This window comes from Telluria sp. GW821-FHT07G12 (genome assembly GCF_059418525.1).
Genome location: NZ_JBWKQA010000001.1, coordinates 1,479,549 through 1,710,234, shown reverse-complemented (window position 1 = coordinate 1,710,234; position 230,686 = coordinate 1,479,549). Strand labels below are relative to the sequence as shown.

At 63.6% G+C, this 230,686-nt stretch carries 197 protein-coding genes, 1 tRNA gene, 2 pseudogenes and 1 riboswitch (2 of these 201 only partly in view); of the genes and pseudogenes, 121 read left to right on the top strand and 79 right to left on the bottom strand.

All coding sequences use genetic code 11. The annotated features are described in order from the left end of the window. The 3 genes from AC07PE_RS07905 to AC07PE_RS07895 all read right to left on the bottom strand — a co-directional run. Positions 1–364 carry the 5' end (the start) of a S46 family peptidase gene (locus AC07PE_RS07905; protein ID WP_498762837.1) on the bottom strand. It extends 1,796 nt beyond the left edge of the window, so 364 of the gene's 2,160 nt are visible here — the first part of the coding sequence; its start codon is at positions 362–364; its stop codon lies off the left edge, out of view. A gap of 103 nt (positions 365–467) precedes the next feature. After that, the gene (cls, locus tag AC07PE_RS07900) at positions 468–1,727 is read right to left on the bottom strand and encodes a cardiolipin synthase (protein WP_498762836.1); all 1,260 of its coding nucleotides are present in this window, start codon (positions 1,725–1,727) and stop codon (positions 468–470) included. Positions 1,728–1,815: 88 nt separating this feature from the next. Beyond that, positions 1,816–2,085: a GlsB/YeaQ/YmgE family stress response membrane protein gene (locus AC07PE_RS07895; RefSeq protein WP_230029688.1), complete on the bottom strand. Its 270-nt coding sequence runs from the start codon at positions 2,083–2,085 to the stop codon at positions 1,816–1,818. Positions 2,086–2,350: 265 nt separating this feature from the next. Here AC07PE_RS07895 and AC07PE_RS07890 point away from each other — a divergent pair, with 265 nt between their 5' ends. Beyond that, positions 2,351–3,850 (top strand): hypothetical protein, encoded by a 1,500-nt coding sequence (locus tag AC07PE_RS07890; protein WP_498762835.1) that lies wholly within the window; start codon positions 2,351–2,353, stop codon positions 3,848–3,850. 94 nt (positions 3,851–3,944) lie between these two features. Here the strand turns inward: AC07PE_RS07890 and AC07PE_RS07885 are convergent, their stop codons facing one another. From AC07PE_RS07885 to AC07PE_RS07875, 3 genes are read right to left on the bottom strand one after another with little or no spacing between them, the layout of a single operon-like run. Continuing rightward, positions 3,945–4,517 (bottom strand): YceI family protein, encoded by a 573-nt coding sequence (locus AC07PE_RS07885; RefSeq protein WP_498762834.1) that lies wholly within the window; start codon positions 4,515–4,517, stop codon positions 3,945–3,947. A 48-nt stretch (positions 4,518–4,565) separates the two neighbouring features. Continuing rightward, positions 4,566–5,117 carry a YceI family protein gene (locus tag AC07PE_RS07880; protein ID WP_498762833.1) on the bottom strand — a complete coding sequence of 184 codons (552 nt, stop codon included), beginning with the start codon at positions 5,115–5,117 and terminating at the stop codon, positions 4,566–4,568. Between the two features lie 10 nt (positions 5,118–5,127). After that, a complete protein-coding gene (locus AC07PE_RS07875; RefSeq protein ID WP_498762832.1) occupies positions 5,128–5,688 on the bottom strand; it encodes a cytochrome b in 561 nt (186 codons plus the stop codon). Between the two features lie 268 nt (positions 5,689–5,956). Here AC07PE_RS07875 and AC07PE_RS07870 point away from each other — a divergent pair, with 268 nt between their 5' ends. Continuing rightward, complete coding sequence (locus tag AC07PE_RS07870) at positions 5,957–7,906, top strand: TOL_0244 family TonB-dependent receptor (RefSeq protein WP_498762831.1); 1,950 nt, start codon at positions 5,957–5,959, stop codon at positions 7,904–7,906. 135 nt (positions 7,907–8,041) lie between these two features. Here AC07PE_RS07870 and purB read toward each other — a convergent pair whose 3' ends face one another. After that, a complete protein-coding gene (gene purB / locus AC07PE_RS07865; RefSeq protein WP_498762830.1) occupies positions 8,042–9,418 on the bottom strand; it encodes an adenylosuccinate lyase in 1,377 nt (458 codons plus the stop codon). A 165-nt stretch (positions 9,419–9,583) separates the two neighbouring features. Here purB and AC07PE_RS07860 point away from each other — a divergent pair, with 165 nt between their 5' ends. Together AC07PE_RS07860 and AC07PE_RS07855 are read left to right on the top strand one after the other, a co-directional pair. Next, the gene (locus AC07PE_RS07860; RefSeq protein ID WP_498762829.1) at positions 9,584–10,201 is read left to right on the top strand and encodes a glutathione S-transferase N-terminal domain-containing protein; all 618 of its coding nucleotides are present in this window, start codon (positions 9,584–9,586) and stop codon (positions 10,199–10,201) included. Then, positions 10,198–11,175: a PfkB family carbohydrate kinase gene (locus tag AC07PE_RS07855; RefSeq protein WP_498762828.1), complete on the top strand. Its 978-nt coding sequence runs from the start codon at positions 10,198–10,200 to the stop codon at positions 11,173–11,175. The genes AC07PE_RS07860 and AC07PE_RS07855 overlap by 4 nt, the downstream gene beginning before the upstream one ends. Here the strand turns inward: AC07PE_RS07855 and bfr are convergent. The 3 genes from bfr to AC07PE_RS07840 form a co-directional block, all read right to left on the bottom strand. Continuing rightward, positions 11,162–11,644 carry a bacterioferritin gene (bfr, locus tag AC07PE_RS07850; RefSeq protein WP_498762827.1) on the bottom strand — a complete coding sequence of 161 codons (483 nt, stop codon included), beginning with the start codon at positions 11,642–11,644 and terminating at the stop codon, positions 11,162–11,164. The two genes, AC07PE_RS07855 and bfr, sit on opposite strands and share 14 nt — an antisense overlap. Before the next feature lie 43 nt (positions 11,645–11,687). After that, entirely contained in the window at positions 11,688–12,377 is a 690-nt protein-coding gene (locus AC07PE_RS07845; RefSeq protein WP_498762826.1) for a PepSY-associated TM helix domain-containing protein, read from the bottom strand. A 177-nt stretch (positions 12,378–12,554) separates the two neighbouring features. Further along, complete coding sequence (locus AC07PE_RS07840) at positions 12,555–12,773, bottom strand: (2Fe-2S)-binding protein (protein WP_498762825.1); 219 nt, start codon at positions 12,771–12,773, stop codon at positions 12,555–12,557. 203 nt (positions 12,774–12,976) lie between these two features. Between AC07PE_RS07840 and AC07PE_RS07835 the strand changes: the two genes are divergently transcribed. Genes AC07PE_RS07835 through AC07PE_RS07825 form a run of 3 tightly spaced genes read left to right on the top strand, consistent with a single transcriptional unit; the run spans position 12,977 to position 15,419 of the window. Further along, positions 12,977–13,243 (top strand): FeoA family protein, encoded by a 267-nt coding sequence (locus AC07PE_RS07835; RefSeq protein WP_230029700.1) that lies wholly within the window; start codon positions 12,977–12,979, stop codon positions 13,241–13,243. A gap of 12 nt (positions 13,244–13,255) precedes the next feature. Then, positions 13,256–15,154, top strand: coding sequence for a ferrous iron transporter B (feoB, locus tag AC07PE_RS07830; protein WP_498762824.1), 1,899 nt, complete (start codon positions 13,256–13,258; stop codon positions 15,152–15,154). A 1-nt stretch (position 15,155) separates the two neighbouring features. After that, positions 15,156–15,419: a DUF6587 family protein gene (locus tag AC07PE_RS07825; RefSeq protein WP_498762823.1), complete on the top strand. Its 264-nt coding sequence runs from the start codon at positions 15,156–15,158 to the stop codon at positions 15,417–15,419. On the opposite strand, the gene AC07PE_RS07820 is transcribed toward AC07PE_RS07825, so the two are convergent. The 3 genes from AC07PE_RS07820 to AC07PE_RS07810 all read right to left on the bottom strand — a co-directional run bounded on the left by AC07PE_RS07820 (position 15,394) and on the right by AC07PE_RS07810 (position 18,980). Beyond that, positions 15,394–16,287, bottom strand: coding sequence for a DUF72 domain-containing protein (locus tag AC07PE_RS07820; RefSeq protein WP_498762822.1), 894 nt, complete (start codon positions 16,285–16,287; stop codon positions 15,394–15,396). The two genes, AC07PE_RS07825 and AC07PE_RS07820, sit on opposite strands and share 26 nt — an antisense overlap. Positions 16,288–16,352: 65 nt before the next feature. Beyond that, complete coding sequence (locus tag AC07PE_RS07815; RefSeq protein WP_498762821.1) at positions 16,353–16,937, bottom strand: hypothetical protein; 585 nt, start codon at positions 16,935–16,937, stop codon at positions 16,353–16,355. A 135-nt stretch (positions 16,938–17,072) separates the two neighbouring features. Then, positions 17,073–18,980 (bottom strand): CocE/NonD family hydrolase, encoded by a 1,908-nt coding sequence (locus AC07PE_RS07810; RefSeq protein WP_498762820.1) that lies wholly within the window; start codon positions 18,978–18,980, stop codon positions 17,073–17,075. Positions 18,981–19,128: 148 nt separating this feature from the next. On the opposite strand from AC07PE_RS07810, the gene AC07PE_RS07805 reads away from it, so the two are divergent. From AC07PE_RS07805 to AC07PE_RS07795, 3 genes are read left to right on the top strand one after another with little or no spacing between them, the layout of a single operon-like run. Then, entirely contained in the window at positions 19,129–19,800 is a 672-nt protein-coding gene (locus AC07PE_RS07805; RefSeq protein WP_498762819.1) for a glutathione S-transferase, read from the top strand. 4 nt (positions 19,801–19,804) lie between these two features. Then, entirely contained in the window at positions 19,805–20,581 is a 777-nt protein-coding gene (locus AC07PE_RS07800) for a 5'-3' exonuclease (protein ID WP_498762818.1), read from the top strand. Between the two features lie 16 nt (positions 20,582–20,597). Next, a complete protein-coding gene (locus AC07PE_RS07795; protein WP_498762817.1) occupies positions 20,598–20,981 on the top strand; it encodes an ANTAR domain-containing response regulator in 384 nt (127 codons plus the stop codon). A gap of 1 nt (position 20,982) precedes the next feature. Here AC07PE_RS07795 and AC07PE_RS07790 read toward each other — a convergent pair whose 3' ends face one another. The 3 genes from AC07PE_RS07790 to AC07PE_RS07780 all read right to left on the bottom strand — a co-directional run bounded on the left by AC07PE_RS07790 (position 20,983) and on the right by AC07PE_RS07780 (position 23,293). Then, positions 20,983–21,459, bottom strand: coding sequence for a chemotaxis protein CheW (locus AC07PE_RS07790; protein WP_498762816.1), 477 nt, complete (start codon positions 21,457–21,459; stop codon positions 20,983–20,985). Positions 21,460–21,657: 198 nt separating this feature from the next. Next, a complete protein-coding gene (mnmA, locus tag AC07PE_RS07785; protein WP_498762815.1) occupies positions 21,658–22,767 on the bottom strand; it encodes a tRNA 2-thiouridine(34) synthase MnmA in 1,110 nt (369 codons plus the stop codon). Positions 22,768–22,786: 19 nt separating this feature from the next. Then, entirely contained in the window at positions 22,787–23,293 is a 507-nt protein-coding gene (locus AC07PE_RS07780; protein ID WP_498762814.1) for an NUDIX hydrolase, read from the bottom strand. Between the two features lie 258 nt (positions 23,294–23,551). Between AC07PE_RS07780 and AC07PE_RS07775 the strand changes: the two genes are divergently transcribed. From AC07PE_RS07775 to AC07PE_RS07760, 4 genes are all read left to right on the top strand, one after another. After that, on the top strand, positions 23,552–24,664 hold the full coding sequence (locus AC07PE_RS07775; RefSeq protein ID WP_498763021.1) for a Re/Si-specific NAD(P)(+) transhydrogenase subunit alpha: 1,113 nt from the start codon (positions 23,552–23,554) through the stop codon (positions 24,662–24,664). Between the two features lie 136 nt (positions 24,665–24,800). Then, positions 24,801–25,145, top strand: a complete 345-nt coding sequence (locus tag AC07PE_RS07770) for an NAD(P) transhydrogenase subunit alpha part 2 (RefSeq protein ID WP_498762813.1) — start codon at positions 24,801–24,803, stop codon at positions 25,143–25,145. Beyond that, positions 25,142–26,599 (top strand): NAD(P)(+) transhydrogenase (Re/Si-specific) subunit beta, encoded by a 1,458-nt coding sequence (locus tag AC07PE_RS07765; RefSeq protein ID WP_498762812.1) that lies wholly within the window; start codon positions 25,142–25,144, stop codon positions 26,597–26,599. The genes AC07PE_RS07770 and AC07PE_RS07765 overlap by 4 nt, the downstream gene beginning before the upstream one ends. 121 nt (positions 26,600–26,720) lie before the next feature. Next, entirely contained in the window at positions 26,721–27,563 is an 843-nt protein-coding gene (locus AC07PE_RS07760; protein ID WP_498762811.1) for a class I SAM-dependent methyltransferase, read from the top strand. 69 nt (positions 27,564–27,632) lie between these two features. On the opposite strand, the gene AC07PE_RS07755 is transcribed toward AC07PE_RS07760, so the two are convergent. From AC07PE_RS07755 to AC07PE_RS07740, 4 genes are read right to left on the bottom strand one after another with little or no spacing between them, the layout of a single operon-like run. Further along, positions 27,633–28,781, bottom strand: coding sequence for a UbiH/UbiF/VisC/COQ6 family ubiquinone biosynthesis hydroxylase (locus tag AC07PE_RS07755; RefSeq protein ID WP_498762810.1), 1,149 nt, complete (start codon positions 28,779–28,781; stop codon positions 27,633–27,635). An 11-nt stretch (positions 28,782–28,792) separates the two neighbouring features. After that, positions 28,793–30,127: a Xaa-Pro aminopeptidase gene (gene pepP / locus AC07PE_RS07750; RefSeq protein ID WP_498762809.1), complete on the bottom strand. Its 1,335-nt coding sequence runs from the start codon at positions 30,125–30,127 to the stop codon at positions 28,793–28,795. Further along, complete coding sequence (gene murU, locus AC07PE_RS07745; RefSeq protein ID WP_498762808.1) at positions 30,124–30,843, bottom strand: N-acetylmuramate alpha-1-phosphate uridylyltransferase MurU; 720 nt, start codon at positions 30,841–30,843, stop codon at positions 30,124–30,126. The genes pepP and murU overlap by 4 nt, the downstream gene beginning before the upstream one ends. 16 nt (positions 30,844–30,859) lie before the next feature. Next, on the bottom strand, positions 30,860–31,918 hold the full coding sequence (locus AC07PE_RS07740) for an aminoglycoside phosphotransferase family protein (RefSeq protein ID WP_498762807.1): 1,059 nt from the start codon (positions 31,916–31,918) through the stop codon (positions 30,860–30,862). A 95-nt stretch (positions 31,919–32,013) separates the two neighbouring features. Here AC07PE_RS07740 and AC07PE_RS07735 point away from each other — a divergent pair, with 95 nt between their 5' ends. Genes AC07PE_RS07735 through rsmA form a run of 4 tightly spaced genes read left to right on the top strand, consistent with a single transcriptional unit; the run spans position 32,014 to position 37,586 of the window. Then, positions 32,014–34,302 carry an LPS-assembly protein LptD gene (locus tag AC07PE_RS07735; RefSeq protein WP_498762806.1) on the top strand — a complete coding sequence of 763 codons (2,289 nt, stop codon included), beginning with the start codon at positions 32,014–32,016 and terminating at the stop codon, positions 34,300–34,302. A gap of 50 nt (positions 34,303–34,352) precedes the next feature. Continuing rightward, on the top strand, positions 34,353–35,750 hold the full coding sequence (locus AC07PE_RS07730) for a peptidylprolyl isomerase (RefSeq protein WP_498762805.1): 1,398 nt from the start codon (positions 34,353–34,355) through the stop codon (positions 35,748–35,750). A gap of 3 nt (positions 35,751–35,753) precedes the next feature. Next, entirely contained in the window at positions 35,754–36,797 is a 1,044-nt protein-coding gene (gene pdxA / locus AC07PE_RS07725; protein WP_498762804.1) for a 4-hydroxythreonine-4-phosphate dehydrogenase PdxA, read from the top strand. A gap of 9 nt (positions 36,798–36,806) precedes the next feature. Continuing rightward, positions 36,807–37,586 carry a 16S rRNA (adenine(1518)-N(6)/adenine(1519)-N(6))-dimethyltransferase RsmA gene (gene rsmA / locus AC07PE_RS07720; RefSeq protein WP_498762803.1) on the top strand — a complete coding sequence of 260 codons (780 nt, stop codon included), beginning with the start codon at positions 36,807–36,809 and terminating at the stop codon, positions 37,584–37,586. 1 nt (position 37,587) lies between these two features. Here the strand turns inward: rsmA and AC07PE_RS07715 are convergent, their stop codons facing one another. Continuing rightward, positions 37,588–38,394, bottom strand: a complete 807-nt coding sequence (locus AC07PE_RS07715) for a DUF6851 domain-containing protein (protein ID WP_498762802.1) — start codon at positions 38,392–38,394, stop codon at positions 37,588–37,590. Between the two features lie 194 nt (positions 38,395–38,588). Here AC07PE_RS07715 and AC07PE_RS07710 point away from each other — a divergent pair, with 194 nt between their 5' ends. Further along, positions 38,589–38,783 carry a hypothetical protein gene (locus tag AC07PE_RS07710; RefSeq protein ID WP_498762801.1) on the top strand — a complete coding sequence of 65 codons (195 nt, stop codon included), beginning with the start codon at positions 38,589–38,591 and terminating at the stop codon, positions 38,781–38,783. A 183-nt stretch (positions 38,784–38,966) separates the two neighbouring features. Here AC07PE_RS07710 and AC07PE_RS07705 read toward each other — a convergent pair whose 3' ends face one another. Continuing rightward, complete coding sequence (locus tag AC07PE_RS07705; RefSeq protein ID WP_498762800.1) at positions 38,967–39,662, bottom strand: hypothetical protein; 696 nt, start codon at positions 39,660–39,662, stop codon at positions 38,967–38,969. 18 nt (positions 39,663–39,680) lie between these two features. After that, positions 39,681–40,289: a hypothetical protein gene (locus AC07PE_RS07700; protein ID WP_498762799.1), complete on the bottom strand. Its 609-nt coding sequence runs from the start codon at positions 40,287–40,289 to the stop codon at positions 39,681–39,683. Positions 40,290–40,460: 171 nt separating this feature from the next. On the opposite strand from AC07PE_RS07700, the gene AC07PE_RS07695 reads away from it, so the two are divergent. The 3 genes from AC07PE_RS07695 (at position 40,461) to AC07PE_RS07685 (ending at position 43,197) form a co-directional block, all read left to right on the top strand. After that, a complete protein-coding gene (locus tag AC07PE_RS07695) occupies positions 40,461–41,174 on the top strand; it encodes an HAD family hydrolase (protein WP_498762798.1) in 714 nt (237 codons plus the stop codon). Between the two features lie 48 nt (positions 41,175–41,222). Next, a complete protein-coding gene (gene hrcA, locus AC07PE_RS07690; protein ID WP_498762797.1) occupies positions 41,223–42,236 on the top strand; it encodes a heat-inducible transcriptional repressor HrcA in 1,014 nt (337 codons plus the stop codon). A 94-nt stretch (positions 42,237–42,330) separates the two neighbouring features. Next, on the top strand, positions 42,331–43,197 hold the full coding sequence (locus AC07PE_RS07685; RefSeq protein ID WP_498762796.1) for an alpha/beta fold hydrolase: 867 nt from the start codon (positions 42,331–42,333) through the stop codon (positions 43,195–43,197). A 12-nt stretch (positions 43,198–43,209) separates the two neighbouring features. Here AC07PE_RS07685 and fur read toward each other — a convergent pair whose 3' ends face one another. After that, positions 43,210–43,641, bottom strand: a complete 432-nt coding sequence (gene fur, locus AC07PE_RS07680) for a ferric iron uptake transcriptional regulator (RefSeq protein ID WP_230026249.1) — start codon at positions 43,639–43,641, stop codon at positions 43,210–43,212. A 98-nt stretch (positions 43,642–43,739) separates the two neighbouring features. Between fur and AC07PE_RS07675 the strand changes: the two genes are divergently transcribed. From AC07PE_RS07675 to AC07PE_RS07610, 14 genes are all read left to right on the top strand, one after another. After that, complete coding sequence (locus AC07PE_RS07675; RefSeq protein WP_498762795.1) at positions 43,740–44,348, top strand: outer membrane protein assembly factor BamE; 609 nt, start codon at positions 43,740–43,742, stop codon at positions 44,346–44,348. A 4-nt stretch (positions 44,349–44,352) separates the two neighbouring features. Then, positions 44,353–45,162 (top strand): 4-hydroxy-tetrahydrodipicolinate reductase, encoded by an 810-nt coding sequence (gene dapB, locus AC07PE_RS07670; RefSeq protein WP_498762794.1) that lies wholly within the window; start codon positions 44,353–44,355, stop codon positions 45,160–45,162. A gap of 195 nt (positions 45,163–45,357) precedes the next feature. Then, positions 45,358–45,684, top strand: a complete 327-nt coding sequence (locus AC07PE_RS07665; RefSeq protein WP_230026254.1) for a barstar family protein — start codon at positions 45,358–45,360, stop codon at positions 45,682–45,684. Positions 45,685–45,792: 108 nt separating this feature from the next. Beyond that, a complete protein-coding gene (leuS, locus tag AC07PE_RS07660; RefSeq protein WP_498762793.1) occupies positions 45,793–48,438 on the top strand; it encodes a leucine--tRNA ligase in 2,646 nt (881 codons plus the stop codon). Between the two features lie 3 nt (positions 48,439–48,441). Then, positions 48,442–48,978, top strand: coding sequence for an LPS-assembly lipoprotein LptE (locus AC07PE_RS07655; protein WP_498762792.1), 537 nt, complete (start codon positions 48,442–48,444; stop codon positions 48,976–48,978). A gap of 10 nt (positions 48,979–48,988) precedes the next feature. Next, on the top strand, positions 48,989–50,002 hold the full coding sequence (holA, locus tag AC07PE_RS07650) for a DNA polymerase III subunit delta (protein WP_498762791.1): 1,014 nt from the start codon (positions 48,989–48,991) through the stop codon (positions 50,000–50,002). Between the two features lie 44 nt (positions 50,003–50,046). Then, positions 50,047–51,312: a glutamate-5-semialdehyde dehydrogenase gene (locus tag AC07PE_RS07645; RefSeq protein WP_498762790.1), complete on the top strand. Its 1,266-nt coding sequence runs from the start codon at positions 50,047–50,049 to the stop codon at positions 51,310–51,312. A gap of 15 nt (positions 51,313–51,327) precedes the next feature. Beyond that, positions 51,328–51,741 (top strand): CopD family protein, encoded by a 414-nt coding sequence (locus tag AC07PE_RS07640; protein WP_498762789.1) that lies wholly within the window; start codon positions 51,328–51,330, stop codon positions 51,739–51,741. 150 nt (positions 51,742–51,891) lie between these two features. Continuing rightward, positions 51,892–53,100 carry a THUMP domain-containing class I SAM-dependent RNA methyltransferase gene (locus AC07PE_RS07635; RefSeq protein WP_498762788.1) on the top strand — a complete coding sequence of 403 codons (1,209 nt, stop codon included), beginning with the start codon at positions 51,892–51,894 and terminating at the stop codon, positions 53,098–53,100. A 2-nt stretch (positions 53,101–53,102) separates the two neighbouring features. Beyond that, entirely contained in the window at positions 53,103–54,377 is a 1,275-nt protein-coding gene (locus tag AC07PE_RS07630; protein WP_498762787.1) for a multidrug effflux MFS transporter, read from the top strand. 344 nt (positions 54,378–54,721) lie between these two features. Beyond that, entirely contained in the window at positions 54,722–56,830 is a 2,109-nt protein-coding gene (locus tag AC07PE_RS07625; RefSeq protein WP_498763018.1) for an HDOD domain-containing protein, read from the top strand. Positions 56,831–56,870: 40 nt separating this feature from the next. Then, complete coding sequence (locus AC07PE_RS07620) at positions 56,871–59,084, top strand: putative bifunctional diguanylate cyclase/phosphodiesterase (protein WP_498763015.1); 2,214 nt, start codon at positions 56,871–56,873, stop codon at positions 59,082–59,084. A 15-nt stretch (positions 59,085–59,099) separates the two neighbouring features. After that, positions 59,100–60,653, top strand: a complete 1,554-nt coding sequence (locus AC07PE_RS07615; protein WP_498762786.1) for a tetratricopeptide repeat protein — start codon at positions 59,100–59,102, stop codon at positions 60,651–60,653. A gap of 35 nt (positions 60,654–60,688) precedes the next feature. Beyond that, positions 60,689–63,460, top strand: coding sequence for a M16 family metallopeptidase (locus AC07PE_RS07610; RefSeq protein WP_498762785.1), 2,772 nt, complete (start codon positions 60,689–60,691; stop codon positions 63,458–63,460). A 4-nt stretch (positions 63,461–63,464) separates the two neighbouring features. On the opposite strand, the gene AC07PE_RS07605 is transcribed toward AC07PE_RS07610, so the two are convergent. Both AC07PE_RS07605 and AC07PE_RS07600 read right to left on the bottom strand, forming a co-directional pair. Further along, positions 63,465–63,689, bottom strand: coding sequence for a hypothetical protein (locus tag AC07PE_RS07605; protein ID WP_498762784.1), 225 nt, complete (start codon positions 63,687–63,689; stop codon positions 63,465–63,467). Between the two features lie 7 nt (positions 63,690–63,696). Further along, on the bottom strand, positions 63,697–64,497 hold the full coding sequence (locus AC07PE_RS07600; protein WP_498762783.1) for an alpha/beta fold hydrolase: 801 nt from the start codon (positions 64,495–64,497) through the stop codon (positions 63,697–63,699). 132 nt (positions 64,498–64,629) lie between these two features. Between AC07PE_RS07600 and AC07PE_RS07595 the strand changes: the two genes are divergently transcribed. The 3 genes from AC07PE_RS07595 to AC07PE_RS07585 all read left to right on the top strand — a co-directional run bounded on the left by AC07PE_RS07595 (position 64,630) and on the right by AC07PE_RS07585 (position 68,482). Then, positions 64,630–65,859: a putative DNA modification/repair radical SAM protein gene (locus tag AC07PE_RS07595; RefSeq protein ID WP_498762782.1), complete on the top strand. Its 1,230-nt coding sequence runs from the start codon at positions 64,630–64,632 to the stop codon at positions 65,857–65,859. After that, on the top strand, positions 65,856–67,352 hold the full coding sequence (locus tag AC07PE_RS07590; protein WP_498762781.1) for a UdgX family uracil-DNA binding protein: 1,497 nt from the start codon (positions 65,856–65,858) through the stop codon (positions 67,350–67,352). Before AC07PE_RS07595 ends, AC07PE_RS07590 begins: the two co-directional genes overlap by 4 nt. A 119-nt stretch (positions 67,353–67,471) precedes the next feature. Next, positions 67,472–68,482 (top strand): TraB/GumN family protein, encoded by a 1,011-nt coding sequence (locus tag AC07PE_RS07585; RefSeq protein ID WP_498762780.1) that lies wholly within the window; start codon positions 67,472–67,474, stop codon positions 68,480–68,482. A gap of 18 nt (positions 68,483–68,500) precedes the next feature. On the opposite strand, the gene epsC is transcribed toward AC07PE_RS07585, so the two are convergent. After that, positions 68,501–69,424, bottom strand: coding sequence for a serine O-acetyltransferase EpsC (gene epsC, locus AC07PE_RS07580; RefSeq protein WP_498762779.1), 924 nt, complete (start codon positions 69,422–69,424; stop codon positions 68,501–68,503). A gap of 222 nt (positions 69,425–69,646) precedes the next feature. Between epsC and AC07PE_RS07575 the strand changes: the two genes are divergently transcribed. The 3 genes from AC07PE_RS07575 to AC07PE_RS07565 all read left to right on the top strand — a co-directional run bounded on the left by AC07PE_RS07575 (position 69,647) and on the right by AC07PE_RS07565 (position 74,642). Beyond that, positions 69,647–69,720 (top strand) — tRNA-Gly (locus tag AC07PE_RS07575). 85 nt (positions 69,721–69,805) lie between these two features. Then, positions 69,806–71,860: a hybrid sensor histidine kinase/response regulator gene (locus AC07PE_RS07570; protein WP_498762778.1), complete on the top strand. Its 2,055-nt coding sequence runs from the start codon at positions 69,806–69,808 to the stop codon at positions 71,858–71,860. Between the two features lie 58 nt (positions 71,861–71,918). Continuing rightward, positions 71,919–74,642 carry a bifunctional diguanylate cyclase/phosphodiesterase gene (locus AC07PE_RS07565; protein WP_498762777.1) on the top strand — a complete coding sequence of 908 codons (2,724 nt, stop codon included), beginning with the start codon at positions 71,919–71,921 and terminating at the stop codon, positions 74,640–74,642. A gap of 3 nt (positions 74,643–74,645) precedes the next feature. Here the strand turns inward: AC07PE_RS07565 and AC07PE_RS07560 are convergent, their stop codons facing one another. Next, positions 74,646–75,764 carry a succinylglutamate desuccinylase/aspartoacylase family protein gene (locus AC07PE_RS07560; RefSeq protein WP_498762776.1) on the bottom strand — a complete coding sequence of 373 codons (1,119 nt, stop codon included), beginning with the start codon at positions 75,762–75,764 and terminating at the stop codon, positions 74,646–74,648. A gap of 85 nt (positions 75,765–75,849) precedes the next feature. Next, positions 75,850–76,497 carry a PEP-CTERM sorting domain-containing protein gene (locus AC07PE_RS07555; protein WP_498762775.1) on the bottom strand — a complete coding sequence of 216 codons (648 nt, stop codon included), beginning with the start codon at positions 76,495–76,497 and terminating at the stop codon, positions 75,850–75,852. Positions 76,498–76,709: 212 nt separating this feature from the next. Between AC07PE_RS07555 and trmB the strand changes: the two genes are divergently transcribed. The 3 genes from trmB (at position 76,710) to AC07PE_RS07540 (ending at position 79,497) form a co-directional block, all read left to right on the top strand. Further along, positions 76,710–77,390, top strand: coding sequence for a tRNA (guanosine(46)-N7)-methyltransferase TrmB (trmB, locus tag AC07PE_RS07550; RefSeq protein WP_498763013.1), 681 nt, complete (start codon positions 76,710–76,712; stop codon positions 77,388–77,390). A gap of 131 nt (positions 77,391–77,521) precedes the next feature. Further along, the gene (locus AC07PE_RS07545) at positions 77,522–78,736 is read left to right on the top strand and encodes a sensor histidine kinase (RefSeq protein WP_498762774.1); all 1,215 of its coding nucleotides are present in this window, start codon (positions 77,522–77,524) and stop codon (positions 78,734–78,736) included. 2 nt (positions 78,737–78,738) lie between these two features. Further along, on the top strand, positions 78,739–79,497 hold the full coding sequence (locus AC07PE_RS07540; RefSeq protein WP_498762773.1) for a LytR/AlgR family response regulator transcription factor: 759 nt from the start codon (positions 78,739–78,741) through the stop codon (positions 79,495–79,497). 90 nt (positions 79,498–79,587) lie between these two features. Here AC07PE_RS07540 and recQ read toward each other — a convergent pair whose 3' ends face one another. From recQ to AC07PE_RS07525, 3 genes are all read right to left on the bottom strand, one after another. Continuing rightward, positions 79,588–81,408, bottom strand: coding sequence for a DNA helicase RecQ (gene recQ, locus AC07PE_RS07535; protein ID WP_498762772.1), 1,821 nt, complete (start codon positions 81,406–81,408; stop codon positions 79,588–79,590). Between the two features lie 31 nt (positions 81,409–81,439). Then, positions 81,440–82,273 (bottom strand): undecaprenyl-diphosphate phosphatase, encoded by an 834-nt coding sequence (locus tag AC07PE_RS07530; protein ID WP_498762771.1) that lies wholly within the window; start codon positions 82,271–82,273, stop codon positions 81,440–81,442. 125 nt (positions 82,274–82,398) lie between these two features. Next, a complete protein-coding gene (locus AC07PE_RS07525; RefSeq protein WP_498762770.1) occupies positions 82,399–82,671 on the bottom strand; it encodes a YkgJ family cysteine cluster protein in 273 nt (90 codons plus the stop codon). A gap of 85 nt (positions 82,672–82,756) precedes the next feature. Here AC07PE_RS07525 and AC07PE_RS07520 point away from each other — a divergent pair, with 85 nt between their 5' ends. The 4 genes from AC07PE_RS07520 to AC07PE_RS07505 all read left to right on the top strand — a co-directional run bounded on the left by AC07PE_RS07520 (position 82,757) and on the right by AC07PE_RS07505 (position 85,965). Then, entirely contained in the window at positions 82,757–83,410 is a 654-nt protein-coding gene (locus tag AC07PE_RS07520; protein ID WP_498762769.1) for a TetR/AcrR family transcriptional regulator, read from the top strand. A gap of 162 nt (positions 83,411–83,572) precedes the next feature. Next, entirely contained in the window at positions 83,573–84,226 is a 654-nt protein-coding gene (locus AC07PE_RS07515) for a protein-L-isoaspartate O-methyltransferase family protein (RefSeq protein ID WP_498762768.1), read from the top strand. A gap of 1 nt (position 84,227) precedes the next feature. Then, positions 84,228–84,551, top strand: coding sequence for a rhodanese-like domain-containing protein (locus AC07PE_RS07510; protein ID WP_498762767.1), 324 nt, complete (start codon positions 84,228–84,230; stop codon positions 84,549–84,551). A gap of 52 nt (positions 84,552–84,603) precedes the next feature. Further along, positions 84,604–85,965 (top strand): TolC family outer membrane protein, encoded by a 1,362-nt coding sequence (locus AC07PE_RS07505; RefSeq protein WP_498762766.1) that lies wholly within the window; start codon positions 84,604–84,606, stop codon positions 85,963–85,965. A gap of 87 nt (positions 85,966–86,052) precedes the next feature. On the opposite strand, the gene ribB is transcribed toward AC07PE_RS07505, so the two are convergent. The 5 genes from ribB to AC07PE_RS07480 all read right to left on the bottom strand — a co-directional run bounded on the left by ribB (position 86,053) and on the right by AC07PE_RS07480 (position 89,663). After that, positions 86,053–86,718 (bottom strand): 3,4-dihydroxy-2-butanone-4-phosphate synthase, encoded by a 666-nt coding sequence (gene ribB / locus AC07PE_RS07500; RefSeq protein ID WP_498762765.1) that lies wholly within the window; start codon positions 86,716–86,718, stop codon positions 86,053–86,055. Between the two features lie 105 nt (positions 86,719–86,823). Next, a riboswitch (FMN riboswitch) is annotated at positions 86,824–86,972 on the bottom strand. Between the two features lie 68 nt (positions 86,973–87,040). Next, on the bottom strand, positions 87,041–87,454 hold the full coding sequence (gene gloA / locus AC07PE_RS07495) for a lactoylglutathione lyase (RefSeq protein WP_230026396.1): 414 nt from the start codon (positions 87,452–87,454) through the stop codon (positions 87,041–87,043). 101 nt (positions 87,455–87,555) lie between these two features. Beyond that, the gene (locus AC07PE_RS07490) at positions 87,556–87,984 is read right to left on the bottom strand and encodes an OsmC family protein (protein ID WP_498762764.1); all 429 of its coding nucleotides are present in this window, start codon (positions 87,982–87,984) and stop codon (positions 87,556–87,558) included. Between the two features lie 18 nt (positions 87,985–88,002). Then, entirely contained in the window at positions 88,003–89,343 is a 1,341-nt protein-coding gene (locus AC07PE_RS07485; protein WP_498762763.1) for a PQQ-dependent sugar dehydrogenase, read from the bottom strand. After that, a complete protein-coding gene (locus tag AC07PE_RS07480; protein ID WP_498762762.1) occupies positions 89,340–89,663 on the bottom strand; it encodes a hypothetical protein in 324 nt (107 codons plus the stop codon). The genes AC07PE_RS07485 and AC07PE_RS07480 overlap by 4 nt, the downstream gene beginning before the upstream one ends. 245 nt (positions 89,664–89,908) lie before the next feature. Between AC07PE_RS07480 and AC07PE_RS07475 the strand changes: the two genes are divergently transcribed. The 9 genes from AC07PE_RS07475 (at position 89,909) to AC07PE_RS07435 (ending at position 100,031) form a co-directional block, all read left to right on the top strand. Then, complete coding sequence (locus AC07PE_RS07475) at positions 89,909–90,778, top strand: DUF3667 domain-containing protein (protein ID WP_498762761.1); 870 nt, start codon at positions 89,909–89,911, stop codon at positions 90,776–90,778. A 141-nt stretch (positions 90,779–90,919) separates the two neighbouring features. After that, positions 90,920–91,822: an NAD kinase gene (locus tag AC07PE_RS07470; RefSeq protein WP_498762760.1), complete on the top strand. Its 903-nt coding sequence runs from the start codon at positions 90,920–90,922 to the stop codon at positions 91,820–91,822. A gap of 39 nt (positions 91,823–91,861) precedes the next feature. Next, positions 91,862–93,526 carry a DNA repair protein RecN gene (recN, locus tag AC07PE_RS07465; protein ID WP_498762759.1) on the top strand — a complete coding sequence of 555 codons (1,665 nt, stop codon included), beginning with the start codon at positions 91,862–91,864 and terminating at the stop codon, positions 93,524–93,526. Between the two features lie 82 nt (positions 93,527–93,608). Further along, on the top strand, positions 93,609–94,712 hold the full coding sequence (gene hemH, locus AC07PE_RS07460; protein WP_498762758.1) for a ferrochelatase: 1,104 nt from the start codon (positions 93,609–93,611) through the stop codon (positions 94,710–94,712). Positions 94,713–95,054: 342 nt separating this feature from the next. Further along, on the top strand, positions 95,055–95,618 hold the full coding sequence (grpE, locus tag AC07PE_RS07455) for a nucleotide exchange factor GrpE (protein WP_498762757.1): 564 nt from the start codon (positions 95,055–95,057) through the stop codon (positions 95,616–95,618). A 93-nt stretch (positions 95,619–95,711) separates the two neighbouring features. Continuing rightward, complete coding sequence (gene dnaK / locus AC07PE_RS07450) at positions 95,712–97,655, top strand: molecular chaperone DnaK (protein WP_498762756.1); 1,944 nt, start codon at positions 95,712–95,714, stop codon at positions 97,653–97,655. A gap of 143 nt (positions 97,656–97,798) precedes the next feature. Further along, positions 97,799–98,920 carry a molecular chaperone DnaJ gene (dnaJ, locus tag AC07PE_RS07445; RefSeq protein WP_498762755.1) on the top strand — a complete coding sequence of 374 codons (1,122 nt, stop codon included), beginning with the start codon at positions 97,799–97,801 and terminating at the stop codon, positions 98,918–98,920. Positions 98,921–99,003: 83 nt separating this feature from the next. Continuing rightward, positions 99,004–99,678: a carbonate dehydratase gene (gene can, locus AC07PE_RS07440; RefSeq protein ID WP_498762754.1), complete on the top strand. Its 675-nt coding sequence runs from the start codon at positions 99,004–99,006 to the stop codon at positions 99,676–99,678. Further along, the gene (locus tag AC07PE_RS07435) at positions 99,675–100,031 is read left to right on the top strand and encodes a nucleotide pyrophosphohydrolase (RefSeq protein ID WP_498762753.1); all 357 of its coding nucleotides are present in this window, start codon (positions 99,675–99,677) and stop codon (positions 100,029–100,031) included. Before can ends, AC07PE_RS07435 begins: the two co-directional genes overlap by 4 nt. Before the next feature lie 11 nt (positions 100,032–100,042). Here the strand turns inward: AC07PE_RS07435 and AC07PE_RS07430 are convergent, their stop codons facing one another. From AC07PE_RS07430 to AC07PE_RS07420, 3 genes are read right to left on the bottom strand one after another with little or no spacing between them, the layout of a single operon-like run. After that, on the bottom strand, positions 100,043–101,074 hold the full coding sequence (locus tag AC07PE_RS07430) for an RsiV family protein (RefSeq protein ID WP_498762752.1): 1,032 nt from the start codon (positions 101,072–101,074) through the stop codon (positions 100,043–100,045). Between the two features lie 9 nt (positions 101,075–101,083). Next, positions 101,084–101,452 carry a DUF4844 domain-containing protein gene (locus AC07PE_RS07425; protein ID WP_498762751.1) on the bottom strand — a complete coding sequence of 123 codons (369 nt, stop codon included), beginning with the start codon at positions 101,450–101,452 and terminating at the stop codon, positions 101,084–101,086. 2 nt (positions 101,453–101,454) lie between these two features. Continuing rightward, entirely contained in the window at positions 101,455–102,909 is a 1,455-nt protein-coding gene (locus tag AC07PE_RS07420) for an NAD-dependent succinate-semialdehyde dehydrogenase (protein ID WP_498762750.1), read from the bottom strand. 114 nt (positions 102,910–103,023) lie between these two features. Here AC07PE_RS07420 and AC07PE_RS07415 point away from each other — a divergent pair, with 114 nt between their 5' ends. The 4 genes from AC07PE_RS07415 to AC07PE_RS07400 all read left to right on the top strand — a co-directional run bounded on the left by AC07PE_RS07415 (position 103,024) and on the right by AC07PE_RS07400 (position 108,037). Then, positions 103,024–104,148: a GGDEF domain-containing protein gene (locus tag AC07PE_RS07415; RefSeq protein ID WP_498762749.1), complete on the top strand. Its 1,125-nt coding sequence runs from the start codon at positions 103,024–103,026 to the stop codon at positions 104,146–104,148. Positions 104,149–104,315: 167 nt separating this feature from the next. Then, entirely contained in the window at positions 104,316–105,077 is a 762-nt protein-coding gene (locus tag AC07PE_RS07410) for a gamma-glutamyl-gamma-aminobutyrate hydrolase family protein (RefSeq protein WP_498762748.1), read from the top strand. Between the two features lie 116 nt (positions 105,078–105,193). Then, positions 105,194–106,564: a glutamine synthetase family protein gene (locus AC07PE_RS07405; protein WP_498762747.1), complete on the top strand. Its 1,371-nt coding sequence runs from the start codon at positions 105,194–105,196 to the stop codon at positions 106,562–106,564. A 15-nt stretch (positions 106,565–106,579) separates the two neighbouring features. Further along, a complete protein-coding gene (locus tag AC07PE_RS07400) occupies positions 106,580–108,037 on the top strand; it encodes an aspartate aminotransferase family protein (RefSeq protein ID WP_498762746.1) in 1,458 nt (485 codons plus the stop codon). 75 nt (positions 108,038–108,112) lie between these two features. Here AC07PE_RS07400 and AC07PE_RS07395 read toward each other — a convergent pair whose 3' ends face one another. Continuing rightward, entirely contained in the window at positions 108,113–109,570 is a 1,458-nt protein-coding gene (locus tag AC07PE_RS07395) for a high affinity choline transporter 1 (RefSeq protein ID WP_498762745.1), read from the bottom strand. Positions 109,571–109,826: 256 nt separating this feature from the next. Between AC07PE_RS07395 and AC07PE_RS07390 the strand changes: the two genes are divergently transcribed. Next, positions 109,827–111,311 carry an aldehyde dehydrogenase gene (locus tag AC07PE_RS07390; RefSeq protein WP_498762744.1) on the top strand — a complete coding sequence of 495 codons (1,485 nt, stop codon included), beginning with the start codon at positions 109,827–109,829 and terminating at the stop codon, positions 111,309–111,311. Here AC07PE_RS07390 and AC07PE_RS07385 read toward each other — a convergent pair whose 3' ends face one another. Both AC07PE_RS07385 and AC07PE_RS07380 read right to left on the bottom strand, forming a co-directional pair. Next, positions 111,312–112,055, bottom strand: a complete 744-nt coding sequence (locus AC07PE_RS07385; RefSeq protein WP_498762743.1) for a LytR/AlgR family response regulator transcription factor — start codon at positions 112,053–112,055, stop codon at positions 111,312–111,314. An 11-nt stretch (positions 112,056–112,066) separates the two neighbouring features. After that, a complete protein-coding gene (locus tag AC07PE_RS07380) occupies positions 112,067–113,131 on the bottom strand; it encodes a sensor histidine kinase (protein ID WP_498762742.1) in 1,065 nt (354 codons plus the stop codon). Between the two features lie 183 nt (positions 113,132–113,314). Here AC07PE_RS07380 and AC07PE_RS07375 point away from each other — a divergent pair, with 183 nt between their 5' ends. Further along, positions 113,315–114,640: a glutamine synthetase family protein gene (locus AC07PE_RS07375; protein ID WP_498762741.1), complete on the top strand. Its 1,326-nt coding sequence runs from the start codon at positions 113,315–113,317 to the stop codon at positions 114,638–114,640. 3 nt (positions 114,641–114,643) lie between these two features. Here AC07PE_RS07375 and AC07PE_RS07370 read toward each other — a convergent pair whose 3' ends face one another. Beyond that, positions 114,644–116,251, bottom strand: coding sequence for a response regulator (locus tag AC07PE_RS07370; RefSeq protein ID WP_498762740.1), 1,608 nt, complete (start codon positions 116,249–116,251; stop codon positions 114,644–114,646). Positions 116,252–116,433: 182 nt separating this feature from the next. Between AC07PE_RS07370 and AC07PE_RS07365 the strand changes: the two genes are divergently transcribed. Together AC07PE_RS07365 and AC07PE_RS07360 are read left to right on the top strand one after the other, a co-directional pair. Continuing rightward, entirely contained in the window at positions 116,434–117,213 is a 780-nt protein-coding gene (locus AC07PE_RS07365) for a DeoR/GlpR family DNA-binding transcription regulator (RefSeq protein ID WP_498762739.1), read from the top strand. After that, complete coding sequence (locus AC07PE_RS07360) at positions 117,210–118,367, top strand: MFS transporter (protein ID WP_498762738.1); 1,158 nt, start codon at positions 117,210–117,212, stop codon at positions 118,365–118,367. The genes AC07PE_RS07365 and AC07PE_RS07360 overlap by 4 nt, the downstream gene beginning before the upstream one ends. 76 nt (positions 118,368–118,443) lie before the next feature. Here the strand turns inward: AC07PE_RS07360 and thpR are convergent, their stop codons facing one another. Then, positions 118,444–118,959 (bottom strand): RNA 2',3'-cyclic phosphodiesterase, encoded by a 516-nt coding sequence (gene thpR, locus AC07PE_RS07355; RefSeq protein ID WP_498762737.1) that lies wholly within the window; start codon positions 118,957–118,959, stop codon positions 118,444–118,446. Positions 118,960–118,974: 15 nt separating this feature from the next. Further along, positions 118,975–119,856 carry a 3-methyl-2-oxobutanoate hydroxymethyltransferase gene (gene panB / locus AC07PE_RS07350; RefSeq protein WP_498762736.1) on the bottom strand — a complete coding sequence of 294 codons (882 nt, stop codon included), beginning with the start codon at positions 119,854–119,856 and terminating at the stop codon, positions 118,975–118,977. Between the two features lie 146 nt (positions 119,857–120,002). On the opposite strand from panB, the gene AC07PE_RS07345 reads away from it, so the two are divergent. Next, the gene (locus AC07PE_RS07345; protein WP_498762735.1) at positions 120,003–121,265 is read left to right on the top strand and encodes an arsenic transporter; all 1,263 of its coding nucleotides are present in this window, start codon (positions 120,003–120,005) and stop codon (positions 121,263–121,265) included. A gap of 2 nt (positions 121,266–121,267) precedes the next feature. Here the strand turns inward: AC07PE_RS07345 and folK are convergent, their stop codons facing one another. From folK to hda, 4 genes are read right to left on the bottom strand one after another with little or no spacing between them, the layout of a single operon-like run. Continuing rightward, positions 121,268–121,744 (bottom strand): 2-amino-4-hydroxy-6-hydroxymethyldihydropteridine diphosphokinase, encoded by a 477-nt coding sequence (gene folK / locus AC07PE_RS07340; RefSeq protein WP_498762734.1) that lies wholly within the window; start codon positions 121,742–121,744, stop codon positions 121,268–121,270. Further along, on the bottom strand, positions 121,741–123,135 hold the full coding sequence (gene pcnB, locus AC07PE_RS07335; RefSeq protein WP_498762733.1) for a polynucleotide adenylyltransferase PcnB: 1,395 nt from the start codon (positions 123,133–123,135) through the stop codon (positions 121,741–121,743). The genes folK and pcnB overlap by 4 nt, the downstream gene beginning before the upstream one ends. Further along, entirely contained in the window at positions 123,128–123,802 is a 675-nt protein-coding gene (locus AC07PE_RS07330; protein ID WP_498762732.1) for an HAD family hydrolase, read from the bottom strand. The genes pcnB and AC07PE_RS07330 overlap by 8 nt, the downstream gene beginning before the upstream one ends. Then, on the bottom strand, positions 123,799–124,485 hold the full coding sequence (hda, locus tag AC07PE_RS07325) for a DnaA regulatory inactivator Hda (RefSeq protein WP_498763011.1): 687 nt from the start codon (positions 124,483–124,485) through the stop codon (positions 123,799–123,801). The genes AC07PE_RS07330 and hda overlap by 4 nt, the downstream gene beginning before the upstream one ends. Positions 124,486–124,638: 153 nt before the next feature. On the opposite strand from hda, the gene purM reads away from it, so the two are divergent. The 4 genes from purM to AC07PE_RS07305 all read left to right on the top strand — a co-directional run bounded on the left by purM (position 124,639) and on the right by AC07PE_RS07305 (position 135,100). Beyond that, on the top strand, positions 124,639–125,682 hold the full coding sequence (purM, locus tag AC07PE_RS07320) for a phosphoribosylformylglycinamidine cyclo-ligase (protein WP_498762731.1): 1,044 nt from the start codon (positions 124,639–124,641) through the stop codon (positions 125,680–125,682). A 7-nt stretch (positions 125,683–125,689) separates the two neighbouring features. Next, the gene (gene cysC / locus AC07PE_RS07315; protein ID WP_498762730.1) at positions 125,690–126,292 is read left to right on the top strand and encodes an adenylyl-sulfate kinase; all 603 of its coding nucleotides are present in this window, start codon (positions 125,690–125,692) and stop codon (positions 126,290–126,292) included. 151 nt (positions 126,293–126,443) lie between these two features. Next, positions 126,444–127,307: a sulfotransferase family protein gene (locus AC07PE_RS07310; protein ID WP_498762729.1), complete on the top strand. Its 864-nt coding sequence runs from the start codon at positions 126,444–126,446 to the stop codon at positions 127,305–127,307. Further along, a complete protein-coding gene (locus tag AC07PE_RS07305; protein ID WP_498762728.1) occupies positions 127,304–135,100 on the top strand; it encodes an Ig-like domain-containing protein in 7,797 nt (2,598 codons plus the stop codon). Before AC07PE_RS07310 ends, AC07PE_RS07305 begins: the two co-directional genes overlap by 4 nt. An 8-nt stretch (positions 135,101–135,108) precedes the next feature. On the opposite strand, the gene AC07PE_RS07300 is transcribed toward AC07PE_RS07305, so the two are convergent. From AC07PE_RS07300 to AC07PE_RS07285, 4 genes are read right to left on the bottom strand one after another with little or no spacing between them, the layout of a single operon-like run. Next, a complete protein-coding gene (locus tag AC07PE_RS07300) occupies positions 135,109–136,089 on the bottom strand; it encodes a sulfotransferase family protein (RefSeq protein WP_498762727.1) in 981 nt (326 codons plus the stop codon). Between the two features lie 17 nt (positions 136,090–136,106). After that, positions 136,107–136,781 carry a phage tail protein gene (locus tag AC07PE_RS07295; RefSeq protein WP_498762726.1) on the bottom strand — a complete coding sequence of 225 codons (675 nt, stop codon included), beginning with the start codon at positions 136,779–136,781 and terminating at the stop codon, positions 136,107–136,109. A gap of 52 nt (positions 136,782–136,833) precedes the next feature. Beyond that, complete coding sequence (locus AC07PE_RS07290) at positions 136,834–137,550, bottom strand: aspartyl/asparaginyl beta-hydroxylase domain-containing protein (protein WP_498762725.1); 717 nt, start codon at positions 137,548–137,550, stop codon at positions 136,834–136,836. After that, positions 137,547–138,023, bottom strand: a complete 477-nt coding sequence (locus AC07PE_RS07285; RefSeq protein WP_498762724.1) for a GNAT family N-acetyltransferase — start codon at positions 138,021–138,023, stop codon at positions 137,547–137,549. The genes AC07PE_RS07290 and AC07PE_RS07285 overlap by 4 nt, the downstream gene beginning before the upstream one ends. 28 nt (positions 138,024–138,051) lie before the next feature. Between AC07PE_RS07285 and AC07PE_RS07280 the strand changes: the two genes are divergently transcribed. Beyond that, on the top strand, positions 138,052–138,354 hold the full coding sequence (locus AC07PE_RS07280) for a DUF6916 family protein (protein ID WP_498762723.1): 303 nt from the start codon (positions 138,052–138,054) through the stop codon (positions 138,352–138,354). Positions 138,355–138,418: 64 nt separating this feature from the next. Here the strand turns inward: AC07PE_RS07280 and AC07PE_RS07275 are convergent, their stop codons facing one another. Genes AC07PE_RS07275 through AC07PE_RS07260 form a run of 4 tightly spaced genes read right to left on the bottom strand, consistent with a single transcriptional unit; the run spans position 138,419 to position 143,037 of the window. After that, the gene (locus AC07PE_RS07275) at positions 138,419–140,494 is read right to left on the bottom strand and encodes a sodium:solute symporter family protein (RefSeq protein WP_498762722.1); all 2,076 of its coding nucleotides are present in this window, start codon (positions 140,492–140,494) and stop codon (positions 138,419–138,421) included. Further along, entirely contained in the window at positions 140,491–140,799 is a 309-nt protein-coding gene (locus AC07PE_RS07270) for a DUF4212 domain-containing protein (protein ID WP_498762721.1), read from the bottom strand. Before AC07PE_RS07270 ends, AC07PE_RS07275 begins: the two co-directional genes overlap by 4 nt. Next, on the bottom strand, positions 140,789–142,348 hold the full coding sequence (locus AC07PE_RS07265) for a sensor histidine kinase (protein ID WP_498762720.1): 1,560 nt from the start codon (positions 142,346–142,348) through the stop codon (positions 140,789–140,791). Before AC07PE_RS07265 ends, AC07PE_RS07270 begins: the two co-directional genes overlap by 11 nt. Continuing rightward, positions 142,345–143,037, bottom strand: coding sequence for a response regulator (locus tag AC07PE_RS07260; RefSeq protein ID WP_498762719.1), 693 nt, complete (start codon positions 143,035–143,037; stop codon positions 142,345–142,347). Before AC07PE_RS07260 ends, AC07PE_RS07265 begins: the two co-directional genes overlap by 4 nt. 191 nt (positions 143,038–143,228) lie before the next feature. On the opposite strand from AC07PE_RS07260, the gene recA reads away from it, so the two are divergent. The 7 genes from recA to AC07PE_RS07225 all read left to right on the top strand — a co-directional run bounded on the left by recA (position 143,229) and on the right by AC07PE_RS07225 (position 150,118). Beyond that, a complete protein-coding gene (gene recA / locus AC07PE_RS07255) occupies positions 143,229–144,305 on the top strand; it encodes a recombinase RecA (RefSeq protein ID WP_498762718.1) in 1,077 nt (358 codons plus the stop codon). Between the two features lie 20 nt (positions 144,306–144,325). Beyond that, the gene (gene recX / locus AC07PE_RS07250; RefSeq protein ID WP_498762717.1) at positions 144,326–144,781 is read left to right on the top strand and encodes a recombination regulator RecX; all 456 of its coding nucleotides are present in this window, start codon (positions 144,326–144,328) and stop codon (positions 144,779–144,781) included. Between the two features lie 319 nt (positions 144,782–145,100). Beyond that, positions 145,101–145,658: a DUF2889 domain-containing protein gene (locus tag AC07PE_RS07245; RefSeq protein ID WP_498762716.1), complete on the top strand. Its 558-nt coding sequence runs from the start codon at positions 145,101–145,103 to the stop codon at positions 145,656–145,658. A gap of 83 nt (positions 145,659–145,741) precedes the next feature. Further along, positions 145,742–146,911, top strand: a complete 1,170-nt coding sequence (sucC, locus tag AC07PE_RS07240; RefSeq protein WP_498762715.1) for an ADP-forming succinate--CoA ligase subunit beta — start codon at positions 145,742–145,744, stop codon at positions 146,909–146,911. A gap of 17 nt (positions 146,912–146,928) precedes the next feature. After that, on the top strand, positions 146,929–147,810 hold the full coding sequence (sucD, locus tag AC07PE_RS07235; RefSeq protein WP_498762714.1) for a succinate--CoA ligase subunit alpha: 882 nt from the start codon (positions 146,929–146,931) through the stop codon (positions 147,808–147,810). A gap of 301 nt (positions 147,811–148,111) precedes the next feature. Further along, entirely contained in the window at positions 148,112–148,597 is a 486-nt protein-coding gene (locus AC07PE_RS07230) for a pilin (protein WP_498762713.1), read from the top strand. A 57-nt stretch (positions 148,598–148,654) separates the two neighbouring features. After that, the gene (locus tag AC07PE_RS07225) at positions 148,655–150,118 is read left to right on the top strand and encodes an O-antigen ligase family protein (protein ID WP_498762712.1); all 1,464 of its coding nucleotides are present in this window, start codon (positions 148,655–148,657) and stop codon (positions 150,116–150,118) included. Here the strand turns inward: AC07PE_RS07225 and AC07PE_RS07220 are convergent. Both AC07PE_RS07220 and AC07PE_RS07215 read right to left on the bottom strand, forming a co-directional pair. After that, positions 150,115–150,831, bottom strand: coding sequence for a flagellar brake protein (locus AC07PE_RS07220; protein ID WP_498762711.1), 717 nt, complete (start codon positions 150,829–150,831; stop codon positions 150,115–150,117). The two genes, AC07PE_RS07225 and AC07PE_RS07220, sit on opposite strands and share 4 nt — an antisense overlap. A gap of 131 nt (positions 150,832–150,962) precedes the next feature. Next, a complete protein-coding gene (locus AC07PE_RS07215) occupies positions 150,963–153,047 on the bottom strand; it encodes a S9 family peptidase (RefSeq protein WP_498762710.1) in 2,085 nt (694 codons plus the stop codon). A 134-nt stretch (positions 153,048–153,181) separates the two neighbouring features. Here AC07PE_RS07215 and AC07PE_RS07210 point away from each other — a divergent pair, with 134 nt between their 5' ends. Next, positions 153,182–154,711 carry a DUF4214 domain-containing protein gene (locus AC07PE_RS07210; protein WP_498762709.1) on the top strand — a complete coding sequence of 510 codons (1,530 nt, stop codon included), beginning with the start codon at positions 153,182–153,184 and terminating at the stop codon, positions 154,709–154,711. A 57-nt stretch (positions 154,712–154,768) separates the two neighbouring features. Here AC07PE_RS07210 and moaC read toward each other — a convergent pair whose 3' ends face one another. Beyond that, positions 154,769–155,266, bottom strand: coding sequence for a cyclic pyranopterin monophosphate synthase MoaC (gene moaC / locus AC07PE_RS07205; RefSeq protein WP_498762708.1), 498 nt, complete (start codon positions 155,264–155,266; stop codon positions 154,769–154,771). 108 nt (positions 155,267–155,374) lie between these two features. On the opposite strand from moaC, the gene AC07PE_RS07200 reads away from it, so the two are divergent. Next, positions 155,375–157,138, top strand: coding sequence for a M48 family metalloprotease (locus AC07PE_RS07200; RefSeq protein WP_498762707.1), 1,764 nt, complete (start codon positions 155,375–155,377; stop codon positions 157,136–157,138). A gap of 4 nt (positions 157,139–157,142) precedes the next feature. On the opposite strand, the gene AC07PE_RS07195 is transcribed toward AC07PE_RS07200, so the two are convergent. The 3 genes from AC07PE_RS07195 to AC07PE_RS07185 are packed head-to-tail and all read right to left on the bottom strand — an operon-like array spanning position 157,143 to position 159,001. Beyond that, complete coding sequence (locus AC07PE_RS07195; RefSeq protein ID WP_498762706.1) at positions 157,143–157,745, bottom strand: DUF2946 family protein; 603 nt, start codon at positions 157,743–157,745, stop codon at positions 157,143–157,145. 4 nt (positions 157,746–157,749) lie between these two features. Next, positions 157,750–158,748 carry a YheT family hydrolase gene (locus AC07PE_RS07190; protein ID WP_498763009.1) on the bottom strand — a complete coding sequence of 333 codons (999 nt, stop codon included), beginning with the start codon at positions 158,746–158,748 and terminating at the stop codon, positions 157,750–157,752. A gap of 58 nt (positions 158,749–158,806) precedes the next feature. Next, positions 158,807–159,001, bottom strand: a complete 195-nt coding sequence (locus tag AC07PE_RS07185; protein WP_498762705.1) for a zinc-finger domain-containing protein — start codon at positions 158,999–159,001, stop codon at positions 158,807–158,809. A 231-nt stretch (positions 159,002–159,232) separates the two neighbouring features. On the opposite strand from AC07PE_RS07185, the gene AC07PE_RS07180 reads away from it, so the two are divergent. From AC07PE_RS07180 to AC07PE_RS07125, 12 genes are all read left to right on the top strand, one after another. Then, positions 159,233–159,985 carry an AzlC family ABC transporter permease gene (locus AC07PE_RS07180; RefSeq protein WP_498762704.1) on the top strand — a complete coding sequence of 251 codons (753 nt, stop codon included), beginning with the start codon at positions 159,233–159,235 and terminating at the stop codon, positions 159,983–159,985. After that, entirely contained in the window at positions 159,978–160,322 is a 345-nt protein-coding gene (locus tag AC07PE_RS07175) for an AzlD domain-containing protein (protein WP_498762703.1), read from the top strand. Before AC07PE_RS07180 ends, AC07PE_RS07175 begins: the two co-directional genes overlap by 8 nt. Before the next feature lie 46 nt (positions 160,323–160,368). Then, positions 160,369–161,571 carry a phosphoglycerate kinase gene (locus tag AC07PE_RS07170; RefSeq protein WP_498762702.1) on the top strand — a complete coding sequence of 401 codons (1,203 nt, stop codon included), beginning with the start codon at positions 160,369–160,371 and terminating at the stop codon, positions 161,569–161,571. A gap of 54 nt (positions 161,572–161,625) precedes the next feature. Continuing rightward, complete coding sequence (gene pyk / locus AC07PE_RS07165; protein WP_498762701.1) at positions 161,626–163,095, top strand: pyruvate kinase; 1,470 nt, start codon at positions 161,626–161,628, stop codon at positions 163,093–163,095. A gap of 181 nt (positions 163,096–163,276) precedes the next feature. Continuing rightward, the gene (gene fba / locus AC07PE_RS07160) at positions 163,277–164,341 is read left to right on the top strand and encodes a class II fructose-bisphosphate aldolase (RefSeq protein WP_498762700.1); all 1,065 of its coding nucleotides are present in this window, start codon (positions 163,277–163,279) and stop codon (positions 164,339–164,341) included. A 187-nt stretch (positions 164,342–164,528) separates the two neighbouring features. Next, a complete protein-coding gene (locus AC07PE_RS07155; RefSeq protein WP_498762699.1) occupies positions 164,529–165,425 on the top strand; it encodes a phosphoribosylaminoimidazolesuccinocarboxamide synthase in 897 nt (298 codons plus the stop codon). A 3-nt stretch (positions 165,426–165,428) separates the two neighbouring features. After that, complete coding sequence (gene purE, locus AC07PE_RS07150; RefSeq protein ID WP_498762698.1) at positions 165,429–165,929, top strand: 5-(carboxyamino)imidazole ribonucleotide mutase; 501 nt, start codon at positions 165,429–165,431, stop codon at positions 165,927–165,929. Further along, positions 165,929–167,119 carry a 5-(carboxyamino)imidazole ribonucleotide synthase gene (locus AC07PE_RS07145; protein WP_498763007.1) on the top strand — a complete coding sequence of 397 codons (1,191 nt, stop codon included), beginning with the start codon at positions 165,929–165,931 and terminating at the stop codon, positions 167,117–167,119. Before purE ends, AC07PE_RS07145 begins: the two co-directional genes overlap by 1 nt. Before the next feature lie 14 nt (positions 167,120–167,133). Further along, a complete protein-coding gene (locus AC07PE_RS07140; protein WP_498763005.1) occupies positions 167,134–168,156 on the top strand; it encodes an L-threonylcarbamoyladenylate synthase in 1,023 nt (340 codons plus the stop codon). A gap of 178 nt (positions 168,157–168,334) precedes the next feature. After that, positions 168,335–169,846: an alpha/beta hydrolase family protein gene (locus tag AC07PE_RS07135; RefSeq protein WP_498762697.1), complete on the top strand. Its 1,512-nt coding sequence runs from the start codon at positions 168,335–168,337 to the stop codon at positions 169,844–169,846. 220 nt (positions 169,847–170,066) lie between these two features. Further along, positions 170,067–171,422: an SGNH/GDSL hydrolase family protein gene (locus AC07PE_RS07130; RefSeq protein ID WP_498762696.1), complete on the top strand. Its 1,356-nt coding sequence runs from the start codon at positions 170,067–170,069 to the stop codon at positions 171,420–171,422. Between the two features lie 28 nt (positions 171,423–171,450). Next, positions 171,451–172,131, top strand: coding sequence for an OmpW/AlkL family protein (locus tag AC07PE_RS07125; RefSeq protein WP_498762695.1), 681 nt, complete (start codon positions 171,451–171,453; stop codon positions 172,129–172,131). Between the two features lie 51 nt (positions 172,132–172,182). Here the strand turns inward: AC07PE_RS07125 and AC07PE_RS07120 are convergent, their stop codons facing one another. From AC07PE_RS07120 to AC07PE_RS07100, 5 genes are all read right to left on the bottom strand, one after another. Then, entirely contained in the window at positions 172,183–172,812 is a 630-nt protein-coding gene (locus tag AC07PE_RS07120; protein ID WP_498762694.1) for a hypothetical protein, read from the bottom strand. Further along, complete coding sequence (locus AC07PE_RS07115) at positions 172,805–174,262, bottom strand: cytochrome P450 (protein WP_498762693.1); 1,458 nt, start codon at positions 174,260–174,262, stop codon at positions 172,805–172,807. The genes AC07PE_RS07120 and AC07PE_RS07115 overlap by 8 nt, the downstream gene beginning before the upstream one ends. Next, a complete protein-coding gene (locus AC07PE_RS07110; RefSeq protein WP_498762692.1) occupies positions 174,228–175,151 on the bottom strand; it encodes a helix-turn-helix domain-containing protein in 924 nt (307 codons plus the stop codon). Before AC07PE_RS07110 ends, AC07PE_RS07115 begins: the two co-directional genes overlap by 35 nt. Before the next feature lie 99 nt (positions 175,152–175,250). After that, positions 175,251–176,444 (bottom strand): acyl-CoA dehydrogenase, encoded by a 1,194-nt coding sequence (locus AC07PE_RS07105; RefSeq protein ID WP_498762691.1) that lies wholly within the window; start codon positions 176,442–176,444, stop codon positions 175,251–175,253. A gap of 197 nt (positions 176,445–176,641) precedes the next feature. Next, the gene (locus AC07PE_RS07100) at positions 176,642–177,142 is read right to left on the bottom strand and encodes a flavin reductase family protein (RefSeq protein ID WP_498762690.1); all 501 of its coding nucleotides are present in this window, start codon (positions 177,140–177,142) and stop codon (positions 176,642–176,644) included. Positions 177,143–177,258: 116 nt separating this feature from the next. Here AC07PE_RS07100 and msrA point away from each other — a divergent pair, with 116 nt between their 5' ends. Further along, positions 177,259–177,798 (top strand): peptide-methionine (S)-S-oxide reductase MsrA, encoded by a 540-nt coding sequence (msrA, locus tag AC07PE_RS07095; RefSeq protein WP_498762689.1) that lies wholly within the window; start codon positions 177,259–177,261, stop codon positions 177,796–177,798. On the opposite strand, the gene AC07PE_RS07090 is transcribed toward msrA, so the two are convergent. Both AC07PE_RS07090 and pdxH read right to left on the bottom strand, forming a co-directional pair. Next, a complete protein-coding gene (locus AC07PE_RS07090) occupies positions 177,799–179,046 on the bottom strand; it encodes a class I SAM-dependent methyltransferase (protein WP_498762688.1) in 1,248 nt (415 codons plus the stop codon). 54 nt (positions 179,047–179,100) lie between these two features. After that, positions 179,101–180,345 carry a pyridoxamine 5'-phosphate oxidase gene (pdxH, locus tag AC07PE_RS07085; protein WP_498762687.1) on the bottom strand — a complete coding sequence of 415 codons (1,245 nt, stop codon included), beginning with the start codon at positions 180,343–180,345 and terminating at the stop codon, positions 179,101–179,103. 99 nt (positions 180,346–180,444) lie between these two features. Between pdxH and tcdA the strand changes: the two genes are divergently transcribed. The 3 genes from tcdA to cysK are packed head-to-tail and all read left to right on the top strand — an operon-like array spanning position 180,445 to position 182,858. Beyond that, on the top strand, positions 180,445–181,353 hold the full coding sequence (gene tcdA, locus AC07PE_RS07080) for a tRNA cyclic N6-threonylcarbamoyladenosine(37) synthase TcdA (RefSeq protein ID WP_498762686.1): 909 nt from the start codon (positions 180,445–180,447) through the stop codon (positions 181,351–181,353). A gap of 35 nt (positions 181,354–181,388) precedes the next feature. After that, positions 181,389–181,895, top strand: a complete 507-nt coding sequence (locus AC07PE_RS07075; RefSeq protein ID WP_498762685.1) for an FKBP-type peptidyl-prolyl cis-trans isomerase — start codon at positions 181,389–181,391, stop codon at positions 181,893–181,895. 30 nt (positions 181,896–181,925) lie between these two features. After that, on the top strand, positions 181,926–182,858 hold the full coding sequence (cysK, locus tag AC07PE_RS07070; protein ID WP_498762684.1) for a cysteine synthase A: 933 nt from the start codon (positions 181,926–181,928) through the stop codon (positions 182,856–182,858). 71 nt (positions 182,859–182,929) lie between these two features. On the opposite strand, the gene AC07PE_RS07065 is transcribed toward cysK, so the two are convergent. Both AC07PE_RS07065 and AC07PE_RS07060 read right to left on the bottom strand, forming a co-directional pair. Continuing rightward, positions 182,930–183,937 (bottom strand): cation diffusion facilitator family transporter, encoded by a 1,008-nt coding sequence (locus AC07PE_RS07065; RefSeq protein ID WP_498762683.1) that lies wholly within the window; start codon positions 183,935–183,937, stop codon positions 182,930–182,932. Then, a complete protein-coding gene (locus AC07PE_RS07060; protein ID WP_498762682.1) occupies positions 183,934–184,257 on the bottom strand; it encodes an ArsR/SmtB family transcription factor in 324 nt (107 codons plus the stop codon). The genes AC07PE_RS07065 and AC07PE_RS07060 overlap by 4 nt, the downstream gene beginning before the upstream one ends. 278 nt (positions 184,258–184,535) lie before the next feature. Here AC07PE_RS07060 and AC07PE_RS07055 point away from each other — a divergent pair, with 278 nt between their 5' ends. The 17 genes from AC07PE_RS07055 to AC07PE_RS06975 all read left to right on the top strand — a co-directional run bounded on the left by AC07PE_RS07055 (position 184,536) and on the right by AC07PE_RS06975 (position 211,167). Then, a complete protein-coding gene (locus AC07PE_RS07055) occupies positions 184,536–184,973 on the top strand; it encodes a helix-turn-helix domain-containing protein (protein ID WP_498762681.1) in 438 nt (145 codons plus the stop codon). Between the two features lie 358 nt (positions 184,974–185,331). Next, the gene (locus AC07PE_RS07050; RefSeq protein WP_498762680.1) at positions 185,332–186,180 is read left to right on the top strand and encodes a hypothetical protein; all 849 of its coding nucleotides are present in this window, start codon (positions 185,332–185,334) and stop codon (positions 186,178–186,180) included. A gap of 32 nt (positions 186,181–186,212) precedes the next feature. Further along, entirely contained in the window at positions 186,213–187,658 is a 1,446-nt protein-coding gene (locus AC07PE_RS07045; protein WP_498763003.1) for a TnsB C-terminal domain-containing protein, read from the top strand. 53 nt (positions 187,659–187,711) lie between these two features. After that, the gene (locus tag AC07PE_RS07040; protein WP_498762679.1) at positions 187,712–187,978 is read left to right on the top strand and encodes a PAAR domain-containing protein; all 267 of its coding nucleotides are present in this window, start codon (positions 187,712–187,714) and stop codon (positions 187,976–187,978) included. 6 nt (positions 187,979–187,984) lie between these two features. Then, positions 187,985–188,557: a DUF1287 domain-containing protein gene (locus AC07PE_RS07035; protein ID WP_498762678.1), complete on the top strand. Its 573-nt coding sequence runs from the start codon at positions 187,985–187,987 to the stop codon at positions 188,555–188,557. 177 nt (positions 188,558–188,734) lie between these two features. After that, entirely contained in the window at positions 188,735–189,583 is an 849-nt protein-coding gene (locus tag AC07PE_RS07030) for a helix-turn-helix transcriptional regulator (RefSeq protein ID WP_498762677.1), read from the top strand. Positions 189,584–189,701: 118 nt separating this feature from the next. Continuing rightward, a complete protein-coding gene (locus AC07PE_RS07025) occupies positions 189,702–191,093 on the top strand; it encodes a hypothetical protein (protein WP_498762676.1) in 1,392 nt (463 codons plus the stop codon). Beyond that, the gene (locus AC07PE_RS07020; protein WP_498762675.1) at positions 191,090–191,908 is read left to right on the top strand and encodes a hypothetical protein; all 819 of its coding nucleotides are present in this window, start codon (positions 191,090–191,092) and stop codon (positions 191,906–191,908) included. Before AC07PE_RS07025 ends, AC07PE_RS07020 begins: the two co-directional genes overlap by 4 nt. Before the next feature lie 20 nt (positions 191,909–191,928). After that, positions 191,929–197,100 carry a coiled-coil domain-containing protein gene (locus AC07PE_RS07015; RefSeq protein WP_498762674.1) on the top strand — a complete coding sequence of 1,724 codons (5,172 nt, stop codon included), beginning with the start codon at positions 191,929–191,931 and terminating at the stop codon, positions 197,098–197,100. Continuing rightward, entirely contained in the window at positions 197,097–198,191 is a 1,095-nt protein-coding gene (locus AC07PE_RS07010; RefSeq protein WP_498762673.1) for a Wadjet anti-phage system protein JetD domain-containing protein, read from the top strand. The genes AC07PE_RS07015 and AC07PE_RS07010 overlap by 4 nt, the downstream gene beginning before the upstream one ends. Before the next feature lie 283 nt (positions 198,192–198,474). Beyond that, on the top strand, positions 198,475–202,101 hold the full coding sequence (locus tag AC07PE_RS07005; RefSeq protein ID WP_498762672.1) for a hypothetical protein: 3,627 nt from the start codon (positions 198,475–198,477) through the stop codon (positions 202,099–202,101). 439 nt (positions 202,102–202,540) lie between these two features. Next, positions 202,541–203,344 carry a hypothetical protein gene (locus tag AC07PE_RS07000; RefSeq protein WP_498762671.1) on the top strand — a complete coding sequence of 268 codons (804 nt, stop codon included), beginning with the start codon at positions 202,541–202,543 and terminating at the stop codon, positions 203,342–203,344. Between the two features lie 250 nt (positions 203,345–203,594). After that, complete coding sequence (locus tag AC07PE_RS06995) at positions 203,595–204,092, top strand: hypothetical protein (protein ID WP_498762670.1); 498 nt, start codon at positions 203,595–203,597, stop codon at positions 204,090–204,092. Positions 204,093–204,137: 45 nt separating this feature from the next. After that, entirely contained in the window at positions 204,138–204,710 is a 573-nt protein-coding gene (locus AC07PE_RS06990) for a hypothetical protein (protein ID WP_498762669.1), read from the top strand. Positions 204,711–205,717: 1,007 nt separating this feature from the next. Beyond that, the gene (locus AC07PE_RS06985) at positions 205,718–206,599 is read left to right on the top strand and encodes a hypothetical protein (RefSeq protein WP_498762668.1); all 882 of its coding nucleotides are present in this window, start codon (positions 205,718–205,720) and stop codon (positions 206,597–206,599) included. A 594-nt stretch (positions 206,600–207,193) separates the two neighbouring features. After that, the gene (locus tag AC07PE_RS06980; RefSeq protein ID WP_498762667.1) at positions 207,194–209,242 is read left to right on the top strand and encodes an ATP-dependent nuclease; all 2,049 of its coding nucleotides are present in this window, start codon (positions 207,194–207,196) and stop codon (positions 209,240–209,242) included. Continuing rightward, positions 209,239–211,167 carry a UvrD-helicase domain-containing protein gene (locus AC07PE_RS06975; protein WP_498762666.1) on the top strand — a complete coding sequence of 643 codons (1,929 nt, stop codon included), beginning with the start codon at positions 209,239–209,241 and terminating at the stop codon, positions 211,165–211,167. Before AC07PE_RS06980 ends, AC07PE_RS06975 begins: the two co-directional genes overlap by 4 nt. Positions 211,168–211,416: 249 nt before the next feature. Here AC07PE_RS06975 and AC07PE_RS06970 read toward each other — a convergent pair whose 3' ends face one another. Continuing rightward, on the bottom strand, positions 211,417–212,970 hold the full coding sequence (locus tag AC07PE_RS06970) for a hypothetical protein (protein ID WP_498762665.1): 1,554 nt from the start codon (positions 212,968–212,970) through the stop codon (positions 211,417–211,419). Between the two features lie 158 nt (positions 212,971–213,128). Here AC07PE_RS06970 and AC07PE_RS06965 point away from each other — a divergent pair. Next, a pseudogene (locus AC07PE_RS06965) lies at positions 213,129–213,382 on the top strand (integrase core domain-containing protein); the annotation flags it as partial. A 36-nt stretch (positions 213,383–213,418) separates the two neighbouring features. Here AC07PE_RS06965 and AC07PE_RS06960 read toward each other — a convergent pair. The 3 genes and pseudogenes from AC07PE_RS06960 to AC07PE_RS06950 all read right to left on the bottom strand — a co-directional run. After that, the gene (locus AC07PE_RS06960) at positions 213,419–217,210 is read right to left on the bottom strand and encodes a hypothetical protein (protein WP_498762664.1); all 3,792 of its coding nucleotides are present in this window, start codon (positions 217,208–217,210) and stop codon (positions 213,419–213,421) included. A 258-nt stretch (positions 217,211–217,468) separates the two neighbouring features. After that, positions 217,469–217,969 (bottom strand): hypothetical protein, encoded by a 501-nt coding sequence (locus AC07PE_RS06955; protein ID WP_498762663.1) that lies wholly within the window; start codon positions 217,967–217,969, stop codon positions 217,469–217,471. A gap of 655 nt (positions 217,970–218,624) precedes the next feature. Beyond that, positions 218,625–218,738 (bottom strand): annotated as a pseudogene (locus AC07PE_RS06950) (IS5/IS1182 family transposase); the annotation flags it as partial. 189 nt (positions 218,739–218,927) lie between these two features. On the opposite strand from AC07PE_RS06950, the gene AC07PE_RS06945 reads away from it, so the two are divergent. The 3 genes from AC07PE_RS06945 to AC07PE_RS06935 all read left to right on the top strand — a co-directional run bounded on the left by AC07PE_RS06945 (position 218,928) and on the right by AC07PE_RS06935 (position 226,921). Next, a complete protein-coding gene (locus tag AC07PE_RS06945) occupies positions 218,928–220,784 on the top strand; it encodes an ATP-binding protein (RefSeq protein WP_498762662.1) in 1,857 nt (618 codons plus the stop codon). 255 nt (positions 220,785–221,039) lie between these two features. Beyond that, positions 221,040–221,546, top strand: a complete 507-nt coding sequence (locus AC07PE_RS06940; RefSeq protein WP_498762661.1) for a hypothetical protein — start codon at positions 221,040–221,042, stop codon at positions 221,544–221,546. Next, positions 221,543–226,921 (top strand): NACHT domain-containing protein, encoded by a 5,379-nt coding sequence (locus AC07PE_RS06935; protein ID WP_498762660.1) that lies wholly within the window; start codon positions 221,543–221,545, stop codon positions 226,919–226,921. Before AC07PE_RS06940 ends, AC07PE_RS06935 begins: the two co-directional genes overlap by 4 nt. Positions 226,922–227,176: 255 nt before the next feature. On the opposite strand, the gene AC07PE_RS06930 is transcribed toward AC07PE_RS06935, so the two are convergent. After that, positions 227,177–228,403 carry a Shedu immune nuclease family protein gene (locus AC07PE_RS06930; RefSeq protein ID WP_498762659.1) on the bottom strand — a complete coding sequence of 409 codons (1,227 nt, stop codon included), beginning with the start codon at positions 228,401–228,403 and terminating at the stop codon, positions 227,177–227,179. A gap of 434 nt (positions 228,404–228,837) precedes the next feature. Here AC07PE_RS06930 and AC07PE_RS06925 point away from each other — a divergent pair, with 434 nt between their 5' ends. From AC07PE_RS06925 to AC07PE_RS06915, 3 genes are all read left to right on the top strand, one after another. Beyond that, on the top strand, positions 228,838–229,539 hold the full coding sequence (locus AC07PE_RS06925; protein ID WP_498762658.1) for a hypothetical protein: 702 nt from the start codon (positions 228,838–228,840) through the stop codon (positions 229,537–229,539). Between the two features lie 123 nt (positions 229,540–229,662). Continuing rightward, a complete protein-coding gene (locus tag AC07PE_RS06920; RefSeq protein WP_498762657.1) occupies positions 229,663–229,896 on the top strand; it encodes a hypothetical protein in 234 nt (77 codons plus the stop codon). A 384-nt stretch (positions 229,897–230,280) separates the two neighbouring features. After that, complete coding sequence (locus AC07PE_RS06915) at positions 230,281–230,490, top strand: hypothetical protein (RefSeq protein ID WP_498762656.1); 210 nt, start codon at positions 230,281–230,283, stop codon at positions 230,488–230,490. Here the strand turns inward: AC07PE_RS06915 and AC07PE_RS06910 are convergent. Next, positions 230,487–230,686, bottom strand: partial view of a hypothetical protein gene (locus AC07PE_RS06910; RefSeq protein WP_498762655.1) — the 3' portion only. It continues 88 nt past the right edge of the window; only the last 200 of its 288 coding nucleotides appear in the window; its start codon lies beyond the right edge, outside the window; the stop codon is at positions 230,487–230,489. The two genes, AC07PE_RS06915 and AC07PE_RS06910, sit on opposite strands and share 4 nt — an antisense overlap.

The window sequence follows — 230,686 nt, the reverse complement described above, 5'->3', positions numbered from 1 at the left end:
CGGTCACGAAGATGCGGCTGCCCGGTGCGGCCGGCAGTTCGTCGGCCATGGTCTTGGCCAGGAAGCCGTCGGCCAGCAGGTCGCGCTGCGGGGTCGAGTTGATCGCCACGCTGTTGTAGACGCAGTGGTGGTTGGTGATGACCAGGCCTTCCGGCGAAACGAAGGAGGCCGAGCAGCCGCCCAGGCTCACGATCGCGCCGGCCGGGAATTCGGTCAGCTTGGTCAGGGAAGCCGGGTCGAGCTTCAGGCCGGCGGCTTTCAGTTGCTTGGCTACTTGTGGCAGCTGCTGCGGCATCCACATGCCTTCGTCCGCTTGTGCGGCGAAGCTGGTCAGGATAGCGAGCGAGAGAAGAGATTTTTTCATGCGCTTGTGTCGGTTGGTCTAGGGTCCCCACGGAGGCTCGGAAGAGCTCGCGACAGTATGCGTATGTGAAAAACCAGCGTCAACCCAAATTTTCCCGCCGGCCTTACAGCTGCGCCCCCACCAGATCCGCCAGCTTGCCGGCCGCCTTGTCGTGCAGCGGGCGGTTCTCCCATTGCTGCAGCGAGACCGGTTTGGCGCGCAGCCAGTCCTGTTCGAACACCGCTTCCTGCTCCTTGGCGAATACCGGATCCAGCACGTTCAGGTTGGCTTCGTCGTTCAGGCTGAAGGAGCGGTTGTCGAAGTTGGTGGAGCCCACCGACACCAGCAGTGAATCGACCACCAGCGCCTTCACGTGGTACATGGTCGGCTGGTATTCGGCCATCTTGATCCCGGCCTTGAGCAGCTCGCCCCAGCGCTCGCGCGAGGCGGCGCGCACCACGTCCGAGTCGATGATCTTGCCGGGCGTGATGATGCGCACGTCGACCCCGCGTTTCGCCGCCGCCACCAGCGCCCTCACCGCCAGTTCGTCGGGCACGAAATACGCGTTCGACAGGTGGATCGAGTGGCGCGCGGCGGTGATCGCCATCAGATACATCAGGTGCATGCTCTCGCCGCCGCCGGTGATGGAGCTGGAAAACATCTGCGCCGGCGAATCGCCTTTCGGGCTCAGGGCCGGGAAATAATCCTCGCCATCGAGCACCTTGCCCGTGGCCTTGGTCCAGTTGTCGTTGAACACGGCCTGCATCTGACCGACCACCGGGCCCTCGACGCGGAAATGGGTGTCGCGCCAGTGGTCTTCGTCCTGGCCGTGGCCGCGCCATTTGTCGGCGATGCCGACGCCGCCGGTAAAGCCGATGCGGCCGTCGACGACCAGGATCTTGCGGTGGGTGCGGTTGTTCAGGCGCGCCAGCTTCCACCAGACCGGCTTGTGATAGCGCTGCACCTGCACGCCGGCCTTGCGCAGTTCCTCCATCGAGGCATCGTCCATTTTCAGGCTGCCGATGTAGTCCAGCATCAGGTGCACCTTGACGCCGGCGCGGGCGCGTTCGGCCAGCGCGTCGGCGAATTCTTTTCCGATCGTCTCGGACCAGTAGATATAGGTTTCGAAGGTGATCGTCTTTTTCGCTTCGCGGATCGCCTTCAGCATGGCGGGGAAGATCTGGTCGCCGTTGAGCAGGACCTCGACCTTGTTGCCCTCGACCAGCGGCGGACCGAGCAGCACGCCGAGCGAACGGCGGAATTGCGGGTCGTTGGTGTCGTACAGGCGTGTGAGCTGGGTCTCGATCTTCTTTTCGGTCGGCGCGAAATTCAGCACGACCAGGCCCACCACCACGGTGGCGATGCAGGCGATCAATGCAACCATAGGACGTTTAATACGCATGGGCAGGAATGTTAGGCATAAAAAAAACCAACGCTGGAGAGCGTTGGTTTTAGCGAACGTACAGCACTGCTTAGCGTGCGCGGCCGCGACGCAGCAGGTTCACGATGGCCAGCAGGATGACGGCGCCCAGGAAGGAAACCAGCAGGGACGAAACGCTGAAGTCATCGGAGTTGATGGTGCCGGTGCCAAACAGCGGCGACAGCAGCCAGCCACCCAGGAAGGCGCCAACGATACCGACCACGACATTGAGAATCATGCCTTGTTCAGCGTCCGTTTTCATGACCATGCTGGCGAGCCAGCCGAGAATACCACCGACGACAATCCAGATAATGAATAACATGTTGATTCCTCCTCAAGTTGGAAAAACATACTCCAGGCCAATTGATTGCCGAGGCCATGGGCAAAGTCTACGGACGGGTACCTACCCGGGTCGGTGCGGCAACGAACGTTAGACGCGCAAAGTGGATTCGCGTTCTCTTGATAGATGGAATGTCAAGTGCAGGGTGCGTCAGCGAACAGAAGCACGCTGCTGGGCAGGACTATCTTTCCCTGACACGCAGCACATACCGATTTGCAGTACACCGACCCTTGAGAGGACACATACCATGAGCATTTTCGACACCGATAAGCAGAACAACCAGAATCGTATGGTCACCGGCCTGTTCCCGGATCGTGCAAGCGCCGAACGCGCCTACAACTCCATCTCGACCCGCGGCTATTCCAAGGACGACGTCAACCTGATGATGTCGGACTCGACCCGCAAGACCCACTTCAGCGACACTGACACCGAACTGGGCAGCAAAGCAGCCGAAGGCGCGGGCGTTGGCGCCGGCATCGGCGGCACCATCGGCGCCGTGCTGGCTGGTGTGGCCGCACTGGGCACCACCCTGGTGCTGCCGGGCCTGGGCCTGGTCGTTGCCGGTCCGCTGGCAGCCGGCCTGGCCGGCGCGGGCGCCGGCGGCATCACCGGTGGCCTGATCGGCGCACTGATCGGCGCCGGTATTCCGGAAGAGCGCGTCAAGCACTATGAAGAAGGCATCAACCAGGGCGGCATCGTGATGGGCGTGACCCCGCGTTCGGACGACGACGTCGAGTACATCCAGAAATCCTTCACCGACAACGGCGGCTCGCACGTGATCGGCACCGGCGTCGGCGCACTGGCTGGTGCCGCAACCGGCGCTGCGATCGGCTCGGCGGCCGGTCCGATCGGCACCCTGGCTGGCGCCGCGATCGGCGGCATCACCGGCGGCATGGCCGGCAAGGGCGTGGGCGAAGTCGTGAACCCGAAAGCGGGCGACGACCTGGGCGAACACTACATGGCCAAGGGCGTGGGCGCCGGTGCGGGCGCCGCGATGGGCGCAGCTGCGGGCGCCGTGGCCGGTCCGATCGGCATGGCTGCGGGTGCGGCGATCGGCGGCCTGGCCGGCGGCGCTGCAGGCCGTGGCGCGGGCGAAGTCGTGAATCCGCATGCGGAAGACCGCCTGCATGAACACAACCTGGCCCAGGGCACCGGCGCTGCCGGCGGCGCGCTGACCGGCGCGGCGATCGGCGCTGCGGGCGGCCCGATCGGCGCAGTGGCGGGGGCTGCGATCGGCGGCGTTGCCGGCAGCATGGCCGGCAAGGGCGCGGGCGAAGTCGTGAACCCGAAACCGGGCGACGAACTGCACGAGCATCACCTGGCCGGCGGCGTCGGCGCGGGCGGTGGCGCGGTAGCCGGTGCGGCACTGGGCGCGGTCGGCGGTCCGATCGGCATGGCGGCCGGTGCTGCGATCGGCGGCCTGGCCGGCGGCGCAGTCGGCAAGGGCGCCGGTCACCTGGTCAACCCGACCGAGGAAGACAACTACTGGCGCACCAACTACCAGACCCAGCCGTACTACTCGCCGGGCTACACCTACGACGACTACTCGCCGGCCTATGCGCTGGGCTACAACAACGCCCGCCGCTACCCGAACTACGACCTGGCCGAGCCGCACATGGCCGACGAATGGGATCGCGTGAAGGGCCATTCGCGCCTGTCGTGGGAGCAGGCCAAGTCGGCCAGCCGCGCAGCCTGGGATAAGGTCGAGCGCGCAATGCCGGGCGATTTCGACCGCGACGGCCGTTAATCGAACTGGGGTGGGCACAGCGTGCCCACCATGATGCAAAAAGCCCCGGCGCCTTGCGGCCCCGGGGCTTTTTTACCAGCCGGTCAAATATTGCTTACTGCTTGATCGCTTCGACCTGGATCGCCAGCTTGACGTCCATGTTGAAGCCGAAGGAGTCGCCGTAGTTCACGCCGAAATCGCTGCGCTTGAAGGTGGCCGAGGCGTCGGCGCCGCAAACTTCCTTCTTGTTCATCGGGTTGATCATGCACTTGAACTTGTTGATGGTGAGGGTCACCGGCTTGGTCACGCCGTGCAGGGTCAGCTCGCCGTCGACCGAGGTCGGGTTGTCGCCGTTGAACACCAGCTTGCCCTTGTAGGTCGCGGTCGGGAACTTGGCGACGTCGAACATCTCCGCTTTCTTGGCGTGCGCGTTCAGGCCGTCATTGCCGAAGTCGATGGTGGTGGTGTCGATGACGATGTCGACGTTGCCGGTCTTGGCCGCGCGATCCACCACGATGCTGCCTTCGGTCTTGTTGAACTTGCCGCGCCAGACCGACAGGCCGCCGAAGTGGTCGGCTTCGAAGCTCGGGTAGGTGTGGTTCGAGTCGACCTTGTAGGTGTCGGCTGCAAAAGCGCCGGTTGCCAGGGTGGCGGCGAGGAGGGCGATGCTCAGGTTCTTCAGTTTCATCAGACGGGTTCCTTGGGTTGGGTGATGCGGCTTATAGGGTGATGCTGTTTATTGTCCCGCGGCGACGCGGAACTTGATGACGACTTCGTCGGCGACCATGCTCGTATCCTGCCACTCGCCTTCGCCGACATTGAAGGCCAGGCGCTTGATCGGCAGCTGCCCTTCGAATACTTGTTTGCCGCCTTGCGCCTTGACGGTGAGCGGGAAGCTGACGTCGGCGGTCTTGCCCTTGATGGTCAGCTTGCCGGTGACGCTCAGCTTGCCGGCGCCGGCCGGCTTGATCGAGGAAGAGACAAAGCTCGCCTTCGGGAACTGGGCCGAGTTGAACCACTCCTTCTTGGCGATTTCCTTGTTGTAGTCGGCCTGGCCCATGTCGAAGCTGGCGGTGTCGATGTCGACGCGCGCGCTCGCCTTTTCCGGGTGTGCGGCGTCGTAGTCGATCTGCGCGTTGAAGCGCTTGAAGTTCGATTCGACCGGCACGTCCATCTGCTTGAACACGGCCGAGACGCTGCTGTGGGCGACATCGGTCTTGAGCGGCGCGGCGTTTGCGATCAGGGCGGCGCCGAGCAGCAGGCCTACCAGGGGACGAGGTAATTTCATGATTTCTCCTTCAATGGGAACGGCCGGGCAGCATGCGGCGCATGGTGCCGTCGCGGTCGACGATCTGGTGCTTCAGGGCGGCCAGCACATGCAGGCCGACCAGCCCGGCCAGCAGCATGTTCAGCCAGTAGTGCACCGGCTTGAGGATTTCGGCCAGCGCCGGGTCCTTGGCGAAGAACACCGGCAGCTTGAACAGGCCGAAGTAGACCACCGGCACGCCGGCGGCCAGGGTGTACAGGTAGCCCGAGACCGGCACCGCGAACATCATCACGTACAGCAGGTGGTGCAGGCCATGGGCGGCGCCGCGCTGCCAGGCCGGCATCGCTGCCGGCAGCGCCGGCGGGCGGCTCTTGAGGCGCCACAGCAGGCGCAGGGCCGCCAGCAGCAGCACGGTCACGCCGGCCCATTTGTGCCAGGCGAAGTAGCGCAGCTTGGTCGGCGAAAACCCGGGAATGTCCGTCATCACCAGGCCGAGCGTGAAGGCGCCCACGATCAGCACGGCGATCAGCCAGTGAAGCACGATCGCGGTCGTGGTGTAGCGCTGCTGTTCCTGATGCTGCTCAACCTGCATGGTCTCTCCGGAATCTGTTCTTGTTGGAACGCGATCTTAACAAAATCGCTGGTGTATTGATTTCTGTACTTTAACAATTCCATTCAGTCCGCGTAAGCCAGGTAAACGGATAACATTGTTCAGCTGATGGGACAATCCATCCGGATGGACTGGCCTGCGCACGCTAGCCCGTCTGCAAAAGACGCTCTGCAGGGAAGGAACGTAAAATGTTGACGAGATCGATTTATAAATGATAATTGTCGGACATGAAAATTTCCAAGAGAAATCCATGACGCTTCGCCTGCCCATCCTCTTGCTGGGCATGACCGCGGCCACCTGCACGCAGGCGGGCGAGCGCGCCGACGGCGAACGCCCCGGCACGGAGCGCCAGGGGGAATTCGCCGACCTGTCGATCGAGGAGCTGGCGAACATCGACGTGACCTCAGTCTCCAAACGCCCCGAGCGCCTGCAGGATGCGCCGGCCTCGGTCTTCGTGATCACCGCCGACGACATCCGCCGCGCCGGCAGCCGCAGCCTGACCGAAGCCCTGCGCCTGGCGCCCAACCTGCAGGTGGCGCGCGCCAACAACAGCGGCTACTACATCTCCGCGCGCGGCATGAACGGTACCAGCAACAGCCCGGCCAACAAGCTGCTGGTGATGATCGACGGCCGCTCCGTGTACTCGCCGTTGTTCTCGGGCGTGTTCTGGGACGAGCCCGACGTGATGCTGGAAGACGTCGAGCGCATCGAGGTGATCAGCGGTCCGGGCGGCACCCTGTGGGGCGTGAACGCGGTCAACGGCGTCATCAACATCATCACCCGCCATGCGCGTGACACCCAGGGCGAGCTGCTGATGCTGCGCGGCGATACCGATGGCGCGCAGGCAGCCTTCCGCCATGGCGGCGGCGGCCCGGATCGCAGCTGGCGCGTGTACGGGAAGGTATTCGGCCTGGCCCACAGTGAACTGAATACGGGCGCCCGCATCGACGACGCCTGGGACCAGGGCCAGGTCGGCTTCCGCGCCGACTGGGAGCGCGGCGGCGACCGCTTCAGCGTCAACGGCAATGCCTGGCGCGGCCGCCAGGGCCAGCCGGCGCCGGGCGCCATCGCCGCACCGGGCGCCAGCGCCGGCATCGACGATATCCTCACGCGCGGCGCCAACCTGAGCGGGCGCTGGGAGCATGCGCTGGATGGCGGCGGCAGCGTCAGCGTGCTGGCCACTGTCGACCATCGCTACCGCCAGGTGCCGCCGACCTTCACGGACTCGGTCGACATCGCCGACGTCCAGGTCCAGCACTCGCTGCCTGCCTACGGCGCGCACAATATCGTCTGGGGCGGCGAGTACCGCTACAGCTGGGACAGCGTCACCAACAGCCGCTTCGTGGCCTTCCTGCCGGCCAGCGACAAGCAGGCATGGGCCAGCCTGTTCGCCCAGGACGAGATCGCGCTGCGCGAGAACCTGCGCCTGACGGCCGGCGCGCGCTACGAACGCAATCCCTATACCGGCGCCGAGTTTCTGCCGACCCTGCGCCTGTCCTGGCGGGTGTCGCCGGCGCACTCGCTGTGGGCGGCCTACTCGCGCACCGTGCGCGCGCCCTCGCGCCTGGACGTCGACGCCTTCGTCCCCGGCGTGCCGCCCTTCCTGCTGGCCGGCGGCCCGCGGGTACGCTCCGAAGTGGCGCGCGTGTTCGAGCTCGGCTACCGCGGCCAGGTGGGGCAGGACCTGTCGTATTCCGTCACGGCCTTCCGCAATTTGTACGACCACCTGCGCACCACGGACCTGACACCTGCCGGCACGATCGAATTCGGCAACCGGATGGAAGGGCAGGCGCACGGCATCGAGGCCTGGGCCAGCTACCAGCTGAGCGACGCATGGCGCCTGTCGGCGGGCGCCGCCGCGCTGCACGAGCGCTTCAACCTGAAGCCGGGCAGCCAGGACGTCGGCAGCGTGGCGACCACCGGCGCCGACCCGGCCTACACCGCCCAGCTGCGCTCCAGCTACGCCTTCGACAGCACGCGCGAACTGGAAGTGGCGGTGCGCCGCGCCGGCTTTACCGGACGTCCGGCGGTACCGGGCTACACGGCGGTCGACCTGCGCTTCGGCTGGCGTTTCACGCCCGGGATGGAGTTGTCGGTGATAGCGGCCAACCTGAACGGCGGGCACCGGGAGTACGGGGTGGCGCAGATCAGCAGCGAGGTGCCGCGCAGTGTGGGGATAAAACTGGTGTGGCAGCGCTAGAACGTCATTCCCGCGCAGGCGGGAATCCATACTGAGCTACCGAAGCCCGTGCCTATGCGACTCCGGAAATTCAGCATGGATTCCCGCTTTCGCGGGAAGTCATTTCGGGCAGTGCCCGAAATGACGGTGGGATGCTTAAATCGCCTTCGCCAGCTGCGCCGCCAGGCCGGTGTAGTTTGCCGGCGTCATCGCCAGCATCAGGTCCTTGGCTTCCTGCGGTACGGCCAGGCCTTTCACAAATTCCTGCAGCGCCTCGCGGGTGATGCCCTTGCCGCGGGTGAGTTCCTTCAGCTGCTCGTAGGGGTTGGCGATGCCGTAACGGCGCATCACGGTCTGCACCGGCTCGGCCAGCACTTCCCAGTTGGCGTCGAGGTCCTGCTCCAGGCGCTGCGGGTTCACTTCCAGCTTGTTCAGGCCGCGCAGGCAGCTGTCGTAGGCCAGCAGCGCGTAGCCGAAGCCGACGCCGATATTGCGCAGGACCGTGGAGTCGGTCAGGTCGCGCTGCATGCGCGAGACCGGCAGCTTGTCGGCCATGTGGCGCAGCATGGCGTTGGCCAGGCCCAGGTTGCCTTCCGAGTTCTCGAAGTCGATCGGGTTGACTTTATGGGGCATGGTCGACGAACCGATTTCGCCGGCCTTCAGCTTCTGCTTGAAGTAGCCCAGCGAGACATAGGTCCAGATGTCGCGGTTCAGGTCCAGCAGGATGGTGTTGGTGCGCGAGATGGCGTCGAACAGTTCGGCCATGTAGTCGTGCGGTTCGATCTGGATGGTGTACGGATTGAACGTCAAGCCGAGGCGCTGCTCGATCACGTTCTTGCTGAACGCAGGCCAGTCGAAGTTCGGATAGGCCGACAGGTGGGCGTTGTAGTTGCCGACCGCGCCGTTCATCTTGCCGAGGATCTCGACGCCTTCGATGCGCTTGACGGCGCGCTGCAGGCGCGCGACCACGTTGGCGAATTCCTTGCCGAGGGTGGTCGGGCTGGCGGTCTGGCCGTGGGTGCGCGACAGCATCGGCAGCTCGGCGTTGACGTGCGCGATGTCCGTCAGCTTGGCGATGATGGCTTGCAGGGCCGGCAGCATCACGCCGTCGCGCGCCGCTTTCAGCATCATGCCGTGCGAGGTGTTGTTGATGTCTTCCGAGGTGCAGGCGAAGTGGATGAACTCGCTGGCCGCGACCAGTTCCGGCACGTCCTTGACCTTCTCCTTCAGCCAGTATTCGACGGCCTTGACGTCGTGGTTGGTGACGGCTTCGATTTCCTTGATGTGGGCAGCGTCGGCGTCCGAGAACTCTGCAGCCAGTTTGTCGAGCAGGGCGTTCGCTTCGCTTGAAAACGGCTTCAGTTCGGCAAAGCCGGCCTGCGACAGGGCCTGCAGCCAGGCGATCTCCACCTTCACGCGGTGGTGCATGAAACCGGCTTCCGACAGGATCGGGCGCAGCTTGTCGGTCTTGGCGGCATAGCGGCCGTCCAGCGGGGACAGGGCCGACAGGGTCGAGGAGGAGGTAGAGGTCATGGCGGGCAGGCGGGGATGATTGCAAAAGCGCGATTTTACCATCGGGAGCCTGCGCGAAGCCGGTTTGTCAAGTCGAACGTGGACAGCGTTGCATGGCTTGCGCAGCCGATTATCCGGCCATGGCCCGATGCTATACTGAGAGCCACTCCCCTAAACTGAGCATTTATGAAACTCATTGGTTCTGTCACCAGTCCCTATGTGCGCAAGGTGCGCGTCGTGTTGGCAGAGAAGAAGCTCGACTATGCATTCGAGCTGGAAAACGTGTGGTCGGCGGACACGAAGATTTCGGCATCGAACCCGCTCGGCAAGGTGCCCTGCCTGGTCATGGAAGACGGCAGCGCGATGTACGATTCGCGCGTGATCGCCGAGTACCTGGACACGCTGACGCCGGTCTGCAAGCTGCTGCCCGCAAACAGCCGCGACCGCGCCAATGTCAAGGTGTGGGAAGCCCTGGCCGATGGCGTCGGCGATGCCGCCGTGCTGGCCTACCTGGAGCGCACCCAGCGTCCCGCTGAGCTGCAGAGCCAGGCCTGGATCGACCGCCAGATGGGCAAGGTGAGCAAGAGCCTGCAGGTGATGTCCGATAACCTCGGCGAACAGCCCTTCTGCATGGGGATCCACTACACCCTGGCCGACGTCGCCGTCGGCTGCGTGCTGGGCTGGCTGAGCCTGCGCTTCCCTGCCATCGCCTGGCGCGAAGACCATCCGAACCTGGCGCGCCTGTTCGACAAGCTGTCCGAGCGCCCGTCCTTCAAGGACACCGTGCCGGTCATCGCTTCGTGAGCGCCGAAGTGAGCAAGCGCGCGACGACCACGGTCGTGTTCGGCGAAGCCCTCGTCGACGAATTCCCGACCGAGCAGGTGGTGGGCGGCGCACCCTTCAACGTCGCGCGCCACCTGGCCGCCTTCATGGAACCGGCCCTGATGATCACCCGCATCGGACGCGACCGCAACGGCCAGGCCGTGCGCGGCGAGTTCGAGCGTTTCGCGATGAGCGACGCCGGCCTGCAGCTGGACCCGATGGAAGAGACCGGCCGCGTGGTGGTCGAGCGTAGCGGCCAGGGCCACCGGTTCCGCATCCTGCCGCGCCAGGCCTACGACTTCATCGACGCCGGCGCGGCCACCGCCTGCCTGGAAAACGTCGAGGCCGATCTGGTCTACTTCGGCACCCTGGCCCAGCGCGGCGAACGCTCGCGCGCGGCCCTGGCCGCCGTGCTGGAGGCGAGCCCGGCGAAGCGCTACCTGGACCTGAACCTGCGTCCGGACCAGTACGAGGAAGCCACCGTCACGCGCGCGCTCACGGCGGCCGACATCGTCAAGGTCAACGAAGAGGAATTGCAGGCGCTGTTCCAGTGGTATTTCCAGATCGGCCCGGACGAGGCCGCGCTGTCGACGGAAGAAGTGCACGCGGCCTGCCGCGCGCTGATGGACCGCTTCGAACTCGAGACCCTGATCGTGACCCTGGGCCACCGCGGCTCGGTGGTGTTCCTGGCGGATGGCGGCACGATCGCCACCCGCGATACCCCGGCGCCACCCTTCGTGATCGACACGGTGGGGGCGGGCGACGCCTTCTCGGCGATCTTCCTGCTGGGACGCGCGCGCGGCTGGCCGCTGGAGCTGACCCTGGCGCGCGCCAATGAATTCGCCGGCGCGATCTGTGCGGTCGCGGGCGCGGTGCCGCGCGACCTGAACTTCTACGACAAGTGGGTCAATCGCTGGCGCGAAGGCACGCCGGCCTCGGCCTTCACATCTCGCTGACGTCGCCCATCTGCGATTGCAGATAGTTCTGGATGCCCACCTTGACGATCAGGTCGAGCTGGGTTTCCAGCCACTCGATGTGTTCCTCGGTGTCTTCCAGGATCTCCAGCAGCAGGTCGCGCGACACGTAATCGCGCGCCGCTTCGCAGGCGGCGATGCCGTCCTTGACGCACTGCTGGGCGCCGCGCTCCAGCTTCAGGTCGCATTCCAGCATCTCCTGCACCGACTCGCCGATCAGCAGCTTGTGCAGGGCCTGCAGGTTGGGCAGGCCGTCCAGCATCAGGATGCGGTCGATCAGCCGGTCCGCATGCTTCATCTCGCCGATCGACTCGTCGTACTCCTTCTTGCCGAGGCGGGTAAAGCCCCAGTGCTTGTACATGCGCGCATGCAGGAAGTACTGGTTGATCGCGGTAAGCTCGTTGGTCAGCTGCGCGTTGAGCGCGCGGATGATGTTCGGATCGCCCTTCATGGATTGCCCTTGTTTATTGTTGAACTGATCACTGCATCATAGCTCAGATCGAGGCCAGCGCGACGCCGCCGGCCAGCAGCAGCGAGACCGACGCAATCGCGATTCCCACCGTGCGCCTGCGGTTGGTAAGCGTCCACAGCACCACCCCGGACAGCGACAGCAGGATGATCGAGCCGGCCAGCGTGTCCACCAGCAGGATCCAGCCCATGCTCATGCCGACGCCCTTGTGCAGGTTGGTCAGGGTGGCGAACAGATTGTTCTCGTTGCGCTTGAGGGTCACGAAGTTGTTGCCGACCCAGTACTCGGCCTGGACCGCGCCGGTGGGCGAGGTGAAGCTGGCGCTCCAGCGCGCCGGCTGGATCAGGGCGCGGTCGCCCCAGGCCACGGGGCGCGCCGGCTCGGCTTTTACGCGCGCGGGATCGGGGGCCAGCTTGAGCGAACTTTTCAGCCAGGCGGCGAGCGCCTGCGGATTGGCCGGGGCCGGGTCGGGCAGGGGAATCTGTACCGTGCTTTCCTGCACCTGGGCGGCGGGAATCTTCAGCACGGAACGGTGGTTCAGCAGGATGCCGGTGCTGCCGAACAGCAGGCCGAGCACCGCGCCCCACAGGCCGATCCAGCCATGCGTCTTGCGCAGCCATTTGACGGCGAGGGCGCGGCGCGTGGGGGCGGGAGGCGGTTGGACCGTGAAGGGTTGCGGCGGCGTCCTCGGGGATCGAAACGGGATGACGGGCATAAGACAGGCGAGATGGCTGCTGTGGAATCACCATGTTATCAGGACGCGCCGCCCGCCGGCCGCTGCACGTATCCTAAGTGTGCGCGGCAATTACTACTCAGAAACTGACCGGCGTCGCTGGCGCCACAAGCGCGGCGACGGCCGGCACGATCCGGCTAAGAGCGCTAAGGCTCCGGGTCAGGCAGCCACGCCGACCGCCGGGCTGCGGCGCAGCTCGGTGACGGTGGTGGTCGATTCGAGGTGCTCGTTCATCACTTCGCGGGCGTAGCTGACGCACTTGCCGCAGCAGGTGCCGACGCCCAGTTCCTTGTACAGGTCGGCCATCGAGCTCAGGCCCATTTCGACGGCCTGGCGGATTTCACGGTCGGAGATGTTGTTGCAGACACAGACGATCATGGTCTTTCTTTCTCAGTTGTCTGGTATATAATGCGAATCATTCTCATTCAGGTTTGTATTCTGCTGGAGCTTAAACCTGAATGCAAGCGTTTTGTGGTGTCCTTGAGGCAGAGTGAACACAAGTAGACAAATCGCAAATAGAAATAATTCGCATTTAGGTTTATGATGCTCACATCGTCTCATCAGCGCCGGAATCGACAACCATGACTCTTGCTCCCACCCTGACCACCCTCGACGCCTTGAAGGCCGGCCAGAGCGCCACCGTGATCCACCTCGCGCCCAGCCAGGGCCATGGCGGCGACGGCGCCGACGTCTCGCGCCGCCTGATGGAACTCGGCTTCGTCCCGGGCGAACGCATCCGCATGCTCAAGCGCGGCCTGCCGGGCGGCCCGGTCGCGGTCAAGGTCGGTCAATCCACGTTTGCACTGCGCCGCTTCGAGGCGGCGCTGGTCTCGATCCAGCCGGAATAAACGGAACATACAATGGGAGCAGTAGAACAGCAGGTCCAGGCGGCGACCTCTTCCAGAGCGCCGCTGATCGCCCTGCTGGGTAATCCGAACTGCGGCAAGACCGCACTGTTCAACCGCCTCACCGGCGCACGCCAGAAGGTCGCGAACTACGCCGGCGTCACCATCGAACGCAAGGAAGGCAGCTTCACCCTGCCGGGCGGCCGCGCCATGCGCGTGCTCGACCTGCCGGGCGCCTACAGCCTGTCTGCCCACACCCCCGACGAAGCCATCACGCGCGACGTGGTCGCCGGCCTGCGCGCGGGCGAGCAGGCGCCGGACGCCGTGGTCTGCGTCGTCAACGCCACCAACCTGCGCCTCAACCTGCGCCTGGTGCTGGAAATCCAGCGCCTCGGCTTGCCGATGGTGCTGGCCCTGAACATGGTCGACGTCGCCAACAAGCGCGGCATCGAGATCGATACGGCAAAACTGTCGCGCGAGCTGGGCATGCCGGTGGTCGAGACCGTGGCCGTGCAGTCCGGCGGCGAGAAATCGCTGCTGAACGTCCTTGAAACGCTGTCCTTCGATACGCCCGTCAAGCCGCGCGCGCTCAGCGCCATCGACGCCGTGCCGGTCGAGGAGACCCAGCGCGAAGTCCGCCGCATCATCGAAGCCTGCGTCAGCTTCGACAAGGACACCGGCAACCTGTCGGAGCAGATCGACCAGGTCGTGCTGCACCCGGTACTGGGCCCTGCCATCCTGGCCGTGCTGATGTTCCTGGTGTTCCAGGCCGTGTTCAGCTGGGCCGCGGCGCCGATGGACCTGATCAAGAGCGGCGTCGAAGGCCTCGGCGCCTGGATCGGCGCCAGCATGGCCGACGGTCCCCTGAAAAGCTTGATCGTCGAAGGCATCTTCGGCGGCGTCGGCAGCGTGCTGGTGTTCCTGCCGCAGATCCTGATCCTGTTCTTCTTCATCCTCGTGCTCGAAGACTGCGGCTACCTGCCGCGCGCGGCCTTCCTGCTCGACCGCATGATGGGCAGCGTCGGCCTGTCCGGACGCGCCTTCATTCCGCTGCTGTCGTCCTTCGCCTGCGCGATTCCCGGCGTGATGGCGGCGCGCACGATCCAGAACCCGCGCGACCGCCTGGTGACGATCATGATCGCGCCGCTGATGACCTGTTCCGCGCGCCTGCCCGTGTACGCGCTGGTGATCGCCGCCTTCATCCCCAACCGCGAGCTGGCCGCTGGCATCAACCTGCAAGGCCTGGTGCTGTTCGTGCTGTACGCAGCCGGCATCGTCAGCGCGATGGGCGTGGCCTGGTTCTTCAAGCGCACCGCGCGTGCCAAGGGCCAGCACCCGCTCATGCTCGAGCTGCCGGCCTACCACTGGCCGCACCTGCAGAACCTGGCCCTGGGCCTGTGGGAACGCGCGAAGATCTTCCTGACCCGCGTCGGCACCGTGATCCTGACCCTGATGGTGCTGGTCTGGTTCCTGTCCAGCTTCCCGGGCGCGCCGGAAGGTGCGATCCACCCGCCGATCTACTACAGCGTGGCCGGCATGCTGGGGCGCGCACTGGCGGTCATCTTCGAGCCGATCGGCTTCGGCTGGCAGATCTGCATCGCGCTGGTGCCCGGCATGGCCGCACGCGAAGTCGCGGTGGGCGCGCTCGGCACCGTGTATGCGCTGTCGTCCTCCGGCGACGACGTGGCCGGTTCGCTGGCGCCGCTGATCGCCAACTCGTGGAGCATGGCGACCGCACTGTCGCTGCTGGCCTGGTACGTGTTCGCGCCGCAGTGCCTGTCGACCTTGTCGGTGGTGCGGCGCGAGACCGGCAGCATCCGCTATGCCTTCCTGATGGCTGGCTACATGTTCGCGCTGGCCTACACGGCCTCCTTCATTACCTACCACGTGGCGCGCTACGTCCTCGGGAGCTGAGATGAGCGCCCAGCACCTGGTGGTCGGCCTGATCGTGCTGCTGGCGGCGCTTTACGCCGCCAGCAAATACCTGCCGGTGTCATGGCGGCGCAAGATCGTCTACAAGTTCTCGGACGGCTCCGGCAAGGGTTTATTGGCCCGCTGGCTGGACAAGGATGCGGGCTGCGGCAGCGGCTGCGATACCTGCGGGACCTGTGCGCCGGAACCGATGCCGGAGAAGGACGAGCAGGGTAGAAAAATCATCCAGGTGCACCTGAAGCGCTGACGCTGTTCACCAAGGCGATCAGGCGTCTCGCATCGAAGGGCGCGCGCACTTTGATGTCGTTGTCGAAGTAGCAGTACACATCCCGGCTCTTCGCCTTCGGCGGCGCCACGCTCGACACCAGCCGCGCATTCTCCGGCTGCCTGCCCTCGCTCCACAAGCGGATTTTCGACGCCCAGCGCGCCAGCGACTCGTCCTCATAGCCGCTGGCATACAGCTCATGCTCGCCATGCAGGCGGATGTAAATAAAATCCGCCGTCACGTCTTCCCAGTCCGGCCATTTGCCGGCGGTGTCGGCCACCACCAGTGCCACGTTATACCTGCGCAGCATCGCGATGAAAGCCTCGTCGCGGAAGCTCACATGGCGTACTTCCACGGCGTGCCGCAGCGGGCGCACGGCGTCGATTTCCAGCAGCGAGCGTCCTTCAATCTTGGCGTCGTGATGGCGTGCTATGTCCAGAGCCTGGCCGGTGTCCTGCGGCAGCAGCGACAGAAAATGCTCGGTCTTCTCCGGGTCGAAGCGCAGCTGCGGTGGGAACTGCCACAGGATGGGCCCGAGCTTTTCGCGCAGCGCGAACACGCCGGACGCCAGCACATTCGCCAGCGGCGTCTCGATGCCGCGCAGCTTGAGCATGTGGGTGATGAAGCGGTTGCCCTTCACGGCGAAAATGAAGCCGGGCGGCGTGGCCGCATACCAGGCCTCGTAGCTGGATGGCCGCTGCAGCGAATAGAAGGAGCCGTTGATCTCGATGGTGGGCAGCTCACGCGAGGCGTACTCCAGTTCGCGCGCCTGCACCAGCCCGCGCGGATAGAACATGCCGCGCCAGGGTTCGTAACGCCAGCCCGAGATGCCGATGAAGATGTCGCCCATGCCTGCGATAGTAGGGCGGGGGCGGGCGGGGCTCGGTGCGTTGACGAACCCTGCCCGCGATCGGATCAGGCAGCGCTCTTGATCGGGACCGGCTGCGCGCGCCGGCGCCACAAACCGACCGCCCCCAGCCCTGCCGCCAGCATCGCCCAGGCAGGCGCCTCCGGCACCGGCGACACCGGCGAAGCCGACACCATGTTCAAGACCGTGTTCTCGTTCCAGAGCAGGTGGTGTTCGGACGTGTTGTAGGGCGTGATCTGGTAGTCGTAACTCAGCTTGCCGGATTCGATCAGGTGGCCGCCGCTGTTCCAGCCTTCGGGGTCGCTGCCGTATTCGCCGAGGCTGAAGGACAGGCCCTGGTTGGGCGAGAAGACGAAGCTGTCGGCGCCGCAGTGGTAGTAGGCATTGCTGCCGGCAGCGCAGGCGATGTAATCCATCGAGCCGATGGTGAGCGAACTCAGTTCGCCGATCTCGAGGACGCCGTCGGCATTCGCGTCAATGCCTGTGAAGGAGCCGGCGATCTGCATATCGGGCAGGAAGGTGGCGGCTTCCTGGTCGTAGAAGCCGGTGTAGGTGAAGGTCCAGTGGGCGGATTGGGCGTGCGCGAGCGCACTGCCTAACAACAGGGCGGTGGCGGTAAACAGGTGCTTCATGGTGGACCTCGCAAGGGTGCGGGCTACGAGGCTCTAAGCCCGCGGTGAACGAAATGCTGGGTTCAGCCTACACCTGTTTGTGTCGAAAGTCCTGCTCATCTTTAACATTTGTCGCCGACCGGCCACATGCTGTGGCTACTTCACGACGGGCAGCTCGATCGCGCTTTCCATGCCCGGCGCGTGGTAGACCCGCTGGGTCGCCTTGCGGTAGTCGCCCGGCTTCGCGTGGAAGATATTCGGCACGAAGGTCTGCGGGTTGCGGTCGTAGAGCGGGAACCAGCTGGACTGGATCTGCACCATGATGCGGTGGCCCGGCAGGAACACGTGGTCGACGTTCGGCAGCGCGAAGCGGTAGCGTTCCGCCTTGTTGGCCGGGATCGCGGCCGGCTTGTCGAAGCCCTGGCGGTAGCGGCCGCGCAGGATGTCCATCGCGATCGGCAGCTGGTAGCCGCCCATTTCCGGCTGGGCCGCCACTTCGTCCGGGTACACGTCGATCAGTTTCACGACCCAGTCGCTGTCCGTGCCCGAGGTCGAGGCGAACAGGTTGACCATCGGCTCGCCGGCCAGGGCCAGGGGCTCGCTGAGGGGCGCGCTCACATAGGTCAGCACGTCCGGGCGATCCGAATACGAACGCTGGTCGGTCACCAGCCAGGGCTTCCACACCGTGCCCTCACTCATGCGCACGGGACGCGGCACGAAGGGCACCGGTTTCATCGGATCGGACACGTATTCGTCGAAGGCGGCATTCTTGCTGTCCGCCTTGTCGAAGCCGAGACCAAAACCAGGTTTCAGGTACATCGTGGTCGAACTCGGGACCAGCGGCCACTGCTCCAGCCGGCGCCAGCGGTTTACGCCGGTTTGATACGACCACACCGGCGGCGTGTCGAACTTCGGCGCGCCATCCTTCAGGTACTGGTTAAAGAAGGGCAGCATGACGTCGCGGCGGAATTGCTGGGCGGTGTCGCCGGTGAATTTCAGCGCGCCCAGCGAGGAGCCCTCGTAGTTCACGCCGCTGTGGCGCCAGGGGCCGACCACCAGCGAATTCATGCGGTTGTCCTTGTCCTTCGGTTCCACCGCCGCATAGGTCGCATAGGCGCCGTAGATGTCTTCCTGGTCCCAGCGCCCGACCGCGGTCATGGTCGGCACCGTGAGCGGCTTCTTGGCCAGGATGCGGTCCAGCGCCTGCTCCTGCCAGAAGCTGTCGTAGGCCGGGTGCTCGAAGATCTTCTTCGTGAAATTCAGCTGGTCGACGCCATACAGGTGGGCGAAGTCGGCGGTCGAGCCGGCGCGCAGGAAAGCGTCGTAGTCGTCGTAGGTGCCGGTGACGATATGCTCGCCGGCGCCGCGCGCGGAGTTCTGGCCGGCGATGTATTCGAGGTTGGTGTTACGGAAGGCGCCGTTGTGGAACCAGTCGTCGCCGCGCCAGCCGTCAACCATGGGACTCATCGGCACCGCTGCCTTCAGCGCCGGGTGCGGCTCGACCAGCGCCATCAGCACCGTGAAGCCCTCGTAGGACGAACCGACCATGCCGACCTTGCCGTTCGATTCCTTCACGTTCTTCACCAGCCAGTCGATGGTGTCCCAGGCATCGGTGCTGTGGTCGACCTGGGTATTGTTCAGCGGGCCGCGCACCGGGCGCGTCATCACGTAGTCGCCTTCGGAACCGTACTTGCCGCGCACGTCCTGGAACACGCGGATGTAGCCGTTGGCGATGAAGGCGTCGTCGCCGTCGCCCAGGATGGAACTGATGTGCGGGCTCTTCATGCGCGCGGTGCGGCCCGAGGCGTTATACGGCGTGCGGGTCAGCATGATCGGGGCGTGCGATACGCCTTTCGGGATCACGATCACGGTATGCAGCTTGACGCCGTCGCGCATCGGGATCATCACTTCCTGCTTGATGTAGTCGGCGTTCGGCAGCGTGATGGAGAATTTGTCGGACGGGATGTCGGGCGCCATGGCCGGCGTCTGGGCCATTGCCGCACCGCCGAGCGCGGCAAACAGCAGGGAAAGGGCGGACAGGGACGGCAGGCTGGGGCGCGGCATCGGGATCTCCAATGGATGATTAAGCAGGCAACATTGTTAAAAGTTGCATTAAAGCATAACTCAAAGCGCGAGCCTGCGTGCAATTGCCGTCCCAATCGTGCGTGCAACAATGCTAAGCTAGCGCCATTTCAAGCGACCCCGGCCTCTCATGATCATCGTCCATCACCTGAACAACTCCCGCTCCCAGCGCATCCTGTGGCTGCTGGAGGAACTCGGCCTGGAATACGAGATCAAAAAATACCAGCGCGACCCGAAGACGATGCTGGCGCCGCCGGAACTGCGCGCCGTGCACCCGCTCGGCAAATCGCCCGTCGTCCAGGACGGAGACATCATCGTGGCCGAATCCGGCGCCATCATCGACTACCTGGTCGGACGCTACGGCGATGGCCGCCTGGCGCCCGCGGCCGGTACGCCCGAGCGCATGCGCTACACCTATTTCCTGCACTATGCCGAAGGCTCGGCGATGCCGCCGCTGCTTTTGAAGCTGGTGTTCGATCGCGTCGAGAGCACGCCCGCGCCCTTCTTCGTGCGCCCGATCGCGCGCGCCATCGCCAACAAGGTCAAGGACAGCTTCGTGCTGCCGCAGATCCGCCAGCACCTGGCCTTCCTCGAAGGCGAACTGGCAAACCGTGCCTGGTTTGCCGGCGACGAATTCTCGGCGGCCGATATCCAGCTCAGCTTCCCGCTGGAGGCGGCCGCGGCGCGCGGCGGACTGGATGCGCAGTATCCGAAGCTGAGCGCCTTCCTCGAACGCATCCACGCACGCCCGGCCTACCGGCGCGCGCTCGAACGGGGCGGGAAGTACGATTTCGTGAAGTAAGCCTATGGCAAAGCTGCTGGCCATCGATGGCCTCAACATCGTCCGCCGGGTCTACGAGGCGAGTCCCGAGCCGGACTCCGACCTGAAGGCGAGCATCGCCCTGCGCCACGCCTTCTCGTCCTTCCGCAACGTGCTGGATGCGCATGCGCCGACCCACGTGCTGGCGGCCTTCGATTACGGCGGCCAGACCTGGCGCCACGCGCTGTATCCGCGCTACCGGGAAGGGCGCGCGCCCATGCCCTCGGACCTGCGCAATGCCCTGCCCGAATTCCACGAGCGCCTGCGCGAGGCCGGCCTGCACGTGCTGATGATTCCCGAGGTCGAGGCCGACGACGTGATCGCCACCGGCGTGATGCGCTGGCTGTCGGAAGGACGCGGCGACGCCGTCGTCGCCACCACCGACAAGGACCTGCACGCGCTGATCGCGCATGGGGCCCTGGTGTGGGACCATTTCAAGGGCGAGTGGCACGACGATGCCTGGGTGCGGAACAAATTCGGGGTCGCGCCCGAGCGCCTGCACGACCTGCTGGCGCTGATGGGCGACCCGACCGACGGCGTGCCGGGCGTGTCGAAGATCGGCATGAAGACGGCGGCGCGCCTGCTGAATGCCTACGGCGACCTGCAGGCCGTGATGGCCGGCGCCGGCATCCTCAAGACGCCGCTGGGAGAACGCCTGCGCGCCGAGCGCGACATCCTCGAGGTCTCGCGCAAGCTGGTCGAGCTGAAGACCGACGTGAAGCTCGGGGTGACGTGGAATATGCTGGCGTACGACGCCTTCTGATGACAAGGAAAGAACGATGCTGAAGGCAGTGATTGTCGACTCGAACGCGATTTCGCGCGGCCTGCTCAACACCGTGCTGATGGACGGCGGCTACGAAGTGGTCGGCCAGACCCACACCAGCCATTCCGGCTTCGTGCTGGCGCAGAAACACCATCCGCACATTTTCTGCATCGCGCGCGAGCAGGTCGAGGATGGCAACGACGTGGTCGAGCAGCTGCGCGCCAAGCTGCCGAAGACCATGATCTTCATGGTGTCCGGCACGCTGGACGCGCCCGCGGTGCAGGCGGCGCTGGCGCGCGGAGTGCAGGGCTTCATCGTGAAGCCTTTCAAGGCGGATGCGGTGCTCAAGACGATCCGCAACACGGTGCTGGCGATCGTCAAGCAGCACCGCGGGGGCTGACTCAGGCGCTGCGCGCGGCGGTCAGCAGGCCCATCTCTTCGGAGCTGAGCAGCTTGTCGATGTCGAGCAGGATCAGCATGCGCTCGCCAACGGTGCCCAAGCCCATCAGGTAGTCGGCGGCGACGCTGGCGCCCAGGTCCGGCGCCGGCTTGATCTGGTCCGGCGTCAGGGTCACGACGTCCGACACGCTGTCGACCACCACGCCGATCGTGTGGCCGTTGATGTTCAGGACGATCACCACGGTGAAGGCGTCGTAGGTCGGATTGCCGACATTGAACTTGATGCGCATGTCCACGATCGGGACGATGATGCCGCGCAGGTTGACCACGCCCTTCAGGTAGTCGGGCGCGCTCGCGATGCGGGTGACGTTGTCGTAGCCGCGGATTTCCTGGACCTTCAGGATGCTGAGCGCGTACTCTTCGCCGCCCAGCCGGAACGACAGCACTTCTGTCGTGTTGCTAACGATGCCTTCAGCCATTACTGTTCCCTGTGCTCTTCAATTATTTTGCCGTGTGGCAACTTTGGTGAAGATTACGGCATTTCGACCGAGAGTTCGATGGAGAAATGGCAAGCGTGGGCAAATTTCGTGAAATTTTGCGGAGAGGATGCAACAGTTGCTCATCCGTCGTGCCGGGCATTGCCCGACCCGACTTCCCGCGAAAGCGGGAATGACGAATCAGACAGCGCTGGCCTGGTCGATGATGCCGCCGCCCAGGCAGACATCGCCGTCATACAACACTGCCGACTGCCCCGGCGTCACCGCCCACTGCAGCTCGTCGAAGCGCAGGGTGAAGCGGTCCAGGCCTTCGGGCGCCACGCTGCAGGCCACGTCGGCCTGGCGGTAGCGGGTCTTGGCGGACAGCGCGCGTGGCTCCGGCGCTTCGCCGGCGATCCAGCTGGCCTGGCCCGCGCCCAGCTCTGCGGAGAGCAGCCACGGGTGGTCATGGCCCTGCACGATGTACAGGGTGTTGTTGGCGATGTCCTTGCGCGCCACGAACCAGGGCTCGCTGGTGCCGTCCGCGTTCTTGTGCGACTTCAGGCCGCCGATGCCGATGCCTTTTCTCTGGCCGAGCGTGTAGAAGGACAGGCCGACGTGCTCGCCGACCGTCTGGCCGTTATCCAGCTTGATCGGGCCCGGCTTGTGCTGCAGGTAGCGGCCCAGGAATTCGCGGAAGGGGCGCTCGCCGATGAAGCAGATGCCGGTCGAATCCTTCTTGGCGGCGTTCGGCAGCTGCAGCTTCTCGGCGATCTTGCGGACTTCGGTCTTGGCGATCTCGCCCAGCGGGAACAGGGCCTTCGACAACTGCGCCTGGTTCAGGCGGTGCAGGAAGTAGCTCTGGTCCTTGGTCGAGTCGAAGGCCTTCAGCAGCTCGAATTTGCCGTTGCCGGTGTTCTGGCGCACGCGCGCATAGTGGCCGGTCGCGATCAGGTCGGCGCCCAGCTTCATGGCGTGGTCGAGGAAGGCCTTGAATTTGATCTCGGCGTTGCACAGCACGTCCGGATTCGGCGTGCGGCCGGCCTGGTACTCGCGCAGGAATTCCGCGAACACGCGGTCCTTGTATTCGGCGGCGAAGTTGACGGCCTCGATGTCCACGCCGACCACGTCGGCCACGCTGGCCGCGTCGATCCAGTCCTGGCGCGTGGAACAGTATTCGGAATCGTCGTCGTCTTCCCAGTTCTTCATGAACAGGCCGATGACTTCATAGCCCTGTTCCTTCAACATCCAGGCCGCGACCGAGGAGTCGACGCCGCCCGACATCCCGATCACGACTTTTTTCTTGCTCATTGTCTTTTCCAGCGATTGCTCAGGTTACGTCCGGTTGGAGTGGCAGTCCGCCATGGTAGACGGACTCATCTGTGTAGATCAGGTCCAGCGAGGTGCGCTTGCCGGCCAGGTAATCGTCCACGCATTTCAGCACGGTCGGGCTGCGGTGGCGTTCCTGGCAGGCCGCGAGCTCGTCGCGGGTCATCCACAGGGTGCGCAGGATACCCTCGTCGAGCGGCTGGTCGTACTGCTTGCCCGGCCTGCCGCAGAAGGTGAAGCGCAGGTAAGTGACGTCCGTGCCGCGCGACTTCGAGTGGTAGCGCGAGATGTACATGCCGACCAGCGCCTCGGGAATGAATTCGTGCGCGGTTTCTTCCATGGCTTCGCGGATGACCGCCTGTTCGAGCGATTCGAACGGATCGAGGTGGCCAGCCGGCTGGTTCAACCGGATGCCGTCGCTGGTTTCCTCTTCGATCAGCAGGAAGCGGCCGTCATCGCGCTGGATGATGGCCGCGACGGTCACCGATGGTCTGAAGGTATGGGTCATGCGCGTCCTTGAAAATGTGCCGACATTCTACCTTGATGAAAAGGTCGTTGCTTGCACGCACGCTGCATTGCAACAGTTCCGGCCAGGGTTTTCGCTTGATTTGATACAAAAAACAGTGGGATATGCCTAGGTCTGTAACACGTTGGGCTGGAAAATTGCCGATCTGTTTACGAAATACCACTGATCGGTATTGACAACGGCTCTTGTCCACTTTGGCATGCTAGATTGTAGACAGTTTATCAATTATACGGAGGCATGATGAAGATTGGTGTGCCGGCCGAGTCCAGGCCAGGTGAAACACGCGTCGCTGCAACTCCCGAAACCGTCAAGAAGCTGGCAGCCCAGCATGAAGTCATCGTGCAGGCCGGCGCCGGCCTGCATGCTTCCGTGATTGATGATGCCTACGTGGCCGCCGGTGCCCGCCTCGGCAGCGCCGAGGAAGCCTTCGGCGCCGAGCTCGTGCTGAAGGTGCGCGCCCCGAACGCGGACGAGCGCACCCTGATGCAGCCCGGCGCCGCGCTGGTCGGCATGCTGAATCCCTTCGATACCGAAAACCTGGCGGCGATGGCCGACAAGCGCCTTACCGCCTTCGCCCTCGAAGCCGCGCCGCGCATCACGCGCGCGCAGTCGATGGACGTGCTGTCTTCGCAGGCGAACATCGCCGGTTATAAAGCCGTGATGCTGGCCGCGAACGCTTATCAACGCTTCATGCCGATGCTGATGACGGCCGCCGGCACCGTGAAGGCGGCGCGCGTGCTGATCATGGGCGTCGGCGTGGCCGGCTTGCAGGCGATCGCCACCGCCAAGCGCCTGGGCGCCGTGATCGAAGCGTCCGACGTGCGCCCGCCCGTGAAGGAGCAGGTGGAATCGCTGGGCGCCAAGTTCATCGACGTGCCTTTCATTACCGACGAAGAGAAGGAGATCGCGCAGGGTGTGGGCGGCTATGCGCGTCCGATGCCGGCCGACTGGATGCGCCGCCAGGCCGAACTGGTGCACGAGCGCGCGAAGCTGGCCGACATCATCATCACCACCGCGCTGATCCCCGGCCGCAAGGCGCCGGTCCTCATCTCCGAAGACACGGTAAAGGCCATGAAGCCTGGCTCCATCATCGTCGACATGGCGATCGAGCAGGGCGGCAACTGCCCGCTGACGGAACTCGGCAAGACCGTGAACAAATACGGCGTCACCATCATCGGCGAGCCGAACCTGCCGGCCATGGTGGCGGCCGACGCCTCGGCCCTGTATGCGCGCAACGTGCTCGATTTCCTGAAACTCATCGTCGACAAGGAAGGCAAGCTTGCCATCGACCGCGAGGACGAGATCGTGCGCGCCGTGATGGTGTGCGCCGACGGCGAAGTGCTACGTAAATAACACCTAACGTCATTCCCGCGCAGGCGGGAACAGTGCCACTGGCACTATTCCCTCCATACACAGCGTGCACATCGCCTCAGCATGGATTCCCGCTTCCGCGGGAATGACGGTAACCGGAATTCGGAAGGAGCAGAGAATGGAAATCAGTCACACGATCATCAACCTGATCATCTTCGTGCTGGCGATCTACGTCGGCTACCACGTGGTGTGGACCGTCACGCCGGCCCTGCACACGCCGCTGATGGCGGTGACGAATGCGGTGTCGGCCATCATCATCGTCGGCGCCATGCTGGCGGCCGGCCTGACCGAGGGCCTTACCGGCCAGGTCGCGGGCACGCTGGCCGTGGCGCTGGCGGCGGTCAACGTGTTCGGCGGCTTCCTGGTCACCCAGCGCATGCTGGAGATGTTCAAGAAGAAGGAACCGAAGGCTTCCCGCGATGCGAAGGCGGCGCCCGCCGTCCAGCAAAAGGAGGCTGCATGAATTTCATCAGCATGAATGTGGTGACGCTGCTCTACCTGGTGGCGTCGGTCTGCTTCATCCAGGCGCTGAAGGGCTTGTCGTCGCCGTCGACGGCGCGCATGGGCAATGTGTTCGGTATGAGCGGAATGGCGATCGCCGTGGTCACCACGATCGCCTTGATGTTCAAACTGCAGGAGCAGATCCGGACCGGCGGCATGGGTTTTGGACTAGTGCTGCTGGGCGTGGTGGTGGGCGGCACGATCGGCGCGATTGCCGCACGCCGCGTCGAGATGACCAAGATGCCGGAACTGGTGGCCGCCATGCACTCGCTGATCGGCCTTGCTGCCGTCTGCATCGCGATCGCCGCCGTGTCCGAGCCCTGGGCCTTCAACATCGCCGCCCGCGGCGCCGCGCTCCCCTTCGGCAACCGCCTGGAGCTGTTCATCGGTACTTTCGTCGGCGCCGTGACCTTTTCCGGTTCCGTGATCGCCTTCGGCAAGCTGGCCGGCAAGTACAAATTCCGCCTGTTCCAGGGCGCGCCGGTGCGCTATCCGGGCCAGCACCTGATCAACCTGCTGGTGGCGATCGCCATCGTCGCGCTGGGCCTGGTGTTCTGCTTCTCGGATGGCGTGGCCCCGGCCTGGACACCCTACATCGTGATGGCCGTGCTGTCGTTCGTGCTGGGCGTGTTGATCATCATCCCGATCGGCGGCGCCGACATGCCGGTGGTGGTGTCCATGCTGAACTCCTACTCGGGCTGGGCGGCGGCGGGCATCGGCTTCTCGCTGAATAACTCGATGCTGATCATCGCCGGCTCGCTGGTGGGATCGAGCGGCGCGATCCTCTCGTACATCATGTGCAAGGCGATGAACCGCTCCTTCTTCAACGTGATCCTGGGCGGCTTCGGCGGCGAGGCCGCAAGTGCCGACGCCGGGGCTGCCCGTGAGCAGCGTCCGGTCAAATCCGGCTCGCCGGAGGACGCCGCCTTCATCCTGCAGAACGCGGAATCCGTGATCATCGTGCCGGGCTACGGCCTGGCGGTGGCGCGCGCCCAGCACACGGTCAAGGAGCTGGTCGACAAGCTGACGGCACACGGCGTGACCGTGCGCTACGCGATCCACCCGGTGGCAGGCCGCATGCCGGGCCACATGAACGTGCTGCTGGCCGAGGCCGAGGTGCCTTACGACCAGGTGGCCGAGATGGAAGACATCAACGGCGAGTTCGGCCAGACCGACGTGGTGCTGGTGCTGGGCGCGAACGACGTGGTGAACCCTGCCGCCAAGGATCCGAAATCGCCGATCGCCGGCATGCCCATCCTGGAGGCATACAAAGCCAAGAGCATCATCGTCAACAAACGTTCGATGGCGTCCGGGTATGCGGGCCTGGACAACGACTTGTTCTACCAGCCGAACACGATGATGGTGTTTGGCGATGCGAAGAAGGTGATCGAATCGATGGTGAAAGCGGTAGAGTAAGTAGGTAGAAGCGGGCGCGGCCAACCGTGCCGCGTCCGCCACAGATTTGCGTATCGTCCACGGCTGCATTTGCGAAGTTGATATATTGGATCGGTTGTCTACACCCTTCGTAGAGGCAGCCATGCAAAAAATCAACTATCTCAATGTTGGTTGCGGCAAGAAGTTTCACCCGGCGTGGACCAATGTCGACATGGCCTCGAGCAGTCCGCACGTCGAGGTCCACAATCTCCTGCATGGGTTTCCCTATCCCGACAACCAGTTCGACGTCGTCTACCATTCCCAGGTGCTGGAGCATGTCCCCAAGGACAAGGCGCCCGCGTTCGTGGGCGAATGCCTGCGGGTCCTGAAACCCGGCGGCGTGCTGCGCGTGGTGGTGCCCGACCTGGAAAACATCGCCATCGAATACCTGCGCCACCTGAAGGAAAACCTCGAGCATCCGAGCGCAGTCTCAAGCGCCAACTACGACTGGATCCTGCTCGAGCTGTTCGACCAGACCGTGCGAAACCGGCCGGAAGGCGAGATGGGAGATTTCCTCAAGCAGCCGCGTCTACCCAACGAGGATTACATCGTCGAGCGCATCGGGCATGTCGGCCGCAGCATCATCGAGCGCGGACGCAAGCAGGCGGACGGCAGCGCCGGCGCGCAAGCGGCGCCCCTGATGAGCAAGCTGAAAAAAGTCACGCCCAAGAAGCTGGCCAGCCACCTGCGCGTCAAGCTGCGCGACAAGCTGGGCAGCGAGGCCCTGCGCATCGGCGCCTTCCGGCTGAGCGGGGAAATCCATATGTGGATGTACGACCGCTATTCGCTTGGGAGGCTGCTGGAGCAGGCCGGCTTCACGAACGTGCGCCGGGTGGATGCGCACAGCAGTGCGATCCCGGACTGGCAGGCCTATGAGCTGGACGTCAAAGATGGGGCCGTGATCGACCCGACCTCATTATTCATGGAAGCGACGAAACCAGGCTAGGTACCGTGGGCTCGGGGAGCCCACCCTACAAGGGCCGGTAGGGTGGGCACCCCGTGCCCACGCAGCGAATCAGCGGCGGCCGAACATCATCAACTCGGCCAGCAGCATCCGCGCCGGCTTGACCGTATCCAGCGCCGCCAGCGCCAGCCCGAACAGCGGCTGCAGCGGCCCCTTGTCCGCAAACACGCGCGCCATGGTGTCGGTGGCGCGGATCACCATGCCGCGGTCGCCTTCGCGCTCCATCGCAAAGCGGTCGATCGCGGCTGGCGTCATCTCGCGCGCCAGCAAGCGCGCCAGCACGGCCGCATCGCGCAGGCCCAGGTTCAGGCCCTGGCCCGCCACCGGGTGCAGGGTCTGAGCCGCGTTCCCGATCGCCACCGTACGCGCAGTGGCGCGCGGGTCCGCGTTCAGGCCGAGCGGGAAGGCGACGCGTGGCGACACCTTCGTAAAACGACCGAGGCGCTCGCCGAAGGCCTCGCCCAGCTCGTGCAGGAATGCGTCTTCGCCCAGGTCAAGCAGGCGCTGGGCGCGCTCGGGCTGCACGCACCAGACCAGCGCGTACTGGTGGCCATCAAGGCCATCCTGCGGCAGCAGGGCCAGCGGGCCTTCGTCCGTGAAGCGTTCGAAGGCGCGGTGCGCGAGCGGGGCGCTGGTCGACACGCGGGCAATCACGGCGGTCTGGCCGTAGTCGCGCGTAATCGTCTTGTCGGCCTGCTCGCCGAACACGCCGCCTTCGGCCTGCACGGCGACTTGCGCCTGCACGCTGCGGCCATCGTCCAGCTGCAGCCGTACGCCGTCGGGACCTTCGTGGATGTCGGTCACGCGCAGCGGGCGCAGCACCTGCACGCCGGCGCGCTCGCAGGCGCGCGCGAGGGCGTCGACCACGTCGCCGTAGCGCGCCACATAGCCCAGCGCTTCGAGATCGTGCTCTTCGCGGTCCATCATGCTGCGGCCCAGGTGGCCGCGGCGCGATACGTGGATCTGGTGAATCGCCGTGGCAGGCAGGGGCCAGGCCTTGACGTCTTCCAGCAGCAGGCGGCTGCCCCAGGCCAGCGCGATCGAGCGTGGATCGGAGATGGCCTGGCCCAGCGACTTGCCGTCGATGAGGACGATGCGCTTGCTCGCTACGCCGCGCCGCGCCAGCAGGGCGGCCAGCGCCATGCCGACCGGGCCGGCGCCGCAGATGGCGACGTCGGCCACCAGCGTCTCTTCAGTCATCGTCTCGCTGCTCATACGCCCTTTCCAACCAATGCTTCGATTTCTTCCACCGTCTTCGGCGCGCTCGCGGTCAGGATCCGATAACCGTCCTCGGTCACGACCACGTCGTCCTCGATGCGGATGCCGATGTGCCAGTATGCTTCCGGCACGCCTTCCGCCGGGCGCACGTAGATGCCCGGTTCCACCGTCACCACCATCCCCGGCTGCAGCGCGCGCGAAGGTTTATCCGCCTGCGTCAGGTCGCGGTAGGCGCCGACGTCGTGCACGTCCATGCCCAGCCAGTGGCCGGTGCCGTGCATGTAGAAGGGTACGTGAGCTTTGCCTGCAATGGCGTCCTCCACGTCGGCATACTGGCCGGCCGGGATCAGGCCCAGGTCCAGCATGCCCTGCACCAGCACGCGCAGGGCTGCTTCGTGGAAGGCGCTGTAGGGGCGTCCCGGGGCGATGGCCGCGAAGGCCGCCTCCTGGGCCGCCAGCACCAGTTCATACAGGGTGCGCTGGGCTGGGGTAAAACGGCCGTTCACCGGGAAGGTGCGGGTGATGTCTGACGCATAGCCATCGAGTTCGCAGCCGGCGTCGATCAGTACCAGCTCGCCGTCCTGCATCAGGCGGTCGTTGACGTTGTAGTGCAGGACGCAGGCGTTCGGGCCGGAGGCGACGATGGGCGTGTAGGCCGGGAACTGGGCGCCGTTGCGGCGGAATTCGTAGAGCAGCTCCGCTTCCAGCGCGTATTCGTGCAGGCCGGGGCGGGCAGCGCGCATCGCGCGGGCATGGGCCTGGCCGGAGATCTCGCCGGCGCGCAGCATGGTCGCCTGTTCGCCTGCGTCCTTGATGAGGCGCATCTCGTCCAGCAGCGGTAGCAGGTTGTGGAAGTTAGAGGGCGCGGTCACGCCGCTGCGCGAACGGGCGCGCACCGCCTTGATCCAGCCTTGTACCTGGGCGTCCAGCGAGGCGCTGGAGGCGGTGGCGTAGTACAGCGCCGGTGCGTCGGCCAGCAGGTCGGGCAGGCGGGTATCGAGTTCGGAAATCGGCCAGGCTTCGTCCACGCCGAAGGCTGCGCGCGCAGCCTCGGGACCATAACGGTAGCCGTCCCAGATCTCGCGTTCGACATTCTTTTCGCGGCAGAACAGAATGGAACGCGCGGGGCGCTCACCGCAGGCGGCCACCAGTACCAGCAGGCTTTCCGGTTCACCGAAGCCGGTCAGGTAATAGAAATAGCTGTCGTGCCGGTAGGGGTAGTCGCTGTCGCCGTTGCGCAGTACTTCCGGCGCGGTAGGCAGCACGGCCACCGCGGCCGGCAGCATCTGCGCGGCCAGGCGCGCACGGCGTGCTGCAAAATTGGTCATGGCTTGGTTTTGGAGGCGTAGGGAGCGTTGAGTTCTTCCAGCTGGCGCATGGTGCCGACGTTGACCCACTCGCCGTCGTAGATCTCGCCGCCGACCCGTTTCTCATCGATGAACTTGCGCATGAGCGGGCCGAATTTCAGGAACTCGCCAGCCTTGACGCCGTCGAACATTTCAGGACGGTAGACGCCGATGCCGGCGAAATTCCACTTCGGCGAACCTTCGTTCGACAAGGTGTACATGGTCAGGCCGAAGTCGCCTTCCGGGTTGTGCCAGGGGTTGGGCGTCAGGTAGAGCCAGGCGATATCCCGCTTGTCGACGGGGATCGGTTGGCCCACCGCGTCATTGTCAGGAAGCGCGTCCAGCACCTGCTCGAAGTCGAAGTAGGGCGCGTAGATGTCGCCGGACACCGCCAGGAAGGGCTCATCGCCCAGCAGGTGCAGGGCATTGGCGATGCCGCCGGCGGTTTCAAGCGGCACCGGCTCGTGCGAGTAGACGATGCGCGCGCCGTAGCGGCTGCCGTCGCCCAGCTCTTCCTCGATCATGTGGCCGAGGTGGGAGTGGTTGATGACGATGTCCTTGATGCCGGCGCGGACCAGGTTCATCACGTGGTAGGTGATGAGCGGGCGGCCGCGCACCTTGAGCAGGGGCTTGGGGCAGGTGTCCGTCAGCGGACGCATACGCTCGCCGCGGCCGGCGGCGAAGATCATGGCTTTCATGCGTTCGGTCCGGGAATCAGAAGGTGTAACCGACCGATGGCGCCTTGTCCTCGAAGGCATCGAGGAGGCGCAGCAGCGGTTTGAGTTCGGTGTAGCGGTTGGCGGTCTTGCGCACGTAGTCCATCACGGTCGGCAGGTCGCCCAGGTAGTTCGGCTTGCCGTCGCGGTAGTTCAGGCGGCAGAAGATGCCGAGGATCTTCAGGTGGCGCTGCAGGGCCATGTATTCGAAGTCGCGGTAGAAGGCGTCGATGTCCGGGTTGACCGGCAGGCCCATCTGCTTGGCGCTTTGCCAGTAGCGCACCACCCAGTCGAGCACGAATTCCTCGTCCCACTGGATGTAGGCGTCGCGCATCAGGGAGCCGAGGTCGTAGGTGATAGGGCCGTACACGGCGTCCTGGAAGTCCAGCACGCCCGGGTTGCCCTGGTCCATGAACATCAGGTTGCGGGAATGGAAATCGCGGTGCATGAACACCTGCTGCTGGGCCAGCACGTTGGCGCAGATGGCTTCGAACACCTTGTCCAGCTGGGCCTGTTGCTTGTCGCTCATCGTCACGCCCAGGTGGCGGCCGATGAACCATTCCGGGAACAGGTTCAGCTCGCGCAGCACGAAGGCGCGGTCGAATTCGGGCAGCACGCCGGGCTGGCTGGAGAGTTGGAACTTGATCAGCGCGTCCACCGCATCCGAGTACATTAAGGAGGCGTTGTCCGCATTCAGGCGCTGCAGGTAGGTGGTGGTGCCGAGGTCGGACAGCAGCAGGAAGCCGTCCTCGACCTTGCGGGCGACGATGGCCGGCACGGTCACGCCGGCGTCGAACAGCAGGCCGTCGACGTGGATGAAGGCCGGCACGTTTTCGCGCTCCGGCGGGGCGTCCATGGCGACCAGGGTGTCGCCCAGCTTGGCGCGTAGCGCCGGCACAACATCGAGTCGGAAGTAGCGGCGGAAGCTGGCATCGGCGGACGCCGGACGCATGCTCCCGACGTCGACCACGTCCAGACTGCCCAGCCATACGGTCAGCTGGGCCAGGCGGGCATCCTTGTCGATGGGGGCGGGAGATTGTTGAGACAGAGAAGACATGAAGCGTCCCGGTGAATCCGGTTGGTGATGAATATTCCCATATAATAAGGGATTCAATCCAAAAAATCGCCCTCTATGGTGCAACGCGATCTTTCATGAGCTGGATTACGGCCCTTCCTTTCCCGCCGCGGCGCGCCGCTGCCTTCTCCGCCCTCGTCGCCGTGGCCGCGGGGCCGTTGTATGCGCAGACCGCGCCCGCCGGCCCGCGTACCGACGACCAGGACCAGCCCACGACCATGAGCGCCGAGGAATTCACCGGCCGCCCCGACCGTGAGCTGAACATGTTCCGCAAGGTGGAAGTCACGCGCGGCGCCACCGGCGTCACCGCCGACACCGCCTGCTACCGCCAGGTCGAGGACGAAGTCACCGCCCAGGGCCACATCACGATGTGGCGCTTCGGCGACCGCTACAAGGGCGACGCCCTGCAGCTGAACCTGGAAACCGGCAAAGGCTGGGTGCTGAACCCGGCCTACCATTTCCAGGCGACTAACGGCCAGGGCAAGGCCAGGCGCATCGACTTCCTGGGCGAGAACCAGGCGCTGGTCGTGGACGGCACCTACAGCACCTGCGAAGGCCCGGACCCGGACTGGTACCTGAAATCCAGCACCCTGAACCTGGACAGCGGGCGCGACGTCGGCACTGCCGGCAAGACCATCATCTACTTCAAGGACGTGCCCATCCTCGGCACCCCGGCGCTGTCGTTCTCGCTGTCGGGCGCGCGCCGCTCGGGCTGGCTGCCGCCGTCGATCGGCACCGGCTCCAAGGGCGCGGCCGAAGTCATGGTGCCGTATTACGTCAACATCGCCCCGAACCGCGACCTGACGCTGTACCCGCGCTATATCTTCAACCGCGGCCTGCAGATGGGCGCCACCGGGCGCTACCTCGGCGAAACCTCGCAAGGCCCCTACAGCGGCGAGACCCACATCGAGGTGCTGCCGAACGACCGCGTGGCCAACCGCGACCGCTGGTGGGTCGACACCCTGCACAGCCAGGTGCTGGCGCCGGGCTGGAGCTTCGGCTGGAACGCGCACGCGGCCTCCGACAACGAATACCCGTCCGACTTCTCGCGCACGGTGGCGGCCAGCGCCGAGCGCCAGCTGCTGCGCGAGCTGCGCACCGATTACTCGGGCCATTACTGGAGCCTGAACGCGCGCGTGCAGAGCTACCAGGTGCTGCAGGACCCGGCTTCGCAGGATCCGAACAATCCGAACGCGGCCTTGCTGACGGTGGCGCGTCCCTACGACCGCCTGCCGCAGATTAACTTCCACGCCGGCCGCTACGACGTGCTGGGCGGCTTCGACTGGGCCGTGGATGCCGAGTTGGTGCGCTTCTCGCACCCGAACGACCAGTTCGTACAGGGCAACCGCGCCAACCTGATCGGCCAGCTCAGCTTCCCGGTGTTGCGCCCCGGCTGGTTCATCACGCCCAAGGCGATCCTGCACGCGACCCAGTACGACCTGGACAACAACACCGTCGATCCGGTCACCAGGGAGGCGCGCAACAAGATCTCGCGCGTGCTGCCGACCGTGTCCCTGGACAGCGGCCTGATCTTCGAACGCCAGAGCTCGCTGTTCGGCGAGAATTCGACCCAGACCCTGGAACCGCGCCTGTTCTACGTGCGTACCCCGTACAAGGACCAGAGCGCGATCCCGAACTTCGACACCGGGGTGGCAGGCTTCAACTACGCCCAGCTGTTCACGGAAAACCGCTTCGTCGGCGCCGACCGCGTGTCGGACGCCAACCAGGTGACGGCGGCCGTGGTCTCGCGCTTCATCGAGAGCAACGGCGCCGAGCGCCTGCGCCTGGTGGCGGGCAGCCGCTATTATTTCAGCGATCCGAAGGTGCGCCTGAACGGCGCCGAAACCCTGAACGTGACCCGCTCGGACGCACTGTTGGCCGCCTCCGGCCGCATTTCCGAGACCTGGACCTTCGACAGCGGCGTACAATACGATGCGCAAAGCCGCAGCCTGTACAGCATGAACTACGGGGTGCAGTGGAATCCGGCGCCGATGAAGGTGCTGAATCTGGAGTACCGGTTCCAGCGCGACGCCCTCGGCTTTGCCAGCGGCTTCCGGAATGCCGAAGTGTCGGGCCAGTGGCCGCTGGCGCGGCGCTGGTATGGCGTGGCGCGCGCCAGCTACTCGGTGCGCGACCGCAAGCTGCTCGAGGGCCTCGTCGGCCTCGAGTACAAGGCGGACTGCTGGGTGTTCCGGCTGGGCGCGCAGCGTTTCGTGACCGCGCTGCAGACCACCTCGACGCCGATCTTCTTCCAGCTCCAGCTCAATGGCCTGTCGAGCCTGAGCACTGGTAATAATGCGCTGGAAACCTTTAACAAGAGCATCCCGGGCTACACCCGGCTGAACACCAACGTCGGCCGCCCTTGAGCGTCTGGCCATGGACAACTAGAAACCCTGAAATGAGTGCTTCCCTGAATATGCGTACTACCCGTTTGCATCAAGTCAAGCTGGCCGCAGTGCTCCTGTGCGCCATCGCAGCCGGCGACGTCCTGGCCCAAGCCGCTCCAGCCCAGGCTGCGAAGCCGTCCGCCCCGCAGTCGACCGGCTTCCTGCCGCCGGCCGCCAGCAATGCCAAGGTCATCGACTCGGTCTATGTCATCGTCAACGACGAGGTCATCACCAGGCGTGAAGTCGAGAACCGCGTCAATGAGATCACGCAGCGCCTGAAAGGGCAGAACGCCCAGCTGCCCGATGCGGACGACCTGCGCCGCCAGGTGGTCGAGGCAATGATCACCGAGCGCGCCCAGCTCCAGCTGGGCAAGGAATACGGCATCAAGGTGTCCGACCTCGAGCTCGACCGCGCCATCGGCCGCATCGCCGAATCGCAGAAGATGAGCGTGCAGGACATGCGCAACCAGATGGAAAAAGAGGGCATGACCTTCGCCCAGTTCCGCGAGCAGATCCGCAACGAGATCATCATGCAGCGCCTGGTCGACCATGAAGTCGACGCCAAGATCCAAGTCTCGGACGCCGAGATCGACACCTACCTGGCCGCTGAGAAGGCCGCCGCTGCCGATCGCGTCGAAATCGACCTCTCGCAGATCCTGGTGCGCATCCCGGAAAACGCTTCGCCCGAGCAGATCGCGGCGCGCAAGGCGCGTGCCGACGAGGTCGCGCGCCAGCTGCGCACCGGCGCCGACTTCGCCAAGATGGCCACCACCTATTCCGACGCCCCGGACGCCCTGCAGGGCGGCTCGGTGGGCTGGCGCGATCCGAACCGCCTTCCGACCACGTTCGCCGCCGAACTGGTGAAGCTGAAGCCGGGCCAGGTGACGCCGGTGCTGCGTACCAACGTCGGCTTCCACATCCTGAAGGTCAACAACGTGCGCAAGCCGGAAGCCGCGCAGCAAGGCGCCGATGCGGCCGCGGCCTCGGTGCAGCAGACCCACGCCCGCCACATCCTGCTGAAGATCACCCCGACCCAGACCGAGGAAGAAGCGCGCAAGAAGCTGCTCGACCTGAAGGCGAAGATCGAGGGCAAGCAGGCCAGTTTCGAAGACCTGGCGCGCCAGTATTCGCAGGACAGCGCCCCCAAGGGCGGTGACCTCGGCTGGCTCGAACCCGGCGACATCCCGGACGAACTCGCGACCGTGATGAACGGCCTGCAGACGGGCCAGATCTCGGACCCGGTCAAGACCCCGTTCGGCGTGCACATCATCCAGGTGGTCGAGCGCAAGACCCAGGACACCTCGAAGGACAAGGAACGTGCGACGGCGCGCCAGGTCCTGACCGAGCGCAAGCGCCAGGAAGCGATGGAAGACTGGGCCCGCCAGACCCGCGACCGTGCCTATGTCGAGTTCCGCGAGGACAAGTAAGCAATGAGCATCCCGGGCCCACGTCCCACGCTGGCGGTCACGGTCGGTGAGCCGGCCGGGATCGGCCCGGAGATCGCGATCCGCGCCGCCTGGGCCCTGCGCGAGCAGGCGCGCTGCGTGCTGGTCGGCGACGCCGCCTTCCTGTCGATGACGGCCAGCCTGATCGATCCGGACATCCGCCTGTCGGCGCTGTCCACCATGGCGCTGCGCCACAGCGGGCTGCCGCACTTCGGTCCGGCGACGATCCCGGTGATCGACGTGCCGCTGGATGCCCACGTGGTGCCGGGGCGGCTCGACGCCAATAACGGCCGCGCGGTGCTGGCCACGCTCGACCTGGCCATCGAAGGCTGCAAGGCCGGCTGGTTCGAGGCCGTCGTCACCGCGCCGCTGCAGAAGAGCACCATCAACGATGCCGGCGTCGCCTTTTCCGGCCACACCGAATACCTGGCCGAGAAGACCGGCACGCCCCGGGTGGTGATGATGCTGGCCGGCTCGCCGGGCGGCGATCAGCCGTATCTGCGGGTGGCGCTGGCCACCACCCATCTGCCCCTGAAAGATGTGCCGGCCGCGCTCACGCGCGAGACCCTGGACCAGGTGCTGGACATCCTGCACGCCGATCTGCGCCATAAATTCGGCATCGCCGCGCCGCGCATCCTGGTGACCGGCCTGAATCCGCACGCCGGCGAGAACGGCTACCTGGGCCGCGAAGAAATCGACACGATCGAACCGGCGCTGGCAGCGGCGCAGGCGCGCGGCATCGACGCCCGCGGCCCGTATCCGGCCGACACCCTGTTCCAGCCGAAGTACCTGCAGGACGCCGACGCCGTGCTGGCCATGTACCACGACCAGGGCCTGCCGGTCCTCAAGCACGCCACCTTCGGGCGCGGCGTCAACATCACGCTGGGCCTGCCCCTGATCCGCACCTCGGTCGACCACGGCACCGCGCTGGACCTGGCCGCCCAGGGCCTCGGCCTGGCCGATTGCGGCAGCATGGAGGAGGCGATCCGCGTCGCCCTGTCCATGGTCCGTGCCCGAGCAACAACCTAAGAAAAATTCATGAAACACGTAGCCCGCAAGCGCTTCGGCCAGAACTTCCTGACCGATGCCCACGTCCTCAGTGACATCATCGACTCGATCGGCCCGCGCAAGGGCGAAACCATGGTCGAGATCGGCCCCGGCCTGGCGGCGATGACCGCACTGCTGCTCAAGGAGCTCGACCACATGCACGTGGTGGAGCTGGACCGCGACCTGGTGGCGCGCCTGGAAAAGGCCTATCCGCGCGAGCGCCTGACGGTTCACTCCGGCGACGCCCTGAAGTTCGATTTCGGTTCGATTCCGGTCCCGGAGGGGAAGAAGCTGCGCGTGGTCGGCAACCTGCCGTACAACATCTCGAGCCCGCTGCTGTTTCACCTGGCCGACTTTGCCCATCTGGTCGAGGACCAGCACTTCATGCTGCAGAAGGAAGTGGTCGAGCGCATGGTGGCAGAACCGGGCACCAAGGCGTATAGCCGCCTGTCCGTGATGCTGCAATGGCGCTACGACATGGCGATGCTGTTCGTGGTGCCGCCCACCGCCTTCGATCCGCCGCCGCAAGTCGATTCGGCGATCGTGCGCATGGTGCCGACCAAGCGCCAACTGCCGGCCGACGCCGCCACGCTGGAAGCGGTGGTGGCCAAAGCCTTCTCGCAGCGGCGCAAGGTCATCAAGAATTGCGTGGCCGGCATGTTCACCGAGGCGCAGCTGGTCGAGGCCGGCATCGATCCGGGCGCGCGTCCGGAAGCGGTTGGGCTGGAGCAGTACGTGGCGCTGGCCAACCTGCTGAAACCCGCCTCGTAATTCAGAGCTTCCCTTCCCAGTAACGGCGCGCGCCGTCGAATGCGCGCGCGCCGCTCTTCCTTCCCAGTTCCTCCCCGGCCGAGCCGGCCACCTCGAAACGGCTGTCGCCCGTAAAGCGCCGGATCACCTCGCTTGCTGCGGCACCAAGGCTGCCCTGGATGGCCAGCGTCCCGGCATCGGCGAGCGCGTTGGCGAGTGCGAAGAACAGGCGCACGTCCTGGTCGTCGCTGTAGCCGTCGTGTTCGGACAGCAGATGGGCCGGCAGGAACCAGCGTCCCGGCGCCGGCTCGACCACCGGCGGCAGGTCCTGGGGCGTATCCAGGGCCGCATGGCCGACCAGGCCGCCCAGCCGGCCGGCGCCCTCGCGCCGGCAGAAGGCGCGCATGGCGGCGGCCTGGCCGCGGCCGATGCCGGCCGGGCTCAGCGGACCGCCGCCCGCCGCCGGATCCAGGCCCAAGGCAGCCATCCTGGTTTCAAATACGGCGCCTTGCGCAGGGAAACGCTCGGCCAGCGTGGCATGGGCCGCATGGCTCATGGCGGCAGCCTTGCTGGCCGCGCTGCGTTCGATGGCCGGCAGCCGCACCGCGACCCCGTGCGCCGTCTGGCGCGCCACGTCGTCGTAGGCCGCCCAGGCGTTGTACATGCAGGTGTGCAAGGCCGCCAGCGTGCGCGCCGCCGGCGCCGGGCCGGGCTGCGCCTTGCGGATCGCCTGCAGGGCCAGCCGGTTCCAGCCGAGCACGGTGCCGGCCACGCTGGCGTCCGCATCCGGATTGCTGGATTCAAGTTTTAGAAAGTTCTCCCGCCTCATTTCGCCTCCGCATTTGTGCCGCCGTCGAGTATGGCGAGCACAGGCGCTCAGGCTGTTGATCGTTCTCGCTTTTTGGGCATCCATGACGCGTTTTTTGCAGTTCGTCGCAGACCGCTGGAAGGCAAGGGCGCCGGCGCCTACAGTGACAGCATCGAAAGACAGAACGCAACACCCTCTACCGAAGGAGAACCGAAATGAACGTCATGAAAAACATGGAAGCGATCTTCCTGGCAGCCGCCTTCCTGATCGGTGTCACCAGCGTCGCCAGCGCCGCCAGCGAGAGCGCACGCGTGCGCCAGGAAGCCCAGATGTCGGTCCAGGGGCAGAAGATGGCAGTGGTGGTGGTGACGGCGAAGCGCTTGAGCGCCGCCGAAAAGGCCGCGCTGTAAGCGCTGCGCCTGAATGAGGCGAAAAAAAAGCCCGCTGTTGAGGCGGGCTTAAATCCAATTCTTTTCTGAGGAGAGTTGGAGGAGACAGAAGCAGTATGCTGCTTCACGGTATATCAGTCCAATTTTTGTTTGGAATATTTGATATACGCAACAAATATATCTCCTCCGAAACTACCTTTCGCCTCAGGCGTTCTTCTTGCAGGTTACCGCAACCGTCTTGTTGCCGCCCAGTGCTTCCAGCGCGTCGTTCATGACGCCGGTGCCGTTGGCAACCGTGCAGGTGTAGCCGGTCGGCTGGGTCAGCACGGTCACGCCGAAGCTGGTGTTGTAGGGAACGGGCGACAGCGTAAACGGCAGCGCGGTGGTCGTGGTGGCGGTGCTGGTGAGCGTGATCTGGCTGTTGCTGCCGTTGATCAGCGTGACGCTGGCGTCGACGCCTTCCAGGCCCGTGACCGTGCCGCTCAGCTCATACGACAGGATCGCGCAGGTGTAATAGACTTCGATCGCCGGGGTGCGCGCCGAGTCGACCGAGGCGGTCTGGCCTGCCGTGCCGTACTCGCGCGGATAGCCGTTGGTCTGGCAGCTCTGGTGCTTCGGCTGCGAGCCGGTACCGCTGGTTGCGGTGCCACCCTTCGGGATCACGTTGTAGTAGGTGCCGTAGTCGAGGCCGTTCGGGAAGTTCAGGACGACGTTGTCGCCGGCCTTGGCGGGCGGGTTCACGGCCAGTTCCTGGCCGTTGGTGGTCAGGATCAGGCCCGGATACTGCACGTTGGCGACCGTCACCTTGACCGGATAGGTCTCCTTGCCGCCGCCGCCGCAGGATGCCAGGACCAGGGATGAAGCCAGGACCAGGGCCGGGCGCACGAGGTGGAACTTCATACTTTACTCTCCAGAAGATTAGGTCTTGGGACCGCAGGTGACGACCGGCGTGGTGCTCGGGCCGGTGGCGGTCATGGTGCCGCTGCCGTTGCTGATGGCGCAGGTCTGGGTGTCCGGCTGGGTCAGGATGGTGATGCCGTAGGGGCCATCTTCCGGCACCTTGGCCATCGGCACGGTCACGGCCGCGCCGGCATTCGCCGTCACCGCCTGTTTGTCGGAGCCGTTAACCAGCACCAGGCCGGCGCTGGTCAGGCCGTTGACGGTCACGCCCAGGTCATGGGTCTTGATGGTGCAGAACACCGACGGCGCCGTGGTATAGACCGTGTAATAGTTGGCGCGCGCCTTGCCGTTGCTGACCGTGCATTTGTCCACGTTCGACGGCGTGGCCTTGACTTCGATGTTGAATTCGTCGTCGGTCGACAGGTATTTCGTGAACTGGACGGTGGCGGCGCCGGCCGGGACGGCGAGTTCCTCGCCGTTGCCCCGGTTAACCAGTACCAGGCCGGTTTTGGTCACGCCGCCGGCAATCGACACGGCCAGGGGCAGGTCGCCATCGCCGCCGCCGCAGGCGGACAGGCCAAGCGCGCATGCCAGCACAGCGCCGGCATACAGGATCGAACTCTTCATAGAATCTCCGTTGGACGGGATGGCGCAGGAAAGACCGGCGGCACCGCTGAGTAGAATATAACCCGACATTTTAGAGCATTTGCCAAGCCGCAGCGTCATTTGCCTTTGTATCACGGTGTAACGACGTCTGTATAACGTTGATTTTCATGGCCGGCCTCGCTATGCTGGACTATGACCACGACCCGACCCGCCTGGCCCGAGGCCATCCTGTTCGACCTGGACGATACCCTGTGGCCGATCGCCCCGGTGATCCTGCAGGCCGAGGAGACCCTGTTCGCCTGGCTGCGCGAGCACGCGCCGCGCGTGGCCCAGCAGTTCACGATCGACGGCCTGCGCCAGGCCCGCCTGGAGCTGCTGGCGCGCCACCCCGAATTCCAGCTCGACCTGGGCAAGCTGCGCCGCGCCGGCCTGCTGGCCGCCTTCGAAACGGCGGGCGAGGATGCCGCCAAGGTGGAACTGGCGATGGCCGAGTTCTTCGCCGCGCGCAATGCCGTGGTGCCCTACGACGACGTGGTGCCGGGCCTGCTGCGCCTGAAGGGGCGGGTGCTGCTGGGCGCGATCACGAATGGCAACGCCGACCTGCGCACGATCGGCCTGGAGCACCATTTCAAGGCCTGGGTGTCGGCGCCTCAGCTGGGCGTGGCCAAGCCCGACCGGGAGATCTTCCTGGCCGGCTGCCGCGCGCTGGGCGTCGCGCCCTGGGATGCGGTGTATGTCGGCGACGACGTCCTGCTCGACGTCCAGGGCGCCCAAGACGTCGGTATGCGCGGGGTGTGGATGAACCGGAACGGCAGCAACAAGCACCGCGAGCACGGCGTCGAGCCGGATGCGATCGTGCGCAACTTCGACGAACTGCTGGATTGGCTCAAGCGCACCTATGGTTGACCGCGCGCATGACTCCCCAGCGGGCTAGCGAACGTGCATAATGTGAGCATGCAACTCGATAACCGTGCACAAACCCTGCTGAAAGCCCTGGTCGAGCGCTACATCGCCGACGGCCAGCCTGTCGGCTCGCGCGCGCTGTCGAAGATTTCCGGCCTCGACCTCTCGCCGGCCACGATCCGCAACATCATGGCCGACCTCGAAGAGATGGGCTATGTCGCCAGCCCGCACACCTCGGCCGGCCGGATTCCGACGCCGCGCGGCTACCGCATCTTCGTGGATACGCTGCTCACCGTGCAGCAGATCGACGAGGACGCCGTCGGCGCCGGCATGCGCCTGCCCGCGCACCAGCCGCAGAAGGTGATCGCCAACGCCGCGCAGATGCTGTCCTCGCTGTCGCAGTTCGCCGGCGTGGTGCAAAGCCCGCGGCGCGAATCCGCGTTCCAGCAGATCGAATTCCTGCGCCTGTCCGAAAAACGCATCCTGCTGGTGATCGTCGATCCGCGCGGCGACGTCCAGAACCGCCTGCTGCTGACCGACGTCGACTACAGCCCCTCGCAGCTGATCCAGTCGGCCAACTACCTGAACCAGAATTTCGCCGGCCTGTCCTTCGACCAGGTGCGCGCGCGCCTGACCGGCGAGCTGCGCCAGCTGAGCGACGACATGGCGCGCCTGATGCAGTCCGCGGTGGAGGCGGGCAGCGAGGCGCTGCAGGAAACCGACGACATGATCATTTCGGGCGAGCGCAACCTGCTGTCGGTGAGCGACCTCTCGTCGAATATGAGTTCGCTGCGCCAGATGTTCGAGATGTTCGAGCAGAAGACCGGGCTGATGCAGCTGCTGGACGTCTCCAGCAAGGCCGGCGGCGTGCAGATCTTCATCGGCGGCGAATCCAAGCTGGTGCCGATGGACGAGATGAGCGTGGTCACCGCGCCCTATGAAGTGAACGGCAAGATCGTCGGCACCCTCGGCGTGATCGGCCCGACCCGCATGGCCTACGAGCGCGTGATCCCGATCGTCGATATCACCGCCAAGCTGCTGTCGAACGCGCTCAGCCACTCCTGACTTCCTACTGGGAGTTCTTACAGTTTCAGCGAGACAGACCCCACGGCTATAGTCCTGTCATCGCGCCGCGTGCGCCATTTGCCAAGGAATTGCCGTGAATCGATTTGCCCGTCCCCTTTTTCTCGCCGCCATCGTGTTCGTGTGCTGCGCCGTTGCCCGCAGCGGCGCCTCCGCACCGGACGAGCGCATCGCCGTGGGCGGCTACCAGGTGCAGGCGGCGGAGCAGGGCAGCGGGCGCTATACGGTCATCTTCGAATCCGGCTTCGCCACCGGTCTGGAGACCTGGCGCAAGGTTGCGCCGGAGGTGGCGAAGTCAGCGCACGTCGTGAGCTACTCGCGCGCCGGCCACGGCAGCTCCGACCCGCGGCCCGAAGCGCGCAGCATCCTGCAAAGCAGCCTGGAACTCGACCAGCTGATCGCCAGCGCGAAGCTGAAGCCGCCCTTCATCCTGGTCGGCCACTCCTATGGCGGCTTGCTGGCGCGCGCCTTCGCGCTGCGCCATCCGGGCCAGGTGGCGGGCATGGTGCTGGTCGATCCGGCCGACGAAGGCTTCAATCCGGCCCTGCGCAAGCTCGATGCCGCACGCGCAGCGGACGACGACCGCCGCTTCGACGCCCTCGTGCCGGCGACATTCAAGGCGGAGTACGAGGCGCTGAAGCCGGTCCTCGACCGGGGCGCGCTGCCGCCGCCGCTGGATGGCAGGCTGCCGGACGTGCCGGTGGTCGTCCTGACCTCGGTGCAGCAGGTGGAAAAGCCGGAGTTCTTCCTGCAAAGCGTGGGAGCGGTGGCGGTGAAACGCGACTTGCACGCCGATTTCCTGCGCCAGTTCAGCGACGGCTCCCAGGTGCTGACCATGCGGAGCGGCCATAACATCCAGCAGGAGGAGCCGGAACTGGTGATAGCGGCGGTAAGAAAGGTGATGGCCGCGGCCGATGGGCGCGCGGCGCAAGACAGGCTGTGACGACGATGCCGCTTAGCGGTGGCGGTGCGGGCAGTCGGTCTTCTGGCAGTTGCCGTAGATGGCGAGGGCGTGCTCGGCGATCTTGAAGCCGCGTTCGAGGGCGATCTTCTGCTGGCGGCTTTCGATCTCTTCGTCGTAGAACTCCTCGACGTGGCCGCAGTCCAGGCAGACCAGGTGGTCGTGGTGCGAGCCGGCGTTCAACTCGTAGATGGCCTTGCCGGTTTCAAAGTGATTGCGGTTCAGGAGGCCGGCCTGCTCGAACTGCGTCAGCACGCGGTACACCGTGGCCAGGCCCACGTCCATGTTCTCGTTCAACAGGGTTTTATAGACGTCTTCCGCCGTCAAGTGCCGCACCGTACTGTTCTGGAAGATCTCCAGGATTTTCAGCCGCGGCAGTGTCGCTTTGAGGCCGCTGGCCTTCAGGTCGGTTGGGTTATTGCTCATGTTTTGTTACTCTTAGATGGGCTGAGATGTGCGGAGTGCTTTATGATATAGCGTTTTGCAGCTCCGCCCAATCGATTTTAAGGTTAGATATGCGCGTCATGAATGCCGTTTTCCATCGTTCCCACGCCCGGGCCGTGCTCGTGGCCGGCCTTGCCGTCACGGCCATGGCAGTCTCCGGCTGCGCCTCCTGGCGTAACCAGACCAAGCCGGCGGCGCCGGTGAGCACCGCGCCGGAAGCGGTCGCCGCCGATGCCAACAAGGCCGCGGCAGCCGCGAATGCTGGCGCGCAGACGACCACCGTCACCAAGCTGCAAAAATTCCTGTGGGTGTTCTCGCCGTATCGCCCGGACATCCAGCAGGGTAACTTCGTGTCGCAGGAGATGCTGGGCCAGCTGAAGGTCGGCCAGAGCCGCGACCAGGTCAAGTTCATCCTCGGCACTCCGCTGCTGACCGACGCCTTCCACGCCGACCGCTGGGACTACCCGTTCTACCTCGCGCGCGGCAACGGCGAGCTGACCACCAGCCGCGTCACCGTCTACTTCAAGGACAACCTGGTCGCCAAGATCGACGGCGGCAACCTGCCGAGCGAGCGCGAATACATCTCGCGCCTGATCGGCATCTCGAAGTACGAGACCAAGACCGAGCAGGAAACGCTGGATGAAATGAAGCGCAAGCGCGAAGATGCGGCCAAGCGCGGCGGGGAGTAAGCGCATGACCCAGCTGAATATTGCCGTTGCCGGCGCCAGCGGCCGCATGGGCCGCATGCTGATCGAGACCATCGCCGCCGACGCCGACGCCACCCTGGCGGGCGCGCTCGACCGCGAAGGCAATCCCTTCATCGGCTCGGACGCCGGCGCCTTCTCGGGCCAGCTGACCGGCGTCACGATCCGATCAAGCCTGGCCGAGGGCCTGGCCGGCGCCCAGTACCTGATCGACTTCACCCGTCCCGAAGGCACGCTGGAGCATCTGGCTTACTGCGCCGAGCACGGCATCAAGATGATCATCGGGACCACCGGTTTCGACGAGGCGGGCAAGGCCGCGATCCGCGCTGCCGCCGAAAAGACCGCGATCGTGTTCGCCCCGAACATGAGCATCGGCGTGAACGTCACCCTGAAGCTGCTGGAAATGGCGGCGAAGAACTTCTCGCAGGGCTATGACATCGAGATCATCGAAGCCCACCACCGCCACAAGGTCGACGCCCCGTCCGGCACCGCGCTGAAGATGGGCGAGGTCATCGCCGACGCCCTGGGGCGCGATCTGAACGAGTGCGCCGTCTACGGCCGCGAAGGCGTGACCGGCGAGCGCGATCCCTCGACCATCGGCTTCGCCACCGTGCGCGGCGGCGACATCGTCGGCGACCACACCGTGCTGTTCGCCGGCATCGGCGAGCGCATCGAGATCAGCCACAAATCAAGCAGCCGCGTCAGCTACGCCCAGGGCTCGCTGCGCGCCGCGCGCTTCCTGGCCGACAAGCAGACCGGGCTGTACGACATGCAGGATGTGCTGGGCCTGAAGGCCTGAGCACCGAACTGTACGGCTCTGCCGGCGGACTGCTGGCATACTGGCCACATTACCAATACCGTCGTCCCCGCGAAAGCGGGGACCCATGCTGAGCTTCCGAAGTTCGTCAGTTCGCTTTTACGCGAATTAAACGACTTCGGCGCCTCGGTATGGATTCCCGCTTTCGCGGGAATGACGGCTGCTAAGGAGATTTCTATGGCCACCGTCGAACTGAACGGCGCCGCAATCGTCGACACCGAAAGCTTCCACGCCGAGAGCCAGCGCGCCTTCGGCTTCCCGGATTCCTATCCGCATACGATGGATTCCTGGGTCGACTGCCTCAGCTACCTGCGCGACGAGGACGGCATGAGCAGCATCCGCCTGGGCCCGGACGAAACCCTGCACATCGTCGTGCTGCATTCCGACGCCATGCGCGAGCGCGCCGAAGACGTGCTGGAGGAAATGGCCTTCTGCATCATCGGCATCAACGAGCGCTACGAGGACTACGGCGAAAAGCCGGCCCTGGAGCTCGAATTGCGGTAAAACCGATCGTGGGCTCGGGGAGCCCACCCTACCGTTGGCCCACGCAGCCCGGTAGACGAATGTACCAGTATAATGTTCTGCTCACCTCCCTTTAGTCCGCAGAACATCATGCAAGATAAATATAGTCCAGCCGAAGTCGAACAGGCCGCCCAGGCCTACTGGAAGTCGATCGACGCCTATAAAGCGGTCGAACATGACCCTCGTTTCCCAAAAGGCAAGTATTACGCTTGCTCGATGCTGCCTTACCCGTCCGGCAAGCTGCACATGGGCCACGTGCGCAACTATACGATCAACGACGTGATGTACCGCTACCTGCGGATGAACGGCTACAACGTGCTGATGCCGATGGGCTGGGACGCCTTCGGCATGCCCGCCGAAAATGCAGCGATGGCCAACAACGTGCCCCCTAGCGAGTGGACCTATTCGAACATCGCCCACATGCGCGGCCAGATGGAGTCGATGGGCCTGGCCATCGACTGGTCGCGTGAAATGACCGCCTGCAAGCCGGACTACTACAAGTGGAACCAGTGGATGTTCCTGAAGATGCTCGAGAAGGGCATCATCTACCAGAAGACCGGCACCGTGAACTGGGACCCGGTCGACCAGACCGTGCTGGCCAACGAGCAGGTGGTCGACGGCCGCGGCTGGCGTTCGGGCGCGCTGGTCGAAAAGCGCGAGATCCCGATGTACTACGTGCGCATCACGGACTACGCCGACGAACTGCTGGACTACGTCGACAACAAGCTGCCGGGCTGGCCGGAGCGCGTGCGCATCATGCAGGCCAACTGGATCGGCAAGTCGACCGGTGTGCGCTTCGCCTTCCCGCACGTGATCATGGACGACGCCGGTGAGCTGATCAACGAGGGCAAGCTGTACGTCTTCACCACCCGCGCCGACACCATCATGGGCGTGACCTTCTGCGCGGTCGCCGCCGAGCACCCGCTGGCCACGCAGGCGGCCAAGAACAATCCGGAGCTGCAGGCCTTCATCGCCGAGTGCAAGCAGGGCTCCGTGATCGAAGCCGACATGGCGACGATGGAAAAGAAGGGCATGCCGACCGGCCTGACCGTCATGCACCCGATCACCGGCGAGCAGGTGCCGGTCTGGGTCGGCAACTACGTGCTGATGACCTATGGCGACGGCGCCGTGATGGGCGTGCCGGCGCACGACGAGCGCGACTTCGCGTTCGCGAAAAAATACAATCTGCCGATCAAGCAGGTCGTGGCGGTGGAAGGCGAGACCTTCTCGCTGGACGGCTGGCAGGAGTGGTACGGCGACAAGGAGCGCGGCGTGCTGATCGACTCCGGCAAGTACGACGGCCTCGATTACACGGCCGCCGTCAATGCGGTGGCCGGCGACCTGGCCGAGAAGGGCCTGGGCGACAAGAAGGTCACTTTCCGCCTGCGCGACTGGGGCATCTCGCGCCAGCGCTACTGGGGCACGCCGATCCCGATGATCCACTGCGAGAAGTGCGGCACCGTGCCGGTCCCGGAAAAGGACCTGCCGGTCGTGCTGCCGGAAGACTGCGTCCCGGACGGCACCGGCAACCCGCTCAAGAAGCACGAAGCCTTCCTGAAGGTCGACTGCCCGTGCTGCGGCGCGCCCGCCCGCCGCGAGACCGACACCATGGACACCTTCATCGACTCGTCCTGGTACTACATGCGCTATACCTCGCCGGGATCGAACGATTCGATGGTCGACCCGGCCCGCAACGATTACTGGATGCCGATGGACCAGTACATCGGCGGCATCGAGCACGCCGTGCTGCACCTGCTGTACGCGCGCTTCTGGACCAAGGTCATGCGCGACTTCGGCCTGGTGAAGTTCGACGAGCCCTTCGTCAACCTGCTGACCCAGGGCATGGTGCTGAACGAGACCTATTATCGCGAAGACGAATCCGGTAAAAAAACCTGGTTCAACCCGGCCGACGTCGACCTGGTGTTCGACGACCGCGGCCGCCCGCAGGCAGCGGCGTCGAAGCTGGACGGCGCGCCGGTCATCATCGGCGGCACCGAGAAGATGTCGAAGTCGAAGAACAACGGCATCGACCCGGCCGCCCAGATCGAGCAGTACGGCGCGGATACCGCCCGCCTGTTCACCATGTTCGCGGCGCCGCCGGAACAGACCCTGGAGTGGTCGGAGTCGGGCGTGGAAGGCGCGAGCCGCTTCCTGCGCCGCGTCTGGGCCTTCGCATTCGCCCAGCGCGAGCGTATCGCCTCGGCGCTGGCCGGCCAGCAGCAGGGCAGCCTGGACGACGACCAGAAGGCGCTGCGCCGCGAAGTCCACAAGATCCTGCAGCAGGCCGATTACGACTTCAAGCGCATCCAGTACAACACCGTGGTCTCGGCCTGCATGAAGATGCTGAATACCCTGGAGTCGGCCAAGCTGGCCGAAGGCGTGGCCGGCAACGCCGTGATCGCCGAAGGCCTGTCGATCTTCCTGCGCATGCTGAACCCGGTGGCGCCGCACATCACCCACGCGCTGTGGCAGGAACTCGGCTACGCCGGCGTGTACGGCGACATCCTCAATGTGCAGTGGCCGGAAGTCGACCCTGCTGCGCTGGAGCAGTCCGAGATCGAGCTGATGATCCAGGTGAACGGCAAGCTGCGCGGCTCGGTGAAAGTGCCGAAGGAAGCCGACAAGGCGGCGATCGAAGCCGCCGCGCTGGCGTCGGAAGCGGCACAGAAGTTCATCGAAGGCACGCCGAAGAAGATCATCGTCGTCCCCGGTAAACTCATCAACATCGTGGTGTAAGCGATGCGCGCCCCTTCCAAGAAGTTGGTGGTGCGCGCCGTTGCGGCCCTGGTAATCGCAGGGTCGCTGGCTGGCTGCGGCTTTCAGATGCGCGGCTCGAACGGCAGCTACACGATGCCCTTCCACAGCATCTTCCTGACCTTCCCGGATACCTCGCCGCTGGGCACTGAACTCAAGCGCAACCTGCGCGCGGGCGACGTGGCCATCGCCGACAAGGCGGAAGGGGCGGAGGCGCAGTTCGTGGTGCTGAGCGAGAACCGCGGCAAGTCCATCCTGTCGCTGAACAGCCTGGGCCGCGTGCGCGAATACCTGCTGACCTATACGCTGACCTTCATGGTCCGCGACAGCAAGGGCGTCGAGCTGCTGCCGGCCACCGAAATCACGCTGCGCCGGAACATGGCCTTCGACGAGACCCAGGTGCTGGCCAAGGAATCCGAGGAAGCGCTGCTGTACCGCGACATGCAGGCCGACCTGGTGCAGCAGATCATGCGTCGCCTGGCTGCCCTGCGGCCGGCGCCGGCGGCATCTCCGGCGAAATAAGGAAACGACTATGCAGTTGCGGCCTGAGGCGCTCGACGGGCACCTCGCCAAGGGGCTGGCGCCCCTGTACGTGATCACCAGCGACGAACACCTGCTGGCGCTGGAGGCGGCGGACAAGATCCGCCGCGCCGCCCGTGCGCAGGGCTATTCCGAGCGCGACGTGCTCACGGTCGAGCGCAGCTTCAAATGGGGCGAGCTGCTGGCCTCCAACCAGGCGATGTCCCTGTTCGGCGACAAGAAGATGATCGAACTGCGCATCCCCGGCGGCAAGCCCGGCAAGGACGGCAGCGTGGCCCTGCAGAACTACGCGAAAGACCTGAACCCCGACAACCTGACGCTGATCACGCTGCCGAAGCTGGACTGGCAGACGGCCAAGGCGGCCTGGGTGGGCAGCCTGCAGCAGGCCGCGGTCTACATCGAGATCCCGAACGTCGAACGCCCGCAACTGCCGGCCTGGATCGGCATGCGGCTCTCGGCACAACAGCAGAGCGCCGACCGCCAGAGCCTGGACTTCATCGCCGACCGGGTGGAAGGCAACCTGCTGGCCGCGCACCAGGAAATCCAGAAGCTGGGTTTGCTGTACGAGCCGGGCAAGCTGAGCTTCGAGCAGGTGCAGGACGCCGTGCTGAACGTGGCGCGCTACGACGTGTTCAAGCTGTCGGAAGCGATGCTGGCCGGCGACCCGGCGCGCCTGGTGCGCATGCTCGAGGGTTTGAAGGGCGAGGGCGAGGCGTTGCCGCTGGTCTTGTGGGCCGTCAGTGAAGAAATCCGCACGCTGCTAAAATTGAAATCCGGGATGGCGCAGGGACGCCCGCTGGGCGCGCTGCTGAAGGAATACCGGATCTGGGGTCCGCGCGAGCGCATGATGGAACCGGCGCTGCGCCGCGTTTCATTGCCGACCCTGGAAGCGGCCATGCAGGAGGCAGCCCAGGTCGACCGCATGGTCAAGGGCCTGCGCGCGAAGCAGTTCGCGGGCGATGCATGGGATGCGATGCTGCAGCTGGCGCTAAGAGTCGCGTCTTAACGTAGGGTGGGCACCCCGTGCCCACGATTGAACGGAAACGCACCATGGACATCACGAACTACATGCAGCAGACCGGCCGCCAGGCGCGCGCGGCCTCGCGCGCGATGGCGCGCGCCGACAGCGCCACCCGCAACCGCGCACTGCTCCTGATTGCCGACGCCATCGAACGCGATGCCGGCAAGCTGCGCGAGGCGAACGCGCGCGACATGGAAGCGGCGGCCGCCGCCGGCCTGGAGCCGGCCATGCTGGACCGCCTGGCCCTGTCGGATAAAGCGATCGCCACCATGGTCGAGGGCCTGCGCCAGGTCGTCGCGCTGCCGGATCCGATCGGCGAAATCTCCAACATGAAGTTCCGCCCGAGCGGCATCCAGGTCGGCCAGATGCGCGTGCCGCTGGGCGTCATCGGCATCATCTATGAGGCGCGTCCGAACGTGACGGTGGACGCGGCCGGCCTGTGCATCAAGAGCGGCAACGCCGCCATCCTGCGCGGCGGCTCGGAAGCCATCCACTGCAACCGCGCGCTGGCCGCGCTGGTGGCTGAAGGACTGCGCGGCGCCGGCTTGCCGGAACATGGCGTGCAGGTGGTCGAGACCACCGACCGCGCCGCCGTCGGCGCCCTGATCACCATGCCGGAATACGTGGACGTGATCGTGCCGCGCGGCGGCAAGGGCTTGATTGCGCGCCTGATGAAGGAGGCCACGGTGCCGATGATCAAGCACCTGGACGGCATCTGCCACGTCTACATCGACGCCAAAGCCGATATCGCCAAGGCCCTGCCGATCGCGATGAACGCCAAGACCCACCGCTACGGCACCTGCAACACCATGGAAACCCTGCTGGTGGCGCGCGCGATTGCGCCGACCGTGCTGCCGCAGCTGGCCGAGTTGTACAAGACGAAGGAAGTCGAGCTGCGCGCCGACCCGGAAGCGCTGGCGATCCTGCAGGGCTATCCGCACCTGGTTGCGGCAAGCGAGGAAGACTGGCGCACCGAATACCTGGCGCCCATCCTGTCGGTGAAGATCGTGGCGGACATCGACGAGGCGATCGAGCATATCAACCAGTATTCGTCGAAGCACACCGAAGCCATCGTCACCGAGGATTACACCCTTGCCATGCGCTTCCTGCGCGAAGTCGACTCGAGTTCGGTGATGGTGAATGCGTCGACGCGCTTTGCCGACGGTTTCGAATATGGCCTGGGCGCGGAGATCGGGATTTCGAACGACAAGCTGCATGCGCGCGGCCCGGTCGGGCTGGAGGGGTTGACCTCGCTGAAGTACATCGTGTTCGGGCACGGCGAAGTACGCCAATAACAAATAAGGGTTTTCATGTACCTCTGGATCAAGGCCTTCCACATCGTCTTCATCGCCTCCTGGTTCGCCGGCCTGTTTTACCTGCCGCGCATCTTCGTGAACCTGGCCCAGGAAACCAATCCCGCCGTGCTGGAACGCCTGCTGGGCATGGGCCGCCGCCTGTACCGCTTCACCACGATGCTGATGATTCCGGCGCTGCTGCTGGGCCTCTGGCTATGGCTGGGTTTCGGCATCAAGGGCGGCTGGCTGCATGCGAAGCTGGCGCTCGTCATCCTCGTGATCGGCTACCATCACGCGTGCGGATCGCTGCTGAAAAAATTCGAGCGCGGCGCGAACACGCGCAGCCACAAGTGGTTCCGCGTGTTCAATGAAGTACCGGTTTTGCTGCTGATCGGGATTGTGATCCTGGTCGTTGTAAAGCCTTTTTAAGCAAGAGCCGAACATCGTCATTCCCGCGGAAGCGGGAATCCATACTGAGCCGACTACTGACGCTCAGCATGGATTCCCGCCGCCGCGGGAATGACGTTTTGGGGCTGGCAAAAGCATTAATTTTTTAACTACGGATAAAGGGTTCCCCCGATGGCTTCCTATTTTTGCCCATGCCCGCGTGGCATGGAACAAGCGCTGGCCGAAGAGCTGGCCGAAATCGCGCAACACACCAACAGCCCAACGCTGAAGGTGCACAACCAAGTCCCCGGCGGCGTGCACGCCTCGGGCAGCATGCAGGATGCCTACCGCATCAACCTGCATTCGCGCATTGCCTCGCGCGTGCTGATGCGCATGGCGAACAAGACCTACACCAACGAGAACGACATCTACGACCTGGTGCTCGAGCAGCCCTGGGAAGACTGGTTCGACGTCGACCACACGATCCGCGTCGACATCACGGCCGTGAAATCGCCGCTGAAGAGCCTCGAGTTCACGACCCTGAAGATCAAGGACGCCGTCTGCGACCGCTTCCGCGACCAGTTCGGCAAGCGTCCCTCTGTCAATACGCGCGAGCCGGACATGCGCATCCTCGGCTTCCTCGACCAGCGCAACTTCACGGTCTACCTCGACACCTCCGGCGAAGCACTGTTCAAGCGCGGCTGGCGCGAAGAGACCGGCGATGCGCCGCTGCGCGAGAACCTGGCCGCCGGCCTGCTGCGCGTGGCCGGCTGGAAGCCGGGCGTGCCGCTGTTCGACCCGATGTGCGGTTCCGGCACCATCCTGATCGAGGCGGCCCAAATGGTGCAGGGCATTCCGCCGGGCGCGCGCCGCCGCTTCGCCTTCGAAAAATTCCGCAACTTCGATAGCAAGGCCTGGCAGGAGATGAAGACGGCCATCAAGCCGAACCCGCTGCCGAGCGAGCCGACCATCTTCGGTTCCGACATCTCCGGCGACATGGTGGCGATGACCCGCCATAACCTGAAAGTCGCCGGCGTGATGTTCGAGGTGCCGCTCAAGCAGATCGAGGCGCAGCAGGTGCAGCCGCCCACCAGCCAGCCGGGCATCCTGCTGACCAACCCGCCCTACGGCGAGCGTATCGGCGTGCGCGGCGACTCCACCATCCCGCAGGACGAGATGGCGGTCGGCTTCTACCAGGACCTTTCCAGCACGCTGAAGCAGCGCTTCGCCGGCTGGACCGTGTACCTGTTCACCGCCGACCTGTCGCTGCCGAAGATGCTGCGCCTGAAGGAATCGCGCAAGACCCCGTTCTTCAACGGCGCGCTCGAATGCCGCCTGTTCCGCTTCGACATGGTCGCCGGCTTCAACCGCCGGGAAGCGGCCAAACCCCAACAAGAGTAAACATGCTGCCCGAGCCCGAACCAGACAATCTGCCCAAAGACCCCGTCATCCCCGTTCCGCTGCCGGAGCCGCACAAGGTCACCATGCTGAGCGCGGGCGGCCTGGCGGCCCTGCTGGCCGCGCTGGCGATGCTGGGGCCGTTCTCGGTGGATGCCTACCTGCCGGCCTTCCCGCGCATCCAGGAAACCCTGCATGCGACCCCGCTGGAAGTCCAGCAGACCCTGACGGCCTACATGCTGTCCTTCGCCGTCATGTCGCTGTGGCACGGGGCGCTGTCGGATGCGTTCGGGCGCCGCAACGTGGTGCTGGTCGCATTGATCGTGTTCGCGGTCGGCACCCTCGGCTGCGCCTCGGCGCATTCGGTGCACTACCTGTGGATCTTCCGCATCATGCAGGGCTTCTCGGCCGGGGCCGGGGTGGTGGTGGGGCGGGCGATCATCCGCGACCTGTACTCGGACGCGCCGGCCGCGCGCCTGCTGTCGATGGTGACGATGATCTTCTCGATCGCGCCGGCCATCGCGCCAGTGCTGGGCGGCTGGATCGTGACCCTGCTCGACTGGCGCGCGATCTTCCTCGGGCTGCTGGTCTTCAGCCTCGGGCTGTGGTGGGTCTGCTGGCAGCACCTGCCCGAGACCATGCCGGTGGAGCGCCGCCAGCCCTTCAATCCACGCTTCCTGGCGCAGAGCTACTGGGACATCTTCAGCTCCGTGCTGTTCCAGATGAAGTCGGCGGTGGTCGCCTTCAACTTCGGCGGCATGTTCCTGTTCATCGCCGGCGCGCCGGTGCTGCTGCCGGTGCACCTGCATCTCGGGCCCTCGGATTTCGCATGGCTGTTTGTGCCGGCGGTGGCCGGCATCTTCATGGGTGCGCTGGCCGCCAACCGATTGGCCGGCAAGATGCATTACGGGCGCCAGATCGGCATCGGCTACGCATTCATGCTGACCGCCGTTACCGGCAGCGTGCTGTATCACTCTTTCCTGCCGCCGGCGCTGCCGTGGACCGTGCTGCCGATGTTCTTCTATAACTTCGGCAGCTCGATCATCAACCCCAGCGCGACCCTGCTGACGCTCGACCTGTTCCCGCACATCCGCGGTACGGTGGCATCCTGCCAGTCCTTCATCACCACCTTGATGGGCGCGATCGTGGCCGGCATCATCGTTCCGGCGGTGGACTACTCGGTGCTGGCGATGGCGATCGGCCAGGCTGCGTTTGCGCTGGCGTCGTTGGCGTGCTGGATGGTGTCGCGGCATTACCGGCGCCGCCAGGCCTTGGCTTGATTGATATTTCGCAACTTTCACGCGTGGGCACGGGGTGCCCACCCTACGAAAATGTGAGGTGCATCAATACCTGCGCTTGAGTTCTGACTCTAAAACACATCACTTTCTGCGGAAAATGTTGTTCCCGGTCAGAAATGTATATATGCTAAGATAAGTTTTTCACGTTCGGAACAATGGCCTAAAACCAGCCTTGCTCCGGGTACCACTAGAAGAATTATCGTGGCAGCTTTAGCCGGGGAAAGCGCCACCTACTATCCAGAACAGCAGTGGCGGCCGTGCTTGAGACCAACTACCAATCAGACCAGGATATCCGCAATCGCTTGCTGATCGCGCGGCTGCCGGCCATGCCGCAGATCCTCATCAAGCTGCTGGCCCACCTGCAGGCCGACGACCTCGGCATGCCCGAGCTGGCCGCGCTGGTGGCCAAGGATGCCGGCATGACCGGCAAGATCCTCACGGTCGCCAACAGCTCGGCCTACCATCGCGGCGGGCGCCAGCCGAATCTCGAGCAGGCCATGGTCTCGCTGGGCACCGACATGATCAAGACCCTGGTGATCAGCGATTCGGTATTCCAGACCTTTAACAGCTTCCCGAATTCCAGCGCGACCGACCTGCGCGCGTTCTGGAAGAATTCGCTGACCGCCGCCGTGCTGGCGCGCGATCTGGCGCGTCACCTGAATTATTCGCAGCCCGAGGAAGCCTACCTGGCCGGCCTGCTGCACAACGTCGGCCGCCTGGCCCTGCTGGCCACCGCGCCCAAGGAATACGGCTTCAACTTCACCGCGCGCGACGACGAAGACCTGTGCGCGGTCGAGCAGCGCACCCTGCAGATCACCCACGCCGAAGCCGGCGCCTGGCTGATCGAACGCTGGCAGCTCGATTCCTTCCTGTCCGACGCCGTGCTGTACCACCACGAGCCGGGCGAGCGCCTGGAGGGCGCCCATCCGCTGATCCGCATCGTGCGCGCCGCCCACCTGCTGTCCGGCCATGCCGAAGACCCGAACCTGGTGGTCGAGGCGGCCAAGCTGTGCGACCTCGAACCGGAAGCCGCCGACGAGCTGCTGGCCCAGGCTGCGCGCCAGGTCGAGCGCGCCGCGGTCCATCTCGGCATCGACCTGGCCGGCGCCGACGATATCCCGGCGCTGCCGGCCTTCGCGCCGCCGCCGCCCGTCGATCCGGTGCAGCAGCGCCTGACCGAGGAAATGCGCAACCTGGTGCTGGTGTCGGAAATCGGCCAGGCCTTCGCGCGCCAGCAGGGAGAAAGCGGCCTGCTGGAATCGATGACGCGCTCGGCGCGCGTGCTGTTCGATTTCGAGAACGCCGTCGTGCTGCTGGAGAACCCGACTGGCCACGCGCTGGTGGGCGCGCCCACCCCGACCCAGCAGCGCATCGCCGAATTCTCGATCCCGCTGTCGAAGGGCGGCGCGGTGGCGAAAGCCGCGCTGGAACGCCGCCTGGCCTTCGTGCGCCGCGAAGGCGCGCCGCTCGGCCTGCCCGAGGAACAGCTGCTGCGCATGCTGGGCACCGAATCGCTGGTCTGCGTGCCGCTGGTGAGCGGTGCCCGCTGCATCGGCGTCCTGATCGGCGGCATCTCGAGCTGGCAGGTCCCGTCCTGCCAGAAGCGCGAACGCTTCATGCAGTCCTTCGGCGCCCAGGCCGCGAGCGCGCTGGAAAACGCGATGTCCGAGCGCGGCCATGCGCGACGCCAGCTGGCCCACGTGGCCGAGGAATACCGCGAAGCCTCGCGGCGCGTGGTGCACGAAGTGAACAACCCGCTGTCGATCATCAAGAACTATCTGTCCGTCCTCGACAGCAAGCTGGAACGCCAGGAACCGGTGGGCGGCGAGCTGTCGATCCTGAACGAAGAGATCGACCGCGTCGGCCAGCTGGTCAACAGCCTGACCGAGGTGCAGCCCGGGTTACAGTCCGCCCTCGACAGCGGTGTCAGCGCCGACGTCGGGAAAGTGGTCGAGGACGTGCTGCGCCTGTTCCGCGCCACCGACTTCGTGCCGCCGAACGTCGAGATCGTGGTCAGCACGCCCGATGAAGCCGGCCGCATCGAAGGCGACCCGGACATCCTCAAGCAAATCCTCGTCAACCTGGTCAAGAACGCGATCGAGGCCCTGGCCGCCACCGGCGGGCGCATCGAGATCGCCAACCGCGGCCACGTCAACCGCGAGCGCAGGCTGTACCTGGAACTGGTCGTCTCCGACACCGGCCCGGGCCTGTCGCGCGAGGTGCTGGCCAACCTGTTCTCCGCCGTGAAGAGCACGAAGGAGGGCCCGCACCATGGGCTCGGCCTGTCGATCGTGCACAGCCTGGTCAAGAAGCTGAACGGGCACATCGCCTGCCGCAGCGGCAAGACCGGCACCAGTTTTGAAATCCTGCTGCCGGCGCATGCCGGCGCCAGCGCCCCGGCTGGACTGCCGGTGCGCGCGCTTGGATCCGTATAAGGTAACAATGAATCCATTCTCCGCCAGCGCCCCGTCTCCCATGCCTCACGACGCGCTTGCGCCGCAAGCATCGCATGCCTCGCTGTCCGCCGCACTGGAGCAGCCGCGCCTGCTGCTGGTCGACGACGAACCGCGCCTGCTGTCATCGCTGTATGAGCTGCTGCAAGGCCGCGGCTACCAGCTGGTCACCGCATCGACCGGCACCGAGGCCCTGACCCACCTGTCGAAGCTGCGTTTCGATATGGTCCTGCTCGACCTGCGCCTGCCCGACATCGGCGGCCACGAGATCATGGACTTCATCAACCAGAAAGGCATCGACGCCGACGTCATCGTGATGAGCGGCGAGGTCGGGATCGACGCCGCGATCGGCGCACTGAAGCGCGGCGCCTACGACTACCTGCGCAAGCCTTACAGCCGCGAAGAGCTGCTCAAGACCGTCGGCAATGCGCTCAAGGCGCGCCGCCTCGAGGAAGCCAACCGCCGCATCGCCAACCAGCTGGAAAACTCCGAGAAGATGTACCGCTACCTGGTGGACTCCTCGCCGGACATCATCTATACGCTGAACCACGAAGGCCGCTTCACCTTCGTCAACGACCGTGCCTACCAGCTGCTCGGCTACCGCCGCGAAGAGCTGATCGGTCAGCATTATTCGGTGCTGGTGCATGAAGAAGACCTGGAGCGCGCACGCTATTCCTTCAACGAGCGCCGCGTCGACGAACGCGCCTCGCGCAACGTGGAACTGCGCCTGAAGTGCCACGCCGGCTCTAACCAGGAACGCACCTTCAACAACACCCTGATGACGATCTCGCTGAACGCGATCGGCATGCACGTGCCCGACCAGGAAGTCAAAAAGCTGGAGTTCTTCGGCACCTATGGCGTGGCGCGCGACATCACCGACCGCAAGCGCGCGGAAGAGGTCATCTCCTACCAGGCCTACCACGACATCTTGACCGACCTGCCGAACCGCATCCTGTTCAAGGACCGGCTCGGCCTCGCCGTCATTCAAGCAAAGCGCAAGCAGACCGAGCTCGCGGTGATGTTCATCGACCTCGACCGCTTCAAGCTGGTCAACGACACCCTCGGCCATGTCAAAGGCGACGAGCTGCTGCAGCAGGTCTCGGTGCGCCTGAAGGAATGCCTGCGCAAGGGCGACACCCTGGCGCGCCAGGGCGGCGACGAATTCACCATCGTGCTGCCCGAGCTGCGCGACCGCGGTGACGCCAGCCACGTGGCCGACAAATTCCTCGAGTGCCTGCAGCAGCCCTTCGACCTGGATGGCCATCAGGTCCACATCTCGGCCTCGATCGGCATCGCGATCTATCCGGGCCATGGCGAGTCGATCGACGAGCTGCTGCGCCACGCCGACATCGCCATGTACCAGGTCAAGGGACAAGGGAAGAACGGGCACGCCTTCTACGACGAGTCGATGCAGGACGTGTCGCACCAGAAGATCGCACTGGGCCAGAGCCTGCGCCGCGCCCTGGAAAACGACGAGCTGGAGATGTACTACCAGCCGCAGATCGACGCCGCCAGCGGCCGCATCGTCGGCGCCGAGGCGCTGATGCGCTGGAACCACCCGACCCGGGGCATCGTCTCGCCGGGCGAGTTCCTGCCTTTCGCCGAAGAGAACGGGCTGATGATTCCGATCTCGGACTGGATGATCGGCGCGCTGTGCCGCGACATGCTGCAGTGGAAGAACATCTGCGCCAACCAGGTGCGCCTGTCGCTGAACCTGTCCCCGCAATACCTGGACCGCGGCGACTTCTTCGAGAAGATGCGCGGCGCCCTGGTGCGCTACGGGATCGCGCCGAGCCAGATCGAGGTCGAGATCACCGAGAACATCTGCATCCGCAACCCGCAGCACGCGATCGAGCAGCTCAATAAACTGGGCCAGCTGGGCGTGTCGGTGGCGATCGACGACTTCGGCACCGGCTATTCGAGTCTGGCCTATCTGCACCGCTTCCCGGTCCACACGATCAAGATCGACCAGTCCTTCGTCAAGGAGATCCACGACGAATACGGCCACTATCCGGTGGTGCTGGCGATCATCTCGATCGCGCGCGGCCTGGGCCTGAACCTGATTGCGGAAGGCGTGGAGACCGAGTCGCAGGCGCGCTACCTGCGCGCCAATGGCTGCATGACGATGCAGGGCTACCTGTATCACCGCCCGATGCCGCTGCCGCGCTTCACGGAAGTGCTGCGCTCCCAGGTCGTGCCGGCCAGCGCCGGCAATGTACTGGCCTTCCAGGCGTAATTGCAGGATTGCGTCATGCCCGATACCGCCGCCGCAAGCCAGACAGCTGCCCATCACACGGCTGAATTCCTGCGCGTAAAAGCGCTGGCCGAGCGCGGCGTGGCCAGCGCCCAGCACAGCCTGGGCTTCATGTACGTGAACGGCCAGGGCGTGCCGAAGAACTACGAGCTGGCCGTGGCCTGGTACCGCATGGCGGCCAGCGCCGGCCTCGAACAGGCCCAGTACAACCTCGGCGTGATGTACCAGAAGGGCCAGGGCGTGGCCCAGGACCTGGCGCAAGCCGTCTACTGGTACACCCAGGCCGCGGAACAGGGCTACGCGGCGGCCCAGTACAACCTGGGCTGGCTGTACGCCAAGGGACAAGGCATCCCGGCCGACGTGCACCAGGCCATGCACTGGTTCGGCAAGGCGGCCGAGCAGGGCGACCCCGGCGCCCAGCACAACCTCGGCATGATGTACGAAGGCGGCAAGGGCGTGAGCCAGGACATCGCGCAAGCCATCGAATGGTACCGCCGCGCCGCCGAGCAGAATTACGCGCGCTCGCAGTTCAACCTGGCGCTGCGCTACGACAGCGGCCAAGGCATGGCTCGCGACGTCCAGCAGGCCATCCACTGGTTCCGCAAGGCGGCCGAGCAGGGCTATGCGCCGGCCCAGTTCAATCTGGGCCTGCGCTACGACAAGGGCCAGGACCTGCCGCAGGACAGCGAGAAGGCGATCCTCTGGTACGGCCGCGCAGGCGAGCAGGGCCACGCCAGTTCGCAATTCAACCTGGCCCTGATCTACGATAGCGGCCACGGCGTCGCCCGCGATCCCGAACTGGCGCTGAACTGGTTCCGCAAGGCGGCCGAGCAGGGCCACGCCGGCGCCCAGGACAACCTGGGCCTGCGCTACGAACATGGGCAGGGCGTGGACCAGGATTACGCCATCGCCGCGCACTGGTACCGCAAGGCCGCCGAGCAGGGTTCGGCTGGCGCTCAATACCACCTGGGCCAGCTGGTCGACGCCGGCCACGGCGTACCGCAGGATCCACAGCGAGCCATCGATTGGTACCGCAAAGCCGCCGAGCAGGGCCACCTGCGCGCCCAGTTCGACCTCGCCCTGCGCATCGAAGACGAAGCCATGCACTGGTACCGCAAGGCGGCCGACCAGGACTACGCACCCGCCCAGTACATGCTGGGCCAGCTGCTGGACCGCGACGATTCCGGCGCCATCGATCCGCGCCAGGCCTGGGAGTGGTACCGCAAGGCCGCCGACCAGGGCCACGCGCTGGCCCAGTTCGCGCTCGGCCTGCGCTATGACAGCGGCCACGGCGTCGAACGCGACTACGAAGCGGCCCATTTCTGGTACCTGTGCGCCGCGCGCCAGGGCCATGCCCGCGCCCAGTTCAACCTCGGCGTCATGTACGCCAGCGGCCAGGGCGTGCAGAAGGACCTGGTCGAGGCCTATGCCTGGCTGCACCGCGCCGGCGCTGCCGGCGTCATCCCCGCCACCACCTACATCCAGCGCATTGCCGCGCGCATGGAGCCTGCTCTCCTCGCGCAAGCCAACGGCTACGCAGGCGCTGCGTAAGCCGCTTAACTATTCTTACAACAAGAGAGAAGACCATGAAACTCAAGCAGATCGTGCTCGCGCTCGGCCTGGCCGCCGCCGCATGCGCGCCGTCCCTGGCCGCCAACGCTACCGCTTCGACGAAAGCCGTATCGCCGGCCTTCGACCGCAAGGCCTACAGCATCGCCTACAAAAAATTCGTGCTGCCGAACGGCCTGACCCTGCTGGTGCATGAAGACCACAGCGTGCCGGTGGTCGGCGTGAACGTCTGGTACCACGTCGGTTCGCGCAACGAGAAGCGCGGCAAGACCGGCTTCGCTCACCTGTTCGAGCACTTCTTCTTCAACGGTTCCGAAAACTATCCGCACGGCTTCCGCGAGGCGATGGACGACCTCGGCGCCAACAACCGCAACGGCACCACGAATACGGACCGCACCAACTTCTTCGAGGACGTCCCGACCTCGGCGCTGGAACGCACGCTGTTCCTGGAATCGGACCGCATGGGCTTCCTCGGCAACTACATCTCGCAGGCGATGCTGGAGCGCGAGCGCGGCGTGGTGCAGAACGAGAAACGCCAGGGCGACAACCAGCCCTACGGCAAGGTACGCTATGAATTCGCGGCCAAGATGTACCCGTACTCGCACCCCTATTCGTGGACTACGATCGGCAGCATGGACGACCTGAACGCGGCTTCGCTGGAAGACATCCGCGAGTGGTACCGCACCTACTACGGCCCGAACAACGCGGTGCTGTCGCTGGCCGGCGACATCACCCCGGAGCGCGCGCTGGAACTGGTCAACAAGTACTTCGGCGCGCTGCCGCCGGGACCGCCGCTGCCGCGTACCGAAACCTGGATCCCGGTGCTGGACCGCGACATCCGCGACGAGATGGAAGACCAGGTGCCGCAGGTGCGCGTCTACCGCCGCTGGCATTCGGCGGCGTGGAAGGATGCGGACGTGGCGCGCCTGCAGCTGCTGGGCGACGTGCTGGCCGGCTCGAAGAGCGCGCGCCTGGACAAGCGCCTGGTGTACGAGAAGGGCATCGCCACCAGCGTCTCCGCCGGTGTGCAGGACAGCGAATTGGGCGGCAGCTTCGGCATCACCGTCACGCTGAAGAACGGCGCCGACCAGGCGGAAGCCGAACGTGAAATCGACCGCATCGTGGGCGAGTTGCTGGAGAAGGGCCCGACCGCCGAGGAACTGGCGCGCGTGAAGACCCGCGAGCTGGCCGAATTCTCGCGCGGCCTCGAGCGCCTGGGCGGCTTCGGCGGCCGCGCCGACGTGCTGGCCGAGAGCATGACCTACGGCGGCAGCCCGGACGCCTACCTGACCCGCCTGGAGCAGATGGCGAACGCCACCCCGGCCGAGGTGAAGGCCGCCGGCAAGCGCTGGTTAAGCGCACATCACTACACGATGACCGTGAAGCCGTTCGCGAAACTGGCCGCCGTAAAATCCAGCTTCGACCGCAAGCAGCTGCCGGCACTCGGCCAGGCGCCCGACGTCAGCTTCCCGGCCATGCAGCGCGCCCAGTTGAAGAACGGCCTGAAGGTGGTGCTGCTGGAACGCCATGGCGCACCGATCGTCAACGCCGCGCTGGTGCTGGACGCCGGCGCCGCCGCCGACCCGGCCGGCAAGGAAGGCCTGGCTTCGCTGTCCCTGGGCCTGATCGACAAGGGCACGAAAACGCGCAACGCGTTCCAGCTGTCCGACGCGCTGGAATCGCTGGGCGCCGAGATGAGCACCGGCACCTCGCAGGACCAGTCGGTGCTGCGCCTGAAGGCGACCAGCGCCAAGCTGGCGCCGTCGCTCGCGTTGATGGCCGATGCCGCCCTCAATGCCACCTTCCCGCAAGACCAGGTCGAGCTGGCCAAGCAGCGCCGCCTGGCCCAGGTGGGGCAGGAAAAGGCCCAGCCGAGCGCTCTCGCGGTGCGCGTGATGCCGGGCATCCTGTATGGCGCGAATCACGCCTACGGCCGTCCGGCGACCGGCACCGAAGCCAGCACCCAGAGCGTCAATCGTGACGACGTCGCGCGCTGGCACGACGCCTGGTTCCGTCCGGGCAGCGCGACCCTGGTCGTGACCGGCGACACCACGCTCGAGAAGCTGGTACCGGCGCTGGAATCCAGTTTCGGCAAATGGCAGGCCGGCAGCGCGCCCGCCAAGCAGGTGCCGGCCGTAGCCGCCACCGCGGGCAAGCGCATCTACCTGATCGACAAGCCGGAAGCGCCGCAGTCGACCATCGTCGCGGCCCATGTGTCGCTGCCCGCCGGCCAGCCGGACGAGCTGGCGATCCAGGCCGTGATGCACAACTTCGGCGGCATGGCGACCTCGCGCCTGAACCGCAACCTGCGCCTGGATAAGCACTGGAGCTACGGCACCACCGCGCGCATGATCGACATGCGCGGCCAGCGCAGCTTCCTGACCCTGGCGCCGGTGCAGACCGACAAGACGGTCGAAGCGATGCAGGAAGTGGCGAAGGAAATCCGCGACATCGCCGGCCAGCGTCCGATCGCCGGCGAGGAGTTCGACAGTGTGATGCGCAACGTGACCTCGCGCCTGCCGGGCCGCTTCGCCACCCTGGATGCGCTGGAAGGCGCGGCCGTCACCAGCATCAACCTTGGCCTGCCGGACGATTACTGGAGCCGCTACGCCGGCGGCATGCGCGCGCTGAACGACAAGCAGCTGGCCAGCGCCGGCGCGCGCTACGTGCATCCGGACGACGTGGTGTGGCTGGTGATCGGCGACCTGCGCAAGGTCGAACCGGGCATCCGCAAGCTGGGCTGGGGAGAGGTGACGGTGCTGGACGCGGACGGCAAGCCGGTCCGCTGACGCTTCATTGCTGCTGCGGCGGCGGCGAGCGCTCCTGTTTCGAGCGCTCGTAGTTGATTTGCCAGAGCATGCCGGCGCCGAGGCCGATCAGGACCGCGACGATGCCTGCGACCCCGCCGAATCCGGGGATCAGGCTGGCCAGGACCAGTGCAAGCAGGCCTGCCGCCAGCACCGAAAGGCCGACGCGCCACCAGACGATGAGGTGGAAGAGGAGTTCGAGCGCGTCCATGCAGGCTTCAGCCCAGCGTCCGGTGCAGGAAAGCGTCGATCGCCCTCGACGTTGCGGTCGCCGCGCTGATGTGCGGGCAGTGGCCTTCATCGTCGATGATGCGCAGGCTGCTGTCCGGCAGGTGGCGCAGCATGTATTCGCCGACCTCGCGCGGGACGATCAGGTCGTCGCGGCATTGCAGGATCAGGCTCGGCACCTTCGAGCGCGGCAGGTCGGCGCGGTGATCGGACAGGAAGGTCGCGCGCCCGAAATGGCGTGCGATACCCTGGTCGTTGCGCATGAAGCTGGCCAGCAGTTCCCTGGTGAGTTCCGGGCGCACGCCGCCCATCAGGATAGGCGCCATGCGCTGCGACCAGGCGGGGAAGTCGGCGTCCATCGTGCCCAGCATCGCCTCCATGTCCTCGCGGTTGAAACCGCCCACGTAATCGCCGTCGTTGATATAGCAGGGCGACGGTCCCACCATCACTTGCGCCAGGAAGCGCTCGGGCGCCTTGTTTGCCGCCAGCAGGCCGATCGTGGCGCTGACCGAATGGCCGACGAAGACCACCGGCCCGGCCGAGCAGGCATCCAGGATGTCCAGCAGATCGTCGGCATGGCCGTGCAGGCTGCCGTGCCGCACGCGGTCATAGGCTGAGCGGTCGGAATTGCCGCTGCCGGTCAGGTCGTACAGGACGGTACGGAAGCGGTCCTGGTAGGCCGGGGCGAGAAAACGCCACATGTTCTGGTCGCAGCCGAGGCCATGCGCGAACACCATGGTCGCGTGGCCGGCGCCGGCAATGTGGACGTTGTTGCGAAACTGGACAGACATCGATAATCAAATTCGTCAAAAAAGCGACATTGCGAATTCTCATATTCTCTCATGTTACATACGTGTGCTCACGCACAGCCGCGCGAATCGGAACTGCGTTATACTGTGCATCCATACAGTATTTACTGCGCGATGGAACTCAAAGACAAGCTCGAGATCCTGGCCGATGCCGCCAAATATGACGCTTCCTGCGCCAGCAGTGGGGCGCCCAAGCGGGATTCGGTCGACAAGGATGGCCTGGGGGCCACCAATGGCATGGGCATCTGCCACAGCTACACGCCGGACGGCCGCTGCGTGTCGCTGCTGAAGATACTGCTGACGAATTTCTGCATCTACGATTGCCAGTACTGCGTCAACCGCCGCACCTCGAATGTGCCGCGGGCCCGCTTCTCGGTCGACGAAGTGGTCAAGCTGACCCAGGATTTCTACCTGCGCAACTACATCGACGGGCTGTTCCTCAGCTCGGGCATCATCCAGTCCAGCGACTACACGATGGAGCAGCTGGTCGAGGTCGCGCGGCGCCTGCGCGAAGAGCACAAATTCCGTGGCTACATCCACTTGAAAACCATTCCGGATGCCGATCCGCGTTTGATCGAACTGGCCGGCAAGTACGCCGACCGGCTGTCCGTCAACATCGAGCTGCCGACCCAGGACAGCGTCACGCGCCTGGCGCCCGAGAAGAACGTCCACACCATCAAGCTGGCGATGGGCTCGATCCGCACCAAGCTGGATGAGAAGGACGATCATCCGAAGGCGCCTGTCTTTGCGCCGGCCGGGCAGAGCACGCAGATGATCGTCGGCGCCGACGCCAGCGACGACCAGACCATCCTGAATACGGCCCAGACCCTGTACGGCTCCTACAAGCTGAAGCGCGTGTACTACTCGGCCTTCAGCCCGATTCCGCAGAGTCCTTCCAGCGTGCCCTCGGCGCCGCCGCCGCTGCTGCGCGAGCACCGCCTGTACCAGGCCGATTTCCTCTTGCGCGGCTATGGCTTCACGGCCGGCGAACTGATGCCGTCGGCCGGCAACCTGGCGCTCGACATCGACCCCAAGCTGGCCTGGGCGCTCAGCAACCGGGAACACTTCCCCCTCGACCTGAACCGCGCCGACGAGAACATGATCGCGCGCGTGCCGGGCATCGGCCTGCGCTCCGCGAAACGCATCATCGACCTGCGCCGGCTGCGCCGCATCCGCTGGGAAGATCTGTCGCGCCTGCGCTGCAGCCTCAAAAAGCTGGCGCCCTTCGTGGTCACCGCGGACTACAAGCCGGCGCAGGGCGCAACGTCTTCCGAACTGCTGCGGCGGAACATGGCCGACGCGCCGCAGCAAATGAATCTGTGGCCGGAGCTGCAGGCAGCATGAGTGCGATCGACCGACAGCGCGCAGGCCAGCCGCTGCTGGTCGAGACCTTCGCCGAATGGCGCAAGGCGGCGCGCGAGCTGCTGGTCCACGACGTGCCGCCGGAGCTGGTCACCTGGAGCACGCCGTATGCGGGCGGCGACCTGTTCTCGGGTGCGCCGTCCACGGCCGAGCAGCCGCATAATCCTTCCGACAATGTGCCGCTGGAGCCAACACCTCCGCGCCACGCGCCGCCGCACATCCCGCGCTCGCTGATGGACATGCTGCAAAGCGCCGCCTGCTGCCGCGTGCCGGACCGCTGGGCCTTCCTGTACCGCGTGATCTGGCGCTGGCAGCAGGGCGAGCACGACGTGCAGTCGCCGGCCGACGAAGACGGCGCGCGCCTGAACGCGATGGTGAAGGCGGTGCGCCGTGAGGAGCACGACATGCATGCCTACATCCGATTCCGCGAACGCCCGGCCGAAGCGGGGCCGCCGCGTTTCGTCGCTTGGTACGAGCCGCAGCACGACGTGCTGCCGCAGGTGGCGGAACACTTCGTCTCGCGCATGGGCAAGGTCAGCTGGATGATCGCCACCCCCGAAGCCAGCGTGCTGTGGGATGGCCAGACCCTGCACAACACCGGCCCCTTGGTAAAGAATTCCGAAGACCTCGAAGACACCGGCGAAGCGCTGTGGCTGACGTACTACCGCAGCGTGTTCAACCCGGCGCGCCTGAACCAGGCGGTGATGCAGCAGCACATCCCTTCGCATCGCTGGAAAAATTTGCCAGAAGGCAAAATCGTGACCCACATGATTTCCGAAGCGGCGCGTGGCGCACGCAAGGTCGGCCAGTACGAGGCGGTCGGCCAGCGCAAGGGCACGACCATCCCGATCGCGCCCGAGGATGCGCAGCCGGAGCGCCAGCAGCCGTCGAAGCTGGACGAATGCCGGCGCTGCAAGCTGTGGCAGTTCGCCACCCAGGCGGTGGGCGGGGAAGGGCCGAAGAAGGCGAAGATCATGTTCGTCGGCGAGCAGCCGGGCGACCAGGAAGACCTGGCCGGCCAGCCTTTCGTGGGGCCGGCCGGCAAGCTGCTCGACCAGGTCTGCGAGAAGGCCGGCGTTGACCGCGACAGCATCTACGTGACCAACGCCGTCAAGCATTTCAAGTGGGAGCCGCGCGGCAAGCGCCGCATCCACAAGACGCCGGCGCAGAAGGAGATCGAGGCCTGCCACTACTGGCTGGACAAGGAGCTGGCCCACGTCAAGCCGACCGTGATCGTGGCGCTGGGCGCGACCGCCCTCAAGTCCGTGATGCGCATGGCGAACGTGACCCTGAAGAATTTGATCGGCCACCCGGTTTTCCACGAGGGGCACTGGATCGTCACCACCTACCACCCCTCCTACGTGCTGCGGGTGCCTGGCGAGGAGGCCAAGCGCGAGGCTTTCCAGACCATGGTGGACAGCCTCAAGCTGGCCCAGGATCTTCTCGATCGCCAGCCGGAAGAGCCGCCGGCTTAGATATACACAGCTTGTAACATCCTGTTGCGCCCATATCCCCCTCGATGCCATTTAGGTAATCTTTGGCAACACAACAATAAAGGGGGTCTCCGATGCTTGCTACGCGTATTGCCTGTGTCTTGTCACTGAGCCTGCTGAGCGCCGCGGCGCCGGCGCAGACCGATCCGTCATCCGTTCCCGCCGAGCCGGCAGCTGCGCAGGCAGGAGAGGAAGGCCCTGCGGCCCAGGTTCTCGTTGCCGGCAAGCGCCCCGGGCCAGGCTTATGGAAAGTGTCGAAGGATGGCCACGTGATGTGGGTGTTCGGCACGTATGCGCCGCTGCCTTTGAGGATGGAGTGGGACGACAGCCGGGTCGACCGCCTGATCGGGCAGTCGCAGGAAGTGTTGGCGCCGCCGGGCGTGAGCGTCGGCGTCGGCTGGTGGGGCGGCCTGAAGGCCGTGGCTGCGCTGCCGTCGTTGGTCGGTGCGATCAAGAACCCCGACGGCGCCGAGTTGCGCCAGGTGGTGCCGGCCGATGTCTACGCGCGCTGGGCAGTGCTGAAAGCGAAATACATCGGCGAGGACGACAAGGTCGAAACCTTCCGTCCCTTCTTCGCCGCGCAGAAACTGACGGACGCCGCCATGAAGAAGAGCGGCCTGTCCGGCGGCGCCGAGGTGCGCAAGCAGATCGATGACATCGCAAAACGGCGCGGCGTGAAGCTGACCCCGACCGGTGTCTCGATCAAGCTCGAGGAGCCGGGGCGCCTGCTGAAAGATTTCAAGCAATCGCAACTGGAGGACGTCGCCTGTTTTACCAGGACGCTTGAAAGCTTCGAAGGCGATATCGATGCCATGCGCGTGCGCGCCAACGCCTGGGCGAACGGCAACGTCGCCGAGATCGGCAATCTCGACTACGCCGAACGCGAGGGCGCCTGCACGGACGCGCTCTTCAACAGCCCCGCCGCCAAAAAGCACCCGGCATTCCAGAATCTGCGCGAACGCCGCATGGCATCGTGGCTGACGGCAGCCGAAAGATCGCTGGCCAACAATGCTTCGACCGTCGCCGTGCTGCAGATGAGCGACATCCTTGGGCCGAAGAGCTACCTGGCCGCGCTGCAGGCCAGGGGCTACACGGTCGAGAGCCCGAAGTGAGCCGCTAGCGCGCTTGCGTCAGGCCGGCTCGTTCTGCTGCCCCAGCCTTTCCTCGCGCGCCGCAGCCTGGGCCACGCGCGCGCCTGGCGCCACATCCTCGGTCACCCACACGTTGCCGCCGATGACCGCGCCTTTGCCCACCGTGATGCGTCCCAGCACGGTGGCGCCGGCGTAGATGACGACGTCGTCTTCCACGATCGGGTGGCGCGGCAGGCCTTTCTGCAGGCTGCCGTCGGCATTCGTCGGGAAGCGCTTGGCGCCCAGGGTGACAGCCTGGTACAGGCGCACGCGCTGGCCGATGACGGCGGTCTCGCCGATCACGACGCCGGTGCCGTGGTCGATGAAGAAGCCGGCGCCGATCTTCGCGCCCGGGTGGATGTCGATGCCGGTGGCGGCGTGCGCCAGCTCCGAGATGATGCGCGCCAGCAGTGGCAAGCCCAGTTCGTAGAGGCGATGCGCCAGCCGATAATGGATCATCGCCAGCACGCCGGGATAGCACAGCAGCACTTCGTCGACGCTGCGCGCGGCCGGGTCGCCCTGGTAGGCGGCCAGCACGTCGCTGTCGACCTGCACCCGCACGTCCGGCAGCGCGGCGCCGAAGGCCTGGGTGGCCGCCAGGGCCTGGCTGGCGATGTCGCCGTCGGTGCGCTGCTGCAGGGCGGCGCTGTAGTGCAGCTCGATCTGCACCTGGCGCAGCAGCGAGTGCAGGGCGGAATCGAGGGCGTGGGCGACGTGGATGTCCTCGCTTTCGCGGCGCAGGCCGGGCGGCCCCAGGCGCATCGGGAACAGCACGCCCTTGAGCTGGGCGACGATCTCCGCCAGCGCGTCGCGCGACGGGAATTCGATGCCGCGCACCTCGCCGGCGGGACGGTGGGCCTGGCGCCATTGCTGGCGGGCGTCGTGCAGGTCGCGTACGATCGCGCCGATGTCGAAGTGTGCCATTAGAGTTCCTCGAGTGAAATGAGCGCTGCGCCAGGGCATGCGCGCCGCGCGCCCAATATAGCGGGCCGGTTTGCGGATTCAAACGAATATAAAAGTGCAAGCTCATGCGAAAAGCTTCTACCTGGGCGCGCAAAAGCCTGCCCCGATCATCTTAGGCGGCATCAACGAGGGGGTAGTCGGGATTTGTCAAAGGGGCTAGAACCCGCGTAGAATGCGGGCAACGCGGGTGTAGTTCAATGGTAGAACGGCAGCTTCCCAAGCTTCATACGAGGGTTCGATTCCCTTCACCCGCTCCAGTCTTCCCGCCTTTCAGGGCCGCGTGGTGCGTCTCCCATCTTGAAACTATGGCAAACTCTGGTCTTCCTCGGACCAGACTTGACCATGCAACAACACGCCCCGCTACCTGAAGCCTCACCGCACGACGCTGACAGTCTTGCCGGCTCGCTCATGTTCCTGAGCGGAGGCGGCGAGGTCGGGGAGATGATGCGCACGCAGGACTGGAGCGCATCGCCGCTTGGGCATCCGTCTACCTGGCCGCAGGCGCTGCGCATCGTGGTCGGGCTGATGCTGAACTCGACGTTTCCTATGTTCGTTGCCTGGGGCAAGGAACTCGGCTTCCTGTACAACGACCCCTATCGCGAAGTCCTGGGCGACAAGCACCCGCGCGCGCTGGGCCGGCGCTTTCATGACATCTGGGGCGAAATCTGGCACGACATCAGCCCGCTGATCGACCGCGCCCTGAACGGCGAGGCCACCTATGCCGAGCGCCTGCTGCTGGTGATGAACCGCCACGGCTACGACGAGCCGACCTGGTTCACCTTTTCGTACTCTCCGGTGCGCGACGAACATGGCGCGATCCAGGGCATGCACTGCGCCTGCGTCGAGGTCACCGAGCAGGTGCTGGCAGACAAATACCGCGACGAGGAGAACGAGCGCTTCCGCGCCCTGTTCGAGCAGGCGCCGGGCCTGATGGCCGTGTTGCGCGGCCCCGAGCACGTGTTCGAGTTGACCAACCAGTCATATCTGCAGTTGGTCGGCCATCGCCAGTTGCTCGGCAAGACCGCGAAAGAGGCCTTGCCGGAGGTGGCCGGTCAGGGCTTCTTCGAACTGCTCGACCGCGTCTACAGCACCGGCGAGCCCTTCGTCGGCCATGCGCTGCCGCTGCGCCTGCAGCGCGAGCCGGACGGTGCGCTTGAGGAGCGCTACCTCGATTTCATCTACCAGCCGATTCGCGACGCCGGCGGCGCCGTCTCCGGCATCTTCGTCGAGGGCAGCGACGTCACCGCGCGCAAGCAGGTCGAGGACGAGCTGCGCGCCGCCAACCGCCAGAAGGACCAGTTCCTGGCCATGCTGGCCCACGAGCTGCGCAATCCGCTGGCGCCGATCATGACCGCGGCCCAGCTGCTGAAAGTCGGAAGCCTCGATGCGCGCAGCGTGGCCAACGCCAGCGAGATCATCGCGCGCCAGGCCGCCCACATGACCGACCTGGTGAACGACCTGCTGGACGTTTCGCGCGTCACCCGCGGCCTGGTCACGCTCGAGAAGGAAGAGCTGGACCTGAACGTGATCGTGTCCGCCGCGGTGGAGCAGGTGCGCCCGCTGGTCGATGCGCGCCGCCACTCGCTCACGCTGCAGCTGTCCGGCCGCAGCGCCCACGTGATCGGCGACCGCACCCGCCTGGTGCAGGTGATCTCGAATATCCTCAACAACGCCGCCAAGTACACGGCGCCGGGCGGCCGCATCACACTGTCGGTAACGGTGGACGAGAAGCGCGTCCACGTCGCCGTGCGCGACAACGGCGTCGGCATCGCGCCCGACATCCTGCCTTATATCTTCGACCTGTTCACCCAGGCCGAGCGCACTCCGGACCGCTCCCAGGGCGGACTCGGGATCGGCCTGGCCCTGGTGAAAAGCCTGGTGGCCCTGCATGGGGGCACCGTGCACGCCAATAGCGAGGGCATAGGCGAGGGCAGCGAATTCTGCATCTGCCTGCCGCGCCTGGCGGCGCCGAACGGTGCGGACGACGACGATTCATCTGCAGCCGGCATGCAGGCGCCGGGCGCCTTGCGCGTGATGGTGGTGGACGATAACGTCGACGCCGCCCAGATGCTGGCCGCGCTGCTGGAGGTGCAGGGCCATGCCGTCAGCGTGGAATACGACGGCAAGGGTGCGCTCGAACGTATCCGGCGCGAGCCGCACGAGGTGCTGCTGCTCGACATCGGCCTGCCCGACATGGATGGCTACGAACTGGCGCGCCGCCTGCGCAGCCAGCCCGAGAGCGCGGGCGCGACCCTGGTGGCGCTGACCGGCTACGGCCAGAGCCAGGACCGCAAGGAGGCCGAGCAGGCGGGCTTCGACCACTACCTCGTCAAGCCGGCCGACATGGACCAGGTCAACGAGGTGCTGGCGGAAGCCGCCAGGGTGCACGGGCGCTGAACGGGCGGCGCGCCGGCGCTGTCATCAAACGGTAACGATCGCTGGCTAGACTTGCCGCATGAGCAAGCCCAGCACGCATACCGCCCCGCGCACCCACCGATTCCTTGCGCTGCTGTGGCCCGCGCTGGCCCTGCTGGCCTGCGCCGCGCTGTGGACCGCCGCCATGCTGCGCGCGAACGCCGAGCACCACCGCGCCGAGGACCAGGCCTTCAAGGAAGCCGACGCCTACGCCGAAGCCTACGAGCAGTACGTGACGCGCTCCATCGCGCAGATGGACCAGATCACGATGCAGCTCAAGCACAGCTGGGAGCACTCGCACAAGCCCACGCTGATCGAGGACATGCGGCGCGACGGCATGTTCACCGACAGCGCTTTCGTCGCCGTCAGCGTGATCGGGCGCGACGGCCGGCTGGCTTCGGCGAGCGGCATCCGGACCGGCGCCGACCTCGACCTGTCCACCTCCGCCTTCTTCCTCCAGCACCGCGACAACAACTCCTCCGCACTGCGCATCGCCATGCCGCCGCCGGAGCTGGGCATGCGCGGCGCGGTGCTGTTCACGCGCCGCCTCGACACCGGCGACGACGAATTCGACGGCGTGCTGCTGATGGCGGTCGATGCCGCCTATTTCACCTCCTTCGTCAGCTCGCCGACCCTGGGTGCGCACAGTCTGCTGGCGCTGGTCGGCGTCGAGGCCAACCTGCGCATCGAGCAGGACAGCAAGGGCATCGTGCGCACCGATGCGCGCGCCTCGCTGCTGCCGGCGAATGCCGACCGCTGGCCGGTGGCGCGCGGCGTGCAGCTGGTCGACGCGGTCCGGCGCCCCGGCAAGGCGGGACAGGCCGGCTTCGGCGACGGCCGCGCGCGCGTGCTGGGCTGGCGCCGTTCCAGTGCCTATCCGGTGGTGGCGCTGGTCGCGCTGTCGCACGAAGCCGCGCTGGCCGGGGCCGACGCCTACTGGCAGGACAGCCGCACCTACACCTCGATGGCCACGGCCGTGCTGCTGCTACTGGCTGGCATCGCCAGCATGCTGTCGCTGCGCTCGGCCGCGCGGGCGCGCGAGCAGGACGAGGTGGCACGCGCCTACCGCACCGCCACCGAGAGCGGCAACGACGGCTTCTACATGGTGTCGCCGCTGCGCGACCGCAAAGGCCAGATCCAGGACTTCCGCATCGTCGACTGCAACGAACGCGGCGCCTTCTTCTACGGGATGACGCGCGAGCGGCTGGTCGGCAGTCTGGTGTCCCGGTTCGACCGCGGGCTCGGTTCGGCGGAGCTGATCGCGACCTACCGCCAGGCGATGGCCACCGGTTTTCACCAGGAAGACCGGCGCATGCCGGAGCTCGCCGCGGCCGACGGCAGGCAGCTGAACATCCGCTGGGGCCACCGGCGCCTGGTGCGGGTCGGCGATGGCCTGGCCGTGACCCTGCAGGACATCAGCGAGCGCAAGGAACACGAAGTGCAGCTGGCGCGTCTGGCCAACGAGGACAGCCTGACCGGCCTGCCGAACCGCCACTGGTTCCTGAATTTCGTGCCCTCCGCACTGGCGCATGCGGAAGCGAACGGCCAGGGCATGGCCCTGCTGTTCATCGACCTCGACGAATTCAAGCAGGTCAACGACTCGCACGGCCACGCGGTCGGCGACCGCCTGCTGAAGGCCGCCGCCACCCGCCTGCTGTCGCAGCTGCGTCCGAGCGACCGCGTGGCGCGCTTCGGCGGCGACGAATTCATCGTCCTGCTCAGGCCCTTCGACACCGACGAGCAGGTCGGCATGGTGGCGCAGCGCATCATCCAGGCCTTCAGCAAACCCTTCCAGATCGACCAGGAGCAGCACGCGATCGGCGCCTCGGTCGGCATCAGCGTGTTCCCGCGCGACGGCAATGACGCCGCCACGCTGATCCGCCACAGCGACATCGCCATGTACGCCGGGAAGAACGAAGGCAAGGGCCAGTATCGCTTCTTCGACCCGGCCCAATCCACGACCCTGAAGACCCGCGCCCAGCTGCGCCAGCGCCTGCTGGAAGCGATCGACAAGCGCCAGTTCGTGCTGCACTACCAGCCGCGGGTGGACACCCGCAGCGGCGAGCTGCTGAGCATGGAGGCGCTGCTGCGCTGGGAGCATCCGCAGCTGGGCATGATCCGCCCCGACGAGTTCATTCCGCTGGCCGAATCGAGCGGCCTGATCGTGCCGATCGGCGCCATCGTCATCGACCGCGCCTGCGCCCAGCTGGCCGCCTGGTCCGCGCAGGGGCTGCCGGCGGCGCCGGTGTCCATCAACGTCTCGCCCAAGCAGTTCCTGCGCGGCGGCGTGCGGCGCGAGCTGGCCGAGGCTTTAGCCCGCCACGCGGTGCCGGCGCGCCTGCTCGAGGTCGAGATCACGGAATCGGCGATGATGGGTGACCAGGAAGAGATCCTGGCCGAGCTGGCGGCGATCCGCGCGCTGGGCGTCAAGCTGCACGTCGACGATTTCGGCACCGGGTATTCGTCGCTGTCGCAGCTGCAGCGCATGAAGATGGACGTGCTGAAGGTCGACCGCTCCTTCACCGCGGAACTGGGACGCTCGAAGGAGGGCACCGTGTTCTTCCAGGCGATCGTCTCGATGGCGCACGCGCTGGGCATGGAAGTGGTGGCCGAAGGCGTCGAGAACGAGGACCAGCTGGCGATCCTGCGCACGCTGGGCTGCAACGAGGTGCAGGGCTACCTGGTGGCGCGGCCGATGCCGGCCGAGGCGATGGCCGCGCTGCTGGCGCGGCGCTACCTGTTCGACGAGCGCCTCGCCGCCTAGGTTTCAGGAGCCCAGCAGGCTGCCGGTGCGGAAGGGCTCCCCGCCCGCGATCTTACAGACGTGCATCCCGCGCAGCAGATGCCGGTGCGCGGTACTCGCAAACAGAATCCCGGGCCGCGTCGCCCGCAAGGTCGTCACCTTGCCGCTCACCGGATTGACGATGTCCGCCACCGCCTCGTTCTCCTGCACCCGCTCGCCCAGGCGCTTGAGGAAGACCAGCACCCCCGAGTGCGGCGCCGCCAGCGGCTCCACGCCTTCCAGCGGGGTCGGCTCGGCAATCAGGTCCGGCAGCGGCGTGCGTTCGATGTCCAGCACGCCCTGGTGCGCCAGGTACTGCAGCAGGCCCTGCGCATCCTTCTCGGCCAGGTCGTAGCGCACGTCCATCTCGCCGCGCAGCTCGACGGTCACGGCGATGCAGGCCATCGGGATCGGCAGCGCCGGCCCGAAGTGGTCGGCCAGCTCCCACCACAGGCGGCTGCAGGCTTCGTCGAAGGGTTCGCCGCCGGACTCGCGCGCCAGCAGGGTCGCGTGCGCGCCCATCAGCGCCGCCAGCGGCTTGACCTGCTCGGCCAGCGGGGTGCCGCAGTACAGGTGCAGCACGGCTTCGTTATCGCAGTGGAGGTCGAGCATGATGTCGGCGTCGATCGCCATGCCCAGCAGGGTCTTCTTGAGGTCCTGGGTCGGGCTGTCCGTGTTCCAGCTGGCGATGGAGCGGCGCGCATGCTCGCGCACCAGGGCCACGTTGGCCTGGGCGTCCGCGCCCAGCTTATCCTTCAGCGATGCCTTCAGCTCGGCGGCGACGTGCTTGTAGAAGCGATTGAAATTCAGGCCGGTAGACAGGTCGTAACGGCCGAACGGCGCCCCGTGCACCACCTGCGACAGCCCGATCGGATTCGCGGCCGGCACCAGCACGATCTCGCCCTTGATCCGGCCCTCGGCTTCCAGGCGCTCCAGCTCGCGCCGCAGCACGTGGGCAACCAGCATGGCCGGCACTTCGTCGGCGTGCAGCGAGGCCTGGATGTAGACTTTTTTTCCTGCGCCGGGCGTGCCGAAGCGGTAGGAAGTCAGCTGGAAGGTGGCGACGTTGTCTTCCGTCGCAATCGGGTGGGACGTGGGCTGCATTACGGTTCTCTTTTCATTCGGCGAAGCGCCATTATGTATGAGAACCGCGTGCGGCCTCGTCCCGTTCCCGCCTGGGGCAGGGTTTTTACGCCTTCTTGCGGCGCGCGCCGGCGATGCCCAGCATGCCCAGGCCCAGCAGGGCCAGCGAGGCCGGTTCCGGCACGTCGTTGCCGTTGTCGACCGGCGTGGCCGGGTCGGTGATGGTGAAGGAGCCGTACAGGTCGCCCGAGTAATGCAGGTCATCGCCAACGCTGCCGCTGACGGCCATGAAGCCCCATTGCGAGCCTTTGCCCAGCGTCAGGGTGATCTGCTGGTGTTCGATGGCGTCGCCGGTCGCGGTGGCCAGCAATACCTTGTTGCTGGTGTCACCCTGCCAGACGTACATTTCGGTGGCCGAGCCGGTCCACAGGGCGTTCGAGCTGAGGTCGATCCCCAGGTTCAGGACTTCGTCACGGACAGCTGTCGTGGTGAAGACATAGGTCTGGGTTGGCGTACCGGCCCAGCCGCCGGCGGCCAGGTAGCGGTAAGACAGGGTCGCGCCCATGATCGAGACATCGCTGGGTGCTTCGGCGATGTTCCAGCCATCGGCCCAGGAGCCGGTCCAGGTCTGGCCGATCGGTCCCTTGGCCGCTTCGGTCGACTGGTAGACATTGATCCATTCCGCCGACGCCGGCAGGGCAAACGCGCTCAGGCATGCAGCCAGCGCGAGGGCGCGCAGATTCATTTTTTTCATGGTGATTTCCCTTGTATTGAAAATGCATACTTTATTTGCAAGGAAGCAATTTCTATGCCTTCAAGGAAAATGTCAGAAAAAACAAACACTTGGATTTTCGGCCGGGGCCTCACTGTAAAGTCTGCCGACAGGCGCTGCTATAATGTCGCCCTTTCTCTTTGCCCACACCGATCATGTCTTCCGATACGCCCACCAACAGCCAAGGCCGTCCGATGCTCTACGACCCGACCGAGCACCGCATCCGCAGCTTCGTCACCCGTGCGGGACGGCTGTCGACGGGGCAGGCGCGCGCGCTCGAGGAATTCGGGCCGAAATTCATGATCGAGTACCGCAAGGAGATGTTCGACTTCCACGCGCCCTTTGGCCGCAGCGCGCCGCTGGTGCTGGAAATCGGCTTCGGCATGGGCGACACCACCGCCCACATCGCCAAGGCGATGCCGGACACGGATTTCGTCGGCGTCGAAGTGCACACCCCGGGCGTGGGCAGCCTGCTCAAGCAGATCGGCGAGCAGGGCATCGAGAACCTGCGCCTGATCCAGCATGACGCGGTCGAGGTGCTGAACAACATGATCGCCGACGGCTCGCTGGCCGGCGTCCACATCTTCTTCCCGGACCCGTGGCACAAGGCGCGCCACAACAAGCGCCGCCTGATCCAGCCGCCTTTCGTCAAGCTGCTGTGCCAGAAGCTGGTGCCGGGCGGCTACATCCACTGCGCCACCGACTGGGAAGACTACGCGGTGCAGATGCTGGAAGTGCTGGGCGCCGAGCCGGCTCTGCAAAACACGGCCGAAGCCTATGCCGACAAGCCGTCCTACCGCCCGCTGACCAAGTTCGAGAACCGCGGTCTGAAGCTGGGCCATGGCGTGTGGGACCTGGTGTTCACCAAAAAGTAGAGCGCCTGCGCTCTACGCCTCTCGTCGTTCGTTCACCCGGATTCGTGCTTCATCCCGTTTCGCTGTCCGCCGCCGACTGATCTGCCTAGACTGTAATCGTTGCTATATATTAACGATTACGGGAGGGCAGCATGTGGCGCAAATTGACGAATTGGTACGATGAACTGGAAGAGGAGCAGCTGGCCGTGCTCGCGCAGCCGGAGCTGGCGGCCCAGGCGCCGGCAGGCTGGCGGCGTCGCTTTGCGCACAAGCTGGCCGAGATGCCGCCGCTCCAGCGCAAGCAGTTGCGCGAATTCTCGCTGACCTACCGCGGCCGCCGCCTCTACTGCGCGCTTGCCGGACTGGCGCTGGCCTTCAGCCTGTGCGCCGTTCCGCTGTACTTCGGTCTGGGAATGGACAGCTGGATGGTTGCCATCCTCGGCGCCAACATGCTCGGTTTTTCCGTTACAGCCGCCGTGATCAGCGCATGGTTCGACTACCATCGCATCGTTCGGGAAAAATGGATGATGCTGCTGACGGTGCTCGGCTTTGCCGTCTTTGGCGCTGTTCTCGGGATAGGCACGGCCATGTGGACCAAGCCCAAGCCGCTGGCAGACGTCATCGGCAAATTACCGCATTCATTGGCGCTGATCGCTGGCGCCGGGCTGGCCATGCTGGTGCCGCTGCTGGCGATCAGCATGCTGCGCAACCGCCAGGCCGAAGCCATCAACGCCGGCCTGCAGCGCGAAGCCGAGCAGGCGCGCCTGGCGCGCGAACTAGCCGAATCCCAGCTGCGCCTGCTGCGCGCCCAGATCGAGCCCCACTTCCTGTTCAACACCCTGGGCGCCGTGCAGCAGCTGGCCCAGCACGGTGCGCCGCGCGCCGCGGAACTGACCGGCAACCTGATCGACTTCCTGCGCTCCAGCATGCGCGATATGCGCAGCGAGCAGGTCTCCCTGGCCGCCGAATTCGGCCTGGTCGAGTCCTACCTGAAGGTGATGCAGGTGCGGCTGGGCGAGCGCCTGCGTTTCAGCCTGCAGCTGCCGCGCGCACTGGAACAGGTGCAGCTGCCCACCATGATCCTGCTGACCCTGGTCGAGAACGCGATCAAGCACGGCATCGAGCCGGCCCTGCGCGGCGGTGAGGTCACGGTGTCGGCCGAGGCGGCCGATGGCGCGGTTCGCATCCGCGTGCAGGATGGCGGCGTGGGCATGAGTACGCTGCCCGAGCCGGACGACGGCGGCGGCACGGGACTGGACAATGTGCGCCACCGCCTGCGCCTGGCCTACGGCGAGGCGGCCGGCCTGAACCTGCGCGACGGCGAGCCGGGCCTGATCGCCGACGTCACCATCCCCTACGCACAATGACGATGAATCCAAGCATTCTGGTCGCCGAAGACGAACCCCTGATGCGCGAGCGCCTGCTGGAAATGCTGGCGCAGTCCTGGCCGGAAGCGCGCGTCGTCACGGTGGCGGAAAACGGCAACGATGCCTGGGACGGTTTCCTGGAGCACGAGCCGGACGTCGCCTTTCTCGACATCCGCATGCCAGGCCTGTCCGGCCTCGAAGTAGCCGAACGCATCGGCACGATGGCGCACGTGGTCTTCGTTACCGCCTACGACCAGTATGCGGTGGACGCCTTCGACGCCGGCGCGGTCGACTACCTGCTCAAACCGGTGCAGACGGATCGCCTGGAGCGGGCGGTGGCGCGTCTGAAGGCCAAGCTGGCGCAGCCGCCCGCGGACGGCGCCGCGTTTGAAACGCTGCTGCGCAATTTGAAAACCGCGCTGCCGGGCGTGCGCCAGGAACGCACCAAATGGATCAAGGCCAGCGTCGGGCGCCAGGTGCGCGTGATCGACGTCGATGAAGTGCTGTTCTTCCAGTCCGACACGCGCTACACGCGCATCGTGCTGCGCGATTACGAAGCGCTGGTGCGCACGCCGCTGAAGGACTTATTGAGCACGCTGGATCCGGACCGCTTCTGGCAGATCCACCGCGCCACCGTGGTGAACGCCAACGCGATTGCTGCGGCGGAGCGGATCGATGCTGAACGGATGCAGGTGCTGGTGAAGGGGAGTGACGAGAAGCTGGCGGTGAGCCGGACCTTCGTGCACCTGTTTCGCGAATGATGCCGGATGTAGGGTGGGCACCCCGTGCCCACGTAAATGCCGGCATCATTCAAACGTAACACGTGGGCACGGGGTGCCCACCCTACCGAATCAAACCATTTCCGTAATCATGGCCACGATCTCGTCGCCGTAGGAGGTCAGCTTCTTCGCCCCCACGCCCGACACCACGCGCAGCTCGTCCAATGAGGTCGGCTTGACCTTGGCGATCTCGCGCAGGGTGGCGTCGCCGAAGATGATGAAGGCGGCCACGCTGTGCGCCTTTGCCGTCTCCAGGCGCCACCAGCGCAGCTTCTCGAAGATCTTCTGCTCGGCCGGCGACAGGTCCATCTCGACATAGCCCTTGGTCGGACCGGCCTGGCGCTTCTGCTTGACCGGCTTCTGGTACTGGCGCAGCTCGACCTTGCGCTCGCCCTTCAGCACCGGCCGCGCGCTTTCCGTCAGCTTGAGGGAGCTGAAGGCGTCGTGGTCGACGGTGATCAGGCCCAAGGCGATGACCTGGCGCACGATGGCGCGCCATTCATGCTCGCTGCGGTCGGCGCCGACGCCATATACCGTCAGTTTGTCGTGGTGCCACTGCGTGATGCGCTCGGTCTGCACGCCCCGCAGCACGTCGATCACGTGGCCGGCGGCGAAGCGCTGGTCGACGCGGTAGATGGCCGACAGCAGCTTCTGCACCGGCACGGTCGCATCAAAAGACACCGGCGGAATCAGGCAGGTATCGCAGTTGCCGCAGGGGCCGGAGCGCTCGCCGAAATATTCCAGCAAGCGCATGCGGCGGCAGCTGAGCGTTTCGCACAGACCCAGCATGGCGTCGAGCTTGGACGACAGCACGCGCTTGAAATTCTCGTCGGCATCCGACTCGTCGATCATCCGGCGCTGCAGCACCACGTCCTGCAGACCATAAGCCATCCAGGCGTTCGACGGCAGGCCGTCGCGGCCGGCGCGGCCGGTTTCCTGGTAATAGCCTTCGAGGGATTTCGGCAGGTCGAGGTGGCAGACGAAGCGCACGTCCGGCTTGTCGATGCCCATGCCGAAAGCGATGGTCGCCACCATCACGATACCGTCTTCGCGCAGGAAGCGCGCCTGGTTATCGGATCGCAGCGCGTAGTCCATGCCGGCGTGATAGGGCAGGGCGCGGATGCCGTTCTCGTTGAGGAATTCGGCGGTCTCCTCGACCTTCTTGCGCGACAGGCAATACACGATGCCGGCGTCGCCCGGGTGCTCGGCCGAGATGAAATCCAGCAGCTGCTTGCGGCCGTTGGTTTTCTCTACGATGGCGTAGCGGATGTTCGGGCGGTCGAACGAGGACACGAACTGGCGCGCTTCGTCCAGCTGCAGGCGCTGGGCGATCTCGGCGCGCGTGAGCTGGTCGGCGGTGGCCGTCAGCGCGATGCGCGGCACGTGCGGGAAGCGCTCGTGCAGGATCGACAGGCGGATGTACTCGGGACGGAAATCGTGGCCCCATTGCGAGACGCAGTGCGCCTCGTCGATCGCGAACAGCGCGATGTGCGAGTCCTCGAACAGGTCCAGGCAGCGCTGGGTCATCAGGCGCTCGGGCGCCACGTAGACCAGGTCGATCTCGCCGGTGCGCACCAGGCGTTCGATGCGCAGCGTCTCTTCGAAGGTTTGCGTGGAGTTCAGGAAGGCTGCGCGCACGCCGACTTCGGCGAGGGCGTCGACCTGGTCCTGCATCAGCGCGATCAGCGGCGAGACGACCACGCCGACACCGTCGCGCACCAGCGCCGGGATCTGATAGCACAGCGACTTGCCGCCGCCGGTGGGCATGAGCACGAGCGCGTCGCCGCCGCTGGCCACGTGCTCGACGATCTCGGCCTGTTGCCCGCGGAAGGCGGGATAGCCGAAGACCGTCTGCAGGATGTGCAGCGCGCGTTCTGGGATGTCGCTCGTCATGGTGTTGCTTTGTTCAGTCCAGTCCAGCAGGTTAGTCTACCCAGTTCACCCAGCCGAAGTGCGCGGTGACGAGGATGACGATGCCGAACACGATACGGTACCAGGCGAAGCCCGTGAAGTCGTGCGAGCTGATGAAGCGCAAGAGCCAACGGACGCAAAGGAAGGCGGAAACGAAGGCCGCCACGCCGCCGACCAGGAACAGGGGCAGGTCGGTCGCATGCAGCTCGTGGCGCGCCTTGACGACCGAGTACACGGTAGCCGCCAGCAGGGTCGGAATCGCCAGGAAGAAAGAGAATTCGGTGGCCGCCTTGCGCGACAGGCCGAACAGCATGCCGCCGATAATGGTGGCGCCCGAACGGCTGGTGCCCGGCACCAGCGCGAAGCACTGTGCGCAGCCGACCTTGAAGGCGTCGAGCATGTTCATGTCGTCGACGGTTTCGACGCGGTGCGAGCCCGGCAGCACCTTGTGACGGCGTTCCGCCCACAGGATCACGAAGGCGCCGACGATGAAGGCCAGCGCCACCGGCACCGGGGCGAACAGGTGGGCCTTGATCGCCTTGCTGAACAGGAAGCCGAGCACCGCGGCCGGCAGGAAGGCGACGATCAGGTTGAGCACGAACTTCTGCTGGCGCGAATCGGAGGTCAGACCGCTCAGCACGGTAGCGATGCGCGCACGGTATTCCCACATCACGGCAAGAATGGCGCCGGCCTGGATCGCGATCTCGAAGACCTTGGCGACTTCGCCCGTGAAGTTGATCAGGCTGCCGGCCAGGATCAGGTGGCCGGTGGAGGAAATCGGCAGGAACTCAGTGAAGCCCTCGACGAGGCCCATGATGATCGCTTTCAGGGCGAGAATGATGTCCATGAAGTTTTTGTTAAGGATGTTATTGTGGTCGGAACGCGGAAGGGATGCTGCGCCAGGCAGCCCGCAAGCTTACCATGCCTGAGAGCGCCACCGTCGAGTTACCCGGCATCATTTTTCTCGCCTTGTCAGGCCGTCAAGCGCTCCAGCTCGCTCAAGAAGAACATCGCCTGCCCGCTTGAATCGCCGCACATCTCGTGCGAGGGCTGCAGGCCGCCGCAGACTTTCGGCCGTTCCGGCTGCCCAAAAATCTTGCAGCCGTTGTGCTCGTCCAGCTGCACACAGCGCACGCCGGCCGGCTTACCGTTCGGCATGCCGGGAATGGGAGAGCTGATCGAAGGAGCAATACAGCAGGCGCCGCAGCCGGGGCGGCAGCTGGCGGGTTCGGACGGGGCAATCATCCGGGCAGTATACTACCGGTAGCTTGACTGACCCCAGCCCCCGGTCTATATTTCCTGACTCGACAGTTAGTTGCTGGACAGACGCATGACATGCCAATTTGACGCCAAGCCACGCTGGGAGCGCCGTAAAGACGCGCGGCCCCAGGAGTTGCTGGAGGCAGCCATCGACCTGTTCGTCGAACGTGGCTACGCCGCCACACGCCTGGAAGACGTCGCGCGCCGCGCCGGGGTCTCGAAAGGCACGCTCTACCTGTACTACGAAAACAAGGAAGAGCTGTTCAAGGCCGTGGTCCGCAGCAGCATCGTGCCCGTCATCGGCGAGGCCGAAGCCTCGGTCGCGGAATTCGAAGGTCACAGCGCCGACCTGCTGCGCCACATGATCCACTCCTGGTGGCAGCGCCTGGGTGCGACCAAGGCTTCCGGCATCATCAAGCTGGTCATGGCCGAGGCCGATAACTTCCCCGAACTGGCGCGCTTCTACCAGGAAGAGGTCATCAACCGCGGCACCGCCGCCACCTCGCGCATGCTGGAGCGCGGCATCGAACGCGGCGAGTTCCGGCCCATGGACATCAACCTGATGACCCAGGTGCTGATCGCGCCCATGCTCATGCTGATCACCTGGAAGCATTCGGTCGGCCCCTGCCCGCGCGCGGAGCTGGAGCCGCTGGCCTTCCTCGACACCTTCCTCGACATGGCCCTGAACGGTCTGCTGCCGCCTGGCAGCAAACCATCGGCGTGATTGTATTGTCGCGTCAAGACGCCTTTTTCCGGCGTTCATCCCTTCTAAACTGCAGACTGTCGCAATTTCCCGTGGTCTTGGGTGCCATATCGCTAAGATGTGTTTCCCGAGGCCGTTCAACGATAAAATATCGGATTATTTAATTTCTCGCCGAGTAACAAGATGAATATCGAACAAGCCCGCTTCAACATGATCGAACAGCAGATCCGTCCGTGGAACGTGCTGGACACCGACATCCTCGACCTGCTGCACGTGGTCAAGCGCGAACAGTTCGTGCCGGCTGCGTACCAGAACCTGGCGTTCGCGGATGCCGAAATCCCGCTGCCGGGCGGCGAAGCCATGCTGAACCCGAAAATCGAAGCGCGCATCCTGCAGGAAATCGGCCTCAAGAAGCATGAGAACGTGCTGGAAATCGGCGCCGGCTCGGGTTACATGGCGGCCCTGATGGCGCACCGTGCGGCCAAGGTCACCACCGTCGAAGTGAACCCTGAGATCAAGGAACTGGCCGAGAAGAACCTGGCCAAGGCCGGCATCGGCAACGTGTCCGTGGAACTGGGCAATGGCGCCGCAGGCTGGGACAAGGGCGCACCCTACGACGTGATCGTGATCTCGGGCGCGCTGGAAGTGCTGCCGGAAGCCTTCCTGAAGCAGGTGAAGGTGGGCGGCCGTATCGCTGCGATCGTGGGCGAGCCGCCGGCCATGGAATTCAACATCGTCACCCGCACCGGCGAGAACAGCTGGAACACGGTGAAAGTGTTCGAAACCAATGTGAAGTACCTGACCGGCGCGCCGGCAGTTTCGCACTTCCAGTTCTGAGATGAATCACCTTAGCGCTCCCGAACTGGCGGCCTGGCTGGCCGACCCGTCGCGCCCGAAACCGCTGCTGCTCGACGTGCGGGAAAACTGGGAATTCGAGACCTGCCACATCGACGGTTCGACGCAGATCCCGATGAACCTGATCCCGATCCGCGTCGGCGAGCTGGACGATGACCAGGAAATCGTCTGCGTCTGCCATCACGGCGCACGCAGCATGCAGGTGGCGGCTTTCCTGGAACGTAACGGATTTGAGAAGATTACCAATTTGACAGGCGGCATACACGCCTGGGCCGTGCAGGTCGATCCATCGATGCCGAAGTACTGAGCATCCTGGCGGCCTGTGTCCTTGACTATTGATGACTCCGACGGAGAAAGTAATGCAGAAACCCCTCATCGCCGTGCTGTTGGCCAGCGCGTTTTTCTCGCTCAACGCCCAGGCGGCCGATCTGCTCCAGGTGTACCAGCAGGCATTGGCGAATGATGCCACCTACGCGAGCGCTCGCGCTTCCGCCGCTGCGGGACGCGAACGCATCACGCAGGGGCGTGCGGGGTTGCTGCCGACCGTCGGCGTGGTCGGTAACGTGACCCGCGCCAAAGGCGAGAACACGCCGTGGAACAACGGCGCAATCATCACTGATGAGGACGGCGTCAGCCAGATCGTGCAGGGCGGTTCGGCCACCACGACGCAGAAGCAGTACACGGTCCAGCTGTCGCAGCCGCTGTTCCGCTGGGATCGCTGGGAAACCTACCAGCAGAGCAAGCTGCAGCAGGCGATTGCCGAAGCCCAGTTCGCCCAGGCCCAGCAGGACCTGATCACCCGCGTGGCCCAGGCCTACTTCGACGTGCTGGCGGCCCAGGACACCCTGGCCTCGACCCGCGCCCAGAAGGAAGCCGTGACCGAGCAGCTGGCCTCGGCAAAGCGCAACTTCGAAGTCGGCACCCAGACCATCACCGACACCCATGAAGCCCAGGCCGCCTACGACCTGGTGATCTCGCAGGAGATCGCCGCGGTCAATGACCTGGAGAGCAAGAAGACGGCGCTGCAAGCCATCATCGGCACTCCGCCGGCCGCGCTGGCGACCCTGCGCACCGGCGTCAACCTGACCGCGCCGCAGCCGATCAACGTCGACCAGTGGGTCTCGGCCGCCGAGAACCAGAACTACGCCGTGTCGGTGGCCCAGCTGCAGGTGGAATCGGCCAAGCGCGAGATCTCGAAGCAGCGCTCCGGCCACTACCCGACCCTGGACCTGGTGGCGAGTTCGCAGCATACGAGCCTCAGCGGCCAGACCCAGCAGTCGGGCCGTTCGACCAACAACGCCATCGGCATTTCGTACAGCATTCCGATCTTCAGCGGCTTTGCCGTCACCAGCCGCGTGCGCGAGTCGATCGCCCTGGAAGACAAGGCCAGGAACGACCTCGAAGCGAACCGCCGCAACGCGGCCCTGCTGGCACGCCAGTCCTTCCTCGGCGTGAACTCGGGCCTGGCCCAGGTGAAGGCGCTGGAAGCGGCTGAAGTGTCGAGCAACTCGGCACTGGAATCGAACAAGCTGGGTTACCAGGTCGGCGTGCGCATCAACATCGACGTGCTGAATGCCCAGCGCCAGCTGTACCAGACCCGCACCGACCTGGCCAAGGCGCGCTACAACACCATCCTGGCCGGCCTGAAGCTGAAAGCGGCAGCCGGTTCGCTGCGCGAGGAAGATCTGCTGCCGGTGAATGCGCTGCTGTCGCAGCCGTAAGCGGTTTTATCGATGACGTAAAAAACGGCGCCGCGGCGCCGTTTTTTTTCGCTCGTCATTCCCGCGCAGGCGGGAATCCAAGTTTCTTCAAGCCGCCTTCTGCTCCACCTGCGTGCGCCACTCGATCAGCTCGGCAATCGTCAGGATCGGATAGCCGCGCTCGCGCGCGAAGCGTTCGATCGCCTCGCCGCGCATCATGCTGCCGTCTTCGTTCATCAGCTCGCACAGCACGGCGGACGGCTGCAGGCCGGCCAGGATCGCCAGGTCGACCGAGCCTTCGGTATGGCCTTTGCGGCCCAGCACGCCGGCCGGGTTGGCGCGCAGCGGGAACACGTGGCCCGGGCGCACCAGGTCCTCGGGTTTGGCGTCCGGCGCGATGGCGGCGCGGATCGTGGTCACGCGGTCCTGGGCCGAAACGCCCGTGGTGACGCCTTCGCGCGCTTCGATCGAGACGGTGAACGGGGTGCCGTAGCGGCTGCCGTTTTCCGGCGCCATGGGCGGGAGCTCGAGCGCGCGCACTTTGCTGTCGGACAGGCACAGGCAGACGATGCCGCTGCATTCGCGGATCATCACGGCCATGGTCTCGACGGTGAGTTTTTCGGCGGCGACGATCAGGTCGGCCTCGTTCTCGCGGTCGAAGTCGTCGAGCAGGATCACGGGAATGCCGGCACGCGTGGCCTCGAGGGCGGCGGCGATGCGGCCTTGCAGGTCCTCGCTTTCGAGGGTGAAGGTGTTGATGCTGGTGGTGGTCATGTGAGACGCTCCTTGCAAAAGTAAAAAGGAACGCATCAGGGCAAAGCGAAACGGCGTGACATCGCGCGCCGCGGCGCGCGCGGTCACGCGTTCATCACGATGAACGCACATCTTCTTTCATCCGGACTATACCGTCGGCCCTGGCTTCTCACCAGGTCTGCTGACCCTGCAGTGCTTGCACCGCAGGCGCTCGCGGGCTCGGCCGTGATGGCCATACCGCCGGTGGGGAATTGCACCCCGCCCCGAAGACGTATTGTATGCCTGGGTGAACAGGCAGCGATGATTGTAGCAGGGCCGGCAAAAGCCCGCCGGCCCCCGCCTTTTAGCTGCTCAGACCGCCACCGCCGGCATTGTCGGCACGCTCGATCAGCTCGACCTTGTAGCCGTCCGGGTCGGTGATGAAGGCGATCACGGTGCTGCCGCCCTTGACCGGGCCCGGTTCGCGGGTGATGTTGCCGCCGGCTGCGCGCACCTGCTCGCAGGTTTTGTAGATGTCTTCGGTCGAGATCGCGATGTGGCCGTAGGCCGTGCCCATCTCGTACTTGTCGGTGCCCCAGTTGTAGGTCAGCTCGAGCTCGGCGTGGTCCGGGTTGTTGCCGTAGCCGACGAAGGCGAGGGTGTACTTGTACTCGGTGTTCTCGCTGGTGCGCAGCAGCTTCATGCCCAGCACCTTGGTGTAGAAGTCGATGGAGCGCTGCAGATCGCCGACGCGTAACATGGTGTGCAGGAGGCGCATTGTTGTCCTTGGTAGAGATACGGTGAAGCAGGAATTTTATGCGCTCGTGTGAATTCTTGCTGACGGATCGACGGTGGGCTCGGGGAGCCCACCCTACAAAATCACGACTGCAGTTTGGCGTCCAGCGTGATGTTGGCATTGAAGAGCTTCGACACCGGGCAGCCTTCCTTGGCCTTGCGCGCCGCTTCCTGGAAGGCCTGTTCATTGGCGCCCGGGATCGTGGCCACGAGTTCGAGGTGGACCGCCGGGATCGCGAAGCCGCCGTCGACCTTGTCGAGCGAGACGGTGGCCGTGGTTTCCAGCTTCTGCGCGGTCATGCCGGCTTCGCCCAGCTGGGCCGACAGGGCCATCGTGAAGCAGCCGGCGTGGGCCGCCGCCAGCAGTTCTTCCGGATTGGTGCCGGCGCCATCCTCGAAGCGGGTGTTGAAGCCGTACTGGCTCTGGTTCAGCACGCCGCTCTGGGTCGAGACCGTGCCCTTGCCGTCCTTCAGGCCGCCGCTCCAGACGGCGCTTCCCTTACGCTTGATCATTTGATTATCTCCTTGTGCTCATTTGGGTGCTGCGTTGACCGCCGGCGTGATTCGCCACACCACGTTGCCGACGTCGTCCGCCAGCAGGATCGCGCCCTGCTTGTCGACTGCGACGCCGACCGGGCGTCCGTATGCCTTCTCGTCCTTGCTCAGGAAGCCGGTCAGGACGTCCTGCGGCGGGCCGCTCGGCTTGCCGTCGCTGAAGGGGACGAAGATCAGTTTGTAGCCGGAATAGGGCTTGCGGTTCCACGAGCCGTGCTGGCCGATCAGGGCGCCGTTTTTAAACTGCGGCATCAGGTTGGCGTCGTAGAAGGCCAGGCCCAGCGAGGCCGTGTGCGCGCCCAGCGCGTAGTCCGGCGCGATCGCCTTGGCGACCATGTCCGGCTTTGGCGGTTTCACACGCGTGTCGACGTGCTGGCCGTAGTAGCTGTAGGGCCAGCCGTAGAAGGCGCCGTCCTTGACCGAGGTGATGTAGTCGGGCACCAGATCGTTGCCCAGCTCGTCGCGCTCGTTGACGGCGGTCCACAGCATCTTGGTTTGCGGCTGGAAGGCCAGGCCGTTCGGGTTGCGCAGGCCGGTCGAGTAGATGCGGCCCTTGCCGCTGGCGATGTCGTATTCCCAGATCGCGGCGCGGCCCTGCTCGGCCTCCATGCCGTTCTCGGCGACGTTGCTGTTCGAGCCGACGGTCACGTAGAGCTTCTTGCCGTCCGGCGAAGCGGCCACGTTCTTGGTCCAGTGGTGGTTGATCCCGGCCGGCAGGTCCATCACCTTGGTGCCCTTGCCGCTGAGCGCGGTCTCGCCCGCCTTATACGGGAAGCGCCACAGCGCATCGGCATTCGCCACGTACAGGTCGTTGCCGACCAGGGTCATGCCGAAGGGCGAATTCAGGTTCTCCGCGAACACCGTTTTCGTTTCGGCCGTGCCGTCGGCCTTCACGCCGCGCAGCAGGATGATCTTGTTCGGCGATTCGACGCCGGCGCCGGCCTTCTTCTGCATCACGCCCTGCACCTTGGCCTTGACGCCCGATTCCTTGGGCGCGTTGCCCGGCTTGTTGCTCTCGGCAACCAGCACGTCGCCATTCGGCAGCACGTAGAGCCAGCGCGGGTGGTCCAGGCCGCTCGCGTAGGGGGTGGCCGCCAGCCCTGCCGCCGGGGTCGGGTGTGTGCCCTTCGGCCAGGCCTCGGCCTTTGCCACGTTGAGGGTCGGGATCAGGGAATGCTCGGGGGCCGGCAGGGTCGGGTTCGGACCGAAGCCGGGCGCGTAGCCGCCGGCATTCACCTGCGGCGCGGCCGGCTGCTGCGCGCACGCGCCCAGGCTTGCGGCGCCCAGCAGGGCCGCCAGGAGTACGCGTACGCTCATTGTTTTTTTCCGTCGTTGGCTAGTCGGGCAGCGTCGTGGTCGCGCATATCGCGGTGACGCTCGGGCTGTGGCTTGGCCTGGCCATCGGCGCCTGGTTTCGGATCGACCGCCTGTTCGATGCCGGGCGTACCGCGGCCTTCGTAGTTTTCGGTATCGACCAAGCCTTGCTCCAGGTCCGAGGCCGCCTGCTTCATGATGCCGCGCGGCTTGACGCCCTGGCCGTCCGGCGATTCGTCGCGCTCGTGCGGTTCGCGCTTGTAGTCCTGCTCTTCGATCTTGCGGTCGGTATTCACGACCCGGTCTTTGGCTTCTTCTACCATAGCAATTCTCCTCGACATGCTCAAATTGCTTAAAGCCTAACGCGCAGCCCGAAAGCGGGTCGCGCAATTGAATACAAAGACAGTGATGCTTTTTTGCAATTAAATAGCTAACATGCTGGTTTGTGTGCCGTTTGCCGGGAATTGCCGTGAACTCTCAAGTCGACCTCCATCATGCCGCCAGCGACTGCCCTAACTGCGGGGCCAATGTATCCGGGAACTTCTGCCATGAATGCGGGCAGGAGACCGTGCTGCATCCGCCCAGCACGCGCGAGTTCCTGCACGAATTCATCGGCCATTACGTGGCGCTCGAGGGCAAGCTGCTGCAGACGATGAAGCTGCTGCTGCTCAAGCCCGGCCAGCTGAGCCTCGAATACATGCGCGGACGGCGCGTGCGCTACATCGAGCCGCTGCGGGTCTACCTGACCTTTAGTCTGATCTTCTTTGCCGTGATGAAGTTCATGGGTGAGGATCACCATATCGGTGACATCAAATTCGATGCCGCTCCGGTCATCAAGATCGATCCGCAGGACAAGAAGAAGGCCGCACACGCACCGGCGCCTGCCGCCGCAGCCAAACCCGATCAGGACGAGGGCGACGATCCGCCGGCGGCGGACAAGATGCGCGCCGAACTACGCAAGGACGAAACCCTGCAGGACATCAAGAAGGATCTTGGCGAGGACAATCCAGGTCTCGTGGAGAAGATCGAGAAAATCGCCAGCGCAGCAACCGACGACGACGGCGCCAAGCTCAAGAAGGTCTTCTTCAGCTCCGCGCCCTACGCAGTGTTCGCGATGATGCCGGTGTTTGCACTGTTCCTGAAGATCCTTTACCTTGGCTCGGGCAAGCGCTATGGCGAGCACCTGCTGTTCGCATTGCACACGAACGCTTTCGCCTTCCTGATGCTCACCCTGCTCATCCTGCTGCCGGCAGGGGTGCCCTGGGTCGGCAAGCTGCTGGGCCTGTGGCTGACCTTCTACTTGCCGATTGCCATGCGCCGGGTGTACGGCGGCTCGCGCAAGATGACCGCCCTGCGCTGGTGCGTGCTGATGTTCCTGCACCTGATGACACTGACAGTTGCCATCTCGGCTACGGTGGGAGTGGGGGCCTCTCATTAAGTTCCCGTGAATCTTGCCGGATCTGCGCCGGCCAAATATACTGTGCGTTTGTACAGTAATCGCTGAGCGGCCGTATGGCAGAAGCCGGGAGAATCGGTTAATCTCCCCCGTGTCGTTTTCCATTACCGCCGAGATATCCCTATGTCCGCTACGCCCGAAACGCAACAAACCATCGCGCTGGTCGTGCGGCACAACACTGCCGGGATCGACGAGCCGGTGCAGGCCATCGTCGACTTCCTGCGCGACGCCGGCCACCGTGTCGTGTTAGAGCAGGAGACCGCCGCCCATGTGCAGGTGGCGGGCGTGGATGCGATGGGCGTCGACGAGATCGGCCAACAGGCCAAGCTCGTGATCGTGATGGGCGGCGACGGCACCATGCTGGGCGTGGCGCGCCAGCTGGCCCGCTACAAGGTGCCTCTCATCGGGATCAACCAGGGCCGTCTCGGCTTCATGACCGACATCCCGATCGACCGCATGCTGCCCGCGCTGGCCGAGATCCTCAGCGGCAAGGCGAGGGCCGAGGAACGCACCCTGCTGGAGGCGCGCCTGGTCCGCGACGGCAAGGAGATCCACTGCTCGGTGGCGGTGAACGATGTAGTGGTGGCGCGCGGCTCCGGCGCCGGCATGGCCGAGCTGAAAGTCACGGTGGACGGCGCCTTCATGTACAACCAGCGCTCGGACGGCCTGATCGTTTCCACGCCCACCGGCTCGACGGCGTATGCGCTGTCGGCAGGCGGCCCGCTGCTGCATCCGACCCTGGCCGGCATCGTGCTGGTGCCGATCGCGCCGCATGCGCTGTCGAACCGTCCGATCGTGGTGCCGGACACCAGCGACATCGTGGTCGAAATCATGAACGGCCGCGACATCAGCGTCAACTTCGACATGCAGACTTTCACCAGCTTGCAGCACGGCGACCAGATCGTGATCTCGCGTTCGCCGCACACCATCACCTTCCTGCATCCCGAGGGGTGGAGCTATTACCACACCCTGCGCGAAAAGCTGCACTGGAACGAGTATCCCTCCAGTGACGGCAAGCTCAAATAACGCAAGAATTCATTCCGATTTCAGGAGACCAGTTTCTTCATGTTGCGCACATTGACCATCCGCGACTTCGTCATCGTCGATACGATCGAACTCGAGTTCTCGAATGGCTTCACGGTCTTCACCGGTGAGACCGGAGCCGGCAAGTCGATCCTGATCGATGCGCTGCAGCTGGCGCTGGGCGGACGCGGCGACGCCAGCATGGTGCGCGAAGGCGCGGCCAAGGCCGACATCAGCGCCGACTTCGCCCTCACGCCGGCAGCCACCGGCTGGATCGAGCAGAACGAGTTCGGCACCGAAGAGGGCGGCGCGCTGCTGCGCCGGGTGATCGACAATGCCGGCCGCTCCAAGGCCTACATCAACGGCATCGCCGCCACCGCCGGCCAGCTGCGCGAACTGGGCGAGCTGCTGGTCGACATCCACGGCCAGCACGCGCACCAGTCTCTGCTCAAGCAGGATGCGCAGCGCGCACTGCTGGACAACCAGATCGCCGTGCGCGATCCGGGAGCGACCGCGCAGGTGCAGGCGGTCGCGACTTGCTATAAAGCCTGGCGCGCACTGGCCCGCCAGCGCGAGGAATTCGAGACCAACGCGAAGAACGTGCTGCTCGAACGCGAGCGCCTCGAATGGCAGGTCAGCGAGCTGGATAAGCTCGCCGTGAAGCCGGGCGAATGGACCGAGATCACCAACGAACACAGCCGCCTGTCGCACGCGGCCAGCCTGCTCGAGGGCGCGCAGGAAGCGCTGAACGCGATCTCCGAAGCCGAGCAGCCGATCCTGTCGCAGCTGTCCTCGCTGAACCAGAAGCTCACCAAGCTGGTCGATGTCGATGCCGGCCTGCAGAACGTGCTCGACTGCATGGAGCCGGCCCGCATCCAGCTGCAGGAAGCGGTGTACGCGCTGAACGACTACATCGACAAGGTCGAGCTCGATCCCGAGCGCCTGTCCCAGGTCGATGCGCGCATGGACGCGATCCACAGCACCGCCCGTAAATTCCGCGTCACGCCGGAAGAACTGCCGGACGAGCACGCGACCCTCAAAGCCAAGCTGCGCCAGCTGGCCGACGCCAGCGATGTCGACGGCTTGCGCCGCCAGGAAGAGAAGGCGAAGGCCGCCTACATCGAAGTAGCCGCCGCGCTGTCGGCCACGCGCCGGGAAGCGGCCCAGCGCCTGAGCGAGCAGGTGTCGGAAGCGATGCAGGAACTGTCGATGAGCGGCGGGCGTTTCGTAGTCGCGCTGAACCCGTGCGAGCCGGCCGTGTATGGCATGGAGCAGGTCGAATTCCTGGTCGCCGGTCACGCCGGCGTGGCGCCGCGCCCGCTGGCCAAGGTGGCCTCGGGCGGCGAACTGGCGCGCATCTCGCTGGCGATCGCCGTGATCACCTCGCACGCGACCACTGTGCCGACCCTGATCTTCGACGAGGTCGATACCGGCATCGGCGGCGGCGTCGCGGAAGTGGTGGGACGCTTGCTGAAGCGCCTCGGCCATAGCCGCCAGGTGCTGTGCGTGACTCACCTGCCGCAGGTGGCGAGCCAGGCGAACCAGCACTTCCAGGTGGCCAAGGGCACGACCGGCGAGGGCAAGACCGTCTCGCGCATCGACGTGCTGGACAAGAAGGAACGGGTGGAAGAGGTGGCGCGCATGTTGGGCGGCATCGAGATCACCGAGACTACGCGCAAGCACGCGCGCGAGCTGCTGGCATCCTGATTGGGGACGGCGCATCCGCGCCGGTTCCCTGCATCGGCAAAATCGTCAATATAATGGAGGCCCGAGCAGCCTCCACCCCACTATGCCATTCCGAAAAGAACCGCCTCACACCCACGGCACGATCGCCAAGAGCGCCGTCCTGCTGGTCAACCTCGGCACGCCCGACGCGCCCACGCGCAAGGCGGTACGGCGCTACCTGAAGGAATTCCTGTCCGATCCGCGCGTGGTGGAGATCCCGCGCGCGATCTGGAACCTGATCCTGAAATTCGCCATCCTGCCTTTCCGTTCCGGGAAGTCGGCGGAAAAGTACGCGATGATCTGGACCCGCGAAGGCTCGCCGCTGAAGGTGTACACGGCGCGGCAGGCGAATAAGCTGCAGGAGCTGCTGATCGAGCGCGGCCACGAGGACGTCGAGGTGGCAATGGCGATGCGTTACGGCTCGCCGCCGCTGCCGCAGGTGCTCGACGAGCTGAAGGCGAGGGGCGTCGACCGCATCGTCGTGCTGCCGGCCTATCCGCAGTACTCGGGCACGACCACGGCCTCGATCTGGGACGCCGTCTATGCACACTACGGCCAGGTCCGCAACATTCCCGAACTGCGCCTGGTGAAGCACTACCACGACCACGAGGGGTATATCGAGGCGCTCGCCGATTCGGTGCTCGACTACTGGGAAGCCCACGGCCGCGGCGAGAAACTGGTGATGAGCTTCCATGGCGTGCCCAAGCGCACCCTGATGCTGGGCGACCCATATTACTGCGAATGCCAGCGCACCGGGCGCCTGCTGGCGGCGCGCCTGCGCCTGTCGCCGGAACAGTATGTGGTCACCTTCCAGTCGCGCTTCGGGCGCGCCGAGTGGCTGCAGCCCTATACCGCGCCGACCGTGCAGCAGCTGGCGCGCGAGGGCGTCAAGCGCATCGACGTGATGTGTCCGGGTTTCACCAGCGACTGCCTGGAGACGCTGGAAGAGATCAATATGGAAGTGCGGCGCGATTTCGAGACCAACGGCGGCCAGGAATACCACTACATTCCCTGCCTGAACGACAATCCGGTCTGGATCACGGGGCTGGCGGAGATCGCCGAGCAGCACCTGATCGGCTGGCCCACCATGATGAGCCCGTCACAGCGCGAAGCCCGGCGCAAAGATGCGGAGCTTGCTCGGGAGCACGCGCTGAAGCTCGGCGCATGATCGGGCCGCGATGAGCTGTTAAAATGGCACGTTTTGCGGCGTCGCCCCGAGTTCCGCCAGGCAGATCGCTGCCAGTGCGAGGGCGGTCCATACCACCACGGCGCCGCTGATCAGATGCAGTCTCATGACCTTCCCCTGTTCCAATTAGGAAACATGGTAAAACGTCCAATGGCTGTTGGGTTCTGCTGCCGCGTAAATCTTGTAACAAAAAATATCGCGATATGCACATGCCAGAGCTGCAATTCCCCTTGAAAACGTAGGGGATCGCCTCATATGGGGCCCGTGTGATAAGCAGGACAAGTCAACCCATTAGCCAAGTCCTTGATTCTAGGAGTTTTTTCGATGCAAGACCAAGAAAACCAAGAGGTGCCAAACCAGTCGGAAACCGCGAATGCAGCCAACGCGGCCAACGGCGCGAATGCGGGCCAGGCGACGCAGTCGCAGGACGCCAGCCTCGAAGAACAACTCAGCGCCACCGAAGCCAAGCTGGCCGAGATGCACGATGCCTTCATGCGCGCCAAGGCCGAAGCGGACAACATCCGCCGCCGTGCCCAGGAAGACGTGAGCAAGGCCCACAAATTTGCGATCGAAAGCTTCGCCGAGGCTATGGTGCCGGTGCGCGACAGCCTCGAGATGGCCCTCAAGGTGGAAGCCCCTACCGTGGAGTCGATCAAGGAAGGCGTCGAGATGACTCTCAAGCAGCTCACCGCCGCCTTCGAGAAGAACCGCCTGATCGAAGTCATGCCGCAGCCGGGCGACAAGCTCGACCCGAACAAACACCAGGCCGTGGCCGTCGTGCCGTCGGAGCAGGAAGCGAATACCGTCGTCTCAGTGTTGCAAAAAGGTTACATGATTGCCGACCGTCTGCTGCGTCCGGCCATCGTGACTGCTGCACAGCCGAAATAAAAGTTGCTGAGCTAGCTTCCAAGCTCTTGAAAGCACGCAGTTTTTCCCTATATTCGACACATCTGAAAACTAAGTATTAAAAAGGAAAACATTATGGGCAAAATCATCGGTATCGACCTGGGCACCACCAACTCCTGCGTGGCGATCATGGAAAATGGTCAGCCCAAGGTCATCGAAAATGCCGAAGGTGCTCGCACCACGCCTTCGATCATCGCCTACCAGGAAGACGGCGAAATCCTCGTCGGCGCCCCTGCAAAACGCCAGGCTGTCACCAACCCGAAGAACACCCTGTTCGCGGTCAAGCGCCTGATCGGCCGTAAGTTCGACGAGAAGGAAGTCCAGAAGGACATCTCGCTGATGCCGTACTCGATCATCAAGGCCGACAACGGCGACGCCTGGGTCGGCGTGCGCGACAAGAAGCTGGCGCCGCCGCAGATCTCGGCCGAAGTGCTGCGCAAGATGAAGAAGACCGCCGAAGACTACCTGGGCGAGGAAGTCACCGAAGCCGTCATCACCGTGCCGGCTTACTTCAACGACTCGCAGCGCCAGGCGACCAAGGACGCCGGCCGCATCGCGGGCCTGGACGTCAAGCGCATCATCAACGAGCCGACCGCGGCTGCGCTGGCATTCGGCCTGGACAAGACCGACAAGGGTGACCGCAAGATCGCCGTGTATGACCTCGGCGGCGGCACCTTCGACGTGTCGATCATCGAGATCGCCGACGTTGACGGCGAGAAGCAGTTCGAAGTGCTGTCGACCAACGGCGACACCTTCCTGGGCGGCGAAGACTTCGACCAGCGCATCATCGACTACATCATCGACGAGTTCAAGAAGATCAACGGCCTCGACCTGTCGAAGGACCCGATCGCCCTGCAGCGCATCAAGGCTTCGGCCGAGCGTGCGAAGATCGAGTTGTCGTCCTCGCAGCAGACCGAGATCAACGAGCCGTACATCGCCATGGCGAACGGCGCGCCGGTCCACCTGAACCTGAAGATCACCCGCGCCAAGCTGGAAGCCCTGGTCGAGGAACTGATCAACAAGACCATCGAGCCGTGCCGCGTCGCCATCAAGGACGCCGGCGTCAAGGTTTCGGACATCGACGACATCATCCTGGTCGGCGGCATGACCCGTATGCCGAAGGTGCAGGAAAAGGTGAAAGAGTTCTTTGGCAAGGATCCGCGCAAGGACGTCAACCCGGACGAGGCCGTCGCAGTCGGCGCCGCGATCCAGGGCTCGGTGCTGGCCGGCGACCGCAAGGATCTGCTGCTGCTGGACGTGACCCCGCTGTCGCTGGGTATCGAAACCCTGGGCGGCGTGATGACCAAGATGATCCACAAGAACACCACGATCCCGACCAAGTTCTCGCAGGTGTTCTCGACCGCCGACGACAACCAGCCGGCCGTGACCATCAAGGTCTACCAGGGCGAGCGTGAAATCGCTGCGGGCAACAAGGGCCTGGGCGAGTTCAACCTGGAAGGCATCCCGCCGGCACCGCGCGGCACCCCGCAGATCGAAGTGACCTTCGACATCGACGCCAACGGCATCCTGCACGTGGGCGCGAAGGACAAGGCCACCGGCAAGGAAAACAAGATCACCATCAAGGCGAACTCGGGTCTGTCGGAAGAAGAGATCCAGAAGATGGTGAAGGACGCCGAGCTGAACGCGGAAGAAGACAAGAAGGTCAAGGAACTGGCCGAGTCGCGCAACCAGGCCGACGCGCTGGTCCACTCGACCCGCAAGTCCCTGACCGAGTACGGCGACAAGCTGGAAGCCGGCGAGAAGGAAAAGATCGAAGCCGCGATCGCCGACCTGGAAGCTTCGATCAAGTCCGGCGACAAGGCCGAGATCGACGCCAAGGTGTCGGCACTGTCGACCGCTGCGCAAAAGCTGGGCGAGAAGATGTACGCCGACATGCAAGGTCAGCAAGCCGGCGCTGCCGGTGCGGCTGGCGCGCAACAGCCGGGTGCCGATTCGGGCGCCAAGGCGGACGATGACGTGGTCGACGCCGACTTCAAGGAAGTCAAAGACGCCAAGTAATGTCACAATGATGGATTACGGGTGGCCTGTGCGGCCATCCGCCATCCCTCGCGGAACATCCCGAGCCGATGCCGCCTTCTGGTGCCCGGCTCGGTTTTTTTGCACAGACAGTTCAGTTTCAGTAGACAGCAAGGTGCCGACAAATGGCAAAGCGTGATTTTTACGAGATCCTCGGGGTCGCGAAGACTGCGTCGGAAGACGAGATCAAGAAGTCCTATCGCAAGCTCGCGATGAAGTACCACCCCGACCGCAATCCTGACAACAAGGAAGCGGAGGAGAAGTTCAAGGAGGTCAAGGAAGCCTACGAGATGCTGACCAATCCGGAGAAACGCGAAGCGTACGACCGTTACGGTCACGCCGGCGTCGATCCGAACGGCGGCATGGGCGGTGGCTTCGGCGCCGGCGGCTTTGGCGATGCTTTCGGCGACATCTTCGGCGATATCTTCGGCGGTGGCCGCGGCCGCAGCTCGGGCCCGCAGGTCTACCGCGGCGCCGACCTGCGCTACAACCTCGAGATCACGCTGGAGCAGGCAGCCGCCGGCTTCGACACCACGATCCGCGTGCCGAGCTGGGACAAGTGCGACACCTGCCACGGCAGCGGCGCCAAGCCGGGCACGCAGCCGGTCACCTGCTCGACCTGCGCCGGCCACGGCCAGGTGCGCATGCAGCAGGGCTTCTTCTCGATCCAGCAGACCTGCCCGAAGTGCCACGGCAGCGGCAAGATCATTCCGGAACCCTGCGCAGCCTGCGGCGGCGCCGGACGCATCAAGCGCAACAAGACCCTGGAAGTCAAGATCCCGGCCGGTATCGACAACGGCATGCGGATCCGCTCCTCGGGCAACGGCGAGCCGGGCACCAACGGCGGGCCTCCGGGCGACCTGTATGTGGAGATCCACATCAAGCCGCACGAGGTGTTCCAGCGCGAAGGCGACGACCTGCATTGCGAAATGCCGATCTCGTTCACCAAGGCGGCGCTGGGCGGCGAGATCGAAGTGCCGACCCTGGGCGGCAAGGTGTCCTTCACCATCCCCGAAGGCACCCAGACCGGCAAGACCTTCCGCCTGAAAGGCAAGGGCGTGAAGGGCGTGCGCTCCGGCTACGCGGGCGACCTGTTCTGCCACGTCGTGGTCGAGACCCCGGTCAAGCTGACCGACAAGCAGAAAGACCTGCTGAAGGAATTCGAGCGCCTGACCAAGGAAGGCGGCGCCAAGCACAGCCCGCAAAGCAAGGGCTGGATGGACAAAGTGAAGGACTTCTTCGAGTAAGAGGTCCGCAGACCGCTGAACGGTGCGAGCCTTCAGCGGTTTTTTTTGCATTCACAGTTGACTTAAACGCAAGGTTGAATCAAATGCCTAATTCAAAACCCATTACCCGAGAACTGTTCGCCAAAAACCGCGCCTGGGCGGAATCGGTCGTCGCCAAGCAGCCCGATTTCTTCAAGTCGCTGGCCGCGCAGCAGGCCCCGGAATACATGTGGATCGGCTGCTCGGACAGCCGCGTGCCTGCGAACGAACTGCTGGGCATGATGCCGGGCGAGATGTTCGTCCATCGCAACGTGGCGAACGTGGTGGTGCACTCGGACCTGAACTCCCTGTCGGTGCTGCAGTTCGCCATCGATGTGCTCAAGGTGAAGCACGTCATCGTCTGCGGCCATTACGGCTGCGGCGGCGTGCATGCGGCCCTGACCGGACGCCGAGTCGGCCTGACCGACAACTGGCTGCGCCACGTGCAGGACGTCAAGCACAAGCATGGCCGTTACCTGGGCGAGATCGTGCAGCCCACCGACGCCCACGACCGCCTGGTCGAGCTGAACGTGGCCGAGCAGGTGATCAACTGCGCCCAGACCACGGTGGTGCAGGACGCCTGGGACCGCGGCCAGGAACTGACCCTCCACAGCTGGGTGTACGGCCTGAAGGACGGCCTGCTGCGCGACCTCGGCATGACCGTGTCCAGCGCCGAGGAACTGACGGAGAAATACGACGCGCTGCTGAAGCGCTACGCGGACGGCTGGACCCCGGCGTGAGCGATCTGCTGGAACTGCGCGAGCTGGTGCGCCAGTTCGTCGACGAGCGCGACTGGGACCAGTTCCATACGCCGAAGAACCTGGCGTCCGCGCTGACGGTGGAGGCGGCCGAGCTGCTGGAGCACTTCCAGTGGCTGAAGGACGGCCGCGCCGAGGAACTCGGGCCAGACAAGCTGGTCGAGGTGCGGCACGAAATGGCCGATGTGCTGGTGTATCTCGTGCGGCTGGCCGACAAGCTGGACGTCGACCTGCTGGCCGCGGTGCAGGAGAAGATGGTGCTCAACCGGGCCAAGTACCCGGCGGAGCTGGTGCGCGGGGATGCGCGCAAGTATTACGAGTACAAAAGCGACTAGCGATATTGCGTCTAGTCTGCCGCAGGGAGACTGCGCAGGCAGCTTCCCAGCTGTGCGCGTGTGAGGAATACCGAAGGCGCGCCCTGCACATAAGGGCCGACCTCGTAGGGATCGAAGGAGAAGGCGATCCCACTCGCGGTCGGCGTGAACTTCAGCCACTTTTGGGTGAGGGGCGCGTGTTTTTCCCATTCGTCCGCCCACGGCAGTTGTTGCGCATGTAGTTGCGCGACGATCGCCGCCGTCACCTTGGACACGCAGGCCTGGCCCGTATCCACGAACGCGTCCAGCCCGGCCGGCACCAGCCGTCCCTGGTTCACGCTGTACTGCCGGGTCGTCGAGCCCACGTTGCCATGCGGGGTCATGTAGTTGTATTCCCAGACCGAAGCACTCAGCGACAGCAGCGACTTCGACTTCCAGCGCACCTCGATCTGGTTCATGCATTCCAAATCTCCCGAACAGCTCCCTGCCTGTTCGCGTACCCAGGCATCGGCGTCGGCATCGCCCAATACCGGGAACCAGGCCGCAAACGTGAACCTGCGTTCAGGATTGCCCTCGCGCGCCTCGGGTGGCGCCGGCCGCTGCACGACGACGTAATCGTAGGCGATGGCGCGCTGCAGGGTAAACGCCATCTGTTTTTTCAGCTTGGCCGCGGTCCAGGTGCCGCTGCCCGACAACATGTCCGGCGCCAGCGCGATGGTGAAGCTTTCATCGGCCGGCACGCGTGAATCGGGTTGCACGAGCAGCTGTACCGGCTTACCGCTGCCTTCGACGCGGCGCAAGACCAGCACCCGGCCGGTGAAGCGCTTTGGATACCAGTAGTGCTCCGTAAAGGGCAGGGCGTCTTTCGGCACGCTGGAAGGGCGCTGATAGGCCAGCTGGATCTGGAAGCGGGTGCCGTCCTCGAAACGGCCGTCGTACAGGCCGCCGGCATGCCACTCGATGCGGTCGGGCGCCTTGAGAAAATCCTCGACGGGCGCGATGACATCCGCGTCGGCGCTGCCGAATGCCATGCAAAGGAACAGACTGGTGACGGCTTTTTTCATGCGCACGATTCAAATCCCGCCGAGGTAGTGCGTCAGCACCCCATCCGAACTCTCGATTCCGAGTATCCCCATCAGCCGCTCGAGCTCCATGCCGAAGTGCTCGCGTGCCTCGGTATCCTCCTCCCGCACGATCTCCAGCGATTCCTGGAACTGTTTCAACACCCAGAACTTGGTCGGATGCGCCTCGATCCCGGCCAGCAGGCGGGTCGTGAGGTCGTCCAGCACCACCGCCAGGCGCTCGCGTTCCGGCGACGGGTTCACGCCCGGCAGGTCGGCCAGCTTGGGGCCCTCGCGGAAGGCGCGTAGCTGCTCCAGGGTGCGCGGCACGATGAACAGCGGCGCATCCTGCACGAATTCGAAGGGGTCGTCGCCGAGCATGGTCACATGCCTCCCAGGCAGATGTACTTGATGACGAGGTAGTCGTCCATGCCGTACTTCGAGCCTTCGCGGCCCAGGCCGGACTGCTTCACGCCGCCGAAGGGCGCAACCTCGTTCGAGATCAGGCCGGTGTTCACACCCACCATGCCGGTCTCGATCTGCTCGGCCACGCGCCACACGCGGTTGATGTCGCGTGCGTAGAAATAGGAGGCCAGGCCGAATTCCGTGTCGTTGGCGAGGGCGATCACTTCTTCCTCGGTCTTGAATCGGAACAGCGGCGCCACCGGGCCGAAGGTTTCTTCTTCCGAAATCAGCATGGCCGGGGTCACGTCGGCCAGCACGGTCGGCTGGAAGAAGCTGTGGCCCAGCTCGTGACGTTTGCCGCCGAGCAGGAGGCGTGCGCCTTTCGACAGCGCGTCGGCGATGTGGTGCTCGACCTTGACGATGGCTTTGTCTTCGATCAGCGGGCCCTGGTTCACGCCCGGCTCCATGCCGTTGCCGACCTTGAGTCCCTTGACCTTCTCGGTGAAGCGGCGCGCGAATTCGTCGTAGACGCCGTCCTGCACGTAGATGCGGTTGGCGCACACGCAGGTCTGGCCGGCGTTGCGGTACTTCGAGGCGATCGCGCCTTCGACCGCGGCATCGAGATCGGCGTCGTCGAACACGATGAAGGAGGCATTGCCGCCCAGTTCCAGCGACAGCTTCTTGACGGTCGGCGCGCATTGTTCCATCAGTACGCGGCCGACGGCGGTCGAGCCGGTAAAGCTCAATTTACGCACGATTGGATTCGCGCACATCTCGGCGCCGATCGATTTCGCATCGCCGATCACCACCGAGAACACGCCTTTCGGCACGCCGGCGCGCTCGGCCAGCACGGCCAGGGCCAAGGCGGAATACGGGGTCAGTTCGGCGGGCTTCAGCACGATCGGGCAGCCGGCGGCCAGGGCCGGGGCCACCTTGCGGGTGATCATCGCGGCCGGGAAGTTCCAGGGCGTGATGGCGGCGCAGACGCCGATCGGTTCCTTGGTCACGATGATGCGGCGGTCGCGCGCCGGCGATTCCAGCACGTCGCCTTCGATGCGCTTGGCCTGCTCGCCGAACCATTCGAAGAAGGAGGCGGCGTAGGCGACTTCACCCTTGGCCTCGGCCAGCGGCTTGCCCTGTTCCGCAGTCATGATGGCGGCCAGGTCGTCCGCGTTTTCCAGCATCAGGTCGTTCCACTTGCGCAGGATGAGGGCGCGTTCGCGCGCGGTCGTCTTGCGCCATGCCGGCCAGGCGGCGTTCGCGGCCTCGATCGCGCGGCGGGTCTCCTGCGCGCCCATGTGCGGCACGGTGCCGAGCGCTTCGCCGGTGGCCGGATTGGTCACCGTCACCGTCTGGCCCTCGACGGCATCGCACCATTCGCCGTCGATATACGCCTGCTGGCGCAGCAGGGAAGGATCTTTCAGGTTCAGCATGGTGTCCTCGTGCTTGCTCGTATCAGAAGATAAAGATAGCACGCCACGCAACAGGCGGTTGTCGGCGTGAGAATGTATGTATTTTGCCGCTTGAGATTCTGGTAACTTTAGGAAATGATCCAATCTGACCTCTCCATCGCGCGTGCAGCGGGCTTTGCCGAATGCGCCATTGCGCTTCGGCGTGCGCTCACTACCACGCCGGTCGGATGGTTGCTCGCCGTATGGTTCTGCTGGGACCGTGTTCCATCGAGCTCGATTTTATCGTGGGTGGGAACGGCTGCCGTCGTGTGGGCTGGCAGCCTGCTGGTCTTGCAGCACATGATCGTCAAGGGTCCGAAGCTGGAACTGCACCGCAACCGCTTTCACTGGATCGCCGGACTGGATGGCTTGGCATGGGGCCTGATCGCGTGGTTCCTGATCGGCCATGACCCTGTGCTGGACGCCGTACTGATGGCGCTGCTGTGCGGCGTTACGTCCATCAATGCACAGGTTTATGGAACCTATGTATCGGCCTATTACTGGCAAATCGGTATGCTCTGGGGTACGTCCGTGCTCGGTTTGTTGCTGGTTACCGGCAGTCAAAGTGCGTTCGATTACGCTGCCGGTTTGAGCGTTTTTAGTGCTCTGACCGTCTACTACACGCGGGCGATCTCGAAGCGTTTGCTTGAAGGCATACGCCTGCAGCATGCCAATGCTTCACTGGCGTCTCAGCTGCGGTCGGCGCTGCAAAAGGTCGAGCTGGATGCCGCGACCGATGCGCTGACCGGGCACTGGAACCGCCGGGCACTGGATGACTTCCTCAAGCGCCAGAAAAGCTTTTCCATCCTCATGCTCGACATCGACTTTTTCAAAAGTATCAACGATGAATTCGGGCACCTGGTCGGCGACGATGTCTTGCGCGCTTTCGCGCAAAGGCTGCGCGAGTTCCTGCGCTCAGGCGACTTTTGTGCGCGCTTCGGCGGCGAGGAGTTCATCGTCGTCCTGCCGGAGACGACGCCGGTCGCGGCGCTGGAAGTCGCAGAGCGCATCCGAAAGGGGGTTGCGGAGCTCCCCCTGTTGAACAAGCCGAAAATACAGGCAACGGTGTCGATCGGTGTTGCAACAATGGAACAAGGGCAGAGTATCGGTGAACTTTTTGCCGCCGCCGACGCTGCCGTTTACCTTGCCAAAAATGGCGGGCGCAATCAGGTACGTTCGCATCTGGAAACAGAAATCCCGGTGCAGGCCACCGCCGCATAAAGCCGCCAGTGCCGGCAGAAACCGGTTCGTGTTGGCATCGTTTGCGAGTTGACGATAAGATTTTGTTATCGGTTTTGGCCCAGTTGATCTGGATTAACGGCCACTCGCATTCGGATCAGATTGCAGTATGATGGTTCGTGTGCGCCTCACTTCACAAGGTAGAGACCATGCGCCCGATCGTTATCGTCCCCGCTTGCACCCGCGATTTCGGAGAACATCCGTATCACGCGGCCCAGCACAAGTATGTCGACGCAGTCGTCATCGGCGCCGATTGCGCCCCCATGATCCTGCCATCGATGGGGGACAGGCTCGACCTGGAAACCATGCTCGAGCTGTGCGACGGCATCATGCTGACCGGCTCGGCGTCGAATGTGCATCCCAGCTATTACTCCGAGGAAGTACTCGATCCGACCCTGCCGCAGGATCCGGCGCGTGACGAAACCACGCTGCCGCTGATCCGCCAGGCGGTCAAGCGTGGCATCCCGATCATTGCGATCTGCCGGGGGTTCCAGGAAATGAATGTGGCGCTGGGCGGCAGCCTGTACCAGGCGGTGCAGACGGTGCCGGGTCACTTCGACCATCGCGAAAATCCCGAACTGGGCATGGACGAGCAGTATGGGGACGCGCACAAGATCAGGATCACGCCAGGCGGCATGCTGCATGGCATCCTGGGGGCGGAAGAAATTCCCGTCAATTCCCTGCATGGACAGGGCGTCCACGAACTCGCGGCTGGCCTGACGGTCGAAGCGGTAGCGGAGGACGGTCTGGTCGAGGCGTTTTCCGTTTCGACTTCGCCGGGCTTTACCCTGGCTTGCCAATGGCACCCGGAATGGCGCATCGCCCAGAATCCGTATTCGATGAAGATGTTCGGCGCCTTCGGCGACGCCTGCCGCGCCCGCTTTCAGTCCAAAAAACGGAAGAACTTATGACCGCCTATGAACAATGGGCGGCCCGTCCCGTCCCATAGCGTCCCTGTTCCGGCCAACCCGCACGCCGCGGGCTGCGTTTGCGCGCCCGCGACCAATCAACGAACAGAGGAATCATCATGGCTATCCGCGACAATTTTTCTTACAACGACATGGATGAGTGGCTCAACGGTAAACGAGTCACCGAAATCGAATGCCTGGTCCCCGACCTGACCGGTGTCGCCCGTGGAAAGATTTTGCCACGTGTAAAATTTACCGAAGACCGCGGCATGCGCCTGCCGGAAATCGTGCTGGGCATGACCGTGACCGGTAATTCGCCGGAAGACGATGTCGCCTTCGACCGCGCGATCTCGACCACCGACCGCGACATGATCCTGAAGGCCGACCCGGGCACGATCACGATGGTGCCCTGGGCCGTCGACCCGACCGCGCAAGTCATCCACGACTGTTATTTCTCCGACGGCCGCCTGGTCGACTTCGCCCCGCGCAGCGTGCTGCGGCGTGTGCTGAAGCTGTACGAACAGAAAGGCTGGAAGCCGCTGGTGGCGCCCGAGCTCGAGTTCTACCTGACGGCCAAGAACATCGACCCCGACCTGCCGCTGGCCGCGCCGATCGGCCGCAGCGGGCGTTCCGAAACCAGCCGCCAGGTCTACAGCATCGACGCCGTCAACGAATTCGACCCGCTGTTCGAGGACATCTACGATTACTGCGACATGATGGGCCTGGACGTGGATACGCTCATCCACGAGATCGGCGCCGGCCAGATGGAGATCAACTTCCAGCACGGCGAGCCGCTGGGGCTGGCCGATAAAGTCTTCTACTTCAAGCGCACCCTGCGCGAGGCCGCGCTCAAGCACGACATGTACGCCACCTTCATGGCCAAGCCGATGGCGGGCGAACCGGGTTCGGCGATGCACGTGCACCAGAGCGTGGTCGACGGCGAGAGCGGCCGCAACATCTTCAGCAACGAGGACGGCTCGCCTTCGGAGCTGTTCCGCTGGTACGTGGGCGGGCTGCAGAAGTACATGCCGTCGGCGATGGCGATCGTCGCGCCCTATGTGAACTCCTACCGCCGCATCGTGCGCCGCACCGCCGCGCCGATCAACCTGCAGTGGGGCGTCGACAACCGCACGGTCGGCATCCGCGTGCCGGTGTCGGGCTCGCAGGACCGCCGCGTCGAGAACCGCGTGATCGGCGCCGACGCCAATCCGTATCTGGCACTGGCCGTCACGCTGGCCTGCGGCTACCTCGGCATCCAGGAACAGCTGGAGCCGACCCCGATGGTCGAGGGCAGCGCCTACAAGATGGCCGTCGAACTGCCGCAAGGCCTGCCGGAAGCATTGAGCCTGCTGCGCAAGGAAGACCGCCTGCGCGACATCCTGGGCGAGCGCTTCATCGACGTCTATTCGGCGGTGAAGGAACTCGAGCACCAGGAATTCATGACCGTGATCAGCCCGTGGGAGCGCGAGCACCTGCTGCTGCATGTATGACAATGGGAGTCCAACATGGCAAGCGATATCATTGCGGGCGACGTGCTCGCGCCGGTCCTGGAGGTCGATACACCAGGCTCTGAAGCATCAAGCTTCGATACACGCGCACTGCAGGAGCTCGACAGCGCGCACTACCTGCATCCCTTCACCGACCACGGCGCGCTGCGCGACCGCGGCGCGCGCGTGATGGTGCGCGGGGACGGCATCTATTTATGGGATTCGGAAGGGCGCAAGCTCATCGACGGCATGTCGGGCCTGTGGTGCGTGAACGTCGGCTACGGGCGCGCGAGCATGACCGCCGCCGTGGCCAGGCAGATGGACACGCTGCCTTTCTATAACAGCTTCTTCAACACGACCAATGTGCCGGCGGTGATGCTGGCGGCGCAGCTGGTCGAACTGGCGCCGCCGGGTTTCAAGCACGTGTTCTTCACCGGCTCCGGCTCGGAAGCCAACGACACCATCGTGCGCATGGTGTGGCGCTACTGGCAGCTGATGGGGCAGCCCCAGCGCCAGGCCATCATCAGCCGCCGCAACGCCTACCACGGCAGCACCGTGGCCGGGGCCTCGCTGGGCGGCATGTCGGGCATGCACGAGCAGGGCGCGCTGCCGATTCCGGGCATCCACCACATCGACCAGCCCAGCTTTGCCGAGCATGGACGCGGCATGAGCGAAGCCGAATTTGGCCTGCGCGCGGCCGGCTGGCTGGAAGAAAAGATCCTCGAGCTGGGGCCGGAAACGGTCGCCGCCTTCATCGGCGAACCGGTGCAGGGTGCCGGCGGCGTGATCATCCCGCCGCCGACCTACTGGCCCGAAATCCAGCGCATCTGCGACAAGTACGGCGTGCTGCTGGTGTCCGACGAAGTGATCTGCGGCTTCGGCCGCCTGGGCACCTGGTTCGGCTCCCAGCTGATGGGCGCGCGGCCCGACCTGATCGCCTTTGCGAAGGGCGTGACCTCGGGCTATGTGCCGCTGGGCGGCGTGCTGGTTGGCGCGCGCGTGGCGCACGCGCTGGTCGAGAAGGGCGGCGACTTCAATCACGGCTTCACCTACTCGGGCCACCCGGTCGCCTGCGCGGCGGCGCTGGAGAACCTGCGCATCATGATCGAAGAACGCCTGGTCGAGCGCGTGGCGCTGGAGACCGGTCCGCACCTGAGGACGGCCTTCGGGGCGCTGGCCTCGCACCCGCTGGTCGGTCACGCGGAGAGCATGGGCATGACGGCGGGGCTGAACCTGGTGCGGCGCAAGGGGACCACGCTGCACGACTGCGAGGCCTTCCCGCGCGAGCTGGCGGTGGGGATGGTGTGCCGCGCCCACATGTTCGACAACGGGGTGATCATGCGGGCGGTGGGCGACAGGATGATCGTGGCGCCGCCGCTGGTGATGACGACGGCGCAGATCGATGAGATGGTGGAGCGGATTCGCTACTGTCTCGATCTGACGCTGAAAGACGTGCAGACGAAAGGCTGGATGTAACGTGGGCACGGGGTGCCCACCCTACGTATCCATTTGCGGCACCGTAGGGTGGGCACCCCGTGCCCACGCGTGACCTTAAACGCTCAACGCGGTCTTGTGCGGCTCATGCCGATTCTTGAGCACCTGCGGCGCCAGCGAACCGACGAACATGCCGATGAAGCCTGCCAGCAGGCCGGCCAGCTGGCCCGGGAAGTGCTCGCCCAGCGAGGAGATCTGCGGGAAGAACACGACCCAGGTGGCGATGCCGGCAGCGATCGACAGGATCGCGCCCTGGGTGGTGGCGCGCTTCCAGTACAGGCCCATCACCAGCGGCACGAAGGCGCCGACCAGGGTCACCTGGTAAGCCGAGGACACCAGTTCGTAGATCGAGGTGCCCTTCATCGCGATCGCATAGGACAGCACCAGCGCCGCGAACACGACGATGGTCACGCGCATGGCGAACAGCTGCTGGCGGTCGCTCATGCCCGGGCGCAGGTTCTTGAGGATGTTCTCGGTGAAACTGGTGGACGGCGCCAGCAGCGTGGCCGAGGAAGTGCTCTTGATGGCCGACAGCAGGGCGCCGAAGAACAGGATCTGCATAATCAGCGGCATCTTGGTCATCACAAAGGTCGGCAGCACGCGCTGGTAGTCGCTCTTGGCCAGTTCCATCGCATCGTTGCCCATCACGATCACGGCGCAGGCGACGATGAACATCGGCACGAAGGCGAACAGGATGTAGCTGGCGCCGCCAATCATGGCGCCGGCGCGCGCGGTGGGCGCGTTCTTGGCCGACATCACGCGCTGGAACACGTCCTGCTGCGGAATCGAGCCCAGCATCATGGTCACGGCAGCGCCGACGAAGAAGGCGATGTCGGTGAACTTCGCCTGCGGCAGGAAATTCCACAGGTCCTTCTGCTGGACCATGTGCAGCACGTTGCCGGTGCCGCCGGCCAGCTCCGACGAGAACACGGCGATGATGGACATGCCCACCACCAGCACGATCATCTGGATGAAGTCCGTAATCGCCACCGCCAGGAAGCCGCCCACGACCACGTAGATCAGCACGGCCAGGGTGCCGACGATCATGCCGGCGGTCTCGGACATGGCGCCGCCGGTCAGCACCGAGAACACCAGGCCCAGCGCCGTGATCTGCGCCGCCACCCAGCCGAGATACGACAAGATGATCGCGACCGAGCAGAACACCTCGATGCCCTTGCCGTAGCGCGCGCGGTAGTAGTCGCCAATCGTGAGCAGGTTCAGTTTATACAGGCGGGCAGCGAAGAACAGGCCGACCAGGATCAGGCAGGTGCCGGCGCCGAAGGGGTCTTCCACCAGGCCGTTCAGGCCGCCCTGCACGAACCTGGCGGGAATGCCCATCACGGTCTCGGCGCCGAACCAGGTGGCGAAGGTGGTGGTGATCACCATGATCAGCGGCAGGCTGCGGCCGGCCACGGCGAAGTCGGACGTATTCTTGATCCTCGTGCCGGCCCACATGCCCAGGCCCAGGGTGCCCAGCAGGTAGAGCACGACAGACGTAATCAGGATGGTATTCACAGTATCAGTGCTCCGGGCGATGTTGAAAACCTCGATAAACCTACTGCGCGTCGCATTTTTGGCCTGCGATGCTCGCTGTACTAAAGTACAGCTGCGCTTCTCTGCCAAAACTACTTCCGCTCGCTACGGTTTCTCGATGCTTTCAGGAATTTCGGGCTGGAAAAATTCGCGATTATAGCGGCATAAATCGGCGATGGGATCGATTTTGTTTGCTAGTATCGGCTCGACAACGTCAATGCATCCAGAAGGAGACATTATGGCTGCGGAATCCTGGCATGAACGTTCCAAAACGGTGCAGATCGATGGCCGGGCGGTGGTCGACGGCAAGCGTGTCGACGCTGTCGCCGGCGCCCGTTTCGACTGTATCTCACCCATCGACGGACGCAAGCTCGGCGAAGTCGCGCGCTGCACCGAGTCCGACGTCGACCTGGCCGTGCACAGCGCCCGCGCCGCCTTCGAAGACGGCCGCTGGTCCGCCAAGGCCCCCGCCGAGCGCAAGCGCGTGCTGATCCGTTTTGCCGACCTGATGCTGGCGAACAGGGACGAGCTGGCCCTGCTGGAAACCCTCGACATGGGCAAGCCGATCCGCTACAGCCGCAGCGTGGACGTGCAGCTGGCCCAGAACTGCATCCGCTGGTACGGCGAGGCGATCGACAAGCTCTACGACGAAGTGGCGCCCACCGCGCAGGACAGCCTGGCGCTCATCACGCGCGAGCCGGTGGGCGTGGTGGCCGCGATCATCCCCTGGAATTACCCGATGCTGATGGCGGCCTGGAAGATCGGCCCGGCCCTCGCCGCCGGCAACAGCCTGGTCCTGAAACCCTCGGAAAAGGCGCCGCTGACATCGCTGCGCCTGGCCGAGCTGGCGCTCGAAGCCGGCGTGCCGGAAGGCGTCTTCAACGTCCTGCCCGGCTACGGCGACGAAGCTGGCAAGGCCCTCGGCCTGCACATGGACGTCGACTGCATCGCCTTCACGGGTTCCACCCGCGTCGGCAAGCAGATCCTGCAGATGGCGGGCCAGTCGAATCTGAAACGCGCCTGGACTGAGCTGGGCGGCAAATCGGCGAACATCGTCTGCGCCGATTGCCCGGACCTGGATGCGGCGGTGGCCGGCGCGATCGGCTCGATCTACTTCAACCAGGGCGAGAGCTGCAATGCGCCTTCGCGTCTGTTCGTCGAGGAATCGATCCGGGAAGCCTTCCTGGATAAAGCGCTGGCCCTGATGCCGAACTACGCGCCGGGCGATCCGCTCGACCCCGACACCGTGATGGGCGCCATCGTCGACGCGACGCAAATGAAGACGGTGCTCGGTTATATCGAGGACGGCAAGGCTGCCGGCGCGCGCCTGCTCGCGGGCGGACGCGCGGCGCGCGCGGAGACGGGCGGCTTGTATATCGAACCGACGCTGTTCGATGGCGTCGACGGCTCGATGCGGATTGCGCGCGAGGAGATCTTCGGGCCGGTGCTGTCCGTGCTGTCCTTTACCGATCTGGATGAGGCGGTGCGGCAGGCGAACAGCACGCCCTACGGTTTGGCGGCGGCGGTGTGGACGGCGGACATGAGCAAGGCGATCCGCACGGCGCGCAGGCTGCGGGCGGGGACTGTGCACGTGAACCAGTACGACAACGACGACATTACCGTGCCCTTCGGCGGCTACAAGCAGTCGGGGAACGGGCGCGATAAATCGCTGCACGCCTTCGACAAGTACACGGAGTTGAAGACGACGTGGATCCAGGTCTGACTAGATCGCCATCTCGCGCAGCACTTTCGAAGCCTCCCGGCTCGCCGTCAGCACCGTCCCATCGCGCATCTGGATCACCAGCTGCGACTGCTCATCCGCCCGCATCGAATCGACGAAATCAAGGTTCACCAGCGCCGAGCGGTGCACGCGGATAAAGCGGGCTGGGTCCAGCTGCACCTCCAGTTCGGAGATCCCGATCCTCACCAGGAAGGTCTGCCCGCGCGCGGCGATGGCTGTGTACTTCGAATCTGCCTTCAGGTATTCGATCTCGTTCAGCGACAGCGGGAAGATGCGTCCGCGGTCGCGCACCAGGATGCGTTCCAGGCGTGCCGGCGCGCGTTGGGTCGCCTGCTCCAGGGCGGCGTCGACGATGGCGCGCGGTGGCGCGGGCGACTCCAGCAGGCGCGCCACGGCGGCATCGAAGCGGGCGCGCGTAAAGGGCTTCAACAGGTAGTCGACCGCGTTCAGCTCGAAAGCCGTCACCGCGTACTGGTCGTAGGCGGTGGTGAACACGATGGCGGGCGTGCAGCTCAGGCGGCGCAGCACTTCCAGGCCCGTCATCTCGGGCATCTGGATGTCCATGAAGACGACATCCGGGCGGATGCGCTCGATCTGCTCCAGTGCGCTGGCGCCGTCGCCGGCTTCGCCCGCCAGGCGCAGGGCGGGGTGGGCGTAGATGGCGTCGCGCAGCACGTCGCGGGCCAGCGGCTCGTCCTCGGCGATGAATACGGTTTTGGTGTCCAATCGAAGCTCTCTCAGGCAGGTTGCAGCGGAATCGACATCGTGACCATGAAGCCGGCGCCGGGCGCGGTGGCGATCGCCAGGCCGCCCTGGTCGCCGTATTCGAGCTGCAGGCGGCGCTCGACGGTGCGGATGCCGAGGCCATTCGACTGCTTGACGGTGGCGAGGTCGGCGCCGGGACCGTCGTCGTCCACGGTCATGGTGAGCAGCCGCGCCGCATCGTCGACGCGGGTGCGGATGCGCAGCAGGCCCGGGCGGCTGTGCGGATTGAAGGCGTGCTTGATGCTGTTCTCGACCAGGGGCTGCAGCGACAGCGCGGGCAGCGGCAGTCCGGCCGCGTCATCGTCGAGCTCCCACTCGATCTTCAGGCGCGGCCCCAGGCGCAGGCTTTCCAGCTCGAGGTAGTCGCGCACGAAGCGCAGCTCGTCCTCCAGGGTCACGCGGTCGCTGCCGCTCTTTTCCGTGTCAAGCACGTAGCGCAGCATGTCGGAGAACTGGAAGAGGGCGGTCTCGGCGGCCTCGGGATTACGGCGCGTCAGCGCGATGATGGAGTGCAGGGTGTTGAACAGGAAGTGCGGGTTCAGCTTGTTGCGCAGCGCGTTCAGTTCGGACGCGACCAGCAGGGTGTGGGCTTGCTGGATGGCGATGGCCTGGCGCTGCCGGGCGTTGCTCATGCGGACCGTCTGGAAGATCGCGGCGATCACGACGTAGGTCATGATGCTGTACAAGACCGGCCAGACATACCAGGACAAGGGCCGCGCCGTCGAGATCATCAAGGACAGCAGCCAGTAGGAGCCGATGCCGTAGGCCGAAGCGCCAAGCGCGTGGATCAGGAAGACCTGCGCCATCGGCAATCGCTTGCGCTCCATCCAGCCGCTGAGCGGCCATATCAGGGCGAGGACGAAGGCCTGGGGCGCGCTCCAGAGGATATCGCCGCTGTCACGCCAATTGAAGCGGCCGTGCCGCAATTCTTCCAGTTGCACGACGAAGACCAGCATGGACAGATAGACGGTCCAGCCCAGGGCGTACAGGCGCCACATGCGGCCGGTCGGGATATCGTGGTGTGTGGTGAGTTCCATAACAGAAAGTATGGCGCAGAACCGGGGCGCTGGGGATGGCGATGACGCCAACTGCGGGTTTCGTGCAACGAATTGCGGGATCGGAACGCGGGTCATTGGCGCGCAGCAGCTTCGGGGCCGGTGCTATATTCGGCTACAGCGGGGCAAGCGGGGAGTTTGATGGCTGAGTCAAGCAGTGGCGACATGCGCGCTTTTCTGCGCGAACACAACATCCACGAGGTCGAGTGCGTCATCGCGGACATGACCGGCATCGCCCGCGGCAAGATCCTCCCAAAAGACCTGTTCCTCTCCGGCGAACACATGCGCCTGCCGAAGAGCGTGCTGCTGAACACCGTCCACGGTGAGCAGCCGAACAACATGCCCTACGTGGGGCCGATGGACCCCGACATGGTCTGCGTGCCGGACCCGGCCACGATCCGCGTCGTACCTTGGGCCACCGAGCGGGTCGCCTGCGTGATCCACGATTGCCAGAATTTCGACGGCAGCCCGGTCGCCCTCGCGCCGCGCTCCGTGCTGCGCCGCGTGCTGGAGAAGTACCGCGAGCGCGGCTGGAAGCCGGTAGTGGCGCCCGAGATGGAGTTCTACCTGGTCGCGCGCAACCTGAACCCGCACGAACCCCTGAGCCCGCCCACCGGTCGCAGCGGCTTCACGGAGCAGGGCCGGCAATCCTATTCGATCGACGCCGTCAACGACTTCGATCCCTTCTTTCTCGAATTGTCCGCGTTCTGCAAGCAGCACGAGCTGGGCGTCGAGACGCTGATCCACGAAGCCGGCGCCGGCCAGATGGAAATCAATTTTACGCACGGCGATGCGCTCGAGCTGGCCGACCGCGTCTTCCTGTTCAAGCGCGCGGTGCGCGAGACGGCCCTGCGCCATGGGATCTTCGCCACCTTCATGGCCAAGCCGATGGAGACCGAGCCGGGCAGCGCCATGCACGTGCATCAGAGCGTGGTGGAGGTCGCCACGGGACGCAACATCTTCTCGAATGAGGACGGCAGCGCAAGCACGCTGTTCCGTCAATTCATCGGCGGGCTGGAAAAATACGTGCCGCCGGCGACCTTATTATTCGCGCCCCATGTCAATTCCTTCCGCCGCCTGTCGCGCTTCCAGTCGGCGCCGATGAATGTGCACTGGGGCTACGACAACCGCACCTGCGGCATCCGCGTGCCGAATTCCACGCCCCTCAACCGCCGGGTCGAGAACCGCGTGCCGGGCGTGGACGTGAATCCCTATCTGGCGATGGCGGCGACCCTGGCCTGCGGCTATCTGGGCATGACGGAGGGCTTGCAGCCGGCCCCGCCGACGTCGGAAAGCGCGGAGCACGTGCATGGCGAGCTGCCGCGCAACCTGGAGGATGCGATCCTGCAGCTGCGCGGCTGCCCGGCTTTGGCGGAGATGCTGGGGCCGCTGTTCGTGGAGGCCTTCTGCGAGGTGAAGGAGCTGGAGTTTGCGACGTTTTCGCGGGTGATCAGCAGCTGGGAGCGGGAACATTTGATGCTGCTGGTCTGATCCTTATACGCAGGGCAGCGTTATGGTGAGCCTGGTATGCCCATCCCCCGTATCCATGGTCGCCCCGCCACCCTGTACCTCGGCCATCAAGCGTATCGAATACGTTCCCAGGCCAGATCCATCTTCCTTATCGGCCGTCGCATACTTCTCGAAGAAGCGCCCGCGCATGGTCAGCGGCACCTCTCCCTCGTTGTCGATCACCACATGCAGGCTGCCATAGCCCGGCGACACATCGACCTTGATGACGCCGCCTTCCGGCGAAGCCTCGGCCGCGTTCTTGAAAGCGTTCGAGAACATCGAGTAGCACAGCAGCGGCTCGCCCAGGCAGACCGTGTCGCTGGGCGCGGCAAAGCGGATGTCGATGTCGTTCGGCGCGAACGCAAGCCGGGTCTGCTGGGCCACGCGGTCGAGCAGGGCGCCGAGGTCGAAGGCCTGCAGCGCCGGCTGGTACTCGCCCTTTTCCATGCGGTAGATGTCGAGCGTGCGGTTGATCATCTCGAGGGCGTTATTCGCCGCCATCTCGATCATGCGCGCGTGCTCGAGCTGGCTGTCGGTCAGCTCGCTGTCCTGCAAGGCCTGGCTGCCGTGCAGCGCGACGGCCAGCGGACTTTTCAGGTCATGGCGGGTCATGCGCTCGACGTCCTCGCGCAGGTGGGCGTTCTCCACCAGCAGCGCGTTCTGGCGCTGCAGATCGGCGGTGGCCGCAGCCAGGGTCAGGTGGGTCGCGATGCGCGCCTTCAGGATGGTCGGGTCGGCCGGCTTGGACACGTAGTCGACCGCGCCCAGGCGCAGGCCGCCCACCACGTCGTCGACGGCGTCCTTCGCCGACAGGAAGATGATCGGGAGGCCGGCCGTCTTCGGGTTCGCCTTCAGCTCGCGGCAGGTTTCGAAGCCGTCCATCACCGGCATCATGATGTCGAGCAGGATCAGGTCGACCTGGAAGCTGTTGACGATCTCGATCGCCTTGCGGCCGCTGATCGCCACCTTGATCGCGTACTCGTCCTTCAGCGCGCCGGCCAGGATCTCGATATTCGTCGGCACGTCGTCGACGATCAGCACCGTGCTTTTCTTGATGCGCTCGGCCAGCGGCTGCTGCAGGCCGATCACGTGGGCGCCGGTGTCCGGCGGCGCAGCCAGCGGTGCCGGGGCAGCCGGGGCTTGAGCCGGCGCCGGTGCAGGGGCGGGCCTTGCGGGAGCGGCCGCGCGCTGGAAGGGCGAGGGCGGCGCCTCCTGCGGCGAGCCGATCATCGCCATGAACTTGCTGGCGAAGCTGTGTACCGTGAAGGGTTTGATCATGTAGGCGCTGACGCCGGCCTGCAGCGCACTGCGCACCGAGGCCGGGTTCGACTCGGCGGTCAGCATCATGTACGGGGTCTTGGCGTAGCGCGAGTCCTTGCGCATCCAGCCCAGCAGCTCGATGCCGCTCATGATCGGCATGCTCCAGTCGCCGATCACGACGTCGATATGCTGCTTGCGCATGAGGTCCTGCGCGGTCTTGCCGTTCTCGGCCTGGAAGATGTTGATGAAGCCGAGTTCCGTGAGCACCTGGCGCACCGCGGTGCGGATCAGCAGGTAGTCGTCGACAATGAGAATCGAGGCAGACTTGTCCATGATTTTTATATCTTTTTCTATTGGCCGAGTGTAACAACGAAACCGCTGCCAACCAACTGGCAAGGCAGGATTTGTTGTCAATATGCGTAAGGAATACGCGTGTAAATGCCAGATATTTGCAGGTATTTGCCGGTTTATTCGTAAACGTGTAAATTACACGCATGGAATAAGCGAGGACAGGCATGCAGTTAGCGGAAGAACGCCGGCAACAGATCGTCGACATGGTCGACCAACAGGGCAAGGTGCTGGCGGCCGAGCTGGCGCTGCGCTTCCAGACCTCCGAGGACACGATCCGGCGCGACTTGCGCGAACTCGACGCGGCCGGCCTGCTGCGCCGCGTGCACGGCGGTGCGATGCGCCGGACTCGGGCCGAGCCCAGCTTCGGCCAGCGCGTCGACGATGCCGGCGCGCGCAAGGCCATGCTGGCGCAGGCGCTGTGCGAAGCCGTGCGCCCCGGAGACACCGTGCTGGTCGACGCCGGCACCACCAACCTGGCCTTCGCCCGCCTGCTCGAAGACGGCCGCGCCGCCGCCATCATTACCAACAGCCCACAGATCGCGCTGGCGCTGGGCGAGCTGCGCAAGACCAGGGTCATTCTGCTGGGCGGGATCTATGCCGGCCACGCCGGCGTCGTGCTGGGCGCCCACACCGTCGACGAAATCCGCAGGCTGCGCGTGAACCTGGCCGTGGTCGGCGTCTGCAGCGTCGAAGCCGACCGCGGGCTGGGCGCCAGCGACGCCGAGGAAGCCGCGGTCAAGCAGGCCATGTTGGCCGCCGCCAGCCGTCGCGTGGTGGCGGTCCTCAACGAGCGCCTTGAAGCGCCGGCGCCTTTCCTGATCGCTCCCTTGGGCGAAGTCGACCAGCTGGTGCTGGAAGCCGCCTGCCCGCCCGAGGTGCTGGAGCGCCTGCGCCAGGCCGACCCCACCCCCGACATCAAGCTCGCAGCGAAAGTCAAACCATGAAACCGGCCGAGAATCTCCACCCTGCCACCGCCAGTACCGTCAACAGGGCGCGCTGGGCCATCTCCCTCATCTTCCTGCTGAACGGCGCCTCGATCGGCCTGTGGGCCGCCCACGTGCCGGTGGTGCAGGCGCGTGCCGGCATCGATACCGGCGTGCTCGGCTTGCTGCTGCTGACCATCGCCGGCGGCGCGCTCTCCTGCATGCCGCTGTCCGGCTGGCTGGCCGGGCGCTGGGGCACGCGTCCCGTGGTGCTGGCCAGCGCCGGCCTGCTGTCCGTGACCACGGCGCTGCTGATGAACATTGGCGGGCTGGTGCCGCTGTTCCTGGCGGCCTATGCCTTCGGCGCCAGCAATGGCGTGCTGGACGTGTCCATGAACGCCAACGCCAGCGAGGTCGAAGCCGCGCGCGGCGTGCCGACCATGTCGTCCTTCCACGGCTTCTTCAGCCTAGGCGGGCTGCTCGGCGCCGCGCTGGGCGGGGTGCTGATCGGCGCCGGCCTGGGCGACGGCCGCGGCGCGCTGATGGCGGGCGTGGCGATTGCCATCGCCGTTGCCGTGTGCGCGCCCTTCGTGCTGAAGGTGGCGCCGGCGCCGCACGAGAGCCACTTTGCGCTGCCGCGCGGACCGGCGCTGTTTCTTGGCCTGCTTGGGCTGCTGTGCTTCGCCGTCGAGGGCGCGCTGGTGGACTGGAGCGCGTTGCTGCTGCGGGAGCGCACGGAGGCCGATCCCGCATCCGCGGCGCTGGGCTATTCGGCGTTTTCGATCGCGATGGCGGCCTGCCGCTTCGCGGGCGACCGCCTGGTGCTGCGCTTAGGCGCGATGCGGATCATGGTTGCGGGCGGCCTGGGCATGTTCTGCGGCCTGATGCTGGCGGTGCTCAGCACCCACTTCGTGCTGTCGGCCTGCGGCTTTGCGCTGATCGGCCTGTCGGCGGCCAACGTGGTGCCGCTGATCTTCTCGGCTGCCGCGCGCACGCCGGGCATGTCGGCCGGCGGCGGCCTGGCGACGGTGGCGACCCTTGGTTATGCCGGGTTGCTGCTGGCGCCGCCCCTGCTCGGGTCGATTGCGGCGCACACGAATATCGCGGTGGCGCTCGGCATCCTGTCGATATCGGGGATCGTGATCGCGGCGAATGCGCGGGTGGTGAAAGGGTGATGTGTGCGTGGACACGGGGTGCCCACCCTACCGCAAACGTATCGTAGGGTGGGCTCCCCGAGCCCACGCAGCAAATCTACCTGTATTCGCGCAGCACGGTATAACCGCTGCCATCCCCGGTCTTCGATTCGACCAGCGTGTAGTGATCGATCGCCCAGTCGATCGAGGGGCCGCTCGCGGGAACGTCCGCCCCGCGCGCCCGCCGCGCCATGGTCACATGCGGCCGGTACTCGCGCGTCTCCGCCTGCAGCCCGACACCAGGCAAGGCCGCCGATAAAGCCGCATGTAAATCGAGAAGCTCCAAAGGCGCAGAAGAAGGAGAGAGTACCGCAATCCCGTTATGCCACAACTCCGCCACGCCCAGCTGCAGCCGGAACGGAGAAAAGGGCACGGCCAGGCCATCCAGCAGCGCAGGCAGGGAATCGCTGGGCTGGTTGCCGAGGAAGTGCAGGGTCATGTGCAGCTTGTCGGTGTGGACCGGCGAGGCGCCGCGCGGCCAGTTCCACAGGTCGCGCCATTCGCGCAGCTGCTCGCGCACGGCCGCATCGGGCCAGAGCGCCAGGAAGAGACGGGTGGACGAAGAAGTCTCCATGACCACCCTCCAAGCTCAGAAGCAGTGTTCCGGCGCCGGGAAGCTGCCGTCCTTCACCGCCGTCACATAGGCGGACACCGCGGCGTCGATGCTGGTCTGGCCTTCCATGAAGTTCTTCACGAAGCGCGCCTTGCGGCCCGGGAAGACGCCCAGCAGGTCGTGCATCACCAGCACCTGGCCGGAGCAGTCCGGACCGGCGCCGATGCCGATGGTCGGCACCTGCAGCATGTCGGTCACTTCCTTGCCCAGCGCCGCCGGCACCGCTTCCAGCAGCACGATGGCCGCGCCGGCATCCTGCAGCGCCTGCGCGTCGCGCTTGAGCTGGTCGGCGCCTTCGCTGGTCTTGCCCTGCACCTTGTAGCCGCCCAGCTGGTGGACGAATTGCGGGGTCAGGCCGATGTGGGCGCATACCGGAATGCCGCGTTCGACCAGGAAGTGCACGGTCTCGGCCAGCCAGGCGCCACCTTCGATCTTGATCATCTGGGCGCCGGCGCGCATCAGGATCGCGCAGCTGTCGTAGGCCTGCTCCTTGGTGCCGTAGCTGCCGAAGGGCAGGTCGGCCAGCACCAGTGCGTTCTTGCGGCCGCGGACCACGGACGCAGTGTGGTAGGCGACGTCGGCCACCGTCACCGGCAGGGTCGAATCGTAGCCGGCGCAGACCATGCCGAGCGAATCGCCGATCAGCAGGATCTCGACGCCGCAGCGGTCCATCAGCGAGGCGAAGCTGGCGTCGTAGCAGGTGAGCATGGCGATCTTCTGGCCGGCGGCACGCATGGCGCGCAGCGACGGAATGGTCACGGCCATGGCCACAGGTTTGGCCGGCGCTGCGACCGGCGCCTGCGCACCGTTATCCGTACCCGGTGCCGCCATGTCCTTGCCCTGCAAATATCCGCTCATGTTTTTCCTTTGTAAATCGTAAAAAGCCACTGTCGGCAGTCGATGGTCTGCCGACGGCGTAGTGTAATGCCGGCACAAACTTTTTGCCCGACGGCGATCGCTTGGATGAACCAGTACAATGCAAAGCCCTCGTTCAAGCACCCGCCATGTTACAACTTCCGCTATCTCCTGTCGTCGTATGGCCCATTGCCCTGCTTTCCACTGCCGGTGTACTTGTCAGGCCGTTCCGGCTGGCGGAAGCGTGGTGGGCCATGCTGGGCGCGGTGCTCTTGCTGATCACCGGGCAGGTGGACCTGGCGGAGCTGGCGCGCGCGGTAGGGAAAGGCACGGACGTCTATCTGTTCCTGATCGGAATGATGCTGATTGCCGAAATGGCGCGTACCACCGGCTTGTTCGACTGGATCGCAGCGCATGCAGTGGGCTGGGCCAAGGGTTCGGCCAGGCGGCTGTTCTGCATCGTGTATGCGGTCGGCATCGTCGTGACGACCTTCATGTCCAACGATGCCACCGCGGTCGTGCTGACGCCCGCCGTACTGGCAGCCGCGCGGGCTGCACGGCTCGAACGTCCACTTCCTCACCTGTTCGCCTGCGCCCTGATTGCCAATGCCGCAAGCTTTGTCCTGCCGGTTTCCAATCCCGCCAACCTGGTGGTGTACGCCAACCGGATGCCGGCGCTGCTGGACTGGTTCGGCCTGTTCCTGCTGCCCTCAAGCATCGCGATTACCGTCACTTTCGCCGCCTTATACTGGACCCAGCGAGGCGATCTGACACTGCGCTTGAGCGATGAAGCCGCGCTCCCACCCCTGTCGCGGGACGCAAAAATCGTGGCATTCGGGATTGTGCTGATGGCCGCGCTGCTGCTGACGGCGTCGGCCCGCGGGATCGACCTGGGCTGGCCCAGCTTCGCGGCTGGGGTCCTCACGTTTGCGGTCGTTTTCCTGCGCGCGCGCCCGACAGCGCTGACCGCTGCGCGCGACATGTCCTGGTCGGTCCTGCCATTGGTGGCGGGGCTGTTCGTGCTGGTGGAAGCGCTGTCCAAGATCGGCGTTGCGGATGCGCTGGCAAGGATGCTGGCGCAACTGCAGGCCACGGCGCCGCAGTGGAGCGTCTGGGGGGCCGGGATTGCAACGGCCCTCGTCTCGAATATCGCGAACAATCTGCCCGCTGGACTGATCGCCGGCGCGACCATGGCCGCGAATCACGCGGCGTCGAACGTGACTGCCGCTACCCTCATCGGCATCAATCTCGGCCCCAATCTGTCGGTCACCGGGTCTCTGGCGACCGTCCTGTGGCTTACCGTCCTGCGCCGCGAAGGCATCGAGGTCGGCTTTGTCCAGTTCCTGAAAGTCGGCGCGGTCGTGATGCCGCTTGCGCTGCTGCCCTGCCTCTACGCCGTATCGTTCGGCTGAGTCTAGCGCAGCCGTTCGATGGCCTGCTCCGCAACCAAGGGCAGCAGGTCTGCAACACGGCCGCGGCCGGGGATCTCGAGCCCGGGCGCCAGCTCCGCCAGCGGCGCCAGCACGAAGGCGCGCTCGTGCATGCGCGGGTGGGGCACAAGGAGAGCAGGAGCGTCAGCGATGACCTCGTCGTGATACAACAGGAGGTCGAGGTCGAGCGTGCGTGGGGCGTTATGGTAGGGGCGTTCGCGGCCGTGGGCCTGCTCGATGCCGTGCAGCGCGGCCAGCAATGCACGGGCGCTCAGCGAGGTGTCGATTTCGGCCACGGCGTTGACGTAATCGTCGCCCGAGGAATCGATGGGCGCGGTGCGGTACAGCGAGGACGCGCGCAGCAGGCGCACGCCCGGCACCCAGGCCAGGCGGTCGAGCGCGTCGAGGACGTTTGCATGCGCATCGCCCAGGTTGGCGCCGATGCCGACCCAGGCGCTCATTCGCCGTCCGGACCCGATGCGGCTTGCTGCGCGCCGGCATCCAGCTGGCCTACGCCTTCGTCACCGGTCTTGCGCGGACCGCGGCGGCGCGGGCGCTTCTTCTTGTCGCCGCCCTGCGGTTCGCGGGCGGTGTTGATCAGGCGTTCGCGCTCGTTGACGTCGGCGCCGTAGAAGGTGGCCCACCAGTTGCCCAGCTCCGCATCGAGTTCGCCCGATTCGCAGCGCAGCAGCAGGAAGTCGAAGCCGGCGCGGAAGCGCGGGTGCTCGAGCAGCTTGTAGGGCGACTTACCGGTGCGGCGTTCGAAGCGCGGCTGCATGGCCCAGATGTCGCGCATGTCGGTGGCGATGCGGCGCTGCAGAGCCAGCGAGTCGGTCTGGTTGTCGAGCACGTCGTCGGCGGCCAGGTGCAGGGCCGGGATCGGCGCTTCGCCGGCGGCGCGGTAGGCGTTCCACTTTTCCAGCACCTGGTGCCACAGCAGGGAGGCGAACAGGAAGCCGGCGGAGACGCCCTTGCCGGCGCGGACGCGGGCGTCGGTCGATTCCAGCGCCAGGGTCACGAACTTCATGCCGATCGGCTGTTCCAGCACCACGTCCAGCAGCGGCAGCAGGCCGTGATGCAGGCCGGCGGCGCGCAGCTCCTTCAGGCAGGCCAGCGAATGGCCAGACTGCAGGAGTTTCAGCATCTCGTCGAATACGCGCGCGGCCGGCACGTTGTTGATCAGGGGCGCCATCACCGGGATCGGCGCGCGGGTGGCCGGCTCGATCGTGAACTGCAGCTTGGCGGCAAAGCGCACCACGCGCAGCATGCGCACCGGGTCTTCGCGGTAGCGCGCTTCCGGCTGGCCGATGATGCGCAGGACCTTGTCGCGGATGTCCTGGATGCCGCCATGGTAGTCGAGCACCGACTGCGTGGCCGGGTCGTAGTACATGGCGTTGATGGTGAAGTCGCGGCGTTCCGCGTCTTCGTGCTGCGGGCCGAAGTTATTGTCGCGCAGGACCCGGCCGTGTTCGTCCTTCGGCGCGTTGTTGTTGACGGCGTTGCCGCGGAAGGTGGTCACCTCCAGCAGCTCCTGGCCGAACATCACGTGCACGATCTGGAAGCGGCGGCCGATGATGAAGGCGCGCCGGAACAGTTTTTTCACTTCTTCCGGGGTGGCGTCGGTGGCGATGTCGAAGTCTTTCGGCTTCACGCCCAGCAGCAGGTCGCGCACGGCGCCGCCGACCACGAAGGCCTTGAAGCCGGCTTCCTGCAGGGTCTGGGTGACGCGCACCGCATTGGAGGAGAGCAGCTTCGGGTCGATGCCATGCTCGTCGGCGCCGAGGATCACGGGCTGGGTGGGATCGCGCTCGTCTTTCACGCCAAGGATCTTGCGGATGAATTTTTTAATCATTGAACAGATGGAGTAAAGGCCAGCCTTGGGCGGTCGCGTGTTCGGCCAGTTTGGCGCTCGGATTGGTCGCCACCGGATGCGAGACGACGGACAGCAGCGGGATGTCGTTGTGCGAATCGCTGTAGAAGTAACTGCGCTCGAAGCCGCCAAAGGGCTTGCCCAGGCTTTCGAGCCAGGCGTGCATGTGGACGACCTTGCCGTGGCCTTGGGTCGGCGTGCCGAGCAGCTTGCCGGTCGGGTGGCCGCGTTCGTCCAGGTGCGGGCGCGCCGCGATCAGGTGTTCCACGTTCAGCGCGCGCGCGATCGGCGCCGTCAGCCAGCCGTTGGTGGCGGTGATGATGGCGACCAGGTCGCCGGCATCTAGATGGCGCTTCAGCAGCTCGACTGCCTTTGGCCGGATCGCCGGCTCGATCACGTCGCGCATGTACTGCGCGTGCAGGTCCTGCAAGTGGCCGGGTTCGAAGCCGGCCAAGGTGCCGAGGGCGAATTCCAGGTACTCGACCGGGTCGAGGGTGCCGGCCTGATACTGGGCGAAAAATTCTTCGTTGCGGCGCTGGTAGGCGTCGCAATCCACGACCTTGTTCCGTACCAGAAACTGGCCCCACTCGAAGTCGGAGTCGATCGGCAGCAGCGTATGGTCGAGGTCAAACAGCGCGAGATTGCTCATTCTTTTAAATCGTTTTGCGGGTTTCCCTGCAGCAGCAGGTCACGCAACAGGGGCAGCGTGACCGGGCGCTGGGTCTCGAGCGAATACTGGTCGAGGGCGTCCAGCATGGTCGACAGGGAGCGCATGTCGCGCTTGAAATGGGACAGCAAATAGGGTAACACGCTGGCCGACAGCGTCAAACCGCGCGCCTCGGCGGCCTGGGTCAGGGCGGCGATCTTCTCGTCGTCCGACAGGCCGTGGATCTGGTACACCAGGCCCCACCCCATGCGGGTACGCAGGTCTTCGCGCACCGGCAGCACCGCCGGCGGCACCGGGCCCGCGCAGACCATGTAGGCGCCGTGTTCGCGCACCTGGTTGAACAGGGCGAAGGCGTCGATCTGGCGCTTGGGCGACAGGCGGTTAATGTCGTCGACCAGGTACAGGCTGACGTCCGGTGAATACACGAAGGCCTTCGCGCCGGCATCGGCTGCGATGTAGCGCGAGCCGGGCGTGGCGGCCAGGCCGTGCAGGATGTGGGTCTTGCCGGCGCCGGTTTCGGCCCAGAGGTAGCAGAAATGCTCGCGCGAGGCGCGTTGCGCGAACTGGTGCATCAAGTGCGCCATTTCGGCATTCGCTCCTATTTGAAAGGTGTCGAGGCTTTGCGCCGGTTCGGCCGCGCCTAAATCGAGCACCAGCTGTTTCATGGCTTGCATCTCATCCGGGCAGAGGGAAAAAAGGCATCTTCTTCTTGTTATTGCTAAAATAGCGGATTGACCAGTTGGCCGTTCCCGGCAGTGACGCGGGTGCGTTCAGTTGATTCACCGCTATCTATTTTACCGCCTCCGCTGCCAAATATCATGAGCCAACCGTCTAATGTTTCTCTCTCCTACCGCGATGCGGGTGTCGATATCGATGCCGGCGATGCCCTGGTCGAAGCGATCAAACCGTTTGCCAAGCGCACCATGCGCGAAGGTGTGCTCGGTGGCATCGGTGGTTTCGGCGGCCTGTTCGAGATCAGCAAGAAGTACAAGGAGCCCGTGCTGGTGTCCGGTACCGACGGCGTCGGCACCAAGCTGCGCCTCGCTTTCGAGCTGAACCGCCACGACACGGTCGGCATCGACCTGGTCGCCATGAGCGTCAACGACATCCTGGTGCAGGGCGCCGAGCCGCTGTTCTTCCTCGACTACTTCGCCTGCGGCAAGCTGGACGTTGCCACCGCCACCGCCGTGGTGAAAGGCATCGCCCTGGGCTGCGAACAGTCCGGCTGCGCGCTGCTGGGCGGCGAAACCGCCGAGATGCCGGGCATGTACCCGGACGGCGAATACGACCTGGCCGGTTTTGCCGTCGGCGCCGTGGAAAAATCGCAGATCATCGACGGCAGCAAGATCGCCGCCGGCGACGTCGTGCTGGGCCTGGCTTCCTCGGGCATCCACTCGAACGGCTATTCGCTGGTGCGCAAGATCATCGAAGTCGCCAAACCCGACCTGGACGCCGACTTCCACGGCCGCAAGCTGGCCGACGTCCTGATGGCGCCGACCCGTCTTTACGTCAAGCCGCTGCTGGCGCTGATGCAGTCCATGGAAGTGAAGGGCCTGGTGCACATCACCGGCGGTGGCCTGGTCGAGAACATCCCGCGCGTGCTGCAGGATGGCCTGACCGCCGTGCTGGATTCGAAGTCGTGGACCATGCCGCCGCTGTTCCAGTGGCTGCAGCAGCATGGCGGCGTCGCCGACGCCGAGATGCACCGCGTGTTCAACTGCGGCATCGGCATGACCGTGATCGTCTCGAAAGAGAACGCGGACGCTGCCATGGCCCAGTTGCAGGCAGCCGGCGAAACCGTCTACCGCATCGGCGAGATCCGCGCCCGTGCCGAGGGCGAAGCCCAGACCATCGTCGCTTGAGCCCGGCATGAGCGGGCCGCAGCCGGTCTCGAACGAGGAACGCCTGCGCCGCGCCGGCCATCGCGGCGCGGTGGTCTGGATCACGGGCTTGTCCGGCGCGGGCAAGACCACCCTGGCGCTGGCCGCCGAGCGCGCCCTGTTCGAGCGCGGCTGCCAGGTGTTTGTGCTGGACGGCGACAAGGTCCGCAACGGCCTCTGCGCCGATCTCGGCTTCTCGCTGCCCGAGCGTTCCGAAAACATCCGCCGCATCGGCGAGGTGGCCCGCCTGTTCTACGAAGCCGGGCAGATCGTGCTGGTGTCGGCGATCTCCCCGCTGCAGGCCGACCGCGAGCGGGCGCGCGCCCTGGTGCCGTCGCCGTATTTTCTCGAGGTGTATTGCCGCTGCCCGCTGGCCGTCTGCGAAGAACGCGATCCCAAGGGCCTGTACCGCAAGGCGCGGGCGGGCATGCTGCCGGAGTTCACCGGTATTTCTTCCCCCTATGAAGCGCCCGAGGCGCCGGACGTGCTGGTCGACAGCGCGGAATCGTCCGTGGAGCAGGAAGTCGCGCGCCTGCTGGCCGAGCTGGAGCGGCGCGATATCGTTTCTACCCGCCATGGGATTTGTGACTGACAGTCACAAGTTGTTGTATTTCGTGTCGCTTTCTCACTGACATTGACTATTGTCAATGAAATATCCGACAAAATATTGCCCGCCGTTTACTTTTAATTCATCATCTCCGGATACCAATTAGTTCGCATTAGCGAACGAGAAACGTGTCCAAATGATGTCCAGTTTTCCGGCCCCGGGCCGCCGCTTCCATTTCATCTCCGGCCTGCCGCGCTCGGGTTCGACCCTGTTGTCCGGCATCCTGCTGCAGAACCCACGCTTTCACGCCGGCATGACCAGCCCGGTCGGTACGCTGTGCAGCGCCGTGCTGAGCCAGGTCAGCGCCGGCAGCGAGTTCGGCGCCGTGGTCGGGCGCGACAAGCGCAAGGAGCTGCTGCGCGGCCTGTTCGATTCCTACTATGCCGACATCGACCGGGAAGTCGTGTTCGACACCAACCGCGCCTGGTCCGCCCGCATGCCGCTGGTGCACGACCTGTTCCCGGAAGCGAAGGTGATCGCCTGCGTGCGCAACGTGGCCTGGATCATGGACAGCTTCGAGCGCATGTACCGCGCCAACCCCTATGAATCGACGCGCCTGTTCGGTGCCGCCGGCGCGCGCGGCACCGTCTACAGCCGCCTCGAGGGCCTGGCCCAGCACGAGCAGACCGTCGGCTACGCCTGGTCGGCCCTGCGCGACGCTTTCTACGGCGAGCATGCGTCCTCCTTGCTGGTGGTCGACTACGAGCTGCTGACCCGGGCCCCTGCCAAGGTCCTGCCGCTGGTCTACGACTTCCTGGGCGAGCCTTATTTCGAGCACGACTTCGAGAACGTCGAATACGACGCCGAGGAATTCGACCAGCAGCTCGGCGCGCCCGGCCTGCACCGGGTCAAGGCGCAAGTGAAATTCACGCCGCGCCCGACCGTCATCCCGCCCGACCTCTTCGACAAATTCAATCAGATGTCCTTCTGGAATGACAAGGCCGGCAGCGCCGCCAACGTCATTGCGCCCCAGCCTGCACAACAAGGAAAACAAGCATGACGTCCTCTGCGTTCGACCCCGCCAGCGACAACCTCGTCATTGCAACGCGCAAGGAGATTGTGTTCATCGAGGATAACGTTGCCGACTACCAGACCATCGCGGCGAATGCGGGCGCCGGGCGCCAGGTCGTGATTCTCGATTCGAGCAAGGATGGCCTGCAGCAGATTGCCGACGCCATGAAAGGCCTGAGCGGGATCGATGCCGTGCATGTCGTGAGCCATGGGGCGGAAGGCAAGATCGGCCTGGGCACCCTGACGCTGGACCAGTCCACGGCGGCGCAGTACCAGAGCGTGCTGGCAACCATCGGCAGCAGCATGAGCGCCGACGGCGACATCATGTTCTACGGATGCAGCGTCGGCGTGGGGCAGGGGGCGGATTTGATCGGCCAGCTTGCCATCGCCACCGGCGCCGATATCGGCGCATCGAGTAACGCCACCGGCGGTTCCAGCCAGGGCGGTGACTGGAACCTGGAAGTTACTTCGGGAAGTGTAGAAACCGTGCCCTTCGTCAGTTCAGCAATGGCGGCACAATATCAGGAACTGCTGAGTATTACGACTCCTACGACAATCACGTTCAGTGGGTCGGACGCGAACGCGGGGGTCTATGGCCCGAGCGCAGATTATTCGTACACTATTCCCGGCCAGCCTGGCTATACGCTCAAGGTAAACGGCCATCTTGAGGGGGTCAGAAGTTACGGCGCAGGTTACATCACTGCGTCACCGGGCATGTCTGAAGACAAAATCACGATCGCGTTTAACGGAGGCCAGACTTTCACGCCGACATCCGTGAACGTGAACGGAAATATGTCGTACGATCAGACGCTCGTCTTCACTGGTTTGAGGGCAGACGGATCTGAAGTTACCCACACCACCGTTCACGTTCCGGTCGGGGCCTCGATCAGTAATTTCGTCACGCAGAACTTGAACGGCTTCACCAACATCACAACCCTGGTGATCACGCCCCAGGCTGGAAACACCATCCGGTTTTTTCAGATGGATGACATGGTCTTTGCCAATGTCACTGCACCAGACACTACACCACCGACCCTGGCCATCACCAGCAGCAAATCGACGGTCATCGCCGGCGACACCGCGGCCATCACCTTCACCTTCAGTGAAGATCCCGGTTCGAGCTTCACGGCCGCCGACATCGCGGTCAGCAACGGCACACTGAGCGCATTGACCGGCAGCGGCTTCACCCGCAATGCAATTTTCACGCCCAGCGCCGGCATCAACGGCAGCACGGCCACCATTTCGGTCGCTACCAACAAGTATGCGGACGCCGCAAACAACTTCAATACGACCTCCAGCAGCCTGTCGATGACCGTCGATACGGTCGCCCCCACGGTCACGATCACCAGCAACCCGTCCACGATAGCGAGCAACGGCACCGCGGCCATCACCTTCACCTTCAGCGAAGATCCGGGGGCGAGCTTCAGCGCAGCTGACGTCGTGGTTTCGAACGGCTCCATCGGCGCGATCACCGGCAGCGGCTTAACGCGCAACGCCACATTCACGCCTTCGGCCGGTCTCAACGGCGTCGCCGCCAGCATCACGGTCACCGATAAATCGTATGCGGATGCCGCCGGCAACCTGGGCGCCGCCGGCGCCTCGCCATCCATCACGGTCGACAACGTCATTCCGAACGCGCCGACGACGCCGGTTCTCGACCCCAGCACCGACAAGGGCGTGTCGAGCAGCGATAACATCACCAACTGGACGACCCTGCAGTTCACCGGCAGCGCCGAAGCCGGGGTCACGACCGTCAAGCTGTTCGACGGCGCCACGCAGATCGGCAGCGGCTCGGTCAGCAGCGGCTCTTACAGCATCACGACAAGTTCGCTGGCGCCCGGCGTCCACACGATCACCGCCAGGGCCTATGATGCAGTGGGCAACGAAAGCAACGCCTCGGGTAGTGTCAACGTCACCGTCGACACCACGGCGCCGACTGTGTCCGTCTCGTCGAGCCCATCGGTTCTGACTGCAGGCGAGACCGCCGAAGTCACGTTCACGTTCAGCGACGATCCGGGCACGAGTTTCAGCTGGGACGGCTCGGCCGGCGACCTCACGGTCAGCGGCGGCACGCTGTCTGCAATCACCGGCACCGGCAATACACGCAAAGCGACCTTTACCCCGACCACGAACCTCGACAACGGCACTGCCAGCATCGGCGTCAAGGCGAACTCCTTCAGCGACACGGCGGGCAACAGCAATGCCACGACCGCCAGCACTTCGCTCACCTATGACACGAAGGCCCCGACGCTCTCCATCAGCAGCGACAAGGCATCCCTCAAGGTCGGCGAAACTGCCACCATCACCTTCACCTTCAGCGACGACCCGGGCGCGGGCTTCAACGACAGCAGCATCACGGTAAGCGGCGGCACCCTGTCCGCGATCAGTACCACCGGTGCCGTCCGCACCGCCACGTTCACGCCGACCGCCAATATCGATAACGGCACAGCCGCCATCGCGGTCGCCGGCGCCAACTACGCCGATGCGGCTGGCAACACCGGCGCCAACGCCAGCAAGAGCCTCACCTACGACACGCAGGCACCGGCCAACCCATCCGCGCCGGTCCTCGCCAGCGCCGACGACAAGGGCGATTCCAGCACCGACGGCATCACCAGCAAGGCCACGCTGCAATTCAGCGGCACCGCCGACGCAGGCGCCACGATCAAGCTCTACGACACCAACGGCACGACGCAAATCGGCAGCGGCTCCGCCGACGGCAGCGGCAACTGGAACATCGTCACGTCCTCGCTGGCCAGCGGTGCGCACACGATCAAGGCCATGGCCTTCGACGCCGCCGGCAACACGAGCAGCATCGTGACTGGACCGGCCATCTTTGTCGACACCACGCCGCCGACGCTCTCCATCACCAGCAGTGGGTCCACGCTGAAGGCCGGCGAGACCGCCACCATCACCTTCACCTTCAGCGAAGACCCGGGCACGAGCTTCAGCTGGGACGGCAGCGCGGGCAGCATCGCGGTCAGCGGCGGCACCCTGTCTGCGATTAGCGGCAGCGGCACCACCCGCACCGCCACCTTCACACCGACTGCAAATACCGACGCCGGCAGCGCCAGCATCAGCGTGTCGTCCGGCGCGTATCACGACCTCGCAGGTAACGACGGCGCCGCCAGCAACAACCTGACGCTCAGCTACGACACGCTGGTGCCAAATGCGCCGTCGGCGCCGTCCCTGGCCGTCAGCGACGATTCGGGCGCTTCGAACAGCGACTACGTCACCAACAAGAATCCGCTGACCTTCAGCGGTACTGCCGATACCGGCGCCACGGTGAAGCTGTATGACGGCGCTACCCAGATCGGCTCCGTGACCGCCAGCGGCGGCACCTACACCATCGCTGCCTCGGGCCTCGCCGAGGGCAGCCACACGCTAACCGCCGTCGCCGTCGACGCTGCCGGCAACGCCAGCGCGGCATCCGGCGGGCTGGTCATCACGGTCGACCGCACGCCGCCGCCGACCACGGTCGCCAGCGCGGCGCTGTCCGCCGACACCGGCAGCTCGACCACCGACATGGTCACCAAGATCGCCAGCCAGACGATTGCCGGCGCCCTGAGCGCCAACCTGGCGGCAGGCGAGCTGGTCATGGTCTCGCTCGATAACGGCGCGAGCTGGAACCCGGCCACCGCCAGCGTCGGCGCGAGCACCTGGGAACTGGCGGGCGTGACGCTCGCCGGCAGCGGCACCCTGAAAGTGCAGGTGGTGGACCTGGCCGGCAACGGCGGCGCGGTCTACTCGCACGCCTACGTCCTCGACCAGTCTGCGCCCGCCGCGCCTTCGGTACCTGACCTCGACGCCGCCAGCGACAGCGGCAGCTCGCACACGGACGACATCACCGGGGAGACCCTGCCGAGCTTCAGCGGCACCGCGGAAGTCGGCGCCAAGGTCACGCTGTTCGACGGCGGCATCGAAATCGGCAGCGTCGTGGCGGTAGACGGCACTTGGCACATCACCACCAGCAGTGGCACGCCGCTGACCCAGCGCGTCGGCGATTCCCCCCACTTCATCACCGCCATTGCAACCGACCTGGCAGGTAACACGGGCACCAACTCCGCCGCGCTGGAGGTGGTGGTGCGCACCACAGGGCCGGCTACAACCGTCGCCGACATGGCGCTGTCCGCCGACTCCGGTACAGCCGGCGATTTCATCACCAACCAGGCGAACCAGACCATCAGCGGCACACTGAGCGCGAACCTGGCAACGGGCGAGCATGTCGAGGTGTCGCGTGACGGCGGCGCCACCTGGAACACCGCCACCATCGCCACCGGCAGCAATGCCTGGTCGATCTCCAGCACGCTCCTGAGCGGTACTCACGACATCAAGGTGCGCGTGGTCGACGCGGTCGACAACGCCGGAACGGTCCATACCCAGGCCTACACGCTCGACACCGTCAAGCCGCAGGTCACGATCACCAGCGACGTGGCGCAGTTAAAGGCCGGCGACACCGCCGCCATCACCTTCACCTTCACCGAAGATCCCGGAACGAGCTTCGATGGCACCGATATCACCGTCAACGGCGGCACGCTGTCGGCCCTGAGCGGCACTGGCCTCATCCGCACCGCCGTCTTCACGCCGAATGCCGGCACCAGCGCCGGCACCGCCAGCATCAGCGTCGACGCCGGCAAGTTCGAAGACACCGCCGGCAACGCCAGCCTGGCCGGCGCAACGCCATCGCTCAGCTTCGACACGCTGGCCCCGGGCGCGCCGTCCACGCCGGACCTGGATGCAGGCAGCGACAAGGGCAGCTCCAGCACCGACAATCTCACCAACCTGACCAGCCTGGTGTTCAAGGGCACGGCCGAAGCCGGCGCCACCGTCAAGCTGTACGACACGGACGGCAGCACCGAGATCGGCAGCGGCACGGCCACGGGCGGCAACTGGACCATCACGACCTCGACGCTGGGCGTGGGTAGCCATACTGTCACGGCCAAGGTGTTCGATGCGGCCGGCAACGTCAGCTCGGTATCCGGCGACACCACCGTCACCATCGATACGGCCAAGCCGACCCTGGCGATCACCAGCGACGTCAGCCAGCTGAGGGCCGGCCAGACGGCCGCCATCACCTTCACCTTCAGCGAAGACCCGGGCGCCAGCTTCGACAGCAGCGACATCGCACTCAGCGGCGGCACGCTGTCCGCGCTGAGCGGCACCGGCGCCACGCGCACCGCCGTCTTCACGCCGACAGCGGACACGAATAGCGGCACCGCCAGCATCAGCGTCATCGGCGGCGCCTACCAGGACGCGGCCGGCAACGACGGCACGGCCGGCGCCATGCCCTCGCTGCACTTCGATACCCTGGCGCCTGCTGGGCCCGCACCGGTACTGGTGGCGGGCAGCGACACCGGTAGTTCGTCCAGCGACCGCATTACCAACGACACCACGCCGGTCTTTACCGGTACCAAAGAAGCCGGGGCCACCGTTACCCTGTACGACAGCGATGGCAACGTGCTGGGCACGGACAACAGCCCGAGCGGCGCGTGGAGCATCCAGAGCATCACGCTCAGCGAAGGCACGCACACGATTACCGCGAAACAGACCGACCTCGCCGGCAATGTCAGCGTCCTGTCGAGCGGCGTAACCATCGTCATCGACACCCACGCCGCCGCGCCTGCCGCGCCGGTGCTCGATCCATCCAGCGACAGCGCCACGAAGGGCGACAGCCTCACCAGCGACACCACGCCGACCCTCACCGGCAGCGCCGAAGCCAACGCCAGCGTCACGCTGTATGACAGCGACGGCAGCACGGTGCTCGGCACCGCCACCGCGGACGCCGGCGGCGCCTGGAGCATCACCAGCAGCGCGCTGACGGCCGGCAGCCATGATCTGACGGTGCGCCAGGTCGACGTCGCCGGCAATGCGTCGGCCGCGGGCGCCGCGCTCACCCTGAACATCGACAACGAGGCGCTGGCCCTGGCCGCACCTGTGCTGGTTCTCGCCAGCGACAGCGGCGCGCCAGGGGACGGCATCACGAAAGCCACGACGCCGACCTTCAGCGGCAGCGCCGAGGCCCTGGCCCAGGTCACGCTGTACGACTGCGCCACCGTCATCGGCAGCGTCCAGGCGGGTGCCGACGGCGCCTGGCAGATCACGTCAGCGGCCCTGGCGGATGGCGTGCATGCGATCGGTGCGCGCCAGGTCGACCGTGCCGGCAACGAATCCGGCGCCGGCACGGTCTTCAGCCTCACCATCGATACCGCGGCGCCGGCCGCGCCGGCAGCGCCGCTGCTGAAGGCGTCGAGCGACACCGGCAGCGTCGGCGACGGCGTGACCGAGAACGCCATCCCCGTCATCGAAGGCACGGCGCTGGCGAATACGCTGGTGACGCTGTACGAGACCGTCAGCGGCAGCAAGGTCAAGCTGGGCGCCGCCATGGCCGACGGCAGCGGCAAGTGGAGCGTTGCCACCGTCGGGCTGTCCACCGGCACCCACGTGCTGAGCGCCACGCAGACCGACGCCGCCGGCAACGAGTCGGCGGCCAGCGCGGGCTTCACGCTGCGCATCACCGAACCGCCGATCCCGATCGACGTGGTCGACGGCATGCCGGTCCAGGTCTTTCCGATCAGCCTGCCGGGCAATTTGCCGGGCACCTCGGTCTCGATCCCGGTCGTGGGCCTGGGCCGCACCGAGACCAGCGGCCAGGCCGGCGTCGCCGATATCCCGTTGATTAAATCGAGCCAGGGCGGGACCCTGCTGCTGGCCCAGCTGGCGCCGGGCTACGGCCTGTCGGCCAGCGGCGCCAGCGTGCCGGCGGCGAATGCAAGCGAACTCCTGATTGCCGCGATCAAGGCCGCCACGCCGTCCCATGCGCCATCCGACCAGGGCCACCTGACCGGCAACGGCCAGAGCTTCCTGGCCGGGCTGGGGGCTAGCGGCTCGCTGCTGGTGGAGACCGTGAAACCGGTCAGCAGCGCGGCGCCGGATGGCGTGCTGACCCTGAGCGGGCCAGCCGCCGGGGCAGGGCAGAGCACCGCCCTGGTGATCGACACCGGCGGCCTGGGCGCGGGTGCGACGATCGCGCTGCAGCAGGTGAACTTTGCCGCCGTGATCGGCGCCGCCAACGTCACCGCAGGCAGCGGCACGATCCTGACCGGCGACGCCGCCAGCCAGCACTTCACGGTGGCGGCGGGCGGCGCCGGTTCGCTGTTCGCCGGCGGCGGCAGCGATATCCTCAGCGTCGCTGCGCCGGCCGCCACAGGCCCGGCGCCGGCGGCCGGTGTCGCGCTGCTGCACGGCGGCGCCGCCAGCGACGCCGCCACCTTCAGCGGTGCGCGGGCCGACTACAACATCGAGTTCCACAACGGCTATGTGATGGTCAGTACGAAGGCGGCGCCGAACGTGAAGGAGATGGTGGTCAACGTCGAGCAGCTGCAGTTCAGCGACACCAGCATCGCGGTCCAGAACAATGCCGGCATGGGCACGCTGGCCGGTATCTACCAGACGGTGCTGGGCCGCCAGGCCGACGTGATGGGCATCGAGTACTGGGCCAACGTCCACCAGGCCGGCGCCAGCTGGGGCGCGATCGCGCTCAGCATGATCACCTCGAGCGAGCATGTGGCCAATCACGAAGGCTTCAACGGCGTGGCGGCGCACGATCTTGCTCTGCTCTACACGGCGATCTTCAACCGCGAGGCCGACGCCGGCGGGATGGCCTACTGGACTGCGGCGCTGGGCCGCGGGATGACCCTCGAGCAGGTTGCATCGAGCTTCGTGGAGTCGGCGGAAATGGTCGGCCACCAGCGCGCCGCGACGGACTGGGACTTCATCGTCGCCTGATCTTCGTCTCAGGCGCCCGCGAGGCGCCGCGCTTCCAGCTGCGCGTGGAGGGGCGCCAGCATGGCCAGCAATTGCGGCAGGTGCGGCGGCGCTTCGCTGGCCGCGGCCGGGTCGCCGCTGAACACGCGGGCGCCCGCCTTCGCGTGGAAGCCTGCGCGTGCCTGCAGCGCCTCCTGCTGTTGCGGGGTGGGCGCGAGGCCCAGGTCCGCCAGCAGTTCATCCCACACCACCGCGGGCAGTTGCCGGTAGTCCAGCAGGCGCAGCTGCCCGGCATGCGCCAGCGCTTCGCTGAAGATGTGGCGCAGCACGGCGGCGCAATAGCCTTCCAGGTCCCATGCTTCGACGCCGGCGCCGACCGCGGGCGGCAGCACCAGGTTCGGCACCATCTGCGGCCCGCGCTGGCGGCGGTGCGAGGCCAGGATCGCGGCCGGCTCGCGGTACAGGAACCAGAACGGCGTGTCCGGAAACGCCGCGCGCAGCAGCGGCAGATGGCGGATGTGCCAGCAGTCGAGCTTGACGATGTAATGGGTCTCGAGCGCGCTGCGGCGCTGGCCGAGGGCGCCCACGAGCTGGCGCAGCAGCGGCGCTGCCTGCGCATGCGGCAGCTCGCCATGCGTGCTGAAGAAGTCGTCGAGCACCGGCGGCTCGGAGTGCACCACGCATTGCGGCAGCGCGGCCAGCATCTGCGCCAGCAGCGTGGACCCGCAGCGTGAGCTGTGAAAAATGAAGAGGCTGGGCGCGAGTGTCTCGCCGACGTCCGCGAGCCGGGCGTGCGGCGTATGGCAGACCCGCCTTTCTTCGCGCGGCTGGGCGCGCAGGGTGTCGCCGAAGAAGGGTTCGGTAAAGCGCGCGGGCAGGTGGCGCCAGCTGACTGTCTGCTCGCCGAGCGCGACCGGGAACCAGTCGCGCATCGACGCCAACCCGGCCGGATCGGCCTCCGGCGCGCGCAGCCAGCCGCTTTCCATCAGTGCCGAACCGCTGCGCGCCATGACCGCTTTCTTTCCGCTCAGTTACGCGCCGGGTAGATGCCTTCGAGGCAGATGATGTAGTTCATGCCGAGCGAAGGCTGGGTCACGCCGACCTGGGTGCTTGCGGTGAACGGCACCGGAATCGCGCCAGTGCCGCCGGCGTTCTCGCCGGTCGCGGTGTCGATCTGTCCGCTGAGCTTGGTGGTGACGCTGCTCGCGTTCAGGGCCACGTTCGGGGTGACGCCGCCGCCGACGTAGATGTTGGCCGAACCGGGGCCGCCGGCGCCGCCCGAACCCAGGGCCATGCCCTCGAGCGGCGTGGCCGTGCCGACGGTGGTGGTGACGTTCATGGTGGACGTCGCGCTGAGCTGGTTGCCGGCAATGCTGACCGGGTGGGTGTGCTTCGGCAGGTGGGCAGCGTCGATGGTCACCGAGCCGCTGCCGTTGACGATCGCCGTCGTGTTTTCAGTGCCCCAGAGCTGACCAAGCACGACGGGGCTGAGGCCGGGGCCCTGGCCGGCGCCGACCAGGGTGCGCCCGCGCAGGTCCGGCAGGCCGAAGGTGGTCTGGCCATTGCCGCCATACGTGGTGCCAAGCAGCGAAAACAATGCCGAGTTCTGCGCAATCGAGAGCAGCTGTCCGTTGCACTGAGCCCAGCCGCGTGGCGCATAATTGAACCCAACCGCCATGATCGTTCCCATGAATGCTTCCATGCCATCCCCTTCTTTTAAGTTGTGAACCGGAAAATCATCCTAGCACCATAAATTACCTGTCGTCACTATCAAAAAGTACTGCTTGCAGATGCTCGGCAAGTGCTTCTGCGGCCGGCAGAGAAGTGGTGCGCAACTGGGCGATCACTGCGGCGACGTTGGCGTCGGTAATGCTCGGGTCGCCGTACTTCGGCGGCGCCCCAGCCCGCCAGCCGCTGCCTTCGAACAGCGCCAGCAGCCAGTCGTTGGGGACGCAGTCGAGCACCAGGTGCACGCGTTCGCGGGGACTGCCGTTGCGGACCGCATGCAGGCAGTTGGCATTCATGTACCAGGTGGCGCCGACGCCGAAATGCACGTCTTCGCCGTCGAGCGTGAACACGACCGCCGGATCGGTGACGATGGGGATGTGCAGGCGCGCCAGCCCGTCCTCGAGCGAACCGCCGCGGTCGCGGTGCGGCTTGATCTCGGCCCCCGATGCCAGCGCCATCAGGCGCACCGCCTTCTTCTCGCATTCGAAGCTGTCGAGGACTTCCTGAAAATACGGACAGCATCCGAGCAGCCCGGTGTCACGGAAGTCCGCATCCTCGCGCGCCTGGATGTCCTCGGCGCCGCCGCTGGCCGAGCGCAGCGCGATGCTGGTCCAGCCGCCGCGATAGGCGCGGTCGTTGTAGTGCGCCTGCCAGTGCCGCGCCAGGGCGGTATCGAGATCCGCCTGCAGGCGTGCGAGGTCGAATACGGGCGGCAGGCGCAGCCAGCGGGTCGCCTCGCTCATGCCGCCCGCCATACCATCTGGTGCTGCAGCTCGTTGCCGCCGGCGATGGTGAAGCCGGCGCGCTCGTACAGGCGCAGCGCGGGCGTGTTGGTGCACAGGACCGCCAGGCCGATGCTGGCGCCGTGCGTGCGGGCGCGCGCCTGCAATGCGGCCAGCAGCGCGGCGCCGAGGCCGCGGCCGCGCAGGGCCGGCAGCAGGGCCAGTTCGACAAGCCGCCAGTCGCACCCCAGGGTGTCCAGCACGGCCTTGCCGGCCGCTACGCCGTCCTGCTCCAGGATCATGACTTCGGCATGCGGATAGATGGCGCGGCGGCCCTCTTCGTGGATGCGCTGCTGCATGGCGATCAGCTGGTCGACCTGGGCGGGCGGCAGCGGCAGCAGGCGCAGGTCGTCGCGGGTGGAGGCGTACAAGGCCTGCAGGAAGCCGGCGTCGGCATCCACTGCTGGCCGTAACAGGAGAGAAGGCGGTAGCATAGTCACATTGTCATTTGAGGAACAGTTCATGGAATTTTCTCTCGCACAGTTCGAACCCCTGGTCGGCGCCGGCTTCACCGTTCACACCTCGCACGGCCCCTTCGTCCTGACGCTGGCGGAGGCCGTGGAGCGCCCGCGCCGCGGCTTGCCGGACCACCTGCGCACGCCGCTGTCGCTGATCTTCGACGGCCCCGCGAACGTCACGCTGGCGCAGGACAACTACCTGATCGCGCATCCGGCCATCGGCGAGCACCTGCTGAACATCGTGCCGGTGCTGGCTGCGGCAGGCGCACCGCCCGGCCGGCCGCAGTACCAGATCCTGTTCACCTGACGCCGGCGCTTGGCGGATCACGGCCTCAGGCCATCGCCAGCGGCTGCGACCTCGTGATACATCTTTACACTTCCTCCGGCGCCCGGATATGGTCGACCAACCCGATCGTCTCGCGCGCCGGGACCGGCGTCAGGAGGCTGACCACGGCCAGCACGGCCAGCCCCGCCGGCACCCCGAACACCCCGGCCGAAATCGGCGCGATGTGGAACCAGGCGCTGTCCGCGTTCCCGCCCAGGATCGGGTTGGTGTGCAGCATATAGTAGACGCACACCAGGAAGCCGGCCAGCATGCCGGCGATCGCACCCTGCTGGTTGGCGCGCTTCCAGAACACGCCGGCCACCAGCGCCGGGAACAGGGTCGAACCGGCCAGCGAGAAGGCGGCGCCGACCAGCGACAGGATGTCGGCCGGCTTCTGCGAGGCGACGTAGGCGGCAATGAAGGCCACCGCCAGCAGCAGCAGTTTCGAGATCGTGACCCGCTTCTGGGTCGAGGCGCCCGGGTCGACCATCTTGAAGTAGATGTCGTGCGACAGCGCGTTCGAGATCGCCAGCAGCAGGCCGTCGGCGGTGGACAGCGCCGCCGCCAGGCCGCCGGCCGCCACCAGGCCCGAGATCACGTAGGGCAGGCCGCCGATCTCCGGCGTGGCCAGGGTCAGCACGTCGCCGTCGATCGCGATCTCGGCCAGCTGCACGATGCCGTCGCCGTTGATATCGGCGATGCTGATCAGGGGATTGGTCTTGTCGACGTTGGCCCAGTAGGACACCCAGGTCGGCAGCGAGGCATAGTCGATGCCGACCAGCGCGGTGTAGATGTCGTACTTGGCCAGCACGGCGAGGGCCGGCATGGTCAGGTAGATCAGCAGGATGAAGAACAGGGTCCAGAACACGGACACGCGGGTCTCGTGCACCGAGGGCGTGGTGTAGGCCCGCATCAGGATGTGGGGCAGGGCGGCGGTGCCGAACATCAGGCAGAACACCAGCGCCAGGAAGTTGTTGCGGCGCTGGTCCGACTCCTCGCGGGTCTTGCCGGGGAAGGGTTCGGCATGCGGCTCGGGCGGCTGGGCGCGGGCGAGGTTGGCTGCCCGCTGTTCGGTCCACAGGCGCGCGGCTTCCTCGGCGGTGCGCGGATAGGCGATCAGCTCGCGCTCGGCGTTGCGCACCTCGCCCAGCGAGGCATTGCGGCCGCGCGCCTTGTCGAGGCGGCGCTGGACGTCGATGCGGCCGGCTTCCCAGGACTGCGGCAGCGTGGCCAGCCTGGCGGCGTATTCGTCGGCTTTCGCCTGGAAGCGCGCACGCACCTCCAGCTCGCGCGGATCCTGGGCCAGCTGGGCCTCGCGCTTGGCCAGCTTGGGCAGCACCGAGCCGTAGGCCACCTGCGGCACCGGATTGCCGGCGAACTTCATGGACAGCCACACGGTCGGGATCGAAAAAGCGACCAGGATGATGATGTACTGCGCCACCTGGGTCCAGGTGATGGCGCGCATCCCGCCCAGGAACGAGCAAACAAGAATCGAAGCCAGACCGAGGAAGATCCCGACCGAGAAATCGACGCCGGTGAAGCGCGAGGCGATCAGGCCGACCGCGTAGATCTGCGCCACCACGTAGGTGAAGGAGACCACGATGGTGGCAGTGACCGCGAGCGCGCGCACCACGTTGCCGCCGTCTTTACTCCCATCGTCGCTGCCGCCGTAGCGCGCGGCCAGGAAGTCCGGCACCGTGTACTGCGCGAACTTGCGCAAATAAGGCGCGATCAGCAGCGCCACCAGGCAGTAGCCGCCGGTCCAGCCCATCACATAGGCCAGCGCGTCGAAGCCGTGCAGATAGAGCGTGCCGGCGAGGCTGATGAAGCTGGCCGCCGAGATCCAGTCGGCCGCCGTCGCCATGCCGTTGAACAGGGCCGGCACCCGCCGTCCCGCCACGTAGTACTCGGACACGTTCGAGGTGCGCGCCACCACGCCGATGATCGCGTACAGCACGATGGTGGCGAACATGTACAGGTGGCCGATCCACTGGCGCGGCATGCCCTCGTTTTCGAGGATGGTCAGGGCCACCAGGAACAGGGCCAGGCAGGCCGTGAACCACAGGTAGTAGCGCGACAGGCGGCGGAAGTAGCTGCGGGGCTTGGTCTTGTTGGTGTTCACGCGCCGTCCCTCAGCATGCGCACGAACTCGCGGTCGAGTATCCGCATGCGCCAGGAGTAGGCGCCGAGGATGGCCAGGTAGATCAGCGAGGCGCCCTGGGCCGCCAGGTAGAAGGACAACTGCCAGCCGAACACCGACAGATGCGCCAGGTCGCGCGCAAAGAATACGGTGCCGAAGCCGGTGGCCAGCCACAGCCCGAGCAGGACCAGGACGAGCCGGCGCGTGCGCGACCAGTGCAGGGCGCGCGCGGCGACGATGCGTTCGCGCGACGGGGGAGGGGAGGCGGAGGCGCTGTCAGTCGGCATCGGGTTCTAGCGGTGCGGGTGGTGGCGGGAAGGTCAGCCGGAACAGGCTGCCCGGGTATTTCTTCTGGATGCTGCGCGGGTTGTTGAAGATCTCGATCTCGGCGCCGTGCTGCTGCGCGATCTCGCGCACGATCGCGAGGCCGAGGCCGGAGCCTGGCGCGTTGGAACCGAGGATGCGGTAGAAGCGCTCGAACACGCGCGGACGCTCGCCCGGCGCGATGCCGGGGCCGGTGTCCTCGACCTCGAGCAGGGGCAGTCCGGCATCGCTGCGCACGCGCACCGTCACGCTGCCGCCCGGCGGGGTGTAGCGCAGCGCGTTGTCGATCAGGTTGGACAGCAGCTCGCGCAGCATCATGGCGCTGCCCGCGATTTCCACCGCGCCGTCCGGGTCTTCGTAGCCGAGGTCGATCTCGTGGACGAAGGAAGCCGTCACCCAGTCCTGCACCACGCTGCGGGCGAGCGCCGCCAGGTCGAGCGGCTCCAGCGCCAGGCCGGCATGCGGCTGGTTCTCGGCGCGCGCCAGCGCCAGCAGCTGGTTGACCAGGCGCGTCGCCGATTCCGAGCTCTTCGCCAGCTGCTCCAGCGAGCGGTGGATCTCGTCCGGATCGACCTGGCGCAGGGCCAGCTCCGACTGCATGCGCATGCCGGCCAGCGGCGTCTTCATCTGGTGCGCGGCGTCGGCGATGAAACGCTTCTGGGCGTCGATCGTGTGCGCCAGGCGCGCCAGCATGTCGTTCAGCGAACCGACCAGCGGCGAGATCTCTTCCGGTACCTGGCGCGAATCGATCGGCGACAGGTCGTCCGGCGGCCGCGCGCGAATCCGCTCCTGCAGCTGGGCCAGCGGCGACAGTCCCCGCGACAGCGCGAACCAGACCAGGGCCAGGATCACGGGCAGGATGATGAACTGGGGCAGGATCACGCCCTTGATGATCTCGTTGGCCAGCTGGGCGCGCTTTTCCAGCGTCTCCGCCACCTGCACCAGGGCCAGGCGCGGTTCGGCATTCACGGCGCCTGCATCAAGCAGCGGCTGCAGGTTGACCCAGGCATAGGCGACCCGCACCGGGGTGCCGTGCAGGTTCTCGTTGCGGAAGTGGACGCGGCCGCTGCGCTCGGCGTCGTCCGGCGGCGGCAAGGGCAGTTCGCGGTCGCCGTCGACGACCTCGTTGCGGGGGCCGGTGACCTGGAAGTAGACGCTGTCGACGTCGTCGGCGCGCAGGATGTCGCGCGCGCTGCCGGGCAGGCGCGCCACGACTTTGCCGTTCACTTCCTTGACCTGCTGGGCGAGCACGGTGACGTTGTCTTCCAGCGCGTGGTCGAAGGGTTGATTGGCGATCGATTTCGCCACCAGGTAAGTGATGGCGATGCTCATCGGCCACAGCAGCAGCAGCGGCGCCAGCATCCAGTCGAGGATCTCGCCGAACAGCGAGTGCTGGATGCTTTCTTCGGGCTCGGGGCGCGGCGGCACATACACGGGCTCATACCCGGGTTCGAGCGCTGCCTCGTAGCCGGGGACGGGCTCGGTAGCGCGGCGCCGCTTCAGGGATTTCACGTGGCCGTCTTGCGCGCGCCGTCGGAGTAGCGCTCGAGGCAGTAACCCAGGCCGCGCACGGTGGCGATGCGGATGCCGCCGGTCTCGATCTTCTTGCGCAGGCGGTGCACGTAGACCTCGATGGCATTGTTCGACACTTCCTCGCCCCATTCGCACAGGTGGTCGACCAGCTGTTCCTTGGACACCAGGCGCCCGGTGCGCGCCAGCAGGATCTCGAGCAAGCCGAGTTCGCGCGCCGACAGGTCCAGCATCTGGTCGTCGATGTAGGCGCTGCGGCCGACCTGGTCGTAGGCCAGCGGGCCGTGGCGGATCACGGTCGAACCGCCGCCCTGGCCGCGCCTGGTCAGGGCGCGCACCCGCGCCTCCAGTTCCGACAAGGCGAAGGGCTTGGCCATGTAGTCGTCGGCGCCGGCGTCGAGGCCGCCCACGCGCTGCTCGATCGAATCGGCGGCAGTGAGGATCAGCACTGGCAGCAGCGAGCCGCGCGCGCGCAGGCGGCGCAGCACGTCCAGCCCGGACAGCTTCGGCAGGCCGAGGTCGAGGATCAGCAGGTCGAACTCCTGGGTCGAGAGCGCGGTGTCGGCGTCCTGGCCGTTCTTGACGCAATCGATGGCATACCCGGATTGGCGCAGAGAGCGCGTCAGGCCATCGGCGAGTACGCTATCATCCTCGGCTAGTAAAATACGCATCTCTGTTACCCCCGGTTTGTTGGTTGGACCCAGCTTACTTGCATATTGTGTGTGATCTTTCGCAACGTGTCGATTACCTCAAACATCAGTAAATATCGCTTGCCAAAACCACTGGGATTTTATACAGTACTTCCTATTGAAAACGCGCGAGCGGCCCTTATCTTGGTTCACTCTAGGACAGAAAGAAAGTTATGGACGACAAAAAATCCGCAGTAAATGCAGCTGAGAAGGGCAAGGCGCTGGCAGCAGCCCTCGCGCAGATCGAAAAGCAATTCGGCAAGGGCTCGGTCATGCGCATGGATGCCAATGCGCCGGTCGAGGAAGTGCAGACCGTGTCCACCGGCTCGCTGGGCCTGGACATCGCCCTGGGCGTCGGCGGCCTGCCGCGCGGCCGTATCGTCGAGATCTACGGCCCGGAATCGTCGGGTAAAACCACGCTGACCCTGCAAACCATCGCCCAGATGCAGAAGCTGGGCGGCACCTGCGCCTTCATCGACGCCGAGCACGCGCTGGACGTCGGCTATGCGCAGAAGCTGGGCATCAAGCTGGACGAGCTGCTGATCTCGCAGCCGGACACCGGCGAGCAGGCCCTCGAAATCACCGACGCGCTGGTGCGCTCGGGCAGCGTCGACCTGGTGGTCATCGACTCGGTGGCGGCACTGACGCCGCGCGCCGAGATCGAAGGCGACATGGGCGACTCCCTGCCGGGCCTGCAAGCCCGTCTGATGTCGCAGGCACTGCGCAAGCTGACCGGCTCGATCAACCGTACGAACACCCTGGTGATCTTCATTAACCAGATCCGTATGAAGATCGGCGTCATGTTCGGCAGCCCGGAAACCACGACCGGCGGTAACGCGCTGAAGTTCTACGCCTCCGTGCGCATGGACATCCGCCGTACCGGTTCGATCAAGTCCGGCGACGAGGTGATTGGTAACGAAACCAAGGTCAAGGTCGTCAAGAACAAGATCGCGCCGCCGTTCAAGGAAGCCCACTTCGACATCCTGTATGGCGAAGGCACTTCCCGCGAAGGCGAGATCATCGACCTGGGCGTGGACAACAAGATCGTCGAGAAGTCGGGTTCGTGGTACAGCTACGGCGGCGAGCGTATCGGTCAGGGCAAGGACAATGCACGTCAGTTCCTGAAAGACCGCCCGGCCCTGGCACGCGAGATCGAAAACAAGGTCCGCGCTGCCCTGGGCGTGCGCGAACTGGCGCCGGTCGCTGCCGGTGAAGCGCCGGCCGCGGCTGCCGCTGTCGACGAAGAGTAATCCTCTTTGCCGACGCTCCAGTGAGGCAAGTACTGAGCTTGAAAGCTCGCGCATTGAAGTATCTGTCAATGCGCGAGCACAGCCGGCTCGAGCTGGGGCGCAAGCTGTCGCGCTATGCCGAGGAGGGTGACGATGTCGAAGCCCTCCTCGATTTCCTTGAAAAGAACAACTGGCTGTCGCAGGAACGGTTCGCCGAATCCCTGGTGCACCGCCGTGCCGGCCGCTACGGCAACAGCCGCGTGCTGGCCGAGCTCCAGCAGCATGGGGTGAAGGGCGAGGATCTTGACGAGCTCAAGTCCGGCCTGAAGGAAACCGAAGTTGCCCGCGCCCGCGAAGTATGGCGCCGCAAGTTCGACCGGGTCCCGCAGGACGCCGAAGAACGTAGTAAACAAATGCGCTTCCTCATGGCGCGTGGTTTTTCGCAGGGCGCGATCCGCAGCGCAATGCAGGGACGGGACGAGGACGACGACGAATAGTCGCGCACGCGCCGCCGTTTCAATAGATCGCTTCATCGCTGAGGCCCAAGCGCACAGCGTCATCCGCCGATGTGCCGCCGACCGGCACACCTCCTCAACGGCGGAATGACGCTGTGCGCTTGGATTGCAACAATTCCCCTTATCTTCCTTGTAAAACTGCCTACAAAAATGGCAGCCGGGTGCATCCGCCACCGCCCTGTGCTAAACTTTCATGGTTTAAGCAGCGCCGCAAGAGCGGTTGTTGCCGTAGAAGCTGCGGCAACGTGCATCAGGCACAACGGCTGCATACTTTTTTCGCCGCATTCCGGCATTGGTGTTTATGCCCCTGTCATCCCCCGCTCCGCGTAAGCTAAGGCACACGCGCGCCATTACCGTCGAAGCGTACGCGCGCGACGATGGGCTGTGGGACCTCGACGCCTGCATCCGCGACATCAAGACCCACGATATCGAACTGCCTTCCGGCCATCGCCCGGGCGGCCTGCCTGTGCACGACCTCAAGCTGCGCGTGACCATCGACCGCGACATGGTCATCACGGACGCCGAAGCTTCGTCAGATGCCGTACCCTATCCCGGTTATTGCGACACCATCGCACCCGCTTACAAGAAACTCATCGGCTTGTCGCTGATGAAACATTTCCGGCTGCACCTGAAGGACCGCCTGTCGGGCGTCCTCGGATGCACCCATTTGACCGAGCTGGCACAGGTCCTGCCCACCGCGGCAGTCCAGGCCTTTGCCGACGACGCCATGGAAAACCGCGCGGCTGCGCAAGCTGCCGAGCGTCCATATGAACTCGACCGCTGCCATGCGCTGCGCACCGACGGCCCCGCCGTCGCCAAGTACTACCCGCGCTGGGCCTTGAAGGTGGTATCGGGGTAGTATTCGCGCAGTAAAATTCGATCCGTGTAGATTTATTTGTTCAACCGTATTTCTAAATCAGTAACATAAGAAGGGAAGCCAGCATGAAAATCCATGAGTATCAGGGCAAAGAGATCCTCCGAAAGTTCGGAGTGACCGTTCCGCGCGGCATTCCGTGCATGTCGGTGGACGAAGCCGTCAAGGCAGCTGAAGAGCTGGGCGGCCCGGTCTGGGTAGTCAAGGCGCAGATCCATGCTGGCGGCCGCGGCAAGGGCGGCGGCGTGAAAGTTGCCAAGTCGATCGACCAGGTGCGCGAGTACGCGAACCAGATCATGGGCATGCAGCTGGTCACCCACCAGACCGGCCCGGAAGGCCAGAAAGTCCGCCGCCTGCTGATCGAAGAAGGCGCCGACATCAAGCAGGAACTGTACGTCTCGCTGGTCACCGACCGCGTCACCCAGAAGATCGTGCTGATGGCCTCGTCGGAAGGCGGCATGGACATCGAAGAAGTCGCGCACAGCAATCCGGAAAAGATCCACAACGTCGTGATCGAGCCGTCGGTCGGCCTGACCGACGCGCAGGCTGACGACGTCGCCCGCAAGATCGGCATCCCGGAAGGCTCGATCGCCGCTGCCCGCGCCAACCTGCAAGGCCTGTACAAAGCCTACTGGGAAACCGACTGCTCGCTGGCCGAGATCAACCCGCTGATCGTGACCGGCGACGGCAAAGTCATCGCCCTGGACGCCAAGTTCAACTTCGACCCGAACGCCCTGTTCCGTCATCCGGAAATCGTCGCCTACCGCGACCTGGACGAAGAAGATCCGGCTGAAGTCGAAGCATCGAAGTTCGACCTGGCTTACATCTCCCTGGACGGCAACATCGGCTGCCTGGTGAACGGCGCCGGTCTGGCCATGGCCACCATGGACACCATCAAGCTGTTCGGCGGCGAGCCGGCCAACTTCCTGGACGTGGGCGGCGGCGCAACTGCCGAGAAGGTCACCGAAGCATTCAAGATCATGCTGAAGAACCCGGGCCTGAAAGCCATCCTGGTCAACATCTTCGGCGGCATCATGCGCTGCGACGTGATCGCCGAAGGCGTGATCACCGCATCGAAAGCCGTCTCGCTGAAGGTGCCGCTGGTCGTCCGCATGAAGGGCACCAACGAAGACCTGGGCAAGAAGATGCTGGCCGACTCCGGTCTGCCGATCATCGCCGCAGACACGATGGAAGACGCAGCGAAGTCGGTCGTCGCCGCAGCTGCTGGCCAAGCCTAATTCGCAAAGGAAATAACATGTCGATTCTGATTAACAAAGACACCAAAGTCATCACCCAAGGTATCACCGGCAAGACCGGCCAGTTCCACACCCGCATGTGCCGCGATTACGCGAACGGCCGTGAAGCCTTCGTCGCCGGTGTGAACCCGAAGAAAGCTGGTGAAGACTTCGAAGGTATCCCGATTTTCGCAAGCGTCAAGGAAGCCAAGCAGAACACCGGCGCGACCGTGTCCGTGATCTACGTGCCGCCGGCAGGCGCCGCCGCCGCGATCTGGGAAGCCGTCGAAGCCGAGCTGGATCTGGCAATCTGCATCACCGAAGGCATCCCGGTCCGTGACATGATGGAAGTCAAGGACCGCATGGCCAAGGCCGGTTCGAAGACCCTGCTGCTGGGCCCAAACTGCCCGGGCCTGATCACCCCGGACGAGATCAAGATCGGCATCATGCCGGGTCACATCCACAAGAAGGGCCGTATCGGCGTCGTGTCGCGTTCGGGCACCCTGACCTATGAAGCAGTCGGCCAGCTGACCGCACTGGGCCTGGGCCAATCGTCGGCAGTCGGCATCGGCGGCGACCCGATCAACGGTCTGAAGCACATCGACGTGATGCGCATGTTCAACGACGATCCGGAAACCGACGCAGTCATCATGATCGGCGAGATCGGCGGCCCGGACGAGGCGAACGCTGCTCACTGGATCAAGGACAACATGAAGAAGCCGGTCGTCGGCTTCATCGCTGGCGTCACCGCCCCTCCGGGCAAGCGCATGGGCCACGCCGGCGCGCTGATCTCGGGCGGCGCCGACACCGCGCAAGCCAAGCTGGAAATCATGGAAGCCTGCGGTATCAAGGTAACCAAGAACCCGTCGGAAATGGCTCGCCTGCTGAAGGCCATGCTGTAATCGATCTGTTCTAGATAGTAGTAATGCAAATGGGGAGCTTCGGCTCCCCGTTTTTTTGCCGGCATGGCGACAATTTTCGGCAGATGGACAATTTTTGACATACCGGGCTGACAAAAATTGTCATACGGCAAGGGTAAAACTGACAAAAATTGGCGCTGGCATGGGGTTTTGATATCACCGTGCTAACGATTCCGCATGGAAACGACCTGGCACGGCGGTTGCATATAGTAAAGGGCAGAAGCAAGCAGCACCCGGACAAGCAGTGACCCTTTAAACGTAGTACCAAAACTGGAGAAAGACCATGAAAGCACCGAAAATGATGAAGAAAGCCGAAGCCGGCTTCACCCTGATCGAACTGATGATCGTTGTTGCCATCATCGGTATCCTGGCAGCTGTTGCTATCCCGGCTTACTCGAACTACACCATCAAGGCCAAAGTTGGCGCGGCTTTGAGCTCTGTTGCTTCGCTGCAGACCGCAGTGGCTAACTGCATCCAGGAAAACGGCGGCTCGGCAACCGGTTGCACCACTACGGCATCGGGTGCAGTGACCAGCATCCCGGTTTTCACCGCAACCAAAGAACTGGCTAGCGCATCGGTTACCAACGGCGCGATCACTGCAAACTTCGCTTCGACCGGCATTGGTAGTGGTGTTGACGGTACCGCTTTCACGATGACCCCGTCTGCTGTCGCAGACCAGACCACCATCACCTGGCGTGTCACCACCACCTCGACCAACAGCACCGCATCCCAGACCCTGACCAAGAACAGCGTCGGTTCCGGTACCTAATCTACCGTAGCGTAGCAAAGCCGCCCCAGGGCGGCTTTTTCTTTTTCCGAGGTCCATATGTCCAGCTCAGCACATCCGGTTCAACGCGCCTCGCTCCAAGCGGACCTACGTGGTAAATCGGCCACCCTGTTCGTCATTGCCGCCATGGCGGTGGGCTTCATGTGGTCCTCCGGCCACGACGACCAGCGTTGCGTCGAGCTCGTGCTGCTGGCCTTGCTGACTCCCCTCATGCTGGTACGAACAGGCATCGCTGACCAGCTCGCCTGGATCGGTCGGCCCGCCCAATACTGTCTCAGCGCACTTTTCATCTTCGGCGCTGTCTCGACAATGGCCGCATATTCACCGCGTCACGCACTCTATGAATGGTCGATGCTGCTACTCTTGCCGCTGGTTGCAGCGTTGCTTGCTGCCGAACTGGCCCGGGCAGGCAGCGCAGGCTTGCAAACCGTCCTGTGCTGGGTACTTGTCATCGGCATCCTGTACACCTTGCGTATCGCTGTCTGGTATGGAGCGTCGCTCGCCAGTGGCATCCAGCTCCACCCGTATGACCTGACCGTTGGCTTCAGCAATGTCCGGTTCTTCAATCACGTTCAGACCGTCCTGCTGCCGCTGGCCATCCTGCTCTCTACGCAGGCGCAGAAAGGCAGCTTCTGGCAGCGGTCGTCGTTTGCGCTCGCTGCATGCTGGTGGGCTTTACTGTTCGTCACCCAGGCGCGGGCAAGCGTACTCGGGCTGGGCGCCGGTTGCGTGTTCGCATTCGTAGTGCGCCGTGGCGATGCCCGCAGTTTCCTGAAGGCGATGGCGCTGACCGCACTGGCCGGTGTCGCCGTGTATGTGATTGTGTTCATGTTGCTGCCCATGCTCGCCGGATTGCAAGCCTTCAGTTCGGCCACGGACGTCATGCAGCGCACGGCTGCCGATCCGACCTCGCGCCGCAACCTGCTCTGGCAGCTGTCTCTCGAGCTGATCGCCGCCCACCCTTGGCTGGGTGTCGGCCCACAGCACTTCGCCCACGAAGGCGCCACGCTGAGCTGGGGCGCGCACCCGCACAATTTCATCATGCAGATCGGCGCCGAGTGGGGCCTGCCTGCCTTGCTGTGCCTGTTGGCCGCGATCGGTATCGGCATGCGGTCGCTGATCCGCAGCGGTAGCCGGATCGCGCAGGCCGACCTGTCCGCGCAGCAAACGCTGGCCGTCATGCTGGCGACGGGCGTCGCGATCCTGGTGGACGGCCTGTTCTCCGGCGTGATCGTCATGCCGCAGAGCCAGATGGCAATCGTGCTGTATCTCGGCTGCGCCGCCGGCTGGGTGAGGTCGCTGGATCAGGGGGCTGCGCCAAGCGCAGGCATGCCGCTGCGCTGGCTGAGTTCGGGCCTGGCTATTGTCGCGCTATGCGGACTCGCCTATGCGGTCGCTCCGAGTGTGGTCGCGCATGCCAGCCATGCCGAATTGACGCCGGCGGAGAAGGCGGTCAATCCCGGCACGCACTGGCCGCGCATCTGGGAAGCCGGCTACTTCTAGACGATGTTCTGCCGGTCCGCCAGCAGCACCTCGTAGGTCAGGTTCTGCAGCATCGTGTGGTGGACCGGGTCGAGCTCCAAGAACTGGACGCCGTAGGCGAACAGTTCGCTGCCGTCGGCCTCCTTGCGCAGCGAGTTGACGTTGCGCACTGCCGCCTGTGTCCGCACCCGCATTTCGCCGTCGCCGAGCGGCGAGGGCAAGCCGAATTCCAGCGTGATCTCGCCGCCGTGTTCCGGCAGGCTGGAGGCCGACTCGATGCGCGCGCCGCTTACGCTGACGTTGGTGAGCGCGCAGTTGACCGCCCGGCCATCCGTCTGCGGCGGCAGGACCTGGGCCGGAATGTCGACCTTGACCCGCATCGCCGCGCGCAGGCTGGTGCCCTGGATGGTATCGGGGAAGGACAGGTGGACGTAGAGCAGGGGCCGGTCGAAGACGCGCTGGACCGTACAGGCGAAGGAGCATACGTTCATGCCGGAGAAGACGCGGATAGTGATGCGCTCCCCTTCCACCAGCCCGACCGGCGTGCCGTTTTCCATCGGAACCTTGACGATCATGTACTCGTCCTTGACGTAGCCGATGAGCGTCGAAAAATACTGCACTGGCTTGATGCGCCGGTAGGTGATGAATTGCAGACGGACGCCGACCTGCAGGTTCATCGACTCGAACTCAAATTCCTTTTGCGCGAGTTCCCTTTCCGTTTGCATACTGCTCATCTTGTTTCCTGTGGTTTAACTTGCAAATTGGCAACCCAAGATGATATCACTGGAGCAATTTATATGCGCAATGGGTGCGAAAAAATGCCCGCACATGGCGGGCACTCCCATCAAGGCTCAAACAGCTCAACTCAGGGCTTGATGTGCTGGTCCAGCCAGCCGATCACGGTGTGATGCCACAGCACCGAGTTCGCCGGCTTGAGCACCCAGTGGTTCTCGTCCGGGAACACCAGCAGTTTGCTCTCGATGCCGCGGCGCTGCAGGGCCGTGAAGGTCGACAGGCCCTGGGCAGTCGGGATGCGGAAGTCTTTATCTCCCTGGACAACCAGCATCGGCGTCTTCCACTTGTTCACTTGCAGGACCGGGTTGAAGCGCTCGTGCTTTTCCGGCACCGAGAAGTAGGGGCCGCCGTTTTCCCAGTCGGTGAACCACTGTTCCTCGGTCGAGTAGGCCATGCCGCGGGTGTCGAATACGCCGTCGTGGTTGACGATGCACTTGAAGCCGTCCGACCAGTTACCCTCGATCCAGTTCATCATGTAGCCACCGTAGGACGCGCCCAGCGCGCAGGCCTTCGAGCGGTCCAGCCACGGGTATTTCGCGACCGCCGCGGCGATGCCTTTCTTGAGGTCCTCGAGCGGCTTGCCGCCCCAGTCGCCGCTGATGGCGTCGGTGAATTTCTGGCCGTAGCCGGTGGAGCCGTGGAAGTCGATGAACACGGTGGCATAGCCGGCGCCGGCGTACACCTGCGGATTCCAGCGATAGCTCCAGCCATTGCCGAAGCTGCCCTGCGGACCGCCGTGCACCAGGAAGGCGACCGGGTATTTCTTGCCCGGCTCATAGTTCCATGGCTTCATCACGTGGCCATAGACGGTGTCGCCGTTCGCGCCCTTGAACGAGAACTGCTCGTACTCGCCAAAGCGCACCTCGCCCAATTTGTCGGTGTTCACGTCGGTCAGCTTGACCGGATTGCTGGTGCCGAGCTTCATTGCGTACAGCTGGGCGCTCGAGGCCAGGCTGGCCTGGGTGAAGGCGACCGTGTCGCCGCGCACGTCGAAGCCGCCGATCGAGCCCTTGTTGGTCAGCGCCGTGACCTTGCCGCTGGCGGCGTCGATGGCGAACAGCTTGTGCTGGCCGATGTCCTCGGCGTCGGCGATCAGCGTCTTGCCGTCGCGGGTCCACTGGATGCTGCCCGGCGAGCGGTCCCAGCTCTCGGCGATGTTGCGTTTCTTGCCGGTGGCGAGATCGAGCAGGACGATGTGGTAGCGGTCGGCCTCGAAGCCCGGACGCGTCATCGACAGGTAGGCGAGGGTGCTGCCGTCCGGCGAGAACACGCCCTTGGTGTCCCAGGCGGGATTCGCCGCGGTCAGATTGCGCGGCGTGCCGCCCGTGGCCGGTACCGAATACAGGTCGAAGTTGGTCGACCAGGCTTCGCTCTTGCCGGCGATGCGCACCGAGAACACGACGGTCTTGCCGTCCGGGCTGAAGCTGAATTCCTCGCGGTCGCCGAAGGGTTTCGATGGGACGTCGCCGTCCAGCGAGCCGGACAAGCTGACAGGGGCGGCGCTCACGCGGCCATTGGCATCCATCGGCACCGAGTAGAGCACGGCGTTGCGGCCGTCGGCCCAGGTGTCCCAGTGGCGCACGAACAGGCGATCGTAGACCTGGCCGGTGGCCTTGTCCTTCTCTTTCGCGTCGGCCTTGGCCTTGGTGCAGGCGAGGTCCGGGCAATCGCGGAACACCGACATGCTGATCGCGATGCGGTCGCCAGCCGGTGAGACGCGGTAGGCGTCGACGTCGACCGGCATGTTGGTCACCTGCACAGGTTCAGCTGACTGCGCGCCGCCATTGGCCGGCACACGCCAGACTTGCGACGATCCCGAGCGGGCGGACAGGTAATAGATGGCGTCACCGCTGGCCGACCATTCCGGATCGGTGCTGCTGGCGGCGTCCGAGGTCAGGCGCTGCGGCTTGGCGTTGGCGGCGCGCAGGTCGATCAGCCAGAGGTCGGTGTGGCCCTTGTTCTTCGCCATGTCGGTGCCGCGCACCGTGTAGACGACGCGGCTGCCGTCCGGCGAGACCGCTGGGGTGCCGATGCGTTCCATCGTGACCAGGTCTTCGACCGTGAAACCGCGCGGTGCGGCGGTAGCGGCCATCGGGATGGCAGCGGCGAAGGTCGCGGCAACCGCGGCTGCCAGGGCTAGCGTACGTACATTCATCCTGTCCTCGTGCTTCAGTGAAAGGGAGCAATTTAACACGCGGAAAGCATGAAGGGGAGGGCGCAATGATTGGTGAGAATGTTGAACATTTATCCGTCTAAAATCCTGAAGATCTGGCCCAGCAAGGACAAGACATGACGACGGTCACCATCAAACTATCGCAGGATGCCGCCGACAAGCTGCAGGCGATCCAGAACGCCAAGCTGGTGCAGAACCCGATCTTCAACGGCCTCTATACGGGGCTGAAGGAGCTGAGCCACAATGCGGCCAGGGCGCCGGTCTCCTCGGCCACCTTCTTCAACGGCCTCCTGCACATGGACGAGACGGATGGCGCCGTCGAGACGTATCTGAATATCGCCATGGCCGATCCCACCGCCACCCAGGGCAGCGCCACCGCGGGCGCCTACGACTACTACAAGCCGGGCGCAATGCGGGTCTCCGGCGACGGTGTCCTGAACTACGACTACAAGCTCCTGTCTTCAGCGGCAGGCAACACGCTGATCCTGAGTCCGTCGGCCAAGGCCTCGGTCTACAACACGCTGAACTTCGCCACGCTGCTGTCGCCCGACAACGCCGCTTACGATCCGGTATTCGGCAATCTCGCGCTCACCGCCCGGGGCAAGTTGGCTGTGCCGAGCTCGGGCGTGCCTGTCGGTGGCCTGTCCCACATCGAGGCGACCGGCGACAAGTTCCTCAAGTCGGCGGTTGCCGACGGCAACTTGACGGTGCTGGACGTATCGCACATCGGCGACGGCGCGACAGCCAACGCGGTCTCGGGTTTCCTGAATAGCTACAGGGAAGACTATGTGGACGGCAGCTTCTTTTCCATCAAGGGGCCATCCCAGGAAATGAACTTCCTGGAAATCGGCGGCCTGCCCAGCGTACTGAGCAGTTTCCAGTACGGCGGCAACGACGTCTTCGACATCGATCTGCCCGGCCGCCTGGACAGCACCTTCCTGGTAGGGAGCGGCGCGGGAGACGATCAGGTGTCGGTGCGGGGCGGTGGCGGCAACGTCAGTATCACGACGTGGGACGGTAACGACACGATCATCCTCGGCGAAGGGGCTTACCGGGTCGACGGCGGCAAGGGCATCGACATGCTCAGGCTGCCGCTCGCGCGCACCGGCTACACCGTTGCCGGTTTTGTTGCCGAGGCGCCGGATCCGAGATACCAGGCCTTCCGCTTTTATACGCTCACGGACAAGAGCGGCAACGTGATCAATGTCCAGGGCCTCGAGCGGGTCGCCTTTGCCGACCAGACGATCGCGCTGGACGTCGACGGCCACGGCGGCCAGGCTTACCGGCTTTACCAGGCTGCGTTCAGCCGTACCCCCGACCTGGGCGGGCTGGGATACTGGATCGACGTGCTGGACCATGACGCGAGCCTCACCAGCGTCGCCGAAGGCTTCGTCGATTCGAAGGAATTCCATGAAGCCTACAGCGTCGGCCTGTCGAACCGGGACCTGGTGACGCAGTTCTATCACAACATCCTGCACCGCGATCCCGACGCCGGCGGACTGGATTTCTGGACCGGCATCCTCGACCGCAAAGTGGCGAGCGTCGGTTATGTGCTGGGGCAGATCAGCGAGAGTCCGGAGAACCAGGCGGCCTTGATCGGCGTGATCGGCAATGGCTTCGTGTTCACGCCGGTGAACCACGGCTGATACCGGCCGGGACGGCGATCGAAGGCGCTCAGTCGTCGGGCATTTGCAGAAGAGCTGTCACTTATCGACGTCAGCCGTCCAGTCGCCCGACTTGCCGCCATGCTTTTCCAGCACCCGCACATTGGTCATCACCATCCCCCGGTCCGCCGCCTTGCACATGTCGTAAATCGTCAGCAAGCCAACCTGCACGGCAGTCAGCGCTTCCATCTCGACCCCGGTCTTGCCGACGGTCTCGACCTGCGCCCGGCAGTGCACGGAATTCGCCCCCGCATCGACCTCGAAATCGACGGCAACCCGCGTGATCGGCAGCGGATGGCACAAAGGCACCAGATCGCTAGTCCGCTTCGCCCCCATGATCGCGGCAATCCGCGCAATCCCCAGCACATCCCCCTTCTTGGCAGACCCCGACTGGATCAGCGCCAGGGTCTCCGGCTTCATGCGGATCGTGCCGGCGGCCACGGCGATGCGGTGGGTTTCTGCCTTGGCGCCGACGTCGACCATGTGGGCCTGGCCGGTGGCGTCGAAGTGGGTCAGCGGCGAATCCTGAGTCGACATATTGTTGTAATCTTGTATTAAGGGAAAGTTAAGCGGCCGGCAGCCCAACCGTGACAAGATGCCGGAAGCGCGTATCATAGCACCGTGAAATCGAACCCAAATCCAGCGATGTTGAAGCTTTCACCACCCGGAAATCGCCGCCAGCACTGGCGCTCTCTGCTCACGGGCGCCTTCCTGGCAGCCTCTGCCACGCTCGCTCTGGCGGCGCCGACCACGCCCGTGCTGCGCGCGCCCGACACCGGCTTGCCGACGCTGGGCGATGCCGCGCGCGCCGACCTGTCTCCCGTCATCGAGCGCAAGCTCGGCGAGGAGATCATGAGCGACGTCCGGCGCGACCGCGACTACCTCGACGACGACGCCATCATCGAGTACCTGAACAACTTCGGCGAGAACCTCGTCTCCTTCGCGCCGGGTGCGCGCGGCGAGACCAATGCCGATTTCTTCTTCTTCGCCGTGCGCGATCCGATGATCAACGCGTTCGCGCTGCCGGGCGGCTTCATCGGCGTGCACTCGCAGCTGCTGATCGCGGCGCAGAACGAATCCGAGCTGGCCTCGGTGCTCTCGCACGAGATCGGCCACGTGCAGCAGCGCCACATCGCGCGCATGCTGGGGCAGCAGAAGCAGGATGCGCTGCTGCCGCTGGCGGCGCTGATCCTGGCGGCGCTGGTCGGCAAAGCCGGCGGCGGCGCCGATGCGGCGATGGGCGTGGTGATGGGCGGGCAGGGCCTGGCCATCCAGCGCCAGCTGAATTTCAGCCGCGACGCCGAGCGCGAGGCCGACCGCGTCGGCTTCCAGACCATGCGCGCGGCCGGCTACGACACCTCCGGCATGGTGTCCTTCTTCAAGCGCCTGCAGGGCACGACCCGCCTGTACGGCGAGGCGCCGGCCTGGCTGTCCAGCCACCCGCTCACCGGCGAGCGCATCGCCGACATCCAGTCGCGCATCCGCGAGGCGCCCAAGCCCGGGCACATCAAGCCGGATTCGATCGAATTCCACCTGGTGCGTTCACGCGCCCGCGTGCTGCAGGATCCGAGCGCCAAGGGGCGCGAGGAAACCAAGTCGGCCTTCGAGACCCAGCTGAAGCAGGACAACACCCAGCAGCAGACCGCCGCCATGTACGGCCTGTCCTTCCTCGCGCTCAAGCAGGGCGATCTGAAGACGGCGCAGACCTGGCTCGACAAGGCCAGGGGCTCGATGAAGCCGAAGCCCGGCGTGCTGTCGGCCGAGCGCACCGGCTCCGATGGCTCGGCCATGTTCGCCAGCCTCGGCGTCGAGATCAAGCTGGCCCCGGGCCAGCCGCCGGAAGTGCTGGCGCAGGCCGAGCAGGAGGCAAGCCAGGCGCACCAGAAATTCCCGCTGTCGCGCATGCTGGCGCGCCAGTACGCCGATGCGATGATCGCGTCCGGCAAGCTGGACCAGGCCGCTACCTTCCTGCGCGAGCAGGTCCAGCAGTACCGCGAGGAGCCCAAGCTCTACGACCAGCTGGCCAAGACTTATGCGGCGCAGGGCAAGATCGCGCTGCAGCACATGGCGCTGGCCGAATCCTATGTCTTGAGCGGCGCGGTGCCGGCTGCGGTCGACCAGCTGAACCTGGCGCGCAAGGCCCAGGACGTGTCCTTCTACGACCAGGCCGTGATCGACGCCCGCGAACGCGAGCTGCAGCAGCGCCAGAAGGACGAGAAGCAGGAGAAGAAGGACAGGGGCGACAACTGGACGGCCGGCGCGAATGGCGGCGCGAAGTTCAAAGTCGAGTCCAGCAGCGAGACCCTGCCGAATTCCCGCCTTGGCACGGCGCCGGGTTTCGGCAGCGACGCCCGTTCGGGCTTCGATACCTTCGACTCCTTCGACAAGCGCCTGAAGCGCAGCCAGTAAAAGCTTATTTCTGGTCCACTAACAGATCGGGCCGCTGCACGAAACCGAAACGTTGCGGCGCCTCGTTCGCCGCCAGGCGATCCACGGCGATCTCGCGGCCCTGCCAGCGCAGGGCCAGACGGCCCGATCCGCCTTCCAGCCAGGCCAGCAAGCCCTCGTCCGTCACAGGGCGGCCATCCACTTCCATCGCCTGCAGCAACTGGGCCACGTCGCGATCGTCCAGCTGCGCCAGCTTGTCTCCCGCACGCAGGAGAATGCTGCCGGCTTCCAGCATGAAGGCCTGTTCCGGCGCCGCTATGGCCTCGCCCGTGTGCAGTACGAAGCCGAGTGCCGGATCGGTGCGGGCGATGAAGGGTGTCGCTTCGAGATTCACATACACGCGCTGCGGGCCGTTCTGGAAATACCAGCAGCCGCGTTCGTCGCGCGCGTAATTGCGGTTGATGAAGCCGACCAGGGCGGTGTTGGTCAGCTTGTCGCCGGGGGCGTCGGCGCGCTGGGCTGCTTCGTCGCGCATGCGCCAGATACCGCGCGCGTCGAGTGCCAGCCAGCCATAGCAATGGGGCACGTTCGGCCACTTGGCCATGGCCTGTTTTACGATATCGTCCATGGATTCAAGCTTGGCATAGATGGGCAGCCGTCGGCGCGCGCATGCGGGCTTTGCCGGCGCTGTCGTCGAAGAAGTGCAGGATGCGGCGCGGCAGCCAGTCGATGTGTCCGGGGAAGGGCCCGACCGGGAAGCCGACGTGGCCGCCGGTGGCCGGGTATTCCAGCGTGACGCAGGCCGAGGCCGAGTCCGGCAGGTGCTTGCCCGGTAAAAATGGGTCGTTGCGCGCGTTCAGCACCAGGGTCGGCACGGTGATGTCGTGCAGCACGTGCTTGGCGCTGGCGCGGTGCCAGTAGTCGTCGGTGTCGCGGTAGCCGTGCAGCGGCGCGGTGACGACGTTGTCGAAGGCGTACAGGTCGCGGGAGGCGAGCAGGGCGGCGCGGTCGAACAGGCCGGGAAAGCGCTCCAGCTTGGCCAGGGCCTTGGGTTTCAAGGTCTCGAGGAACATGCGCGTGTACAGGCGGTTGAAGCCGCTCGACAGGGCTGCGCCGCCGGCCGCGAGGTCGAGCGGGGCCGACACCGACACGGCCGCATCGACGATCTCGGCGCCATGCTGCTGCTCGCCCAGCCAGCGCAGCAGGGCATTGCCGCCCAGCGAGACGCCGGCCACGTAGAAGGGACCGTTAAAACGCGGACGCAAACGGCGGATGATCCAGTCGAGTTCCTCGGCGTCGCCCGAGTGGTAGAAGCGCGGCGCGAGATTGGCTTCGCCGGAGCAACCGCGGAAGTGCGGGATCGCGCCATGCCAGCCGCGGGCCGCTACCTGCGCCATCAGGCCGCGCGCGTAATGGCTGTTCGACGAGCCTTCCAGACCGTGAAACAGCATCACGAATGGCGCATCGGGACGCGCGCCATCGACGAAATCGACGTCGATGAAATCCTGGCCGCAGGGCGTGTCCCAGCGCTCGCGCCGGAACGCGACCTCGGGTTTGCGAACGCAGACGGCCGGATAGATCGTCTGCAGATCGCCGCCGGGCAGCCACAAGGGCGCGCGGTAAGCGGGCATGTCCTTGAACAGTCCGCTGCAATCCGCGCAGTAATGGCTCACGGCCAGCTTGGTCGGATTAGTGGTGCGACAGCACGGTGCCCGGTTTCAGGCCGTACTGGGTGCCGCAGTAAGGGCACTTGGCGTGGCCGTGGTGGTCGAAATCCAGGAAGACGCGCGGGTGGGACGACCACAGCGGCATGGCCGGGTTCGGGCAATAAGCCGGCAGGTCCTTGGCTTCCAGTTCCATCACAGGAATGGTCTTCTCGTTCATGTTTGGCTAGCTCCGTCGTTGCAAAATGGTTGAAGTGGCGATTTTAACGGATTCGCACTGAATGCCGGAATGCTCCGGTAGAATAACGGGCCGATTATTGTCGAGTAGATTTCCCTCTAGGAAATTCTCTCGCACTGTCACCAGATCCCGTTCGATGTCCCTTTGTCATCCGTTCGCCGTGCCCTTGGTTCCCGCTCAGTATGGGAGAAATGCGTGTTGCAGGAAAGCGACATGAACCAGCCGCACCCGGAGCTGCCGGTCGACCCTGAGGCGGATGCGCGCGGCTGGCGCGAAGGCTTCCAGACCGGTCTTCCTACCCTGTTCGGCATTGGCGCCTGGGGCATGGTGGTCGGGGTGGCGATGGTCAAGAGCGGGATGACGGTGGCCCAGGCCTGCGGTATGACCCTGGTGGCGTTCGCAGGTTCCGCCCAGCTGGCCTCGCTGCCATTGATCGCCGCCGGCGCCCCGATCTGGGTGATCTTCCTGACGGCGCTGGTCGTCAACCTGCGCTTCGTGATCTTTTCCGCCCTGCTGGGCCCGCATTTCTCGCGCCTGCCGCTGTGGCAGCGCTTCTACCTCGGCTATATCTCCGGCGACGTCTCGATCGCCCTGTTCCTGCAGCGTTACCCGAGCCCGGCGCCCGAGCCCGGCAAGCTGGCCTTCCTGAAAGGCCTGATGTATCCGAACTGGTTCGCCTGGCAAATCGGCTCGCTGATCGGCATCTTCCTCGGCAGCGCCGTCCCGGCCGAATGGCAGCTCGGCTTTGCCGGCACGCTGGCCATCCTGTGCATCATGGTGCCCCTGATTATCAATAGCGCGGCCCTGTGCGGCGTGCTGGTGGCCGGCGTGACGGCGGTGCTCGCGCATGGGCTGCCCTATAAACTGGGTCTGCTGGCAGCGGTGCTGGCCGGCATGGCCACCGCCATGTTCTTCGAGGAATCGATGGCAAAACGCAAGCGAAGGGGCAGAATCAGCCATGGCTGACTGGGAGATCTGGGTCGTGATCCTGGTGCTGGGCGTGGCCACGGCCTGCACGCGCAGCGCCTTCTGGCTGGTCGGCCACAAGGTGACGATTCCGCCGCGGGTGCAGGAAATGCTGCGCTATGCGCCGGCCTGCGCGCTGGCCGCGATCGTTTTTCCGGACATGCTGCTGGGGCCGCAAGGCGAGCTGCAGCTGGCGCTGGCGAATCCGAAACTGGTGGCCGGCATTGCCGCGCTGCTGTTCTACCTGTGGCGCCGCGCCATGCTGCAGACCATCATCTTCGGCATGCTGGTGCTGACACTGTTGCGTGTGTTTCATGTTTTCGGCAACAGCGGCTAAGGTAAAATAACGTTTTTTCACTAATCCCCACCGGATCCACGCTGACATGGCTGTCCTCAATTTCACCCGCTTGCAAGACCTGATCGACCAAGGCGCGCTGAAAGGCAAGCGCGTCTTCATCCGCGCCGACCTCAACGTTCCGCAGGACGACGCCGGCAACATCACCGAAGATACCCGCGTGCGCGCCTCCGTGCCCGCGATCCGCGACGCCCTGCAGGCAGGCGCGGCCGTGATGGTGACGTCCCACCTGGGCCGTCCGACCGAGGGCGAATTCAAGCCGGAAGACAGCCTGGCGCCGGTCGCCAAGCGCCTGTCCGAGCTGCTGGGCCAGCCGGTCGAGCTGAAGCAGAACTGGGTGGATGGCGTGGATGTCGCGCCGGGCCAGGTCGTGCTGCTGGAAAACTGCCGCGTCAACAAGGGCGAAAAGAAAAACGACGATGCATTGGCCCAGAAGATGGCCAAGCTGTGCGACGTCTACGTGAACGACGCCTTCGGCACCGCCCACCGCGCGGAAGCGACCACCCACGGCATCGCCAAGTTCGCGCCCGTGGTTGCCGCCGGCCCGCTGCTGGCCGCCGAACTGGACGCGCTGGGTAAAGCCCTGCACGCGCCGCAGCGCCCGCTGCTGGCCATCGTCGCCGGTTCGAAGGTGTCGAGCAAGCTGACCATCCTGCAGAGCCTGGCCGACAAGGTCGACAACCTGATCGTCGGCGGCGGCATCGCCAACACCTTCATGAAGGCCGTCGGCCTGAACGTCGGCAAGTCGCTGATGGAAGCCGACCTGGTCGGCGAGGCGAAAACCATCATTGACAAGATGGCCGCACGTGGCGCGACCGTGCCAATCCCGGTGGACGTGGTGTGCGCGAAAGAGTTTTCGCCGACCGCCGCCGCGACCGTCAAGAACGTGGCAGACGTTGCCGACGACGACATGATCCTGGACATCGGTCCGAAGACCGCGGCCCAGCTGGCGGACCAGATCGCCAAGGCCGGCACCATCGTCTGGAACGGCCCGGTGGGCGTGTTCGAGTTCGACCAGTTCGCCGAGGGTACGAAGACCCTGGCGACGGCCATTGCGCAGTCGAAGGGCTTCTCGATCGCCGGCGGCGGCGACACCCTGGCTGCCATCGCAAAATACAATATTGCCGACCAGATCGGCTATATCTCGACCGGCGGCGGCGCCTTCCTTGAGTTCCTCGAAGGGAAGACGCTGCCGGCAGTGGAGATCCTGCTGCAACGCAGCGCAAAATAAGCTGAGTGAGACCCTAGCGCAGCCCCAGGCTGCGCTTTTCATTGAAGGATAACCATGTACCGTGGCACCAAGATCGTAGCAACCATCGGCCCCGCATCGACCGATTTCGATATTCTCGTCAAGATGATTCGCGCAGGCGTCGACGTCGTCCGCCTGAACTTCTCGCATGGCAGGGCCCAGGACCACATCGATCGCGCTGCCCTGGTACGCCGCGCCGCCGCCGAGTGCGGCCGCGAAGTGGCGATCATGGCCGACATGCAGGGTCCGAAGATTCGCGTCGGTAAGTTCGAGAACGGCAAGATCTTCCTGAACAACGGCGATGCCTTCATCCTCGACGCCAAGTGGGGCGAGAACGGCGAGCTGGGCAACCAGGAACGCGTCGGCCTCGACTACAAGGCACTGCCGCGCGACGTCAAGCCGGGCGACAAGCTGCTGCTGAACGACGGCCTGATCGTGCTGGTCGTCGACAAGGTGGTCGGCAGCGAGATCTACACCACGACCAAGGTCGGCGGCGAACTCTCGAACAACAAGGGCATCAACCGCCAGGGCGGCGGCCTGACCGCGCCGGCGCTGACCTCGAAGGACATGGAAGACATCAAGACCGCGATGAGCTTCCAGGCCGACTACCTGGCGATTTCGTTCCCGAAGAACGCGACCGACATGGAAATGGCGCGCCAGCTGGCGAACATCGCCGGCGAGCCCTTCGGCCACAAGCCGATGATGATCGCGAAGATCGAGCGCGCCGAAGCGATTCCGGTGCTGCAGGAAATCCTGGACGCCTCCGACGGCATCATGGTCGCCCGCGGCGACCTGGCGGTCGAAGTCGGCAACGCGGCCGTGCCGGCGCTGCAGAAGCGCATGATCCGCATGGCGCGCGAATCGAACAAGCTGGCGATCACCGCGACCCAGATGATGGAGTCGATGATCGTCAACGCCGTGCCGACCCGCGCCGAAGTGTCGGACGTGGCCAACGCCGTGCTGGACGGCACCGACGCCGTGATGACCTCGGCCGAGACCGCATCGGGCAAGTACCCGATCGAAACCGTCGAGATGATGTCGGCAATTTGCGTGGAAGCCGAGCAGTCCGAGTACAACAAGCTCGAAGCCGACTTCCTGAACGTGAAGTTCACCCGCATCGACCAGTCGATCGCCTACGGCACCCTGTTCACCGCCCACCACCTGGGCGTGAAGGCCATCGTGGCCCTGACCGAATCGGGCTCGACCGCGTTGTGGATGTCGCGCCACTCGATCGATACGCCGATCTTCGCCCTGACCCCGTCGCAGACGACGCAGCGCAAGGCTTCGCTGTACCGCAACGTGCGATCCTTCCACCTGCTGCAGGAAGGCGGCAGCCACGCCGTGCTGCGCAAGGCAGAGGAACTCCTCATGCGCGAAGGCGTCGTACGCAAGGGCGACCTGATCGTTGTAACCTGGGGCTCGCCGATGGGGCAGGCCGGCGGCACCAATGCGCTGAAGATCGTGCGCGTTGGCGATGCAGAGAATTTTTTGAAGGAATCCTCGTAACACCCTGCAACGCTTAATGCCGTCATTCCCGCGAAGGCGGGAATCCAAGTTTTGCGTGAGTTGACGTTACGCGTCTAACTTGGGTTCCCGCCTTCGCGGGAACTACGTGGCAACAATAAGAAGAGCGTACGGGTTAATCGAGGTTCCACACACAGGTTTTTTTATTGTTTGGAGCTACATCATGGCACTCGTATCAATGCGTCAACTGCTGGACCACGCCGCCGAAAACGGCTATGGCCTGCCGGCTTTTAACGTCAACAACCTGGAGCAGGTCCAGGCCATCATGGCCGCGGCCGATGCCACCAACAGCCCGGTGATCATGCAGGCGTCGGCCGGCGCCCGCAAGTATGCCGGCGAAGCCTTCCTGCGCCACCTGATCGACGCCGCCGTCGAAGCCTACCCGCACATCCCGGTCGTCATGCACCAGGACCACGGGCAGTCGCCGGCCGTCTGCATGGCCGCGATCCGTTCGGGCTTCACGTCTGTCATGATGGACGGCTCGCTGGAAGCCGACGGCAAGTCGGTCGCTTCCTATGAGTACAACGTCGAAGTGTCGCGCGAAGTCGTCAAGTTCTCGCACTCGATCGGCGTGACCGTCGAAGCCGAACTGGGCGTGCTCGGTTCGCTGGAAACCATGAAGGGCGACAAGGAAGACGGCCACGGCGCGGACCGCACCATGACCCGCGAAGAGCTGCTGACCGACGTGGCCCAGGCCGCCGACTTCGTCGCGCGCACCCAGTGCGACGCGCTGGCGATCGCGATCGGCACCTCGCACGGCGCCTACAAGTTCACCCGCCAGCCGACCGGCGACATCCTGGCCATCGACCGCATCAAGGAAATCCACGCGCGCATCCCAAACACCCACCTGGTGATGCACGGTTCCTCGTCGGTGCCTCAGGACCTGCTGGCGATCATCCGCGAATTCGGCGGCGACATGAAGGAAACCTATGGCGTGCCGGTCGAAGAGATCCAGGAAGGCATTCGTCACGGCGTCCGCAAGATCAACATCGACACCGACATCCGCCTGGCGATGACGGCTGCGGTTCGCAAGTACATGTTCGAGAACCCGTCGAAGTTCGACCCGCGCGACTTCCTGAAGCCGGCCCGCGAAGCCGCCACCCAGATCTGCAAGGCGCGCTACATCTCCTTCGGCTGCGAAGGCATGGCCTCGAAGATCAAGCCGGTGCCGCTGGAGAAGATGGCCGAGCGTTACAAGGCTGGCGAACTGGCGCAGATCGTTCAGTAATCGTTTTGTCGCCGTCGTTCCCGCGAAAGCGGGAACCCATACGCCGCGTGCCAAGTGGCTCAGTATGGATTCCCGCTTTCGCGGGAATGACGGCTCGATGCGGCACCGCATCAAGAATTGACGTAAAATTACGCACTTCCTCACCGGCGGCCCCCCGCCGGTTTCGCTTTATCAAGATACCCCCTCTATGAAAAGCCTCTACCAATCCACTATTTCCTCCCTGCCACTGCTCGGCCGCGGCAAGGTCCGTGACAACTATGCCGTTGGCGACGACAAGATCCTGATCGTCACCACCGACCGCCTGTCGGCCTTCGACGTCGTGATGAACGAGCCGATTCCCGGCAAGGGCATGGTGCTCAACCAGATGAGCGATTTCTGGTTCGACAAACTCGGCCACATCGTGCCGAACCACCTGACCGGCGTGGCGCCGGAATCCGTGGTGGCGCCTGAGGAAGTGGAGCAGGTCAAGGGGCGCGCCGTGGTCGCCAAGCGTCTCAAGCCGATCATGGTCGAGGCGGTGGTGCGTGGCTATATCATCGGTTCCGGCTGGAAGGATTATCAGGCCAACGGCGCCATCTGCGGCATCCACCTGCCGGCCGGCCTGCGCCAGGCCGACAAGCTGCCCGAGCCGCTGTTCACCCCGGCCGCCAAGGCCGACCTGGGCGAGCACGACGAGAACATCAGCTTTGAGGAGATGGAGCACCGCATCGGCATCGAACTGGCCGAGAAGATCCGCGACGTCAGCATCAAGCTGTACAACGCCGCATCGAAGTACGCGGCCGAGCGCGGCATCATCATCGCCGACACCAAGTTCGAATTCGGCCTCGACGAGAACGGCGTGCTGCACCTGATGGACGAAGTCCTGACCGCCGATTCCTCGCGCTTCTGGCCGGCGGATTCGTACGCCCCGGACATGTCGCCACCGTCCTTCGACAAGCAGTTCGTGCGCGACTACCTGGAAACTTTGACCGAATGGAAAAAGACCCCGCCGGCGCCGCCGCTGCCGCAGGACGTGATCGACAAGACCCAGGCCAAGTATTTCGAAGCCATCGAACGCCTGACCGGCGAGAAGCTGAAGGTCTGAGCAATGGCAGAGAACAACAAGCCATTGGTCGGCGTGATCATGGGTTCCAATTCTGATTGGGACGTGATGCAGCATGCGGTCGCCATCCTGAAGCAGTTCGGCGTGCCGCATGAAGCGCAGGTGATCTCGGCCCACCGCATGCCGGACGAGATGTTCGCGTATGCCGAAAGCGCGCGTAGCCGCGGGCTGCGCGCGATCATCGCCGGCGCCGGCGGCGCTGCCCACCTGCCGGGCATGGTGGCCGCCAAGACCATCGTGCCGGTGCTGGGCGTGCCGGTGCCTTCGCGCTACCTGCGCGGCGAGGATTCGCTGCTGTCCATCGTGCAGATGCCGAAGGGCGTGCCGGTGTCGACCTTCGCCATCGGCGAGGCCGGCGCCGCGAATGCGGCCCTGACCGCAGTCGCCATCCTGGCCGCCACCGACGATGCACTGGCTGCGCAGCTGGAAGACTTCCGCGCCAGGCAGACTGCCGCCGCCAAGGCCATGACCCTGCCGCTGGAATGATGAGTAATCAAGAGACCAAGCCCCTGCTGCCCGCCGCCAACCCGTCCACCTGGCTGGGCGTGATGGGTGGCGGCCAGCTGGGCCGCATGTTCGCCCAGGCTGCGCAAGCCATGGGTTTCAAGGTCGCGGTGCTGGAGCCGAGCGCCGATTGCCCGGCCGGGCAGGTCGCCGAGCGCCTGATCGAGGCCGGCTACACGGATGCCGCCGGCCTCGATGCGCTGGCAAGCCAGTGCGCAGCCGTGACCACCGAATTCGAGAACGTCCCGGCCGACAGCCTGAGCAAACTGGCGCAGCAAGTCTTCGTGGCCCCGAACGCGCATGGCGTGTCGGTGGCCCAGGACCGCATCGCCGAGAAATCCTTCTTCGTGGCCTGCGCAAGTAAATCCGGCGTGATGCCGGCGCCGTACAAGGTCATCGCATCGCAGGCAGACGTCGATGCCATCCCGGACGATCTGCTGCCCGGCATCCTGAAAACGGTGCGCATGGGCTACGACGGCAAGGGCCAGGTGCGCGTGCGCTCGCGCGAGGACGTGCGCGCCGCCTTCGAATCCATGGGCAAGGTCACCTGCCTGCTGGAGAAGATGCTGCCGCTGGCCTACGAGGTTTCCGTGCTGACCGCGCGCGGCCATGACGGCGCTTCGGTGGTGTATCCGATCGCCGAGAACGTGCACCGCGACGGCATCCTGTTCACCACCACCGTGCCGGGCCCGAACGTGTCGCAAGACTGCGCGCGCAAGGCGCAGGATGCCGCGCGCGCGATCGTCGCCGAACTCGGTTACGTGGGCGTGCTGTGCATCGAGTTCTTCGTGCTGGCGGATGGTTCGCTGGTCGTCAACGAGATGGCGCCGCGTCCGCACAACAGCGGCCACTACACCATCGACGCCTGCGTCACCAGCCAGTTCGCGCAGCAGGTGAGGGCGATGGCGCGCCTGCCGCTGGGCGATGTGCGCCAGCATTCGCAGGCCGTCATGCTGAACATCCTGGGCGATGTCTGGTTCGATGGTGACACGGTGCGTGAACCGGCCTGGGACAGGGTGCTGGCCCTGCCGGGCGCCAACCTGCACCTGTACGGCAAGGACGACCCGCGCCGCGGCCGCAAGATGGGCCACGTGACCTTCGTCGCGCCGACGCTGGATGAAGCACAGCGCCAGTTCGAGGCTGCCTGCGCCATTTTGGGAATCGCGCCGTGACCCAGCAACAAGCAATGGAAGCAAGCCAGGCTGACATCGACGCGGGCGCACGCGCGCTCGAAGCCGGCAGCCTGGTCGCCTTCCCGACCGAGACCGTGTACGGACTCGGCGCCGACGCCGAGAACCCGGCGGCGGTCGCGGCCATCTATGCCGCCAAGGGCCGTCCGCAGGACCATCCTGTGATTGTCCACGTGGCGCCCGGCGCGCCGCTCGATTACTGGTGCGCCGACATCCCGTCCGAAGCACGCCAGCTGGCCGAAGCCTTCTGGCCCGGCCCGCTCACCATGATCCTCAAGCGCGCGGCCAACATCCCCGACGCCGTCTCCGGCGGCCAGGACACGGTCGGCATCCGCTGCCCCTCGCACCCGGTGGCGATCCGCATGCTGCAAGCCTTCAAGGGCGGCAAGGGCGGCGTGGCGGCGCCTTCCGCCAACAAGTTCGGCCACGTCAGCCCGACCACCGCACAGCACGTGCGCGACGAATTCGGGGCCGATCCGCGCATCGCCGCGGTGCTGGACGGCGGCCAGAGCGAGGTCGGGATCGAATCGACCATCGTCGACCTGTCGCGCCTGGCCACCCATGGTCCGGTGCTGCTGCGTCCCGGCCATATCTCGGCCGAGGCGATTGCCGCCGTGATCGACCGCATGCCGGCCCGTCCGGATGCGGCGGCGCCGCGCGCATCCGGCACGCTGGAATCGCATTACGCGCCGCACACGCCGGTGGCGATGCAGGACACCGCCACCCTGGCCTCCACCCTGGAACGCCTGCATGGGGCAGGGCGCAAGGTCGCGCTGATCCATTACTCGGCCTTGCCGCAAACGCATGCCGAGGTCGCGCTGCCGGCCACGCCGGAAGGCTTTGCCCACGCGCTGTACGCCGCGCTGCGCGCGATGGACGGCGCCGGCGCCGACCTGATTCTGGTCGAGGCGCCGCCGCAGGATGGCGCCTGGCTGGGTGTCAACGACCGCCTGCGCAGGGCTGCGCACGGGTCGAGCGGGATCGTGCACGGGCTGATAAACAACACTCCTACCTTCTGATACAAACCGGGTCTTCTCAAAAACGCATGCGGAGTGCATGCTTGTCGGAAATTTAGTTCGACCGTCGTCCCCGCGCAGGCGGGGACCCATACGCCGCGTGATCCGTGGCTGAGTATGGGTCCCCGCTTTCGCGGGGACGACGTGTTTTGCAGCCTCGTTTTGTCAGAAGGACATCCCCATGCGTTCGCTCCACACCCTGGGCCTCAGCCTCAGCCTGGGCATGCTGCTTGCCGCTTGCAGCGGCGGCACCACCACCGGCGGCACCCCGGTCGGCGTCACCAATCCCGCACCGCTCCCGGCCCCCGTCCGCGGCAGCCTGGTCGGCCAGGCAGCTTCCGTCGCCGTGAGTATCGCCGGCAACAGCTTGACCACCCTGTCGCCGTCCGTACTGGCCGGCTTCCTCGAATCGGCCCAGACCGGCACCCTGGCGGTGGCCGGCCAGCCGCAGTGTTCGGTCTCGGTCTACCGCGTGCACTACAACACCATCGGCGGCGCCGGCGAGGCCACCGATGCCAGCGCGGCCATCTTCGTGCCGACCGGCAGCGGCAACTCCTGCAGCAATTCGCGCCCGGTGCTGCTGTACGCCCACGGCACCTCGCTGCAGAAGTCCTATGACATGGCGGACATCGCCAACAACACGGAAGCGCGCCTGGCCGCCGCCGTGTTCGCGGCCCAGGGCTTCATCGTCGTGGCGCCGAATTACGCCGGCTACGGCGGTTCCTCGCTCGGCTACCACCCCTATCTCGACCGCACGCAGGAAGGGGCCGACATGATCGACGCCCTGCGTGCGGCGCGCAGCAGTTTTACGTCCATCGGCGTGCGCGATTCCGGCAAGCTGTTGGTGACCGGCTATTCCCAGGGCGGCTATGTAGCGCTGGCGGCCCAGCGCGCGATGCAGGACCTGAACAACGCCGAGTTCACGCTCACCGCAGCGGCCGGCATGTCGGGTCCGTATGCGATTTCGCGCTTCGGCGACGATTTGTTCGGCGGGGCGCCGCGCGATGGCGCGACCGTGATCGTGCCGACCATCATCAACGCGGCCCAGCACGCCAGCGCGGCCATCTACGGCAAGCCCGGCGACGTCTACGAGGCGCAGTACGCCGCCACCATTACGGACCTGGTGCCGGGCACCCTGGGCAGCAGCGAACTGGTCAGCCTGGGCAGGCTACCGGCCACCGCCTTGTTTGCCGCCGACTCGATGCCGCAGACGCCGGGCCATACCCAGTACTTCGGCGCCGGCAACCTGATCCGCAGCGATTACCGCGCCGCGTATCTTGCCGACATGGCGGCCCATCCCTGCGAGGGGAGCGCCAGCGCGCCGCTGAACTGCGCGCCCGCGCACAGCCTGCGCAAATGGCTGGTGCGCAACGACCTGCGCAGCTATCTGCCGATGGCGCCGACCCTGCTGTGCGGCGGCCACGACGACCCAACCGTGCCTTACTTCAATACCACGGCGGCAGCGGCCTACTTCCGCGCGCGCGGCGCCGCGATCACCGAGCTCGACATCGACGACACGCCCAGCCTGAACGACCCCTACCGCAGCGCCAAATCGGGCTTCGTCGCGGCCAGGACCATCCTGCGTGCGGCCAACGGCGATGGCGCCGTCGCGTCCAGTTATCACGCGGGTCTGGTTGCGCCGTTTTGCATGGCCGCTACACGGGATTACTTCCAGTCCGTGCTGGCGCGTTAAGGCTGCCCAAATACACTTTTTACGTATGACAAGCTCGGCTGCGTTGCTATAATCGCCAGCGCTGCCGGCTTCATCTGTACCGTGTTGCAAATAATGTTGCCCAAGCACGATACAGAAGGCTTTCCCTATACAACCAAGCTGAACACTGGCATATTAGTTGTGATACGAATAGCACGGGCGTTCGTTTCAAAAGCAAAGAAAACCTCATCTAGGAGACACAATGCGTAAGACCTCTTTCGCGCTCGCACTGCTGACCGCAGCCGTTCTGACCGCCTGCGGTGGCAACGGCCCGAGCGCCGGCAACCAGACGCCCAAGACCAAGTTCAGCAACCAGATCACTTTCGGCGACAGCCTTTCCGACGTCGGCACCTATGCCGTCGGCGCTGTTGCACAGCTCGGTGGCGGCCAGTACACCATCAACGGCAACAACACCTCGGTCAGCCCTGAACTGACCGGCAAGAACTACACCACCCTGATTGCAGCCCAGCTCGGCCTGCCGGCCCCATGCGCTGCTCAGACCGGCTTGCTCGGCACTGCCGCCGCCGGCTTCTCGGTCCCGGTGGTCGACCATCCGGAGTGCTTCAACTACGCCCAGGGCGGCGCCCGCGTGACCAACCCGATCGGCCCGGGCAACAAGGCGCTGGACAAGCCGGGCGCCGTCTCGCTGGGCCAGATGACCGTGCCGGTCGTCACCCAGATCGCCAACCACCTGAAAAAGGTCGGCGGCAAGTTCAAGAGCGATGAACTGGTCATCGTGATGGCAGGCGGCAACGACGCGCTGGAGCAGCTGGGCGAACTGTCCGCCGCTGCCACCGCCGCCGGCGGCCAGGCACTGGCACAGAGCCTGGTGACCCAGCTGGCCCCGGGCACTACCAACCCGGCAACCGGCGCAGCCGCCATCGGCGCAGCGATCCAGGCCGAAGCCGCCAAGCCGACCGCTACCCCGCAGACCATCATCGCCGCCGCGATCGGCGCTGCCGCGCAGAACGGCAACACCGCCGCCGTCGCCAACGCAGCCACCATCGGCGGCACCGCCGGCGCTGCTGCAACCGCGGCCGGCAATGCCTACTCCGCCGCTCACGGTGCCGACCTGGTCAAGAACATGGCCACCGCCGGCGCCGAACTGGGCGTGCTGGTCAAGAACCAGATCCTGGCCAACGGCGCAGGTTATGTGGTTGTGAACAACCTGCCGGACGTGTCGATCTCGCCGTCGGCCAAGGCACAGTCGGCCGATACCCAGAAGCTGATCGCCGCCATGGTCGATGCCTTCAACTCGCAGCTGAAGGCCGCCGTCGGCGCCGAGCCGAAAGTGCTGTACGTCGACCTGGCATCCGTCAGCCACGACCAGGCTATCAACCCGGCACCGTACGGCCTGACCAACACCACCAGCCCGGCTTGCGACCTGAGCACTGCCAAGAACCCGCTCGGCTCCTCGCTGGTCTGCAACAAGAACAACCTGATCGCTGGCGACGTCAGCCACTACATGTTCGCCGACCTGGTGCACCCGACCCCGTTCGAGTACTCGCTGATCGCGCGCTATGTGCTGGAGCAGATGACCGTCAAGGGCTGGCTGTAATTTTCAAGAATAAGAATCAGGAGAATCTATGAACGCACGTATCAATGTCGTGAAACTGCTGGTTGCCGGTGGTGCTCTGGCTGTGGCGACCAGCGCCATGGCGCAGTCGAAGGGTCAGTTTGCCATGTCCGTCGGCGTCAGCCAGCTGGTGCCGAAAGTGGAAAGTGGCCCGATTTCGGCGCCGGCCTTGCCGAATTCGCTGGCGGATGTGAGCAAGGACAGCACTCCGATGGTGCTGCTGAACTACGGCCTGACGGACAACATCTCGGTTGAAACCGCAATCGGCGTGCCGTACAAGCACAAGCTGTACGGCGCCGGCGCGATCCAGGGCACCGGCCAGCTGGGCACCGTCAAGGCTGCGCCGGCGATCGCCTTGCTGCAATACCGCTTCTTCCAGCCGGATACCCCGTTCCGTCCGTATGTCGGCCTCGGCGTCACCCGCGCGATGTTTTTCAAGGAGACCGGCTCGTTCGGCATGACCGCCCTGACCAATCCAGGCGCCGGCACCCCGACCACCTTCAGCATCGACAACAAGTGGACGTACTCCGGCCAGGTTGGCGTGCAGGCGAATATCAGCCAGCACTGGTTCGCCAACGCGGCCTTCATCAAGACCCGCGTGCGCACCGACGTGCACTTCTCGACCGGGCAGTTCCAGCACGTGAAGCTTGATCCGAACGCCTACCTGATCTCGGTCGGCTACAAGTTCTAAGCCGATCGCCGGTACGGAAAACCCCGCTGCGGCGGGGTTTTTTTATGGGAGTCAGGAAAACGTGGCGCGGTAGGCGGGCGGCAGGTCGATGGCGTAGAAGGCGCCGCTGAAGGCCGCGACGATCAGCACCGCCAGCACGCCGCCCAGCGCAATGCCGCCCCAGGCCAGGCGCGTGCGCGAAGCCAGCGGCATGCGGGCCGGCAGGTGACGCCGCAGTGCGCAGGCCAGATGAACGAACAGCGCCGTCACCGCCAGGCCGTAGTAGGGCACGAAGAACAGGGGATACGGCTTGACCTGCAGGCCGGCCGCGGCAAACCAGAAGTTGGTGTCCAGGCCGAGCAGCGTGCGGCCGAACAGCACCGAGACCACGTGCACCGCCAGGAAGAAGGCGAGATAGGCGCCCGACAGCGCCTGCAGCCGGTCGAACAGCAAGCGGCGCTGCCCGCGGCGGCGCCACAGCAGCCGCAGCCCCGACCCCGCCTGCACGGCCACGCCAAGCAGCAGCAGCGCCTCGACCGCCGGCACGCGGGTGATGTTTCTGGCCGCCTCCATGAAGGCGATGTGCGCTGCGATACTTTTCAAGGCGGCGAGATGGTTCGCCAGGTGCACCAGCACATACAGACCGGTGACGAAGGCCGCAGTGCGGTGCAGCCGGCGTGGCAGGTCGATGCGCCTATCCATGGAAGGGGCAGGCGTGCAGATTGCCCGACGAAGGCGCCGGCGCCGGCGCGGCGTGCGCGGGACCGGGGACGCGTGCTGCCAGCACCAGCCGCAAGCCGCCTGCGGGCCGCAGCGTCACTTGCATCTTCGCTTCGGGCACGCCCTGGCCCGGCGCCGGCGCGAGCGTGAAGCGCTGCACCAGCATGGCCAGCGCCAGCGTCATCTCCATGGTGGCGAAGCCGTTGCCGATGCAGACCCGCGGTCCGGCACCGAAGGGGATATACGCGCCGCGCCGCTGCTCGCGCGCCGCGTCTCCCAGGAAGCGGTCCGGGTCGAAGCCTTCGGGCTGGGCGAACCAGCGCGCGTCGCCTTGCGGGACGAAGAAGGGCATCGTCACCAGGCTGCCTTTGGGTACCAGCCAGTCGCCGATCTGCACGTCCTCGATCGCGCGCCGCATCAGCACCCCGGGCACCGGCGGATAGCGGCGCAGGGTTTCCTTGACCACGGCCGCCAGCAGGGGAAGGCGCGGCAGGTCGGCCATCGCCGGCGCACGCGCACCGAGCACGCCGTCGACTTCAGCCGCCACGCGCGCGGCGAGCGCCAGGTCGGCAGCCAGCGCCCACGCCGCCCAGGCCAGCGCGGTGGCGGTGGTTTCGTGGCCGGCCAGGAAGATGGTCATCAGCTGGTCGCGGACTTCATCGTCGCGCAGCAGGGCGCCATCGCCGTCCTCGTCGCGCGCCGTCAGCAGCATGCCGAGCAGGTCCTCGCCCGCGCCTGCGCTGGGGTTGGTACCGGCGGCGATCGCGGCGCGGCGTTCGCGGATGTGCGAGCGCACCAGCCCGTCGAGCAGGCGCAATTCGCGGCGCTTGGCGGCCTGGCGCGGCAGCGGGGCCCAGGCGGGAATCGCGAAGGGGAGGAACATCTCGGCGTAGCCGATCGCGGACAGGGTGCGGATTGCCTGTTCGATGCGCGCCGTGTCTTCCTCGACGCGGCTGCCGAACATGGTCCGCAGGATGATGTCCATGGCCAGCATGTTCATCGTGTGCTCGGCGTCGATGGCGGTGGCGCCGTCGGCCGGCAGGCTGCCGAAAGCACGCGCTGCCGCCGCCGTCACCTGGCCTGCGTAGGCGTCGAAGCGCTTCGGGCTGAAGGCGGGCTGCAGGGTGCGGCGCTGGCGCTGCCAGGTAGCGCCTTCGCTCATCAGGAGGCTGTTCCCGTGCAGCTGGCGCATGACCGCGATGTGCTGCTCGTAGCGGATGAAGGAGCGCGCCTTGTCGACCAGCGCCTCGCGCACCTGGTCCGGGTGCATGAAGGCGTAGTGGTGGAGCCAGCTGTGGCGCATGTAGACCGTATCGCCGTATTGGCGCTGCGCTGCGCGCCAGAAGCCGAGGTAGTCGCCTTCCATGTCGGCCAGCAGGCGCAGGCCGAAGGCGCGGTCACGCGGACCGGGCGGGCGGGGGATGGTCGTCATCGTCATCGTCCTTGGTGAATTCGTCGGCAAACTCCAGCCGGTAGACCCAGTCGGCTTCTTGGCACATGGCGTCGCGCGCCAGCTGGGCCGGCGTGCGCCCGGTCTGCGCCTTGCATTCGCGCGCCATGTGCGACTGGTCGGCGTAGTCGCAGTCGAGCGCGTGATCCGCCCAGTCGATGGGCTGGCCGGCCAGGTGGCGCCGCTGGGCGGCGAGGAAACTGCGCTCGCCGCGGCGCAGGCGATTCAGGGTCTGCAGATTGGCGCCCGCTTCGCGCAGGGCCAGGCGCTGCAGCTGGCGCGGGCCGATCCCGAGCAGGCCGGCGGCCATGCCCAGGGTGATGCGGCTGCCCATGCGGCGGATGCGCAGCCAGGCCGGCAGCTTGTGGTGTTGCGCGTGCCCGGTGATGCAGGCTTCGACCAGGCTCTGGCGCGCGGCGTTCGAAGCGGCTGCGAACACGGCCTCCACCAGTTCGCGTCCGCGCGCCGGCAGCACCGCGTGCGCATCGACGAATTTGTTCTGCAGGGCCGCCAGGTCGACGCCGAACAGGGACTGGAAGGCATCCGGATAGAACATCGCCATGAAGCCGTAGGTGTCGCCGCGGTTGCGCGAGACGAAGGGCTGGGTCTGGCAACCGCTGACCACGCAGCCCGACAGCACCAGGCCCTGCTGGCCGCCGGCATCGCTCAGCAGCTCGGCCTCGCCCTCCAGGAACCAGGTCAGCACGCAGTGCGCGCTGGCCGGGAAGCGGTTCAGCAGCTGCTCGCCCTGCAGCGCACAATCGCGCGTGTCGCGCAGCATGAAGGCGCGCACGAAGGGCGATACCTCCACCGAGGGCTGGTAGAGGCGAGCGACTGGCGAGCGCAGGGAGGACGGAGCATTCATGGTCATGATTGTGGAATTGTCATTCCCAGCAATATAGAACGATCGCGACATGCCGGACGTAAAAAAACCCGCTCGAAGGCGGGTTTTCACGGGACACAGCCGGGATTAGAAAGCCGCGATGCCGGTCTGCGCACGGCCCAGGATCAGGGCGTGGATGTCGTGGGTGCCTTCGTAGGTGTTGACCACCTCGAGGTTGACCATGTGGCGGATGATGCCGAACTCGTCCGAGATGCCGTTACCGCCGAGCATGTCACGTGCGGTGCGGGCGATGTCCAGCGACTTGCCGCAGGAATTGCGCTTCATGATCGAGGTGATCTCGACCGCGGCCGTGCCCTCGTCCTTCATGCGGCCGAGGCGCAGGCAGCCTTGCAGGCCCAGAGTGATCTCGGTCTGCATGTCGGCCAGTTTCTTCTGCACCAGCTGGTTGGCGGCGAGTGGCTTGCCGAACTGCTTGCGGTCCAGCACGTACTGGCGCGCGGTGTGCCAGCAGTCTTCCGCCGCGCCCAGCGCGCCCCAGGCGATGCCGTAGCGGGCGGAGTTCAGGCAGGTGAACGGACCTTTCAGGCCGCGCACGTCCGGGAAAGCGTTTTCTTCCGGGCAGAACACCTCGTCCATGACGATTTCGCCGGTGACCGAGGCGCGCAGGCCGAACTTGCCGTGGATGGCCGGGGCCGACAGGCCTTTCCACCCCTTCTCGAGCACGAAGCCGCGGATCGCGCCTTCGTCGTCCTTGGCCCAGACCACGAACACGTCGGCGACCGGGGAGTTGGTGATCCACATCTTCGAGCCGGTGAGCGAATAGCCGCCGTCAACCTTGCGGGCGCGGGTGATCATCGAGGCCGGGTCGGAGCCGTGGTTCGGCTCGGTCAGGCCGAAGCAGCCGATCCATTCGCCGGTGGCCAGTTTCGGCAGGTATTTCTGTTTGGTCGCTTCATTGCCGAACTCGTAGATCGGCACCATCACCAGCGAGGACTGCACGCTCATCATCGAGCGGTAGCCGGAATCGACGCGCTCGACTTCGCGCGCGATGAGGCCGTAGCTGACGTAGTTCAGGCCCGGGCCGCCGTATTGCTCCGGAATGGTCGGGCCCAGCAGGCCGAGTTCGCCCATTTCGCGGAAGATAGACACGTCCATGGTCTCGTGGCGGAAGGCTTCGAGGACGCGGGGCTTGAGCTTGTCCTGGCAATACGCGGCGGCGGCGTCGCGCACCATGCGCTCTTCATCAGTCAGCTGCTCGTTCAGCAGCAGCGGGTCATCCCAATGGAACTGGGCTTTGCGGGGCGAATCGGAACGGCTCATGCACGGGACTCCTGTCTCAGAAGAATCTTGTTGGACGTGGGGCGGTCTGGCGCCGCCCGAGTCTAGGCATTATAGGAATCGCGGGGGCTTGCGGCTTTTGAAATGGCGACAGTTATTTTCACTTTCTCACTGAAAGCACGCCGCCACTGAACTTCGGGGTCAGAGCCCCCCCAATCAAAACCGGGCTCTGACCCCGTCTATGTCGTGCCGAACTGGCCGCCGTGGAAGATCAGCGCCGGCTGCGGATGCGCGGCGCATTCTTCGACTTCGCCGACGAAGATCACGTGGTCGCCTTCCGGGTAGCGGCTGCGGTTATGGCATTCGAACCAGGCGGCCACGCCTTTCAGGATGGGCTGGCCGGTGCGCGAGAGTTCGTAATCGGTGCTGGCGAAGGGATCGGCGCCGCGGCGGGAGAAGCGCCGCGCCAGTTCTTCCTGGCCGGCGGAGAGCACGTTGATCACGTAGTGCGAGTTGCCCGTGAAAATGGGCATGCTGTTGGCCTTGTCGGAAAGGCTCCACAGCACCAGCGGCGGTTCCAGCGAGACGGAATTGAAGGAGCTGGCGGTCAGCCCGCGGAAACTGCCGTCGGCCAGGCGGGTGGTAATGACGGTGACGCCCGTCGCAAACTGGGACAGGGCCTGGCGGAAATGCGCGGAATCGAAACCGCGCTCGGAGGAGCGGGGAGAGCTGGTGTTCATCTACGCCATTATGCCACCAACGGTCCGGCTGCCTGGAGTCGCTTCACCTGGGAAATGCACAGCCGTGCGCTTTCGGTTACAGTGAAGTCTGAACAAAACCCTCCCAAGGACATCGTATGAGCCAGCAATCGGCAAGCGAAGTGGCAATCCTGGGCGGCGGCTGTTTCTGGTGCCTGGAAGCGGTGTACCTGGAAGCGCGCGGCGTGACCCGCGTCGAATCCGGCTACATGGGCGGCACCGCCGCCAACCCGACCTATGAGCAAGTGTGCGCCGGCACCACCGGGCACGCGGAAGTGGTGCGCCTGGAGTTCGATCCGAACGTCATTTCCTACCGCGACATCCTCGAAATCTTCTTCACCATCCACGACCCGACCACCCTGAACCGCCAGGGCAACGATGTCGGCACCCAGTACCGCTCCGTCATCTTCACCACCTCGCCGGAACAGGAAGCGACGGCGCGCAAGGTGATCGCGGAGATGGCGGCCGTGTGGGACGCGCCCATCGTCACCCAGGTGCTGCCGGAAGAGACCTGGCACAAGGCAGAGGATTACCACCAGAATTATTTCGCGCAGCACCCGCTGCAGGGCTACTGCGCCTTCGTGGTGGCGCCGAAGGTGGCGAAGTTCCGCAAGACCTTCGCCGACCGCATGAAGTAATCAATGCCTGGTCGACAGCAGGTCGACCGCGCCGCTGCCGTCATACATATACCGCCGCGACCACGGCATCTGCGCCGGATCCTGCCCCGCCTTGCCGCACACGATCTGGTACAGGCTGATCCAGTCGTGCGCGAAGGCATAGGCGCAGCCGGCCAGGTAGACGTGCCAGATGCGGAAGGTCTTGGGATCGGCCAGCTGGCGGATGCGCTCGGCATTGCTCTCGAAGTTTTCGGTCCACAGCGCGCAGGTGCGCGCATAGTGGCGGCGCAGGTTTTCCACGTCGCGCACTTCGAGCCCGCCTTCCTGCATGGTGCGGATGACGGTGGACAGGTGGGCCAGCTCGCCGTGCGGAAACACGTAGCGGTCGATGAACTCGCCGCCGCCCCAGGGACTGGCGCGCTGCTCGACGTCGGTGGTCGTGATGCCGTGGTTCATCGCGACGCCGCCCGACGCCAGCAGTTGATTGATGCGGCCGAAGTACTCGGACAGGTGCTGCACGCCGACGTGCTCGAACATGCCGACGCTGGTGATCCGGTCGAACTCGCCGGCAACGTCGCGGTAATCCTGCAGGCGGATCTCGACGCGGTCCTGCAATCCGGCCCGCGCCACCCGCTCGCGCGCCAGCTCGAACTGATTCTGCGACAGCGTCACGCCGACGCAACGGGCGCCGAATTTCTGCGCCGCCCGCAGCACCAGCGCACCCCAGCCGCAGCCGATGTCGAGCAGGGTATGGCCCGGCTGCACGCCGATCTTGGTGAGGATGTGGTCGATTTTTTTCGTCTGCGCGGTGGCCAGGTCTTCGTCGCCGGTCTCGAAGTAGGCGCAGGAATACACCATGCCGGGATCGAGGAATTCCTTGTAGAAGGCGTTGGAGACGTCGTAGTGATAGCGGATCGCCTCGGCGTCCTTTTCGCGCGTGTGCGGCGAGACCATGCGCAGGGCGCTCGCCATCCGGCTGTGGCGGGCCGGCTTGCCGGTCGATTCGGCCAGGGAATTGCCGATCTGGATCATGTCGGCCGCCCGTCCCTCGATCTCGAGCGCGCCTTCGACATAGGCCTCGCCCAGGTTGCCGAGGGTCGGCGACAGCAGGTAGCGCAGGCTTCCGGGGCTCGGCACGCGGATCTTCACGCGCGGCTGTTCGGACGACAAATCGACCTGCTCGCCGTTCCATAGTTCGACGCGCAAGGGCAGGTTGTATTTGTCACGGATGCCTGCGGTCCAGGCGGATAACTTGATCTGGTCGAACACGCGAAGTCCTCCAACTGACGGAGCTTCGCCGAACCTTCGCGGCCTTGAAGCCCCTTACGGTTGCAAACGCTGCCGCGTCCAGCTACCGTCTTCCTGACGCGTGTACACGACACGGTCGTGGAAGCGTGAACGCCGCCCCTGCCAGAACTCGATCCGTTCCGGCACCAGTCGAAAACCGCCCCAGTTGTCTGGCCGCTGGGGCGTCTCTCCACACTGTCGCGCAACGTCCTCGTAGTTGTGTTCGAGGTCTGCGCGGCTGGCGATCGGCGCGCTCTGTTGGGACGCAATCGCCGACAGCCGGCTCTTCAGTGGCCGGCTGTTGAAGTATTTATCGCTTTCCTCGGCTGAGGTACGCTCGACCTTTCCTTCGATTCGCACCTGCCGTTCAAGTTCACTCCAAAAGAATAGCAGAGATGCAAATGGATTGCCGTTCAGTTGTTTTCCCTTCTGGCTATCGTAATTCGTGTACCAGGTGAAACCGCGCTCGTCGAATTGCTTGATCAGCACGATGCGCGAGCTCGGCCGGCCGCGCTCGTCGACGGTCGAGACGCCCATCGCATTCGGCTCGTTGACCTCGGCCTTCAGGGCTTCCTCGAACCAGCGGGTGAACTGCTGGATCGGATCGTCGGCGACGTCCTTCTCGTCGAGGCTGGCCTGGCCGTAGTCCTTGCGCAGGTCGGCCACGCGCTCACCGACCGATGCGGTGCTTGCCGGCGCAGCCACGCTGCCGCCCGGCATTGCAACGTCCGGCACGTCCGCCGCAGCAGGCTCGATGCCGCGGCGGCGCTGCATGGCCTGGCCCAGCTGCTTCATCTGCTGTGCATCAAACAAGCGCAGCGCCATTGGGGCCATTGTGCTTTCCTCGCGCTCCATATGGTTGAGGTAGCGCTGCGTGAAACGCTGCACGGTGCTGCTCGAGAGCTGGGCGCCGCTGCCATCCGCGATGGCGCTCAGCTGCTCGTGCAGGTCTTGCCACATCGCATCCATATCCTTGTGGTCCTGCAGGATCACGGGCGCCAGCGCCTGCAGGGTGGCGGCGTCCTCGCCCCGGGCCACGGCGCGCAGCATGGGGATCAGGTCCTGTTCCTCGTCGTCGTGGTGCAGGTGGGCGGCCTTTTCGAAATAGCGCAGCACGGCCGTGGCGGCCTGGCGCGCCTGCTGGTCGGCGCCGTGTTCGGGCAGATGGGCCAGCAGTTTTTCCAGGGTCGCCAGCTGCTTGCGGATGCGTCCATGGCAATGCTTGAGCACGGCGACCGGCTGGTCGAAATCGGGGGCGGTGTCTGGAAGAAGCTCGTTCATGGTGGCTGTTGCGGACGGGTGAATCGACCGAAATATTTGATTGACTGAAAGTTATTTTAGAGCAAGGACGGGGATTCCGTCCGGTAAAATGGCGGGATCATGACGACACTCTCTTCTTCCTTGCTTGCGCCGGCTGGCGCGGACTTCGATGACGAAGTCGACTTCGAGCGCCGCTTCGGCGGCATCGCCCGTCTCTACGGTGAGCGTGCACTGGAACGCTTCCGCAAGGCGCACGTTTGCGTCATCGGCGTGGGCGGGGTCGGCTCCTGGATCGTCGAGGCTTTGGCCCGCAGCGCCATCGGCAAACTCACCCTGATCGACCTGGACAACGTGGCCGAGTCGAACATCAACCGCCAGATCCAGGCGCTGTCGACGACCATCGGCATGCCGAAGATCGAGGCCCTGAAGCAGCGCATCGCGCTGATCAACCCCTATTGCGAAGTCGAGCTGGTCGAGGATTTCATCGACCCGGACAACATCCCGCAGATGGTCGCGCCGGGCAAATTCGATTACGTGTTCGACGCCATCGACAGCGTCAAGGCCAAGGCGGCCCTGATCGCCCATTGCCGCGACCATGCGATTCCGCTGATCGTGATCGGCGGCGCCGGCGGCCAGACCGACCCGACCAAGATCGAAGTGCGCGATCTCGCCCGTACCGAGCAGGAACCGCTGCTGAAGAAAGTGCGCAAGATCCTGCGCGCCCAGTACGGGTTTGCCAAGGGCGAAAAGAACAAATACCACATCGACGCCGTGTTCTCGATGCAGCCGCTGCGCTATCCGGAAGCCGGCGACGCCTGCGAGATCGATGCCAACAGCATCACCGGCCTGAACTGCGCGGGCTTCGGCTCGAGCATGGTGGTGACCGCCACCTTCGGCATGGTCGCGGCCGGGCACATGCTGCGCAAGATGGCGGAGGCGGCAAATGCCGTCGCTGCGCCGGCTGTCGTGCATGCGGCCGTGCCGGCGGCCAACGATGCTGTGCAAGCGGAAGAGGCCTTGTTATCATAGGTTCAGTTTTTTTACTGAACCATGAAAGAGGCCCAATGATTCGTCGCATCGCCTTCCTGAGCCTGCTGCTGGCTGCCACCGCCGCCGCCGCGCAGGACTCAACCCAGACCACGGCCCAGACCACGGCCGCCACCCCGGACAGCGCCCAGCAGGCGTCCGACCAGCCAACCCAGCAGACCGTCGAGTCGACCGCGCCCAAGCTCCAGGTCATCGACACCGTCGTCGGCAAAGGCAAGGAAGCCACGATCGGCAGCACCGTCTTCGTCAACTACACCGGCTGGCTCTACAAGCCCATGGCCAAAAAGCAGCACGGCCGCAAGTTCGACTCCTCGCTGGATGCCGGCCGCAGCCCACTCGATTTCCGCCTCGGTTCCGGTATGGTCATCAAGGGCTGGGAGCAGGGCGTGGCCGGCATGAAGGTGGGCGGCAAACGCACCCTGATCATCCCGAGCGAACTCGCCTACGGCAAGCGCGGCTCGCCCGGCGGCATCCCGCCGGATGCCGATCTCATCTTCGACGTGGAACTGCTGGACGTGAAGTAAGTCAAATGACAACTTAAGGCGGAGGTCTGCATGCGCATCGCGAACGACGTTACTGAACTGATCGGTAATACTCCACTGGTGCGCATCCGGCGCCTTTCACAGGGCGCCGGCGCGGACATCCTCGCCAAGCTCGAGTTCTACAACCCGGCCCACAGCGTCAAGGACCGGATCGGCTGGGCCATGATCGAGGCCGCCGAGCAGGCCGGCAAGATCGGCCCCAACACCATCATCGTCGAACCCACCAGCGGCAACACCGGCATCGCGCTGGCGATGGTGTGCGCGGCGCGCGGCTACCGCTGCCGCCTCGTCATGCCCGAGACCATGAGCAACGAGCGCCGCATGCTGCTGCGCGCCTATGGGGCTGAGTTAGTCCTTACTCCGGGTCCGGAAGGCATGCTGGGCGCGATCCGCCGCGCCGAGGAAATCGTCGCCGCGGACCCGAACTGCTTCATGCCGCAACAGTTCAACAATCCCGCCAACCCGGAAGTCCACCGCCGCACCACGGCCGAGGAAATCTGGCGCGACACCGACGGCAAGGTCGACATCCTGGTGGCCGGCGTCGGCACCGGCGGCACCATCACCGGCGTGGCCGAGGTCATCAAGGAACGCAAGCCCGGCTTCCAGGCAATCGCCGTGGAGCCGGAAGCCTCGCCGATGCTCTCGAAAGGCACCAAGGGCCCGCACCCGATCCAGGGCATCGGCGCCGGCTTCATCCCGGAAGTGCTGAATACGAAGATCTACGACGAGGTCATCACCGTCAGGAACGAGGATGCCTTCGAGGTCGCACGCGCGGCTGCGCGCGAGGAGGGCCTGCTGGTCGGGATCTCATCGGGCGCGGCGCTGTGGGCCGCGGTGCAGGTGGCGAAGCGGCCGGAGAATGCGGGGAAGATGATCGTGACGATCATTCCTTCGTTTGGTGAGCGGTATCTGAGTACTGCCCTGTACGCCAACCTGGCTGGTTAATTTGCGTGGGCACGTTCGTATTGAGGCCCCCGGCCTCAATACCCCACCCTACCGTGCCCACGTATCAATGTTCAATGGGCGTGGCCCGCGTGGGCATGGCCGTGATCGTGGTCATGATTGTGGTCGTGCTCATGCTCATGCTCATGCGCCCCATGCAGCGCGCAGCTGCTGTGCTTCGTCGTCCCTTGTTCCACCTGCAGCGTGCAGTGGTGGATGGCAAAATCCTCGCGCAGGTGCTCGACGATGTGGTCGATCGTCTCGTCGCCCGGATAACCGTCCGGCATCACCAGGTGCGCCGTCAGCGCGGTCTCGGTGGTGCTCATCGCCCAGATGTGGACATCGTGCACTTCGGTGACGCCGGTCTGCGCGGTCAGGAAGGCCGTGACCTGGGTCGCGTCGACGCTGGCCGGCACGCCCGCCAGCACCAGCTGTATCGATTCCTTCATGAGCGACCAGGTACCGCCCACGATGATCACCACGATCACCAGGCTGACCGCCGGGTCGAGCCAGGTCCAGCCCGTGTACATCACGACCAGGCCCGCCACTACAACACCTAGCGACAGCGCAGCGTCGGCCGCCATGTGCAGGTAGGCGCCGCGCACATTGATGTCGTCCTTGCTGCCGGACATGAACAGCCAGGCCGAGAAACCGTTGATCAGCACGCCGATGGCCGCCACGATCGACACCGTGGTGCCGGCGACCGGCTCGGGATGGGCGAAGCGGTGAATCGCTTCCCAGGCGATGGCGCCGCAAGCCACCATCAGCAGCAGCGCATTGAACAGCGCCGCCAGGATCGAGGTGCCGCGCAGGCCGTAGGTGAAGCTGCGCGTCGGCGCGCGCTTGGCCAGCAGTGCCGCGCCCCAGGCCAGGGCCAGGCCAAGCACGTCGGACAGGTTGTGCCCGGCATCGGCCATCAGCGCAGTCGAATTCGCGATGAAGCCATAGAAGAACTCGATGGCGACGAAGGCGATGTTCACGCCGATGGCCAGCACGAAGGCGCGGCCGGCGTCGGCCGGGGCCGGATGGTGGTGACCGTGGCCGTGGCCATGTCCGTGGTCGTGATGGTGGTGAAGGCTCATGCGTCTATTCCGTTGGGTGAGTCAGGTTCTGCGAGGTGTTCGAACATGTTGGCGAGCAGCCCGCTGATGTGGGCGTCGGCGGCGGTGTAGAACACCTGCTTGCCCTGGCGCTCGGCCTTGACGATGCGCGCCGCACGCAGCAGGCGCAGATGGTGGCTGACCAGGGAGCTGGACAGCTCGAGGCTGGCCGCGATATCGCCTACCGCAATCGGCTGCGCCAGGCAGGCCAGCACGATGCGCAGCCGGGTCGGGTCGCCCAGCAGGTGGAAGAGGTCGGCGAGTTCGTCGACCAGGTAGTCGAAGTCGTGTGGGATGCTCATCTTTAACATGTGAAGAACTGTTCACATGTTAAGCGCAAGCTTCAGTCCGGCGCAAGTTTTATCTTTGTTACGTCCGAATAAAAGCTTGAACCGAATAATAAAGTCTTGAACGACCGCAGAGCTACAAATAATAGAACCTTGAACAGAAGTTGCTGGCCGTCTAGTTGCTAGCTCTCTCATCACATAGATTTCCGGCCCAGCTCGCTTTCAATTGACAAAGGAGAAATTGTGCCCATAATAGTTCACAAAGTTGTTTTAATAACATCCGGGTTTGGTGTATGAGCCCTTTCGCAACCGAATTTCGGAATTTGCGGATAGCTTGTGGCTTCCGCCAGGCGGAGTTCGCCGCGCGACTGGGTTTCGAACAAAGTTATATCTCGGCCATCGAGCTAGGCACGAAGGGCCCACCGACGCCTGATTTTGTAAGTCGTTTGGTCGAGCGTCTAGAGCTGAGTGATGACTGGAAGTCCCGTCTGTTCAGCGCACTAGACGAGTCGCAGCGCAAGATCGTTCTTCCTAGTGAGGCACCAGAAGAGGTCTATAGGTTGTTCAACGAACTGCGCCGGCAAGTTGGAACTTTGCATCCAGTGCAGGTGGAGCTCATGCAAATAGCTCTGCGCCTCCCAGAGTCGATGTCGCATGATCTACCCGAGGTTTCATCGCTCCCGCGACGGCGGAGAAGCGAACCCAACAAGAAGGCGGAGGTCAAAGTGTAAGGGTGCGTGGCTATGTACGTTGTGTAGCAAGGGTACCGGCGGTCGTACATGCCAGCCTTTCCGCTACTAGCAACTGAAGTGCGTAGTACCGTTTATTGCTGTTTAGGGAAATATTTACGCCTAAGCTTTGACCTACGACCGGGCTATACAAATTTGCTGGTAGGCAACACCTGTCCGGACACAACCACTAAGGGAAGCGGAACTGATGTTGCGAAGTGCCCTGGACGAACCGCCTGTGCCCCAGCTGGATAGTAACCAGTCTGACATCGTTCTCCCCACGGAGCCGCGTCCGAAGCTGCGGCGATCAGGTGCGATGACGCACAGGAAAATGTGCGAATTGATTCAACAGGGGCGAGGCATGGGCCACGGCCGTTCCTATTTGCCGTGGCTGATGTTGCGGCGAAAGAATCCTTCTCCCAACTCCAATCAAGCGGCTTCTTGGATGCCGCCACTTCAACGCACGGCACACTATTTCTCTCGCGGCGAATACCACACCGCGCTCTTGCTGCTCTGGCTAGGCGTCAAAGACCTACGCGAGCAATTTCCTATTTGGCCCATCCCTCATCCTCATCCACTGGAGGGCATGCCAGGAATGCCACACGCTCAAGCGCCTTGGTCGCGCGGCTTGCTTACGCTCGCTCGCGAGGCTGGGATCGAGCACGGGTTCGAGTTCGGAACCCGGCTGCCGTACGTGGCGACTCTCGATTTACTGGCAACCGTGCCGTTGCCTAAGGGGACCGTGCTAGCAATATTTTCATCCAAACCTATCAAGGAGCCGAACACGGATGTTAAGTTGCGCACTCTCGAGCGGCTAGAGCTCGAGCGCCGGTATTCGATGGATATCGGCGCCAAGTATTTTGTTTCGAGTTCAGCCCTTATTCCGTTGTCAATCGCAGGACGGCTCGAATCGTGGCTGGACGCCTCCACGCTCGACTGCGCACCTCATCTGGTCCAGCTGCGGCAGCAGTTCGTAGATTACTTCAACCAGGACCTTGAACGCTCGCTCAATGAGACAGTTCAGGCAGCCGCAAAACTGCTATCGATTGAGCTGGAAGATGCGTGGCTATTGTTTCGTCACTGCGCATGGACACAGGCCGTAGACATTGATCCGTCTGTTCCGATTCTTACCTCACGCCCGCCGCAACCAGGTGGCCGGGTTTGGCGCGATTCATTGCGTCGCACCCTTTTTGGGGAGACGTGGTCGTGACCGACGAAATTATTGTAGTGGGCGACCTGATCATGGGCGTCGCTGAGGACAACCCCCTTGCTGGATTACACCGGGTCTTGGAGCTTACCCCTCGCTTCGATCGAGCAACGTTGATCCCAATTCCCTCGGTGCGTAAGCTCCCTGGGAGAAAGCAGGCCAATTATTACGCAAAGGGCTTCTTTTCATTCAGGCTTTCCCTGCTGCAGTCCTTACTCGACACCAAGGTAATCAAGAAAACTGTCCTGCAACTCCCGGGACACTGGCATTTAAGTGATGCCGATCTGAGGAAGCTTTCGCCCCCTAAAGAAGACCCGAAGATCCCATTAGAAGATTGTCACCGGTCGCCACTTGAGCTCAGGCGTAATTTCAAGATGAAGTTGATCGATCCTATTATCGAGACGACCCAAAATCGGGAACGGCGTCCACCTGATCTCACGTGTCTCGATGCAATGGTGCGAGACCGTGCGCGAGAAGTTGGGGTAAGCCCAGGGCAGGTATTTGACGCGCTACACCGATGTTACGCTTTTGGATGTATAAGAAATGCACTCCTCCCTAATTTCACGGGTCAGTCGGGAGCGCCTGGCGTACCACGTCGAGCAAAGAATAATGTGAAGCTTGGCCGTAAGAATGCGGCTGTGAAAGCTGGACACCCCGAACTCGCGGGCCTTCTCTTAACTGATGCAGATATCCAGAATATTCAGGACGGCTTCAGCATGTTCGTGCGGGGAGGGACTACAGTTCCCCAAGCGTTTCTTGCAATGAGCGCTACCTTCTACAGTACCGGTTACACGCTGAAGCATGGACATTTGGTCCCGGATTTGCTCGACGCCCATCTGAGACCAACACCGATTGAGTTTGCGTACCACGGCCCGAGAGGCGGTAACGGCACAGGCGCGGCCCGCAGGCTGATGGGAGAGGGAGAGTGGGCTCGCAACTATAGACCACTTTTTGGATCTGTACGTGACGGTATTCCTACGATAGGTCAAGTAGGATCCTTGGATGCTTCTCCAGTAGACGTCAATTTTGTATCGTGTAGCGATCCTCTGCAACCAATCGGCGTTGGTCGCGGTCTGTTCGTGCGTGATGCTTGGTCAGGGCTGTACTTGGGATGGCACGTCAGTTCGGGCGGCCTTGGCACCGATGACGCTAAACTCGCCATTCTGAGGGCCGCAACCGACAAGTCCTCAATTCTCAAACGTTATAACCTAGACCTACCGCCAGAAGACTTTCCGTCCCTTTTCTTTACCAAGTATCTCTCCGATAACGGTGAGCTACGGAGTTGCGATGGAATTAGTTCGATTGGGGATGAGCTTAAATCACGAATCGAGTTTGTGGCCTGCGCGATCCTGCCGGGGCCAGTATCGTCTTCATCAGCCCACCGACGGAGGAACGACGCAAAGCGCAGGAAGGGCGGGACGTGTTCAAGCATCAGGTCAAACCCGCGATCGATTCGGATAACTACAAACCGCCAACGGTGAGTACCGTCTTGGGGAAGGACGAAGAACCAGCCATTCAGCAGGGAGCAGACTAGATGCGAAACGTTATCCGGCTGGGCGATGCCACCTCACACGGCGGTAAGGTAGTCAGTAGCAGTGCCATCCATTTCAAGGTCCAGGGCGTGCCGGTGGCGTGCGTGGGAGACGCCTGTAGTTGCCCCATCCCCGGACACAGAGACTGCACGATTACGACCGGATCGCCCCACCACCTCATCAAGGGTAAGCAAATCGCCTTCGACGGCGACAGCCTGAGTTGCGGCGCAAAGCTCATTTCAACTTTTAAACACTTCAGTACTACGTGACCGACCATGCTCCGATTCGCAGCAGCCGTCCTTTCCTTGTCAGTCATTAACGCGATCGCCATCCCGGCCAACGACCTGGTTGCTGCCGCACGCACTCAGATTGGCGTCACCATACTCTACGACAGTAGCTACCAACGCATCGCTTATCCTGGCGGAGACGTGCCACGTGATCGTGGTGTCTGCACCGACGTCGTGATCCGTGCCTACCGAGTCCTCGGCATCGATCTACAAAAATTGGTGCACGAGGACATGCGACAGGCGTGGCAGGCCTACCCGCATCCGGCCAAGTGGGGCATGAAGTCGACCGACACCAACATCGACCACCGCCGCGTACCTAACCTTTCCACGTTCTTTCGACGTCACGGAACTTCGCTTGCCGTAAGTGCCCGGCCCACAGATTTCCGCGCAGGCGACATCGTCACCTGGCAAATACCGCCCAGCCTGCCCCACATTGGGATCGTGTCGACCGAGGTTTCGGCTGCCGGCGTCCCTTTAGTCATTCACAATATTGGCTACGGCGCAGCGTTGGACGACACATTGTTCGCCTTCCCTATCACCGGCCACTACCGCTATCCATAGAGCTGCGCGACATCGCCGATGCCGTCGAGCGCGATGCTGGCCTACCTCGGTTGGTCGCTCAGGCGACTCACGCCGCAGTCAAGCCCCAACTTGCTGCCCGTTTTTTTTTGGAGAGATTTGCAAAATCACACCAATACTGTGCGATCATACAATTATCCGTAACTTACGAAATATTTTATGAACGTGTTTGATGCCACGTCGCGCGCAAATCAGCTTGAACTTTTACTCCATTGGGAAGGTAGGTTGAACAATGCGCGGGTGCGAGAGTTGTTTGGCATAAGCCAGGTTCGTGCCAGTGAATGGATACGCGAATTCCGCGAAAAGTATCCCGATTCCACACAGTGGAACACCAAAACCCGCAGTTTTTATGCTACTGCTTCTTTTCAAGCGGAATGGCGTAAAAATCAGACGGAAATTGGGAATTCGCTTTCCAGTTATCTTGTTCTCGCGGGGCTGCCGTTCTTTGGACCCTCCCACGGTACGTCGATTGTATGGGCGGCCTATCCGGACCTACTGGAACCCGATCCCGCTATTTTCGCTGGTGTCCTTGGAGCTTCGAGAGACCGGCTAACCATCGAAATCCAATACCGCTCGATGCGCCGACCTCAACCCCATGCCCGTCTGATCAGTCCTCACAGCATAGTGCGTGCGGGCCGACGATGGCATACACGCGCCTATTGCCATGAGTCGCAGATGTTTAAAGATTTCGCAATGGGCAGGATTAGCGCTGTGAAGTTGACTGACCAACCGGCACAGTCGAGCCAAGCCGACGACATCGAGTGGAATCGTCACGTCAAAATAAAGCTCGTCGCCCATCCGGACCTTTCCGTGGACCAAGCCGCTCTGGTGCAGTCAGAGTATTTCCGCGGTAAGAAGTCTTTTATGCACAACTGCAGGAGGGCTTTGGTCAATTACGTCATTCAGGATCTGCGGGCGTCCACCGACCACAAGGCGCAGCGCCCGCCGGGATATCAAATAGCCGTGGCCAATGTCGAAGAGATCGCAAAATGGCTCTATCCAGCATAAGTAACTACACAAGACTCGTCGCCTCACGGATTGGAGACGTACTGTGGACACAATTGAGGCGCTTGCTGAAATGGACGATGTCTCGTCTGCACCTGGTATGACGAGAACGTGCGAACTCATGTCCACAAACCAGGAAATGCCGGCCGAGGTCAGACTGGTGGCCGCAGTTTCGCGGCTTCTCGACTTTCATCAAGCTAGGACGGACAGCTCAGTGAGCGTGCCTGAAACACCGGAAACGGCAGGCAGGCATCTGACCTTGGCGCTAAATGTGCTCCAGGCGCTAGGGCGTCTCGAAATCGAAAATGGCCAGGCGCGTGTCTCAATAACGACTTTGCACAAGGAGGTTGCTAGCGAAATCGGCCCTGTCCCCCATGATGAGCTCAATTTGTGCATCGCCACGCTCGCGACGGCCAGGGAGGTCCGATACGATGTCATGGGCGATAAAGGGACTATCACCCATGCGCGCAGTAGCGATACCACGACACTGGTTTCGTTCGATCCAGTCTTGCGCCAGGTCGCGATGACGGAAAATGCGAGATTGCTATTGCGGGTTACCTCTTTACGTGAAAGCTGGCTTTACAGCGATGTCGATGCGCAACGTCTGATTAGAGCGATTCAGCGTGGCCAGTTTCAGGATATCCCGCGCTTTTGCCGGGAGATGGTGCGCGACCTGGCCGCCAAAGCGCGCCAGATAGCCGATTTATCAGAACGCCCGACAATGGCAGATCTGCGTGACGCGCTTGTCGCTGACGGCGCGAAAATCAGCACCACGCTACGGGACGCCACTGAACTGGTGAAAGCTGCAATGGTGCTCCTTTTCTCAGATCAGACCGAGGCGGACTTCGCTTTGTGGCGCAAGACGACGCCTGGCGTGGCTTTCATGCTGAGTAACTTACAGGCGGAACTGGAAATCGTGTTGCAAAGTACTGAAAGCCTGGCGCGCAAGTTTGTCGCGTTCGTGCTGGACGCCCAGCGGTTCCAAACACTGCGCATGCCGACCATGAGATTTGTCGACATCTGCCGCGCGTTGACGGCCGCTGACGCGGGCAGAATCGCGCAGATTGAGGCGGCAATGGCTGATGTTTTGCCGTGGGTGCCTGAGGTGCGCTTCTTCGGTCCTGAGCTACTGGCCAACGAGATTGATCTGTCGAGCATGCTGACGGACGACGCGGATGGTACTGAAGTCGCGTTCGACAATCTGTCGTCAGGGCCGAAGGTCGATGAGCCGACGCACGAATTTTTGCGGCGTAACAGTGCCGCGATTGTGGGCGCACTGAAAGAAGGGCCTCTGTCGTTTTCCGCGTTGTTGGCGAGCGCGCCGTTGGATTTCGCGCCCGGCGAGAACCAGGCCAGTCTGGTTGATGCGATTGGCTACCCGGAGGTCTTCGATGCTGAGGGGCAGACCGTTCGCATCGGATACCGGGCACAGGAGATGCGCTCGGATCTACCGTCGTCGCTGCTTCTGGCAAGCGACCCGTTGCTCTCACTTACCCATGAACCCAAGCCATGACACCTGCCAACCTCGGCTTTGTATCCGCGCTGTTGACCACCTACAGGGAGATTGCTACGCATCCGGTTGGCCGCGCCTCTCACCCGGAAGAAGCGCGGGCTGCGCGCATCCTTTCTGATTGCGGCCCTGCCTCGATCCGTGAATTGGACGAGTTCCTGGCCAGTCAGGGCTTTACCCTGCGTGTGCTGGACGGACTCACTGATCTGGGGCTGCCATTGCGAGGAGGGACCAGAGCTGTCTTTTACGTGTTGGGGCGCCGGGTTGGTGAGGAGTTGGCGCCATTTATCGAGAAGGGCGCGTTTTTATCAGCCTTCAGGGATCGGCGGCGAGACAAGACCACGCCAGAAAGTCTCTCGGCGAACAAGGCACATTCTGTGTTCTGGTGCGCAAGACTATGGCTAACGCTTCAATACTTTTTCTATGATCACATCGATCGCCCGGTCGGTAACCTCTACATGTGGCGGGATGCGGTCATCCGCGAGGAGGTCTTTGCCGCCCATGTCAAAGAGGAGCTTGAATTGATGGGCAACCAGGGGCGCCCGGACGGAGAAGCTGGCTTGCTCTGGGACGCCTACTGGGAGCAGCGCGAAAGCGTGGTGCCGCTGACAAGGAAGTTTTTCAAACTGATGGCGAAGTATCGGATGATCCAGGCGGGCGAGGAAGAGGGAATGTGGCGCCAGACACTCGTGGCGGCTGTGGACATGGCAGGCATTGCAGATGCATCTCTCCAATATCTGATGCCATCCGTGCGTTCCGACGTCACGCAGCGCTCCCTCGCCCTTGTTAGCGGGCAGGAACACATCTCAGCAGTCTAACCCAGTCCGAGAGCTCGAACATGCCACTGATCCATGCCATTGAGGTTGCCAATTTCATGAACTACGGCCGCAAGATCCCGTGGTCTCCGGACTGGCGCCATTCGCGTTTCTTGCTAAAAGGGCTGCACACGGCGATCAACATCCCAAATGGCCGGGGTAAGAGCACCATCATGCAAACCATTTTGTCGATGCTTGTCTGGGACACAACGTCGCTAAAGTCGATCAAACGCATGCACTGGGCTCCAGTAAGTAGCCCGGCCTTTACCCATGTGCGGATCGAGATTACAAACCGCAATCTTGTCCAGGGAGGTCTGTTCGCGTCGATTTCCGATCCGACCGACGGCGAGCACATGGTATTCGGGCTGTATGGGAACGCTTCCGATGAAAATCCCGATTTTTATGCCTATCACGGCACTTTCGGTGATTGCCCGGTCGCGACAGTGACTACTGATCGCACGGTCTTGCTTGGAAAGGAGGCGTTTCTCGAAAATTTGAGCCGTCTGAAATCCACCCATCACCTGTTTCCCAGCACGGCAAAAGATAGACAGGCCGGCGAATGGAAACAATTTGTCGGAGATTATTTCGACATGTCTTCGCTGCTGCAGCAGCACAAGTACCAGCTCGCAAACGGCGCCGAGGGCTCTGCCAAGTACTTCGATGTTGATAAGGACGGCGGCAACTACAGCGCTGAACTCTTTTACAAGCATCTGGCGCCAGAGTTGCTTTCCGAGCTGATGGGCGGTTACGGTGCCGATGATGAGCACGGAATCGAGGACACCATCCACGAGAAAGCCCGCGGGGTCGTGATTGCCAAGCGTGAAACCGACGAAAAGACGCGGGAATTGGAAAGTGCGACGATGGTCCTGAAGACGCTAGAGGGCTTGGACAAGATCGTCGAGACCATTTCAAAGCGTACTGATGAAGTCGCTACCGCTCAGGCGCAGTTGGCCGCGGAGTATTTTGCACTGAGGGAGGCTGTGGTGTTGCGTCGAATGCCCGGCGTGCCATGCCCTCCTGGGGCTGATTTGCCGGCATTCTACAACCATTTTGTGTTGCAAGATGGGCAGTGGTGGCTGACGGACCAAGGGTTGGGCGCGTTCAGCAGGGACGACGCGCGACGGGTTAATGAACGAGCCGGACGTAGCCCGATCGTTCGTTCCACAACGATCAAAATTTCGCAAGTCATTGATTTTAAATGCGACAATTACAAAAACGGGGCTGCTGGTGTTCGTCCGGGACCGAGAACCCAGCTATACAACAAAGCTGACTGCTTCGCAATGTTGGAGAAAACAACCAAGTTCGACCTTGGTTGGAACAGCGAGAGGGCGCTCGCCGAAGTCAAGGCTGCTTTCGACTGGATAGCCTCGGCAGGAGACACCAATCCGGCACGCCGCGAATCGTTGGCACTTGAATTGAAACTGGAGAACGATAAACAAACTAAGACCCGCACCGGCTTCGCCCGCAGTGACGCACAGCGGCGTGAGCGGGAAATACGCGATGAGATGACTCTACTCTCGCAGTCGGCTAAGTCCTGGGAGACGATGGAGGCGTCGAAGCTGTTCACACCGGAGGAGATGACGGACATCGCCAGAACGGCCAAAGCGGTGAACGACGAGGCCGTAGAGGCGCAGGATGCGCTGTCGGCACAGATGGGAATGGCATCTATGCGGGGGCCTTTACAGAAGAAGTGGGAGGTCTTCGTCAATGCGCACGGCAATTGTCGTCCTGGCGATATGGCCGACCGACTCGAGCACGAAAGCACCGTGGATCGCGAGCGCCTGGAGGATGTGGTCGCCAAATTACGCAAGACGAACAACGACATATTTGCGGGCGAAGCGTTAGTTAAAAAGACAAGCTCTGCGTGGCAATTACTCGTCAACTGCATCGAAAAAGCGTGTGAGCTCACGGCACTGGCACAGGGGTACGCCGCACTGTTCGGTGAAGCCGACCCCACAGGACTGGAGGAAAAGGTACTCCGTGAGTACCGTGAAGCCGACGCTGCGCTGAATGCGGCAAAGGCGACGCTGGCACGGTTCGCTGACGGCCTCCACGCCATCGCCGTGTTCGAATTGGCCAAACCTGGTACTCCGCCATTGGATTGGTTAAGCGAACGCCGGAATCGCAAGGCTGCTTTGCGGCAGCAAATCGACCAAAAAAACGAGCAGCTAGAGTCCTTGACCGCCACATTGGCGCGCGCGAAACAACACGAGCCAGCCGCTCACGATTTTCACAATTACTACGGTGACGAGTTGCCGGCCGGGCTGGAGGCTGTGGTCAGCGCCGAGCTTCAGAACGCCGAAAACGAGCTTTCCCAACTCCGCCAAGATCTGGCCCATTGGAAGACAGCGCTCGATGCATTACAACAGTTCCAGAAAGCCATAGGCTCGACAGATCCAGCGGCATGGATGGCGGACCTTTCGGACAGACAGTCGCAGGCGGCAGAAAGACTTCAACGTAAGAGCGAAGAATTGACGGAATTGCGTCAATTGCGGAGCGCCCTTGATGACGACATAGTGGCACCTGGCGCAACCGCGCGCGAGGTGGCGGCTCTCGCGGGTCCCGACGCCATGGCGCTGCACGAGTTCGTGCGTCAACTGAAACTGAACGAGACGCGGAATGCCAGCGTATTGACGCTTTTCTCTGCTCTCCTGTTTGCACCGGTTTTCTCGGAGATCGTCCCTGCCAGGAAGGCTGCCGAGGCCCTTGCTCACGAAGGTATCGAGGTCCCGGTTTTCCTTGCCTCCTCGCTTGAACAGTTTTGCCGCTCTGGCGCCATTGCTTTTGATGGCGACACGGCAAGCAGTCTGCTTGTCGGCGTCAAGACTCGCAAGGTGGCGTGCCTGCTCGATCCTCGGCTCATCGAAATGGAAAAGCAGCAGCTCGAGCAACAAATATCGGTTCTGGAGGTGTCATGCCGCGATACGCAAAAAGAACTGGATAGTCTTGCTGTGAGTGCAGAGCTCGTTCCGGTTGCCGCGCTCTCCGCCATGGCACTTGCAGAGAAACTTCCCTCGAAAGCATCAAGCACCGAGGACGAAATCAGTCGTCTGAATGCTGAACTGCCGCGACTTAAAGTTCGTGCCAGCCATGATGCAATCGCGACTATTCGTGCGTCGCTGTCATTGCGTGGGGCACTAGACATCGCAAGTGACGCGCCCTCACTAAGCGTGGAGCAGGCCCTTGGGCGACTGGAACAGGAATGCCGGGAGCTCTCCGACGACGCAACAAAGGCGATAAACGAGATTGCCAAGTTGCAAGACGACGATTCACTTGAACACGCGGCAGAGGTGGCGGCTAAGGCTATCGACCAAGGCGTGCCTGAAAAAGCAAACGTAGCGCGCAACGATATCGGACGCTGTGAGACCAATCTCGCACAATCGCAGAGGCTGGCTAGCCCCGACGCAATTCAGTCCATCCGCGCCCAAAATCAGCTGAAGAAATTCCTCAAGGACGACACCATTGGCGATATGGAGGTGCAGCTGGGGATGCTTTCCGCGGAAAAGGAGGAGGCCGACACCAACGCCGAGCGGCTATACCAACTGCGCAGAAACCAGGAGCATGAGAAGGAGCTCGCTGAAGCAGCGTACCGGAAGTCGCAAGCTGCAGAGTTGGAGGTGCCGGCACTTCGTGACCTGCAGGAGTATGTCGACGATGCGAAATTTGGTCCTGCTTTCATGGCCGGACATGAAGAGGAGACGAAGCGACTCAACGCTGTGATGGTATTGGCACAGCAACGAGAAAGATTTGATTTCACCGGCGCGCATGCGTTTGTTGTTGGCGGCGGTGCGCTTCGACTTAACGAATTACGAAAGAACCACGCAACAATACTCAACAAAATTGAAGCCCTGGATGACGTGATCAAGAACACGGAACAGGAAATCGACAAAGCCCAGGTAGCGCTCAAACCTTTGCAGCACGCAGCAAATCAGGTCGACATGGCCGTCCTTGCGCTGTGCCAGCGCTGGCAAAAGATCGCCAGCGTGCTTGACTCTCCTCAGTCCGTCCCGCGCGAGCAGCTCGAACAGCATATCGTCTGGACAGCTCTACAGCAGTGGAGCAGCATGACTTCGGCCGAGGATATAGCATTGGATATGGGACGCCTGTGCGATCAGCTTGCTACCGCCGATGATGCTTCGACAGTGGAAACACTGCGTACGTTGAACGGTTCACTCAAACGGGCGAAAGAATCTCTCGATGCGGAAATCGATCGCACATTGGCCGATCGATCGCTGAAGCTGCCGGAAACGGCCAGAATAAAACTTCTGCAAGCGAAAGCTTCGCCAGAGATCATCTCCGAAATACTGGTGGCCGGTCAGGCATCGCACGCAAAAAACGAAGAGGCCAATCGCATTGCCAATGAACATCTGACATCGGAGCGGTCCAATTTGAGTGAATGGCTAGCGACATTCACGATGCGCCTGCCAGACAATTTGAAGACCTTGCGATCTGTATTCTCGCCCAGCCACGGCGCGGAGCCGGGACAGACGCGTGCGGGTTTCGACATTGAAGCCACGGTCATCGACAGCGATGGAATCAATCAGCTCATCGAAAAGATCATTAGGACCGTTGAAAATCTGGAAAATGGTCAGCTCGCATCTGCGGCCACGCCCGAAAAAATTCGCAAGCATATCAACAAGACCCTGCGCGACGACATCCGCGATTCGTTTTACCGAGGCGTGATACTCAATCCACGCATACGGCTGATGCTGCCTTCCATTAGCGCACGTCCACTGGCGATGGAGAGGAACATGGCCAGTTCCGGCCAAGGCGTCGCAATCACCTTCCTGTGGATACTCAAGCTTGCCGAGTTCATTAATGAGCGGGAAATTCGCAGGCAGTCCGTCGACGGGGCAAAGCGGAAGCGTCTGCGCGACAAGGCTTCCGCTTTCACCATTCTAGACGGTGCGTTTTCCCATCTCTCCGATAAACGGTTGATCAATGAGACACTGGCTGGCATTGAAAATTCGCTCGGTCGCTTCCAGCTCATAATTACGGGGCATGATCCTGCGTACGAGAACGACTTCAAGCGGTTCCCGGCGCTAGTAGTGGGCCGCGAAATGAACGGCCATTACATGCGAGCCGGATCACATCATCATAAGCTTAATGCGGAGGACGATGAGGGCTTGATGGAAGCATTTAATGCAATCTGCGTTCCGCGACCCGGTTCGGTAGAGAAAGTGCAGGCGCAATGAGTATCGAGGAAAAGCTGCCGCTTCTTCAGCGGGCAATCTGGCAGCGGTTGGGGGAGCGGTCACATATCAGGCCCTCTGGCTTGCTCGATAAGCTCAGCGGCGACACGGGGATGCATCCCCAAGATGTGCGGCGGGCGCTTGCACGTTTGCAGGAGCGTGGGTGGCTCACGGGTGTGGCCCGCAATGGTGAGCCGATCGGCGCCATTACTGTTCTGGCGCCGCGCGATATCGTCGCGGAACCTGCTTCGCTCACCTCTTGGCGTAACGCACTAGGTCAGGTCGGACTGAAGGAGAGTGATCTCGATTGCCTGGCGGGCATGCACGCGCTGCTGTCTGGCTTAGAGGACCATACCTTAAGCCAGATTGCTGCCGGGATGGTGAAAATGCGTGACGCCTTGGGCAACGAGAAAAAGGAGTCGCGTTTCATCGTCAGTGCGCGGCATCTGATCGGTTCTTCGAAGCTGCTAAACGTCTTTCCGAATGCCATCCTAAAAAAATTCTTCGGATGCGAGCCTGCATGGATAGAGCAGATACCTTATGTGGTCACAGCAGGTCCCGCCGAACCGCACGGCGTCATCCTGGTCGAGAACCCCTGGGCGTTCGAGCGCGCGATCGAATTAGGGATTGCCGAACGCTATGCCCTGATCGCCACGTTTGGCTATGGCCTATCGCGTCAAGGCGATGCATTTGGGCGCCAATTGGCAAGCCAGATCGAGGCGCAGGACCAACAGCTGATTCAGCTACGTCGCCACGGCGCTCCGCCTGACTTGGCAAAGTTATTCCATCATGCAAATTTAACGTTCTGGGGCGATTTGGACCCCGAAGGGTTACGCATCTATATGCGGTTGAAACGGCGCCTGCCTAACTTGCGGCTCAGTTCATTGTATGAACCAATGTTCGCTCAACTCATACGCGAGGGCGGTCACCCATACCATGCCGTAACTGGAAAAGAAGGACAAGTCGCCTTAACCGCGGCCGAGTTGCAAGCGTTTGGCGAAGTAGCTGAGCTTGCTTGTGCTTGTGCGAACAGGGGTTTGGATCAGGAAGCATTGAGTTCCGCCGCAATACAAGCGTACGCCATGTCTTCGTAGCGGGATAAGCATGCCACCGTATCCTTTGCGATTGCTGCTTTGGCCAGGATGCTTCGTTGGCCGACCAGACGAACAATTAGCGCCGTAGGGCCGTCGTATAGGGAGATGTAATTTGTCGACAAGAGCTGGATCTCACGCCGGACGAGGATTCCGATATCAGGACGCTGTGGCGGTCCACCTCTCTGTGCAGGGGTTCGTTGGTCAATCAGAGTACATGGCGGTCACACCGGAAGGAGGCGACGATCTCGAACTGAGAGCGAGCGGCTCTCGCACTCTGGCGCAGGTGAAATCGCGTCGGGACCACCTCGGTCCATTCACCGCCCGTGCGGTTGCCGTCTTCATCAAGAAGATGTGGGACGCGAAGGATGTGACTACTGATGACCATTTTGTGCTGGTGCTCGAGAGCAATGTTGGCGAGCGTCGCAGTGCAATTGCGCAGCTTCAAGATCTGTCCGCCTTCCCAGCGGTCGTCACGGAGCTGAAGGGCCGCAAGTCGCTTGAGGCGATGATCGCAAGAACCCAAATCTTCGTTTTGCCGGATCCTCGGTCCAGTGCCATTGGACTTATCTCGACTTGGCTAGGCTGCACTCCCTTTGAGGCTGAAATTTACTTTTCGGACCTCCTGGGCTTGGTGGGACGAATCTCTGATGACAACGGCATGCGTGCGTCTGGGACATTCAAGGACATTGCACGATCCGACGTCCAGCAGCGTCTGGGTGCGCTGCAGCCCCTGTTGACGTCAGCGGTCGTCGAAGAGGCGCTATCGACAGGCTACTGCGAGGCGGTCGACTTCCTCACACCGGACGAAGACCCGCTCTTCTATCTTGGCATCGATGCACAGGCCTCGCACGTTGCTGCCGGTCTTGTCGTTGAGCGGCCAGAGCTGCGCTCAGCAGTCCTGGCTGGCTTGGAGGGACGACGTAACGTGCTCATTCACGGTGCTTCTGGCTCTGGAAAGTCTGCGGTTCTCTGGGAAGCTGCCTACGCCAGCCGTCATGCAGTCCGTTGGTTTCAAGTTCGCCACCTTCCGACGTCCGCAGTGCCGTCGCTGCTGCAACTGGTCCGTGCCAGGCGCGCAACCGCTGATGCGCCCGTAGGTTTCATCATTGACGACGTGGGGCGAGGGTTCTCGGACGGCTGGACAGCGATGGCTATAGAGGCCGGCCGAAATCCTGGACTTTTGCTGCTGGCTTCCGTGCGAGAAGAGGATAGGTATCCGCTGGTGGATAACCATCGCGCCGTTCAGGTCAAGGTTCAGGGCGACAACGCATTGGCGGAACGAGTCTGGCGGGAGCTGCGCGATAGAGGGCAAACTTCTTGGCAGGGTTGGAAAGAGCCTTGGAATTTAGCCACTGGCCATCTCCTTGAGTATGCGCACGTGCTCACTCAGGGGCGCCGACTTAGTGAGACATTGCATGCTCAGGTTGCTGCCCGGATGAACGATGCTGCGCGACATGATGAACTTGACGTCCTTAGGGTTATGGCATGCGCACACGCGACGGGTTGCAGCGTCGAAATCGCGCAGTTGCCTCAGATCTTGGGCAAGCTCCCGTCGGTGGTTTCGCATGCGCTCACCAGGTTGAAGGATGAGCACCTTGTGCAGGACACAAGCGACGGGCGAATCGTCGGACTTCACGAACTGAGGTCAACAGAACTGCTCCGTCTGTCTCACGAGTTCCCGCCGCCGTTGTTGTCAACGACGGCCGCAGCAGCGGTGAGGCTTGTGCCGGTAGGCGAGTTAGCTAGGTTCCTTGCGCGCACGCTCTCAAAGGATGATGTGGGCGACGAGGCAGTTCTTCGAGCGCTTGCGCTGCGCCTGAAAGAAACTCCTTCCTCGACGTTGTTCAGTTCGATCCTGACAGGTTTGGATCATGCAAATGCACATCGCGTTATTCGTTTGTGGCGGGATACTGCTGAAGCACAGGCCGTGCCGAAGTCGCTTCAAGGGACGCCTGCCGGCTTTGCGATTGGAGACATTGAGCCACCAGACATCGGACCCACGGTGCCGGCATCCCGTCGCTTCACAGAGATTCGGTCTGAAGTTGTCGCCACAGGCTTGACGGCCCGCTTCCTGGCGCTTTTGGCTCCGAACGATTTGCGGCAAGTTCTGGAGGCTACTGGCGAGATGCGAGACTTGACCCGGTGTCTTGCGGCACTACTGGGGCAGGCCATACCGCCGCAGCACCTAGCGGAATTCGCTCGGCTCACTCCGCACCTTGTTGCGGCTGATTTTCAGGACGTAGTTGCGTTGCTCGAAGTGGCTGCGCGAGTCGACCGACCGTTGGCGATAGGCTGGGTCAACGCCGTTGGTCAGCCTGCTATGTTCCAGCGTTTCTCTGAACACGTGGCTTGGGCCGACGCCCCGATCCTGACGCCCTGTGAGGAGGGGCAAGAAGTTCGGTCGAACGTTTGGTTCGTAGCTACCTCTGTCCAGACGGACATCAACAAGGAAGTGGTGCGGACGTGCGAAGTGCTACTGGCATTGACGCCAATTGCTGACATGGTCTCAAGCGTCGCGATAGGTGCTGACGGCGCTGTCATTAAGTCCCCGGCCGGGGACTATCCCCTTGAAAACAAGCGCATACCCAGCGCAAACCTACCTGCTCCTGCACAGGTGGCGCGCAATCGCGAGTGGCTTGCCATACTTAATGCGCAGCTTGCTACCGAGAGCTATACAGCCTACTTAGCGGAGTGCCTTGACCTTATTCGCCTCGTCAACCGAAACCTGAAGCTGCTTCTGGATGGGCAGTTTAGGGGAAAGACAGAGCCAGGCGCCATCGAGGCTTTAGGTCGTGTCTATGAGAGCAGTCGAACTTTGGTCGCACCACAGGAGCCGCAGCCGGTAGGCGAGCAGAGGAGATCGTCGAGGTTGCAGTCAATCCTGTCCAGCTGCTCCTCGGACCTTGTTCGTAGGTTCTATGGACTTCCAGAAGGTGCCCCCGCTTATCTAGGGTGGCTCGACGACCTTTTAAAAAGCATTTCGACCGCTGGGGCCGATGAGCCTTGGGAAGTATTGTCTCTCGAGTCACCGAAGGAACTGGAAGAGTTATCTCGCATCATTGAGGCATTCCAGGCATTGGCCGGTGAAGCTCATAGAAGAGAGCGTTCACCTCTTGTAACGCACTTTAGAAAGACCGCGACCAAAGGTAGCGCGTTTGACAAGGCCAAGGAGGCCGCACGTCAGTATTACGACGCTGAGTTCAGGGCTTTGGAGGCAAAGCTTAGAGCAGAGCTGTGCGCTATCAGCGAGGGTATAGGCGTCCATCTGTTGGCCGACGCCGCGATACCCGCCGTATGGCCACCGGCCGACGTGCTGATCACCATTCCAGTGAATACTGATGGCACGACCATCGCTCTGGCGGAGAGCTGGCCGGCGTGGCGTACATCTGTGGACCAGGGGCGAAAGATTTGCATCCTGCCCGTTATTCACGGACTTGGGCTGACAAACCTCGCTGCATGCGGTTTCGATAAGCTCTTTCCCGTGCTTCCTCACGAGAAGGCGCAACCATGGTGTTCCATAGCCGGAGTCGGAGTGGCGCCGTTGAGATCGGTGGATGCTTTCACTAGCCTCACGGTCCCCTTAGCAGAGCTTCAAGGCATCAACGCCTACTGGAATGCAAAAAATGGAAGGAATTTGGAAGAAGAGCGAACTTATCAGATGGTCCTGGACACACTCGACAATGCTAGAGTGGACTGGGGAAACCTAGAGCTTCCCGATGATTTCAAGGAAGCTGGACTGACTCTCATTGAGGCCGGTCTACGAGGTGAATTTCCTCTTGCAGATGCCGCCGCAAAGTTGCTGCACGGCGAACGCACTGCCACCATCGAAATCGTCGAGACATTATTGCAACGCCTTACTCTATTTGACTGCTTCGTTGCCATGCTTCCACTGGATGATCGACTTGCTTAGGCAGCGATAACACATTGTCATGTCCGCAGACAAGCAATGTGATGCCAAACATGAATAGCACACCAAGTGGATCCAGCTTGAGCACACTGATATAGGCAGTTATGAACGGGATCAGCGTACCCAGATCGCCAAATGCTCCCGCCCACTCCATCCGGTCATATCGGTTTCCCTGTACGGCTTCTGCTGGAAGGGCTTGCGCAGACACCTTTCATTGGCCGTCTTTACCTTAAATAACAACAACTTTACTGCGGGAGTTGCTGATCTGAGGGTATTCATCGATAACTGGAACGTTCCATTTTAGCGCAATGATACGGCTGGTTTAGTCTACGCATCAATCGGTCGATGGGTGCCCCTAAAGTAGACGCTCAAGCGCAAAATTGCAATTCGAGAAATTTTGGTCGCCGCCTTTCGCCTGCCGCGTGTTAAACGGCAGTTAGTCATGTTAATCTGGCATTCTGCAATTTATAACAAATTAGGCATCTCCGAACGCATGCTCGACGCCACTACTATCAAACGCCACCTCATCGCTTTCGAGCCAGAGGTGATGCTACCCATTCTCGCCTCAGATATTGGTGCGGTCTACGTTAATCGCGCGTTTATTAGGATGGCACCCTGCACTGATTACGTGATCGGGCACCTTGCGAGGATGATTCTTACCGCTACGGAACAGGGTAAGCGCTTCAGGAAGTACGAGTGCCTGCGGAACATTCGCCAGATCATCCGGGGTCATCCCAGCCCAAGTGCACTTTCATCCGAAACCGTCGAACTGCTGTTTCGGCTGTACCAACATTACATCTACTCAGACAAGGAAGAGATTCAATGGTGCGTGAGCACGTATCTGAAGGACCGAATGCTCGCTGCGCACCAAGTCGCATGGTTGACCGAGAACGCCGAGAGTTCAGTGCATCTGGTCAATCGACTTCTTCGCTATCCGGTCCGAGACGTTGCAATCGCGCGATGGGCCCAGGCGTCGCTAGCGGCGGATCTGTTTTCTGACCGTAAGGCGGAGCTTCTGGCGCTTCTCATCGAGGACGAGTTGCCCGCCTGCGCCACTGGCGTTCCGGCCGAAACCGTTTTGTGGGCGATCTACTACGCACGCCTCCCAGTTCAAGAAAAGTCCAGATTGCTACGCTCGATAATGACGAAGGAGGCCGCAGAATCCGCACTGACCATCGCCATGCGACTTGGACTACCCGAAGTCGTGCGGAGCCTCGCAGAATTGTTCGGGGAGGAAGATGCCTAATAGGCCGTTCGACGCGGACACGCAGCGGCATTGCGAGACGAAGCGTGTCGGAAGCATACGCCTCGCGGTGCAATGCCGCTCGTGCTTGTCAACTCAGACGTTAGCTGTCCGATTTCGTCAGCCTCGACGGCCGGTTTGGGGCGCGGACGTTCAGGCAAGTCCACCGTCGGCCAAGAATGAACGTAGCACTGCCCAATCATCGTCCAGAAAGACTTTAGTGAAAGGCGGTGTACGGTAGTACGGGTTCTACTTGCATCATGCTCAGTTATTAGATGATTTGACCGTAGAGGCAAGATTGAAAGAAAAGCACGAGTACGTTGGAATACTTCGTTGCCGCACTTGGCATACATGGCCTGCGCCTGTGGTAGTCGAACACAAAAGCCTTAGATTCTCGAATGAAAGTACAGTGATACGAGGTCGTATCGCAGTTCTCTCGTACGCGCAACGCGCGACTCCAGAGCTTTATCCGGAAGAAGAAACGAAGAAGGGACCACTTTTGTGGGACGGCAAAGTAAAAGACTTACATACAGTGCGTGACGTTATATTTGCAGCGCCACAAGATCAGTTTCCTGTGTCTTTTCAACATCGCCATGCTTATCGTGGTGAGGTTGATGTCTGCATTAACTTTATCTTAGAACATCCCATTACTCAATCTGTAGCCGAAGTAGTAAAAGCTTTCGTTTATGCTGAAATGGCAATGTTGAACTTGCAGTTGGGTGAAAATCTAGTCCCTACTGTACCGTTTTAAATAAGCCATGTTCTTGGAAGCGGTGAGCGTTCGCTCGACAATACGGTGTTCTTCAACAATGTGGTGAGGAAAGAGCTTCAACAAGCAGAAATTGAAACAGCTTTACAAGATTTCGTCAGTCTCCTCTCACACAAGGAAGTTGGGAGGCATGCCCTTGTAGCCCTAGAACTTTATGCCGCACATTTTTCAGAAAAGCACGCACGGGTGCGCTTTCTCCTACTTGTGATAGCACTTGAAGCGATCGCTGCACCAACGCTAAAACATAAAGCCGCTCTCGATTGCCTGAACAGGTGGGAAGAAGAGCTAGCGGAGCAGCTTGTGCTGCATCCCCCAGGCTCTGAGGAATACAATAGTTTAGAAGCGCTGCGGCACGGACTGCGCTTTCAAAGGACAGATTCAATACGATCCCGAGTACAAAACCTCTTTACGCATCTTGCCAACACACCGGACGAAGTCCAAGTTTTACGTAAGCGCGCCCGTGAGGTCTACGATAAGCGGAGCACACTTGTACATGAGGGGCGCTTGCCAGATGATGAGCTGGCCGATCTCGAGAATAATGCACGTGGTCTTGTCGAAATGGTCTTTAATGACATGATGTCAAGCGTTACCAAAGCGTAAACCTAAAGCATGACTATTATTGGCCGCAAGCGGGTATCCCCCGGTAGCTGCGTGTGTACCAACCGTGTATGTTGCTTTACTTTGTTAGCCCAGAAATGTCAAATCCTGCCGTCCCAGACATCATCAGTGTAATCGGCACCTCTTATCTGCAGCCAATTGCAGACCTGTTGGAAAGGCTCCTGAAGCGTCCTGTCGAAAGACACGGCCCTGCAGGATCTGGTCACCATGAGAACGGCTACTCGGCCGCCATCATAGTCCTTATTGTGACCGTTCTAGAATCGTACACGGCCCGACTTCGATTTGTTCGTGGTGAGGAGAAGAGCGTCGGGAGTCTTAGTACACCGGCTCTGCTTGCTGCATATTTTTCTGATCTTCCGACTAAGGACGAATTGGTTGAAGTGTTCCTCTGTCGGAACGTACTCGCACATAACCACATTTGGCACCTCGATGTCTCGGACTACTCGCGTTCTGGATCCCCAACACTCGCTACTCCTACAGAATTAGGGTTCCAGACAAATAAGCATTACGACCAAGTCGTCGACGTTGCGGCGCGTCAGACCCGTACTCTGCAGCTTAATGTTAATCCCATCGCAGTTGACAGGGCCGATGTCCGGAAAGTGTTCAGCGTCGTGTGGCGTACGCTCCAGTTTATGAGCTCTCAAAATTATGGTCACACACCACTTGCCGGCGCTTCAGTTGGCTTCCGTGGAAAGCGTCGGAAATTTGGCGAACTACTCCAAGAAATTACAGATGAGGGGGAATCTCGCACGACTTAAGCCCGCCAACCAGCAGGTCGCCTTAAGCGGCTCCACGGTCCGAGGGCAACCTGCTGGCAGGGGTGTTCCGACGGCCTCCCTGCTTACGCTAGCAAGACGTCGGCAACGCGTGCTAAATTTCGCTTTGACACTCAAGTTGCCATTTGCCTGTGATGACCACGTCTGGTGGGAATACGCTTTAGGCGGGTCTGACAAGATTCCATTCTACCTTTGCAGACCAAAGGGCTGGCCATGCCACTGGACACGTTCTTCAAGCACCATGCCATCAAAGGCAAGGACATCTATGTCATCGACGACCATCACAAGGCACTGGCCGCCTGGGCTCTCGTCCGTCGATCGCTGGACGCCACGCCGAACCTAATCACGATCGACCACCACACCGACACTCACGAGGCGTTCCTCGGCCATGTACATTGTGAGGCCTATGAAGGGCGAGTGAAAGACCAGGAAGCGTTCCGGGCTGGGCTTGTAGCTCGGATCGATTGGCGCAGTGATGAAAGCGTCGCCGAAGCCATTGGCAAGCTCCGACACGACGAGCACATCGATGCGGCTACTTGCTCCGGCGTGCTGGGCAACGCCTTCTGCATTCAACTGAGCGACTCGCATGCCACGCCCTCGGTTGAGCAACTCGCCTTTCAACAAAGCATGCATGAGAACTGGCCTAATCCGCCTACACTCCCGCAACCGCGGCGCCCGATGACCTATGAGCCGACCGTCAACCGAATTTACGCACTGCCCTTCGACTGCTTCATTGGCTGCCAAGCCAAGCCGCACAACCACGATTGCTTCGTACGACAATCCGACGAGATCATTGAGGCGAGATATCTCGACGACCAGATCGCGCGGGGCTCTGAGATCTCCAAGTGCTTAGGCTTGCCAAACCTTGAAGCGGCGCCCTACGTCCTCGATATCGACCTGGATGCGTTTCATACGCGACGGGCCATCAACCCCGAGGATCCTTCGACGTTCTATCGCCTGATCAAAAACGCCGTGGCCATCACCATCGCCACCGAAGCCGAATGCGTCGAAGAGGGATGGCTCGATGACGATGACCGGATGAGCTCCGACGAGCTTTTGCAGGAGTTGCTCGGCCATATCAAGAGGGCTCTCTGAGACGAATTGAGGCAAGGGAGCACTTTCCAGGCTGACTTTGCCCGCATGCTCGGGGGTACTGACTAACGCCGCCCCGTATAACTGAGGTTTTGGAGCGCTCGGGAGGCAACTACTGCCAAGCACCGCAAGTCAACCGTATAGACAGTCCGGCAACGGTTGGCTTGGAGGGTACAGTCGGCGATTACCGAAGGTCGAACTCGGGCTTGCGGCATGGTCCGAGGTGTGCCCGTTCTACAGCGGACCTAGCGTCATGGTCAGCCACAACAGCATGGCGGTCGACAAACATAGCCCCCAAGCCGTGATCTCGCAATCGACCTGAAGCACGCATCTGAAATTTCATGACAATGCATTATTTATCAGTGGAAAATTTGTTATTCTTGGCCGCAGTCAAAAGCGGCTCTTCGCGCGCTTCGACCGACTGACCACTCCATCGTCTGCTCGTTCGATCGCGTTTACGCTGTTCGTGATATCGCGTCTCCTATTGATGACGTCGACGGATGTTGCGGGTGCTCGCACTGACATTGCAAGAGAAATCGCTGAGGGAGATCGTCTCGATTCCCTCGCGCCACTGAACACAGCTGTGAAGGCGAGAATATGTACCTGAAGCGCATTCGCGCGCGCAATTTCCGTGCATTCGGTGACGGCACCACTGCCCCGGAGCTGGATCTGGAACTGAATCCAGGCTTGAACATCCTGGTCGGTGAAAACGACGCCGGCAAGACCGGCATTGTCGATGCCATTAGGACAGTCCTGCTGACGACGAGCTATGAAAACATCCGGCTTTTTGAGCAGGATTTCCATATCGATGGGACACAGCGATCAGCGACCTTGTGGATTGAAGTGACGCTGTGTGAGCTGTCGAAGGAGCAACAGGCGGCCGTCCTCGAGTGGCTGACCCTGGAAGTCGATGGAAGTTGTTCATTGGTGGTTCACCTACAAGCGAAATTCTTTCCTGCACAAGCGTCCAAGCGCGCTCGTGTAGACATGCAGTTCCGAGCAGGCAAAGGTGGCGCAGGACCAGAAATCGGCTACGCCGTACGTGAACTCATCCGGGCGACCTATCTGCGTCCGCTGCGTGACGCTGAGGCCGAGCTTCGCCCCGGCCGGCAGTCTCGACTGTCGCAGATCCTCGCTGCGCACAATGACATCGCCGGGCAAGAAATCAACGACTTTCAGAAACACGCGCCTGGCACGGTGCCAGAGAACTTGGTCGGACTTATGGCGTTCGCTCAGCACCATCTCGGCGAGCACAAGGTCATCAAGGGCGTCCAGGACGATATCAACGACAATTATCTCAGCGAGTTCGCGTTTAATGGCGATACCTTGGAGTCGCGCATACGCATCGCTCCAGACTTATCGCTGACCCCTATCCTAGAGAAGTTCGAACTGGGCCTACTGCCAAGCGGCACGATTCACCCTGAAGAGCGTTGCGCACGGGGACTGGGTTACAACAACGCGCTTTTCATGGCGACCGAGCTAGTTCTGCTGCGCGATGGTGAAGACCTGGCGCTCCTGCTGGTGGAAGAACCGGAGGCCCACCTACACCCGCAGTTGCAGGATCGGGTGATGGGCCTTCTAAGGCAGCACTCCAAGCCGTCGATTAATGGTGAACGTCGAGTCCAAGTCATCATAACCACGCACAGCCCGTCGCTGGTTTCCAGTGCCGACATCGAGACCATGACGCTGGTGCACAAGGCACAGACCTATCCGCTGCGTTCAGGCTGCACCAAGTTACAAAAGACCGACTACGCGTTTCTGCAGCGCTTCATTGACGCCACCAAGGCCAACCTGTTCTTCGCCCGAGGGATCATGATGGTCGAGGGCCCGGCGGAAGCCATCCTGCTGCCAACGCTGGCGCAGGCCTGTGGTCGCTCCTTCTCCAAGCACGGAGTCTCCCTCGTCAACGTGGGACATACCGGTCTCTATCATTACGCGCGCATCTTGCAGCGTGAAGGCTCTGGGCCGCAGTACCCCGTGCCGGCTGTCTGCTTGACCGACCGTGACATCGTTCCCGACGTTGCCAGCATCTACGTGCCGAAGCCAGCCAAGGGAAATAGGTTCGAGGCCGACTACGACGCAGCTGGTATCAAGGCAGTCGTCGCCCGCAAAGTCGCCCGCGCAGAGGGCGGCAATACCATCGTGTGCGTGTCGGATCACTGGACCTTAGAGTATGACCTGGCGCGATACGGGTGCGCCAAGCTCATGCATGTCGCTATCGCGCTCGCCGTCATGGCGGCCAAAAAGGATGAGCGACTGAGCGAGGCCGACGAGGCAGCCGCCACTACTGCGGCTCTGGCCGCATGGGTGATTCTTGAAGCCGCAGGACACGCACCAGACAAACTCGCGTCCATCATCTATCGTCCGCTGTACGAGAAAGAAGCGTCCAAGGCCATCACCGCCCAGTATGCAGCCCACCTGCTTTCAACTGGCGAGTACGGCGCGGGTGACGAACTGTTCAACCGCCTGCCACCCTACCTTCAAAAAGCGCTGAACCACTTGACCACTGCCCCAGTGCCAGCACCTGGAACCGCAAGACCTGCGCCGTCGTCGGTCACTGCCGCCCCGATCCCCGGCGCTACGCCTAGTGCCCTAATGGCCTCGACACCGGCCCAGCCAGCGCCCGCAGGCGCTCCGACACCATGAACGCGGTACATCTGGAGGCATCCGACCTCACATTGCTCTCCCGCTTGACGCCCGATCTGGATTTCTCGGACGCCGAGCGCAGAGCGGCGATACTGGAAAATGCATCCCGCGACTTCAACGCCGTCCCCGGCAGCGGCAAAACCTCCTTGCTGGCGGCGAAGCTACTTCTTCTCGCTCACAAGTGGCCGCACGCCACGAAAGGCGTCTGCATCCTGAGCCATACCAATGTAGCGCGCGAAGAGATTGTTCGGCGCCTCTCGCGCTCGGACGAGGGGGCACGGTTGCTGGCCTATCCGCACTTCATCGGCACGATCCACGGGTTCGTCAACCAGTTCTTGGCTATGCCCGCGCTGCGTGCCATAGGGCTTCCGGTCGACGTGATTGACGATGACGTATTTGAAACCCGTGCGTTGGCCATGCTCCAAGGCAGGCAGTACTTTAAGCTGCGCGCCTGGCTGAGCCATCAGGCGAAGGGCGATTCGCTGGTCGGGCAGCTCTTTTACAAAGGCGCAGATCTTGCACTGGCCTCCGACGGGGGAGCCTTGCCCGGCCCCAACTCCGATTCCGGCAAACAGCTCGCCGACATCAAAGTGCGCTTGACCCAGGCCGGTGTCTTCCGGCATCGGGATATGTTTGCCTTCGCACTGGCCGCACTCAACAGTCACCCCGACCTATTGGACGTGGTCCACCGACGATTCCCTATGGTGTTTGTCGACGAGATGCAGGACACGTCTTGGGAGCAGGAAGAGATCCTGAACCATTTGTTCGATGGCAAAGCGGTGATGCAGAGATTTGGTGACGTCGATCAAAAGATCATCCTAAATGATGACGACGCCGCCAAGGTCACCTTCCCACGCGCAGGTCACGGCTCAGTCAGCACCAGCAAGCGCTTCGGCCCGCGAATTGCGGCCGCCGTCGCCAACGTAAGACTCAGCAACCTGCCTGTCCAAGGTGAAGGTCCAGACGACATCAGCCCAGTCCTACTGCTGTACAAAACCACGGACGTGGGCCGGGTCGTGCACCACTTCGGCAAGCTGGTTGTAGAACTGTTTGACGCCGGCGCGTTGCACGATAAGGCAGTGCGTGCCATGTGTACCCGCAAGACGGTTGACGGAGCGGTCGACGCTGGCCGTCACCTCGTAGACTATTGGCCGTCGTACGCGCAACTGAAAAACGCAGCCACGGCGGGGGACGACAACGGATTCTGGCGCCTCGTTGACCAGGTTGTTACTCAGCGACCGACAGCAACGCTTGGCGAACGCGCAGGAGATGCGCGCAAAGCCCTCCTTCTTGTCCTGCAGGCCGCGAAAGCCCCGGTGGCGGCCAACGTCCGCGATGCACGCGCGCTGCTTCGTGCAGTTGCTGACCTCCACGGCAGCGCTGTAGGGCTGCAGGCGCTCATTCAGGAGCTGGTCTTGGGCTCGGTGTTGCTCAACACACCCGCAGCCAGACGGGCGCTGCCGGGCGTGTTGTACCAGCACCTGCGCCAGGTGCTACCTACTAACATGAGTCTCTCCGAGTTCGTTGCGCTGAGCGTATTCGCACAGCCTGTAGCGGTGGCAGCTGCCCCGACCTTGGAGCCGCCGACTTCGTGTGTAATGGTCCACGGCGGGCGCGATCTGGAGTTTGTCCTCGGAACGGTCGCTAGTATGAAGGGGGAGACGCATCTTGCATCGCTGGTACTTGAGTCTTATGGCGGTAAAAGCAAAAGGTTTGATCTGGAACTCGCTCTTCCCGCCATTGCCGGCCTCGGCAAGAGCTTGAACAAGCTGAGTATCTTGCAGCAGAGCCAGATGCGGAACGTCTATGTGGCAATGTCGCGGCCAACGCACTTCCTTTGTCTGGCCGCTAACGCTTCACGCGTCGCCGAGGAAACGCGTGCCGCCTTGGTAGCGAAGGGATGGCGTCTGGAGCACGTGAGTTAAGCGAAGGACCACATGAATCACTCGCTTTTCTTCTTTCCCACTACCGTGGCGGGCGCCGGCCACGTAGCCCAGTGACGTAAAACGTCACGACTGTCGAAACGACGCCTTGGCTGGTCACGTTTCAAACTTCGGCGCGACCGTTGCGGTGTCGAGGCCAGCCGGATAAGTCTCTGACTTCGCTTTGCCCTGAGGTGCGCAATAGGGTACCGCCGACGTTGCCGTTGACTGACTGACGCCCACGCCTTGCTATCAGTCTGCAGCGACGGAGTCTAGCCATTCGTCTCGGGTAATACCTAGACGTTTCAGTATGTTGATAGCGAGGAACGATGGGATGGTTGGGTTGTTGCCGTAATGATTCCCAAGTCGGAACGGGTGCCAACCGGCCCGCAGTAGCTTTATCTCCGACCCCTTACCTTGTTCGATGCTGACACCACAGCGTGCGAGAAGCTTAAAGAAGTGGCGCCGGCGCAGCTGCGTAATAGCGCCGGGACGGCCCCGGTCTTGGGCGCAGGGCGGCCCGTTTTCCAGCTCCGTACTGGCGCCGCGGTCCTCTGATGCCTTTGCCCAAGCCACGTAGGCAAGGGCTTCGTCAATCTCCGCAATCTCGACACCGTCGTCAGGTAGCGACGGCGGCGGGTCCAAGAAGTAGTGTTCGATCTTCAGGTAATCCTGGACGACACGTCCGTGAACCTGTTGGAGTAACCAGTAGCCGAGCAACTGGCCGTCCGCCTCCCCGAACACTTTGTCCAGCGTGCGCCATGGATGCATGAATGTACTGAGCTGCCCGTCGTATCCAAGCACCAAACCGCCCCGGCAAAAGGTCGTACGCGAAGCGCGCAGCACACTGTCGGCGTCATCGGCAAAAAGGAAGGAGGCGCAACTGCTGCCCGGGACGAAGCAAAATGCTGCCATCCTTGTCGAACCAGGCAGGGTGAACATGAACCGTTCGGTCCGTGCGCTTGAAACGAGGTAGGGCGCTGCCTCGAGCAGATCGGCCAGCATTGCTTGGTAACGCTTGCACTGTTCGTCCGGCTCGGGCAGCAACGGGTCGCCTGTCAGCGCGTCGAGCAAGGGCTTCAGGATCATGTTGTCGACGTAGGCAGCCGGCTCGACTCCATACAGGTCTAACATGTTGATGACCGCGTTTGCATCGCAGGACCTGCGCAGCTGGTCGGAGGTCGCGATTGTCGAAGCATGGCCGCTGCGGGCGTCGAGGTGGATCTCAATATGTCCAGGCTGGAGCAGCAAAGCATCGAGCAGCTTGTACGGCAGCATGTCCACGACAGCCGACCAAACCAGCATGTACATTCGGTCGGACCCGTGAACGATCCGCGTATCGAGATCGCGAACGATGGAACGGTAAGCCGAGTCGAAAGTCTTTATCGGATCTTGCCTGGCGCGGTTGCGCAGCTTGTACACCACCTGCGCAGCGACCTCTTCGCTCCATTGGAGAATCCGCATCTGCAGGTCATGGCAGTCGGGGGCGCCCGACAGGATAGCTTCGATATCTCGGTAAGAGCGACCGGCGAAGCTGTTGTTCAGGTGCCGGGTTTCTTCGATTAAGGCATTGCCCTGATCGCGTAAAGCGAGCGAGATCAGCTGGTTAAGCGCATAGGGTAGTTCGCGCACTGGCTGTTCCGCGATCGTCCAGTCTCGGTCGCTAGCGATCATGTGAGCGTACCGCGTCTGCGCCGAGATCGGACGCAGCCGCAAGACCTGGTCAAGGTGATCATTCATCTTACGCCGCAGTATCTGCTGGCGGGCATCAAGTACGGCGGGTCCGGCGCTCTCGGGTAAATTCATCGGCTGTGGCTAATAAAGAGATGCAAACAGGTGCGGCCGCCTAGTAGTCGCGTCGCGCAAGAGGCTATGGTAGCTCATCGAAAAAGGACTGAATAGGAAAGGCGCCGATCATGGGGTGCGGTTGATTACACGGAAGTCTCGGCCCCGGTACGGACAGCATCGAGCGGTCTGTGGGCAGCAAGGGTGACAGCTATGACAATGCCTTGGCCGAGACCATCAATGGACTCTACAAGGCCAAGCTGATCCACCGTCGCACCCCTTGGAAAACGGTGAAGCCGTCGAACTGGCCACGCTGGAATGGATGGCCTGGTTCAACCACCACCGCCTGCTAGAACCACTCGGCTACATACCGCCGGCGGAAGCTGAGGCAAGCTTTCATGCGCAACTGAGCAGTCAAGCCATCCCGGCCTGAATTACACTAACCGGCCTCCATAAAAGCCAGGGCGATTCACTTCTCCGTTCTCATCCCATTGCTTACCCAGGCATCCAATGCGTCCACTCGGATGAACTTGGTGGGAACCTCATACGGCGGGTGCACCATCCAATAGTGAAGCTCGCGGCTAACATAAACCTCCACGTCTGTGGGAGGCACTTCCGCGGGCTTAGGCCACTTTAAGAGGTCAAACATCCTGTCTCGGTTCTTGGCCAGAAACTCTCGACGGCCGCGAATTCGGCTGTACTGGCCATTTTTGTCGACGTCGCTCACGCCGAACATGCGGTTTCGCAGCCGCCGCGAGTCCTTTATTGAGTGCGCCGTTTGGTTGTACTTGCATTCCGCATAAAGGACTGTGTTCGTGGCCGGCCAGTAGGCGAGGACGTCGTAGTCCCCGACATCCGCGAATCCCTCCTTGCGAAACCGACGGAAGAAATCCACGCCGCCTTCGATGTGCGGGGTGTGGCGCTTGAGAATCTCCACGGCGCGGTCCTCGAGCGCATCCTCAATGAGCTTCTTGATGGACTTGACGGCTGCCTGGACGTTTGACCACTGGAAGTCGGCTGGGAGAACGCCGTCTCGAACGGCTGACAGCCATATGAGCTGAGACCGACTAGCGCTCTCGGCTCCCCATACGACCTGCTTGCCGACTGGGATAAGAGGCCGGATGGCATAGCGATGAAGACGCTTGCTGTGCTCCCAGAACGGGACATCGCTTTCGTCGATTGCCTTGCCGGGCAGGCGCCTGATGTCGGGTCCCGAAAGCGTCAGGAACGACACGATTGCAGCAGCCTCGGCCGGCGTGATTCCCTCAAAGCCCTGCACGATGGCATGAGCAAGGTGGTCCGGTTCTCCCAGATAGATCAGCGCCAAGTCGTCCGCCAAGCCATGGCGCACCGGCTGGGTGAACACCGTCAGGGCCTGCAGGAGTTTCTGTAGCTCGAACCCCACGTCAGTCCGGAATGCCTTCTGGAGATCTTCGCTCACCAGAAGCTCCGCGATTGCGCCCTCCACGGCGTCGGCATTTTTGATTCCCTCACCTAGCCTGATTCTCGCCAACTCGTGCGCGTACTCTTCCTCTCGCTCCTGCCAAGTCTTGGAGTAGAAGACCTCGGGAACGAACTGGTCGTCGATCTCGACGCCGCTTACGTCAACCTGGTTGTGCAGAACGTCGCTGGCTCCCGCAAGAACCATATACCAGTCAACCAACCCGATGAGCTCTCGTAGGAGCTGCGGCGTGATTCGCTCCTGGCCACTCGTGGTGGAGTTGACTGACTTTTCCAGCAGGTACCGGTAGTTGCGAGCGGTGTTTTCGAACTCCTTCCGAGCCTCGGATAGAGCTTCCAAGCGGTCGTAGTCGACCTGGTGGACGCGACTCTGGTGCACTCGGGTCTCACGGATGCGCCTGGCAAGAAGTAAGCCGTCGTGTTGCTCGACACAGGCCATGGCGAGCATCTCCCTGTCCAGGGGCGCAAGCCGTTTTTCGAGGTGAAGGCGAAAGCGCTCTCGAGCCCTGTCGATGCGAACCTTTGCCTCGTGCAACTCGTAGCGACCAGGTTCGAGTCCACTTTCCTTCATCACGACGGCCAGTGCCTTGCGCGCGAGCTTGTACTCGGTTGGCGTTGGAACGACTGGGTCAGCAAAGTCGGGCACGTCTATTATCCGCTCCATCACCTGCAGATGGTACCGCGCGGGGCCTGCCGCGAGGCCCGCCAATCGAGTTGCGAGGTTCTGCGGGGCAGTAATGCCGAGTGACGCTGTGCAGGCGGAAAATGCCTCTTGAAGGCAGCGGGCTTCGAAGGCTGCGTTCCGCGCCCCGTTCAGACCAGCTTGTATAGCGGTTGCATGCAGCTTCAGTTCAACGCGGGTTGGGTTCCCCACGCTTCCGGTGGCAGCCAGCACTATTTTCTCGAAGCTCTCCAGAGGCGCCGGGGACTGCTCTCGGTCAACTCGCCCCTGATCGGCGAGGCGGCAGGCGAAGACCAGCTGCTGCCGTTGAAATAGCGCTTCCGATTGGAAGTCGCCTGCACACTCATGAAGCGCGTCGATGACCATCTGCGCGAACATGTCCGCCATCTTGGCGTCTTCGACCTCCAGCCCGGGCTCCACCGTCACCGTTGCTTGGACGGTGCAGGAGCCGACCTGGGTGGAGTACGCCATCGCAGTATGGTGACGCGAGCGAAGCTCAACGATCCCCTTGGCGGTGCGCTTCACGTGCCATCCAGGCGACCCGTCCGGGAAACGCGGCGGCGCCGACGCCCAGAACTCGGTCAGGCTATGGAAGCGCCACCCGCTGCCCCAATGCGGGTCTAGGGCAATCATCGTCGGGTTAATGGCTCCCTCTACGAGCACCCCGTGCGTGTCCTTGAACGTGCCGAAGAGGTCAGCAAGCGCGCGGGAGAAGGGCGACAGCGTTGCCCGCTGTGTATCCGCAAAACTCCAGAACTGCTCAAGCTCCGGCATGTCCTCGAGGCCATCGAAGATGCTGACCAAGTCAGCCAAGGGTATGATCCTCGTGGGCCGCTTGGGCGCCTCAAGCATGTTGAAACCAGTACCGGACTGTGTCAGGACGATAACTATCTGCACATCGTCAGCCCCGGGACCGCTCTGCTCACCTCGGCCGAAAGCTAAACCCCGCCCATCGTCCATTCGCAGGTTCAGAACACCGCCGCTGCGAAGAGCTGCATAGACCGCGGAAGCCGCGGCGCCGGCGGCTTCAAGTGACCGATGGTCGCAGGTGCAGAACAGATGTACCCTTGAGCCTCCGGTGGTGGTGCAGCTGACGGTCAGGGCTGGGAATTCTTGCCGGCTGACCATTAGCTTCATCGGGCCGACGATCACATGCCGCAGTCGGGCGGCAACATAGCGGCCGACAGCCTTGTGGGTTTGCGCGGTGATGCCTCGCGCCTCGACTTCAGCCCAGTGGTCAATGATGACCCCTGGTCCACTCCGCAACGAGATTGGAACCCACGTTTCGCCTTGCGCTACGCCCAGGAACGGCAGGGCTCCGCCCGTGAGGACAGCGTCCCCAAACGACGCCCAAGTCAGTGGCGCCTTGTACGCGCCCATGGAAGCGACCAGCTTGGCGCTTGCGTTGGCTCGCCATTTGGCGACCCGAGCGCCTGTACTAAGGAGCGCCGCACGGCACGAGGCCCAGAAATCCTCGGGCGGCACCGCCACGTGACCGTAGCTAGGCTCCGGGAGTACAGCGCCGGCCGGGCTCGGAACTGCCCCAATCAGGTCAGCGTGCAGAGCGATAGCGAAGTCCATGTCTGCCAGTGCTGCCTGGTTGCCGGCATGCGTGATGCGGAATGCCTGTACAAAGTCCGGAAGCCGCTCGATGCAGCTGCCGTAGAACATCGGCACGTAGCTATCGCCAAGGGGGACACGAACTTCGCCCCAATCTGCTTCGATGGGGCAGTCCTCTAGCGTCGGGAACTCCGGCCAGGCCGCGTACAGCTCCGTCAGAAAGCGGGCGAAATCGTCGTGAGTCTGGATTGCCTGCGCGTCGTTCGAGTCGCTCTGAAGACCCAGGAGCACTGCCCAGGCAAACAGGTGCTTGATCGGACTAGCCACATTCGGCGGCCAAAGGTCTGATACGGCCACTGCTACAGCGGCATCGAAGCGCACGTACTTGCGCAGTACCGCCTCTACAGCCGCTACGTCACGCTGGAAGTGCAGGTCGACCTCCTCCTGTTGCTCTGATCTACCGCGGAACTCCTGCATCTGTTCAAGTAGCGACGTTGGCGCACTCCTTGCGTCAGTGCGCTCCCGACGTTCACGCTTCTCGCGCGACTTCTTTCCCATACATCCCCTTGCGTTTTGTCTTCGCCACAGGTGTCCGGTCCCAAGCGCTACCTGGGGAGCTAAATATCTGCAATTGTGGCCGATCTCGGCCGTTCGGCTCAGTATAGCGGGTTGCCTAAGCGGAAAAGTCACGAACCGTCACGACGGACAGGAATCGACCCCGAAGCTGCCTCTCAACACGTCACAAAGCACTAGTAACGACCGATGGACAGTAGGCAGGCGAACGCCCGTCGACAGGACGTCCGCGTCGATTGCCAATCAGGTCGCATGCACTTCATAGACACGTGCGTCCTGTTCAAGTGGGGCATCGTGATAGCCTACGGAAGCGATCTGGGCCAAGTACACAGGCATAAACGCCTCGATACCTCCGAAGCTCTCATATTGTTGTACGTGGCGCAGTTCATGGGAAATGAGCCGCACGTCAGCATGTCTCTCCACGATGAAGATGCCATAGCCAAGGGTAATGCCCGCCATGTGCGGGCCAATCAGGCCGGTAGCATCGGCGACTTCGCGCAACAATGGGTCTTCTGGCAGCGGCAGCTCTGAGACGTACTGGATTCGGACGAGCCCAGGCTTCGCAACGCCCACGTGCGTCGCAAGCGCCGTTCCCTTCTCATTCAAGGAAACACCGCTCCGCATTATCAGATGAGACTGCTCCTGCGCCCAGGCGATCGCCTTCGGAACGAGGAGGGGCAAGAGTGTTTGTAGATTCATGAAAGATGCCAGCCAAGTAGAGTTTAGATCAGCGAATGCTGCCATGAAAATTTTCAGAACAATATCAATCACGCGGAAGGAGTAACCGTCTGGAAATGGCCTAACCTGGCCGTTCGCAAGGCTCAGTGTACGGCCCGTATTGCTCTGCTAGCAAGCAGGGTTGTTGCTAGAGATGTAACATCAGCTAATCGGCAGCTTGCCTCGTATTCCCGATATACCGTACACTCTCAGCAGTTCTGAAGAGCCTTTGTAGTAGAGGAAGTGGCGACCCGGAGTCGTATTCCGGCCCTCGCCAAAGGGAGGCCTAGCCTTCCGCGGGTGGCACTTGTGCGGTCGACAAGACCGTTCTCTTGCCCATACTTCAACCCTCTGCAAAGGAATCCAATGCAAATTGAATTTAAACTCAGAATAGACCCTAGGGTTGTTACTGCGCTAGTTCATCTGGTTGTAGCACTGCTCAAGTAAGTCGGGTACAGGAGGCAGAGACGCCTCCTGTTCTTTTTCCACCTCCCCACTTCCCCCTTTTTCAGCCAACTGTACTGCCTGGCACATCTGGCCAACTATCTTTGGCGGATTAGACGCTACTTCACACGCGGGTTTCTCCACGGCGTAACCGCCCCACACACTGCAGCCACAACCTGGAGAACGCGCGGTATCGCCGAATGAGAAGGCGATCAAATCTTAGCGACTTAAATACACGTTAATAGCAGGCCAGCGAAAGAAAGGCCTGCTGATTGTCCGCGCGGCGCTCGTGGCGGACTCGCAGTCTCCGAGATCGATGCAGCCCACCATGGGTTTGTTCAAACGCCCAACGCCGGTGCTCAAGCAGCATCGATGCGCCCACAGTCCATAGATTTATTCATAGAGCCGCCGCAGTATCACTCCTGGACCTTTCGAAAGAAATCTGCAACACATGGCCTCGGCCGGGTCCTAAGTATTGCGGACCGTAAGGTTCTCGTCCTCCCGCGCCAACAGCGGCGCAACAACCCTTGGAGCTTTTACTATGCAGACCACCGATACCACCGCGGTCGAAACAACCGAGTCCTCTATCGACTGGGCCCCGAACGCGCCGCGCGGCGGCCGTACTGTCCTGAACCGTATCCTGAAGGAGAACGCGGCCGTTCCACTGTTCTTCGCCCAGACGCTTATCTCCTCCTTGCGTGATGTGGGCTACAACCACACCACATCTGCATTGTGCGAGCACGTCGACAATGCCATCGAAGCCGGCGCGACCGAAGTTCGCATCTTCTTCCGTCAGAGCGGGAAGAGGGGAGACTATCAGGTCGACGCGGCCGTGTACGACAATGGCCGCGGCATGGAACCTAACGTGCTCAAGGTCGCCACGTCTTTTGGCGGTTCGATGCACTACAACAACCGGGACGGCATCGGCCGGTTCGGCATGGGCATGAAGACGGCCGCGCTAAGCATGAGTCCTGTGATGGAGCTGTACTCCTGGCAGGAGCTGGGCAACATCTACGGTATGATTCTCGATGTCGAGGCCATCGGGAAGGATCGCTCGAATGCGGTCAACCTGCCCGACCCCACTCTGAACACGGAGCTTCGTGCCGAACTCGCCGAGCTTTTCATTAAACCGATGGGCTGGCCGACTGATGCGAAGGAGCAAAACCTTTTTGCCACCGACGCCGATGATTTGGCCGAACGGCTCGGGTCGCACGGCACGATCGTCTACATGCCAGCTTGCGATCGCCTTTCGTCGCGCAAGGCCCGCACACTGGGTGAGCACGCGATCAGTGAGATGGCCCGTATCTACCGGCGAGCGATTTCGGGAGACTTGCGCCTCTACGTGAACAACCGTCGCGTCGAAGCCTTTGATCCAACATATTCGATGGCCAATGCGAGGCACTCCAAAACGCTGACGCACGGTGTACCCACGACGAGCCGGCTAGTCTTGTCGCGCCCCATCGACATTCCGGTATCGGAAAGCGATCCGACTCGCGTGAGTCAGATCGTCGCGAAGGTGTTTGCGCTGCCTATCGACGAATGGTCGAATCTCGATCGCAAGACACAGAAAAACGATTTGCGAATCTTCGATGGCCTGACCGTGTCGATCCTTCGCAACGACCGGGAGGTCTTTGCTGGCCCGCTGCCGAAGCTGACCTCGCAGCACAGCGTGACCAACTGGTACCGTGTACAGATCGACTTCCCGGGCATCCTTGACGAGGCTTTCGGTGTTGCATCGAACAAGCAAGGCATTCGCATGAAGGACTACGTGCTCGACAAGATCCGGGAGGAGATCGGGGCAGACATCACAAAGCTGAACGATGAAATTAGACGCTTCCAAGCTGAGAAGGCCAGCCGCATCGACCCGGCGAAAGCGACAGCAAGCGAGCAGCGGGCCAACGAAGTCGATCAGCTGCACGCCAAGCCGTTGTCCGCAGAACTGACACCTGAAGAACAGCAGCAACTTGATGCCAATCTGCGCGGTTTGGCGGTGACGCTAAAGCGCGATGAGGAGTCGGATGAACAGGCGTTCGAGCGTGTCAAGAATTCGACCTACCTGATCGATTTTAAGCATGATGAGTATTGGCCGTTCTACCACGTGGATCACAAGTTCGGCCGAATTATCTTGACCATCAATACTGCACATGCCTTCTTCGACAAGCTGTACAACCCGCTGAAGGAACTTGCGCGCAAACCGGTGGAAGAGGCGTTAGAAGAGGGGCAAGCTCTCGACAAAAAACACGTCGACGAAGGCCCGCTGGTTGCCCTGGAGCTGCTGTTGCTCTCTCTTGCCCGTGCCCAAGGGGTCCTCGGCATGCGCAGCGATGAAGCCAAGCACGTGTTCGATCAGCTGCGCCGGGAGTGGTCGGAAACCTACCGCATCCAGCTGACCGCGTGAACCGTAACTCGGCTGGCATAACAGCTGCCGGTCAATAGGCTCCAGGGACTTTGAAGGCACGACCTTTATTTCCCGGGTCGCCTGACGATCGCTTGCCCCAAGTTAAAAAACTGCTTACACTTTCAACGTCAGCCCCCACAGGGTCGATCGCTCACGGACGGCACAGCGTCCGGCCGTGAGATCCCGACTTTGGAAAGGGCAGGCGCTTTTTAACCCGACCGCGGCAAGACTGTCCGCACAGAAAGGGGTTCACCTATGGCGGAAATTCCGCATTCCTGGGGCGCTTACGCGCGCCTGCAATCCAAGCTCTCTTCCACGACCTCCATCGTATTTGGCGGCGCCTTGGAAGCAGCCTTGAACGTCATTCACCAAGCCGATTTTCGGGCCGAAAGCCTCGCCGAGGCCGACATGCACCGACTCGCGGCGAACGCGGCCCGGCAGGAGCGACATCGAGACGCCTTACGACGCGAGGCACAAGCCGGGGCGTTCGATGATGAGACCGCGGTCTGCGGTAACGACGGCGGTGTTGAATCCGCAGCCGCGTCGTCCCTCGAGGATCAACTACATGCGCGCCGCGAGTTGCGACACATTGCGTCGCAGTTGCTCGCTGACGACTGGGATCTTTTAACTGGCGTGGCTGCAGGTATCTCGTACAATGAACTTGCCTCCCTGCATGCATCAACATCGACCGCTCTTCGGTCGCGCGTGAGCCGACTGCGTCAGACCCTGACGCTGCGTCGTAACAGCCGGAGGTGGACATGACGTCGTCTGAACTTACCGGCGGCGCCGGTTTTACCTACGAGGATGCGGTCGCAGCGCACTATCTGGCGGCGATGATCGGTGGTACGACGGCGGCTGCCCTTGACGGTAGGGTCGTGCAGCGGGTGGCCCAGCAGCAGGCCGACTTCGGTGAGCCCCTCGACGACGTGATTGTTGATGCAACCTCCTTGGCGGACGGAACGGTCAGGCGGCTGGCGCTGCAGGTCAAACGCTCGCTCACGATTTCGGAGGCAGAAACCAACAGGGACTTCCGAGAGGTGATCCAGCGCAGCTGGCAGACCTTGCAGAAGCCCGACTTTCGCGAGCACGTGGACCGTGTCGGAGCGGTCACGGCGTCGGTGGCAGAAGAGACGTCCCGTGCTTTCTCGACCGTGTGCGAATGGGCGCGAGCCTCGGACACAACTGCGGCCTTCATGCAACGGTTTGTCGACGGTGGCAACGCTTCGGCCACGCACCGGGCTGTAGCCGAAGCAGTTCGAGTAGTTGCACAGGACGTAGGTTCACCTCTATCCGACGACCAACTGCATCGCCTGTTCTCGCATTTGGTGCTGATCCGGTTTGACTTCCTTCACGCAGGATCGACGCACGAAGCAGAGACGGTTGTAAGTCTCCAACGGGCACTGGTGCCGGGGCAGGTGCCGCGTGCTGCTGATTTGTGGAATTTGCTGCGCCAGCTTGCTCGTGATGGCGCTGGCCGCAGCGCCGTGCACACCCGCGCATCGCTGGTTCGCGCTCTCGCTGGCTGGCGCTTCGTGGGGGCGCCCGCGTTCGCCGGCGACAAACAGACCTTACGCGACTGGACGCGACACTGGCTGGACCAGCAGGCCGATGACATCGGCGGAGTGCACCTTCCGCGCCAGGCGCTACGCGATCAGCTCCGTGTTGAGATGGCGGCCCACCGACTGACGCTCATCAAAGGTCTGCCCGGTACCGGCAAAACGGTTCTACTGCGCGACCTGGTGCACGAGCTGGCTGCCGACGGCACCACCTTGTTTCTCACTGCCAATCGACTCTCTGGTCGCAGCTGGTCGGAGCATGCTCGGGCGATGGGCTTGGCGGCGACATCGATCGAGCAGCTGCTCGTGGAAGTCGCGGCGACCGGACATGCCACGTTACTTATCGATGGCCTAGACCGTATCGCGCCGGAGCAGCGCGCGATCGTGACTGACTTGCTCGGCCAGCTTCTGACGAACCCTGCACTTTCCGACTGGCGCGTGGTCGCCACTGCGCGCGATGCTGGCATCGAGCCCTTGCGCAATTGGGTACCTCCAGCACTACTTGCCAACGGCGGGGTGGGCTATGTCGATGTCAAGAACTTGACCGGCCATGAGGCTAGCGCGCTCGCGGACTCGCTGCCGGCACTGCGACCACTCCTGACCGGAGGAAATGAGCGCGTGCGCACACTGGCACGCCGTCCGTTCTTTGCTGCCGTACTAGCAAGAGGATTCTCCCGGGCGGCGTACCCGGCCGAATTCGCGCCTCAGTCAGAGGTGGACCTTGTGGAGGCGTGGTGGACGCGAGGTGGCTATGACGCCCACGCGCCGCAGGCTCTGGCGCGGCAGCGGGGACTCATCGAGCTCGCGCAGCGCAGTGCCCCCGACTTGGGTCGCAATATACGGATCCGTGATCTGTCGACGGCGACGCGGGACGTGCTTCCGGCGCTGGAGGAGGACGGCTTGGTGCAGCAGGTTCGCCCTGGGCATACAGCACAGTTCAGTCACGACATCTTCTTCGAGTGGTCGTTTCTACATCTGCTGATGGATCAGGGAAATGACTGGATCGCTGCCCTGACTGCGGCCGGTGAACCACCTGCTTTGGCCCGCGTGGTGGAGCTGCTGTCGCAATCGACTTATCCGATCCCTGACGAGTGGTCACGCGAACTGCAGGCGCTCGAGCGGGCTCAGGTGCGGCCGCAGTGGTTGCGCGCCTGGCTGGTGGCGCCTGTTTTCAGCCCACGCTTTGCCGAGCACATCGACATGTTCGCTGCGACTTTGTCGGCGAACAGTCATCAGCTCTTTGGAAGGCTTTTGATGTGGATGCAGGCTGAGAAGACGACGCCCAATCCGCTAGTGCTTTCAGGGGCGTTGGGCGGTGATCTAGATGCCGCCGCGCGTATCCGTGTTGCAGACGTGCTGGGCTGGCCTTCCGACTTCGCTGCGTGGCGCCGCCTGCTCGTTTGGGCTATCGAGCAGGTCGAGTCAATCCCGGATACACACCTGCAGGACCTTGTCGACCTTTTCGAGACGTGGCAGATCGCTGTCGCAGACGTTCCGAACGAAATGTCGCAACGCATCGTCGAGCAGTGCGCAACTTGGCTGAACGCGATTGAGGACGAGCGAATGGAGCGCCGGTCCCGTCGCAGGTCAGCGGACGATGGCACGCCGCGCCCGCGCGTGCCCACACAGCTCGAGACGGAGTTGCGCAGGTTGGTGCTGCGCGCAGCGCGCGCTTACCCGAATGTGGTCGACGCCTATCTTGTGAAGGTCCAGACGATCGAGCGCTGGAGTGATAGCGCGTTCCGCGAGCTCATGACCTTCGCGCCAGTGCTGGCGCAGACGCATCCTACGCAGCTCGCGCAAGTGGCCCGGCGCTGGTTTATGAGCGAACTGCCGGACGACACATGGACGCGGTGGCGTCGCGAAGCGGATGATGCGCGTCGAAGGCGCCAGGAAGTCGAGGCGATCCCGCCAGAGAACCGGTCGCGATGGGACAATCTCGTGCTCTCGGATATGTCGACGATGCACCACTCGTTCTCCCGGCATGATTGGGACCGGCTGTCGATCGATGACCATCACGGGTTCTTTCCTGCATCGCCTCTACGCGAACCGTTCCACTCGCTGTTCATGCATGAGCCAGCGATTGCACTTGAGCTGATCTGCGATGTGACGAACCATGCCACCACGGCATGGCGGCAATTACATCGACACTGGCATGGCAGCGCGACGCCGTTGCCGCTCGTGATCGAGTTTCCGTGGGCACAACAAGAGTTCTGGGGAGACGACTCGCACTATTTCTGGTTCCGTGGCCATCGCGGGCCTCAGGTGGTGGAGTGCGCGCTCATGACCTTGGAGCGCTGGGCCATTGCGCAGCTCGATGCTGGACGCCCGGTGGATGAAATACTACGACAGCTGCTGAGCGGGCATACGAGTATCAGCATCCTAGGGATTGCGGTGCACCTTGTTTTGAGAGCAAATGAAGTGTCGCCAACGTCGTTGGCGCTGATGCGCAGCCTCCGGCTGTGGCGACTAGACTTGCAACGCAAGGTCCAGGAGCAACAATTGCAAAGTGCGGGGCTGATCGGCTTCGAAAAGAACGGTGCTGACGCGGTGCATCGACAAGCGGTCGTTGAAAGCACGCAGATGACGTCGCGCCACCTGGAACTGCGGGACTTGGTGCCATCCTTCGTCCTGGGTGGGGACGTGGCCTTGCGGGATGCGTGCCGAGCAGCTCTCGACGACTTCCCGAATAAGCTGGAATTCGCCTACCAGGAAGAAAGCCAGAACCCCGAACTCATGGCTAAGCTGCGTAACACGGCCGAACTATGGTCCGAGCTGGGCCATGCTGAGAACTACACCGCCGAGCCGATCCCCGGCCGCAGCGATGCGGTCCAAATCTCGATGAGTAGTCCACGGCACGAAGCTCCTGAGGTGCAAGCGGCCCGGCAGCACTATACGCTGGTGGCGCGCGAGACGGAGTTGTGGCTTTGGGTGGACAAGTGCTTCACGTTGAGACAAATAGCGCCAGGCCTCTCGGTGGACGAGGCCGTCGCACGTGCAAGAGAGCTGGCTGAAGCGGCGGCTGCAGAACGGTCTGTTTCGTTGATGCCTGGAAGTGGGCTCACGGAAGGCGCTATTGCGGGAACGGCAGCGAGTGTAATTTGTTTTGCGGAAGCTAGTGAGCATGTGGCCTGGGCTGATGCTGTCATCGAAAGCTTCCGAGTCACGCAGGACGAGATGTCCGACGACACATTTGCCGGATCGGTCATTCCTTGGTACCCGAAGATCTTCGTGGCGCATGCGTTGGCTGCACGTATCACGTCGGGCCGCGCATATCCCGCAGACCGCGAAGCGCTCTATCGCTTGATCGCACACCCGCTCGATTCGGTCTCGCTAATTGCGCTAGAAGGTGCCGCAGGATGCTGGGAACGCGATTCGCGATTCAGTTGGTGTGGCCTGAACCTCGGGCTACGGTTGGCGCAGCACGTAAGCAGGCCAGACATGTACCGGCTCGACGCCGAGGCCCGGCGACAGTTGGAATCCGACCGCCGCGCCGCGGCGGTAGCCGCAGCTCTCGACGAATACAGGGCGCAAGGACTGTTGCCTACTTTGGTGCGCCCGCGACCCTCATGGGTACAAGCCGTGCACGGCGCTGAAAATCCGCCGGATCCTGACACGGAAGAGGAAGACGGGTGGCGTAGCACGGATGACCTGTGGGATAGTCAGTACGCCGCGAAGGTCTTGCAGAAGGTCCCGGTCGCAGCAGTCATGTCGAGCGCAGCCCGGGAACACTTTGTCGGCGCACTTGAGGCGTTTGTCACCTGGATGCTCGACACGATCAACCCAGCGTGGCGAGCTGAGCGGCGCCGTGGCCGCGAGCGTGGTGATGGGAATCTGTACGAGTGGAAGGACCAATTGGCGCGTACGCTGGCGAGCGCTGCAGCGCACCTTCCAGCCGACGAGGTTTTGCAGAGATTGCTGCGTCCGATTTTTACGCAACAAGACGAGATCGCGATGCGACTGCTCTCGCCGTTTGCTCAATCGCTAGTCTGCGTCGAAGTCCTTGATGCGCCGACGATTCGGGATGACACGCTGCACCTGCTGTGGGCCGTGCTCGAACGTACGCTGGAGAACGACGACCTGCGCCGCTCGCCTTACAATGATGGGCGCATTGGCGGCTTTGATCTACCGGAGCTAGTAAAGTCGCTGCTCTTCGTAGTCGTTGAGAGCGCTCCTGACGCCGCGCGCTTTGCCAACGGCCGCTGGGACGATCTCTACCAAGTGATGCCGCTGGTCGACAGCATGGTGCGCGCCGCCGGCTGGAACCCCTACGTTGCGCGCCAGTTCGTCACGCTGTGCGAACGTTCCGGTTCTGCCTACCCTGCAGACACGTTCGCTGACCAAGTGCTGGCACAAATTGTCGACGGACGTCTGCCTGCGGGCTGGAAGGGCTCATCGGTACCAGCCACGATTGCGGCTTTGGTGCAGGCGCACGCCGACCGAATGCATCCGTTGCCCGCCCCCTTGGCTCGCAAGCTGTTGCAGGTACTTGACGCGCTGGTTGATCTCGGCGACCGCCGTAGCGCGGCCTTGCAGCAGAGCGAGTCCTTTCGAGGTGTGCGTCTCGCAGCGCCAGCGTAAGATGAGGCCATTTCAGTTCTTGCGCACACCGGGCGGCGTGTAGCCCCCCGGTGCTTAGCGACTTAGGGTCTGCGGCAAGCTTCCAATGATATGCCCTCGGACAAAGGCCGATCTCGGTCTTTCAGAGTACGGTAATGTCCACCAGCAAGGATTTCCGAGTACTGCTTTTTGTCATTTGCTGTTCGCGACAATGCCTTCACACAGACTGAGATGGCCCAGTATGAGAAGAAGGTAGCCTCGATCAACCATAAGCCGTCAACGACCAAGGGCAACAATCGTGTTGTTGAGTCGTCGTAGCAAGTCATCGTACGTGATGATATCTATCATGTTCGCGTACTTGCGCTTTATCACCTCGAAGTCCAACAACTGGCTGCCAGTCATTTCGGCGCCGCCGATTTGATCTCGCCCGACGATGATGATTGCTTTAGGGTTGGATATCCGGATTTTCATTCCCGGCGGCAGATCAGCGGCATACTTCGTGGTGAGTATATCCTCTCCGTTAACTCCCCATTTCGATAGATGGAAGAGATATTTTTCGGCCTGCATGATGGTGCCGCTAAGTTCCGAGGTTGGAATGCTATTGCCACGGTAAGGGTTTCTGCGAAGGATTTTATCATCGAAAGGCTTCTTGACCTCGATAACGTCGAGATTTCCATGCGCATCAATCAAGCCGATGTCGATATAACGATTAGTTTTTTTTCCTGGGTCGCTGTAGTAGTCGTGAATTGTAATGTTCTCGAACACCTTAATATACTTTGGGAACAATAGGAGCAGGAAGGATAACATCAGCTTCTGCCACTCTCCCTCAGATAAATCCTGTTTGGTCGCCAAGGCGTCTTCGATCATGTTTCGGATCAGAACGTATTTCTCAATTTCTAATTTCTTTAGTACGCTAAAGTCGAGTTTCGTAGTGCTGGTGAGTGACGCCTTCTTGTTAAGATACGCCTCATAGCGACCCCGCGCGTCCTTCATGCCGTCTAAGTATTCAGAAAGGATCGTGTGAACGCGGGCATCAGCATAGCGATCGATTTCATGAGTGTTTGGAAATTTTTTGATTAACTCCTCAAACACGTCGCATGGAATTGCATCGCGACGCGTTCCGCCAATTACGATCGGGCCAGAGTGTTCCAGTAGGTCTGAGAGACGACCAAAAATAGAAACATTGCGCTCAGCAACAAAAATCTTCCGTTTCAGCGTCACATCTCGAGCTACGAGCAAGTCGTTCTTGATATCGAGGACCCTTCCAGGAATCTTCACGTAATCGTCTAGGAATATACCGAATCGAAACCGGAACACGTATCCTTCGAAATCCTGCGTGGCCGACGGAGGGTTTAGCAGGTCCTTGAGCTCGAACGAGAACACGCGAGATACCCGCGCCGCATTCTTATCCCTCAGTTCATTCCAGACCCATTCGCTAGTTCCCCTTTGCTCTCCTTGATATTCGAGTTCTACACCTGTAGGCGTGATTTTGAAATTAATCATGTTTCTCGTTAGTGAAAAATTTGGACGTTTCTACTACGTAAGTTGAGCGATACTTATAGCCAATCACGCGCCCCCTGTTTTGATAATCACCGATTCAAAAGTAGGCTCATGTCGAAACGTGCTGTTCTGCACTGACTGCTCTTGGCCCGAACAGGGACGATCGTAATAGCTCAGTGTATGGGGTTGTTACCCTTAGGACAAGCAGAGGGTTCGATAGGCGCTCTTCAGCCCGCTCTTCCGCTAACGGTTGAGCTGAGGCATGATATTGGATCGCTTTAACATCGGCTGCGATTATGGAACCGATCGCCCTCGGTACTGAAGACGTTGAGCACAAACGCGGATGAGTGTGTGTTGGAATACGTTCTCCGCCCGTTCGGCAGACAGCCTGGATTGGCATTGTGTCGCAGTATCATTTAAGTTCTATAAGGGCAAACATGGGAAATCCACGCTTCACTGTTCCGCGCCACGAAAAAACCCTCGAGTTCTACATTGATCGGATCCTGCCGACAAATCTGGCGCACGTGTATCTACAGGCGACGACGGGGCAAACCGTCGCGGACTTTTACCGTGCTGTCCTTATTCCCATGTCGGTCGAGCGCGTCTTCGGCGACGAATTGCTTGAACTCGCCTACCGGAGCGAGGATGGCGTCAGCACTCGCGACATATTACTGATCGCTTGTGGCTATCTGACCGAGGCGAAGGTCGCGCTGACGAAAGGGGACCGTCGGACCGCCTGGTCAGCCGCGATGGATGCCATGTCATACTGCGCTAGCGCCAAGAATGCCGGCAACTACATCCAAGGCCTGTCCGGTGCTTTGTCTGCAGAGGTCGAACAGGCGGTGTCGACCAGTGCAACCAGGGCAGCCGAACTCCGCGCTGCGCCATACAAGGAAATAGGCGCAGAAGCCGTCCACATCATCAGGGAGAGAGGTAAGGCGGGCGAAACATGGAAGTCGGCCACTGCCGCTGCCACCGAGATACGCGATCAGATACGCGAGCTGGCTGAATCGAAGGGCATACGCTTCTATGCCGCCGATGGCGGGGTCAAGACCATTACGGGCTATTTGAAGAGCGCGCCAGAGCTTGAATCATACTTTCTGGAAAAGAGAGGCCGCCCCAAAAAAGGCTTCAGGTAATTTCAGAATGCGCGGTCGCGCCATATTCAGAGGGGATTGCCGGATGTACGCTAGCGCCGTGGTATCCGATTACGGAACCACTTCCTGGCACACATGTGTCGTACAACCTTCTAGGAGTTTGCAATGAGTACTACTTCCGGTGACGCGCAAAGCATTGGCGATCTGTTGAAAAAGGTCGGGGATGCCTTCGAAACCCAGCAGAACCGTTTCAACCGCGCCTTGTATCAGGCGCAACCGCCCAAACAGCAAGACGAGATCTTGCAGAACGGCTACGACAACGGCATGCCTGTCAAAACCTTGGCGAAGATGACGGGCGTACCAGTGAGCACGATCTACTCGAAGATCAAGGCCAACTGATCCATCCGCAACGTGGCGTCATCGCTGTCGGAACGCGGGTGGCACGCCTTGCTACCTCGGGTAGCAAGGCGTGCCATGTCGACGATTAGTCATTCGGCCTCTCCGCCACCTGTCGTTCGCGTCTTTTGAACTGGTGAACTGCACAGGGAGAAGAAGCGGTAAGAAACCTCAAGTTCATTCAAGAGTTTATTATTGCAGAGAGCGCAAGAATGCTGTCCAGAGTCGTTGTTCAAGAAGTTACAGTGCCGACCGTGCCTTGCTTCCGTTTCTAAGTCCTTGTTTACATTGATGGCTCGTTCAAGAATTTATTCTGGCGTAACAATCTTGACCTTGCCATCGTTGGAAGCTTCAGACTGGGTTCACTCAACCTGTCAGGAGAATCCCATGCTCGAGTTGGCGACACCCGGTATCAAGTGCATGTTCTGCGCCTTCCGTCTCAAGGCTGCGATCCGCAAGATCGATCCCGACCTGAAGATCAGCATCGATCCGAAAGCGGGGCGGATCGGCGTGGCGCGGCAGGAGGACCTTGCCACGGTCGAGCGTGCGCTGGCCTGGCTCGGCGAGCTGGCTAGAACATCTGATGATCTGTCTTAAAAGCGAAATGACAGGTTTTGTATTTCTGCCGTTGCCGCCACCGGAAAATCGGACCTAACAAGATATTCCGCTTTAGCCGTCGCGAACATCCTGACCACGGCTTGGCCATTCAAATACCCTGTAATGCTCGAGTGGGAAGAAGAAAACTGTAGAAACTTCGCGCGCTCGACTTGAGTGATGCAATCAGCAAGCGTCA

Coding starts and splice junctions, on each gene's coding strand:
- cls (WP_498762836.1), bottom strand. CDS start 1,727: ATGGTTGCATTGATCGCCTGCATCGCCACCGTGGTGGTGGGCCTGGTC.
- AC07PE_RS07895 (WP_230029688.1), bottom strand. CDS start 2,085: ATGTTATTCATTATCTGGATTGTCGTCGGTGGTATTCTCGGCTGGCTC.
- AC07PE_RS07890 (WP_498762835.1), top strand. CDS start 2,351: ATGAGCATTTTCGACACCGATAAGCAGAACAACCAGAATCGTATGGTC.
- AC07PE_RS07885 (WP_498762834.1), bottom strand. CDS start 4,517: ATGAAACTGAAGAACCTGAGCATCGCCCTCCTCGCCGCCACCCTGGCA.
- AC07PE_RS07880 (WP_498762833.1), bottom strand. CDS start 5,117: ATGAAATTACCTCGTCCCCTGGTAGGCCTGCTGCTCGGCGCCGCCCTG.
- AC07PE_RS07875 (WP_498762832.1), bottom strand. CDS start 5,688: ATGCAGGTTGAGCAGCATCAGGAACAGCAGCGCTACACCACGACCGCG.
- AC07PE_RS07870 (WP_498762831.1), top strand. CDS start 5,957: ATGACGCTTCGCCTGCCCATCCTCTTGCTGGGCATGACCGCGGCCACC.
- purB (WP_498762830.1), bottom strand. CDS start 9,418: ATGACCTCTACCTCCTCCTCGACCCTGTCGGCCCTGTCCCCGCTGGAC.
- AC07PE_RS07860 (WP_498762829.1), top strand. CDS start 9,584: ATGAAACTCATTGGTTCTGTCACCAGTCCCTATGTGCGCAAGGTGCGC.
- bfr (WP_498762827.1), bottom strand. CDS start 11,644: ATGAAGGGCGATCCGAACATCATCCGCGCGCTCAACGCGCAGCTGACC.
- AC07PE_RS07845 (WP_498762826.1), bottom strand. CDS start 12,377: ATGCCCGTCATCCCGTTTCGATCCCCGAGGACGCCGCCGCAACCCTTC.
- AC07PE_RS07840 (WP_498762825.1), bottom strand. CDS start 12,773: ATGATCGTCTGTGTCTGCAACAACATCTCCGACCGTGAAATCCGCCAG.
- AC07PE_RS07835 (WP_230029700.1), top strand. CDS start 12,977: ATGACTCTTGCTCCCACCCTGACCACCCTCGACGCCTTGAAGGCCGGC.
- feoB (WP_498762824.1), top strand. CDS start 13,256: ATGGGAGCAGTAGAACAGCAGGTCCAGGCGGCGACCTCTTCCAGAGCG.
- AC07PE_RS07825 (WP_498762823.1), top strand. CDS start 15,156: ATGAGCGCCCAGCACCTGGTGGTCGGCCTGATCGTGCTGCTGGCGGCG.
- AC07PE_RS07820 (WP_498762822.1), bottom strand. CDS start 16,287: ATGGGCGACATCTTCATCGGCATCTCGGGCTGGCGTTACGAACCCTGG.
- AC07PE_RS07815 (WP_498762821.1), bottom strand. CDS start 16,937: ATGAAGCACCTGTTTACCGCCACCGCCCTGTTGTTAGGCAGTGCGCTC.
- AC07PE_RS07810 (WP_498762820.1), bottom strand. CDS start 18,980: ATGCCGCGCCCCAGCCTGCCGTCCCTGTCCGCCCTTTCCCTGCTGTTT.
- AC07PE_RS07805 (WP_498762819.1), top strand. CDS start 19,129: ATGATCATCGTCCATCACCTGAACAACTCCCGCTCCCAGCGCATCCTG.
- AC07PE_RS07800 (WP_498762818.1), top strand. CDS start 19,805: ATGGCAAAGCTGCTGGCCATCGATGGCCTCAACATCGTCCGCCGGGTC.
- AC07PE_RS07795 (WP_498762817.1), top strand. CDS start 20,598: ATGCTGAAGGCAGTGATTGTCGACTCGAACGCGATTTCGCGCGGCCTG.
- AC07PE_RS07790 (WP_498762816.1), bottom strand. CDS start 21,459: ATGGCTGAAGGCATCGTTAGCAACACGACAGAAGTGCTGTCGTTCCGG.
- mnmA (WP_498762815.1), bottom strand. CDS start 22,767: ATGAGCAAGAAAAAAGTCGTGATCGGGATGTCGGGCGGCGTCGACTCC.
- AC07PE_RS07780 (WP_498762814.1), bottom strand. CDS start 23,293: ATGACCCATACCTTCAGACCATCGGTGACCGTCGCGGCCATCATCCAG.
- AC07PE_RS07775 (WP_498763021.1), top strand. CDS start 23,552: ATGAAGATTGGTGTGCCGGCCGAGTCCAGGCCAGGTGAAACACGCGTC.
- AC07PE_RS07770 (WP_498762813.1), top strand. CDS start 24,801: ATGGAAATCAGTCACACGATCATCAACCTGATCATCTTCGTGCTGGCG.
- AC07PE_RS07765 (WP_498762812.1), top strand. CDS start 25,142: ATGAATTTCATCAGCATGAATGTGGTGACGCTGCTCTACCTGGTGGCG.
- AC07PE_RS07760 (WP_498762811.1), top strand. CDS start 26,721: ATGCAAAAAATCAACTATCTCAATGTTGGTTGCGGCAAGAAGTTTCAC.
- AC07PE_RS07755 (WP_498762810.1), bottom strand. CDS start 28,781: ATGACTGAAGAGACGCTGGTGGCCGACGTCGCCATCTGCGGCGCCGGC.
- pepP (WP_498762809.1), bottom strand. CDS start 30,127: ATGACCAATTTTGCAGCACGCCGTGCGCGCCTGGCCGCGCAGATGCTG.
- murU (WP_498762808.1), bottom strand. CDS start 30,843: ATGAAAGCCATGATCTTCGCCGCCGGCCGCGGCGAGCGTATGCGTCCG.
- AC07PE_RS07740 (WP_498762807.1), bottom strand. CDS start 31,918: ATGTCTTCTCTGTCTCAACAATCTCCCGCCCCCATCGACAAGGATGCC.
- AC07PE_RS07735 (WP_498762806.1), top strand. CDS start 32,014: ATGAGCTGGATTACGGCCCTTCCTTTCCCGCCGCGGCGCGCCGCTGCC.
- AC07PE_RS07730 (WP_498762805.1), top strand. CDS start 34,353: ATGCGTACTACCCGTTTGCATCAAGTCAAGCTGGCCGCAGTGCTCCTG.
- pdxA (WP_498762804.1), top strand. CDS start 35,754: ATGAGCATCCCGGGCCCACGTCCCACGCTGGCGGTCACGGTCGGTGAG.
- rsmA (WP_498762803.1), top strand. CDS start 36,807: ATGAAACACGTAGCCCGCAAGCGCTTCGGCCAGAACTTCCTGACCGAT.
- AC07PE_RS07715 (WP_498762802.1), bottom strand. CDS start 38,394: ATGAGGCGGGAGAACTTTCTAAAACTTGAATCCAGCAATCCGGATGCG.
- AC07PE_RS07710 (WP_498762801.1), top strand. CDS start 38,589: ATGAACGTCATGAAAAACATGGAAGCGATCTTCCTGGCAGCCGCCTTC.
- AC07PE_RS07705 (WP_498762800.1), bottom strand. CDS start 39,662: ATGAAGTTCCACCTCGTGCGCCCGGCCCTGGTCCTGGCTTCATCCCTG.
- AC07PE_RS07700 (WP_498762799.1), bottom strand. CDS start 40,289: ATGAAGAGTTCGATCCTGTATGCCGGCGCTGTGCTGGCATGCGCGCTT.
- AC07PE_RS07695 (WP_498762798.1), top strand. CDS start 40,461: ATGACCACGACCCGACCCGCCTGGCCCGAGGCCATCCTGTTCGACCTG.
- hrcA (WP_498762797.1), top strand. CDS start 41,223: ATGCAACTCGATAACCGTGCACAAACCCTGCTGAAAGCCCTGGTCGAG.
- fur (WP_230026249.1), bottom strand. CDS start 43,641: ATGAGCAATAACCCAACCGACCTGAAGGCCAGCGGCCTCAAAGCGACA.
- AC07PE_RS07675 (WP_498762795.1), top strand. CDS start 43,740: ATGAATGCCGTTTTCCATCGTTCCCACGCCCGGGCCGTGCTCGTGGCC.
- dapB (WP_498762794.1), top strand. CDS start 44,353: ATGACCCAGCTGAATATTGCCGTTGCCGGCGCCAGCGGCCGCATGGGC.
- AC07PE_RS07665 (WP_230026254.1), top strand. CDS start 45,358: ATGGCCACCGTCGAACTGAACGGCGCCGCAATCGTCGACACCGAAAGC.
- leuS (WP_498762793.1), top strand. CDS start 45,793: ATGCAAGATAAATATAGTCCAGCCGAAGTCGAACAGGCCGCCCAGGCC.
- AC07PE_RS07655 (WP_498762792.1), top strand. CDS start 48,442: ATGCGCGCCCCTTCCAAGAAGTTGGTGGTGCGCGCCGTTGCGGCCCTG.
- holA (WP_498762791.1), top strand. CDS start 48,989: ATGCAGTTGCGGCCTGAGGCGCTCGACGGGCACCTCGCCAAGGGGCTG.
- AC07PE_RS07645 (WP_498762790.1), top strand. CDS start 50,047: ATGGACATCACGAACTACATGCAGCAGACCGGCCGCCAGGCGCGCGCG.
- AC07PE_RS07640 (WP_498762789.1), top strand. CDS start 51,328: ATGTACCTCTGGATCAAGGCCTTCCACATCGTCTTCATCGCCTCCTGG.
- AC07PE_RS07635 (WP_498762788.1), top strand. CDS start 51,892: ATGGCTTCCTATTTTTGCCCATGCCCGCGTGGCATGGAACAAGCGCTG.
- AC07PE_RS07630 (WP_498762787.1), top strand. CDS start 53,103: ATGCTGCCCGAGCCCGAACCAGACAATCTGCCCAAAGACCCCGTCATC.
- AC07PE_RS07625 (WP_498763018.1), top strand. CDS start 54,722: ATGCCGCAGATCCTCATCAAGCTGCTGGCCCACCTGCAGGCCGACGAC.
- AC07PE_RS07620 (WP_498763015.1), top strand. CDS start 56,871: ATGCCTCACGACGCGCTTGCGCCGCAAGCATCGCATGCCTCGCTGTCC.
- AC07PE_RS07615 (WP_498762786.1), top strand. CDS start 59,100: ATGCCCGATACCGCCGCCGCAAGCCAGACAGCTGCCCATCACACGGCT.
- AC07PE_RS07610 (WP_498762785.1), top strand. CDS start 60,689: ATGAAACTCAAGCAGATCGTGCTCGCGCTCGGCCTGGCCGCCGCCGCA.
- AC07PE_RS07605 (WP_498762784.1), bottom strand. CDS start 63,689: ATGGACGCGCTCGAACTCCTCTTCCACCTCATCGTCTGGTGGCGCGTC.
- AC07PE_RS07600 (WP_498762783.1), bottom strand. CDS start 64,497: ATGTCTGTCCAGTTTCGCAACAACGTCCACATTGCCGGCGCCGGCCAC.
- AC07PE_RS07595 (WP_498762782.1), top strand. CDS start 64,630: ATGGAACTCAAAGACAAGCTCGAGATCCTGGCCGATGCCGCCAAATAT.
- AC07PE_RS07590 (WP_498762781.1), top strand. CDS start 65,856: ATGAGTGCGATCGACCGACAGCGCGCAGGCCAGCCGCTGCTGGTCGAG.
- epsC (WP_498762779.1), bottom strand. CDS start 69,424: ATGGCACACTTCGACATCGGCGCGATCGTACGCGACCTGCACGACGCC.
- AC07PE_RS07570 (WP_498762778.1), top strand. CDS start 69,806: ATGCAACAACACGCCCCGCTACCTGAAGCCTCACCGCACGACGCTGAC.
- AC07PE_RS07565 (WP_498762777.1), top strand. CDS start 71,919: ATGAGCAAGCCCAGCACGCATACCGCCCCGCGCACCCACCGATTCCTT.
- AC07PE_RS07560 (WP_498762776.1), bottom strand. CDS start 75,764: ATGCAGCCCACGTCCCACCCGATTGCGACGGAAGACAACGTCGCCACC.
- AC07PE_RS07555 (WP_498762775.1), bottom strand. CDS start 76,497: ATGAAAAAAATGAATCTGCGCGCCCTCGCGCTGGCTGCATGCCTGAGC.
- trmB (WP_498763013.1), top strand. CDS start 76,710: ATGCTCTACGACCCGACCGAGCACCGCATCCGCAGCTTCGTCACCCGT.
- AC07PE_RS07545 (WP_498762774.1), top strand. CDS start 77,522: ATGTGGCGCAAATTGACGAATTGGTACGATGAACTGGAAGAGGAGCAG.
- AC07PE_RS07540 (WP_498762773.1), top strand. CDS start 78,739: ATGAATCCAAGCATTCTGGTCGCCGAAGACGAACCCCTGATGCGCGAG.
- recQ (WP_498762772.1), bottom strand. CDS start 81,408: ATGACGAGCGACATCCCAGAACGCGCGCTGCACATCCTGCAGACGGTC.
- AC07PE_RS07530 (WP_498762771.1), bottom strand. CDS start 82,273: ATGGACATCATTCTCGCCCTGAAAGCGATCATCATGGGCCTCGTCGAG.
- AC07PE_RS07525 (WP_498762770.1), bottom strand. CDS start 82,671: ATGATTGCCCCGTCCGAACCCGCCAGCTGCCGCCCCGGCTGCGGCGCC.
- AC07PE_RS07520 (WP_498762769.1), top strand. CDS start 82,757: ATGACATGCCAATTTGACGCCAAGCCACGCTGGGAGCGCCGTAAAGAC.
- AC07PE_RS07515 (WP_498762768.1), top strand. CDS start 83,573: ATGAATATCGAACAAGCCCGCTTCAACATGATCGAACAGCAGATCCGT.
- AC07PE_RS07510 (WP_498762767.1), top strand. CDS start 84,228: ATGAATCACCTTAGCGCTCCCGAACTGGCGGCCTGGCTGGCCGACCCG.
- AC07PE_RS07505 (WP_498762766.1), top strand. CDS start 84,604: ATGCAGAAACCCCTCATCGCCGTGCTGTTGGCCAGCGCGTTTTTCTCG.
- ribB (WP_498762765.1), bottom strand. CDS start 86,718: ATGACCACCACCAGCATCAACACCTTCACCCTCGAAAGCGAGGACCTG.
- gloA (WP_230026396.1), bottom strand. CDS start 87,454: ATGCGCCTCCTGCACACCATGTTACGCGTCGGCGATCTGCAGCGCTCC.
- AC07PE_RS07490 (WP_498762764.1), bottom strand. CDS start 87,984: ATGATCAAGCGTAAGGGAAGCGCCGTCTGGAGCGGCGGCCTGAAGGAC.
- AC07PE_RS07485 (WP_498762763.1), bottom strand. CDS start 89,343: ATGAGCGTACGCGTACTCCTGGCGGCCCTGCTGGGCGCCGCAAGCCTG.
- AC07PE_RS07480 (WP_498762762.1), bottom strand. CDS start 89,663: ATGGTAGAAGAAGCCAAAGACCGGGTCGTGAATACCGACCGCAAGATC.
- AC07PE_RS07470 (WP_498762760.1), top strand. CDS start 90,920: ATGTCCGCTACGCCCGAAACGCAACAAACCATCGCGCTGGTCGTGCGG.
- recN (WP_498762759.1), top strand. CDS start 91,862: ATGTTGCGCACATTGACCATCCGCGACTTCGTCATCGTCGATACGATC.
- hemH (WP_498762758.1), top strand. CDS start 93,609: ATGCCATTCCGAAAAGAACCGCCTCACACCCACGGCACGATCGCCAAG.
- grpE (WP_498762757.1), top strand. CDS start 95,055: ATGCAAGACCAAGAAAACCAAGAGGTGCCAAACCAGTCGGAAACCGCG.
- dnaK (WP_498762756.1), top strand. CDS start 95,712: ATGGGCAAAATCATCGGTATCGACCTGGGCACCACCAACTCCTGCGTG.
- dnaJ (WP_498762755.1), top strand. CDS start 97,799: ATGGCAAAGCGTGATTTTTACGAGATCCTCGGGGTCGCGAAGACTGCG.
- can (WP_498762754.1), top strand. CDS start 99,004: ATGCCTAATTCAAAACCCATTACCCGAGAACTGTTCGCCAAAAACCGC.
- AC07PE_RS07430 (WP_498762752.1), bottom strand. CDS start 101,074: ATGAAAAAAGCCGTCACCAGTCTGTTCCTTTGCATGGCATTCGGCAGC.
- AC07PE_RS07425 (WP_498762751.1), bottom strand. CDS start 101,452: ATGCTCGGCGACGACCCCTTCGAATTCGTGCAGGATGCGCCGCTGTTC.
- AC07PE_RS07420 (WP_498762750.1), bottom strand. CDS start 102,909: ATGCTGAACCTGAAAGATCCTTCCCTGCTGCGCCAGCAGGCGTATATC.
- AC07PE_RS07415 (WP_498762749.1), top strand. CDS start 103,024: ATGATCCAATCTGACCTCTCCATCGCGCGTGCAGCGGGCTTTGCCGAA.
- AC07PE_RS07410 (WP_498762748.1), top strand. CDS start 104,316: ATGCGCCCGATCGTTATCGTCCCCGCTTGCACCCGCGATTTCGGAGAA.
- AC07PE_RS07405 (WP_498762747.1), top strand. CDS start 105,194: ATGGCTATCCGCGACAATTTTTCTTACAACGACATGGATGAGTGGCTC.
- AC07PE_RS07400 (WP_498762746.1), top strand. CDS start 106,580: ATGGCAAGCGATATCATTGCGGGCGACGTGCTCGCGCCGGTCCTGGAG.
- AC07PE_RS07390 (WP_498762744.1), top strand. CDS start 109,827: ATGGCTGCGGAATCCTGGCATGAACGTTCCAAAACGGTGCAGATCGAT.
- AC07PE_RS07380 (WP_498762742.1), bottom strand. CDS start 113,131: ATGGAACTCACCACACACCACGATATCCCGACCGGCCGCATGTGGCGC.
- AC07PE_RS07375 (WP_498762741.1), top strand. CDS start 113,315: ATGCGCGCTTTTCTGCGCGAACACAACATCCACGAGGTCGAGTGCGTC.
- AC07PE_RS07370 (WP_498762740.1), bottom strand. CDS start 116,251: ATGGACAAGTCTGCCTCGATTCTCATTGTCGACGACTACCTGCTGATC.
- AC07PE_RS07365 (WP_498762739.1), top strand. CDS start 116,434: ATGCAGTTAGCGGAAGAACGCCGGCAACAGATCGTCGACATGGTCGAC.
- AC07PE_RS07360 (WP_498762738.1), top strand. CDS start 117,210: ATGAAACCGGCCGAGAATCTCCACCCTGCCACCGCCAGTACCGTCAAC.
- thpR (WP_498762737.1), bottom strand. CDS start 118,959: ATGGAGACTTCTTCGTCCACCCGTCTCTTCCTGGCGCTCTGGCCCGAT.
- panB (WP_498762736.1), bottom strand. CDS start 119,856: ATGAGCGGATATTTGCAGGGCAAGGACATGGCGGCACCGGGTACGGAT.
- AC07PE_RS07345 (WP_498762735.1), top strand. CDS start 120,003: ATGTTACAACTTCCGCTATCTCCTGTCGTCGTATGGCCCATTGCCCTG.
- folK (WP_498762734.1), bottom strand. CDS start 121,744: ATGAGCGCCTGGGTCGGCATCGGCGCCAACCTGGGCGATGCGCATGCA.
- pcnB (WP_498762733.1), bottom strand. CDS start 123,135: ATGATTAAAAAATTCATCCGCAAGATCCTTGGCGTGAAAGACGAGCGC.
- AC07PE_RS07330 (WP_498762732.1), bottom strand. CDS start 123,802: ATGAGCAATCTCGCGCTGTTTGACCTCGACCATACGCTGCTGCCGATC.
- hda (WP_498763011.1), bottom strand. CDS start 124,485: ATGAAACAGCTGGTGCTCGATTTAGGCGCGGCCGAACCGGCGCAAAGC.
- purM (WP_498762731.1), top strand. CDS start 124,639: ATGAGCCAACCGTCTAATGTTTCTCTCTCCTACCGCGATGCGGGTGTC.
- cysC (WP_498762730.1), top strand. CDS start 125,690: ATGAGCGGGCCGCAGCCGGTCTCGAACGAGGAACGCCTGCGCCGCGCC.
- AC07PE_RS07310 (WP_498762729.1), top strand. CDS start 126,444: ATGATGTCCAGTTTTCCGGCCCCGGGCCGCCGCTTCCATTTCATCTCC.
- AC07PE_RS07305 (WP_498762728.1), top strand. CDS start 127,304: ATGACGTCCTCTGCGTTCGACCCCGCCAGCGACAACCTCGTCATTGCA.
- AC07PE_RS07300 (WP_498762727.1), bottom strand. CDS start 136,089: ATGGCGCGCAGCGGTTCGGCACTGATGGAAAGCGGCTGGCTGCGCGCG.
- AC07PE_RS07295 (WP_498762726.1), bottom strand. CDS start 136,781: ATGGAAGCATTCATGGGAACGATCATGGCGGTTGGGTTCAATTATGCG.
- AC07PE_RS07290 (WP_498762725.1), bottom strand. CDS start 137,550: ATGAGCGAGGCGACCCGCTGGCTGCGCCTGCCGCCCGTATTCGACCTC.
- AC07PE_RS07285 (WP_498762724.1), bottom strand. CDS start 138,023: ATGCTACCGCCTTCTCTCCTGTTACGGCCAGCAGTGGATGCCGACGCC.
- AC07PE_RS07280 (WP_498762723.1), top strand. CDS start 138,052: ATGGAATTTTCTCTCGCACAGTTCGAACCCCTGGTCGGCGCCGGCTTC.
- AC07PE_RS07270 (WP_498762721.1), bottom strand. CDS start 140,799: ATGCCGACTGACAGCGCCTCCGCCTCCCCTCCCCCGTCGCGCGAACGC.
- AC07PE_RS07260 (WP_498762719.1), bottom strand. CDS start 143,037: ATGCGTATTTTACTAGCCGAGGATGATAGCGTACTCGCCGATGGCCTG.
- recA (WP_498762718.1), top strand. CDS start 143,229: ATGGACGACAAAAAATCCGCAGTAAATGCAGCTGAGAAGGGCAAGGCG.
- AC07PE_RS07245 (WP_498762716.1), top strand. CDS start 145,101: ATGCCCCTGTCATCCCCCGCTCCGCGTAAGCTAAGGCACACGCGCGCC.
- sucC (WP_498762715.1), top strand. CDS start 145,742: ATGAAAATCCATGAGTATCAGGGCAAAGAGATCCTCCGAAAGTTCGGA.
- sucD (WP_498762714.1), top strand. CDS start 146,929: ATGTCGATTCTGATTAACAAAGACACCAAAGTCATCACCCAAGGTATC.
- AC07PE_RS07230 (WP_498762713.1), top strand. CDS start 148,112: ATGAAAGCACCGAAAATGATGAAGAAAGCCGAAGCCGGCTTCACCCTG.
- AC07PE_RS07225 (WP_498762712.1), top strand. CDS start 148,655: ATGTCCAGCTCAGCACATCCGGTTCAACGCGCCTCGCTCCAAGCGGAC.
- AC07PE_RS07220 (WP_498762711.1), bottom strand. CDS start 150,831: ATGAGCAGTATGCAAACGGAAAGGGAACTCGCGCAAAAGGAATTTGAG.
- AC07PE_RS07215 (WP_498762710.1), bottom strand. CDS start 153,047: ATGAATGTACGTACGCTAGCCCTGGCAGCCGCGGTTGCCGCGACCTTC.
- AC07PE_RS07210 (WP_498762709.1), top strand. CDS start 153,182: ATGACGACGGTCACCATCAAACTATCGCAGGATGCCGCCGACAAGCTG.
- moaC (WP_498762708.1), bottom strand. CDS start 155,266: ATGTCGACTCAGGATTCGCCGCTGACCCACTTCGACGCCACCGGCCAG.
- AC07PE_RS07200 (WP_498762707.1), top strand. CDS start 155,375: ATGTTGAAGCTTTCACCACCCGGAAATCGCCGCCAGCACTGGCGCTCT.
- AC07PE_RS07195 (WP_498762706.1), bottom strand. CDS start 157,745: ATGGACGATATCGTAAAACAGGCCATGGCCAAGTGGCCGAACGTGCCC.
- AC07PE_RS07190 (WP_498763009.1), bottom strand. CDS start 158,748: ATGCCCGCTTACCGCGCGCCCTTGTGGCTGCCCGGCGGCGATCTGCAG.
- AC07PE_RS07185 (WP_498762705.1), bottom strand. CDS start 159,001: ATGAACGAGAAGACCATTCCTGTGATGGAACTGGAAGCCAAGGACCTG.
- AC07PE_RS07180 (WP_498762704.1), top strand. CDS start 159,233: ATGAACCAGCCGCACCCGGAGCTGCCGGTCGACCCTGAGGCGGATGCG.
- AC07PE_RS07175 (WP_498762703.1), top strand. CDS start 159,978: ATGGCTGACTGGGAGATCTGGGTCGTGATCCTGGTGCTGGGCGTGGCC.
- AC07PE_RS07170 (WP_498762702.1), top strand. CDS start 160,369: ATGGCTGTCCTCAATTTCACCCGCTTGCAAGACCTGATCGACCAAGGC.
- pyk (WP_498762701.1), top strand. CDS start 161,626: ATGTACCGTGGCACCAAGATCGTAGCAACCATCGGCCCCGCATCGACC.
- fba (WP_498762700.1), top strand. CDS start 163,277: ATGGCACTCGTATCAATGCGTCAACTGCTGGACCACGCCGCCGAAAAC.
- AC07PE_RS07155 (WP_498762699.1), top strand. CDS start 164,529: ATGAAAAGCCTCTACCAATCCACTATTTCCTCCCTGCCACTGCTCGGC.
- purE (WP_498762698.1), top strand. CDS start 165,429: ATGGCAGAGAACAACAAGCCATTGGTCGGCGTGATCATGGGTTCCAAT.
- AC07PE_RS07145 (WP_498763007.1), top strand. CDS start 165,929: ATGAGTAATCAAGAGACCAAGCCCCTGCTGCCCGCCGCCAACCCGTCC.
- AC07PE_RS07140 (WP_498763005.1), top strand. CDS start 167,134: ATGGAAGCAAGCCAGGCTGACATCGACGCGGGCGCACGCGCGCTCGAA.
- AC07PE_RS07135 (WP_498762697.1), top strand. CDS start 168,335: ATGCGTTCGCTCCACACCCTGGGCCTCAGCCTCAGCCTGGGCATGCTG.
- AC07PE_RS07130 (WP_498762696.1), top strand. CDS start 170,067: ATGCGTAAGACCTCTTTCGCGCTCGCACTGCTGACCGCAGCCGTTCTG.
- AC07PE_RS07125 (WP_498762695.1), top strand. CDS start 171,451: ATGAACGCACGTATCAATGTCGTGAAACTGCTGGTTGCCGGTGGTGCT.
- AC07PE_RS07120 (WP_498762694.1), bottom strand. CDS start 172,812: ATGGATAGGCGCATCGACCTGCCACGCCGGCTGCACCGCACTGCGGCC.
- AC07PE_RS07115 (WP_498762693.1), bottom strand. CDS start 174,262: ATGACGACCATCCCCCGCCCGCCCGGTCCGCGTGACCGCGCCTTCGGC.
- AC07PE_RS07110 (WP_498762692.1), bottom strand. CDS start 175,151: ATGACCATGAATGCTCCGTCCTCCCTGCGCTCGCCAGTCGCTCGCCTC.
- AC07PE_RS07105 (WP_498762691.1), bottom strand. CDS start 176,444: ATGAGCCGTTCCGATTCGCCCCGCAAAGCCCAGTTCCATTGGGATGAC.
- AC07PE_RS07100 (WP_498762690.1), bottom strand. CDS start 177,142: ATGAACACCAGCTCTCCCCGCTCCTCCGAGCGCGGTTTCGATTCCGCG.
- msrA (WP_498762689.1), top strand. CDS start 177,259: ATGAGCCAGCAATCGGCAAGCGAAGTGGCAATCCTGGGCGGCGGCTGT.
- pdxH (WP_498762687.1), bottom strand. CDS start 180,345: ATGAACGAGCTTCTTCCAGACACCGCCCCCGATTTCGACCAGCCGGTC.
- tcdA (WP_498762686.1), top strand. CDS start 180,445: ATGACGACACTCTCTTCTTCCTTGCTTGCGCCGGCTGGCGCGGACTTC.
- AC07PE_RS07075 (WP_498762685.1), top strand. CDS start 181,389: ATGATTCGTCGCATCGCCTTCCTGAGCCTGCTGCTGGCTGCCACCGCC.
- cysK (WP_498762684.1), top strand. CDS start 181,926: ATGCGCATCGCGAACGACGTTACTGAACTGATCGGTAATACTCCACTG.
- AC07PE_RS07065 (WP_498762683.1), bottom strand. CDS start 183,937: ATGAGCCTTCACCACCATCACGACCACGGACATGGCCACGGCCACGGT.
- AC07PE_RS07060 (WP_498762682.1), bottom strand. CDS start 184,257: ATGAGCATCCCACACGACTTCGACTACCTGGTCGACGAACTCGCCGAC.
- AC07PE_RS07055 (WP_498762681.1), top strand. CDS start 184,536: ATGAGCCCTTTCGCAACCGAATTTCGGAATTTGCGGATAGCTTGTGGC.
- AC07PE_RS07050 (WP_498762680.1), top strand. CDS start 185,332: ATGGGCCACGGCCGTTCCTATTTGCCGTGGCTGATGTTGCGGCGAAAG.
- AC07PE_RS07045 (WP_498763003.1), top strand. CDS start 186,213: ATGGGCGTCGCTGAGGACAACCCCCTTGCTGGATTACACCGGGTCTTG.
- AC07PE_RS07040 (WP_498762679.1), top strand. CDS start 187,712: ATGCGAAACGTTATCCGGCTGGGCGATGCCACCTCACACGGCGGTAAG.
- AC07PE_RS07035 (WP_498762678.1), top strand. CDS start 187,985: ATGCTCCGATTCGCAGCAGCCGTCCTTTCCTTGTCAGTCATTAACGCG.
- AC07PE_RS07030 (WP_498762677.1), top strand. CDS start 188,735: ATGAACGTGTTTGATGCCACGTCGCGCGCAAATCAGCTTGAACTTTTA.
- AC07PE_RS07025 (WP_498762676.1), top strand. CDS start 189,702: ATGTCCACAAACCAGGAAATGCCGGCCGAGGTCAGACTGGTGGCCGCA.
- AC07PE_RS07020 (WP_498762675.1), top strand. CDS start 191,090: ATGACACCTGCCAACCTCGGCTTTGTATCCGCGCTGTTGACCACCTAC.
- AC07PE_RS07015 (WP_498762674.1), top strand. CDS start 191,929: ATGCCACTGATCCATGCCATTGAGGTTGCCAATTTCATGAACTACGGC.
- AC07PE_RS07010 (WP_498762673.1), top strand. CDS start 197,097: ATGAGTATCGAGGAAAAGCTGCCGCTTCTTCAGCGGGCAATCTGGCAG.
- AC07PE_RS07000 (WP_498762671.1), top strand. CDS start 202,541: ATGTTAATCTGGCATTCTGCAATTTATAACAAATTAGGCATCTCCGAA.
- AC07PE_RS06985 (WP_498762668.1), top strand. CDS start 205,718: ATGCCACTGGACACGTTCTTCAAGCACCATGCCATCAAAGGCAAGGAC.
- AC07PE_RS06980 (WP_498762667.1), top strand. CDS start 207,194: ATGTACCTGAAGCGCATTCGCGCGCGCAATTTCCGTGCATTCGGTGAC.
- AC07PE_RS06975 (WP_498762666.1), top strand. CDS start 209,239: ATGAACGCGGTACATCTGGAGGCATCCGACCTCACATTGCTCTCCCGC.
- AC07PE_RS06970 (WP_498762665.1), bottom strand. CDS start 212,970: ATGAATTTACCCGAGAGCGCCGGACCCGCCGTACTTGATGCCCGCCAG.
- AC07PE_RS06960 (WP_498762664.1), bottom strand. CDS start 217,210: ATGGGAAAGAAGTCGCGCGAGAAGCGTGAACGTCGGGAGCGCACTGAC.
- AC07PE_RS06955 (WP_498762663.1), bottom strand. CDS start 217,969: ATGGCAGCATTCGCTGATCTAAACTCTACTTGGCTGGCATCTTTCATG.
- AC07PE_RS06945 (WP_498762662.1), top strand. CDS start 218,928: ATGCAGACCACCGATACCACCGCGGTCGAAACAACCGAGTCCTCTATC.
- AC07PE_RS06940 (WP_498762661.1), top strand. CDS start 221,040: ATGGCGGAAATTCCGCATTCCTGGGGCGCTTACGCGCGCCTGCAATCC.
- AC07PE_RS06935 (WP_498762660.1), top strand. CDS start 221,543: ATGACGTCGTCTGAACTTACCGGCGGCGCCGGTTTTACCTACGAGGAT.
- AC07PE_RS06930 (WP_498762659.1), bottom strand. CDS start 228,403: ATGATTAATTTCAAAATCACGCCTACAGGTGTAGAACTCGAATATCAA.
- AC07PE_RS06925 (WP_498762658.1), top strand. CDS start 228,838: ATGGGAAATCCACGCTTCACTGTTCCGCGCCACGAAAAAACCCTCGAG.
- AC07PE_RS06920 (WP_498762657.1), top strand. CDS start 229,663: ATGAGTACTACTTCCGGTGACGCGCAAAGCATTGGCGATCTGTTGAAA.
- AC07PE_RS06915 (WP_498762656.1), top strand. CDS start 230,281: ATGCTCGAGTTGGCGACACCCGGTATCAAGTGCATGTTCTGCGCCTTC.